The sequence below is a fragment of the Mesorhizobium sp. M8A.F.Ca.ET.207.01.1.1 genome (genome assembly GCF_004794715.1).
Taxonomy (GTDB): domain Bacteria; phylum Pseudomonadota; class Alphaproteobacteria; order Rhizobiales; family Rhizobiaceae; genus Mesorhizobium.
Map to the genome: position 1 here is coordinate 283009 of NZ_SRUS01000002.1, position 230686 is coordinate 513694.

At 63.4% G+C, this 230686-nt stretch carries 209 protein-coding genes, 2 tRNA genes and 6 pseudogenes (2 of these 217 running past the window's edge); 91 read left to right on the forward strand and 126 right to left on the reverse strand.

Features of this window, described 5'->3' with window-relative positions; all coding sequences use genetic code 11:
• The 3 genes and pseudogenes from EN850_RS06235 to EN850_RS06245 form a co-directional block, all read left to right on the forward strand.
• Nucleotides 1–281, forward strand: the 3' portion of a protein-coding gene (locus EN850_RS06235; protein ID WP_135865762.1) for a DUF934 domain-containing protein. It extends 253 nt beyond the left edge of the window; the window shows 281 of its 534 coding nt (coding positions 254–534); the start codon falls outside the window, past its left edge; its stop codon occupies nt 279–281.
• 97 nt (nt 282–378) lie between these two features.
• A pseudogene (locus EN850_RS06240) lies at nt 379–1985 on the forward strand (GMC family oxidoreductase N-terminal domain-containing protein).
• 191 nt (nt 1986–2176) lie between these two features.
• Nucleotides 2177–2797 (forward strand): DJ-1/PfpI family protein, encoded by a 621-nt coding sequence (locus tag EN850_RS06245; protein WP_127280673.1) that lies wholly within the window; start codon nt 2177–2179, stop codon nt 2795–2797.
• A 185-nt stretch (nt 2798–2982) separates the two neighbouring features.
• Here the strand turns inward: EN850_RS06245 and EN850_RS06250 are convergent, their stop codons facing one another.
• Together EN850_RS06250 and EN850_RS06255 are read right to left on the reverse strand one after the other, a co-directional pair.
• Nucleotides 2983–4005, reverse strand: a complete 1023-nt coding sequence (locus tag EN850_RS06250) for a fatty acid desaturase (RefSeq protein ID WP_127280460.1) — start codon at nt 4003–4005, stop codon at nt 2983–2985.
• A 91-nt stretch (nt 4006–4096) separates the two neighbouring features.
• Nucleotides 4097–4294 (reverse strand): hypothetical protein, encoded by a 198-nt coding sequence (locus EN850_RS06255; protein WP_136090845.1) that lies wholly within the window; start codon nt 4292–4294, stop codon nt 4097–4099.
• 227 nt (nt 4295–4521) lie between these two features.
• On the opposite strand from EN850_RS06255, the gene grpE reads away from it, so the two are divergent.
• The gene (gene grpE, locus EN850_RS06260) at nt 4522–5154 is read left to right on the forward strand and encodes a nucleotide exchange factor GrpE (protein WP_127870003.1); all 633 of its coding nucleotides are present in this window, start codon (nt 4522–4524) and stop codon (nt 5152–5154) included.
• A gap of 113 nt (nt 5155–5267) precedes the next feature.
• A complete protein-coding gene (locus tag EN850_RS06265; protein WP_127870002.1) occupies nt 5268–5900 on the forward strand; it encodes a trimeric intracellular cation channel family protein in 633 nt (210 codons plus the stop codon).
• A 114-nt stretch (nt 5901–6014) separates the two neighbouring features.
• Here the strand turns inward: EN850_RS06265 and EN850_RS06270 are convergent, their stop codons facing one another.
• The 7 genes from EN850_RS06270 to EN850_RS06300 form a co-directional block, all read right to left on the reverse strand.
• Entirely contained in the window at nt 6015–6890 is an 876-nt protein-coding gene (locus EN850_RS06270) for a GNAT family N-acetyltransferase (protein ID WP_167531310.1), read from the reverse strand.
• A 241-nt stretch (nt 6891–7131) separates the two neighbouring features.
• The gene (locus EN850_RS06275) at nt 7132–9423 is read right to left on the reverse strand and encodes a PAS domain-containing hybrid sensor histidine kinase/response regulator (protein ID WP_136090846.1); all 2292 of its coding nucleotides are present in this window, start codon (nt 9421–9423) and stop codon (nt 7132–7134) included.
• 140 nt (nt 9424–9563) lie between these two features.
• Nucleotides 9564–10553, reverse strand: a complete 990-nt coding sequence (locus EN850_RS06280) for an MDR family oxidoreductase (protein ID WP_136090847.1) — start codon at nt 10551–10553, stop codon at nt 9564–9566.
• Nucleotides 10554–10608: 55 nt separating this feature from the next.
• Nucleotides 10609–11106 (reverse strand): signal peptidase II, encoded by a 498-nt coding sequence (lspA, locus tag EN850_RS06285; protein ID WP_127279743.1) that lies wholly within the window; start codon nt 11104–11106, stop codon nt 10609–10611.
• Between the two features lie 13 nt (nt 11107–11119).
• Nucleotides 11120–11977, reverse strand: a complete 858-nt coding sequence (locus EN850_RS06290) for an RNA methyltransferase (protein WP_127869998.1) — start codon at nt 11975–11977, stop codon at nt 11120–11122.
• Nucleotide 11978: 1 nt separating this feature from the next.
• A complete protein-coding gene (locus EN850_RS06295) occupies nt 11979–13067 on the reverse strand; it encodes a class I SAM-dependent rRNA methyltransferase (RefSeq protein WP_136090848.1) in 1089 nt (362 codons plus the stop codon).
• Nucleotides 13068–13157: 90 nt separating this feature from the next.
• Entirely contained in the window at nt 13158–13643 is a 486-nt protein-coding gene (locus tag EN850_RS06300; RefSeq protein WP_136090849.1) for a DUF1772 domain-containing protein, read from the reverse strand.
• 211 nt (nt 13644–13854) lie between these two features.
• Between EN850_RS06300 and EN850_RS06310 the strand changes: the two genes are divergently transcribed.
• Complete coding sequence (locus EN850_RS06310) at nt 13855–14292, forward strand: EVE domain-containing protein (protein WP_136090850.1); 438 nt, start codon at nt 13855–13857, stop codon at nt 14290–14292.
• Here the strand turns inward: EN850_RS06310 and EN850_RS06315 are convergent.
• From EN850_RS06315 to sppA, 4 genes are all read right to left on the reverse strand, one after another.
• The gene (locus tag EN850_RS06315; RefSeq protein ID WP_127279748.1) at nt 14282–15247 is read right to left on the reverse strand and encodes an ornithine cyclodeaminase family protein; all 966 of its coding nucleotides are present in this window, start codon (nt 15245–15247) and stop codon (nt 14282–14284) included. The genes EN850_RS06310 and EN850_RS06315 overlap by 11 nt on opposite strands.
• Nucleotides 15248–15284: 37 nt before the next feature.
• A complete protein-coding gene (locus EN850_RS06320) occupies nt 15285–15677 on the reverse strand; it encodes a LapA family protein (protein ID WP_135929365.1) in 393 nt (130 codons plus the stop codon).
• Nucleotides 15678–15716: 39 nt separating this feature from the next.
• Entirely contained in the window at nt 15717–16001 is a 285-nt protein-coding gene (locus EN850_RS06325; protein ID WP_006200394.1) for an integration host factor subunit beta, read from the reverse strand.
• Nucleotides 16002–16080: 79 nt separating this feature from the next.
• Complete coding sequence (sppA, locus tag EN850_RS06330; protein WP_127869992.1) at nt 16081–17037, reverse strand: signal peptide peptidase SppA; 957 nt, start codon at nt 17035–17037, stop codon at nt 16081–16083.
• 357 nt (nt 17038–17394) lie between these two features.
• Between sppA and lptC the strand changes: the two genes are divergently transcribed.
• The 6 genes from lptC (at nt 17395) to ptsN (ending at nt 22827) form a co-directional block, all read left to right on the forward strand.
• Entirely contained in the window at nt 17395–18108 is a 714-nt protein-coding gene (gene lptC / locus EN850_RS06335; RefSeq protein WP_127279797.1) for an LPS export ABC transporter periplasmic protein LptC, read from the forward strand.
• A complete protein-coding gene (locus EN850_RS06340) occupies nt 18095–18700 on the forward strand; it encodes an LptA/OstA family protein (protein WP_127279798.1) in 606 nt (201 codons plus the stop codon). The genes lptC and EN850_RS06340 overlap by 14 nt, the downstream gene beginning before the upstream one ends.
• The gene (lptB, locus tag EN850_RS06345; protein WP_136090851.1) at nt 18700–19518 is read left to right on the forward strand and encodes an LPS export ABC transporter ATP-binding protein; all 819 of its coding nucleotides are present in this window, start codon (nt 18700–18702) and stop codon (nt 19516–19518) included. The genes EN850_RS06340 and lptB overlap by 1 nt, the downstream gene beginning before the upstream one ends.
• A 292-nt stretch (nt 19519–19810) precedes the next feature.
• A complete protein-coding gene (rpoN, locus tag EN850_RS06350; protein WP_136090852.1) occupies nt 19811–21337 on the forward strand; it encodes an RNA polymerase factor sigma-54 in 1527 nt (508 codons plus the stop codon).
• A 383-nt stretch (nt 21338–21720) separates the two neighbouring features.
• Nucleotides 21721–22305 carry a ribosome-associated translation inhibitor RaiA gene (gene raiA / locus EN850_RS06355; protein ID WP_127279801.1) on the forward strand — a complete coding sequence of 195 codons (585 nt, stop codon included), beginning with the start codon at nt 21721–21723 and terminating at the stop codon, nt 22303–22305.
• A gap of 57 nt (nt 22306–22362) precedes the next feature.
• Entirely contained in the window at nt 22363–22827 is a 465-nt protein-coding gene (gene ptsN, locus EN850_RS06360) for a PTS IIA-like nitrogen regulatory protein PtsN (protein ID WP_010911486.1), read from the forward strand.
• A 65-nt stretch (nt 22828–22892) separates the two neighbouring features.
• On the opposite strand, the gene EN850_RS06365 is transcribed toward ptsN, so the two are convergent.
• Nucleotides 22893–23150 (reverse strand): DUF1150 family protein, encoded by a 258-nt coding sequence (locus EN850_RS06365; RefSeq protein WP_127869990.1) that lies wholly within the window; start codon nt 23148–23150, stop codon nt 22893–22895.
• A 64-nt stretch (nt 23151–23214) separates the two neighbouring features.
• On the reverse strand, nt 23215–23640 hold the full coding sequence (locus tag EN850_RS06370; protein ID WP_013893014.1) for an Hsp20 family protein: 426 nt from the start codon (nt 23638–23640) through the stop codon (nt 23215–23217).
• 302 nt (nt 23641–23942) lie between these two features.
• Between EN850_RS06370 and EN850_RS06375 the strand changes: the two genes are divergently transcribed.
• Nucleotides 23943–24884, forward strand: a complete 942-nt coding sequence (locus tag EN850_RS06375; RefSeq protein ID WP_136090853.1) for a nucleoside hydrolase — start codon at nt 23943–23945, stop codon at nt 24882–24884.
• A gap of 72 nt (nt 24885–24956) precedes the next feature.
• Here EN850_RS06375 and EN850_RS06380 read toward each other — a convergent pair whose 3' ends face one another.
• The 9 genes from EN850_RS06380 to EN850_RS06420 all read right to left on the reverse strand — a co-directional run bounded on the left by EN850_RS06380 (nt 24957) and on the right by EN850_RS06420 (nt 31457).
• The gene (locus EN850_RS06380; protein WP_127869988.1) at nt 24957–25280 is read right to left on the reverse strand and encodes a hypothetical protein; all 324 of its coding nucleotides are present in this window, start codon (nt 25278–25280) and stop codon (nt 24957–24959) included.
• 93 nt (nt 25281–25373) lie between these two features.
• On the reverse strand, nt 25374–25988 hold the full coding sequence (locus EN850_RS06385; RefSeq protein ID WP_136090854.1) for a LysE family translocator: 615 nt from the start codon (nt 25986–25988) through the stop codon (nt 25374–25376).
• Nucleotides 25989–26082: 94 nt separating this feature from the next.
• A complete protein-coding gene (locus EN850_RS06390; protein ID WP_135929361.1) occupies nt 26083–27528 on the reverse strand; it encodes an amidase in 1446 nt (481 codons plus the stop codon).
• 1 nt (nt 27529) lies between these two features.
• Complete coding sequence (locus tag EN850_RS06395; protein WP_136090855.1) at nt 27530–28435, reverse strand: ribokinase; 906 nt, start codon at nt 28433–28435, stop codon at nt 27530–27532.
• Nucleotides 28436–28524: 89 nt separating this feature from the next.
• The gene (locus EN850_RS06400; protein ID WP_127277096.1) at nt 28525–29007 is read right to left on the reverse strand and encodes a hypothetical protein; all 483 of its coding nucleotides are present in this window, start codon (nt 29005–29007) and stop codon (nt 28525–28527) included.
• On the reverse strand, nt 28982–29506 hold the full coding sequence (locus tag EN850_RS06405; protein WP_127277098.1) for a hypothetical protein: 525 nt from the start codon (nt 29504–29506) through the stop codon (nt 28982–28984). The genes EN850_RS06400 and EN850_RS06405 overlap by 26 nt, the downstream gene beginning before the upstream one ends.
• Entirely contained in the window at nt 29473–29865 is a 393-nt protein-coding gene (locus tag EN850_RS06410) for a hypothetical protein (protein WP_127277100.1), read from the reverse strand. The genes EN850_RS06405 and EN850_RS06410 overlap by 34 nt, the downstream gene beginning before the upstream one ends.
• A 21-nt stretch (nt 29866–29886) precedes the next feature.
• Entirely contained in the window at nt 29887–30357 is a 471-nt protein-coding gene (locus EN850_RS06415; RefSeq protein ID WP_127277102.1) for a hypothetical protein, read from the reverse strand.
• Nucleotides 30358–30578: 221 nt separating this feature from the next.
• Nucleotides 30579–31457, reverse strand: coding sequence for a bifunctional helix-turn-helix domain-containing protein/methylated-DNA--[protein]-cysteine S-methyltransferase (locus EN850_RS06420; protein WP_135865730.1), 879 nt, complete (start codon nt 31455–31457; stop codon nt 30579–30581).
• A gap of 115 nt (nt 31458–31572) precedes the next feature.
• On the opposite strand from EN850_RS06420, the gene EN850_RS06425 reads away from it, so the two are divergent.
• Nucleotides 31573–32388, forward strand: coding sequence for a class I SAM-dependent methyltransferase (locus EN850_RS06425; RefSeq protein WP_127869982.1), 816 nt, complete (start codon nt 31573–31575; stop codon nt 32386–32388).
• Between the two features lie 59 nt (nt 32389–32447).
• On the opposite strand, the gene EN850_RS06430 is transcribed toward EN850_RS06425, so the two are convergent.
• Nucleotides 32448–32942 (reverse strand): DUF2244 domain-containing protein, encoded by a 495-nt coding sequence (locus tag EN850_RS06430; protein WP_127277108.1) that lies wholly within the window; start codon nt 32940–32942, stop codon nt 32448–32450.
• Nucleotides 32943–32964: 22 nt separating this feature from the next.
• Here EN850_RS06430 and nth point away from each other — a divergent pair, with 22 nt between their 5' ends.
• A complete protein-coding gene (gene nth, locus EN850_RS06435) occupies nt 32965–33771 on the forward strand; it encodes an endonuclease III (RefSeq protein WP_136090856.1) in 807 nt (268 codons plus the stop codon).
• Here the strand turns inward: nth and EN850_RS06440 are convergent.
• Nucleotides 33765–34220: a DUF2214 family protein gene (locus tag EN850_RS06440; RefSeq protein WP_136090857.1), complete on the reverse strand. Its 456-nt coding sequence runs from the start codon at nt 34218–34220 to the stop codon at nt 33765–33767. The genes nth and EN850_RS06440 overlap by 7 nt on opposite strands.
• Nucleotides 34221–34447: 227 nt before the next feature.
• Between EN850_RS06440 and EN850_RS06445 the strand changes: the two genes are divergently transcribed.
• Both EN850_RS06445 and EN850_RS06450 read left to right on the forward strand, forming a co-directional pair.
• A complete protein-coding gene (locus EN850_RS06445) occupies nt 34448–34987 on the forward strand; it encodes a GNAT family N-acetyltransferase (RefSeq protein WP_135865721.1) in 540 nt (179 codons plus the stop codon).
• A gap of 88 nt (nt 34988–35075) precedes the next feature.
• Nucleotides 35076–36152 (forward strand): OmpA family protein, encoded by a 1077-nt coding sequence (locus tag EN850_RS06450; protein WP_127869980.1) that lies wholly within the window; start codon nt 35076–35078, stop codon nt 36150–36152.
• Between the two features lie 4 nt (nt 36153–36156).
• Here the strand turns inward: EN850_RS06450 and EN850_RS06455 are convergent, their stop codons facing one another.
• Together EN850_RS06455 and EN850_RS06460 are read right to left on the reverse strand one after the other, a co-directional pair.
• Entirely contained in the window at nt 36157–38655 is a 2499-nt protein-coding gene (locus EN850_RS06455; protein WP_136090858.1) for an EAL domain-containing protein, read from the reverse strand.
• A 243-nt stretch (nt 38656–38898) separates the two neighbouring features.
• Nucleotides 38899–39669: an IclR family transcriptional regulator gene (locus tag EN850_RS06460; protein WP_136090859.1), complete on the reverse strand. Its 771-nt coding sequence runs from the start codon at nt 39667–39669 to the stop codon at nt 38899–38901.
• Between the two features lie 183 nt (nt 39670–39852).
• On the opposite strand from EN850_RS06460, the gene EN850_RS06465 reads away from it, so the two are divergent.
• The 5 genes from EN850_RS06465 to EN850_RS06485 all read left to right on the forward strand — a co-directional run bounded on the left by EN850_RS06465 (nt 39853) and on the right by EN850_RS06485 (nt 45088).
• The gene (locus EN850_RS06465) at nt 39853–40833 is read left to right on the forward strand and encodes a tripartite tricarboxylate transporter substrate-binding protein (protein WP_136090860.1); all 981 of its coding nucleotides are present in this window, start codon (nt 39853–39855) and stop codon (nt 40831–40833) included.
• A gap of 142 nt (nt 40834–40975) precedes the next feature.
• Nucleotides 40976–41512 (forward strand): tripartite tricarboxylate transporter TctB family protein, encoded by a 537-nt coding sequence (locus EN850_RS06470; protein WP_127869977.1) that lies wholly within the window; start codon nt 40976–40978, stop codon nt 41510–41512.
• Nucleotides 41513–41516: 4 nt separating this feature from the next.
• On the forward strand, nt 41517–43040 hold the full coding sequence (locus tag EN850_RS06475) for a tripartite tricarboxylate transporter permease (protein WP_136090861.1): 1524 nt from the start codon (nt 41517–41519) through the stop codon (nt 43038–43040).
• Between the two features lie 15 nt (nt 43041–43055).
• Nucleotides 43056–44240, forward strand: a complete 1185-nt coding sequence (locus EN850_RS06480) for a CoA transferase (RefSeq protein ID WP_135929353.1) — start codon at nt 43056–43058, stop codon at nt 44238–44240.
• Nucleotides 44237–45088: a citryl-CoA lyase gene (locus EN850_RS06485; RefSeq protein WP_127281283.1), complete on the forward strand. Its 852-nt coding sequence runs from the start codon at nt 44237–44239 to the stop codon at nt 45086–45088. The genes EN850_RS06480 and EN850_RS06485 overlap by 4 nt, the downstream gene beginning before the upstream one ends.
• 3 nt (nt 45089–45091) lie before the next feature.
• Here EN850_RS06485 and EN850_RS06490 read toward each other — a convergent pair whose 3' ends face one another.
• The gene (locus tag EN850_RS06490) at nt 45092–45568 is read right to left on the reverse strand and encodes an NUDIX hydrolase (RefSeq protein ID WP_127869974.1); all 477 of its coding nucleotides are present in this window, start codon (nt 45566–45568) and stop codon (nt 45092–45094) included.
• Nucleotides 45569–45694: 126 nt separating this feature from the next.
• Entirely contained in the window at nt 45695–45982 is a 288-nt protein-coding gene (locus tag EN850_RS06495; RefSeq protein ID WP_245511698.1) for a hypothetical protein, read from the reverse strand.
• A gap of 657 nt (nt 45983–46639) precedes the next feature.
• On the opposite strand from EN850_RS06495, the gene EN850_RS37690 reads away from it, so the two are divergent.
• Complete coding sequence (locus EN850_RS37690; protein WP_281407259.1) at nt 46640–54643, forward strand: autotransporter outer membrane beta-barrel domain-containing protein; 8004 nt, start codon at nt 46640–46642, stop codon at nt 54641–54643.
• Between the two features lie 36 nt (nt 54644–54679).
• On the forward strand, nt 54680–55261 hold the full coding sequence (locus tag EN850_RS06505; protein ID WP_127869972.1) for an invasion associated locus B family protein: 582 nt from the start codon (nt 54680–54682) through the stop codon (nt 55259–55261).
• 61 nt (nt 55262–55322) lie between these two features.
• Here EN850_RS06505 and coaBC read toward each other — a convergent pair whose 3' ends face one another.
• The 3 genes from coaBC to ubiE all read right to left on the reverse strand — a co-directional run bounded on the left by coaBC (nt 55323) and on the right by ubiE (nt 59295).
• Nucleotides 55323–56789: a bifunctional phosphopantothenoylcysteine decarboxylase/phosphopantothenate--cysteine ligase CoaBC gene (coaBC, locus tag EN850_RS06510; protein ID WP_210237985.1), complete on the reverse strand. Its 1467-nt coding sequence runs from the start codon at nt 56787–56789 to the stop codon at nt 55323–55325.
• Between the two features lie 84 nt (nt 56790–56873).
• Nucleotides 56874–58448, reverse strand: a complete 1575-nt coding sequence (gene ubiB, locus EN850_RS06515; RefSeq protein WP_136090862.1) for a 2-polyprenylphenol 6-hydroxylase — start codon at nt 58446–58448, stop codon at nt 56874–56876.
• 70 nt (nt 58449–58518) lie between these two features.
• Nucleotides 58519–59295, reverse strand: a complete 777-nt coding sequence (ubiE, locus tag EN850_RS06520; protein WP_127280961.1) for a bifunctional demethylmenaquinone methyltransferase/2-methoxy-6-polyprenyl-1,4-benzoquinol methylase UbiE — start codon at nt 59293–59295, stop codon at nt 58519–58521.
• A gap of 134 nt (nt 59296–59429) precedes the next feature.
• Between ubiE and EN850_RS06525 the strand changes: the two genes are divergently transcribed.
• From EN850_RS06525 to EN850_RS06535, 3 genes are all read left to right on the forward strand, one after another.
• Nucleotides 59430–60404, forward strand: coding sequence for an adenosine deaminase (locus tag EN850_RS06525; protein ID WP_127280962.1), 975 nt, complete (start codon nt 59430–59432; stop codon nt 60402–60404).
• A gap of 149 nt (nt 60405–60553) precedes the next feature.
• On the forward strand, nt 60554–61183 hold the full coding sequence (gene upp / locus EN850_RS06530; protein ID WP_027143010.1) for a uracil phosphoribosyltransferase: 630 nt from the start codon (nt 60554–60556) through the stop codon (nt 61181–61183).
• Nucleotides 61184–61407: 224 nt separating this feature from the next.
• Nucleotides 61408–61971 (forward strand): TIGR02281 family clan AA aspartic protease, encoded by a 564-nt coding sequence (locus EN850_RS06535; protein WP_135929351.1) that lies wholly within the window; start codon nt 61408–61410, stop codon nt 61969–61971.
• A 7-nt stretch (nt 61972–61978) separates the two neighbouring features.
• Here the strand turns inward: EN850_RS06535 and deoA are convergent, their stop codons facing one another.
• From deoA to EN850_RS06565, 6 genes are read right to left on the reverse strand one after another with little or no spacing between them, the layout of a single operon-like run.
• Nucleotides 61979–63298: a thymidine phosphorylase gene (gene deoA / locus EN850_RS06540; RefSeq protein WP_127280031.1), complete on the reverse strand. Its 1320-nt coding sequence runs from the start codon at nt 63296–63298 to the stop codon at nt 61979–61981.
• Nucleotides 63298–64107, reverse strand: coding sequence for a purine-nucleoside phosphorylase (locus EN850_RS06545; protein ID WP_136090863.1), 810 nt, complete (start codon nt 64105–64107; stop codon nt 63298–63300). The genes deoA and EN850_RS06545 overlap by 1 nt, the downstream gene beginning before the upstream one ends.
• Before the next feature lie 47 nt (nt 64108–64154).
• Nucleotides 64155–64547 carry a cytidine deaminase gene (gene cdd, locus EN850_RS06550; RefSeq protein ID WP_127280033.1) on the reverse strand — a complete coding sequence of 131 codons (393 nt, stop codon included), beginning with the start codon at nt 64545–64547 and terminating at the stop codon, nt 64155–64157.
• Nucleotides 64548–64600: 53 nt separating this feature from the next.
• Nucleotides 64601–65572 carry an ABC transporter permease gene (locus EN850_RS06555; RefSeq protein ID WP_136090864.1) on the reverse strand — a complete coding sequence of 324 codons (972 nt, stop codon included), beginning with the start codon at nt 65570–65572 and terminating at the stop codon, nt 64601–64603.
• Between the two features lies 1 nt (nt 65573).
• Entirely contained in the window at nt 65574–66713 is a 1140-nt protein-coding gene (locus EN850_RS06560; protein WP_136090865.1) for an ABC transporter permease, read from the reverse strand.
• Nucleotides 66710–68242, reverse strand: a complete 1533-nt coding sequence (locus EN850_RS06565; RefSeq protein ID WP_136090866.1) for an ABC transporter ATP-binding protein — start codon at nt 68240–68242, stop codon at nt 66710–66712. The genes EN850_RS06560 and EN850_RS06565 overlap by 4 nt, the downstream gene beginning before the upstream one ends.
• Nucleotides 68243–68458: 216 nt before the next feature.
• On the opposite strand from EN850_RS06565, the gene EN850_RS06570 reads away from it, so the two are divergent.
• On the forward strand, nt 68459–68665 hold the full coding sequence (locus EN850_RS06570; protein ID WP_123151274.1) for a SlyX family protein: 207 nt from the start codon (nt 68459–68461) through the stop codon (nt 68663–68665).
• 22 nt (nt 68666–68687) lie between these two features.
• Nucleotides 68688–69086, forward strand: coding sequence for a hypothetical protein (locus EN850_RS06575; protein ID WP_135865700.1), 399 nt, complete (start codon nt 68688–68690; stop codon nt 69084–69086).
• A gap of 62 nt (nt 69087–69148) precedes the next feature.
• Here the strand turns inward: EN850_RS06575 and EN850_RS06580 are convergent, their stop codons facing one another.
• From EN850_RS06580 to EN850_RS06590, 3 genes are all read right to left on the reverse strand, one after another.
• Nucleotides 69149–70138 carry a BMP family ABC transporter substrate-binding protein gene (locus tag EN850_RS06580; RefSeq protein WP_127280664.1) on the reverse strand — a complete coding sequence of 330 codons (990 nt, stop codon included), beginning with the start codon at nt 70136–70138 and terminating at the stop codon, nt 69149–69151.
• A gap of 251 nt (nt 70139–70389) precedes the next feature.
• Nucleotides 70390–70713, reverse strand: coding sequence for a hypothetical protein (locus EN850_RS06585; RefSeq protein ID WP_127869964.1), 324 nt, complete (start codon nt 70711–70713; stop codon nt 70390–70392).
• 130 nt (nt 70714–70843) lie between these two features.
• On the reverse strand, nt 70844–71563 hold the full coding sequence (locus EN850_RS06590) for a DUF2569 domain-containing protein (RefSeq protein WP_246689154.1): 720 nt from the start codon (nt 71561–71563) through the stop codon (nt 70844–70846).
• A gap of 372 nt (nt 71564–71935) precedes the next feature.
• Here EN850_RS06590 and EN850_RS06595 point away from each other — a divergent pair.
• Nucleotides 71936–72025: transfer RNA gene (locus tag EN850_RS06595), tRNA-Ser, on the forward strand.
• A 159-nt stretch (nt 72026–72184) separates the two neighbouring features.
• Here the strand turns inward: EN850_RS06595 and EN850_RS06600 are convergent.
• The 6 genes and pseudogenes from EN850_RS06600 to EN850_RS06625 all read right to left on the reverse strand — a co-directional run.
• A pseudogene (locus EN850_RS06600) lies at nt 72185–72308 on the reverse strand (IS3 family transposase); the annotation flags it as partial.
• A gap of 145 nt (nt 72309–72453) precedes the next feature.
• Nucleotides 72454–73473 (reverse strand): DUF4105 domain-containing protein, encoded by a 1020-nt coding sequence (locus tag EN850_RS06605; RefSeq protein WP_136090868.1) that lies wholly within the window; start codon nt 73471–73473, stop codon nt 72454–72456.
• Between the two features lie 104 nt (nt 73474–73577).
• Nucleotides 73578–74834, reverse strand: coding sequence for an alpha/beta hydrolase (locus EN850_RS06610; protein ID WP_246689166.1), 1257 nt, complete (start codon nt 74832–74834; stop codon nt 73578–73580).
• Nucleotides 74835–75128: 294 nt separating this feature from the next.
• Nucleotides 75129–75516, reverse strand: a pseudogene (locus EN850_RS06615) (leucine zipper domain-containing protein); the annotation flags it as partial.
• A gap of 318 nt (nt 75517–75834) precedes the next feature.
• Nucleotides 75835–76584 (reverse strand): hypothetical protein, encoded by a 750-nt coding sequence (locus EN850_RS06620; RefSeq protein ID WP_127278206.1) that lies wholly within the window; start codon nt 76582–76584, stop codon nt 75835–75837.
• A 217-nt stretch (nt 76585–76801) separates the two neighbouring features.
• Nucleotides 76802–77489 (reverse strand): annotated as a pseudogene (locus EN850_RS06625) (DUF3300 domain-containing protein).
• Between the two features lie 446 nt (nt 77490–77935).
• Here EN850_RS06625 and EN850_RS06630 point away from each other — a divergent pair.
• Both EN850_RS06630 and EN850_RS06635 read left to right on the forward strand, forming a co-directional pair.
• Complete coding sequence (locus EN850_RS06630; RefSeq protein ID WP_135932394.1) at nt 77936–79378, forward strand: DUF1254 domain-containing protein; 1443 nt, start codon at nt 77936–77938, stop codon at nt 79376–79378.
• A gap of 45 nt (nt 79379–79423) precedes the next feature.
• A pseudogene (locus EN850_RS06635) lies at nt 79424–80011 on the forward strand (transporter); the annotation flags it as partial.
• Between the two features lie 561 nt (nt 80012–80572).
• On the opposite strand, the gene EN850_RS06640 reads toward EN850_RS06635, so the two are convergent.
• The 6 genes from EN850_RS06640 to EN850_RS06665 all read right to left on the reverse strand — a co-directional run bounded on the left by EN850_RS06640 (nt 80573) and on the right by EN850_RS06665 (nt 87696).
• A complete protein-coding gene (locus tag EN850_RS06640) occupies nt 80573–81568 on the reverse strand; it encodes a HupE/UreJ family protein (RefSeq protein ID WP_136090870.1) in 996 nt (331 codons plus the stop codon).
• Complete coding sequence (locus EN850_RS06645; protein ID WP_246689155.1) at nt 81565–82446, reverse strand: peptidylprolyl isomerase; 882 nt, start codon at nt 82444–82446, stop codon at nt 81565–81567. The genes EN850_RS06640 and EN850_RS06645 overlap by 4 nt, the downstream gene beginning before the upstream one ends.
• Nucleotides 82447–82506: 60 nt before the next feature.
• Nucleotides 82507–84441, reverse strand: a complete 1935-nt coding sequence (locus EN850_RS06650; RefSeq protein ID WP_136090871.1) for a DUF3604 domain-containing protein — start codon at nt 84439–84441, stop codon at nt 82507–82509.
• Between the two features lie 271 nt (nt 84442–84712).
• Nucleotides 84713–84919, reverse strand: coding sequence for a hypothetical protein (locus EN850_RS06655; protein WP_127275477.1), 207 nt, complete (start codon nt 84917–84919; stop codon nt 84713–84715).
• A gap of 2 nt (nt 84920–84921) precedes the next feature.
• Nucleotides 84922–85719: a DUF2092 domain-containing protein gene (locus EN850_RS06660; protein WP_135915011.1), complete on the reverse strand. Its 798-nt coding sequence runs from the start codon at nt 85717–85719 to the stop codon at nt 84922–84924.
• A 144-nt stretch (nt 85720–85863) separates the two neighbouring features.
• The gene (locus EN850_RS06665) at nt 85864–87696 is read right to left on the reverse strand and encodes an adenylate cyclase (RefSeq protein ID WP_127275475.1); all 1833 of its coding nucleotides are present in this window, start codon (nt 87694–87696) and stop codon (nt 85864–85866) included.
• A 212-nt stretch (nt 87697–87908) separates the two neighbouring features.
• Here EN850_RS06665 and EN850_RS06670 point away from each other — a divergent pair, with 212 nt between their 5' ends.
• The gene (locus tag EN850_RS06670) at nt 87909–88202 is read left to right on the forward strand and encodes a hypothetical protein (RefSeq protein ID WP_335930832.1); all 294 of its coding nucleotides are present in this window, start codon (nt 87909–87911) and stop codon (nt 88200–88202) included.
• An 871-nt stretch (nt 88203–89073) separates the two neighbouring features.
• Nucleotides 89074–89601 (forward strand): hypothetical protein, encoded by a 528-nt coding sequence (locus tag EN850_RS06675; RefSeq protein WP_127275473.1) that lies wholly within the window; start codon nt 89074–89076, stop codon nt 89599–89601.
• A gap of 709 nt (nt 89602–90310) precedes the next feature.
• Here EN850_RS06675 and EN850_RS06685 read toward each other — a convergent pair.
• The 3 genes from EN850_RS06685 to EN850_RS06690 form a co-directional block, all read right to left on the reverse strand.
• Nucleotides 90311–92410 carry a mechanosensitive ion channel family protein gene (locus EN850_RS06685; protein ID WP_136090872.1) on the reverse strand — a complete coding sequence of 700 codons (2100 nt, stop codon included), beginning with the start codon at nt 92408–92410 and terminating at the stop codon, nt 90311–90313.
• A gap of 316 nt (nt 92411–92726) precedes the next feature.
• Nucleotides 92727–92903, reverse strand: a complete 177-nt coding sequence (locus EN850_RS36270) for a hypothetical protein (RefSeq protein ID WP_189591031.1) — start codon at nt 92901–92903, stop codon at nt 92727–92729.
• Between the two features lie 119 nt (nt 92904–93022).
• Nucleotides 93023–94054: an ABC transporter ATP-binding protein gene (locus EN850_RS06690; protein ID WP_189591012.1), complete on the reverse strand. Its 1032-nt coding sequence runs from the start codon at nt 94052–94054 to the stop codon at nt 93023–93025.
• A 767-nt stretch (nt 94055–94821) separates the two neighbouring features.
• On the opposite strand from EN850_RS06690, the gene kdpF reads away from it, so the two are divergent.
• From kdpF to EN850_RS06725, 7 genes are read left to right on the forward strand one after another with little or no spacing between them, the layout of a single operon-like run.
• Nucleotides 94822–94911, forward strand: a complete 90-nt coding sequence (gene kdpF / locus EN850_RS06695; RefSeq protein ID WP_015315765.1) for a K(+)-transporting ATPase subunit F — start codon at nt 94822–94824, stop codon at nt 94909–94911.
• A 25-nt stretch (nt 94912–94936) separates the two neighbouring features.
• Nucleotides 94937–96640 carry a potassium-transporting ATPase subunit KdpA gene (gene kdpA / locus EN850_RS06700; protein ID WP_136090874.1) on the forward strand — a complete coding sequence of 568 codons (1704 nt, stop codon included), beginning with the start codon at nt 94937–94939 and terminating at the stop codon, nt 96638–96640.
• Complete coding sequence (locus tag EN850_RS06705) at nt 96624–96863, forward strand: hypothetical protein (RefSeq protein WP_245511688.1); 240 nt, start codon at nt 96624–96626, stop codon at nt 96861–96863. Before kdpA ends, EN850_RS06705 begins: the two co-directional genes overlap by 17 nt.
• Nucleotides 96860–98953 (forward strand): potassium-transporting ATPase subunit KdpB, encoded by a 2094-nt coding sequence (gene kdpB, locus EN850_RS06710; RefSeq protein WP_136090875.1) that lies wholly within the window; start codon nt 96860–96862, stop codon nt 98951–98953. The genes EN850_RS06705 and kdpB overlap by 4 nt, the downstream gene beginning before the upstream one ends.
• A gap of 11 nt (nt 98954–98964) precedes the next feature.
• Entirely contained in the window at nt 98965–99528 is a 564-nt protein-coding gene (gene kdpC / locus EN850_RS06715) for a potassium-transporting ATPase subunit KdpC (RefSeq protein ID WP_136090876.1), read from the forward strand.
• Nucleotides 99529–99585: 57 nt separating this feature from the next.
• A complete protein-coding gene (locus EN850_RS06720; RefSeq protein WP_136090877.1) occupies nt 99586–102321 on the forward strand; it encodes a sensor histidine kinase KdpD in 2736 nt (911 codons plus the stop codon).
• Nucleotides 102318–103007, forward strand: a complete 690-nt coding sequence (locus tag EN850_RS06725) for a response regulator transcription factor (protein ID WP_127869947.1) — start codon at nt 102318–102320, stop codon at nt 103005–103007. Before EN850_RS06720 ends, EN850_RS06725 begins: the two co-directional genes overlap by 4 nt.
• A gap of 24 nt (nt 103008–103031) precedes the next feature.
• On the opposite strand, the gene EN850_RS06730 is transcribed toward EN850_RS06725, so the two are convergent.
• The 8 genes from EN850_RS06730 to EN850_RS06765 form a co-directional block, all read right to left on the reverse strand.
• Complete coding sequence (locus tag EN850_RS06730) at nt 103032–104468, reverse strand: MFS transporter (RefSeq protein WP_135919023.1); 1437 nt, start codon at nt 104466–104468, stop codon at nt 103032–103034.
• A gap of 198 nt (nt 104469–104666) precedes the next feature.
• Complete coding sequence (locus EN850_RS06735) at nt 104667–105149, reverse strand: DUF992 domain-containing protein (protein ID WP_127275463.1); 483 nt, start codon at nt 105147–105149, stop codon at nt 104667–104669.
• 88 nt (nt 105150–105237) lie between these two features.
• Nucleotides 105238–105714, reverse strand: a complete 477-nt coding sequence (locus tag EN850_RS06740; RefSeq protein WP_127275462.1) for a DUF992 domain-containing protein — start codon at nt 105712–105714, stop codon at nt 105238–105240.
• Nucleotides 105715–105920: 206 nt separating this feature from the next.
• Nucleotides 105921–106763 carry a tetratricopeptide repeat protein gene (locus EN850_RS06745; RefSeq protein ID WP_127275461.1) on the reverse strand — a complete coding sequence of 281 codons (843 nt, stop codon included), beginning with the start codon at nt 106761–106763 and terminating at the stop codon, nt 105921–105923.
• A 140-nt stretch (nt 106764–106903) separates the two neighbouring features.
• Entirely contained in the window at nt 106904–107170 is a 267-nt protein-coding gene (rpsU, locus tag EN850_RS06750; protein ID WP_010911429.1) for a 30S ribosomal protein S21, read from the reverse strand.
• 175 nt (nt 107171–107345) lie between these two features.
• Nucleotides 107346–107732, reverse strand: a complete 387-nt coding sequence (locus EN850_RS06755) for an SET domain-containing protein-lysine N-methyltransferase (protein WP_127275460.1) — start codon at nt 107730–107732, stop codon at nt 107346–107348.
• 127 nt (nt 107733–107859) lie between these two features.
• Nucleotides 107860–108618, reverse strand: a complete 759-nt coding sequence (locus EN850_RS06760) for an SDR family oxidoreductase (protein ID WP_136090878.1) — start codon at nt 108616–108618, stop codon at nt 107860–107862.
• Nucleotides 108619–108722: 104 nt separating this feature from the next.
• Complete coding sequence (locus EN850_RS06765; protein ID WP_127275458.1) at nt 108723–109091, reverse strand: DUF2568 domain-containing protein; 369 nt, start codon at nt 109089–109091, stop codon at nt 108723–108725.
• A 205-nt stretch (nt 109092–109296) separates the two neighbouring features.
• On the opposite strand from EN850_RS06765, the gene EN850_RS06770 reads away from it, so the two are divergent.
• From EN850_RS06770 to EN850_RS06805, 8 genes and pseudogenes are all read left to right on the forward strand, one after another.
• Nucleotides 109297–110550 carry a sarcosine oxidase subunit beta gene (locus tag EN850_RS06770; RefSeq protein WP_135881368.1) on the forward strand — a complete coding sequence of 418 codons (1254 nt, stop codon included), beginning with the start codon at nt 109297–109299 and terminating at the stop codon, nt 110548–110550.
• A complete protein-coding gene (locus EN850_RS06775; RefSeq protein WP_127279075.1) occupies nt 110550–110972 on the forward strand; it encodes a hypothetical protein in 423 nt (140 codons plus the stop codon). The genes EN850_RS06770 and EN850_RS06775 overlap by 1 nt, the downstream gene beginning before the upstream one ends.
• An 11-nt stretch (nt 110973–110983) precedes the next feature.
• Nucleotides 110984–111280, forward strand: a complete 297-nt coding sequence (locus tag EN850_RS06780; protein ID WP_135932401.1) for a sarcosine oxidase subunit delta — start codon at nt 110984–110986, stop codon at nt 111278–111280.
• Entirely contained in the window at nt 111277–114270 is a 2994-nt protein-coding gene (locus EN850_RS06785; RefSeq protein ID WP_136090879.1) for a sarcosine oxidase subunit alpha, read from the forward strand. Before EN850_RS06780 ends, EN850_RS06785 begins: the two co-directional genes overlap by 4 nt.
• Nucleotides 114263–114844: a sarcosine oxidase subunit gamma gene (locus EN850_RS06790; protein ID WP_136090880.1), complete on the forward strand. Its 582-nt coding sequence runs from the start codon at nt 114263–114265 to the stop codon at nt 114842–114844. Before EN850_RS06785 ends, EN850_RS06790 begins: the two co-directional genes overlap by 8 nt.
• Before the next feature lie 59 nt (nt 114845–114903).
• Nucleotides 114904–115128: a hypothetical protein gene (locus tag EN850_RS06795; protein ID WP_127279071.1), complete on the forward strand. Its 225-nt coding sequence runs from the start codon at nt 114904–114906 to the stop codon at nt 115126–115128.
• Nucleotides 115129–115204: 76 nt separating this feature from the next.
• Entirely contained in the window at nt 115205–115990 is a 786-nt protein-coding gene (locus EN850_RS06800) for a ThuA domain-containing protein (protein WP_136090881.1), read from the forward strand.
• Nucleotides 115990–117038 (forward strand): annotated as a pseudogene (locus EN850_RS06805) (Gfo/Idh/MocA family oxidoreductase). The gene EN850_RS06800 and the pseudogene EN850_RS06805 overlap by 1 nt, the downstream one beginning before the upstream one ends.
• 63 nt (nt 117039–117101) lie before the next feature.
• Here EN850_RS06805 and EN850_RS06810 read toward each other — a convergent pair.
• The 5 genes from EN850_RS06810 to EN850_RS06830 form a co-directional block, all read right to left on the reverse strand.
• The gene (locus EN850_RS06810) at nt 117102–117350 is read right to left on the reverse strand and encodes a DUF680 domain-containing protein (RefSeq protein WP_127869940.1); all 249 of its coding nucleotides are present in this window, start codon (nt 117348–117350) and stop codon (nt 117102–117104) included.
• Nucleotides 117351–117539: 189 nt separating this feature from the next.
• The gene (locus EN850_RS06815; RefSeq protein ID WP_136090882.1) at nt 117540–118184 is read right to left on the reverse strand and encodes a TetR/AcrR family transcriptional regulator; all 645 of its coding nucleotides are present in this window, start codon (nt 118182–118184) and stop codon (nt 117540–117542) included.
• A gap of 178 nt (nt 118185–118362) precedes the next feature.
• The gene (locus EN850_RS06820) at nt 118363–119397 is read right to left on the reverse strand and encodes a phosphotransferase (protein WP_127281236.1); all 1035 of its coding nucleotides are present in this window, start codon (nt 119395–119397) and stop codon (nt 118363–118365) included.
• Nucleotides 119394–119879 carry a MaoC family dehydratase gene (locus EN850_RS06825; RefSeq protein WP_019861112.1) on the reverse strand — a complete coding sequence of 162 codons (486 nt, stop codon included), beginning with the start codon at nt 119877–119879 and terminating at the stop codon, nt 119394–119396. Before EN850_RS06825 ends, EN850_RS06820 begins: the two co-directional genes overlap by 4 nt.
• A gap of 39 nt (nt 119880–119918) precedes the next feature.
• Nucleotides 119919–120734, reverse strand: a complete 816-nt coding sequence (locus EN850_RS06830) for an SDR family oxidoreductase (protein WP_136090883.1) — start codon at nt 120732–120734, stop codon at nt 119919–119921.
• 122 nt (nt 120735–120856) lie between these two features.
• Here EN850_RS06830 and EN850_RS06835 point away from each other — a divergent pair, with 122 nt between their 5' ends.
• From EN850_RS06835 to EN850_RS06860, 6 genes are all read left to right on the forward strand, one after another.
• A complete protein-coding gene (locus EN850_RS06835) occupies nt 120857–122098 on the forward strand; it encodes an acyl-CoA dehydrogenase family protein (RefSeq protein ID WP_136090884.1) in 1242 nt (413 codons plus the stop codon).
• Nucleotides 122099–122155: 57 nt separating this feature from the next.
• Nucleotides 122156–123193 carry a zinc-binding dehydrogenase gene (locus tag EN850_RS06840; protein ID WP_136090885.1) on the forward strand — a complete coding sequence of 346 codons (1038 nt, stop codon included), beginning with the start codon at nt 122156–122158 and terminating at the stop codon, nt 123191–123193.
• A gap of 186 nt (nt 123194–123379) precedes the next feature.
• The gene (locus EN850_RS06845) at nt 123380–124546 is read left to right on the forward strand and encodes a glycosyltransferase 87 family protein (protein WP_127279543.1); all 1167 of its coding nucleotides are present in this window, start codon (nt 123380–123382) and stop codon (nt 124544–124546) included.
• Entirely contained in the window at nt 124539–125522 is a 984-nt protein-coding gene (locus tag EN850_RS06850; protein ID WP_127279544.1) for a glycosyltransferase family 2 protein, read from the forward strand. Before EN850_RS06845 ends, EN850_RS06850 begins: the two co-directional genes overlap by 8 nt.
• The gene (locus EN850_RS06855; RefSeq protein ID WP_135929333.1) at nt 125519–126337 is read left to right on the forward strand and encodes a ChbG/HpnK family deacetylase; all 819 of its coding nucleotides are present in this window, start codon (nt 125519–125521) and stop codon (nt 126335–126337) included. The genes EN850_RS06850 and EN850_RS06855 overlap by 4 nt, the downstream gene beginning before the upstream one ends.
• Nucleotides 126334–126744 (forward strand): GtrA family protein, encoded by a 411-nt coding sequence (locus tag EN850_RS06860; protein ID WP_127869933.1) that lies wholly within the window; start codon nt 126334–126336, stop codon nt 126742–126744. Before EN850_RS06855 ends, EN850_RS06860 begins: the two co-directional genes overlap by 4 nt.
• 6 nt (nt 126745–126750) lie before the next feature.
• Here the strand turns inward: EN850_RS06860 and EN850_RS06865 are convergent, their stop codons facing one another.
• The 3 genes from EN850_RS06865 to EN850_RS06875 all read right to left on the reverse strand — a co-directional run bounded on the left by EN850_RS06865 (nt 126751) and on the right by EN850_RS06875 (nt 132066).
• Nucleotides 126751–129882: an efflux RND transporter permease subunit gene (locus tag EN850_RS06865; protein ID WP_136090886.1), complete on the reverse strand. Its 3132-nt coding sequence runs from the start codon at nt 129880–129882 to the stop codon at nt 126751–126753.
• Nucleotides 129879–131039, reverse strand: a complete 1161-nt coding sequence (locus EN850_RS06870; protein WP_127869931.1) for an efflux RND transporter periplasmic adaptor subunit — start codon at nt 131037–131039, stop codon at nt 129879–129881. The genes EN850_RS06865 and EN850_RS06870 overlap by 4 nt, the downstream gene beginning before the upstream one ends.
• Before the next feature lie 202 nt (nt 131040–131241).
• Nucleotides 131242–132066: a MurR/RpiR family transcriptional regulator gene (locus EN850_RS06875; RefSeq protein WP_135865649.1), complete on the reverse strand. Its 825-nt coding sequence runs from the start codon at nt 132064–132066 to the stop codon at nt 131242–131244.
• A 146-nt stretch (nt 132067–132212) separates the two neighbouring features.
• Between EN850_RS06875 and EN850_RS06880 the strand changes: the two genes are divergently transcribed.
• From EN850_RS06880 to EN850_RS06935, 12 genes are all read left to right on the forward strand, one after another.
• Complete coding sequence (locus EN850_RS06880; RefSeq protein ID WP_135929331.1) at nt 132213–133031, forward strand: N-formylglutamate amidohydrolase; 819 nt, start codon at nt 132213–132215, stop codon at nt 133029–133031.
• A gap of 19 nt (nt 133032–133050) precedes the next feature.
• The gene (locus tag EN850_RS06885; RefSeq protein WP_135929330.1) at nt 133051–134664 is read left to right on the forward strand and encodes an amino acid permease; all 1614 of its coding nucleotides are present in this window, start codon (nt 133051–133053) and stop codon (nt 134662–134664) included.
• Nucleotides 134665–134760: 96 nt separating this feature from the next.
• Nucleotides 134761–136131: a glutamine synthetase family protein gene (locus tag EN850_RS06890; RefSeq protein ID WP_135929329.1), complete on the forward strand. Its 1371-nt coding sequence runs from the start codon at nt 134761–134763 to the stop codon at nt 136129–136131.
• A gap of 192 nt (nt 136132–136323) precedes the next feature.
• Nucleotides 136324–137712, forward strand: coding sequence for an aldehyde dehydrogenase family protein (locus tag EN850_RS06895; protein WP_135929328.1), 1389 nt, complete (start codon nt 136324–136326; stop codon nt 137710–137712).
• Between the two features lie 16 nt (nt 137713–137728).
• Complete coding sequence (locus EN850_RS06900; protein ID WP_127279063.1) at nt 137729–138901, forward strand: iron-containing alcohol dehydrogenase; 1173 nt, start codon at nt 137729–137731, stop codon at nt 138899–138901.
• A 243-nt stretch (nt 138902–139144) separates the two neighbouring features.
• On the forward strand, nt 139145–140251 hold the full coding sequence (locus EN850_RS06905) for an ABC transporter substrate-binding protein (RefSeq protein WP_127869925.1): 1107 nt from the start codon (nt 139145–139147) through the stop codon (nt 140249–140251).
• Between the two features lie 66 nt (nt 140252–140317).
• Nucleotides 140318–141232 carry an ABC transporter permease subunit gene (locus EN850_RS06910; protein ID WP_127869924.1) on the forward strand — a complete coding sequence of 305 codons (915 nt, stop codon included), beginning with the start codon at nt 140318–140320 and terminating at the stop codon, nt 141230–141232.
• A complete protein-coding gene (locus EN850_RS06915) occupies nt 141229–142020 on the forward strand; it encodes an ABC transporter permease (protein ID WP_135929327.1) in 792 nt (263 codons plus the stop codon). Before EN850_RS06910 ends, EN850_RS06915 begins: the two co-directional genes overlap by 4 nt.
• A gap of 16 nt (nt 142021–142036) precedes the next feature.
• On the forward strand, nt 142037–143101 hold the full coding sequence (locus tag EN850_RS06920; RefSeq protein ID WP_135929326.1) for an ABC transporter ATP-binding protein: 1065 nt from the start codon (nt 142037–142039) through the stop codon (nt 143099–143101).
• 77 nt (nt 143102–143178) lie between these two features.
• Nucleotides 143179–143337 carry a transposase gene (locus EN850_RS06925; RefSeq protein ID WP_127280627.1) on the forward strand — a complete coding sequence of 53 codons (159 nt, stop codon included), beginning with the start codon at nt 143179–143181 and terminating at the stop codon, nt 143335–143337.
• A 99-nt stretch (nt 143338–143436) separates the two neighbouring features.
• On the forward strand, nt 143437–144468 hold the full coding sequence (locus EN850_RS06930) for an SGNH/GDSL hydrolase family protein (protein ID WP_246689156.1): 1032 nt from the start codon (nt 143437–143439) through the stop codon (nt 144466–144468).
• Nucleotides 144465–145316, forward strand: coding sequence for an SDR family oxidoreductase (locus EN850_RS06935; RefSeq protein WP_135865635.1), 852 nt, complete (start codon nt 144465–144467; stop codon nt 145314–145316). The genes EN850_RS06930 and EN850_RS06935 overlap by 4 nt, the downstream gene beginning before the upstream one ends.
• On the opposite strand, the gene EN850_RS06940 is transcribed toward EN850_RS06935, so the two are convergent.
• Nucleotides 145310–145984: a TetR/AcrR family transcriptional regulator gene (locus EN850_RS06940; protein WP_135929324.1), complete on the reverse strand. Its 675-nt coding sequence runs from the start codon at nt 145982–145984 to the stop codon at nt 145310–145312. The genes EN850_RS06935 and EN850_RS06940 overlap by 7 nt on opposite strands.
• A gap of 404 nt (nt 145985–146388) precedes the next feature.
• Here EN850_RS06940 and EN850_RS06945 point away from each other — a divergent pair, with 404 nt between their 5' ends.
• The 3 genes from EN850_RS06945 (at nt 146389) to EN850_RS06955 (ending at nt 149817) form a co-directional block, all read left to right on the forward strand.
• The gene (locus tag EN850_RS06945) at nt 146389–147942 is read left to right on the forward strand and encodes a sodium:proton antiporter (RefSeq protein ID WP_127280171.1); all 1554 of its coding nucleotides are present in this window, start codon (nt 146389–146391) and stop codon (nt 147940–147942) included.
• 113 nt (nt 147943–148055) lie between these two features.
• A complete protein-coding gene (locus tag EN850_RS06950; RefSeq protein WP_127280172.1) occupies nt 148056–148964 on the forward strand; it encodes an endonuclease/exonuclease/phosphatase family protein in 909 nt (302 codons plus the stop codon).
• A 7-nt stretch (nt 148965–148971) separates the two neighbouring features.
• Nucleotides 148972–149817, forward strand: coding sequence for an EamA family transporter (locus EN850_RS06955; protein WP_135919001.1), 846 nt, complete (start codon nt 148972–148974; stop codon nt 149815–149817).
• Between the two features lie 6 nt (nt 149818–149823).
• Here EN850_RS06955 and EN850_RS06960 read toward each other — a convergent pair whose 3' ends face one another.
• From EN850_RS06960 to EN850_RS07030, 14 genes are all read right to left on the reverse strand, one after another.
• Nucleotides 149824–151041, reverse strand: a complete 1218-nt coding sequence (locus EN850_RS06960) for an MFS transporter (RefSeq protein WP_189591014.1) — start codon at nt 151039–151041, stop codon at nt 149824–149826.
• A gap of 90 nt (nt 151042–151131) precedes the next feature.
• Nucleotides 151132–151449 (reverse strand): Dabb family protein, encoded by a 318-nt coding sequence (locus EN850_RS06965; protein ID WP_136090888.1) that lies wholly within the window; start codon nt 151447–151449, stop codon nt 151132–151134.
• 11 nt (nt 151450–151460) lie between these two features.
• Entirely contained in the window at nt 151461–153089 is a 1629-nt protein-coding gene (locus EN850_RS06970; protein ID WP_136090889.1) for a GMC family oxidoreductase N-terminal domain-containing protein, read from the reverse strand.
• Nucleotides 153090–153101: 12 nt separating this feature from the next.
• A complete protein-coding gene (locus tag EN850_RS06975) occupies nt 153102–153863 on the reverse strand; it encodes a 3-ketoacyl-ACP reductase (RefSeq protein WP_135929320.1) in 762 nt (253 codons plus the stop codon).
• 211 nt (nt 153864–154074) lie between these two features.
• A complete protein-coding gene (locus tag EN850_RS06985; RefSeq protein WP_136090890.1) occupies nt 154075–155589 on the reverse strand; it encodes a GMC family oxidoreductase in 1515 nt (504 codons plus the stop codon).
• Between the two features lie 107 nt (nt 155590–155696).
• Nucleotides 155697–156812 carry an ABC transporter ATP-binding protein gene (locus EN850_RS06990; RefSeq protein ID WP_127279212.1) on the reverse strand — a complete coding sequence of 372 codons (1116 nt, stop codon included), beginning with the start codon at nt 156810–156812 and terminating at the stop codon, nt 155697–155699.
• Nucleotides 156813–156816: 4 nt separating this feature from the next.
• On the reverse strand, nt 156817–157761 hold the full coding sequence (locus EN850_RS06995) for a carbohydrate ABC transporter permease (protein WP_135915027.1): 945 nt from the start codon (nt 157759–157761) through the stop codon (nt 156817–156819).
• The gene (locus EN850_RS07000) at nt 157758–158714 is read right to left on the reverse strand and encodes a sugar ABC transporter permease (RefSeq protein ID WP_135881339.1); all 957 of its coding nucleotides are present in this window, start codon (nt 158712–158714) and stop codon (nt 157758–157760) included. Before EN850_RS07000 ends, EN850_RS06995 begins: the two co-directional genes overlap by 4 nt.
• Before the next feature lie 90 nt (nt 158715–158804).
• The gene (locus EN850_RS07005; protein ID WP_136090891.1) at nt 158805–160058 is read right to left on the reverse strand and encodes an ABC transporter substrate-binding protein; all 1254 of its coding nucleotides are present in this window, start codon (nt 160056–160058) and stop codon (nt 158805–158807) included.
• 58 nt (nt 160059–160116) lie between these two features.
• Nucleotides 160117–161628, reverse strand: a complete 1512-nt coding sequence (locus tag EN850_RS07010) for an aldehyde dehydrogenase family protein (protein WP_136090892.1) — start codon at nt 161626–161628, stop codon at nt 160117–160119.
• 17 nt (nt 161629–161645) lie between these two features.
• On the reverse strand, nt 161646–162422 hold the full coding sequence (locus EN850_RS07015) for an enoyl-CoA hydratase/isomerase family protein (protein WP_127279785.1): 777 nt from the start codon (nt 162420–162422) through the stop codon (nt 161646–161648).
• Entirely contained in the window at nt 162415–164016 is a 1602-nt protein-coding gene (locus EN850_RS07020) for an acyl CoA:acetate/3-ketoacid CoA transferase (RefSeq protein WP_136090893.1), read from the reverse strand. Before EN850_RS07020 ends, EN850_RS07015 begins: the two co-directional genes overlap by 8 nt.
• Complete coding sequence (locus tag EN850_RS07025) at nt 164013–165029, reverse strand: Gfo/Idh/MocA family oxidoreductase (protein ID WP_136090894.1); 1017 nt, start codon at nt 165027–165029, stop codon at nt 164013–164015. Before EN850_RS07025 ends, EN850_RS07020 begins: the two co-directional genes overlap by 4 nt.
• Nucleotides 165026–166084, reverse strand: coding sequence for a LacI family DNA-binding transcriptional regulator (locus EN850_RS07030; RefSeq protein WP_127869911.1), 1059 nt, complete (start codon nt 166082–166084; stop codon nt 165026–165028). The genes EN850_RS07025 and EN850_RS07030 overlap by 4 nt, the downstream gene beginning before the upstream one ends.
• A 241-nt stretch (nt 166085–166325) precedes the next feature.
• Between EN850_RS07030 and EN850_RS07035 the strand changes: the two genes are divergently transcribed.
• Nucleotides 166326–167480 carry a dihydrodipicolinate synthase family protein gene (locus EN850_RS07035; RefSeq protein WP_135929313.1) on the forward strand — a complete coding sequence of 385 codons (1155 nt, stop codon included), beginning with the start codon at nt 166326–166328 and terminating at the stop codon, nt 167478–167480.
• Between the two features lie 199 nt (nt 167481–167679).
• Here the strand turns inward: EN850_RS07035 and EN850_RS07040 are convergent.
• Nucleotides 167680–167754, reverse strand: a tRNA-Val gene (locus tag EN850_RS07040).
• Nucleotides 167755–167869: 115 nt separating this feature from the next.
• Nucleotides 167870–168232, reverse strand: a complete 363-nt coding sequence (locus EN850_RS07045) for a response regulator (protein ID WP_010911372.1) — start codon at nt 168230–168232, stop codon at nt 167870–167872.
• Nucleotides 168233–168393: 161 nt separating this feature from the next.
• Between EN850_RS07045 and EN850_RS07050 the strand changes: the two genes are divergently transcribed.
• Nucleotides 168394–169335, forward strand: a complete 942-nt coding sequence (locus tag EN850_RS07050; protein ID WP_127869910.1) for an N-formylglutamate amidohydrolase — start codon at nt 168394–168396, stop codon at nt 169333–169335.
• A 369-nt stretch (nt 169336–169704) separates the two neighbouring features.
• Nucleotides 169705–170478, forward strand: a complete 774-nt coding sequence (gene hisN, locus EN850_RS07055) for a histidinol-phosphatase (protein WP_127869909.1) — start codon at nt 169705–169707, stop codon at nt 170476–170478.
• Between the two features lie 12 nt (nt 170479–170490).
• On the opposite strand, the gene EN850_RS07060 is transcribed toward hisN, so the two are convergent.
• The 4 genes from EN850_RS07060 to EN850_RS07070 all read right to left on the reverse strand — a co-directional run bounded on the left by EN850_RS07060 (nt 170491) and on the right by EN850_RS07070 (nt 172957).
• Nucleotides 170491–171321 carry an AraC family transcriptional regulator gene (locus EN850_RS07060; RefSeq protein ID WP_127278506.1) on the reverse strand — a complete coding sequence of 277 codons (831 nt, stop codon included), beginning with the start codon at nt 171319–171321 and terminating at the stop codon, nt 170491–170493.
• Nucleotides 171322–171424: 103 nt separating this feature from the next.
• Entirely contained in the window at nt 171425–171655 is a 231-nt protein-coding gene (locus EN850_RS07065; protein WP_127278507.1) for a DUF1127 domain-containing protein, read from the reverse strand.
• 3 nt (nt 171656–171658) lie between these two features.
• Entirely contained in the window at nt 171659–171814 is a 156-nt protein-coding gene (locus EN850_RS36275) for a hypothetical protein (protein ID WP_167531297.1), read from the reverse strand.
• Between the two features lie 165 nt (nt 171815–171979).
• A complete protein-coding gene (locus EN850_RS07070) occupies nt 171980–172957 on the reverse strand; it encodes an alpha/beta hydrolase (RefSeq protein ID WP_127278508.1) in 978 nt (325 codons plus the stop codon).
• Nucleotides 172958–173436: 479 nt separating this feature from the next.
• Here EN850_RS07070 and EN850_RS07075 point away from each other — a divergent pair, with 479 nt between their 5' ends.
• Complete coding sequence (locus tag EN850_RS07075) at nt 173437–173904, forward strand: Hsp20 family protein (RefSeq protein WP_027142918.1); 468 nt, start codon at nt 173437–173439, stop codon at nt 173902–173904.
• 71 nt (nt 173905–173975) lie between these two features.
• On the opposite strand, the gene EN850_RS07080 is transcribed toward EN850_RS07075, so the two are convergent.
• The gene (locus EN850_RS07080; protein ID WP_136090895.1) at nt 173976–175028 is read right to left on the reverse strand and encodes a low specificity L-threonine aldolase; all 1053 of its coding nucleotides are present in this window, start codon (nt 175026–175028) and stop codon (nt 173976–173978) included.
• Between the two features lie 486 nt (nt 175029–175514).
• Between EN850_RS07080 and gltB the strand changes: the two genes are divergently transcribed.
• Nucleotides 175515–180248 carry a glutamate synthase large subunit gene (gene gltB / locus EN850_RS07085; protein WP_136090896.1) on the forward strand — a complete coding sequence of 1578 codons (4734 nt, stop codon included), beginning with the start codon at nt 175515–175517 and terminating at the stop codon, nt 180246–180248.
• 141 nt (nt 180249–180389) lie between these two features.
• A complete protein-coding gene (locus EN850_RS07090) occupies nt 180390–181844 on the forward strand; it encodes a glutamate synthase subunit beta (protein WP_136090897.1) in 1455 nt (484 codons plus the stop codon).
• Here the strand turns inward: EN850_RS07090 and EN850_RS07095 are convergent.
• Both EN850_RS07095 and EN850_RS07100 read right to left on the reverse strand, forming a co-directional pair.
• The gene (locus EN850_RS07095) at nt 181841–183073 is read right to left on the reverse strand and encodes a DUF459 domain-containing protein (protein WP_189591016.1); all 1233 of its coding nucleotides are present in this window, start codon (nt 183071–183073) and stop codon (nt 181841–181843) included. The genes EN850_RS07090 and EN850_RS07095 overlap by 4 nt on opposite strands.
• 31 nt (nt 183074–183104) lie before the next feature.
• Nucleotides 183105–184328 (reverse strand): lytic murein transglycosylase, encoded by a 1224-nt coding sequence (locus tag EN850_RS07100; protein ID WP_135918988.1) that lies wholly within the window; start codon nt 184326–184328, stop codon nt 183105–183107.
• 202 nt (nt 184329–184530) lie between these two features.
• Between EN850_RS07100 and galU the strand changes: the two genes are divergently transcribed.
• Entirely contained in the window at nt 184531–185445 is a 915-nt protein-coding gene (gene galU / locus EN850_RS07105; RefSeq protein ID WP_189521863.1) for a UTP--glucose-1-phosphate uridylyltransferase GalU, read from the forward strand.
• 158 nt (nt 185446–185603) lie between these two features.
• On the opposite strand, the gene EN850_RS07110 is transcribed toward galU, so the two are convergent.
• Nucleotides 185604–187388 (reverse strand): outer membrane beta-barrel protein, encoded by a 1785-nt coding sequence (locus tag EN850_RS07110; protein WP_189591018.1) that lies wholly within the window; start codon nt 187386–187388, stop codon nt 185604–185606.
• Between the two features lie 249 nt (nt 187389–187637).
• Between EN850_RS07110 and EN850_RS07115 the strand changes: the two genes are divergently transcribed.
• The gene (locus EN850_RS07115) at nt 187638–188639 is read left to right on the forward strand and encodes a KpsF/GutQ family sugar-phosphate isomerase (RefSeq protein ID WP_127278885.1); all 1002 of its coding nucleotides are present in this window, start codon (nt 187638–187640) and stop codon (nt 188637–188639) included.
• Nucleotides 188640–188842: 203 nt separating this feature from the next.
• On the opposite strand, the gene EN850_RS07120 is transcribed toward EN850_RS07115, so the two are convergent.
• The 12 genes from EN850_RS07120 to EN850_RS07175 form a co-directional block, all read right to left on the reverse strand.
• The gene (locus tag EN850_RS07120; RefSeq protein WP_127278884.1) at nt 188843–189307 is read right to left on the reverse strand and encodes an NfeD family protein; all 465 of its coding nucleotides are present in this window, start codon (nt 189305–189307) and stop codon (nt 188843–188845) included.
• A 14-nt stretch (nt 189308–189321) separates the two neighbouring features.
• A complete protein-coding gene (locus EN850_RS07125) occupies nt 189322–190272 on the reverse strand; it encodes an SPFH domain-containing protein (RefSeq protein ID WP_127278883.1) in 951 nt (316 codons plus the stop codon).
• Nucleotides 190273–190393: 121 nt separating this feature from the next.
• The gene (locus EN850_RS07130; protein ID WP_135881326.1) at nt 190394–191605 is read right to left on the reverse strand and encodes an FAD-dependent oxidoreductase; all 1212 of its coding nucleotides are present in this window, start codon (nt 191603–191605) and stop codon (nt 190394–190396) included.
• A gap of 53 nt (nt 191606–191658) precedes the next feature.
• Nucleotides 191659–192723, reverse strand: coding sequence for a ferrochelatase (gene hemH, locus EN850_RS07135; protein ID WP_135881325.1), 1065 nt, complete (start codon nt 192721–192723; stop codon nt 191659–191661).
• 137 nt (nt 192724–192860) lie between these two features.
• Nucleotides 192861–194942, reverse strand: a complete 2082-nt coding sequence (locus tag EN850_RS07140) for a bifunctional UDP-sugar hydrolase/5'-nucleotidase (protein ID WP_136090898.1) — start codon at nt 194940–194942, stop codon at nt 192861–192863.
• 189 nt (nt 194943–195131) lie between these two features.
• On the reverse strand, nt 195132–195509 hold the full coding sequence (locus tag EN850_RS07145; protein ID WP_127276968.1) for a hypothetical protein: 378 nt from the start codon (nt 195507–195509) through the stop codon (nt 195132–195134).
• 187 nt (nt 195510–195696) lie between these two features.
• The gene (locus EN850_RS07150; protein ID WP_136090899.1) at nt 195697–197142 is read right to left on the reverse strand and encodes a homospermidine synthase; all 1446 of its coding nucleotides are present in this window, start codon (nt 197140–197142) and stop codon (nt 195697–195699) included.
• Between the two features lie 151 nt (nt 197143–197293).
• Nucleotides 197294–198223: a DUF3445 domain-containing protein gene (locus EN850_RS07155; RefSeq protein WP_136090900.1), complete on the reverse strand. Its 930-nt coding sequence runs from the start codon at nt 198221–198223 to the stop codon at nt 197294–197296.
• A 3-nt stretch (nt 198224–198226) separates the two neighbouring features.
• Nucleotides 198227–198889: an aminotransferase class IV family protein gene (locus EN850_RS07160; RefSeq protein ID WP_136090901.1), complete on the reverse strand. Its 663-nt coding sequence runs from the start codon at nt 198887–198889 to the stop codon at nt 198227–198229.
• The gene (locus tag EN850_RS07165; protein WP_136090902.1) at nt 198838–199980 is read right to left on the reverse strand and encodes an aminodeoxychorismate synthase component I; all 1143 of its coding nucleotides are present in this window, start codon (nt 199978–199980) and stop codon (nt 198838–198840) included. The genes EN850_RS07160 and EN850_RS07165 overlap by 52 nt, the downstream gene beginning before the upstream one ends.
• A gap of 164 nt (nt 199981–200144) precedes the next feature.
• Nucleotides 200145–200924, reverse strand: a complete 780-nt coding sequence (locus EN850_RS07170; protein WP_136090903.1) for a proton-conducting membrane transporter — start codon at nt 200922–200924, stop codon at nt 200145–200147.
• A 359-nt stretch (nt 200925–201283) separates the two neighbouring features.
• On the reverse strand, nt 201284–203122 hold the full coding sequence (locus tag EN850_RS07175) for a M3 family oligoendopeptidase (RefSeq protein WP_189591019.1): 1839 nt from the start codon (nt 203120–203122) through the stop codon (nt 201284–201286).
• 229 nt (nt 203123–203351) lie between these two features.
• Here EN850_RS07175 and EN850_RS07180 point away from each other — a divergent pair, with 229 nt between their 5' ends.
• Both EN850_RS07180 and EN850_RS07185 read left to right on the forward strand, forming a co-directional pair.
• Nucleotides 203352–204887 (forward strand): sigma-54 dependent transcriptional regulator, encoded by a 1536-nt coding sequence (locus EN850_RS07180; RefSeq protein WP_136090904.1) that lies wholly within the window; start codon nt 203352–203354, stop codon nt 204885–204887.
• Between the two features lie 409 nt (nt 204888–205296).
• Nucleotides 205297–207111, forward strand: a complete 1815-nt coding sequence (locus EN850_RS07185; RefSeq protein WP_246689157.1) for a DUF882 domain-containing protein — start codon at nt 205297–205299, stop codon at nt 207109–207111.
• Nucleotides 207112–207667: 556 nt separating this feature from the next.
• On the opposite strand, the gene EN850_RS07195 is transcribed toward EN850_RS07185, so the two are convergent.
• Complete coding sequence (locus EN850_RS07195) at nt 207668–208306, reverse strand: 2-dehydro-3-deoxy-phosphogluconate aldolase (RefSeq protein WP_127276952.1); 639 nt, start codon at nt 208304–208306, stop codon at nt 207668–207670.
• A gap of 202 nt (nt 208307–208508) precedes the next feature.
• On the opposite strand from EN850_RS07195, the gene EN850_RS07200 reads away from it, so the two are divergent.
• The 4 genes from EN850_RS07200 (at nt 208509) to EN850_RS07210 (ending at nt 211354) form a co-directional block, all read left to right on the forward strand.
• Nucleotides 208509–209441 carry a rhodanese-related sulfurtransferase gene (locus tag EN850_RS07200; RefSeq protein WP_136090906.1) on the forward strand — a complete coding sequence of 311 codons (933 nt, stop codon included), beginning with the start codon at nt 208509–208511 and terminating at the stop codon, nt 209439–209441.
• A 114-nt stretch (nt 209442–209555) separates the two neighbouring features.
• Nucleotides 209556–210296, forward strand: a complete 741-nt coding sequence (locus tag EN850_RS07205) for a tellurite resistance TerB family protein (protein ID WP_136090907.1) — start codon at nt 209556–209558, stop codon at nt 210294–210296.
• A gap of 121 nt (nt 210297–210417) precedes the next feature.
• Complete coding sequence (locus tag EN850_RS37695) at nt 210418–210543, forward strand: hypothetical protein (RefSeq protein ID WP_281407260.1); 126 nt, start codon at nt 210418–210420, stop codon at nt 210541–210543.
• A 55-nt stretch (nt 210544–210598) separates the two neighbouring features.
• Nucleotides 210599–211354, forward strand: a complete 756-nt coding sequence (locus tag EN850_RS07210; RefSeq protein WP_127275848.1) for an SDR family oxidoreductase — start codon at nt 210599–210601, stop codon at nt 211352–211354.
• Nucleotides 211355–211387: 33 nt separating this feature from the next.
• Here the strand turns inward: EN850_RS07210 and EN850_RS07215 are convergent, their stop codons facing one another.
• Nucleotides 211388–211762 (reverse strand): YciI family protein, encoded by a 375-nt coding sequence (locus EN850_RS07215; protein ID WP_135881315.1) that lies wholly within the window; start codon nt 211760–211762, stop codon nt 211388–211390.
• Between the two features lie 151 nt (nt 211763–211913).
• The gene (locus tag EN850_RS07220; protein ID WP_127275850.1) at nt 211914–213098 is read right to left on the reverse strand and encodes a pyridoxal phosphate-dependent aminotransferase; all 1185 of its coding nucleotides are present in this window, start codon (nt 213096–213098) and stop codon (nt 211914–211916) included.
• Between the two features lie 82 nt (nt 213099–213180).
• On the opposite strand from EN850_RS07220, the gene EN850_RS07225 reads away from it, so the two are divergent.
• From EN850_RS07225 to denD, 4 genes are all read left to right on the forward strand, one after another.
• Nucleotides 213181–213867, forward strand: coding sequence for a GNAT family protein (locus EN850_RS07225; protein WP_136090908.1), 687 nt, complete (start codon nt 213181–213183; stop codon nt 213865–213867).
• Nucleotides 213868–213881: 14 nt separating this feature from the next.
• Nucleotides 213882–214856, forward strand: a complete 975-nt coding sequence (locus tag EN850_RS07230) for a cation diffusion facilitator family transporter (RefSeq protein ID WP_136090909.1) — start codon at nt 213882–213884, stop codon at nt 214854–214856.
• A gap of 89 nt (nt 214857–214945) precedes the next feature.
• The gene (locus EN850_RS07235) at nt 214946–215158 is read left to right on the forward strand and encodes a hypothetical protein (RefSeq protein WP_127869897.1); all 213 of its coding nucleotides are present in this window, start codon (nt 214946–214948) and stop codon (nt 215156–215158) included.
• A 12-nt stretch (nt 215159–215170) separates the two neighbouring features.
• Complete coding sequence (gene denD, locus EN850_RS07240) at nt 215171–216148, forward strand: D-erythronate dehydrogenase (protein ID WP_127275853.1); 978 nt, start codon at nt 215171–215173, stop codon at nt 216146–216148.
• A 35-nt stretch (nt 216149–216183) separates the two neighbouring features.
• Here the strand turns inward: denD and EN850_RS07245 are convergent, their stop codons facing one another.
• From EN850_RS07245 to EN850_RS07260, 4 genes are all read right to left on the reverse strand, one after another.
• On the reverse strand, nt 216184–217374 hold the full coding sequence (locus EN850_RS07245) for a nickel/cobalt transporter (RefSeq protein ID WP_136090910.1): 1191 nt from the start codon (nt 217372–217374) through the stop codon (nt 216184–216186).
• Nucleotides 217371–218039 (reverse strand): DUF1007 family protein, encoded by a 669-nt coding sequence (locus tag EN850_RS07250; protein ID WP_127275855.1) that lies wholly within the window; start codon nt 218037–218039, stop codon nt 217371–217373. Before EN850_RS07250 ends, EN850_RS07245 begins: the two co-directional genes overlap by 4 nt.
• A 180-nt stretch (nt 218040–218219) precedes the next feature.
• Nucleotides 218220–219119, reverse strand: coding sequence for a LysR family transcriptional regulator (locus tag EN850_RS07255; RefSeq protein ID WP_127275856.1), 900 nt, complete (start codon nt 219117–219119; stop codon nt 218220–218222).
• A 104-nt stretch (nt 219120–219223) separates the two neighbouring features.
• The gene (locus EN850_RS07260; protein WP_127275857.1) at nt 219224–220420 is read right to left on the reverse strand and encodes an amidase; all 1197 of its coding nucleotides are present in this window, start codon (nt 220418–220420) and stop codon (nt 219224–219226) included.
• A 542-nt stretch (nt 220421–220962) separates the two neighbouring features.
• Here EN850_RS07260 and odc2 point away from each other — a divergent pair.
• Both odc2 and EN850_RS07270 read left to right on the forward strand, forming a co-directional pair.
• A complete protein-coding gene (gene odc2, locus EN850_RS07265; RefSeq protein WP_127275858.1) occupies nt 220963–222096 on the forward strand; it encodes an ornithine/lysine decarboxylase in 1134 nt (377 codons plus the stop codon).
• A 98-nt stretch (nt 222097–222194) separates the two neighbouring features.
• Nucleotides 222195–222770 (forward strand): N-acetyltransferase, encoded by a 576-nt coding sequence (locus EN850_RS07270; protein ID WP_135881308.1) that lies wholly within the window; start codon nt 222195–222197, stop codon nt 222768–222770.
• An 82-nt stretch (nt 222771–222852) separates the two neighbouring features.
• Here EN850_RS07270 and EN850_RS07275 read toward each other — a convergent pair whose 3' ends face one another.
• From EN850_RS07275 to EN850_RS07300, 6 genes are all read right to left on the reverse strand, one after another.
• A complete protein-coding gene (locus tag EN850_RS07275; protein ID WP_027144782.1) occupies nt 222853–223137 on the reverse strand; it encodes an SCP2 sterol-binding domain-containing protein in 285 nt (94 codons plus the stop codon).
• 191 nt (nt 223138–223328) lie between these two features.
• A complete protein-coding gene (locus EN850_RS07280; RefSeq protein ID WP_127869893.1) occupies nt 223329–223850 on the reverse strand; it encodes a hypothetical protein in 522 nt (173 codons plus the stop codon).
• A 29-nt stretch (nt 223851–223879) separates the two neighbouring features.
• Nucleotides 223880–224305 carry a hypothetical protein gene (locus EN850_RS07285; protein ID WP_127869892.1) on the reverse strand — a complete coding sequence of 142 codons (426 nt, stop codon included), beginning with the start codon at nt 224303–224305 and terminating at the stop codon, nt 223880–223882.
• Between the two features lie 13 nt (nt 224306–224318).
• Entirely contained in the window at nt 224319–224891 is a 573-nt protein-coding gene (locus EN850_RS07290) for a rod-binding protein (RefSeq protein WP_189591020.1), read from the reverse strand.
• A gap of 168 nt (nt 224892–225059) precedes the next feature.
• Nucleotides 225060–225980 carry an NmrA family NAD(P)-binding protein gene (locus EN850_RS07295; protein ID WP_246689158.1) on the reverse strand — a complete coding sequence of 307 codons (921 nt, stop codon included), beginning with the start codon at nt 225978–225980 and terminating at the stop codon, nt 225060–225062.
• Complete coding sequence (locus EN850_RS07300; protein WP_136090911.1) at nt 225977–226399, reverse strand: DoxX family protein; 423 nt, start codon at nt 226397–226399, stop codon at nt 225977–225979. Before EN850_RS07300 ends, EN850_RS07295 begins: the two co-directional genes overlap by 4 nt.
• Nucleotides 226400–226513: 114 nt before the next feature.
• On the opposite strand from EN850_RS07300, the gene EN850_RS07305 reads away from it, so the two are divergent.
• Entirely contained in the window at nt 226514–227419 is a 906-nt protein-coding gene (locus tag EN850_RS07305) for a LysR family transcriptional regulator (protein WP_136090912.1), read from the forward strand.
• Between the two features lie 171 nt (nt 227420–227590).
• Here EN850_RS07305 and EN850_RS07310 read toward each other — a convergent pair whose 3' ends face one another.
• The 3 genes in view from EN850_RS07310 to flhA are tightly spaced (at most 1 nt apart) and all read right to left on the reverse strand, a layout consistent with a single transcriptional unit that may run on beyond the window.
• A complete protein-coding gene (locus EN850_RS07310; RefSeq protein ID WP_136090913.1) occupies nt 227591–227971 on the reverse strand; it encodes a hypothetical protein in 381 nt (126 codons plus the stop codon).
• 1 nt (nt 227972) lies between these two features.
• Nucleotides 227973–228725 (reverse strand): flagellar biosynthetic protein FliR, encoded by a 753-nt coding sequence (gene fliR, locus EN850_RS07315; RefSeq protein WP_136090914.1) that lies wholly within the window; start codon nt 228723–228725, stop codon nt 227973–227975.
• A protein-coding gene (gene flhA, locus EN850_RS07320; RefSeq protein WP_127869888.1) for a flagellar biosynthesis protein FlhA crosses the window boundary here: on the reverse strand, nt 228722–230686 show its 3' portion. 123 nt of this gene lie beyond the right edge of the window; the window shows 1965 of its 2088 coding nt (coding positions 124–2088); its start codon lies off the right edge, out of view; it ends in the stop codon at nt 228722–228724. Before flhA ends, fliR begins: the two co-directional genes overlap by 4 nt.

Here is a 230686-nt window from a genome sequence, read left to right on the forward strand (position 1 = left end):
CCTTCCCGGCTTTCGGCGACGGCCGGTCTTTCACCAAGGGCGAACTGCTGCGCAACCGCTATCATTTCACGGGCGCGCTGCGTGCCACCGGGCAGATCCTGGTCGACCCGTTGCCGCATATGCTGCGGCTTGGTTTCGACGAGTTCGAGATCTCGAATCCGGTGCTGTTGAAGCGGCTGGAGGAAGGCCGGACCGGCGGCCTGGGGCTTTACTACCAGCCGGCCGCCATATCGGAGCCCAAGGGTCCGAGATATTCCTGGCGGCGGGCTCGCGGCAACTGACGCGGCGGTAGGTCCACGCGTCTTTACATCGCCCGCGATCGGGCCTTCTCTGATCGTCCGGATAGAAATATCCGCCTGACGATCTGGGAGGGGTCTCATGCGCTACGACTATGTCATCGCCGGTGGCGGGTCCGCCGGCTGCACGCTTGCCGCGCGGCTCTCCGAAGATCCCTCGAAAACAGTTTGCCTGATCGAGGCGGGAGGAGCCGGCAAGGATCTGCTGATCCGCGCACCCGCCGGCGTCATCGCGCTGCTGCCGGGCCGGCCGAAGATCAACAACTGGGCGTTCGAGACGGTGCCGCAGCCTGGGCTTGGCGGCCGCAAGGGTTACCAGCCGCGCGGCAAGACGCTCGGCGGCTCCAGTGCCATCAACGCCATGCTCTACACGCGCGGGCACCGTGGCGACTATGACGAATGGGCCGATCTCGGCTGCCGGGGCTGGTCGTGGGACGACGTGCTGCCCTATTTCCGGCGTGCCGAAGGCAATCAGCGCGGTGCAGACGCACTACATGGCAGTGAAGGACCGCTGCGGGTCGGCGAACAGCAGGAGCCGCGTGCGCTCTCAAGGGCCTTCGTCGAGGCCTGCGGCGAAAACCAGATACGCCGCAACGACGATTTCAACGGACCGGAGCAGGAAGGGGCCGGGCTCTATCAGGTGACCCAGTTCTGGGGCGAGCGCCGCAATGGCGAACGATGCTCGGCGGCTGCCGCATATCTGCATCCGGTCATGAGCCGGCCCAACCTTACCGTCATCACCGGAGCACAAGCCACGGGCATCGTGCTTGACGGCAAGCGGTCGACCGGCGTTCGCTATCGCAAGGGCAACAGCGAAGCGATTGCACAAGCCGGGCGCGAGGTCATTGTCTGCGGCGGCGCTTTCGGTTCGCCGCAACTGCTGTTGCTATCGGGCATTGGCCCCGCCGCCGAACTTGCCGTGCACGGTATTCCGGTTGCTCACGAACGCCCGGAGTGGGCAAGAACCTGCAGGAGCATCTCGATTTCATCCTGGGCTGGACGTCGAAGGACGCCGACATGATGGGCATCGGTGTGCGCGGTCTGCCTAGCCTGCTGCGGCATATGCTGCGCTGGCGCAGGGATGGCGGCGGCATGATCGCTACGCCCTACGCGGAAGGCGGCGCCTTCCTCAAATCCGACCCAGCGATCGGCCGGCCCGACCTGCAACTGCATTTCTGCATCGCCATCGTCGACGATCACGGCCGCAAGCTGCATATGGGTTACGGCTTTTCCTGCCACGTCTGCGTGCTGCGGCCATATTCGCGGGGCGAGGTCGGGCTGTCGAGCGCGGATCCGCTGGCGGCACCGCGCATCGACCCGCGCTTTCTATCGGACGAACGTGACGGCGAGCTTCTGCTGAGGGGTGTTCGAATGATGCGCGGTGTCCTGGAGGCGCCGGCACTGGCCAAATACCGCCACAAGGAAATCTACACTGCCGGCGTGTCGAGCGACGCGGAGCTTATGTCCCATATCCGTGCCCGCGCCGACACGATTTATCACCCGGCCGGCACCTGCAAGATGGGCATCGACGATATGGCGGTGGTTGATCCGGAACTGCGTGTCCACGGCATGCAAGCCTTGCGCGTCGTCGACGCCTCGGTGATGCCGAGGCTGATCGGCGGCAACACCAATGCGCCGACCATCATGATCGCCGAGAAGGCCGCGGACATGATCAAGGCGGTTGCCTGACCGTAGTCTGGTCGAACCAATGATTCCATTTTGGCCTTTTAACGACTCGAATTTGCTGGTGATCGTGCCCGTCTCCGAAAACTGGTCTTACCAATAGGGCGATTTCCGCTTCCCCTTTCACCGTCCTGCCCTTAGGATAAGTCGATTATTTCCTCACCCGAAATAAATGGCCACAAAGGGAGGAACCGGGAATGGCTGGCAAGAAAATATTGATGCTCGTTGGCGAGTTCAGCGAGGAATATGAGATTTTCGTCTTTGAGCAGGCCATGCATGCCGTCGGCCACACCGTGCATGTCGTGTGCCCGGACAAGAAGGCGGGCGATGTGCTGAAGACATCGCTGCACGATTTCGAGGGCCACCAGACCTACACCGAAAAGCTCGGCCACGATTACATCCTCAACAAGACGTTTTCCGAGGTGGATCCGGGCCAGTACGATGCCGTCTACGCGGCGGGCGGGCGCGGTCCCGAATACATCCGCATCGACAAGCGCGTGCAGGCGCTGGTGCGGCACTTCCATGAGACCGGCAAGCCGATCTTCACCATCTGCCACGGCGTGCAGATCCTGATCGCGGTCGACGGCGTGGTGCGGGGCAGGGAAGTGGCGGCGCTTCACTATTGCGAGCCGGAAGTGACGCTGGCCGGCGGTATCTATATCGACGTCGCGCCGAACGGAGCCCATGTCGACGGCAATCTCGTATCTGCCAAGGGCTGGCCGGGCCTGTCCAATTTCATTCGCGAATGCCTGAAGGTGCTGGGCACGGAGATCCGCCATGGCGAGATCCTGATGCGCGACGAGCGGCAGGCGGCCTGAGGCTCTGAGAACCGGCTGCTCTTCTACGCTTTCAACTCAGGTTGGAAAGCTTTGCGCAGCTTCCTCATGCGGCCCTTGGGCATTGTTCGAAAAGCCAGGCAATTGGCTTTTCGTCCGCTGCGCGGACCACACTTCACCTCTCCGTTGATGGGGAGCAAGACAAGTGATGGGGAGCAAGACAAGCGCTACAGCGCCGCGTGTGCCTCTCGGAACGATATCAGCTTGCTGCGGCTTTCGTCCCACAAGGCCAGTTTGACGCAGCGCAGGCTGTCGAGCAGCGTGACGCGGCCGATACCGCGCAGTTCCGGATAATCACGCAGCACTTCCTGCAACCGGTAGCCGGGCACCTTGGCGGAGAGGTGGTGGACGTGGTGGACGCCGATATTGCCGGTGAACCAGTTCAGCACCGGCGGCAGGTCGTAGTAGGACGAGCCGTGCAGGGCTGCGTGCTGGAACTGCCATTCCTCGTCCTTCGCCCATTCGGTCTCCTCGAACTGATGCTGGACGTAGAACAACCAGATGCCGGCCGAACCGGCGAGAATGACGATCGGCAGATGGACGATCAGGAACGCGCGGGGACCGACGGCCCAGATAAGCAATGCCGCCGCAAGCGCAATGGCGAGATTGGTGGTCATCGACGACACCCAGGGCGTAAAGCCGCCGCGCATCATGCCGATGGGCAGTCTTTGCGAGAAGATGAACAACCAGATCGGCCCGAGCCCGAACATCACCAGCGGATGGCGATAGAGGCGATAGGCCAGGCGCCCGCGCCAGGACAGGCGCCGGTACTCGGCGACGGTCAACGTCCTGATGTCACCCATGCCGCGCTCATCGAGATTGCCGGCGCTGGCATGATGCACGGCGTGGGCACGCCGCCAGCAATCGTAGGGCGTCAGCGTCAGGACACCGAGCGCTCGGCCGATCCAGTCGTCGGCAATGCGATTGGCGAAGAACGAGCCATGGCCGCAATCGTGCTGGATCATGAAGATCCGCACCAGGAACCCGGCCGCGGGCAGGATGAGGATCAGCCCCCACCAATGGCCGTAGGCATAGGCGGCGGAAGACAGAGCCCACAGCGAGGCGAAAGGAATGAGGGTAATGGCAAGTTCGAGTGCGCTGCGCCGCCTGTCGGGCTTCTTGTAGCGTGCCAGAATCTTGAGCCAGGCGCGCTTGCTACTGGCCGCCATTTCGGGGGAAATCATGTTCATCAGGAAGCATAGGCAGGGTGCGCCGCCGCCGCAAGCCGGCCTTCACGTAAAGTTACTGTGCGTAATTGTCGCGTAAGGCCGGACGAGGCGCCTACTGCCGCCGCCAGGCGTCGCCATTCTCGACCCGGTCAAGGCGGTCGAGCAATTGCCTGAAACGATCGGGGATGTCGGTCTCCGTGTGGAAGGCTGGCAAGGTGCGCAGAAAACGCGCCATCGTCTCGGCACCGAGCTGGCGCCGGACCTCCGCGGCGAGCCTTTCGCCGTTTTCAAGCTTTTTGCGGGTCATCATCTCAAAAATCCTGCGTCGGCTCCGAAACTCTTCCAGCAAGGGAATGGTTCCCCCATCACGCCCCTGAGGCAAGCAAAGCCGGCAAGTACGGTAAAATTTGAATTAAAATCGCAGCATCGTCCCGGCGTCTTCAAAGGGCCTTGCGGTTGCTTTCCCCTTGATTTTTGGCCTGCGAACCTCGATATCGGGCACAAAATCCACACCATTCAAGATGACGGGAAACGGCGATGAGCGACCAGGCAAAAGACGAACGCGCGCCCAGTGAAGCCGAGGCGGCCGAGGCCAATGCCGAGCGCACGGAAGGCAGCATCGATGGCGACTATGAAGCGCTTGTACGACTGCTGAAGGAAAACGAAGAACTGAAGGACCGCGCGCTGCGCGTAGCGGCCGAGATGGAGAACCTGCGCCGCCGCACCGCGCGCGACGTGCATGACGCGCGAACCTATGCGGTGGCGAATTTCGCCCGCGACATGCTGTCGGTGTCGGACAATCTGCGCCGCGCGCTGGATGCCATTCCCGCCGAGGCCAAGGCGTCGGGGGACGCCGGCTTCAAGGCACTGATCGAAGGCGTCGACCTGACCGAGCGCGCCATGCTGTCGGCGCTGGAACGGCACGGGGTCAAGAAACTCGCGCCGGAAGGCGAAAAGTTCGATCCCAATTTCCACCAGGCAATGTTCGAAGTGCCCAATCCCGATGTGCCGGCCAACACCGTGGTCCAGGTCGTGCAGCCGGGCTATTCGATCGGCGAGCGGGTGCTGCGCCCGGCCATGGTCGGCGTCGCCAAGGGCGGCCCGAAAATTGTCGCCGACGCACCGGTCGAGCCAGGGCCGGTCAATGAGCAGGCCGAAAAGGATGCGTGATTAGGGAATAGGGGAGTAGGGCAGGAAAACAGGAAGCCGTATGAATCATGCGGCTTCGTGCTAAACATACTCCCCTACTCCCCTACTCCCCTGCTCCCTTAACCGCATAATTCATGAACCCCATCGCCCTCCTCGACTATGCCGGCGTTGCCGTCTTCGCGGCGACCGGGGCGTTGGCGGCGTCGCGCAAGCAGCTCGACATTATCGGCTTTCTGTTCCTGGCCAGCGTCACCGGTATCGGCGGCGGCACGCTTCGCGACGTTATCCTCAATCTGCCAGTTTTCTGGGTCGCCAACTCCAGCTATGTGCTGATCTGCGCGGCGGTTGCGGTGCTGGTGTTCTTTGGTGCGCACCGTGTCGAATCCCGCTGGAAATGGCTGCTCTGGCTCGACGCCATCGGGTTGGCCGCTTTTTCGGTGATGGGGGCGGCCAAGGGGCTGGCCATTACCGGTTCGCCGGTCGTCTCCGTCATCACCGGCGTGCTCACCGCCACGTCAGGCGGCATCCTGCGTGATCTGCTGGCCGGCGAGCCCTCGGTGCTGCTGAGGCCGGAAATCTACGTTACGGCCGCTCTCGCAGGTGCTGCAATCTTCACGGCTGGCGACGTCACAGGATTGCCGCCGATCGTTTCAGAACTGGCCGGCTTCGCCGCGGCGTTCGCGGTGCGCGGCGGTGCGCTCCGTTTCGGCTGGACGTTTCCAGCCTACAAAAGCCGGCCCGGCCGGCGGCCTGAAGACATTCCCTGAAGAGAGGGAGTAGGGAAATTGTCAGTAGTCGCCAAAGCGTGAATCGTGGCGTCTTCACCACTGCCCACTGCCCACTGCCCACTGCCCACTGCCCACTGCCTACTGTCTACTCGCTCACGCCGCGAAGCGCTGCGCTTCGCCGCCATAATAGTTGACGTAGCGGGCCCCGATCTCCTTGACCGGCATCACCACGAAAATGTCGACGGTCGAGAATTCGCGGTCGATGACGCAACCATCGCCGATGCGGGCGCCGACCCGCAGATAGCCCTTGACCAGTGGTGGCATCGCCGCGATCGCCGCCTTGGTGTTGACCGCCTCGATCGGCATCAGGTCCATGGAGCAGTAGCGTCCGGACACAGCGCGCACGTCCCAGGCCGAGTTGGTGCGGCAGTGATGGGCGAGATAGGTGAGCGCCTCGGCGTGCGCGGCCGGCACGGTGCCGTGGAAGGAGGCACAGCCGGTCATCACGCCGATCTCGTAGTGATTGATGTAAGCCCAGATGCCTTGCCACAGCGCCTCGATGGTGCGCTTCGAACGGTATTCCGGCAACACACAGGAGCGGCCGAGTTCCAGGAAACGCTGGCCGGGATGACGGGCGATGAGCTTGGTCAGCTCGAATTCGCCTTCGGAATAGAAGCCTCCGGCGGTTGCCGCGATTTCTTGCCGCAGCAAGCGATAGGTGCCGACGATGCGGCGGTGCTCAGGGCCGGAAAGCGAGGTATCGAGGACGAGGAGATGGTCGCAGAGCGGGTCGAAGCGATCGGCGTCGCGGCGGTCCTGCGCCTGGAACAGATCCTTCCTGGCGCCAAGCTCGTCATAAAATACACGGTAGCGCACTTCCTGCGCGGCCGCGATCTCGGCCTCGTTGCGGGCGAGCCGCACTTCGAGATTGCCGATACGGCCGAGCGCTGCGCCTTTTATGACGGAATCGACATTACGTCCGGCGAGCAAGGCGCTGCTGGCGTTCGGCCGAGTGTCACATTCCGGCATAACTGTATGCACGAGTGATTCTCCTTCGAGCCATCCCTCTTGGCACGGGGATACGGTGTAGGTGCAACAGGATTGTGACAGTACCGTGATACGGCGTCTCGGGCAATACTTCGTCGGCTGGCGAAAACGGTCAACCGGCTATGTTGCGGCACAAGAGCCTACGCGCGTTGGCTTCGCGGGCGCCCGAAACCGGGCTGCTTTTTTGGCGGGCTTCGTCAGCCATGCACCGGGAAAAGGCGGCTCAAGCAGCGACCTGGCCTTCGACGGCGCTGACCAGCGCGTCGGGGTCGAGCGGCTTGGTGACGAAGCCGCTGGCGCCGTGGGCGAGCACCGCATGGCGGGTCTTTTCCTGGCTGTCGGCCGACAGCACCATGATCGGCACCGGCGGTACGGAGGCTTCCTCCTCGTGGCGGCGGATCGCGGCAATGGCGTCCAATCCGTCCATGACCGGCATATGCAGATCCATCAGCACCACGTCGAAGCGGTGCTTGTGGCCGGCGCCGGTTACCGCCTCGACGGCAGCCTTGCCGTTGCCGACCACCTTGACGCGATGCCCAGCCTTCAACAGCGTTGCGCGGGCCAGCATGGCATTGATGTCGTTGTCCTCGGCGATCAGCACGGACAGGCCCTGTTGGCGTTCGCCTGAGGCACGAAGCGCCGGTGCGCGGCGTTTTTCCGGCCGCGGCGCGGCGAGGACCGGCGTCTGGCTGCTCAAAAGGACACGCAAAAGTGTTCCTCCGCGCACCGGCCGGGCAAGGAATGTCGCGTAGCCGCTGGCACGAAACTCGCCAAGCATGCCGCGGTCGGTGGGTGCGATCAGCGTGACGGCTTCGCAATCGGTGAACCCATGCTGGCGAAGCCGCTTGAGCAGCTTCCCGTCACTCTCTTCCAGGGCCGCGTCGACCAGAAGCACGTCACAGCCATCGGCAAAGGATGCGGCCTGGGCCACGGTGGTGGCGATGCCGGCCGCGCCGCCATTGGCGCGGATGGTGCGGGCGATGGCGTCGGCCTCGACGGTGTTCTTGGACAGGATCACGGCGCGTCGGCCGGCAAGCGCGTTTAGCCGGCCCTGCGGCGGCTCGGTAGCCGATATGGCCGGAATCTCGAAGACGAATTCCGATCCCTGGCCGAGCCGGCTGGATACCGAAATCGTGCCGCCCATGGCGGTGACCAGACGCTTGGAGATGGCAAGCCCCAGTCCGGCACCGCCATGCGTGCGCGTCGAGGTGCCGTCGGCCTGCTCGAACTCCTCGAAGATGCGCTCCATGTCCTCGTCGCGCAGGCCGGGGCCGGTATCGGCGATGGTGAAGCAGATGCGGTCGCTGGTCTCGGTGCGGGCGCGCGCGACGCTGACCAGCACGCCGCCGCTGTCGGTGAACTTGATGGCGTTGCCGATGAGGTTGAGCAGCACCTGCCTGACCCGGCCCGGATCGGCGGTGATCAATTGCGGCACATCCGGTTCGACATGGCAGCCGAGGCCGATATTCTTGGCGAAGGCGCGCGCGGCCATCAATTCGATGATGTTGTCGGCGATCTCGCGCACGGACATGGGCTGCGGTTCGGGATCGAAGCGTCCGGCCTCGATCTTGGAATAGTCGAGCAGATCCTCGATCAGGGCAAGCAAGGCGCTGGCCGAGGTCGAGATGGCGCCGACATAGGTCTGCTGTTCCGGCGACAGGCTGGTGTCGGCGAGCAGCTTGGCCATGCCCATGATGCCGTTCATCGGCGTGCGGATCTCATGGCTGACAGTGGCGAGGAAACGCGACTTGGCCTGGCTTGCGAACTCGGCCCGTTCGCGCGCCGTGATCATGGACGATTCGGCGCGCTTGCGTGCGGTGATGTCGCGGGCGATGGCGCGATGCGAGACGGCATCGCTGTCCTTGTCGCGCACGGACAGCTCGATCCAGGAGAACCAGCGCGGCCCCGTGGGCGTGCGGATGGCGACGTCGGTGGAACTCAGGCATTCATGGTCGGAGAAAGCGGCATCGGGAACGATGCCGACCTCGATGCCGAGTTCGGCCAGCGTCTTGCCGGCAAGGTCGCGCTGATCGGTTTCGACAAGGTCGGCGAACACCTTGTTGGCATAGACGATGTAACCGTCGCGGTCGCGATGGATGACGAGATCGCCGAGCGCGTCGATGAGACCGCGAAAGCGCTCCTCGCTTTCCTGCATCTCCCACATGCGGTCGGCCAGCGTCTCGATCTCGGCGCGGTTGCGGGCGGTGGTTTCGTCGAGCAGGACCGTACTGCGGCGTACACTGCGCCTGGCGTGCAGGTGCATGGCCAGGCCGGCAAGGCCTGTTGCCAGCAACGCAAGGCTGATGAAGACCGGCGCTCCGGTCAGGTAGGAGAGGCCGGCCAGCACCATGACAACGAAGGTCAGGATCGGCAGGCCTTCGCGCTTGGCCGGTTGCTGATCGGGCACCAGCGGCGGCGCGGCGATAAACCGCCGCGCCATTGCCGGCGCTTGCGCCGGTGCCGCAACGATGTCGTCGCCAGGGTCGGCCCGTTGGCTGTCGGATTCCGCGATCATGCGAAATCCTTGCCAGACAGACATTATGGAAAATTGCGGGGGATCGTTCGAATTTTAGCGGATCGGGGTTTTTGCCCCGGCGAAGACCGATTTGCCGCCCGATGTGGCAATTCCGTCCGGCCTGCGATCCCTCAGTCCGGTCACATGTCGACGACGACGCGACCGCGGATCTTGCCATCGACGATGTCGTGTGCCGCATCGATGATGCCGTCGAAGCCGATGGTCGTGGACAGGCTGGCGAGCTTGTCCACATCGAGATCGGAGCCGATGCGCCGCCAGGCTTCGAGGCGCACGGCCTTCGGCGCCATCACTGAATCGATGCCGAGCAGGGAGACGCCGCGCAGGATGAAGGGCGCGACGCTCGATGGCAGATCCATGCCACCGGCGAGGCCGCAGGCCGCGACCGCCCCGCCATAGGAGGTCATCGACAGCACATTGGCCAATGTGTGGCTGCCGACCGAATCGATACCACCGGCCCAGCGCTCCTTGGCCAGCGGCTTGGCGGGCTGGCTGAGCTCGTCGCGCGATATCACTTCGGCGGCGCCAAGATTGATCAGATAAGGGCTTTCGGCATTGCGGCCTGTCGAGGCGACGACATGGTAGCCGAGGCTGGACAGGATGGAGACCGCGACCGAACCGACGCCGCCGGCAGCGCCCGTCACCACGACAGGGCCGCGATCAGGCAGGATGCCGTGCCGTTCCAATGCCATGACGCAGAGCATGGCCGTGTAGCCGGCGGTGCCGACAGCCATGGCATCATGCGCGCTCATGCCCTCCGGCAACGGCACCAGCCAGTCGCCCTTCACGCGGGCGCGCCCGGCATAGGCGCCGAAATGGGTTTCGCCAACGCCCCAGCCGTTCAGGATGACCTTGTCACCCTTGCGCCAGTCGGGATTGGAAGAGGAGATGACAGTGCCGGCAAGGTCGATGCCCGGCACCAGCGGCCATCGGCGGATCACCGGCGCCTTGCCCGATATGGCCAGTCCATCCTTGTAGTTCACCGTCGTCGCCTCGACCGCGATGGTGACGTCGCCCTCCATCAGATCGGCGTCGGTGAGATCAGTCACGGCGACCGACTGTTTTTTCTCGGCGTCGCGCGAAACGAGGATGGCTTTGAACGTTTCGGTCATCTTTCTCTCCGCGAACTTGCTTGGCGTCTGACTGTGCGGCGATGGCCGCGCGGGGTCAATCTTTGGAAGGCTTGGCGTTCGAAGGTTTGGGTTCACGCCGCCAGCCGATGAGTTCGTCGAACACGACCAGTGCCGCACCCACGGAAATGAAGGCGTCCGCAAGGTTGAAGACGGCGAAGGACCAGACCGGCGTGTGGAACAGGATGTAATCGATGACGTGGCCGTAGACGGCACGGTCGATCAGATTGCCCAGCGCGCCACCGATGATCAGGGCAAAGCCGATGCGGGCGATGACATGGCCCGATGGCGTGCGCGTGGCGAGGTAAAGCACGAAAGCGACGACCAGCACGGCGATGACCACGAGGCCGGTGTCGCCGAAGGACGAGAACATCGAGAAGGCGATGCCGGTGTTGTAGGTGCGAAACAACGCCAGGAAGGGCAGCAGGTCGAGCTTCTCCTGAAAGGGCAGGCCGGCCTCGACCAGTGTCTTTATCCATTGGTCGAGCGCGATGGCCACGATGACGAGCAGCGCGTAGGGAGACCATGATTTCACGATTGGACAACCTTCATTGCTGGTCCGGGATTGGTTCGAGTTTCAGCGCGCCGCGCCTGATCTCGAACAGCATGATGCCGGTGGCGACCGCGAGATTGAGCGAATCGGCACGGCCCGCCTGCGGAATCCTGAGCAGCCTGTCGCAGCTCGCCGCCAGGCTTTCGGGCAGGCCCTGTTGCTCGTTGCCCATCATCAGCAACACCGGCCCGCGGGAAAAATCGACCGAGCGATAGTCGACCGCGCCTTTCAGATGGGTGCCGGCGACGAGACCGGAAAAGCCGCCGCGCCAGGCAAGGAATGCCTCGGTCGTTGCCTTCGCCACTGGCACGGCGAAAATGGAACCCATGGTGGCGCGCACCGTTTCCACCGAAAACGGATCGGTGGTGTCGCCGACCAGAATGACGCCCTTGGCGCCGACGGCATCGACGGTGCGGATGACGGTGCCGAGATTGCCGGGATCGCGCACCCGGTCGAGCGCGACCCAGACATCGCCATTGTCGGCACTGATGTCCTTCAGGGCCAGGAATTTCTGCGAGAAGACGCCGACCACCATTTGCGGATTGTCACGGCGGGTGATGGCGACAAGCACTTTTTCCGATACTTCGAGCACGGTGCCGCCGGCGGCAACCGTGCGCGCCGCGACCTTTTCCACGGCCGCGTTGCCGCGTCCGGCCTTGGCGAAAACAAGCGTCCTGATCTGCCAGCCCAGATCGAGCGCATCGATGACCAGCTTCAGCCCTTCGGCCATGAAGGCGTTCTGCTGGTCGCGGAATTTCTTCAAGGCGAGTGCCTTGATGTCCTTGACCAGCGGATTGGCAAGACTGGTGACTTCCTTCACCTGGCCGGGTGCGCCGGCGTGCCGTTCGTTCATGTCAGGCCACCCAGCGCGAAAACAGTGAAGTCGAAAGCGCCCGGCCGGCGGACTTTTCACGGATGATCAACTCGCCCGATTCAACCTTGCCGCCCATGCCGGCGAAGGTGTCGCGCATCAGGGCGTGGATCGCGAAGAAGGAGGCACGGATCGAATAGGCGGTCAGCACCACGGCGAGCGGTTTTGGGGTCAGGATCGAGCGACAGAGGTCCGTCAAATCAGGCAGGTCCTCGAACAATTGCCAGACCTCGCCCTTGGGGCCGCGGCCATAGGCCGGCGGATCGAACAGGATGATGTCGTAGCGGCTGCCGCGACGCTCCTCGCGCTCGGCGAACTTCACCGCGTCATCGACGATCCAGCGGATCGGCTTGCCGCCAAGGCCGGCCATCTCCTGGTTTTCGCGCGCCCAGCCGATCGCCTTCTTCGAGGCGTCGACATGGGTGACCTCGGCGCCCGCGCGCGCCGCCACCAGCGAGGCAAGGCCGGTATAACCGAACAGGTTGAGCACCTTGACGGGGCGCCTGGCCGCAGCGATCAGCCCTGCCATATGATCCCAGTGCGAAGCCTGCTCGGGAAAGACGCCGACATGGCGAAACGAGGTGAAACGGCCGAGATAGTCGATGCCGTCATGCTTCATCGGCCAGGTTTCGCCGAGCGGCGTCTTGGGGAAGCGCCAGCGGCCGATGCCTTCCTCGTCGGTGTCGCCGGTGAAGATGGCGTCGGCGCGCTCCCAGTCCCTTGCCGGCAGGGCCTTCTGCCAGATCGCCTGGCCCTCGGGCCGCACGATGCGGTAGGGACCGTATTGTTCGAGTTTTTGTCCCGCGCCGCTGTCGAGCAACGCATAATCGGCATTCGGCGCCACTTCGAGAACCAACGGCAAATGTTCTGCGGGCAGGGCGCCTTCGCGACGGGCGAGGTTGCGCGGCGCGGATTTCGGCGCGGGCTGGCTGTCCGCTTTCACATTGTGCTGTTCGCGCAGCCTGGCATCTGGCTTGACCGCGGAACGATTCTCGGGCGGGCGCGGCTGTACGGCCCCGCTCTTCGCTGGGTGTGGGCGGCCGTCGCGGCGTTTGTCGCGAAAAGACTTCAAGAGGCAGCTTCTCCGGCGGTTCGGCCCGCTTCTGCCACAGCTATGCCCTCCGGCGCAACAAACCCGCGCGACATTGCGATTGCCGATGGCTCAGCCGCGCCCGATCGAAAGCAGGGCGACAACCAACGAAACGAAGCCGGCAGCCTTGGCGGCCGTGACAGCCATGTGGCCGGTCTCCCAGCGCAGCCGCATGGCTTCGAAATCGTCCGGAATCGGGCCTGGCATCCAGGTGGCGAGAACATTGTTGGCCGGTTTGACGAGAACGAACCAAAGCACCAGGGATAGCGCATAGAGCAAGGTGGCGGCGAGTGCGAACCAGAACGCCGGCCGATCCTCGCGCAACAGCCATGCCAGCAGTCCCGGGCAGGCGACCGCGGCGACATCCAGCGGCGCGCCAATGATTGCGAAGAGCAGGAACTGGCCGTTGAAAACGGTGGCCTCGCGCCAAAGCGCCGGGGACCATCGGATGAGCCGGGGCGCCGATTCCAGGACATGAGCGAAGGACGGTCCGAGGCTGAGCGCAGCGATCGTGGCGGTCAAGACAGACCAGAATAGCAGGAGGCCGTATATTCGCATGACGCAACAACGGTTCCGAACCGAAGCCGTTCCGAACAGGCGCGCCACTTGCCGTTGCCGCAGCCTTGGCCCTATCGTTTACCACTCCCGGATAATCATCCATGTCCCGCTCCGAATGCCTGCTCGACCTCATCCAGTTGCTGCGCCGGCTCCACCGGCCGGTCAGAGGGCAAGCATTGGCCGATCGAGAACAGGCCAATGGAGAACAGAAATGAGCGCGTATTGGATCGCGGTGGCGTCGGCGCAGCATGTCCGGCGCGGCCGGCAGGGCGGCTTCATGCAGGTCAACCACGGCAAGGTGGCGCCGCTGCGCCGCATCAGGCCCGACGACGGCGTCGTCTATTACTCGCCAACCACCGTTATGGGGCAGAAAAACGGTCTGCAGGCGTTCACGGCTATCGGCACGGTGCGGGAAGGAGAACCCTATCAAGGCGAGATGGGCGGCGGCTTCACGCCGTTCCGCCGCGATGTCGACTGGGCGCAGGCTCAGGAAACGCCGATCAAGCCATTGCTTGAGAGGCTGGAATTCACCGCAGGCAAATCGAACTGGGGTTACCAGCTGCGCTTTGGCCTGCTTGCGATCAGCGCGGCCGATTTCGCCCTGATCGCACGGGCAATGGGCGCCAGACTGGCTTCGACTAGCCCCTGAGTGCCTTGTAGACGGCAATGCCGGCGGCAAGATCCTCGAGTGCTGCGCCAACCGACTTGAAAAGCGTAATCTCGTCGGGGCTGCCGCGGCCTTGCTTCTGGCCGCGCGCCAGTTCGTGCAGGTCGGCGACGATGGCTTCCGGCTTCAGCACGCCGGAGGCCAGTGGCTGGACGATGTCGCCCGCCTCCTTGGTGGCGCCGGCGCGGGTGTCGACATAGACGCGGGCGCGCATGATCGCGTCGTCATCGCTTTCGCGCATCGTCGGGGTGAAGCCGCCAACCAGATCGACATGGGTTCCCGGCCGCAGCAGCGTACCCTTGACCAGCGGCTTGGTGGTGATTGTCGCCGAGGAGACGATGTCGGCCTGGCCAAGCTCGGCATCGAGATCGGTCGCGGCGCTGGCCGCGAAGCCCTCGGCGCACAGATCGGCCGCGACTTTCTCGGCGTTGGCCGGGGTACGGTTCCAGATGCGGATTGTCTTGATTGGCCTCACGGCGCTGTGCGCCTTGGCGAGGAAGGGTGAGAGCGCGCCGGCGCCGACCACCAGCAGCCGCGAGGCGTCGTCGCGGGCGAGATAGGACGCCGCGAGCGCCGAGGCGCAGGCCGTTCGCCACTGCGTCAGCCGCTGGCCGTCGATCAGGGCTTCCGGTTCGCCGGTGCCGCCATCGAGCAGGAGATAGAGCCCCATCACGGCTGGCTTGCCGATGGCGTTGTTGTCGGGCGAGACGGTGACGATCTTGACGCCGATATGGCCGCCGGCCGAACCGCCGGCGGCGTGAAAATCGGTCCAGGCCGGCATCAGAAGCAGGGTCGACGCCGCGCCATCAGGCCTCTCGACCGCGTGATGATGCCTGACCGGCTGCACCGCGCCCTCGCGAAAAGCAGTGCGCAGCGTCTCGACCAGTCCAGGAAAGGTCAGCGCACGATCGACCTCCGCGGCCGAAATGGTCAGCATGAAAAGCTCCGTGAAAAGAAATGCGCCGGCCTGCGGTTCAAGTGGTCGGCTTCGGCAATGCCGGTCCTTGGGCCGGTCCTTGGGCCGGTCCTTGGGCCGACCCTTGGACCGACCCTTGGACTGGCCCCTGGGGCACTGAGGGCGCGCGGCTGACCGCCTGGCGCAGGTTTTCCGCCTCGGCGCCGCGCTGGCGCGCCAGCTTGCGGTAGCGGCCTTGCTTTACCCAGGTCGCCAGGCTGCCGACGATCATGCCGATGGCAAGCGCCAGGAACAGGAAGATGAACAGCGGCAAGGTCAGCGTCAGCTTGGGATTGCCGGGATTGAATGGATCCAGCGTGAAGGCGACGAGTTCGCGGTTTGCAACGGCCAAGGCGATCAGGATGATCGCCAGGGGCACGAAGACCACGATGAGCATGAAGCGATTGAGCATAATGTTTTCCGTTGCAAGCGGCCGGACAAGGCAGTCCGGCTACTTGCCGCCGTTCAGCCTTTCACGCAGTTCCTTGCCGGTCTTGAAGAACGGCACCCATTTCTCCTCGACCTCGACGGACTCGCCGGTGCGCGGGTTGCGGCCGGTGCGGGCGGGTCGATTCTTCACCGAAAAAGCGCCGAAGCCGCGCAATTCGACCCGGTTGCCCTCGGCAAGCGCGTCGGTGATTTCATCGAAGATCGCGCCGACGATGTTTTCGACGTCGCGCAGGAAAAGATGCGGATTGCGCGTGGCAATAATCTGCACAAGCTCGGACTTGATCATCAGACGGGTCCCCGTGAAAGCAGTTCGGCCAAAATTATCAGGATGATTTTATTTGCTTTTTCAGCTGTCCCAACGCGTCTCAAGGGTGCCAGACGGAAACGAGACCGTCAAGAAACAAGCGGTTGGCGCCAAGTTCATGGATGACGTCGCCGCCGGAATCCGGCAAGCCGAGCGCGCCGGCGATCGTGCGTGCCATCGCCTTCGAGAACAGGAAGCCGCCGCGCCGTTCCGTGTCCTTCCACTCGACCACCTTGAGCTTGGCATCGACACCCTTGGTCGCCAGCCAGTCGATGGCCACGGACTCGCCGCCGACGGCGTCGATCAACCCGTTGGCAACACCTTGGCGGCCGGTGAAGATCGAACCGTCGGCGAGCGCCAGTGCTTGTTCGTGCGTCATCTTGCGGCGTTCCGCGACGATGCCGACGAACCAGTCGTAGCTGTCGAGGATGAGCTTGCGGACCATGGCGCGTTCGTCGTCATTGGTCGGCTTGAAGGGCGAGGGCGAGGCTTTCAGAGGCGAGGATTTCACCTCCTCCAGCTTGACGCCGAGCTTGTCCATCAGGCCGCTGACGTCAGGATACTGGATCAGCACGCCGATGGAGCCGACGATCGAGGTCTTGCGGGCGACAATATGGTCGGCGGCGCTTGCGATCATGTAGCCCGCCGACGCGGCGAGCGTGCCGACCTCGGCCACGACCGGCTTGTCGGCGGCGAGCTTGCGCACCTCCTCGTAGATCGATTCCCCGCCGACGGTGGTGCCGCCGGGAGAATCGATCACCAGGATCACGCCTTTTACTTTCGACGACTGGCGGATGGTCTCCAGCCGCTTGATCAGTTCGTCGTCCTCGGTGATGGTGCCTTCGATCCTGACCTTGGCGATGTGGTCGACGGTGGAGCCGCCGAAATCGTCGCCATAGAACCAGGCCGACAGCGCAATCACCCCGAGCGCCACGATGCCAAAGGCCGCGACACGCCAGAAAGTCAGCTTGCGCCGCAAGCGGCGGCGGTCGATCAGGTCGTCGGCTCTCAATGCCATCGTCAGCCTCACAGTCAGCGGGAAGAGACGCTTTTAGACCATGATGTCTCCATCGGGAAGCAGTTCCATCCCGCACATGGCGCGGCAATCCGCGCGCGACGGTCCTTATGCTGTCTGTTTTGTGACTGGTCTGTGCGGGGGACGCAAGGTAAGTGGGAAGAACTTCGGTGATGAAAAAAGACGCAAGGGCGACTATTTCTGCTATGAAGCACTGGCTATTGCGCTGACCCGGGTTTCGTTTGTGCAATGGCAGCTGTCACATTTTTGCGGTTTTCGTCGGCTTGTGCTTGCGTGAGGACGCTGGCGTCCCACCTATAGGCGGTGCTCCCCGGGGGCGGGTTTTAGAAGAAAGCAGTCATGTTAGCGCGACCGAATGAACCGGCCAGCCCTGAGACGGAGTTGGCTCCCCCGGAGGATGGCTGGACGCGGGACGAGGCTTTCGACCGCGCTCAGCGTCACTCGCGCCGCGTGCGCGTGCTCAAATTCGCCGTGCCCTTGGCCGCGGCGCTGATCGCCGTCGCCTTCCCGATCTATTCGTATCTCGCCGCCCCCGTTTCCGTCGCGGTGCAGGCGGAAGGCACCGCCTTCTCCAACGGCAAGCTGGTGATGGCCAATCCCAAACTCAATGGCTTCACCAAGCAGAAGCAGCCCTACTCGATGACGGCGCTGCGGGCGATACAGGATGTGAGCACGCAAGGCATCATCGAGCTCGAGGGCATCGACGCCAAGGTGCCGATCGCTCCCGACAATGTCGCGGCGGTAAAAGCCTCGCGTGGCACCTATGATCGCGACGGCAATACGATGAAACTGGACAGCGACGTCACCATCACCACGACCGACGGCATGCAGGCCAAGTTCAAATCGGTCTTCCTCGACATGGGCAAAGGCACTATGAAGACGGATGATCCCGTCGATGTCAGCCGTGGCGGGTCGCAGATCACAGCGAATTCCCTGTCGGTCCAGGACAATGGCAAGATCCTGGTGTTCGAGAATAGGGTGCGCGTCAACATTGATGCCGCCAGTCTGAAGGCGGCTGAGGCAAAGGGCGAAGAAGCGAATGTGGCTCAATAGTTCGACACGGCTTGCGGCCGCAACTTCGGCGCTGCTCCTGCTCAGCCTGGCGCCGTCGCTGGCGCAGTCGTCTGCCGCCAGTCAGGTGTCAGGCCTCAAACTGGCCGGTGACAAGCCGATCCAGATCGAAAGCGACAAGCTGGAAGTGCGTCAAGCCGAGAATGTCGCCATCTTCACCGGCAATGTCACCGTCGTCCAGGGGCCGACACTGATGAAGGCCGGCAAGATGATGGTTTATTACATCAAGGATGCCAATGCCGCGGCCAAGGGCACCGAAGCTGCGGGCGCGGCGATGACCGGCTCGGCCAACATCGACCATCTGGAAATTTCCGACAAGGTGTACATCAAGTCGGATCAGCAGGTCGCGACCGGCGATCAGGGCAGTTTCGACATGAAGAGCCAGGTGCTGGTGCTTTCGGGCAAAAAGGTCGTCCTGTCGCAAAACGACAATGTCCTCGTCGGCTGCAAGCTTACCGTGCAGATGAAAAGCGGGCTTGCCCAGGTCGATCCATGCGCTGGGCAGCGCGTGCAGATGTCGATCACGCCGCCGCCGAAATCGGACGCGTCGAAATCGGGAGCGACGAACCCCTGATGGCCAGCCTGTCGTCGCTGACGGCGCGTCTTCCGGGACGGGCCGCAGGCAAGCTTTCGGCTCCGGCCACGGTCACCGTCGACAAGGCGAAGTTCAAGGGAACCTTGATCGCCAAGGGCCTGACCAAGAGCTACAAGGGCCGCAAGGTCGTCAGCGGCGTCACGCTGGGCGTACGCGCCGGCGAGGCCGTCGGGCTGCTCGGCCCCAACGGCGCCGGCAAGACGACCTGCTTCTACATGGTTACCGGCCTGGTGCCGGTGGATGAAGGCACGATCGAGATCGACGGCTTCGACGTCACCTCGATGCCGATGTATCGCCGCGCGCGCCTCGGCATCGGCTATCTGCCCCAGGAGGCCTCGATCTTCCGCGGCCTCAATGTTGAACAGAACATCCGCGCCGTGCTCGAAGTGGTGGAAAAAGACCGCAAGGTCCGCGAGCGCAACCTCGACGAACTGCTCGAGGAATTCCACATCAGCCATCTGCGCAAGGCGCCGTCCATGTCGCTCTCGGGCGGCGAAAGGCGGCGCCTGGAAATCGCGCGCGCGCTGGCGACGCGTCCGGCCTACATGTTGCTCGACGAACCCTTCGCCGGCATCGATCCGATCGCGGTCGCCGACATCCAGCAGTTGGTGCGTCACCTGACGGCGCGCGGCATCGGTGTCCTCATCACCGACCACAATGTGCGTGAGACGCTCGGCCTGATCGACCGTGCCTATATCATCCACGCCGGCCAGGTGCTGACCCATGGCCGCGCCGACGAAGTGGTGGCAAATCCCGACGTGCGGCGGCTTTATCTCGGCGAGGGTTTTACCCTCTGAGCAATTCCTTGTCCTACACGCCGCTTTGCTGCGTCTGTTTTTACGAAGTTCCGGCCAGGAAGCTGTTTTTTCCCCGGCTCTTGGAATTGCTCTGAGCGTGAAATTTGTTTCCTGACACGATTTTTTGGGCGGTGCGGCCTGTTTTTTCGCGGTTTTGCCGCAGGATAACGCTCCGGTAATCGGGTTTCGCTAGGCTTTGCCTTGACAAGCAAAAGCCGGGCCAGTTTCTATGCCCGCCGTGAAATTCATTCCGGAAGTCCGGACGCGTTCAGGAGGCGTTTGAAACCGAGCCATGGCGTTGGCGGCGAAACTACAGCTCCGACAGTCGCAGTCGCTGGTGATGACGCCGCAGCTGATGCAGTCGATTCGGCTGCTGCAGTTCACCCATGCCGAGCTCGAGCATTTCATCGACGAGGAGATCGAGCGCAATCCGCTCCTGGAGCGCGCCGAGCCGCAGGACGATGCCGCGGGCGATCAGGCGCAGAAGCTCGAGGCCGAGCCGCAAGCCGCCCCCGACGGCGACTGGTTCGAGAACGAGACGGCATGGAGCGCCGAGGCGATCTCGGAAAAGCTCGATACGTCCCTGGAAAACCTGTTTCCCGATGATCCCGGCACCAGCGAACGGCTCGGGCCCGACCTGACGGCGCAATGGAAATCGGCTTCGGGCAGCGGCGGCGGCTCCTCGTCCGAGGGGCTCGATGCCGGCGACATGGCGGCGAGCGCGATCACGCTGCGCGACCATGTCGGCGAGCAGATCGCACTTGCCTTCACCGATCCCGTTGCGCGGCTGATCGCCGGAGAACTTTCCGATGGGCTCGACGAGACCGGCTATGTCAGGGCCGATCTGGCGGAGATCGCCGCGCGGCTCGGCATCGACAGCCTGGCGGTGGGCAAGGTGCTGGCCGTATGCCAGACCTTCGAGCCGGCCGGCCTGTTCGCCCGCGATCTCGCGGAATGCCTTTCCCTGCAGCTTGCCGTGCGTGACCGGCTCGATCCGGCGATGAAGGCCCTGGTCGCCAATCTCGAACTGCTGGCACGGCGCGATTTCCAGACGCTGAAGCGGCTCTGCGGCGTCGACGAGGAGGATTTGCTCGACATGCTGGCCGAAATCCGGGCGCTCGACCCGCGGCCCGGCATGGCTTTTTCGGGCGGCGCCAGCGACGCCATCGTCGCCGATGTCGAGGTGCGGGCGGCCAATGACGGCAGCTGGACCGTCGAACTCAATGCCGAAACGCTGCCGCGCGTGCTGGTCGACCATATTTATTTCGCCCAGGTGTCGCCGCACGCGAAGAACCAGGCGGAGAAGGACTTCCTGGCCGAGTGCCTGCAGAACGCCAATTGGCTGACGCGCAGCCTCGACCAGCGGGCAAAGACGATCCTCAAAGTGGCCTCGGAAATCGTGCGCCAGCAGGACGCCTTCCTCGTCCATGGCGTACGCCATCTGAAGCCGCTCAACCTGCGCACGGTGGCCGACGCCATCGGCATGCACGAATCGACGGTCAGCCGGGTCACAGCGAACAAATACATGCTGACCCCGCGCGGCGTGTTCGAGCTGCGCTATTTCTTCACCGCCTCGATCGCGGCATCGGGCGGTGGCGAAGCGCATTCCTCCGAAGCGGTGCGTGATCGCATCAAGCAAATGATCGACGAGGAGAAGCCCGTCGATGTGCTGTCGGACGATGCTATCGTCGACATGCTCAGGGAAAGCGGCGTCGATATCGCCCGGCGCACGGTCGCCAAATACCGGGAAGGCATGAATATTCCCTCGTCGGTGCAGCGCCGGCGCGAGAAACGGGCGCTCGCCAGCGCCGGCCGCTAGAGCAAGTCCAGGAAAATTGTAAAGCGGTTTCCCGGGAAAAGCGCATAGCGCTTCCCTTGGCAATTGCGCCAAGGCAAAGAGATGGAGCGGCGTTTCCGTGAAATGATGGACAGCTCCATGCGCTCACGATTTCCACAGTTTTCGAGTTTCATTGACAAGCCACGGTGAAGTGGCTAGAAGCCCGCCCGCATGAGACGGGCCTGATGCCCGCTAGCGGATGGTCCGTCACGACATGACCCCGGGACGGTCAAGAAGGCGGCTTGTGATCAACCGGAAAGTTCGGATTTAAATCGGCGCGAGTGACGCCGCAAAGCTTGTGCGCACGGATCACGAGTATAAACTCGGGCCAGTTTGAAGCCTGAGCAAGGAAGGTCAGTTTTCAGATGAATCTGCGCATATCGGGAAAGCACATGGATATCGGCGATGCGTTCCGCACACGCATCAACGATCGGGTCGGTGAAGCGATCGGCAAATATTTCGATCGCGGCTTCGCGGGACACGTCACCGTCATCAAATCGGGTTCGCGCTATTCGGCGGATTGCATGATCCGGCTGGATTCAGGCGCCTCGCTGCAAGCCACCGGCGATGCCCAGGATCCGACGCTGGCCTTCGAGGCCGCAGCCGATCGGCTGGAGACCCGGCTTCGGCGCTACAAGCGCCGTCTGAAATCGCACAATTCGGGCAATGGCAACGGCGAATTGACCGACATTGCCTATACCGTGATGGCACCGCTTGCCGATGACGATGAGGAAATCCCGGAGGATTTCGCACCGGCCATCGTCGCCGAATCAACCATGACGCTGAAGACCATGTCGGTGGCCTCGGCCGTCATCGAGCTCGATACCAAGGACAGTCCGGTGGTTGTTTTCCGCAATGCCGGAACTGACCATCTCAACATCGTCTATCGCCGGCCCGACGGAAACATCGGCTGGATCGATCCGTCCACGACCAAAGTCGCACAGGGATAAAAGCCAGCCGCACGAGGGGTGGGGACTGGCGCGGCAGGCGAACAAGGATTTTCAAGTATGGATCTGAGCGATCTTATCAGCGTTCCGGCGATTTTGCCGGCGTTGAAGGCGAACTCCAAGAAGCAGCTTCTGCAATTGCTGTCCGAGCGGGCGGCGGCGATTTCGGGCATTCCGGAACGGGAGGTGTTCGACACCATCCTGCAGCGTGAGCGCCTGGGTTCGACCGGCGTCGGCAACGGCATCGCCATCCCGCACGGCAAGCTTGCCGGCGTGAAGCGCATCGCCGGCGTTTTCGCCCGGCTGGAAACGCCCGTCGATTTCGAATCGCTGGATGACCAACCGGTCGATCTGGTGTTTCTGCTGCTGGCGCCTGAAGGGGCGGGTGCCGATCACCTCAAGGCGCTGTCGCGCATCGCGCGCGTGCTGCGCGATGCCGACACGGTGGCCAAGATCAGGGGAACGCGTGACGCCACGGCGATCCATGCGCTTTTGTCGGACACGCAGGCCTCGCACGCGGCCTGAAGTCATCTTCTTTAAGATATCACCCCAAGGGCCGCCGTGAGCGGCCCTTTCGTTTCCGTCCCGCCTTAATGAATGGCGACGGTGGTCAAATCGTTTTCCATGGCGCCGGCCAGAGCACGGTCACGCGCATCGGAAAGCAGGATCGGCTGGCCGTTGGCGCCAAACAGGGCCCACAGCTCCATGCCGGGCGCGATTTCACCGATGTTGGGGAAGCGGCCGAGCAGTTCGTCGCTCGAGACCTTGCGCAGATAGGCGACCGAGCCTTCGCCGAGATGGGCGAACTCGCCGCTGGTCATGGTGATGATTTCGTCAGTTCTGGTCATTTCAAGCCTCCTTGGCGCGAGGACGCCGCTCAAGGCCATCCCGCATGAGAGCCATCAGTGAAGATCAGTCTTTCACCGATATATTTATTTTCCGTACCAGCCGTTCGGACTCCGGCCGATCGAGGTCGATCGACAAAAGGCCGTTCTTCAGTTCCGCCGCGATCACCCGCATGCCGTCGGCCAGCACGAAACAGCGCTGGAACTGGCGCGCGGCAATGCCGCGATGAAGGAATTCGCGCTCGGTGTCGTCGGTTTGACGGCCGCGCACGACCAGCTGGTTTTCCTCCGTTGTCACATCGAGATCGCTTTCGGCGAAACCGGCGACGGCGAGTGTAATGCGCAGCCTTTCGGCCTTGCCGTCGGCACCGCTGAGGCGCTCGATATTGTAGGGAGGGTAGCTGTCGCCGGACTTCGCCAGGCGCTCCAGCGTCTTTTCCATGGCGTCGAAACCCAGGAGAAGCGGGCTGGAGAAAGGCGTCATTCGGCTCATGTTACACTGTCCTCTCAAGAGCGACATAAACTGGAAAAACCCGGATGGCATTTTTCCCGATGGACTTGATATGGTCCGCCCCGCGGCCAAGTTCAAGCCACCAAAAGACCCGCCCAAAAAGACCAGGTCGTGGACTCACAGGAATAATCGCCATGGCGCTTGAAACGACGCGCGGATGCAACGAGAAGCGCGCAGGCCGGGACCGTTCCCCGTCAAGCGGCTCGGCAGCTTGCAGCCGGTTGGAGTCTTTCGGGTGCACGATCGGCCCGGTGAGCTGATGGCCAGCTAAACAAGGAATTCAAATGCCCCAACCACGCAAGATCATCATCGACACCGATCCCGGCCAGGATGATGCCGTCGCCATTCTGCTGGCGCTCGGCAGTAGCGAACTGGACATCGTCGGCGTCACCGCCGTTGCCGGCAACGTCCCGCTGAAACTGACCGAAAAGAACGCCCGCAAGATCTGCGAACTGGCCGGTCGGCCGGACGTCAAGGTCTATGCCGGCGCCATCCGTCCGTTGGCGCGCGAATTGGTCACCGCCGAGGAAGTGCATGGCAAGACCGGCCTCAACGGGCCGCAGCTGCCCGAACCGACGATGCAGCTGCAGGCGCAGTATGCCGTCGATTTCATCGTCGAGACGCTGATGCGGGAAGAGAGCGGCACCATCACGCTCTGCCCGCTCGGGCCGCTCACCAACATAGCGCTGGCATTGATCCGCGAACCGCGCATCGCACCGCGCATCAAGGAAATCGTGCTGATGGGCGGCGGCTTCTTCGAGGGCGGCAACGTTACGCCCGCGGCCGAATTCAACATCTATGTCGATCCGCAGGCCGCCGACCTGGTGTTCAAGTCCGGCATCCCGATCGTGATGATGCCGCTCGACGTCACCCACAAGGCGCTGACCACCACCAAGCGCATACAGGCTTTTCGCGCACTGGGCACCAAGGTCGGCACCGCGACCGCCGAGATGCTGGAGTTCTTCGAACGCTACGACGAGGGCAAATACGGCACTGACGGCGGGCCGCTGCACGACCCCTGCGTCATCGCCTATCTCTTGAAGCCGGAGCTGTTCAAGGGCCGCCACTGCAACGTCAGCGTGGAGACCGCCTCGGAACTGACCATGGGCATGACCGTGGTCGACTGGTGGGGTGTCACCAAGCGGGAAAAGAACGCCATGGTCATGCGCGACATCGACCATGATGGGTTTTTCGCGCTGCTGGTGGCGAGGTTGGGGCGGCTTTAGGGCCCCATTTCTCGGCGATTGAGCAGTCTGACCTGATAGTTCATGGCGTGTCGGCACACGACGAACAGCCCCTCAATCGGCAAACCGGTAGAAGACGGAGCCATTGTCGCGGGTAACGCGCTCAATTTTGACACGGGAGCCAATCAGGCGGGGTCGATCGTCGTCAACGAAAACCAGAGCGTTGTTCTCCAGGAACAATCCATATTGAGACGTGCTGGTCCAGTGCCAGTAAACGCCTTCGATCGTCGCGTTGATCGGGTCAATTGATCGAATCGGCGTTGCGTCATTCTCCCACTTACTCTGGGCTAATATGAACATTATCGCAAAAAAACCGGAGAAGAAGACCACGCTGGGCGCGTTCCTCTTCAAACCCTCATAAGTCGACGGTGAAAACATGAATCCCTCAATGTCGATTCATGTGGTAGCTGGAAAGTAGACTTTCAATCAGCCGCCGACGCAGCTTTAACGCGGCGCCGGCCTCGGCTGCCGTTACTTCGACCTTGAAAACGCCAGCCACAGGCCGCCGCCGACCATGAAGCTGCCGCTGATCCTCGACAGGAGCTTGATGCGGCTGGCCGAGAGCATGCGCCCGGCGCGGCCGGCGGCCAGCGCATAGGTCGAATCCGACATGGCGGCGAAGATCATGGCGGTGAGGCCCATGATGACGATCTGCAGCGGGTAGTTGCCGGCGGGAGAGATGAACTGCGGAAAGAAGGCGCCGAAGAAGACCAGCGTCTTTGGATTGCTGAGCGCCACAGCCAAGCCCTGCAGGAGGAAGCCACCGCGGGGTTTCCGAGCGGTTCCGTCGGCGTTCAGCGTGCCCTTTGAGCGGAACATCTGCACGCCCATCCAGATCAGATAGGCCGCACCGATCAGCCTGACCCATTCGAACCAGTGGCCCATGCCCGCGATCAGCGTGTTAAGCCCAATGCCGACGATGGCGATCATGACGGCAAGGCCAGCCTGCGTGCCGGCGACGTTGGCGAGGCCGGCACGGGTTCCGTGGCGGATGCTGTTGGCGATGATCAAGGTGACCGTCGGACCGGGCACCAGAATGATGACGATGCAGGCAAGAACATAGGCGGCGTAGAGTTCCAGCGACATGATTTTTCCTCGCAATGCCGCTGTCGCGGCCTGTCAGGCGACAATCAATGCATGACGGCGAGGGCGAAGCAAGCCGGCTCGCGTCGTACGTGGCTCAGGCGCCGGCCGGCCAGGGCAGGGTCGTCTCATAGGCGACCGCGGCCTTCAGCACGGCGAGGTCGCCGCGTGGCCGGCCGATCAGCTGCATGCCCATGGGCCGGCCCCTGTCGTCGAAGCCGACCGGGACATTGACCGCCGGGCAACCGCCCAAGGTGGCGAAGGCTGAAACCTGCATCCAGCGATGGTAGCTGTCCATTGCCCGCCCGGCGACCTCGCGCGGCCAATGGGTGCCGACATCGAAGGGAAAGACCTGCGCGGTCGGCAGCGCGATGAGGTCGAAGCGTTCGAAGATCGATAGTAGCATCCGGTGCCAGGACGTGCGCATGACCGAGGCCGCGCGAATCTGCGGCGCCGTCAGCCGCATGGCGTTTTCCACCTCCCAGACGGCTTCCGGCTTCAGCAGCCTGCGCCTGGCGGGATCGTCATAGTGCACTTTCAGCGCGCAGCCGCTGCTGGCCTGGCGCAGCGTCACGAAGGCCTGCCAGAGTGCCTCGAAATCGAAATCCGGACGCAAGGGCTCGGTCCGGAAGGATGCATCCGTGAACCGTGCCAGCGCTGCCTCGCACAGGTCGAGGATGCCGGGCTCGACCGGCAGATGGCCGCCGAGATCGCCGAGCCAGGCGACGCGGCCGCCGGTCGCCGGTGGCGCGAGCCCTTCGAGGAAGGATCCCGGCTTTTCATAGGAGAGAGGCGCTTGCGGATGGTAACCGGCCTGCACGTCGAGCAACAGCGCCATGTCGGCGACGTTGCGGCCCATCGGCCCCTCGACGCCCATCTGCGCGTGAAAAACCTCGAAGTCGGGACCGCCGGGCACGAGCCCCTGCGATGGCCGAAAGCCGTAGACATTGTTCCAGGCAGCCGGGTTGCGCAGCGAACCGCCGAAATCGCTGCCATCGGCGACCGGCACCATGTCCAGCGCCAGCGCCACCGCCGCGCCGCCGCTCGAGCCGCCGGCGGTCAGCGCCGGATCGAAGGCGTTCAGCGTTGGCCCGAAGACGTTGTTGTAGGTGTTGGAGCCGAGCCCGAATTCGGGAACATTGGTCTTGCCGATGATGATGGCGCCAGCGTCGCGGATGCGTTCGACGAAGAAATCGTCTTCTTGCGGCACGAAATCGGCGAAGATCGGCGAGCCGAACGAGGTTCTGAGGCCCGTTGTGGAGGCAAGGTCCTTGATGGCGATGGGAAGGCCAAAGAGCGCGCCGGTTCCATCCGTCCGCCTGACATCGGCGGCGTCGGCCTCGCGCAGGATATCGGCGCGGTCTCGCAGCGAGACGATGGCGTTGACCTGCGGGTTGACCGCATCGATGCGGTCCAGGAAAGCCGTCACCACCTCGCGCACGGAGAGTTTCTTTCGGCGGATCGCGTCGACGAGTTCGACAGCCGACAGGCGACAGATGTCGCTGGCCGCGGGTACGGCATGCTTCGTGCGGGGGCGCATCATCTCAACGGGCCTCTTGCAAGGCCTGCTCGACGTCTTTCGCCAGCGGGATCGCCGGCTGGGCGCCGGGCTTGAGGCAAGCGAGCGAGCCGGCGGCTCCGGCACGCGCAAGTGCCTGTTCGAGCGTGAGGCCCGAGGACAGGCCGGCGGCGAGATAGCCGCAGAACGTGTCGCCGGCCCCAACCGTGTCGACCGGCGTGATCTTCAGCGCGGGAACAGTCAGGAAATCGCTCGGTGTCGCCGCCATCACGCCATCGCCGCCGAGGGTGACGACGATGGTGCGTCCGGTTTTCCCGGCAAAATCGCGCATGCGTGCAGCACGATCGCGACCCTTCAAGGCCAGCGCTTCACCATAGAGGTCGAACTCGGTCTCATTGGCGACCGCGTAGTCGGCCTTGCCGAGGAAGGCGGCTGCCTCGCCATGAAAAGGAGCGGTGTTGAGGACAGTGACCGCGCCGGCCGTCCTTGCCTGGTCGAGTGCCGCATCGATCGTCGCGAGCGGAATCTCATGCTGCAGCAGCACGACGTCGCCCTTCTTCAGAAAAGCCTTGGAGAGGTCGCCGGGCACCACGGAAGCATTGGCGCCGGGCACCACGGCGATGATGTTCTCGCCGTCGTCGCCGACCATGATCAGCGCCGTGCCGGTCGAGGCAAAGGTCTCTCCCACGCCAGACAGGTCGACCTTGGCCTCGCGCAGCAACGCCAGTGCTTCGGGTGCGAAATTGTCCTTGCCAACGGCGCCGACCATGCGCACCTGAGCGCCGGCACGCGCGGCGGCCAATGCCTGGTTGGCCCCTTTGCCGCCAGGCGCCGTCGAGAAACTGGAACCGCTTACCGTCTCACCGGGGCTCGGCAAGCGGTCGACGTTGGCGATAAGGTCGAGGTTGATCGAGCCGACAACGACTATCAAGAAAGTGCCTCCTGCTGAACGCACGGGAAGCTACCCTGCCAGGCCGTTCGATGCCAGACCACGCGAATGGTCCAGCGCGATTTGCTGCCTCACTCGCATCGCACGGTGACGATGCCCTGATAGTTGCCGGCGGGGAAGATACCGCTCGATTTGGTGGCGGTGAGGTCGATCTGCATGGCGTGGGTGCCGTTGACGACCCTTTGCGGCACGCCCCCATTGTTGTCGACCCCCGAGCCATCGAGGCGGTAGACCGAGGCGAAGGTCACGTTGGTGCCGCCGCCGCTCGGCGCCGACGAGAACGCGGCAGGCGCGGGCGCTGAAACAGAATAACAGTCAAGCAGGTTAAGTATCGAGCACAGCAGGGAGCTAGCCACCACGGTGGCATTGGCGCTCGATCCGCCTGCCTGCTTGGAGCCCAGTATGCCGATGGCCGGATTTGCGGTCATCGTGCCCGATGCCCCGACCATGATGGTGCAGGTGCCGATGATCGCCGCCTGCGCCGGAAGGCAGAAACCGGCGAGTGCGGCCATCGCAAGCAGCGCCCGGTTATTTCTTCTTCTTTTTCTTGCCATCGCTGTTTCCGGTCCTGATGCTCCAGCCTTCGTTGGCCCATCCAGGTGATGCGGCAGCGGTGGCGGGAGCGCTTGCGGCCACGCTCGCGGTCGTGCCGCCGTCGACATTGACGCCCATCTTCAACAGCTTTAGCTCCATCTGAAGGCGCTGCACCTCGAGTTCATAGAGCCGGCTGCAGTCGAGACGCTTCGGCGTCCGGCCGATCGGGATCACCACCCGGCCATAGGTGGCGACGCCATTGTTCGTCTGGCTGTTGCCTCTGATAACGCCGAGATCGACATAGGCACCGGAACCGGAAACGGCGGAACGGCAAGTGGTGCCATCCGCGGCGTGAACCTCGTCCTGGCCCTGGGGCAGAGTGACACCGGGCAAGTTGAAGCCGTTCTCGTTCTGGTTGAGATTGTAAATCTGTTCCTGGGCCTGGGTTGGAGCGGTGCTGGTCACAGCAACCGCGAGCGCCAGCGTCAGGACTTGCGGTGCCCAAAAAACTTTCCGCATATTTGTGCCCTTATCTGCGTCTGTTGATTGGGAAAGGGGATGCTCTCGGTACAGATACGCACTTTACGCTCGGCAGCGCCGCCGAAGGGCACGACCACAAGGACAGGGCGGGAAGCCTGCGAGCCCAATTGGAAGACACTTGGAGAGATCTTGGCGTCCACCGGCTGAAAATCCTGATCGTAGACGTGGATTTCGACCTTGATCTTCCGGTCGTAGGGATTGGCGGGGAACACGCGGACCGCGAAGGCGTCGGTGAAACTGTTGACCTCACCCCGCATCGGCGACATCGACTGGGCGCCCGCGGCAATGGGCATCAATCCGGCGGCCAATGCCGCCGCCAGGTTCAGAGCATGTTTCAAGGATCCCTCCTTCGCGACGGCCTATTCGCAGCGCAGTGTTACGGTTGCCTGATAGTTGCCGTTCGCGAAGCGGTTGCTGCCACCCTTGGTGCCGGCGAGATGGACCGAGACAAGGTCGGCGCCGGGGGCGGTCAGGGCGGTGGAGGAACCCGTTTCCGCGATCGTGTGGGCGCCGCTGGACAAATAGGTCGGTGTCCAGGTGGTGGCCGTGCTGTCGGCGGCCGGCACGGTGGTGAGGGTCACCGGATCGACGCTCAGCGAAACACCTCCGGTGGTGGTGAGCGTGACTGTTCCAGCCGAACCGCCGCTGTTGTGCGAGCTCAGCGACTGGAGGTCGGGGCTCACCGTCATCGTGCCGTTGGAGCCGACAACGAGCGTGCAGGTCGCGGTTACCGTGCCGTTGAAAATGACATTCTGCGTTGTGGCCATCGCGGCGTGGTCAAGGCACGCGAAAAGCAAGGCTGCACCGACAGTGGTGCGAAACAACGTCATAGAGACCCTCCTATTAAGTCGGACCGCCCGAATTAATATGGGTCATCATCGCTTTAGCATGGTTAATTTAGCGTAAACTCAAATAAAGTGTCGAAACAACAGTCATGAAGAAACCGATGGTTGTCACCGGTTGTATCCAGCGATTCCGAAAAGATTCGCACTAATACTTTAAAATCCGAATATTCATATATTCCTTGGAACCGGAATTAAAAATCGACATTTCAGGACGAAATCTGCCCCGCCTCCCAGCCCAGGATGGCGCGCTTGCGGGTCAGGCCCCAGTGATAGCCGGTAAGATCGCCTGATTTGCCGATGGCGCGGTGGCAAGGCACCACGAAAGAGAGCGGGTTGGCGCCGTTGGCGGCGCCGACCGCGCGGCTGGCGCTCGGCGCGCCGATGCTGGCGGCGATCGAGGAATAGGTGCGGGCCTTGCCCATCGGGATCCGCAGCAAGGCTTCCCAGACGCGGACCTGGAAGTCGGTGCCGATCATGACGACGTGCAGCGGCTGGTCGGCGCGCCACAACGTCGGCTCGAAGATGCGCGCGGCATAAGGGCCTGTCGCTTCCCGGTCCTCGACATAGAGGGCGTTGGGCCAGCGCCCCGACATGTCGGCGAAGGCGGTGCGCTCCTCGCCGGCGTCGCAGAACGCGAGGCCGGCAAGCCCGCGGTCCGTGGCCATGATCAAGGCGGTGCCGAATGGGGAGGGGTGATAGCCGTAGCGGATGGTGAGGCCGGCGCCGCGCGTCTTGTAGTCGCCAGGCGACATCGCCTCATGGGTGACGAACAGGTCGTGCAGCCGGCCGGGACCGGACATGCCCAGTTCAAAAGAGGTTTCGAGCAGCGGCATGCCGGAATCGAGCAGCTTGCGCGCATGGTCCAGCGTCACCGCCTGCAGGAAGGCCTTGGGCGACAGACCGGCCCAGCGGGTGAAGAGTTTTTGCAAGCCGGTCGGCGTCTCGCCGACCTCTTCGGCCAGTTCTTCCAGCGATGGCTGGTCGCGATAGTCGAGGCTGATCTTCTCGATGGCGCGGCGCACGATTTCGTAGTCGCTGCCCTCGGGCGTGATGTCCCTCTTGAGGACTGCCGTGTGTGTGCTCATGGACCTGTCTCCTTGGGCGGGAATATCGCCCCTTGGGGCGCCGATCGCCACCCGAAACTTGCCTTCTTGCAGCACCTGCCCAGATAGACTGGGGATTCGAGCCCGGGACCCGCTCATGGTTGGCGAAAAAGTACATTTGACGGGAGCAAAAGAGACCTTGCTCATGACCCTGTACGGCAAGGCGCTGGAGAGCAGGATGCCCCAGTCGCTGCTCGGGGACCATTTCGCCGACGCGGCGCTGCGCAAGATCGACTATGATTTCGCCAGGCTCAAGGTCGACGAGAATCTCGGCATCGGCCTGGCGATCCGAGCCAAGACATTGGACGTCCGCGTCGAGGATTTTCTGGCCAGAAATCCTGGCGCCATCGTGCTGCATCTGGGTTGCGGGCTTGATACCCGCATCTTCCGGGTCGATCCTCCACCGTGGGTGGACTGGTTCGATATCGACTATCCCGAAGTGATCGAACTCAGGCGCAAGCTCTACCCGTCCCGCGACCATTACCACCTCATCGCTTCGTCGGTGACCGAGCCCGGCTGGTTGGCCGACGTGCCTCGCAACCGCCTGGCCATCGTGGTGGCGGAGGGATTGACGCCCTATCTCCCCGCCGACGAAGGGCTGCGCCTGCTTTCACGGCTTGTCTCGCATCTTGCCGGCGGCGAACTGATCTTCGACGCCTACAGCCGTTTCGGCCTGACGCTGCTTCGCCTCAATCCGACGATCAAGGCGACGGGCGCCGAGGTCCACTGGGCGATCGACGACCCGCACGAGCTGGAACTAGCGGTTCCGAAGCTGCGGTTCATCGAGGATATTTCGGCCTACAAGCCCGAGCACGCTGCCCGCATGGGCTGGTCCGCCAAGCTGTTCGTCCGCCTTTGGAAACACATTCCGGCGCTGCGCAAGGTCGGCAGGCTGCTGCGGTATCGCTTCTGAAGCACATTGTTTGCCGCAATTGCGGACGGAAAACCGCTTCACACTTTTCTGGGAATTGCTTAGCGCGCCTTGGCGGTCGCCAGAGCGCGCGCGAAGGCGGTGGCGAAGCTCTCGCGGGAATCGGGATCGAGGAAGCCGCCGATCGGCACGTTCTGGCCCTGTGCTTCCACGGTCATTCTGGTGATGCCGATCTCGGCGTGCCGGGCGATCGAAAACCGAGCCCAAAACGGATTGAAGCGGTGCGCTTCCGACTTTCCCGAGGGGGCCGTCTTGCGGATATCGAGGCTGGTTCGCGAGACCGACACTTCCTCGCGGGCGCGGGCGGCCCGATAGTTGACGCGGAAGGCGATGTAAACGGCGATCACGTCGAGGCCGAAGAAGCCGAACACCGGCCAGGCGCCGCGGGACAGGAAGAACGCGCCCGTCACCAGCCAGCCGAACGTCAGGGCGCCCATCAGGATCAGGAAGCCCGTCCTGCCCAGCGACCGGTGTGGGGTCAGCAATGCATGAAAGAAGGGCTCATCAGCCTGAAACGAGGCGTTTGTGTCGCTCATGACAGACTATTATAGGAGGGAAATGGCGCGCCCCAAGTCCAAAGATTCGTCCCTGCCCAAAAGTGAACTGTTGCCCGAACGGCGCGACGGCGCGAACGCCAAACCGCGCCTCAGGCCCGCGCGGTCCAGATCGATTTATAGCCCGACGGAAGTGCGCGAGATATTCAGGCGCTTTTCAGTGCAGCGGCCTGAGCCCAAGGGCGAGCTCGAACATGTCAATGCCTTCACGCTGCTGGTGGCCGTGGTGCTTTCGGCGCAAGCGACCGATGCGGGCGTCAACAAGGCGACGCGTGCCTTGTTCAAGGTTGCCGATACGCCACAAAAGATGCTGGCGCTCGGTGAAGCCAGGGTCGGCGACTTTATCAGGACCATCGGTCTCTGGCGCAACAAGGCCAAGAACGTCATCGCCCTGTCGGAGGCGCTGATCCGCGACCATGGCGGCGAGGTGCCTGACGACCGCGATGAGCTGGTCAAGCTGCCCGGTGTCGGGCGCAAGACCGCCAATGTCGTGCTCAACATGGCCTTCGGCCAACATACGATGGCGGTCGACACGCACATCCTGCGCATCGGCAACCGGCTTGGCCTGGCGCCCGGCAAGACCCCGGAACAGGTCGAGCAGGGATTGTTGAGGATCATCCCGGACGAATATATGCGCCACGCCCATCACTGGCTGATCCTGCATGGCCGCTATGTCTGCAAGGCGCGCAAGCCGGATTGTCCGGCCTGCGTCATCGCCGATATCTGCAAGGCGGAGGTGAAGACGACCAGCATTCCGGCACCCCTGGTGCCGATCGCTCCACTTGAAACGGTTTCCGCCGACGATCAGTAGCCGTAGCCACGCGCCATCGCCGCCGCGAAGACCGGGATCAGCAGGAAGACGAACGCCACGGCGCGGATATAGGTCTTCACCGAGGCCAGTTCGCCGACAGGCACGGCGAAGGAAGGATTGGTACTCGCCTGCCGGCTCCAGGAAATGAAACGCACGGTCGGGACGATCGACAGCAGGCCGACGATGCCGAACGCCGCCATCTTGGCCCAGAACACCCAATTGTGGACGTAGAACTCCCAGCCCTTGAGCCCCCAGACGACACGGCCGATGCCGACGATGATGATGAGCGCGGCGATGATGCCGTAGTGGCGGTCGATGCCGGCGAGCCGCTTGAGCGTCGCGGCGGGCAGGTCGCCACGGATCAGCACGAATTCGGCGCCGATGATCCCCGCCAGCGAGAACACCAGCAGATGGTGGATGATGGCGAGCACGAGGTCGGTGGTGTCCATGCTCGTTTCCCTCGGATCGGCGGCACTGGGCGCCTCAAAATTTGGGCTGCTGAATCAGCCCGCGTCGAAAATAACACCGCCGCGCAAAAATCCCAAAGCGCTGCCCGGATGTCGTGAAGGCAGCCGGACGTCGCGCTTTCGTCCTGGATGACGGTCCCTGGGTTCCCTGGCTCTTGCACGGCGCCGTCGATTTGCTAACCCGCAGGCCGTAACGCGAGGCAAATCCAATGAATCCGACGCAAGCGACTGTCGCCCCCGTCATCGAGACGCCACGAACCATCCTGCGGCCACACCAGCTCGGCGACTTCGATGCCTATGCCACGATGTGGGCCGATCCGGTCGTCACCCGTTTCATCGGCGGCAAGCCGCGTACGCGTGAGGAAAGCTGGATGCGCTTCCTGCGTCACGCCGGCCTGTGGTCGCTGTTGGGCTATGGGTTCTGGGCCATCGAGGAGAAAGCGACTGGCCGCTTCGTCGGGGAGGCCGGGTTCCACGATCTGAAGCGCGACATGGAGCCGTCGATCGAAGGCATCCCCGAGGCGGGGTGGGCGCTCGCTCCGGCCGCGCATGGCGCTGGCCTTGCCACGGAGATCGTCAGCCGTGTGCATGGCTGGGGCGACGAGACGTTCGGACGTGCCAGAACCGTCTGCATCATCGATCCCGAAAATACGGCCTCGTTGAACGTCGCCAGGAAGTGCGGCTATACCGAGCTGACGCAGACCCTCTATCACGATGCGCCGACCATCCTGCTGGAGCGGCTGCCCTGAGTGGCGTCATCGACTGGACATACCCGCTCTGCTAGCATCGATCATCAAGCGAGGGGATCGATCGATGCATGCATTAAAGTCGACAATCATGAGGTTTTTCTGGGCGGGGCTTGTTCTCGCGCTGACAGTGCGGCTCGCGGCAGCCGACGCGACGGTGCCGACCGCCGATATCGGGGGCGCCGCCGACAATCAACTGGCCAAGCGCTACGAAGGCTCTTTCATCGTGTCCTACGCAAAGCTTGCCTTTACCGACTTCAGCGTACCGCTGTCGCCCCTGAAGCCAAGCGCAGATCCGGACGCGCGCGACGCCATGAACAATCGCGTTTTCGCGCCGGACAAGAAGGCCGAGGTGGAGGGTGCCCTGACCCGTATCGCCTATGTGCTGCCGGCCGAGCGCTCGCCGCTCGAGGTGCTGCGCAATTATCAGGATGTGATCAAGGCAGCAGGCGGCGAAGTCCTGTTCGAATGCAAGAAGGAGGAATGTGGCGGCGCTGCCGACCGCTCGTCGAGCGGCGGCGGCGGCGACATGAGCCTGACGATGTATTCCTTCCACGAAAGCGATCTCAAGGACGCGGCATTCTCCAATGGCGCTTGCGCGTTGGCTTCCGGCATCAACGACCAGCGCTATTTCTCGGCCAAGGTGCCACAGGACGGCGGCGACGCCTATATCACGGTACAGACCTATTCGTTGACCGACGATCTCTACTGCAAGGAACTCAACGGCCGCACCGTTGCCGTTGTGCAGGTGCTGGAACCCAAGGCGCGCGACAAGAAAATGGTGGTCGTCGAGGCGGCCAAGATGGCGGATTCGATTTCCGCCACCGGCAGCATTTCACTCTACGGCATCTTCTTCGACACCGGCAAGGCGGTCATCAAGCCGGAATCGGAACCAACGCTTAAGGAGATTTCGACGCTGCTGGCAAACGAACCCGATATGGCGGTCATCGTCGTCGGTCACACCGACAATCAGGGCGCCTTCGACTATAATATCGATCTGTCGTCGCGGCGTGCGCAAGCGGTCAAGAAGGTGCTGGTGTCGAAATATGGCATCGACGGCAAGCGGCTGACCGCCGCCGGCGCCGGCATGATGGCGCCCGTCGCCAGCAATGATGACGAGGCGGGCCGTGCCAAGAACCGCCGGGTGGTTCTGGTGAAACTGAACTGATCGTTTAGCCGGCCTTGCGACCCAGTTTCCGAGCAAGGTCGGCCCATGGATCGGCGCTCGGCGCGACCGGCGTGACGCTCCGGCCCAGCAGCACCGTCGAGGCATCGAACGGCGTCGGCCTGGCGATCCCGTAGCCCTGGGCATAGTCGACGCCGATGGTCTTCAGAGCGGCGGCGATGTCGTCGCTTTCGACGAATTCGGCGATGGTGCGCTTGCCCATGATCTTGCCGATATGGTGGATCATCTCGACCATGGCGCGGTCGATGCGGTCATCCAGCATGTCCTTGACGAAGCTGCCGTCGATCTTGAGGTAGTCGACCGGCAGGTGCTTCAGATAGGCGAAGGACGACATGCCGGAGCCGAAATCGTCGAGCGCGAAACGGCAGCCCAACCCGCGCAGGTCGGCCATGAAGCGCATGGCACTGGTAAGATTGGCGATGGCGCTGGTTTCGGTGATCTCCAGGCAGATCATGGCCGGCGAAATGCCATGGACGAGGAACTGCTCGCGCAGGAAGCCGAGAAACGTCTCGTCGCCGAACGTCGCTCCGGAAAGATTGATGGCGCATGTGGCAATCGGCGGCATGCGCTGATCGGCTTGCCGCGCCGCCAGGATGCGGAATGTATTGCGCACCACCCAACGGTCGATCGACGGCATCAGGCCGTAGCGCTCGGCGGCGGGAATGAAGCTCTGCGGGGTAACGAAGCCGCCGTCTTCATCGGTCAGCCGCAAGAGAATCTCGATATGCGCTCCAGCCTCGGCGACGTCGTCGTTGAGCGGCCAGATTTCCTGGGCATGAAGCCTGAAGCGATCTTCTTCGAGCGCGGCGTGCAGGCGCTGCACCCAGGCCATCTCGCCGTAGCGCTCGCGCAAGGCGACGTCGCCGTCGCTATGGATCTGGACGCGGTTGCGGCCTTTCTCCTTGGCCATGTAACAGGCGACGTCGGCGGCACGCAGTGCCTCCTCGATCGTCACATGCGTATTGGCGATCTGCACCATGCCGACACTGACGCTGGTGTTGAAAGGCCGGCCATCCCAGGCGAAATGCAGCTCCTGCACGGCGGCGCGCAGCCGTTCGGCGATGTCGGCCGCATTGTCCGCCTCGCAATCGATCAGCAGCACGCCGAATTCATCCCCGCCCAACCGGGCCAGCACGTCGCCCGGCCGCAGCTCGTTGATCAGCAGCGAGGAGATCTGGCGCAGCAACTGGTCGCCAGCGGCATGGCCGCACGTATCGTTGACCAGCTTGAACTGGTCGAGATCGAGATACATCAGCGCATGCTGGCGGGCCCCGTCCTGCAATTCGACGATCGTCCGTTCCAGCCGGCTTTCGAAATCACGCCGGTTGGCGAGCCCGGTCAGCGCGTCATGCGAAGCCTGCCAGGAAAGCCGCTCGATATAATCCTCTTCCCGGGTCATGTCGTGGAAGGCCAGCACGGCGCCGACGACCCCACCGGAAACGAGCAGCGGCGCGCCGGTCAGCGCGACCGGAACAACGGAGCCGTCCGGCCGCTGCAGCAATTGCGGACGGGCGCTGGAGCGGCGTGGCTCGCCGGCCAGCAGGCGTTCGATCAATTGAGGCTCTTCGACGCTGGTGTCCTTGTCCACCAGCCGAAACAGCGACGCCAACGGCTTGCCTCTGGCGGAGCCGAACGGGCATGCCAGCAATTTCTCGGCAACCGCGTTCATGTAGTCCAGCCGCCCATCGGGGCCGGTGCTGATGACGGCCTGGCCGATCGAAGCCAGCGTGACCTGGGCGCGCTCGCGCTCGGCGTTGAGCGCCAGCTGGAAGGCCTGGCGCTGCGCCAGAAGTTTGCGGGTGCGCCAGACGGCGAGCAGTATCAGCAAGGCGGCGGTGACGAGATTGGCAAAGGTGAGCAGCATCTTGATGAAGCGCGATCCTTCGCCGAGGCTGTCCGAGAAGGCCTTGGAGAGCGGGCTGATCTCTCGATCGAGTTGATGGATTTGCGTCTTCCAGGCGCTGATCTGGGCCAGGGATGCCGGGGCCTTGCTCAGTTTGTCGTGCATCTCGTCGCCGAGCTGCCGGATGGCGAGGATCATGACATCGGCCGCCGTCCAGTGCCGCACGGCGGCGTCGAGATAGCTGAAGCTACGGAAATTCTGGAACAGCCAGATCATCCCCGCAACGTCGTCCGGGTGGTTCCTGCCGTGCAGAAAACCCGCGCGTGCAGCCTGGGTGTCGGGCTCGGACTGCTCGAGGGCCAGACGGGCCGAGCGATCGGCCAGTGGAACGGCGATCGCGGCACGATACTCGCTGAAGAATTCCTCATTGCCGGTATCGGCGTAGAGGCTGAGGAAATAGATGGCGTGCTTTTGCCCCTTGGACCACTGGCTTTCGCCGCCGACATAGGCGCGAACCGCCGAAAGCGTATAGAGGCTCAGGCTGGCGACCAGCGCCTGAATGAGAACGACGGCGACGAACGGCCACACAAGCCCGAGAAGGCGGGGGCTTGCGTCCATCGATGACAGCTTCATCGAATTCATGGACGTGCCATGATCCTGTCAGCGCGTCCGTCCGGCTGTTTCATCCGCCGGTTGAGACGATGTTGCTCCCTCATGTCGCTCAGATGGCGACACCAATCCGGGTATCATGAGGGGCTTAACAGCAAATAAATAGTTTCCGGCTGCCGGGAATGACCGAATATTACGCTGCGTCAAGTAACAGCTTCAAGTTGAATCAGTTTGTATTCGAAACCTGGCGGCCCTCTTCCGGCCGTAGCCGCGCGGCTACGGCAGAGCGTCCGCCGCTAGGCTCGCCTGCTCCAGCATGGAGGCATCCTCGCCGAAGGCACGGGTGGCACGGGCCGCCGCCTCGAGCAGCGGGCGCTTCATGCGCTGCAGGAAGGCTGCGTCGACGCGCGTGCTTGGACCAGCCAGCGTCAACGCGCCAAGCAGCACATGTCCCGGCCCGAAAACCGGCGCCGACACGCCAGCAGTCTCGGGGTCGCGATCGCCCACGGCGAGACAGTTGCAGGTTTTGCGGATGGTTTCGTAGGGTTCGCCCTGCTGGCCGGAAAACGCTGCCAGCACGCGGCCGCCGGAGCCGGCCAGCAGAGGCAATACGTCGCCTTCGCGTATCGTGTAGCGGATCGGATGCTTGGATTCGACCCGATAGAGACAGGTGCGCACGTCTCCCGAGCGGACGTAGAAGGCAACGCTCTCCCAGCTTCGTTCTGAGAGCTCGCGCATGATCGGCAACAGGATGTCGACCGCCACGACCGAGCGCTGGTAAAGCGCGCCCAGCCGAAAGGCGGCGGGCCCGACACGGTAGCGCCCATCGTCGAGGCGCTCGAGCAGTTGGCCGCGCAACAGCGAATTGGCGAGCCGCAGGATCGTGCTTTTGTAGAGGCCGGTGCGCCCCGCGATTTCAGCCAGGCTAAGCGAGCGGTCGGCCGTGGTGAAAGCATCGAGGATGGCGATCGCCCGATCGAGTGCGGCAACACCGTCGGCGGACGCTCGGCGGATTTCCACATCGGCTGAGTTGGCTGGTAAGTCCATTGCGGTTCCAAATCGGAGAAGCCCGAGCGGAACCACTCTGTCGCGCCGCTGGAGGGTTCTGTCCAGCAGAATATCGTTCCTGTTGACGGAACGAGGTAAAATCTGCTTGAACTCGATCACGGGTCTGTGAACAGGCGCGTTTTGGCAGGCACCGGAGGAGGTGTCGTGATCTGGAGGAATCCCATGCTGAACAGACGCAGATTTTTGATGAGTACGGCGGCGGCGGCAGGCGCGGCCGGGCTGGTGGCATCGCATTTCTCACCCGCCTTCGCAGAAGGTGCACCGCAGATCCAGGTCTTCGTGCCGGCGGCACCCGGCGGCGGCTGGGACCAGACGGCGCGCACGATGGACCAGGTGCTGCGCAGCGAGAAGCTCATCTCGGGCTCGCAGATCACCAATGTCGGGGGCGCCGGCGGCACGGTCGGGCTGCCGCAGTTCATCAATCAGTGGGGCGGCAAGGGCAATTCGCTGATGGTCGCGGGCATGGTCATGGTGGGTGCCATCATCGCCAACAAGGCAGCCAACAACCTGACCCAAGTCACCCCCATCGCCCGTCTCACCGGTGAGTTCGAGGCGCTGGTGGTGCCGGCGGACTCGCCGTTCAAGACGGCCGCCGATTTCGTCGCGGCTCTCAAGGCCGATCCGACGAAGGTTCCAGTCGCGGGCGGTTCCGCCGGAGGCTCAGACCACATCCTGTTCGGCCTGATCGCCAAGACGGTCGGCGTTCCGGCCCCCAGCCTTTCCTACGTGCCGTTCGCGGGCGGCGGCGAGGCCTTGTCGGCGTTGCTCGGTAACCAGGTCGCGGCCGGCATTTCCGGCTTCGGCGAGTTCTCCGAGCAGGTCAAGGCCGGCGCGCTCAGGCTGCTCGCCATTTCGGCCGACAAGCGCCAGGACGGCATCGACGCGCCGACGCTGAAGGAAGCCGGCATTGATGTGGAACTGTTCAACTGGCGCGGCGTCTTCGCGCCACCCGGCGTTTCCGATGCCGACAAGGCGGCGATGATCACGCTGGTCGAGACCATGGCCAAGAGCGATGCATGGGCGAGCGAATGCAAGAACCGCAACTGGACGTCCATCCTGCTCACCGGCGACGATTATGCGAAATTCGTCGCCGAGGATTCGGCTCGCATCGAGGCCATCCTCAAGGATCTCGGTCTCGCCTGATTTTTCCCCAAGGGGCGGCTCGCGCCGCCCCTCATTTTTCAATCGCAGCCGACCGCAGGGAGGCGATCGGTCTAAAGGTGAAGGTACGGTGCAGGCTGGCTGCGGGCTGCCGCCGGTCTCGGCCATAACGGGGAGGACGTTCATGAGCACCATCAACCAGCCGGCGGCGCCCCCACGCCTTGCCGTACCGGAATTGTCGATCGGCATCGGCCTTCTGGCCTGCGCCGGGGCTGTCGCCTGGCAGACGCTGGCGATCCCGGTGTCGCCGCTCTATTCCAAGGTCGGTCCGACTGTCTTTCCCTATCTCACCATGGTCGGCCTCGTGGTGCTCTCCCTGCTGCTCATCCTCGCCGCACTTCGCGGCGGCTGGCAGCCGGAGGAGGAAAAGGAAACTTCGACCGACTGGAAGGCGATGGGCTTCGTCGTCATCGGTCTTCTGGCCAATCTGCTGCTCATCCAGCCGCTTGGCTTCACCGCCGCATCGGTCATCATGTTCGTTCTGGTCTGTTACGGCTTCGGCAGCAGGCACACGCTGCGCGATGTGCTTACCGGGCTGGTGCTGGCGCTGGCGGCTTATTTCGGCTTCGCCAAGGCGCTCGGCGTCAACATCGGCGCCGGCTTCATCGAGAACCAGTTGAATACGGTGATCGACGCCTTCACCAGCACGCTGGGAGGCTGAGACCATGGAAACGCTCGGCCATCTCGCACACGGTTTTGCGGTCGCATTCTCGCCGACAAATCTTTTGTGGTGCCTGCTCGGCACCACGCTCGGCACGGCCATCGGCGTGTTGCCCGGCCTCGGGCCGGCACTGACCATCGCGCTCCTCTTGCCGATCACCTACCAGGTGGCGCCGGAGGCGTCCTTCATCCTGTTCGCCGGCATCTATTACGGCGCCATGTATGGCGGCTCGACGACGTCGATCCTGCTCAACACGCCAGGCGAGAGCGCAACCATCGTCACCGCGCTGGAAGGCAACAAGATGGCCCGCTCCGGCCGCGGGGGCGCCGCGCTCGCCACCTCGGCGATCGGCTCCTTCGTCGCCGGCACGCTCGGCACGCTGGGCGTCGCCTTCCTGGCGCCTGTCGTGGTCAAGTTCGCGCTGGCCTTCGGCCCGGCCGAATATTTCTCGCTGATGGTGCTGGCCTTCATCACCGTTTCGGCGGTGCTTGGTTCATCGTCGGTGCGGGGTTTGACCAGCCTGTTTGCCGGCTTCGTAATCGGCATGATCGGCGTCGATCTGCAGACGGGCCAGCCGCGCTTCACCTTCGGCATGACCGAACTGCTCGACGGCGTCGACGTCATCATCGCCGCCGTCGGCCTGTTCGCGGTCGGCGAGACACTCTACATGGCCTCGCGCCGCTATGCCGGCAAGGACGAGATCGTGCCGCTGAAAGGCTCGCTCTACATGACGGCGGCCGAATGGGGGCGTTCGTGGAAAGCCTGGCTGCGCGGCGCCGCGATCGGCTTTCCGATCGGCGCCATGCCGGCTGGCGGCGCAGAGATCCCGACCTTCCTGTCCTATGCGATCGAAAAGAAACTGTCGAAGCACAAGGAGGAATTCGGAACGGTCGGCGCCATCGAAGGCGTTGCCGGGCCCGAGGCCGCCAACAACGCGTCCGCGGCAGGCGTGCTGGTGCCGATGCTGACGCTCGGTCTGCCGACCTCGGCGACGGCGGCGATCATGCTGTCGGCCTTCCAGAGCTACGGCATCAATCCCGGGCCGTTGCTCCTGACGACACAGGCCGACCTTGTCTGGGGCCTGATCGCCAGCCTGTTCATCGCCAACGTCATCCTGGTCATCCTGAACTTGCCGCTGATCGGGCTGTGGGTGCGGCTGCTGAAAATCCCGGCGCCGCAGCTTTATGCGGGGATTCTGGTGTTCGCCACTGTCGGCACCTATGGCATCTCGCAGTCGCCGATCGATCTCGTCATCCTCTATCTCCTGGGGGCCGCGGGCTTCCTGATGCGGCGCTTCGATTTCCCGACCGCGCCCGTCATCATCGGCATGATCCTGGGGCCGCTCGCCGAAACCCAGTTCCGCCGGGCGATGACCATATCGAACGGCGACTGGTCGGTGTTCTACAAGCATCCGCTGTCGCTGACCTTGCTGACGCTCGCCTTCATCGGCCTTGTCGGGCCGCATGTCTGGGCCTTCATCGAGGACCGGCGTCGTCGCGGGCCCGAACATGTGCCGGGCGATGCCTGAGCGATTTGCAAAGACATGACAGACCTGCTTTCCGGTATCCGCGTCCTCGACCTGACCAATGTGCTCGCCGGGCCTTACTGCGCCTATCAGCTGGCCTTGCTGGGAGCCGACGTGATCAAGGTCGAAGGCCCGCAAGGTGGTGACCTGGCGCGCCAGCTCGGCGGCTCGCCAAAGCTCAACAATGCCGGCATGGGCGCATCGTTCCTGGCGCAGAACGCCGGCAAACGGTCCGTCATGCTCGACCTCAAGCAAGAGGCGGATCGCGAGCGCTTCCTCGACCTGGTCGCCAGCGCCGACGCGCTGGTCGAGAATTTTCGCCCCGGCGTGATGAAGCGCCTCGGCCTCGGCTACGATGTGTTGAAGGCTGTGCGGCCCGGCCTCGTCTATTGCGCGATATCGGGTTTCGGACAGAGCGGGCCGATGCGCGACAACCCCGCCTATGACCAGATCGTCCAGGGCCTTTCCGGGATCATGAGCATAACCGGCACGCCGGAAACCGCGCCGCTGCGCGTCGGTTATCCCGTTGCCGACACGCTGGGAGGGTTGGTCGGGGCGTTCTCCATCGCCGCCGCACTGGTCCGGCAGAAGACATCGGGCGAGGGCGCGTTCCTCGACGTGTCGATGCTCGAATGTACGCTTTCGGCACTTGGCTGGCCTGTCTCCAACTATCTGACGGCAGGGGTCGATCCCAAGCCGATGGGCAACGAGAATATGACCGCGGCTCCCTCCGGCGCCTTCCGCACCAGCGACGGGCTCGTCAACATCGCCGCCAACAAGCAGGAACAGTTCGTGACGCTGTGCCGGCTGATCGGACGTCCGGACCTGGCGTCGAACCCGCGCTTTGCCGAGCGCGAGACGCGCAAGAAGAACCGCGCGGCGCTCAAGGCCGAGATCGAGGACGCTCTGGCAAGTGCGCCGGCGGCGGTTTGGGAAGAGGCGCTCAATCGAGCCGGCGTGCCGGCGGGCAGGGTCCTGACGATCCCGCAAGTGCTGACCGAACCACAAGTGCTCGAGCGCCAGATGACGGCTCGTTTCGAGGATGTGGCCGGCATGGACGGGCCGCTCACCGTCCTGCGCGGCGGGTTCATGGTCGACGGCACGGCACCGTTGCCGACACGGCCGCCGCCGGTGCTGGGCGAGCACATGGACGAGGTGTTCGCCGGCCTGCCGCCGCGCGCCAAGGCAAAGGCCAGGGCATGAGCGGCGTGGAGAAGAAAACGGGCCGCGAGCGCGGTGAGGAATGGTGGCGGACCGGCATCATCGAGATGAGCCCCGGCATGATCCGGCTGCGCGGCTACGAGATCCAGGACCTGATCGGCCGTGTCAGCTTCCCCGCCATGATCTGGCTGATGCTGCGTGGCGAACTGCCCAGCGAGGACCAGGCGGCACTGCTCGGCATCGCTTTGGGGGCGGCCGTCGACCACGGGCCGCAGGCGCCGTCGATCGCCATCGCCCGCATGGCGGCAACCTGCGGCGTCGGCATCAACAGCGCTATGGCCTCTGCCATCAATGTGCTTGGCGACGTGCATGGCGGAGCCGGCGAGCAGGCGCTTTCGATCTATGGCGATATTGCCGTGGCGCTCGAGGGCGGCATTGCCCTCAATAAGGCGGTCTCGGCACGCCTCGACCGGTTCTTCGCGGAGGAAGAGGGCTACGTGCCGGGGCTTGGCCATCGCTTCCATCCTGTCGATCCACGCGCGCCGCGCCTGCTGGAACTGGTCAGAGATTTTGCCGCGCATGGCGTCGTCAATGGACGGTACGCCGACATCGCCGAGGCGGTCGAGGCCGATGTCGCGCGGCGCAAGGGCAAAAAAATCCCGCTCAACATCGATGGCGCCACCGCCGTCATCTACGGCGAACTCGGCTTTCCGCCGCCGCTGACGCGTGGCCTCTTCGTGCTGTCGCGGTCTGTCGGCATCCTGGCGCATGCCTGGGAGCAATCGCAGCAGGCCGAGCGGAACAAGGGGCCGCTGCCGCGCGAATGGCTGTGGGCCTATAGTGGCCCGCCGGCGCGGCCGGTTCCTGGGGACGAGGGCATCGAGAATTGAGGCTTATGGCCGCACGAGCGTCGTGGGCTCGGGCAGCGTCAAGGTGCTCACCAGCGTCGAGAGATCGGGCTCGTCGATGAGCATCGCGGCGTCGGCCGGCGCCAGCCATGCCCGCTGCCGCCGTTTGGCTTCCTGCCAGTCGGCGAGCTCTTCCGTCACTTCCAGCAGAAACACGATGACGTCGACGCGGACAAAGCGGTTGGCCAGGCGTTTCCAGTAGGAATAGGTGCCCGCCGGCCGCTTCAGCGTCTTGCCACGCACGCCGGCTTCCTCCAGCGCCTCGATAGTGGCTGCCTTGCGCCCGCTCTTGCCTTTCATCGGCCACCCCTTGGGCACGATGAAGCGTCTCGTCGTTCTCGACGTGACCAGCATCACCTCGATGTCTCCGCGCGCGTTCAGCCGAAAGGGAATCGCCGCCACCTGGCGGATCCTTTCGCCTTTCTTGGCCTGGCGTACGGCCTTTTTCTTGGTGGCTGCCATCTTAACAATCCAGTCGCTGCAATGCCCCTTAGCGTGATGCGATGCCTTTGCAAAATCCAAACGACCGCGGGGGCACCCAAAGTGCCCTATCATGTAAGTCGGCTAAATAAAAGAAGGTGCCGTCTGTCAGCGGCAGGTGCTGACGGCGGTGTTGCCGATTATCTGCGTCTGGCAGCTCGGCCTGACCTGCGGAACGACAGGCGGCGGCTGCTGGACGATGACGCGATCCTGGGCACGATACTGCTGTTGCTGCTGCTGAAATTGCTGCCGCTGAACCTGGTTCTGCAAGGCCTGCAGATCATTCTGCTGGATGATCACATTGTTTCTGGCCGCTGGATTGATCACCTGCGCGGAAGCGGGCGATGCAAAGCCAGCGGAAGCCGCCCCAGCCAGCACCGCCAATGCGAAAATCATCGATGAACGACGCATGCACACCCGCCCATTCCTGCAAAAAATCTCATCAAGCCGGATATATAGGGTGTTTGTCCGGCGATGCCATGGCGAGAATGGTGATCGCCCTCACACCAACCGCACCCGAGTACTGACTGCCACCAAGTCCCGGGACGCAGATTGCCGTCATATGACGACTATGAAAAGCAGATGGCTTTGGTCAGTGTCCCTTACGTAAGTTTTCGGTTCCTTCTGGCGCAAGTTTATGTATTCTAATTGAGCCAGTACTTCACAAGCGGGACTGCGGACTGCCGGCCTCAATGCATTGAACCTTATTGCAAAGTGCCGGCATTTTATTGCGTGGACTGACCGTGGCGGGGGCGCCTAACTCAAGGAGGGATTGGGAGCGCCTGCTCTAAGGGGGCTAAGTGCATGGCGTTGTTCTCAAGGCGCTCTTTTGAGTGCGCGGATTTTGAGTGCGCGGATTTTGACGGCGAAGCGGTCGGACGCCGTTCCTCTATGCCGATCCTGGCGGGAACCCGACTTCCCCGGGTTGCAGAATCTCCGGTGGCCGGAAACCCTCGTCTGGCAGTCATGGCAGCGCGGCTGACCCTGTTGCTTGGTGCCACGGCTCTGAGCGGTTTTGCCCTTCTGCACACAAGCCCAGTCCATGCGCAGGTCGTGATCAATCACGACGGTGCGCCCGGAGACAACGGCGCAAATGTGATCGGCGATGCCGATGCGGATGACGGCCATCCTCCCACCGGACCGGTCAACTACACAAATAATGATCCGCAATCGAGCGTCGGCAGCGCCTTTGTCGGCAGCGCCGTTGGCGGCAGAGGCGGCAATGGCGGCTCGACCGTCGAGCCAACCATTGTCCCTCCCTTCTTCGAGGTCGATGGCGGCAATGGCGGTAATGGGGCCAAGGGTGGCGTCGTCGATATCACGAATACGGCCCAGTTGCAGACCAGTGGCGCCTCCGCGAGCGGCATCAGTGCAAATGCAAGTGGCGGCGATGGCGGCGATGGTGGATTTGCCTTCCATCTGCTGCTGATCAACGGTGGTACCGGTGGCAGAGGCGGCGACGGCGGCACCGCGACCGTGACGACCACATCGACCAGCAACATCACAACGACAGCGGACCTGGCGAACGGTATCACCGTCAACGCCAGTGGCGGCAATGGCGGCAATGGCGGCACCGCCGTCGGCGGCATCGGATCCGGCAAAGGTGGTGATGGCGGTTCCGGCGGCAATGGTGGCTCGGCGTCGGCGGACAATGCAGGCGACATTCACACGCAAGGTACCTTTTCAAAGGGCATCCTGGTTCGCTCGGCCGGTGGCTCCGGCGGCGACGGAGCGCAGGGAACCGGAATTATCAACGGTGGCGGTGGCAATGGCGGCGTGCCGACCGTCGGCGGCTTGGCGGATGGCAAGAATTCCGGAAACATCACCACGATGGGCGACTTCGCCAGCGGTATGGTCATCCAGTCCGTCGGCGGCGGTGGCGGAGATGGCGGCGGAGCCTTCGGCTTCTTCGGCGGCGGCGGCTCGGGCCAAGACGGAAACAATGGCGGCACAGCGACCGGCACCAACACGGGTTCCATCACCACCAACGGCGTCGGCGCCATCGGCATGCTGGTTGAATCGGTCGGCGGTGGTGGCGGCGACGGCGGCGGCGCGATCGGATCGATCGCACTCGGCGGATCCGGCGGCGGCGGCGGCAAGGGCGGCAGTGTCTTCGGCAATCTCGGGGGCTCGATCAAGACCGGCGCCGACGGCAGCGGCGACGGCGCGATCGGCATCGTCATCCAGTCGATCGGCGGTGGTGGCGGCAATGGCGGTTTCGCCATCGCCGGCGGCCCGGTGGTCGCGGTCGGCGTCGGCGGTTCCGGCGGTGCGGCCAGCAATGGCGGCGACGTCAACGTCCAGCAGGCCGCCGGCGGTCCAACGGTCGAGACGAGCGGAATCTCTGCCATCGGCATACTGACGCAATCGGTGGGCGGCGGCGGCGGCAATGGGGGCGGCAGCTATACGGTCAGCGGAGCGGTTTCGGCCTCGATCGGCGGCAAGGGTGGCGCGGGCGGCGCCGGCGGTAACGTCATCTACAATGTCGGCATCTCGCATGTGACGACGCATGGCACCGACTCGACCGGCATCCTGACCCAGTCGGTGGGTGGCGGCGGCGGCAATGGCGGGTTTGCGTTGTCGATCTCCGCGCTTATCTCGGTCGGCGTCGGAGGCGAAGGCGGCCCGGGCGGCAAGGGCGGCACGGTCAACATGACGACCGGCGGCAGCGTCGAAACATTCCAGGATCGCTCCGCCGGCATCATCGCGCAGTCGATCGGCGGCGGTGGCGGCAATGGCGGCGGCAGCGTCGCAGGCAGCGCCGGCGTCAGTGTCGGCATCGGCAGGAAAGGCGCCGGCGGCGGCACCGGCGATGCGGTCACCTTCAACGGCACCCAGTCCGATGTGACGACGCATGGCGCGGATTCGGCCGGCATCATCGTGCAGTCGGTTGGCGGCGGCGGCGGCAATGGCGGCTTTTCGATCGCCGTCTCGGCCATCGTTTCCGTGGGCGTTGGCGGCAGTGGCGGCGCCGCCGGCGATGGCGGCGTTGTCGATGCGCGTTCCAATGGCAGCGTGACAACGTCCAACGATCGGTCGGCCGGCATCATCGTGCAGTCCATTGGCGGCGGCGGCGGCAATGCCGGCGCGGTGATCAGCGGCAGCCTGGGCGTGAATGTCGGCGTGGGCGGCAGCGGCGCGGGCGGCGGCAAAGGCATGGCCGCCAGCTTCTTTACGGACAATTCCGTCGTCAAAACCGCGGGTGCCGATTCGATCGGTATCCTTGTCCAGTCGATCGGCGGCGGTGGCGGCAATGGCAGCTTCGTCGGTGGCCTCGGCTTGGCCGCGTCTGTCGGCATCGGCGGCAGCGGCGGCGTTGCGGGCGACGCCAGTGCGGTCAAGATCACCGACAATGGCGGCTCCGTCACCACGACACGCGAGCGGTCTTCGGCCATGGTGGCACAGTCGATCGGTGGTGGCGGCGGCAATGGTGGCGGCGTCGTCGCGCTCGGTGCCGGCGTCAACATCGGCATCGGCGGAAAGGGCGCAGGCGGCGGCGTTTCCAGCACGGTCGACGTCATCAACGCGGCCGCGCTCAGCACCGGGGGCTACCAGTCGCACGGTATCCTGGCACAATCGATCGGCGGCGGTGGGGGGTCTGGCGGCTTCAGCGTCACCTTGGGCGGCCCGTCCTTCTCGCTGGGCGGTACCGGCGCCTCGGCGGGCACGAGCGAAAAGGTGTTTGTCAACAACTCCGGCAAGATCGATACGGGTGGCGACCTGTCCAACGGCATCTTCGCGCAGTCGGTCGGTGGGTCCGGCGGCGACGGCGGCTTTGCCGTGGCCGGCGGGCTGTTCGCCGCCGTCGGCATCGGCGGCGCGGGCGGCGGTGGCGGCGCGGGTGGCGTCGTCGAGGTTATCAACAACGCCAACATCACAACCAAGGGCGCGCTCTCGAATGGCATACTGGCGCAGTCGGTCGGCGGCGGCGGCGGCAATGGCGGCAGCACCGGGGCCGTTGCCGTTGGCGCGTTCGGCGCGGCCGGCGTGGCGCTTGGCGGCGGTGGCGGCGACGCGAATCTAAGCAAGGAGGTCACGGTCACCCACAAGGGCGACATTCACGTGGCGGGAGCCGGCTCCAAGGGCATTCTTGCTCAGTCAGTCGGCGGTAGCGGCGGCAATGGCGGCAATGCCTATTCCGGCGCCTTCAGCGGCGGCCTTTATTTCTCCGCCGCCGTGGGTGTGTCGATTGGCGGCACTGGCGGCGACGGCGGCCCTGGCGGCAAGGTTACGGTCAAGGCGGACGGCAACATCATTGCCGATACCGATGCGGTCGGGTCGGGCGGCATCGTCGCGCAGTCGATCGGCGGCGGCGGCGGCAATGGCGGGCGGGCGACCACAATCACCGGTGCTGTCAGCACCGACGCCAGTGTCAGCCTGGGTGTTACGGTTGGCGGCTGGGGCGGCGATGGCGGCAGAAGCGACCTGGTGACGGTCGACACTGGCCTGAACGGTGGCGGCAGCATCGTCACCAGTGGCTATCAGGCGGTCGGCATTCTTGCCCAATCGGTCGCCGGCAGCGGTGGCAATGGCGGCGATTCCTGGGGGGCGGCCGGCGGTTACGGCAACGATGTCGCCATCAATGCGACGGTCAGCATCGGCGGCGGTGGCGGCGACGGCAATGTCAGCGATGACGTGCTCGTCCACAACGCCTTGACGGTGCAAACCGCCGGCGACATGAGCGCGGCCATCATGGCTCAGTCGATCGGCGGCGGCGGCGGCAATGGCGGCTCGACCAATGGCGCGACCGCCGATCTCGGCGGCGGCGAGGGGGTCAACGTCGCGGTCAATGTCGGTGTCGGCGGCGGCGGCGGCACAGGCAATACTTCCGGCGCGGTCGACGTGATCAACAGCGGCAACCTGACGACCACGGGCGATTTCTCCTCGGGCATCGTCGCGGAGTCGCTGGGCGGCGGCGGCGGCATGGGCGGCGCGAGCAACGCCAAGGCGTTCCATCTGGGCGGCACCAGCGAGACGAGCGTCACCGTCAATGTCGGCATCGGCGGTAAGGGCGGGTCCGGAAACGATGCGGCGATGTTCCGCCTTGATGGCGGCGGCAATGTCATCGGCGCCGGCGTGCATGTCGACAATTCCGGCGTGATCCGGACCCAGGGTTTCAATTCGATAGGCATACTAGCTATGTCGGTCGGCGGCGGCGGCGGCGGCGGCGGAGCGGCCTCGACCGACGAGGAGATCGTCGGCGGCGGCAGCGAGGGCGAGACATCCGTGGGCATCGGCGCGGCCATCGGCCTTGCTGCCGGCGGCGCCGGCAATGGCGGCACCGTGTCGGTCACCAACCGGAGCCTGATCGTCACCGATGGCGCCGATTCCTACGGCATCTCGGCCAACTCCATCGGCGGCGGTGGTGGCGTCGGCGGTTCGGCGACATCGGGCGTTCTCGGCAAATATGCCATCGGCGGCGCGCTCGGCGGGGCGGGCGGCGGCGGCGGCAGTGGCTTCGAGGTCGACGTTTTCAATCTTGGGACGGCCGAAATCTGGACCAAGCAGGAGCGCTCGATCGGCATCTTCGCGCAGTCCGTGGGTGGCGGCGGTGGCGCCGGCGGTGCCGGCGAGAGCACCGGAAAGACCGATGACTCGGAAGTCAGCGTCAACCTCTCGCTCGGCGGATCGGGCAAGGTCGGCGGCGACGGCGGCAAGATCGTCGTCGAGAACAGCGGCTACATCCACACCGAGGCGGCCTATTCGCACGGCATCATGGCGCAGTCGATTGGCGGCAGCGGCGGCGTCGGCGGCGCTTCCGGCACTTCGGCCAAGGACTCCAATGTGGCCATTACGCTCAGCCTCGGCGGAGCCGGTGGCGACGGCGGCAAGAGCGATTTCGTTCATGTCACGAACTTCGACACGGGCGAGATTCTGACCAAGGGCGACAATTCCTATGGCATCTTCGCGCAGTCGATTGGCGGCGGCGGCGGTGCCGCCGGTGCTGGTTCGACCGAGACGGGCAGCGCCGAGACGTCTGTGTCCCTGGCAATCGGCGGCCTGGGTGGAGTAGGCAGCCGCGGGGGTGACGTGACGGTCGACAACCACGGCAAGATCACCACCCTGGGCTACCTCTCGCACGGTATTTTTGCGCAGTCGGTCGGTGGCGGTGGCGGCGCATCGGGTGCCGCGGCCAACACCTCGAAGGCCGACATGACGATCGGCGGCGCGGCCTCGTTGCCAAGCGGCGACGGCTCCAATGGCGGCCATGTCATCGTCAACAATGACGGCGCCATCGAGACCTGGAAGGACGGCGCGCTCGGCATCTTCGCCCAGTCCATCGGCGGCGGCGGCGGTTATGGCGGCGTGGTGTCAGCAGACACGGCAGGCGATGAATCGGTCGCCCTGCAGCTTGGCGGCTTCGGCGGCAATGGCGGTAATGGCGGGCAAGTGGATGTCACCGTTTCCGGCACCATCATCACCCACGGCGAACGCGCTCATGGCGTGGTCGCGCAATCGGTCGGCGGCGGTGGCGGCTATGGCGGTGACGCCAAGGGCAAGAGTTCGAACGCGTTGGCCATTGGTGGTGTCGGCGGCAAAGGCGGCGATGGCGGCGACGTCACCGTCATCCGCACCGGCACGATCACCACCACCGGCAAGGATTCGATCGGCATCATCGCACAATCAGTGGGCGGCGGCGGCGGCATCGGTGGTGCGGGCTTCGGCCGCTTTGGCGCCGACGACGATGGCGGCGGGCCAAATGCCATCGGCTTCAACACGCCCGGCGGCACCAAGGGCACCGGCGGCAAGGTGACCATCATCCAGTCGGGCGCGATCGAGACCGATGGCGACCGTGGCCACGGCATCGTCGCCCAGGCGGTTGGTGGCGGCGGTGGCGCCGGCGGCACCGATTCGCTCGGCATGGGCCAGTCGGCCGCGGGCTCGCAAGGTGGTGTCGGCGACGCCGCGGCGGCATCCGCCAGCACCGACAGCCGGGTCTGGGTGAAGGGCGCGAGTGCCTATGCCATGTTCGGGCAGAGCGCGACAGGCAATGGCGACGCCCATGCGGTCGACCTGACGGCGGGTGACAGCCTGTTCGCACAAGGCGCGGATTCGGTGGCTGTCTATGGCGAGAGCACGGCCAAGGGCGCCAAGGGCAACATCACCATCAACCTCAATGGCCAATATACGATCGGTGGGGCCGGAACCGGTGTCGCGGCGATGCTCGTCGGCGGCGCCGACAACACGCTGACCAACCACAGCCTGCTCTACGCGATGGGGGCGACGCCGACTTTCGAGATCCAGGCAGCGCAGTTCCAGGCGTTTCAGGCTTTCCTGCTTGCGCCCGGCCCGGTGGTGCCGACAAACGCGATCCTGGAATCGCTGCTGGACGATTTCAGTCCGCTCGCCATCACCGGCACATCGGGCGATGACCATGTCGACAATTCCAAGGCGGCCGACACGTTGGGACGCGTCATCGGCAACATCGATCTCGGCGGCGGCAACAACAGCTTCCACAATTTCGCCGATTCCTCGATGGTCGGCCTCAAGACCATCGATCTCGGCGGCGGGCTGTTCACCAATGATGGGCTCTATACCAACCAGGGCATCGGCGTGGTTGCGAAAGTGGATGTCGGCGGCGGCTTCAAGCAGGTTCTCTCCGGCGACTTCGTCACCGACGTGGACCTCAACAACCAGATCACCGATGCGCTGGCGCTGACAGGCGCTGGCGACTTCAACGGCGAGGCTCCGTTGAACTTCCTCACGATCGACAAGCTGTTCACCGAATATGTGGTGGCCAAAGGTTCGGCGATGACCGATTCCGGCATCGAGGCGAAAACCCTGCATCCGGCAGTGGGCTTCAACTTCCAGTTCAAGGTGGATAACGGCACCGATCTCGTTCTCTACGCCGACAATCCGACCTTCCTCGAACTGGCGCAGGATCCCGGTTCCGGAACCACCGATCCGGGCGTGTTCCAGTTGGCGCAGTATCTCGACGACGTCGAGGCGGCCTCGACCCCGGACAACCCGATGGCGCGGTTGATCAACATGCTGCGCTTCCTGCCCAACGAGCAGGAACTGGGTGCCGCGCTGACGCGACTGACGCCGCACTATGCGGTGCATGCCTTCGACATGATCAACCGCGAGGCCGACATCATGTTGGAAACGGCGCGCGAATGCACCGGTGTGCCGGCCTACAAGAACCCCGACGGCCGCTGCATCTGGGCGACGATCAGTCCGCAGGCCGAATACAGCCGCGACGCGGGTGCCGGGACCACCAGCCGCGACGACGTCCTGAAGACCATGTCGCTTGGCGGCATCGGCGAGGTCGGCCAGAACTGGTCGCTGGGCGCCACCATCGGCCGTACGGAATTCGACTCCAAGATCGACGCCAACGGCGAACTGCTGTCACAAACCACCGGTGAGGCCTGGCAGGCCTATGCGCTGGCGAAGTACGCCGACAAGAATTACTTCATCGACTTCGCGCTCGGTGGCGGCACCGGTTCCTTCAAGAGCGAACGCGATACCCATATCGATCCGGCGTTCTTCATTCCCGGCGAAACGCTGATCGGCGATTATCTGGACGAGGAAATGCTGCCCGGGATCGGCAACAGCGTCACCTACACGCAGAAGACCGCTCAGTTCGGTGGCTCGGCACGGCTTGGCTTCACGCAACAGATGGGCGCGTTCTACCTGCAGCCGACCTTGCAGTTCGACGCGCGCTGGCTGCGTGTTTCGGGAAAGGAAGAGGGGTCGGCTGCCGGTTTCAACTTCGACGGATCGGCGGACACCTTCTATGCGGCGACGCCGGCGCTCGAAATTGGAACCGACATCGCACTCAGCGACATTGCCAGCCTTCGCCTCTATGGAAAGGCTGGGGTGGAGTTTTCAACCAAGGAGTGGGAGATCGAAGGACGCTTCGCGGCTGCGGAGAATCTGCCCGGCAACCCGGCATTGCACTTGACGGAGGCGATCGATTCGCCGCTCTATCGGGTCGGCGCCGGCCTCGAGTTGAATGGCGTCAATGGCGTCGGCATGTCCGTCAGGTATAGTGGCGCCTTCGGGGAAACGGTCAAACAGAATGCAGTCAGCGCGTCTCTCAAGGTCAGTTTCTAGGCTGGCTCGAGGCGGAGCCCGGCGGGAGAGATCTTGATGAGGAAATACGCGTATTTCGCAGCCGTGCTGGGTGCTGCCTGTATCGCAGGCCTGCCGGCCATGGCGGCGCAAACCAAGAGCGACAAGGTGACGGCAACGCCGCCCGCCGCGGCTGACGCGCCGCAGCTGCCCGGTGGTGCTTCGGCCTTGTCCGAAACCCATGGCGACTGGACGGTCAATTGCCAGATATCGGGCACCAACAAGGTCTGTAGCCTGTCGCACCAGCAGTTCAACAAGCAAAGCAACCAGCGGCTGCTGGCGATCGAGCTGTCGAGCAAGACCGGCGAGGATGCGACCGGAACCCTTGCCCTGCCGTTCGGCCTGGCGCTTGCCAAGGGCGTCACGCTGACCATAGACGACCAGAAGCTCGACGGCAGCCTGCCGTTCAACACCTGCCAGGTGGTCGGCTGCCTGGTGCCGGTAGCGTTCGATGCCAATGTCACGCCGCTGCTCAAGAACGGCACCACGCTCAAGATCGATGCGTTCGCGGCGGATACGGGGCAAGTCGTAAGCTTTTCCATTCCGCTCAACGGCTTCGGTGGGGCGCTTGCCCGCACCGCGGAGCTTTTGGCCAACTGACGGCTTAGACCGTCACCGCAAGCGACAGGGTGTTGGCGGTAAATGCTTGCGCCGACACTTGTCAGACGATGATCGTTTTCAACCGCTCGGCGATGAGCGCGGCGAGCCGCGCCGCCACTTCGTCCTTGGTCATTTCAGGCCATTCCTCGACGCCGGCCTTCGACACGATCCGCACCCGGTTGCGATCGCCGCCCATCACACCTGAAGGACCGATACCGCTGGTATGCGACACATCGTTGGCGACGATGAGATCGGCCCCTTTCTTCCTGAGCTTGGCCTCGGCATTGCGCAAGAGATCCTGTGTCTCGGCCGCAAAGCCGACGACCAGGCCTGGTCGCTGCTTGTGGTGGCCGACGCCCGCCAGGATGTCGGGGTTCTCGACCATGCGCAGCATCGGCGGGCCTTCGCCCGCGACCTTCTTGATCTTCTCGCCGGCCGAATTCTCGGTGCGCCAGTCGGCAACGGCGGCGACGAACACCGCGGCGTCGGCGGGCAGAAGCTGTTCCACCGCGTCGCGCATCTCCTGCGCCCGTTCGACATGGACGGTCTTCACCCCGGCCGGATCGGCAATGGCGACGGGGCCGGTGACGAGGCGCACGTCGGCGCCGAGCCTTGCCAATGCCGCGGCGATGGCGTGGCCCTGCTTGCCGGACGACCGGTTGGCGATATAGCGCACGGGATCGATCGGCTCGTGTGTCGGGCCTGACGTGACGATGATCTTGCGCCCCGCTAGCGGCTTGGGGCCGGCATCGAGCAGCGCCTCGACCGCTGCGACGATCTCCAGCGGTTCGGCCATGCGACCTTCGCCGGCCTCGTTGCTCTCGGCCATCTCACCCTTGGCGGGGCCGACGAAGGCGATGCCGTCCTTGCCCAATGTCGCGCGGTTGCGGCGGGTGGCAGGATGCGACCACATCTTCGGGTTCATCGCCGGGGCCATCAGCACCGGCTTGTCGGTGGCGATGAGCACGGTCGAGGCCAGATCGTTGGCGTGGCCATTGGTGAGCTTGGCCATCAGGTCGGCGGTGGCGGGCGCCACCACCAGGAGGTCCGCTTCGCGCGACAGCCTGATGTGGCCGACATCGTGTTCATCGTTGCGGTCGAACAGGTCGGTGAAGACATGGTCGGCGGAGAGCGCACCGACCGACAGCGTCGTCACGAATTCCTGCGCCGCCGACGTCATGACCACCCGCACCGCCGCACCACGCTCGCGCAGCCTGCGGATCAGGTCGAGCGCCTTGTAGGCGGCGATGCCGCCGCCGATGATCAGCAGGATGCGTTTGTTGGAAAGCGTGCCTCGCGGCAAGCTCTTGCCTGCCAAGGCTGACGCCGGGGTGCCTTGCGAATTGGCCAGTTCGTGGAGGGCTTTCTCGATCTGGTCGAGACGGCCTACCGGGCCGATCTGGCCGTCGACAGCGGCCCGGATCATCACCCGCGCCTGTTCTTCCATGGAGCGATCGTTTTCCGCCGCCAGCCGGCGCAGCAGCTCCTTGACCTCATCGTCAAGGTTGCGGATGGTGATGCTGGCCATATGATTGCACTCTACTCATCTTGCCTGATAGCGATGATAGCAATGCAATCAAACTGCCGCAAGCCGCCGGCCCCCCTCGGAAGCCTAAAGCAGCTTCCAGGCAATATAAACCAGCGTCAGCGCGATCACCCACAGCGCCACGCGGCCGGATCGGCTGTAGCGCGCCTCGGCCTTGCCGATGGCGCGGGCGGTGGTCTCGTCGAAGCGCAGCCCGTGCTCCGCCATCAGGTCGATTTCGCGTGACAGCCGGTCAGTGCGCGCCGCAAGCTCCGGTGCCTGGCGCACCAGCGCCAGCAGCGCCTTGGTTCCGTCGCGGGCATCCACCATAAGACCGCGCGGCCCGAGGTTACCGGCGATCCAGCCGCCGACAACCGGTTCGGCGGTCTTCCACATGTTGAAGGCCGGGTCGAGCGTGCGCGCCACGCCCTCGACCACCACCATGGTCTTCTGTAGTAGGATCAATTCAGGCCGCGTCGCCATGTCGAAGAGTTCGGTCACCTCGAACAGCAGCGTCAAAAGCTTGGCCATCGAAATCGTTTCGGCGGGCTGGCCGTGGATCGGCTCGCCGATCGCACGGATCGCCTGCGCGAAGGCAGAGACATTGTGCTGGCGCGGCACATAGCCGGCCTCGAAATGCACCTCGGCGACGCGCAGATAATCGCGTGTGATGAAGCCGTAGAGGATTTCGGCGAGGAAGCGGCGCTCCTTCTTCCCGAGGCGCCCGGCAATGCCGAGATCGACGGCGACGATGGTGCCGTTTGCCTCGACGAATAAGTTGCCCGGATGCATGTCGGCATGAAAGAAGCCGTCGCGCAGCGTATGGCGCAAGAAGGACTGGATGAGGTTGGCGGCGATCGCCTTCAGGTCATGGCCGGCGGCTTCGAGGCCGGCGATGTTGTTCATCTTGATGCCGTCGACCCATTCCATGGTCAGCACGTCGCGGCCGGTGCGCTCCCAGTCGACGGTTGGGACACGGAAGCCGGGGTCATCCCTGGTGTTCTCGCCGAGTTCGGAGAGTGCCGCCGCCTCGAGGCGCAGGTCCATCTCGATCCTGGTGGTCTGGGCCAGCGTCTCGGTCACTTCGACCGGCCGCAGCCGGCGCGAGGAAGGGATGTATTTTTCCTGCAGGCGAGCAGCGAGAAAATAGCTTTCGAGATCGTGGAAGAAGCGGCGGCGAACGCCCGGCCGGATCACCTTCACCGCCACCTGGGTGGCCACGCCGTCTTGCATGGTGTCGGCGGTATGCACCTGGGCGATGGATGCGGCCGCAACGGGATCGCCGAACCGCGCATAGAGATCGCCCACCTTGCGCCCGAGCGAGGCCTCGATGGCCGCGATCGCTTCGGCCTTCGGGAAGGTGTGCATCTTGTCCTGCAGCATGGCGAGATCGAGCGCCATGTCGTTGCCGACGACATCGGGCCGCGTCGCCAGGAACTGGCCAAGTTTGACGTAGGAAGGGCCGAGCCGGACCACCGCCTTCGCCAGCCGATCGCTGCGCTCATAGGCGAGCGCGCGGCGGCGGGTGAACAGCCGCGCCAGCCGCCAGCCGAATTTGGGCAGGCCGGACAGTTCCTCGCCGGGCAGAGCAGCGACGACGCCCTCGCGCACCAGCACCCAACCGGCCCGTATGAGCCGGAATCCCGCGCTGACGGTGCTCATGGCCGCGTCCGCCCCACCGGTTCATCGAACTGGAGCAAGGCGCGTCGCGTGCAGGAGATGGGCGACGGCTTCAAAGCTTCCAGCCCGAATGCAGGGCCGCTATGCCGCCGGAATAGTTGCGGAAGGAGACGCGCTCGAAGCCGGCGCGGGAAATCATCGCCGCGAAGTTTTGCTGATTGGGGAATTTCGCGATCGATTCGACCAGATAGGAATAGGGCTCGCCGTCGCCGGTGACCATCTTGCCGATCTTGGGAATGGCATTGAACGACCAGGCTTCGTAGACCTTGTCGAGCAGCGGCATCTCGACCTCGGAAAACTCCAGGCACAGGAGGCGGCCGCCGGGCTTCAGCACACGGAACGCCTCACCCAGGGCCACGTCGATATGCGGGACGTTGCGAATGCCGAACGCGATGGTGTAGGCGTCGAAACTGGCGTCAGGGAACGGCAGTTCCTCGGCGTTGGCCTCGACGAAGTCGGTGTTGCCGGACAATCTCTTCTTTTCAGCCCTGTCGCGGCCGACGGCGAGCATCGAGCCGTTGATGTCGAGCACGGTGGCATGCGCATGGCCATGGCTGGCATCGACGATGCGGAAGGCGATGTCTCCGGTGCCGCCGGCAACATCGAGCACGCGCCAGCCGGCGCGCTTGGGCGGATTGAGCCAGGCGACCATGGCGTCCTTCCACAGCCGGTGCAGGCCGCCTGACATCAGGTCGTTCATAAGGTCGTAGCGGTTGGCGACCTTGTGGAAAACATCGTTGACCAGGGACTGCTTCTCGCCTTCCCCTACACGCTTGAAACCATAGGAGGTTTCCATGCCGCCGGCGGCCGTGGTTCTCTCAACTGACATTTTTTTGATCCGTCATAAAACCGGCGGGACCATAGCCGATCGATGATGCGGGCGCTATTGTTTAAGGCGCGGTGTTCAGCCGCGCTACCAGGTGGTGGGTTTTCAAGACCTGGACTGACCGACGGGATGTTTGAATGCCTTTGAAAGCGGAACTGCACTGCCACATTGAAGGGGCAGCGGCGCCCGAGCTCGTCATCCGGCAGGCGCAGAAATACGGCAAGGATACCTCGCCTTATATCCAGAACGGTTCCTTCGTCTGGCACGATTTCACCTCCTTTCTGGCGGCCTACGACTTTTCCGCCGACCTGTTCCGGACCGAGGAGGATTATGCGCGGCTGGCCGACCATTATCTGACCAGCCTGGCCCGCGACGGGGCAATCTACTCCGAGGTGTTCACCTCGCCGGACCACGCGACGAAAGCCGGGCTGTCACCCAAGGCCTACACCGACGCGCTCGGCGAAGGCATGCTGCGCGCCAAGGCCAAGACCGGCATAGAAGGCCGCATGATCGTCACCGGCGTGCGCCATGTCGGCGTTGAATCGATAGAGCGGGCGGCACGCTTCGCGGCGCGCTGCGGCCATCCGCTGGTCACCGGCTTCGGCGTCGCCGGCGACGAGCGCATGGGCGACATGGAAGACTATGTCAGGGCGTTCGAGATCGCCCGCGAGGCGGGGCTCGGCATCACCATCCATGCCGGCGAACTGACGGGCTGGGAGACCGTCCAGGCGGCACTCGACCATATCCGCCCATCGCGCATCGGCCATGGCGTGCGCGCCATCGAAAACCCCGACCTTGTCCGGCGCATCGCCGACGAGGGCGTCGTGCTGGAGTGCTGCCCCGGTTCCAACATCGCGCTCAAGGTGTTCGACAGTTTCGCCGATCATCCGTTTCCGGCCCTGCAGGCGGCGGGCTGCAAGGTGACGCTCAACTCCGACGACCCGCCCTATTTCTGGACCTCGCTGAAGCGCGAATACGACATCGCGGCGGAGCATTTCGCGATGAATGAGAAAGCGCTCGCCGCGGTCACCAGGACGGCTATCGAGGCGGCTTTCGTCGACCGCAAGACCAAAGCAGCGCTTCTTGGCCGGCTGAACAGCGCCGCTCGCTGATTTCTTCCGACAAAGCTGTGGTCGATGCGGGCCAAGCGGTTCCTTGGCCGGTCCAATACCGCTAGGGTTCGCCCAAGCAGCTTGAAGCGCGACAGGTCCGAAAGGGTCCATGCGCGCGGTTTCGGGCGACACCGCATCAGGAGAACATCATGAAGGGCGTCACCGTCGTCGACCATCCGCTTGTCCAGCACAAGCTGACCATCATGCGCAAGAAGGAGACCTCGACGGCCGGCTTCCGGCGGCTGCTGCGCGAGATATCGCTGCTGCTCGGCTATGAGGTCACCCGCAATCTCGAACTGACGACGACAACGATCGAAACGCCCATGGAGACGATGGAAGCTCCGACGCTGGAGGGCAAGAAGCTGGTGTTCGCCTCGGTGCTGCGCGCCGGCAACGGCTTGCTCGAAGGCCTGCTCGACCTGGTGCCGGCGGCCCGCGTCGCCCATGTCGGCCTCTACCGCGATCACGAAACGCTGGAGGCTGTCGAGTATTTCTTCAAGGCGCCAAGCGACCTCGGCGACCGGCTGGTCATCGTCGTCGACCCGATGCTGGCGACCGCCAATTCGGCGATCGCGGCGATCGACAAGTTGAAAGAGCGCGGCGCCACCAACATCCGCTTCCTGTGCCTGCTGGCGGCGCCCGAAGGCATCGAGCGCTTTACCAAGGCACATCCGGATGTCCCGGTCTTCACCGCGTCCATCGATCGCCAGCTCAACGAGAAGGGCTACATCATGCCTGGTCTCGGCGACGCCGGCGATCGCATGTACGGGACGAAGTAATACCAAGCAAAGTGCTTGGTATGATTTACCAAATGTTTACGCAAAGACGCGGTTTCGGCACGCGTTAAAGCGGCAAACACCATCCAGCGCTAATGAATCGGCTCTCACTACAGCGCCGTGCGTCCATTCGGACGCACAAAAGGACGCTATAGCACTTTGTTTTTGCGCATGAGCCTTTCCGAAAATCGATCTCGATTTTCGGGGTCATGCGGCGAGGCCGATCCATGCTGCGCAAGCTCCTTATCCTCAGCGTCTTTGCCGGTGCGTCGGCATCGATCCCGGTTGTCTACCAGTCGAATCCGCGAATATTCGAAAACCTGCTGAGATCGACGGTAACGGCCAAACCTGGGGCCGAGACGCAACCCGAGGTCAGCCTGGCGTCCGTTCCCGACAAGCCGGTGGCGCCGCTGCCAACCGGCCGCAAGGTCGTGGTTGCGGCGGACGGGCGCGGACACTTTTCGTCCACCTTCAGGCTCAACGGCCGTCAGGTCGACGGCATGATCGACACCGGTGCGACGCTGGTGGCGGTCAATATGTCGACGGCACGCCGGATCGGGCTGTCGCTCAATCCCTCCGATTTCAGCCACGAGGTCAACACCGCCAACGGCACCATCAAGGCAGCCGTGGTGATGATCGACCGCCTGCAGATCGGCAGCATCAGCGTCGACGGAGTGCAGGCGATCGTGCTCGACGACAAGGCACTGGGCACCAACCTGATCGGCATGAGTTTTCTCAATCGGCTCGGCAAATACCAGGCCGAGAACGGCACGCTGCTGTTGGTTCAGTAGGGTGCAGTCAGCCGCGCGGCAGAATCCGCCGGATGACCGACTTGTCGGCGGACGGCTTCGAAGCACCGATCGCATAGGCTGAAAGCACCGCCGCGGCTGCCGCTTCGGCATCGGACGGTGAGCGGGCATGGATCAGCGCTAGCGCGTCTCCGGCTTTTACTTCCGCGCCTATGGGCAGCAGCCTGGTGATGCCGACGGCGGGATCTATCTTGTCGTCGGGCCGGGTGCGCCCGCCGCCCAGCCCGACCACGGCGAGGCCGATGTCGCGGGTGGCTATATTCGTGACGAAACCCTCTGTCGTCGCCTTGACGGCGAATTCCGTTGCCGCCTCGGGCAGGTATTTTTCCGGCTTCTCGATGAAATCGGCCGGACCGCCAAGCACGGTCACCATGCGCGCGAAGGTGGCGGCGGCACGGCCGCTGGCCAGCGTCTCGGTGGCGCGACGCATGCCGTCCTGGTTGGACGATACCAGCCCCGCCGACTGCAGCATTTCAGCGGCAAGCGCCAGCGTCACATCCTCCAGCCGCCGGTCACGCAAGCGGCCGGTCAGAAAATCGACGGCATTGCGCACCTCGACCGCATTGCCGGCGGCCGAGGCCAGCGGTTCGTTCATGCCGGTGATCAGCGCCGAGACCTTCAGCCCAGCCCCGCCGGCGACCTCGACCAGGCTGTTGGCGAGCGCGGTCGCATCACGGGATTTCTCCATGAAGGCGCCGTTGCCGACCTTGACGTCGAGCACCAGCGATTGCAGGCCCGCCGCGAGCTTCTTCGACAGGATCGATGCCGTGATCAGCGGCACCGATTCCACGGTTCCGGTCACGTCGCGGATGGCGTAGAGCCGGCGATCGGCGGGTGCCAGATCAGCGGTCTGGCCGATGATGGCGCAGCCCGTTTCCAGCACCGCCTTGCGGAACAGCGCGATGTCGGGCTGGCTGGTGTAGCCGGGAATGGCATCCATCTTGTCCAGCGTGCCGCCGGTATGGCCGAGGCCTCGGCCCGAGATCATCGGCACATAGGCGCCGCAGGCGGCGACGATCGGCGCCAGCATCAGCGAGACATTGTCGCCGACGCCGCCCGTCGAATGCTTGTCGGTGACGGGGCCTGGCAAATCCGACCAGTCGAGCACGTCGCCGGAATCGCGCATGGCAAGCGTCATCGCCACGGCCTCGTCGCGGTTCATGCCGTTGAAGAACACCGCCATGGCGAAGGCCGCGACCTGGCCGTCGGTTACGGTGCCCGACGTCACGCCGTCGATGAAGGCGGCGATCTCGTGAGGCGCCAGCCTGTGGCCGTCGCGTTTGTGACGGATGATTTCCTGTGGAAGCATCAGCTCTCCAGCAGCCCGTCACGGAACACGCGCTGCAGCACCGTTGCCAGCCGCGATCCGCCAACCGGCGCCATGTCCTTGGTTTCCTGGTGCGAAAGCTCGGCTCCGGTCATGCCGGCGGCCAAATTGGTGATGACCGAGCAGGCGGCGACGCGCAGACCGAGGAACCGGGCGAGAATGACTTCCGGCACGGTCGACATGCCGACGGCGTTGGCGCCCATGATGCGCGCCATGCGGATTTCGGCCGGCGTCTCGAAGCAAGGCCCCGAGAACCACATATAGACGCCCTTGTGCAGCGCTGTGCCCGTCGCCTTGGCCGCGCGTTCGATCGCGTCACGGATGCCGGCATCGTAGGCTTCGGTCAGGCCGACGAAGCGGCGGTCGCTCGGCTCGCCGATCAGCGGATTGGTGCCGGAGAAGTTGATGTGATCGGTGAGCAGCATCACCGAGCCCGGCGGCATGTCCGGATCGACCGAGCCGGCTGCGTTGGTGAGGATCAGTTTTGTGATGCCGATGCCGGCAAGCACTTCCAGCACCGGACGCATCGCCGCGGCGTTGCCATGCTCATAGTAGTGGGCGCGGCCGGACAACATCAGCACCGGAACGCCGGCAAACAGCCCGGCGACCACTTCGCCGGCATGGCCGCTGACACCGCTCCTGGGAAAGCCAGGCAGGTCGGCATAGGAGACGCGGATGGGATTCTCGATCCGGTCGACAAGGCCGCCCAGCCCCGAACCCAGCACCAGCGCGGTCGACGGCGCCAGGCCGTCCAGCCCTTCGATAAGATGGTCCAGCGCTTTTTCCGTCATCTCGGCCTACGCTTCATTTGAGCCAGCTTTGCATGTGAGCCAACGCGTCATTTGAGGATATCGCCGCGAAAGCCATAGGGCAGCATGTCGCCCATGGTCACGGTCTCGGCCACGCCGGTGTTGTCGCAGAGGTAGAGTTTCGTTTCCGGGCGGCAGAATTCGGCCAGCCGCTGACGGCAGCCGCCACACGGCGAGCATTTGGCCATGCGTTCGGCAAGGACGGCGATTTCCACGATCTTGCCGCCGCCGCCCATGATGTAGTGGCCAAGCGCGGTGGTCTCGGCGCACCAGCCCTCGGGATAAGAGGCGACCTCGATGTTGGCGCCGGTGAAGACGCGCCCGTCCTCGGTACGCAAGGCGGCACCCACCGGGAATTTCGAATAGGGCGCATAGGCCTTGGCCATGGCGGCCTTGGCCGCTTCGAACAGATCATGCGACATTCAGGTGTTCTCTCCGATGATCGTGTCCAAAACCCGGCGTGTGGAGTCTTGTCCTAGCGTTCCTTGACGTAAGGCACGCCGCCTGCGCGCGGCGGGATGGCCTTGCCGATGAAGCCGGCGAGCAGGATGACGGTCAGCACATAAGGCAGCGCCTGCATGAACTGCACCGACACCTTGCCGACAATGGGCAGCGGTGTCCCCTGCAGGCGGATCGACGCCGCGTCGAGGAAGCCGAACAGCAGGCAGGCGAACATGGCGTTGACCGGTTTCCATTTGGCGAAGATCAGCGCGGCCAGTGCGATGTAGCCCTTGCCCGCCGTCATGTCCTTCACGAAGCCGCCATTCTGCACCATCGAAAGATAGGCCCCGGCGAATCCGGTCAGGATGCCGGTGCAGATCAGCGCGCGATAGCGCAGCCAGGCGACCGAGATGCCGGCGGTGTCGACCGCGGCCGGATTTTCGCCGACCGCGCGCAGCCTGAGGCCGAAGCGCGTGCGAAACAGCACCCACCAGGTGAACGGCACCACCGCAAAGGCGAAATAGACGAGGATCGAATGGCCGGAGATCAGTTCGGCATAGATCGGACCGATGATCGGCACGTCCCTGGCCGCGTCGGCGCCAGGCCAGATGATCGCCTCGAACCGCTCGCCGGGTTGCAGCGCCGGCGTGCGGCCGCCCTGCTGGAACCAGGCTTGGCCGAGGATGATGGTCGATCCGGCGGCGACGAAGTTGATCGCCACGCCCGAAACGATCTGGTTGCCGCGATGGGTGATCGAGGCAAAGCCGTGCACCAGCGCGAAGGCGACAGAGATCAGGACCGCCATGCCGAGACCGATAAGCGCCGAATGGAACACGGAAGCCGCCGCAGCCCCCGCGAAGGCGCCGACCAGCATCTTGCCTTCGAGGCCGATGTCGAAAATGCCGGCCCGCTCCGAATAGAGGCCGGCGAGGCATGCAAGCAGCAGCGGCACCGACAGGCGGATAGTCGAGTCCAGCACCTGGATGATTGCGTTGAAGATATCCATCTCAGGCGCCCTTTCCGTTGACAGCCTGCATGCCCACCGATTTCGGGCTGAACGAGGCGAACAGCGCCTGGATATAGGGCCTGAACATGTGCTCCAGCGCGCCGGCGAAGAGGATGACCAACCCTTGAATGATGACGATCATGTCGCGGCTGATCGCCGGCATCTCGAAGGCGAGTTCGGCGCCCCCCTGGTAGAGCATGCCGAACAGGATCGCCGCCAGCACGATGCCGACCGGATGCAGGCGGCCCATCAGCGCCACGGCGATGCCGACGAAGCCGGCGCCCGAAACGAAGTCGATCGCGACATTGTGCTGGTCGCCCATCACCGGGTTGAGCGCCATCATGCCGGCCAGCGCGCCGGAGATCATCATGGCGGTGATGATGATGCGCGTCTCCGAAATGCCGGCATAGCGGGCGGCCTTCGGGCTGTGGCCATAGGTGCGCATCTCGTAGCCGAGCCTGGTGCGCCAGATCAGCAGCCAGACCAGGAAGGCCATCACCAGCGCCAGCAGGAAGCAGATGTTGAGCGGGGCCGAGCGGATCTTGGCGCCGAACAGCTCGATGATCCAGTTGAGCTTGGGCAGTTCGGCGCCGGCGAGGAAGTTGCGCGTCTGCGGCGCCTGCGACCCCGCCGGTTTCAGCGGACCGACCAGCAGGTAGACCATGATCGACGCGGCGATGAAGTTGAACATGATCGTCGTGATGACGATGTGCGAGCCGCGCTTGGCCTGCAGGTAGGCGGGGATCAACGCCCATAACGCGCCCACGAGCGCCGAGGCCACGATGGCCAGCGGAAATGTCAGCCACCAGGGCAGTGTGCTGTCGAAGGAAAGACAGACGATGGCGATGCCGAGGCCGGCGATGTAGGCCTGTCCCTCGGTGCCGATGTTGAACAGGCCGCAATGTGCCGCCACCGCCACCGAAAGCCCGGTGAATATGAAGGTCGTGGCATAGAAGAGGGTGAAGGCGATGCCTGTTCCCTTGCCGAAGGCGCCTTCGACCAGGATGACGGCGGCGCGGAACGGGTTTTCGCCGACCAGCATGACGACGAAGCCGGCGACGATGAAGGCGACCGACAGGTTGATCAGCGGGATCAGCCCGTAGTCGGCCCAGGCCGGCAATTTGGCGTAAGGCGTGCTCATTGCGCGGCCTCCTGATGCTCGACACCGGCCATCAGCAGGCCAAGCTCGCCTTCGGTCGTCTCGGGGCCGCGCTCGCCGACGATGCGGCCGGCAAACATCACCAGGATGCGATCGGAGAGCGAACGGATCTCGTCGAGTTCGACCGAGACCACCAGCACCGCCTTGCCCTGGTCGCGCATGGCGATCAGGCGCTTGTGGATGAATTCGATGGCGCCGACATCGACGCCGCGCGTCGGCTGGCCGACGATCAGCACGCCGGGGTCCTGTTCGATTTCGCGCGCGAGCACGATCTTCTGCTGGTTGCCGCCGGAAAAATTGGCCGTCTTCAGGCGCGGGTTGCCGGGACGAATGTCGTATTTCTCGATCTTGTCCTTGGCATCGGCCATGATGGCGTCGATGTTGAGGAACGGTCCCCTGAGGTAGCGGGGATCGTCGTGGTAGCCGAGGATGGAATTCTCGTTTTCCTCGAAGGCCAGCACCAGACCGACATGGTGGCGGTCCTCCGGCACGTGGGCGAGCCCGCGGTCGCGCAATTCGCCGGGATCGGCCTTGCCGGTGAGATCGATCGGCTTGCCCTCGAGCATCACGGAACCGGAAACGGCGTGCCTGATGCCGGAAATCGCCTCGAGCAATTCGGATTGGCCGTTGCCGGCGACGCCGGCGATGCCGACGATCTCGCCGGCGCGTAAGTCGAAGGAGACGTCGTCGACCATGGTGACGCCGCGGGAATCCCTGACCGTCAGGTTCTTGACCGCGAGCTTGACGGCACCGGCCTCGGCGTCGCCCTTTTCGACCCGGAGCAAGACGCGCCGCCCGACCATCAGCTCGGCCAGCTCCTCGACGGTGGTTTTCCTGGTCTCCCGGGTCGCCACCATCGTGCCCTGACGCATGACCGACACGGTGTCGGTGATGGCCATGATCTCGCGCAGCTTGTGGGTGATCAATACCACCGTCTTTCCCTGTTCCTTCAACTGTCTGAGGATGCGGAACAGGTGGTCGGCCTCGGCCGGGGTCAAGACGCCCGTCGGCTCGTCGAGGATCAGGATTTCGGCGCCGCGATAAAGCGCCTTCAGGATTTCGACGCGCTGCTGCAGGCCGACCGGCAGTTCCTCGATGATCGCATCGGGATCGACTTCCAGCCCGTATTCGCGTTCCAGCCGGTCAAGCTCGGAGCGCGCCTTGGCGATGCTGCTCTTCAGAAGCGCATCGGTTTCGGCGCCGAGGATGATGTTCTCCAGCACCGAGAAATTGTCGACCAGCATGAAATGCTGGTGCACCATGCCGATGCCGAGCGCGATCGCGTCGTTGGGGGTCTTGATCGACGCCGGCTTGCCGCCGACACGGATCTCGCCGCTGTCGGCCTGGTAGAAACCGTAGAGGATCGACATCAGCGTCGACTTGCCGGCGCCGTTCTCGCCGACGATGCCGTGAATAGTGCCGCGCGCGATCTCCAGATTGATGTCGCGGTTGGCGCGCACCGCGCCAAAACTCTTGTTTATGCCTGTCAGTTCGATTGCGGCTTGCGCCATGCAGCCTGTCCCACTCTTATTTTTTTATCGCTTGGTCAAAATGCCTAGCATGACGCTCCGCCCATGCCAATTGTCCGGAGCAGCGTCCACTCTCGACAAATCCGCGCGCGCTTGTCAATTTCGAACGTGGCCGAAGCTCTCGCATTCGCTAATATGGCGAGGTCGATTTGACGTTGCGGCGCAAGGTGTCGCGGTACGAACTGGGGACTTTGCATGATCATGCCCGCCGACCGGCTGACGACGCTGGAAATCCGCGCCGCCGAGCAGGAGAAGACCATCGAGGAACTGTCGGGCCAGATTGCCGAGCAGTGGAAGGTGATCGAACGCATGCAGCGCAAGCTCGATGCGTTGACCGACCGCTTCCTGGCCCTTGAAGAGCAGGCGGCACCGGATGTGCCGGTGACCAAACCGCCACACTGGTGAGGAGAAGGGGAGGGTCCTGGCCATGGCCGGTGAAAGCGACCGCATCGCAAGGGCCGGCGATTATGTGCTCGGCCTGATGAACGATGCCGAGCGCGAGCGGGCCGAGCGCGACCTCGAGATCGACCCTGCCTTCCGCGACGCGGTGGTGCAACTCGCCGAACGCATGCATGTTTTCGACCGTGCCGAAAAACCAGCCGGCGCCAATCATTGGGCGCTGGTCACGCAACGCCTCGCCGAATTGCCGCAAATGCGCAGCGTTGGCCTGGGCGGCAACGATGCCAAACCGCCGACAGTGATCCGAAGCCTGTCCCGACAGCCGTACGGCGTTGGCGTGCACGCGCTGGGCGGCCGGCGTGGGTACGTGGTCGCTATGGCACTGATCGCGGCCTTCGCGCTGGGTTATCTCGCCGGCAAGCTGTAGGCCGACACAAAACCGCCGGGCGTTGCCCGGCGGTTCCAGTCATTGCCGTATGGTGCCGCCGATCAATAGGGGCAGGCGTTGTCGGCTGTGTAGTCGTGCACCTGGATCTTGCCGGCGATGATGTCGGCCTTGGCCTTTTCGACCGCCGCCTTCATTTCGTCGGTCACCAGCGCCTTGTTGTTGTCGTCCATGGCGTAGTCGACGCCGCCTTCCTTGAGGCCGAGATTTTGCACGCCACCTTTGAAGGTGCCGTTCTTGCCGTCCATGAAGGCATTGTAGACGGCGACGTCCACACGCTTCATCATCGAGGTCAGCACCTTGCCGGGCTGCAGGCCGTTCTGGTTGGAATCGACGCCGATGCCGAGCTTGCCGGCATCAGCCGCCGCCTGCAGCACGCCGACGCCGGTGCCGCCGGCCGCGGCGTAGACCACGTCGGAGCCCTGGTCGATCTGCGTCTTGGCGATCTCGCCGCCCTTGGCCGGGTCGTTCCAGGCAGCCGGCGTATCGCCGGTCATGTTCTGGATGACATCGGTCGCGCCTGCCGCCTTGGCGCCGCCGACATAGCCGCATTCGAATTTGCGGATCAGCGGGATGTCCATGCCGCCGATGAAGGAGACCTTCTTGGATTTCGAGGCCATCCCCGCCAGGATGCCGACGAGATAGGAGCCTTCATTCTCCTTGAACACCAGCGAACGGACGTTGGGCAGGTCGACGGCATCGTCGATGATGGCGAAGTTCAGGTCGGGATAATCTTTTGCGACCGCTTTGAGGGCGTCCTCCCAGGCAAAGCCGGCCATGACGATCGGGTTGCGGCCGTCCTCGGCGAAGCGGCGCAGCGCCTGCTCGCGCTGCGAGGCGTTCGACACTTCGAACTCCACATATGCAACGCCGGTCTCGGTCTTGAATTTCTCGGCGCCGTGGTAGGCCGCCTCGTTGAAGGATTTGTCGAACTTGCCGCCCAGATCATAGAGGATGGCCGGCTGGACATCCGCGGCGAAAGCCGGAAGAACCATTGCGGTTGCGGCCAGGAGGCCGAGAACGATACGTTTCATGTGATCCACACCCTGTCGGTTATTTTTTCCGTTACGCACCGCCTGTCTGCCCGGTTCTCCGGCAGGCAAACGACGTTAGCCAGGAGTGTATTCCCCTCCCGCTCCCGGGCAATCTGGCACGGCCCGAAACAAAATTCACGCGGAATTTTGACCTTTTGGAAAAGCATGCCATGGGCACGCCGCGCCGCGATCCGATCCTTGCTCGCAAGCCGTCAGGAGGTGGCCGGAATGGCGCGGGCGATGCCGATGGGTCAGTTCGCGGCGAACTGTCCCGTGCGCCGCTGCCGCCGGTAGCCGATGGCGTAAAGCAGGAAGGCCAGCACCGCGAAGACGGCAAAGCCCGGCTGGTTGAGCACCCAGGCGATGGCGCCATCCCACAGCAGCGGACTGGCCTTGGCGCGAACATAGGTTTCGAAGGCCGCCCGCGTGTCCGGCGAGACAGCCAGCCAGCTGGCGTTGAGCGGGGTCAGGACGAGGGCCGAAGCCGCCACCGTGCGCGTCGTGTCGAGCACCGCCATGATGACGGAAACCGACAGCGCGACCATGGCCGCAAGACGAAAGACGAAGCGAAACATCAAGGCTCTCCCCCGGTTCATCCTGGAGCTGACCAGGAGCCTCCGGCACATGTCCCGAACCAGAAATAGAATGCGTGCGGTTTGTCCGCAATCGCGATACGCGAATTTGAAGGCCGGCGCTTGCTGAACCCTATGCGACTGGCTTGCGTCCGCGGCGGTGAACGAGCCAGACGGCAAGAATGCCGCCGGCAATGGCGCCGACCACCAGCCCGGCCAAGCCGATGAAGGCGGCGAAGTAGCCGCAGCCGCCCTCGAAGCAGCTGACCTCGGCGACATCGGCAATCACCGAGCCAGCCAGGAAGCCGCCAACGGCGCCGATGACCGCGCCCAGGATGATGCCGAGCAAGGCAGCGACGATGGAAACGAAGACCGACGGCGCTTCGGTCGGAGGCCTGGCATAGACGCCTTCGGCGCCGGAGCCGCGGCGCAGCAGATAGATGCAGAGCAGGCCGATGGCGATTTCGGCGCCGCCGATGAACTGGCTCCTGGCGGAGAAGACGAAATCGGGCACGGCAAGCACATAGGCCTGCCTCGCCAGCACCCAGACGATGGTCGCCACCTGCCAGATGATGAACTGGCGCGGGAAGCGCGCCGAGCGGCCAAAGGCAAGGCCGAGCAGGTAAAGCCCCCACAGGATGGTGATGATGTCGACGGCAAGCCCGCCAAGGAGGAAATAAAAGATCCTGTCCGGCAGGCCGGAGTCGCCGGTCAGCCACCAGGCCGAGGCCAGGCCGTAGACCGACCACGCCATGACGAAGATGAGCCAACCCACCGGGACATAAGACAGGTCGTTGCCTGGCCGCCCGACTGGCGCCTGCCCGCTGCCCGGTTGTTCATTGCTTGATGTCATGTCCGGACGATGCCCCCGCAAAGCCTCAGCGTCACTCGACAGGTGGCCGGCGGCGAAGTCAAGCGCGGCCGGTCTTGCGGCCTTGCCTGTGCACATCATTCGGGGCGTCGGCACCTCGAAACGGATGCCGCGGCGGCCTCGCGAAGCACTGTGTGGCCGGCAAAGCGAATAGACTGCCGTTATGGCTTGGCATTCGGCGCGGGATCGACTAGATGAGCCCCGCGCCTGTTGCTTTGACGGCTCAGGTGCGAGGGGAAGGTGCTTGCTGGTTGGCGGCACCCACGGCGCTGATATCGCGTACCGGCTCCCTGAAGGGACTGCATTGTCCCCAACCCGCGCGGCGAAACCGGCCGTCGCGAAAAATGCAAGGACGGAGAGGTGGCCGAGTGGTTGAAGGCGCACGCCTGGAAAGTGTGTTTACGGGAGACCGTAACGCGGGTTCGAATCCCGCTCTCTCCGCCATACCATCAACAAAAACAACAGCTTATAGTGAAATTCAGAATTTACCCGCCAAAGAGCCCATCATGCAGAATGCTATTGATTTAGGCAGCTGCGACGGCATGAGACATCCGGCCGGGGCGCCATTCCCATCATAAAACGATATCTTGGACTCATCGAGATCATGATGCGGAAGCGGCGCCCGTCGGTGGGCTGGTCCGATACGAAGTCAGCGCCCGTCGGCACTCAGCGGCACCAGCATCGGCGCTCTAGTCCCGATCGCCCGTTTGGGGCCGCCGCGGTGGCGCCTTGGGTAATGCGGGCACCTTCTTTCCGACACGAACTTTGTTCCAGTATCCTGCGGCGGGGACGCGATTCCGCATCGCTTCAGCAGCTTCTTTAGGCCGACATCTGGCCTACTGATTCAGTTTCGACAATCGAGATATAGCACTTCAAGGGGCGTACCCGCTTCGAGACGGAGACGGTACGCCAATACGGATTAGTCTTGAAAAGTCTGGCGAAAGGCCTGACTTCCGCGCACGGTCGTCGATGTGGGCTAGTGCTCTCAAGTCTGACAATGGCATGCGGGTGTCGAGTGCACCCCGTGCATAGGCATAATCGGGAAGATAGCCGTTGACGATTAGGCGCCAGTCGAGGGGGACCACGTCACCGACCGCTCGCATCATCTTGACGATCGTCGTCGTACAGTTCGTCGTGATGGAATTGTAGAATTCTGGCGTCGCTGATAGCGCATTTGCGTCAGAGAGATATTCCAGAAGGAGCGTCCGGGCTGCGTCAGGCGACGCCTTCAGTCGATAGATCTGGACGTCCTCTCCCCGTACATTCGACCTGACGCCGACCACGTCACGCTCGTCGGCCGCGATAATGACCAGGGGATTGCTCTTGAACAGGTCTGCTATGGGCGAAAACTCGCCACCGCGACGCCGCCGCACCTCGATGGACCAGGCAAGATAGTCACCTCCTGCAAAGCCGAAGCTCATGATGACATGAGCGATTTTGGTCCCAGACCAATAAGACATGAAGAGGTCGACGGTCTGGATGCTGGAGAGATCGTACGTCCGCGTTGTCCAGCGTTCGGTGAAATCGGTGTCGCTGCGCCATTCGAAGGCGCGCACGTCTTTTAACGTCAACCGATTTCCGTCGTAGGTGCCGGTTACCTGACGGGCGACGTCTGGCGCCCAGTCGGCGTGGCCCAAAGGCTTGATGGTGCTCCACCAAACCAGAACCGCAGCAAACGCAGCCACAAACACTGCGAGCGCCCGGAAGCGGAACCGGCTGAAGAGCGCGATGATGATGGTGAAGCCGAACAAGATGAACAGGATGCAGGCCACTGCCCGTCCGGGCTCCGCGAAAGGCAGGCGGTACCACATGGCAAGGCCGGCCCAGGTGGTCAAGATTGTAACGACTAGTGAAAGGATGATCGCAATTGAGATTCGCGCGACGCCACGCATTCATTCCCCCCTTTTCAGCCGGACGGAACGCAGCGCCGTTCCTGCAGATGCGTATGGTCTGTCCTTCATCGGCTTCAGTACTGCCACTTGGCTTCGCCGAATGGCTATTTCCTGCAATCTTGGATAGTCGGAGAGGAGACAACGCAATTCTTGCCAGCCTTCGCTTTCTGGCTGTTCTGGGAACCTGCGAGAGCGTTGACCTGACGGCCGTAGTTCTCCCTGGTGTTCTGATCGATCACTGCCACGGGTGCCGCGATCACCAGCCCCGCCGCGCTGCCCGCCGCTGCTGCCGCTCCGGTCGTTGCCTGAATGATCGTGTCGCCCAGGCCAACCCTACTGTCGGTGAGATTCTGGCCGCCGGCAATTCGAGCCCCAATCAGTTGGACGGTCTGGGGTGACTCGGCGAACTTGCCATGGTTCAACTTGTCTCCGGATTTGACTTTGGTCAGGTCGATGACCACTACATTGTTTTTCGCGAATTCCTCTTTGTATGGGCTCTGCTCCGGGTTGATTGAACCAAGCCGCGGGATATCGCCCCAGACCCGTTTTGAAATCGCCAGCGCGCGGTCATCCTGCGAAACAAAAAGGGTGAACTGGGGGTGCTGTTTGCCCATGTCGGCAATTTGCGTGCGAAACACGTCGACATCGACGTCAGGGGCAGCCAGCATGACGTTCTTGAATTTCGCCGGCAGGCCGCCGTTGCGGATAGCCATCTGGCGCAAAGATTCCAACGCAAGCCAGTTGCCCATTGAATGAGCGAGGATCGAGACTTCCTTTACGTCTGGATCGCGCGCGAGAAACTGGAACAACAGTTCGAGGCCGTCGCGGGTGTAGTTGGTGCTTTCGCGGTCATATCCATAGGCAAGTGCGCTCCCACGAGAAGGCCAGGTGACCAGGATGGGCACGCTGTCGGTGCCTGTATCGTGGGAGATCTGCGCAAAACGATAAACCGAATCTTCGAATCGGTTATTAAAACCATGGATAAAGACCAAAACACTATGGTCCCGGCTTTTCCTGACAGACGCGTGGAGCCATCCCTTCGCAGTCTGGACGGTCAAATCTTCGGTCTGAACGACCGCGAAATCGGTTGCCGGGTTTGATGGAAGTTTCCTGGGCCACGCGACCTCGCCGACCTTGCGAACCGATGCCGGAGGAATCGACACTGTAATCTCCGCGAACGAGGGGGCCAATCCGCGCTCGCCCGTAAACATCTCAGCCGGATTGGAGGAACGACTGCGGGTCGTCGCCACCAACATCTCCACCTTGCTAGCCGAAGGGGACGTTTCGGCCACTGGCAACAGCACATTCGTCGGACGGGACGCGCACCCCCAGAACAGGGCAGCCAAAGCCGACGCCAACAAAACGCTGCTGACATGCCTGACTTTGGATAGGCTCACAAAACAATTTCCCAAACTCCCCTCCCGTTTCGAAGTTGTCCCCAAGCGAATGCACGGCTCGAAAGCAGCCCCGCTTTGATACTTGATGCAAATGCATGGCGCTCGTAGCATCTGGTATTCTCTGCTGGTTGGCTTCGGACTCATTTCTTTGCGAGTAGGAGTGTAACGACGGTGCGGAAACTGAATCTGTCAGGGCTCGCTCCCGAGCGCTCAGCCCAATAGAGCACCACTCCCGGGCACAGGCTGATTGGCTTGACGCTCGCGGTCATAGCGACGCGCCGGCTCGGCCGGTACCAGGTCTTTCAGCCGTAACAGTCCGGCGTGTGCCAGCACTCGCCCCACCGTCGCTTCGGACACGCCGGTTTGCATAGCAATGTGCTTGCCGGTCAGGCGCTGCCCGCGCAGCGCACAATCGCATCTGCCACCGCGGCTACGGCTCGCCTCGGACTTGTCTTGGGCCGCGAGGAATGGTCGAGCATGCCGGCGCTTCCCCCGATCCGGAAGCGCTCCACCCAGCGCGCCACCACCTTCGCCGTCACCCCGTATGTCTGCGCCGCATCGGCTTTGGAAAGACGGCATTCAACAACGTCGCGGCCATCTCCTCTCGACGCAGCGGCGTCAGACGGGCATTCTTGTGGATGTTCATTCGTCCTTCGAGAATCACTGAAGCTTCGACAATCTCCGCTTTCTCGGTCGGGGCCGAATGAGCAACCTCCTGAAAGCTCACACCTAGCTAAAATGAAGCTTCATCGCGAGGGAGTTTGTGGTGATCTTGCGCCCCGCATAGACGAGGAGCTTCCTTCCCACCGACCAGAACATTGCGTTCTCGGGTCGAGAAGGCCGCCCCTGCTACCGGGAGCGAAAACGATCAGCACGGAACCGCCATAGCGAACTTCGCGATGCTCTTGCTTCCTTACCTCAAATACGCGATCGCGATCTATTTGACCTGCCATCACCGATCCGATCAGAACCGAAATTTGGCGCCGATGATTGGTCCCTGCATTGCCACGTCAAATACAAATCCGTCGTTGTCGTAGTCTACGGCAAGGTAGCGATAGCCCGCTTCCAGCGTGACCGAATCGCTATACCGGTATTGAAGCGTGCCCAGCACCTGCCAATCGATGTCGGCGCCGACACCGAAGCCACCGACATCCGCCTCGCCATGGAGGCCGAATCCGTTGCCGAGAGCAACATTGCCGGCCACACCAATCAGAGGGTCGACCCAAGTCTTGCTACCGCTGGCCTCCCTCGTGGCGAGAGGGCCGGTAACGGTCAAATCCGTATCCAGGTACCAGAGCCGTCCGCCGGCCAGAACGTCCAAGGTCGCGGTGCCATTGTCGACGACCCGATAGGAGCCGCCGAAGGTCCACAGCACCATGTTCATCTTCGCTTCGGCCGAAAGAGCAGCCAACGGGCCGGGCGATGTGCCATCGGCCTCGAGTCCCAGGTATATGAAGTCGGTGAATAGAGCGTAGCGGCCATTGCGCGCCTCACCGGCAAGCATGACCGGCGGGGGAGACCAATCGATGTGGTTGAAAATCTGGCTGAAATCGACATTGACATCCGCCGGCGACAGGCCCCTGACGCCGACCCTGCCGTTCATGCCTGCCATCCAGAAATAGGGCTCTGCCGTGAAGGTCCAGACCGGCGCGGGTGCAGGCGTGGGTTCGGGAGGTGCAAGGTCTGCCGCGATCGCCGGCGCCGCAACCAGCACTGCCGCTATCCCCGCCAAAGCCGGCACGAGAGCTCGGATGATTCCCATATCGAAGTCCCCTCTAAAATCCGTCTTTTACTTCTTGTCCGATGCGAACGTCTTGCGCCGCAGTGACAACATATACGTATTCGCGCGGCTCAGCTAATGGATATCGGCTTCCGGTCGTTCTTCATTCGTAGCGGTCCATTGCTCGTGGCTGTCACGGACAGTGTTGAGCCTACTTCGGGAACAGCAGGGTAATTCCCGTGCGGAAGCCGAAGCCGTCGGGTCCGCTGTCGGGACTTTTAGCCCAGTAGGCAATCGGCGCAAGGGGATAAGCGGTAGCGTACGGCATGGCCGGTTCATACCGCGGGATATAGATCGTGTCCGTACTCGCGGACCGGATAACGACATCGTTGTTCTCTTCGACAACCGTGACCTTGTCGTCGGCCCTTGGCCTCCGCCTTGTCGCGCAACTGCTGAATCGCGACCAGTACGTCTTTTTGCTGATACGTTAACGCGTCGCCAAACGTCTGGGTCCAATCCAGATCGTCACTCATCATTTTAATGATCTCGGGATAGTTGAGCAGCGAGATTACACTGCCGTCCCAGCTTTCTTTGGGTTTCAGGTCCGATTTCTTGGCCACCTGATCCAGGAACCGGCTCGCCTCTACAATCTGCAGCCGGTACAGCGACGCCTCACAAATAAGTGCGACAAGTTCATCGGGGTAGAGTGCGATGCGCGCTACCAGGATTTCAAGTTCATCCTCGTCAAGCGGTTCGGGAGATTGGGCGCCCGTGCCGCTATCCGCGGCGACTGTCTTATTCTGGGCGGCCGCGAAGGAGGCGGGACTGGAGCAGACGAGAAGCGCAATAGCGGCCACAATGCCGGCGCCGGCGCGCCAGCGCGGAAACTTGCGTTCCATTATCGTCCTCCAAGCGATTTCAGGGTGGCTGCCAGCGAGTCGTGCTGCCAGTCCCGGCAAATACCTTCTGCCTTGGCACGATGCTGGAGCATTCCCCTCTTATGGGGAAGGTAGTTAACTGTATGCTACGTGCAGACTGGGCAGCTCGTGCCAGTGGATCAGTCGACGTGAAGCCGGCTTTCCTCAGCAACCGCTTGGTACGCGAGGCGTAAGCTGCGCGACCCCAGCGGCATTCAACGGTCTTGTGCCAGCCTCATCAAGGAGCTTCGGCGCCAGGCGGGGAACTCTCCCTGCGCGGCTTTTGACACTTAACGTGCTGGTGCGCGACCTTGTTTGCTTTCACGACAATCGACGCCTGTATGATCCCGTAAGATACATGCAGTACCTAGTTTCTCGATGCATGGTGCCGTAGCGTCAAACACACGTCAAAACTCGGAGTGCCAGCTATGAACATATCGCGTCGCGCCGTCTCGCTTGGCGGCTTAGGTCTGCTTGCTGCAACTTCGCAGAGGCCCACGAGTGGCCACGCAGAAGGTCTGGTTGGAGATCTGATGGAAGGATCGGATGATTTCGGCCTCGCGGTCGAGGCTTACACTTACGGCTATCCGCTGGTCACGATGGAGATGACTCGCCGGGTTATAACAAATGTTGCCAAACCCAAGGGAACCAAGGCTCCGATGGGGAATCTTATCAAGGTGCGCGAATATCCTAATGCACAGTTCCGGGATGTGACAGCTCCCAACGCCGACACGCTGTACACCACGGCCTTCTTGGACGTCGGCAAGGAGCCTTGGGTCGTCAGCCTGCCGGACTTGCAGGACCGCTACGCCTTGTTCCCCATGCTCGACGGCTGGACGACGGTCTTCGACGTGCCGGGAAAGCGGACCACCGGAACAGGCGCGCAGACCTTTGCCGTTACCGGCCCTGGCTGGGAAGGCACGCTGCCGGAGGGGGTCAAGCAGTACAAATCGCCGACCAGCATCGTCTGGCTGCTCGGCCGCATCTATTGCACAGGCACGCCCGAGGACTATGCGGCAGTTCACAAGGTGCAGGACGAGGTAAAGCTCTATCCGCTGAGCGCCCACGGCAAGGAATGGACGCCGCCTCCCGGCAAGGTCGACCAGTCGATCGACATGAAAACGGCGGTCCGCGATCAAGTCAACAAGATGGATGCGGTCGAGTATTTCACGCTGCTCGCCGAACTGATGAAGACCAATCCGCCGACGGAGGCTGACGCACCGATGGTGGAAAAAATGGCACAAATCGGCATCGTGCCGGGGCAGGATTTCGACAAGACGAAGTTCAATCCTGCCTTCGCCACGCGCGTCCCGCAGATCGCCTTCGACCGCATCATGCTGCACTTCAAGTTCAGTGACGGCGACGTGAAGCAAATCAATGGCTGGGGCTTCACAACCAAGACCGGCATCTACGGCACGAACTATATCCAGCGCGCGCTCGTGACCGCCATTGGCCTTGGCGCCAATCGTCCGCAGGACGCGATCTATCCGACCTCCATGACGTCGCATGGCGACTTGATCAACAGGGCCTATTCGGGTTCGGACAAATACGTCCTGACCTTCAAGAAGGGTCTAACCCCTCCGGTAACAGGCTTCTGGTCAGTGACTATGTACGACGCGGATTACTTCTTCGTCGACAACCCGCTCAACCGTTATTCTATCAGCGCCCGCCAGCCGCTGAAAGCCAATGACGATGGTTCCATTGACATCCTGATCCAGAACGAGAGCCCTGGAGCAGACAAGGAGGCCAACTGGCTGCCTGCGCCCAAGGGCAAGTTCGTCCTGATGATGCGGACCTACTGGCCAAACGAGAGCGACCCTTCGATCATTGACGGTTCGTGGACCATCCCGCCTGTCAAGAAGGTGAGCTGAGTGACGTGGCGAGGCTGAGGGGGGTAGACTGTGCCCCCGAGGCCTCTCAACGACGATTGGAACGTCATCTCCCGCACCATCCTGCCCGTCGCCTACCAGCACGATATTGCCGGGCCTTCCGGCAATCAGTTCGGGCTCGGCGACATCAGCCAGAACCTGTTCTTCTCGCCCAAGAAACCGACCGCAAATGGGATCATCTGGGGTGTCGGCCCGGTGTTCCTCTTTCCGACGGCGACCGACGAATTGCTTGGTGGAGAAAAATGGGGAGCTGGTCCGACAGCCGTCGTGTTGAAACAAAAGGACGGATGGACGGTGGGTATGTTGGCGAACCACATCTGGTCGTTTGCCGGCGACGGCGACCGCAGCGACATCAACGCCACCTACTTGCAGCCTTTCGTCTCCTACACGACGAAGGACGCTTGGACGTTCAGCTTGAACACCGAGAGCACCTACAATTGGGAGGCGCAGCAATGGTCGGTCCCGATCAACTTCCAAGTCTCGAAGCTGGTGGTGATGGACAAGCAGCCGATCAGCCTGTTCGCCGGTGTGCGCTACTGGGCGGAAAGCCCCGACAATGGGCCAGATGGTTTCGGCTTCCGCACGGGTATTACACTACTGTTTCCAAATAAATAGGCCGGGCAGTGCTTCGGCCGGGGCGCAGGCCAGTCCTGCGTCCGCTTGTCGTGTGAGGGTAGCAGCGATCTGGCTGAGGCTCTGCCCGGCTGCCTTCAGCGGATGGCCTCTCGCTCCTGGCCGAGCGCGAACGAGCTTCCGTTTAGGGTCGAACTCGGTAGTTCAGGTGATTGGGTTTTGACCCCAAACGCCATCCGATTTGGTCGCCCGCAACGGTCCAGCGTTCGCCTGACCTGCATAGACCTCCATTTCCCACCTCGGGGCGGAGTCATCTGCGTTTGGGCAGCCACATAGAGCAACGTCCGCATGAAGCCCATTCAACTTGTTTCTGTTTCATTCTGTTCTCCAACTGCTGCGTTCCGTTTGGAATTCTCGACTGGGGTTCTCAGCGGTGCCGACATGGAGTGGCCGCCATCTCATTCTGATCCGGGAAATCCACAGGACGACCGAGACGCGACATCGCCATGACCAAGATCGCTCCGATCCCCGAGGGCTCGCGACGTTTCTCGCCAATCAACGCGACGCTTAACCCGAGTTCGGAACCAGTTTCAGTCATCCGATCTAGACCACAAAGCCGGCAAGTCGTGTGATGAGCCAGCCTGCAGCCATTGTGCCGATCAGATAGGCGGCAGTGCTCCGCGCAGCTACAATCGGAATGGTGATCAGGGTGGTAACAATTCTGAAGGCGATTAGTACCGCCGCTACAAAAAGCATTTGCCCTGCTTCGACGCCCAGATTGAAGGTGAGAAGAGCAAGCGGCACATCCACCTGTGGAAGTCCGATCTCCTTGAGCGCACCAGCAAAGCCAAAGCCATGAAGAAGACCGAAAGCGAAGGCCACCATCCAGGGATAGGTCTCGGAAAGCCGCCTTTCTGCTGGCTTGATCTTGGTGAGTTCGCTGGCCACGAAGGCAATGCTAAGCGCAATGGTGGCTTCCACGGGTTTCTGCGGTAGGCTGAAGTAACCCAAAGCCGCCCCTGCAAGCGTGATACTGTGGGCAATCGTAAAGGCAGTAATTGTCTTCACGAGCGTCCATCGATTGTGGATCAGCAGCATGAGAGCCAGCACAAATAGAAGGTGGTCGATGCCGGACAGGATGTGATCAACACCCAACCGGAAATAGGTTTCCGCCACCTCAAAGCTGGCCTGAGCGCCCTTGATGACAGTGCTCGGCATATCTGGTTTGAGGCGGGCAATCTCCGTCGTCCCATCGCGGTAGGTAATATGGATCAGCGCGTCGGTCAGGGTTGAGCGCAAGCCGTCGATGGTGATCTCATGGCCCTTCAGACCGCCGTCGCATGCGGCGGTCCATCGCTCCATGTAGGCACCGCCATCGATGGATCTCGTCGGCTCGTTCTCCGCCCTGCATGTTTCCGGCAAACGCGCGTAGAGGCTGAGCCGCCTGTCGCCCAGGGCCGGCACTTTCCATACCGCCACAAATACATCGGGTTCCGTCTCCCGCATCTCGAGATAAGCGGGGCGCATCTCGTGTGCTGCTGCGGGTGCGGATTGGAACAGCTGCAGAAGAACCGTCAATAGCGCTGCGAAGCGAATCATCGGATGGCGCTCGTTTTTGCGGGGTACTCGATCACTACCGCATATCGCTTCAGCAATTCCTCAAGTCGGCGCTCTTCGAATTCCTTGCGCTTGTCATTCGCCCACTCGCGCACCACGTCATCGCGCACCTCGTTGAGCGCGGGCAAGCGGCCCGGTCTACGCTCTGACAGCTTGATCAAATGAAGTCCGAAACTTGATGTGACGGGACCTGTCCACTGGCCTAGCGTTGCCTTGTCGAGCGCTTCGGCGAAATCCGTCCCAAAAGTCTGGCCTATCGATGATTTGCCTGTCAGGGGCAGCTCCACGGGAAGCAACGACACGTCACCCAACATCGTCGGATCGGTCGCGGGATTTGTCGCCAATGTCTTCAATATGGAGGCCGCGTCCTGCCCGGTCTTGTCGCCGTGCTGGTCCGGGTTGAGGAAAACCTGTTGGAAGGCCAGCATCGGTTCGATCTCGAATACGGTGGGGTGAGCCTTCAGATAGGCATCAAGCTCACCACTAGTCGGCGTTTGTGCATCGACGATGGAGTCGTTCATAAACCCCATCTTCAGGCTTAGGCGGCGGCGAATGACAGCGTCATCCTTGTCGAGCCCCAAGGCTAATGCCTCGCGGACGTAGATCTCTTCCTTGACGTAGTCGTCGACCAGTCCCTTGAATTCCTCGGCCGTCGGAGGTCGCTGCCAGGTCTTGCCGAAGATTGCAGTCAGTTGTTCGATCTTGGCGCCGTGACGATGATGCGATCCGGCGCTTGCGCTCCCCCGCGGTTGAGCAGGCCATACACCGAGAAGATGGCCAGAGCCAAAATGATGAAGTGCGCTAATGGCTCTCTCAGCAGACGTTTCAGCAAGATGATTGGCTCCGCTGGCAAAGGACAAGCAGGGTGGTGCGGCGGTAGGCGGCCGCACCGAACTTTCAGGTCAACTCCAGAGTGACATTCAAGGCGTGTACCAGATCGGCGACGTGTAGGCGCGCTCCGTCACAGTCATCTGTGTCCCCTCCAGTGGCTTCGTGCCAAAGCGCTTGGCGTCGTAGGCGGTCCAGCGCGGCGTCGGGATCTCGATGACGCGACCGTAGTAGAAAGCCTTCTGCTTTGGATCAAATGCAGGGTCCTTCCAGACCGCAATCAGTTCCGAGGCGCCTATGGTGTTCTTCCACGTAGCGTTTTCGACATCCACCGTGCTGCCAACCGATGGGAGCTTGCCATCTGCGCCTAACTTGCGGTCGCCACCCCAAGCTACGTCATAGACCTGCTCATGAGTTTGATCCTTGTCATCGAGCCATCCCTTGACGATCTGGTAACGATCGAGATTGGCGCCGATCGGATCCTTAAGTGCAGCGACGAGGAACGTCGGCACCTTGCCCTCTGGCGCTGCCGTCAAGTCGCCGCCCATGGGCACGCCTTTGGCATAGCCGATAGCGCCCGGATTGCGGGTCTCTGCATCTGCCTGCTCGAAATCCCAGCCGCCGAAAAAGCGCACAGCCATGCGCGGTCCCGTGGTGCCATAGGTTTCCTTGCGCTGCATGGCGTCCCAAAGAGCTTCACGGGTATTTTCCGTCGCCCAGACCGCGGCATAACCCGAGGCGCTGACCTGCCAGTCCATGACCTTTATCTTCGTTTTTGGATTAGTGAAGAATGTACTCAACATGCGCTCCGGGCTCGGCTCCTGTGGCGTGGTCTTGCCGAAGAAGTTTTCCTCTTCCAGCGCGGAGAGGCCGGTGTGAGCATCGGAACTGCCGACCATGCCGAACTTGTAGGGGTTGGTGCCAAGCTCGGCCTCGAGCTTGAGACCATTCCGCAGTGCTGAGCGCGCATATTCGAACTCCAGCATATCGGGTGTCTTCGCCGCGCTGCCATCAAGGTTGCCAAAGTCCCACCGTTCGAAATTGGCAAATTCGTCATTTGGGGAAAGCGTCGGGTGGGTTTCGCCGTCGCCCTTGGTCTGGGTTGCCTCATAGAGCCGCTCCCACTTTGCGCGCTGCTCCACATATTCCTTGTCCACCGGCTTGTTGGTGAAGGACTCGATCAGCGGGAACATACTGCCATTGGAAAGGTTGCCGTTGTGGGCGATGGCCAGCACGCTACCGCCCGTCTTGTCCTCATAGGCCTGCATCCATTTCCACAGATCGCGCGGATTATCGCTGCCGAGGGGCTTCAAAGTCGTGTAGGGCACGATCTGGTCGGCCTTGTCTCCGTTATCCCGGAAGATCACGTTGCGGTGCAGATTGTTGCCCGCCGTGTTGGACGTCCATTCATAGCCGATGACAGCAGTGAAACGGCCGGGATCATTGTATTCCTCCGCCGCTTTTATCGTATCCTGCCATGCATTTTTGTAGGGGCGGGTTTCAGGTCCATACATCATGCTCTTCGGAATCGTTCCCGCGCTGAAGGCCTGGATGATCTGGATCGCAGCGTCGCCGCCTTGTCCTGACTTGATCATATCGTACCAGGTCTTGGCTTGGGGGTCGGCAATGACTTCCGGCTTGCCGGCAAACAGGTCCGGAAACATGCCCATGTTGTCTGAGTGGTCGGTAACGACCAGGAAGTCCAGCGGTCGCGACAGCTTGGCCGGCTGACCGCTCGACGCCGTAATTTCCTCGCCTCGCGCAAAGCGATAGGCATCACGCGGTGTCAGCCGCGCGCCGAACGCACCCGCATCGAAAGATGCTCCGGTGTGAAGGTGCGTGTCGCCGAAGAACGGCCGGGTAGGGAAATTTCGGCCAGCATAGGGCGAATAGATCGGCTTCGCGGCAAAGACCTTCGCTGCCTTCTCCGGTGATAGCGCACCAATGTCATCATCAGCAAATGCCGGTGCCGCCAGGCCGAGGATGGTCGCACTCAGAAGAATGGACCTGAAAGCAGAACTGCGCATATTGTGGTTCCTCCGGTTAAAGCTCGTCACCACATCGTAGTCTGTAAGTGGAAACACACCCGTAGCATCGGGTATGTTCTGTGAGGGAAGCATGCCCAAGCGACCTGCGGCACGCGAGGGTTGGTGCCTCGTCCTTCATCTCGAACTCTGATCGATGCAGGGTTGATCTGCCACCGGCGGACGTCATAAACCTGTTCCGCCCTTGTGCGCGGACTCGCCCTTATGAGACCAGCTTGGAAATCTGTGCCTCAGGTTGCGCAGCAGGCGCGACTTAACAGTAATACATACCAACCGCGCAGCGCCGCACCGTACGCCTCGCAACCCCGGCAACACTGACCGGCGTGAGCGGACGCCCGACGATGGCTTCGGCCGTCGACATAAGGGTGTGGGAACCGGTGACTGTCATCCGTTCCGAGGCTCCGAGCCCGATCAGCCCGAAGGTGGCAGCGAGCAGGATATTTTTCAGTTTCGCTGTCATGATTATTTGGTCCCTTCTGGTGAAAACTGTGTGGGCAGTTCATCGGTGTCGGTCAGTTCCTTCGCATCGACCTTTTTGGCGTTGGTCCCGTTCTTGAAGCCGAAGTCATCGGCCGCGACATCGCTGCCGGTCTTCCAGTCTCTGATCTGAACACTGTATTGCGGCCCCTGATCGACTTTCTTGCTGGTAATGACATATCGGCAGGGATAGGGATGCTCGCCCTGGGCGATCCAGATCTGCCAGTCTACTTCCTTGGTCCGAAACGCCAGATGATCGCATTCGGTGCCGCCGATCACGCCGCTGCCGAGGTCCTTGACGTCGGTCACGTCGCGCATCAGCTCCTCGTAGACGTTCGACATAAGCAGGTCTGCGCCGGGAACAGGCCGGTGGAACTTGTCCCGCAACTCATCGACCAGATGATCCAGGGTACCAGGCACCTCGGCCTGCGTGTAAAGGTTGGCGTTCTTGCCCAGCAGCGTCAGCGTCTTGCCGTCGAAGATCATCTCGACATTGGCGAAACCGCCACTGCGGGTGGCGCGGATCCTGTCGGGCCGGCTGAGGTCGACCATCCCCGAACTCGCGAACAGAAGCTTCTGGTGGTCCTTGGTGACGACCTCGAAGTTGGTGTCGTATCCAAAGGAAATGGAACTCATGCCCGCCATGTAATCGGACATCGCCTTGAGCAAGCTCTTGGCCTCTGCGTCGTCCGCTGTCGCGGGCGCTCCCCACCCAATCGCCAAGATCATCGCCGCTGTAGATGCGGCGGCAAGTCGCCTTGATTTTCGTGGTATTCTTTTCATGTGAGTGCCTCCTTCCAGGTGCCTCAGTATTAGTTGAGGAAGCGGAGGAGCACCCGTAACATCGGGTAGGTTCTGTTATGGTCGCTACTTTTGTGCCGCGGCGGCCTACCAGCGCGAGAACGCAGATCGACGCTCAGCCCGCACTTACTCGCTCGAGGGCATATCAGATGTTGTGGCAGGCACTGAGGAGCCTGACGGCGCGTCCGACGGCACGGGCAAGCCTGCCTTGCGAAGGCTCGCGATCATGCGCGCCCGATCCGCTGCCTGGATGTTGCGCTTCATGAGTTCGGCCTCGATGTTGGGGATGAACGCTGGGCTCATCTTCATAAATATTTCTCCCTCCCGGGTTGCTTCCGCCATCATCCCCGCCTGTGCATAGATGGCGGTCGCTACCACATGGAAGATTGGGAGTTTCTGGAGATCGGCCTGCCGGATCTCGGCCACGGCTTTTTGGTCGTCATGCTGCATATAGGCTGTGAGCGCGAGCACCGTGTGGTAGTACCCGCCGGCCCCCGGATTGCGGTCAAGAGCTAGCTGCACAAGCTCCGCCCCACGCTGCCATTGCCCTCCAAGTGCCAGTCGTGTGCCGAATTCGCCGAGGAACTCGGTATCGTTGGGATTGAGTGCCAGTGCCCGTTCCCCGATCTCCATCGACTCAGCCCATTGCTGATTGAAGAACAACGCCGTCATCAACGCCTGAAGTGCGCGCATATTGTCCGAGTTCAGCTCGACCGCCCGACGCGCTGCAGCGAGTGCACGTTCAGCCGATGTGGGCGCGCCCTTTCGTGCATTGAAGCCAAACCGGTCCTCGTCGACGTAAGCAATCGACAGCATCGCCCAGGCGGTAGCGTAGGATGGAAAGCGCGCGACGGCGCTCTCAAGGCAGTCGCGGACGGCCGCATGCCGTTCGACACTCAACTCGGTGCGATAGGCGTAAAATTGAAGCGTGCAACGGTAGGCATCGAGATCATCGGGCGGGCCGTTCGCGATGTCGGCCTGATAGATGACGCCGTAGGGCTGAGCTACTACTGTTGCAACCTGGGCGGCGACATCGGATTGAATGGCGAAGATATCGCGGGAACGAAAATCGTCGTCGTAGGTTTGAGACCACAGGATCGCGCCGTTTTCGGTTTCGATCAGACGGGCTGTGACGCGGATTCGCGCGCCGGAGATTTGCACCCCGCCGGTCAGAAGGTAACTGGCTCCGAGTTGCTGGATGTGCGAGGGGGCGACTTGCGGTGGCAAAGCCTCTGAGGTCTCGCGGCCATACACCGTCAGTTCTTTGAAGTGCGGCAGGATGCTCAGCAATTCCTCGGTAAGCCCCATCGCATATAGCTTGGCTTCCGGTCCTCCGCCGAGATCGGCGAATGGCGCGACCACCAGCGTTGGTCCCTCGGGATCGGCCGCCCGCGTCGAGGGCAGGGAGGTCTGCGACACCAGCGGGCTGGAGGCCCAATATGCAAAGGTGAGGCAGACGACGACTGCGAGCGTTGCCGTGGCGAGCCAATGCACGCGTTCCCATGAAAACGAAGCCGCTTTCGAAATCTCGGGAGCCGCTGCAGGCCCGACGGGCGTGAGTTCGACTGCGTTCGAGACGTTCCAGCTGAAAACGGGAACGTACCCGCCCTTGGGGATTTCGATGCGGATCGGATCGGTGCATCCGGACAGCAGGTAATACCGCTCAAGCGCGCGGCGCAACCGACCCGCCTCGATCCGCACCACCGGATCGTCCTGCGAGAAGTTTTCGTCCCGGTCGAAAACCTCGATGGCGATCGAATAACCTTTGAGCCGCGTAGCGCGCCCAGAGAGCGTTTCTTCCACGACGTAGCGTAGGAAAGCACAAGCGCGCGCCGGCACCGAAAACTCAGGACTTGAGAGAATGCGCTCAAGCTCGGCGCGGACCTCCTCCGGAGAGGGTGGCAGTCGGAGTGCCGAAGTCAGGGCTAGCGCTGCAACCCCAGGATTAAAGACGTTCATTCCAGAACCCCTCTTGCCCCACCTTGAGGGCCGTCCCGACCTGCCGTAGGGCATCGGCTTTGGAGGTAAATTAGAAACTGCTTAAGTAGAGTACTCCCCGCATTCCATTCCGTCCAAGACTATGTACGATTCCATATGGTCCGGCGTCGGCTACAGTAACCTACGCCCGCAACTGCTGCGGCACGCCTATACTCCATTGCACCGACGGCGGAATGGGCGTCATTGATATGGATCAAAAAATCGAGGCGGCCCAACGGCGCTTTCCCTTGCGAAAGCGCGCGATCGAGGACCTCGCCGTCCGCGATGAGGATTTCCGCTCGCTGTGTATCGATTTTGCTGACGCCGAAAGAGCGGCCCTGCGTTGGGAGAATTCCGACACACCAAAGCGTGATGAGCGTCGCGCCGAATACCTAGCGCTGGTCAACGACCTGGCCAAGGAGATCGAAGCAATATTGGATACAGCCGCCAGTATCCCGCTCCCGGCCCAGCGGCCGAAAAGTCAGTAGTGAACGAAAGCTGCTCAATGGCTGGCTGGGGCCTCGCAAAGCGGAGCAGCCCTTGGCCGCACCGAATATACCAGATGCTACATCGCGCGGCGATCCAAAGTATCACGCCGCCGCCTCCTTCCGTTGCGCGGTGACGGTCTGTTGCGTCGCAGCCGCACTGACCACTGCTTCCTGTTGCGGTCCGGCAGAGCTCTGAGCCAGTACGGATTTCGCGAGTTTGATACCGTTTTCATCAAACGCTGTCGTCGCCTGACGCCAGCACTCGCAAAGACTGTTATTCGGCCCGGCAGACAAGTCTTGCAGTATGTCGATGGAACTCGTCTGATCACCGGCAAGTCTCAAGGCACCATGGTGCTTGGTGTGGCTGTTCCGGGAGTAGGTTACCAGATGCTACGCGCGTGCACGCGCCACGTCCGCTAACCTTCGCGTCAATCAGTGCAGAGGAGCGACAAACAATGTGCCAACTCAGCGCGTCCGGCATGATCGATGACTAGGAGAAGGTCTACGCTTCGATAGTCGAGGACAGGCGATCATGCTCAACCGGGGTTGCTCAGCGCAGGACCAAAAATGGACCACGATCTAAGCCAACGAGCTAACGGGCCTGTCCAACTAGTGGTCCGCTAATCTACATGCTTGCCCACGTAATTTACCGACTGCCTCTGGGCTCACGCGATATACAAGCCCTTTGAGACACCCGCCGAATTGCAGTCCGCGAAGGGAAAAGCCCCATGCTGAGACGCCAGCGCGGACGTTCATGAGCAGAGAACGGCAGATAAAGGCAGATAAAGGCAGATAAAGGCAGATAAAGGCAGATAAAGGCAGATAAAGGCAGATAAAGGCAGATAAAGGCAGATAAAGGAAAGGCACTTCCATGCGAAATTTAATGACACTTATCACGGCAACTTCAGTAGCACTTTTGTCTGCGATGGCAGCCTACGCACAAACACAAAATCCCCTTCCCAAGGCCAGCGATGTGCTTGTCCGATACGGGGACGACGTGGAGGGCTGGACGGTCTATGCAAATCAAACCCGCGGAGATTGCTTGATCGTGCGCCAGGATGGGCCAAGTTCGGTGCAAATGGGCGTTACCGCAAATCAGGAGGTCGGGTATCTCGGCGTGTTCACGAAGGCGGATATCGGCCTTCAGAACGGGGCCCAGTCGGAAATCTTCGTCTCCATCGCTGGCCATCTTTATAGTGGTGTGGCCATCACCACGAGCGGCGAACTCAAGGGCGGATATTCTGGTGGCTACATCTTGACAGACGACCCGAATTTCAAGCGCGACGTAGCGAAGCAATATGAAATGATCGTGTTTCCGGAAACCAAGGGGACCTTCGTTGTCGATCTGAAGGGGACTTACAAGGCAATGGCAATGGGCCGCAAATGCCTCGCGCAGTGACCGCCCGCTGGGCAATATTCCCCATCTCGGCCATTGGCTGCAGCCACAGAGTTTTAACGCAGAGCGCCAGCGTGTGAAATCGCCGCCGCCGGAGCGGCCAATGCCAGTCGGCGCCCACAAGCCAAGATCGTATCAGAAGTTCGGGCTTTTCAACGACCGCGGGGCTGATGACCAACAGCGAATATACTAAATTAGAGCATTCCCAATAATGACGTAGAAAAAGAGACCTGACGTCTTTTCAGATAGCGCGACGCGTCCACCATTTTGACGCCGCCGGCGTGGATAACGGCAATTGACGATGTTGTAATATATTGGCGAGATCAATGCGGCTTCCGGTATACTCACCTTGATTGCAAGCGTCATCTGGCACCGGATCAATCCTCGAACAACCGACTATCCACCGACTTGATATACTGCAGAAACGCAGCAACGCTGTCGAAAAATGAAGTGCGCCTCACACTGGACGAGCTGATTGCGGCGATCCGTCGTGATCTTGATGCGAAGAAACCCAGGCAGGTTAAACAGGGACAAGGACGGCGTGCATCCGCTTGTGTTTCCGTGTGAGAAGGGGTGGAGGAATGTGGTGACCGGAGCTCGCGTCGAGATTCGTCCTACTCACTGGCTTGCCTGGAGCCCGGGCAAAGATGAACCGGCCTCGTTTCGGGATCCGACTTAACCCTCAGGATCGACAGTCAATGCCGTGCGTGGTCTAGGCCTGACAGGCCGCTGCTTCAGCCTGGCTCATTTTGGCGATCTGCTGCTGTGCGGCGGCAGCGGTGGCGGCATCGCCGCCCTCGACGTGCACCGTCGGGAACGCGATCTTGATGTTGTTGTCCTCGAAGGCCTTCTTAATCATCATGAAGGCCCGGCGCTTGATCGGGAACTGCGTTCCCGGTTTGGTCGTCATCTTCATACTGAGCTGGACGGCGAAATCGCCGAACGCGTCGATGCCCTGCATTTTCAGCGGCTCGATCGTGTCGGCCGCGAATTCGGGGTCCTGCGCCAGCTCTTGTCCGATCTTCTTAACCAGCTTGCGCGCGAGTTCGACGTCGGAATCGTAGGTCACGCCGATCGTTATCTTGTCGATCACCCAGTCGCGACTCATGTTCTGGATCGCGCCGAGCTGGCCGAACGGAACGGTATAGACGGGGCCGCGGTGGTGGCGCAGCCTGACCGAGCGCAGGCTGAAGGACTCGACCGTCCCCTTGTATGACCCGCTCTGGATGTACTCCCCCACCCGGAACGCATCGTCCATCAGGTAGAACACTCCGCTCAGCATGTCCTTCACAAGCGTCTGCGAGCCGAAGCCGATGGCCACGCCGAACACACCTGCGCCAGCGATCAGAGGCATGATCTGCACGCCTAACCCGGCCAGGATGCTTAGTACTGCCACGACGCCGATGAGGACGGCGAGCGCGTTGCGAAAGATCGGCAAGAGAGTTCGCAGGCGGGCTGCACGTGCTGCATCGTACGGATCCGCCTGGGGTGCCGCATGATGGGGATCCGTACTGGCCAGACTCGATGCCTCAATTCTATAGGCGATTAGGGCCTTGGCGAGCTGCCAGAACAGATCCGCGACCATCAATATGACAATGGCGTTAAGCGATCCGGATATGATGCGAGCGCCCATCTCGTCGTGAGCAAAGGCCGCTGCTCTAAGACGCCAGACGTAGGCGAGCCAAACGATCGCCGCTGCAATGACCCCCGCCCTAGCGCCTCTGACGATAAATACGTTGAGCGCCACGCCGACGGCGCCACTGCGCTTGGCGGTGCCGGCGACCGCTTGCGAGACATTACCGACGCCGCGCACCACGCTAGGCAGGAGCAGCGCGTACAAACCGATCCACAGCAATGCGAGCACCCCCGCGACCCAGACTAGCCAAAGTACAACCAGATAGAGCGTAAGCAGACAATTCTTGATCGGTGAGGCTGGCTTGCTAGGCCGCCGCCAAACGGTGTCGCAGCCGACGGCCAGCAGGCCAAGCCCGAACGAGAGCGCGACGAGCCGCAGCATGTCGGGCGAGAAGCCAAGGGCCGGCATGATGCTGACAATCGCCCAGCCGAAGAAAAAAAACCCGGCGACCGCGCTCACGCGTTGCTGCCAGAAGCGTTGACCCGCCTCGCGGCTGCCGCCCCGCTGATCGCTAGGGTCACCCTCAATGGGAGACCCCAACGCCAGCAGAGACTTGGTTATCGCGCGGATAGCGCGAAAGATGATGAAGGCGAGCAGCAGCGTCAGCACGATCTTGCGCAGAAGCGGCGGCCATTCGAACGCGAGGAACGAGCCGATGCTGGCTAGGGCAAATGTCAGCAAGGCAGCGACCTCGGACAGAACCGCCTTTCCGGGGTCAATCGTTGCCTCGGAAGCGCCCGACGCCAAAGCCCGGCGGACCAGCCACTCGGCGCCGAAGCCGACGACAATCAGAACTGCCAGGATCAGGACCACCAGGCCGGGCCTGCCTGAATTCACGTCGCGCGAGACGACGCCGGCGGCGTTGGACAACTCCTGCGGGATGCGGGGAATGGCATCCGCGAGCGCGGCGAGACGTGCGCGAACGGCTCCCTCCCAACTCGCGATCGTGCCTTCTAGCGATGCGGCAGGCGGTTCCTCGGCGGCTGCCGGTATCTTTCCTTCGAGCCATTGCTTCACCTCAGGGTCGGACAGCAGGTTGAGGAACTGCCGTGCCTTTTCAGGCGGCAAGCCGGCCGGAGACTGCTGTGCCAAGGAGGTTCCAAGCAGTGCCCAAAAGAAAATCGCAATGCCGGCCGACAGCAGAATACAAATTCGAGTGCGCAGTGCTTTGCTCATCGGACGCTCCGGCTGCCCGTGGGAAGCCAGCCGGGAGCGAGCCTGTCCGCTTGCGCCGGCAGACGACAGGCGGCGCTGGGAAGGTCGTCAGGGCCAAGTTGCCCCTTTCTGTACGAAGGCGATGAAGGCCTGGCGGTCAAAGATACGTCCTTTGCGCAAAGTCGATAGCCGGACGATTGTAATAGGTATGGCTTAAGCGCAAATTGCGCGAGATCAATCGGCGTTCGATCGCGTCGCCCTCGATGGGGCTTTCAAGGAACGCTTAGACCTTGCCGTCGATGCGACTTATCCGGTCGGCTGCACCGGCGGCTGTAGGTCAGTTGCGGGACGGGCCCTTGCGGCCCACAGCCATCGCCTTGAAGGTCCCTTCCAGGTCGACCACAAATTCCCCTTTGGTCTGTGGGAAAACCGTCGTGGTGTATTTCGCTTGAAATTTGGGTCGTCCGTCAAGATGTAGCCGCCCGGATGCGGAGGGCGGCTTCACCTGCGACATGCCGAATGGGCTCTCCTACACGGCGCGCTCAGACGTGCTTCATATGGTGCTTCGCCAATAAGTTCACTATGCGTTCGGCTTGTGCTGCGGAGCACCAGCCGCTGGCCAGGCTAACTAGATCACCGATTCAATTCCGGCTGTGCGCTGGAATGTCCGGTTTGCGAGGGATGATTGCCGTCGACCCACTGGACGATCATCCGGAATTGCACTTTCGCTTGCCAATACGCGCGATAGAAGTCGAGAAGTTCCCCTGTGGGTTCCGACAAGCGTTGGAAGCCCGAAATGAAGGCGACGACGGTGCCGATCGTCGTCTGCCCGCGGATGACAAGATAGCCGCCAACGATCAGGACCATCAGGGACCCAGACGCGTTGGCTATGTTCAGCAACGTCTTCAGCCCGAATCTCAACAAATAGAATTCAAGGCGGTTGCTGAAGATGGTGCGTATGGTGCGAAAGGCTGCCCGGCGCTTCGTCGAGTGGCTGGCGAAGGAATTGACTGCCTGGTTGCCAAGCCTTCGGACCAGCACGACCTGCCGTTCCACGAGTGTGTTCAGGTCCTTCTGCATGTAAAGCGCAAGCAGGATCTGCGGCAGGAGTGATACGCCGCTGACCAGAGCAATCACCGGCTGCATGTAGATCATGTAAGATACGACGGAGATCATCATCGTGACGTTGACCACGCATTCAGAGATGCTGGTGCCGACAAATCCGCCAACATAGTCGATCTCGTTGCCGATGATGCTGGCGGTCTGACCGCTCCTTGCGTGCTCGCGCGCTGACCTTTGCGTGGCGACGAGAGCGAGTTGATCGCGCGCCGTCTTAACCACGCTCTCTCCGAGCCAGCCCTGATAGACGATCAGTGCGTATTTCAACCCCGCATGCAGGAGTATAGCCGCTAGATACAGGCCGCCGAGCATCAGGAGCGCCCGTATGTTCTTGTCGGCAATCGCCCCATCGACGACCCGTCTCTGCAGGTCGATGGGGATAAAGTTAGCCAAGGCAACCGAGATTGCGATCACGCTGACATAGACCTGATGCATGCCGCTGGCGCGCCGGACAAAATTGGGAAACTTCTCGCCAGCGCGTATCGCGTCGGCCATCGGCTTAAACGGGGTGAAGCGCCGCGCAATTGTCGTGAAAATGCCGCTCACCTTCGGTGCGCCTCCGTCGCCTCCATCTCCGGCCCAGCCGATAAGGCCGACGCACCCTGTCGCTGAGCAACCGAGCGGGCATCCTCGTTGCGCGGCTCGGTCGAAGTCAGCCCGGCAGGCCGAGAGCGGCATTCCTGCAGCGCCTCGATAGCCGGTCGCGACCAGTAGGGCTGGCCCCGGCCACGCCACGTTGGAGAGGTTGAGTTCTCGATCATCACGGTTTGATAGCGGAGAAGGCCGCGAGCCCCCTTGATCGGCATCAAGGCTGGGAGAATTTACGATCCGAGCTGAAACAGGAAGCCACGGTGTTGTTGGCAAAAGCACTGACCGGCGGCCATGACTGGTGGACCGGGAACCTGATGTGGGCCGGTCAGGAGTTCCAACAAACAAGGGCAAGCTTTCCGGGCGCGCCGTGGTCGCGGGGCGTCTGCTCTCGCTGAGGCCGCCCACTGCCGACAGACCCCGGCCGGGCAATCGAGCCCGCGCGGGAAACCTTTATAAAATTCCTATTTCTTTGCGCCCCGCGCCGTCTCGAACCTTTATGGCGATCGGGTCCATATTCGCACGACCAAGATCTGGTGCCACGTCAATGAACATGCGGCGGGGGTTGTCATGGTATTGCGAGCCTTTCCAGGAAGGCACGAAGTACAAAGCACAAGGAACAGGCAAAATGGACATTATCATGCTCGGGATCGGAGTTTTGTTCTTCGCCGTGTCCCTCGCCTACGTCAGAGCCTGCGACAGAATTTAAGCGGAAGGATCGAACCATGCTTGTCGACTACATCCTCGGTGGCGGCGTCACCTTGTTCCTGCTCGCTTACCTGACCTACGCCCTCATTCGCCCAGAGCGTTTCTAGTCCACCGGTGCACGGAAGCTACATCATGACCATAAACGGATGGATACAGATCCTCATCTTCTGCGGGATCCTCGTTTTGCTGGTGAAGCCGCTCGGCGGCTACATGCACCGCGTCTTCAACGGCGATCGCACGCCGCTTTCGTCGGTCCTCGGCCCGCTCGAGCGCGGACTCTACCGCATTTGCGGAACCAGCGATCATGAGGAACAGCACTGGACCACATATGCGGTGTCCCTGCTGCTGTTCAACCTGGCGGGCTTCCTGGTGCTCTACTTCCTGCAGCGCATGCAAGGCAGCCTGCCCTACAATCCGGCCGGCATGAGCGCGGTCGACCCGGCGCTCGCCTTCAACACCGCCGCCAGCTTCATGACCAACACCAACTGGCAGAACTACGGCGGCGAAAGCACGATGTCCTACCTCGTGCAGATGGCCGGCCTGACGGTCCAGAATTTCGTTTCGGCGGCCACCGGCATCGCCATCGCCATCGCGCTGATCCGTGGATTTGCCCGCGCTTCGGGAAAATCGATCGGCAATTTCTGGGTCGATATGACGCGCGCCACGCTCTACGTGCTTTTGCCGCTCTGCATCGTGCTCACCCTTGTCTATGTCTGGCTCGGCATGCCGCAGACGCTCGGGCCTTATGTCGATGCCACCACGCTCGAAGGCGCCAGGCAGACGATCGCGCTCGGCCCGGTCGCCTCGCAGGTCGCCATCAAGATGCTCGGTACCAATGGCGGCGGGTTCTTCAATGCCAATGCGGCACATCCCTTCGAGAACCCCGACGCCATCTCCAACCTGATCCAGATGCTGTCGATCTTCGTCGTCGGCGCTGCCTTGACCAACGTCTTCGGCCGTATGGTCGGTAACCAGCGCCAGGGCTGGGCGATCCTTGCCTCGATGGGCGTGCTGTTCATCGCCGGCGTCGCCGTCTGCTACTGGGCGGAAGCCGCGGGCAATCCGCTGGTGCACGCGCTGGGCATCGACGGCGGCAACATGGAAGGCAAGGAGACCCGTTTCGGCATCGCCTTGTCGGCGCTGTTCGCCGTCATCACCACGGCCGCCTCCTGCGGCGCGGTCAACGCCATGCATGACTCGTTCACCGCGCTTGGCGGCATGATCCCGCTCATCAACATGCAACTCGGCGAGGTCATCGTCGGCGGTGTCGGCGCCGGCTTCTACGGCATGCTGATGTTCATTCTGATTGCCGTCTTCGTCGCCGGCCTGATGGTCGGCCGCACGCCCGAATATCTCGGCAAGAAGATCGAGGCCAAGGAGGTCAAGATGGCGATGCTGGCCATCCTGTGCCTGCCGCTGGCGATGCTGGTCTTCACGGCCATCGCGGTGGTTCTGCCGAGCGCGGTGGCGTCGATCGCCAATGGCGGGCCGCACGGCTTCTCCGAAATTCTCTACGCCTACACCTCGGCGGCGGCCAATAACGGCTCGGCCTTCGGCGGCCTCACCGGCAACACGGCCTGGTACAACATCACCATCGGCATCGGCATGCTGATGGGCCGTTTCCTGGTCATCATCCCGGCGCTCGCCATCGCCGGCGCGTTGGCGGCGAAGAAGACCGTGCCCGCCTCGGCCGGCACTTTCCCGACCGATAGTCCGCTGTTCGTCGGGCTGCTGGTCGGCGTCATCGTCATCGTCGGCGGACTGACTTTCTTCCCGGCCCTTGCCGTCGGACCTGTTGTCGAGCACCTGGGGATGATCCATGGACAGACATTCTGAGGTAGCCATGTCCTGGTTCAGCAACAAGCGCCGCCATGTCAGGCATCGGCCCGAACCGGGGAAGGAGGGGCTGCCGCCTCCTTTCCCGACCATGTCGACCTTTCTCGGACTTGCCGGCGCCATGATCGCGCTTTGGCTGCTGGCCTACGGGCTTCCCCATCTTTTTTCGGCATCCGACCAATCGGCGCCGCACACCAACACTGAAGCCGGAGCTTCAAAATGAGCCAGTCAAAATCAGCGAGCATCATGGATGCCCGCATCCTGTGGCCTGCCATTGGCGGTGCCTTCCGCAAACTCGATCCGCGCACGCTGGCGCGCAATCCGGTGATGTTCGTCGTCGCCGTCGTGTCGGCGCTGACATCGGTGCTGTTCGTCAAGGACCTCGTCACCGGCGGCGGCGATCTGCGCTTCACGCTGCAGATCATCATCTGGCTGTGGTTCACGGTGCTGTTCGCCAATTTCGCCGAAGCCGTCGCCGAAGGGCGCGGCAAGGCGCAGGCGGATTCGCTGCGCAAGGCGCGCACGGAAACCCAGGCAAAGCTCCTGGCCGGCGAGGACCGGACAAAGTTCAAGCTGGTGCCCGGCACCAGCCTGAAGGTCGGCGACATCGTGCTGGTCGAGGCCGGCGACATCATCCCGTCCGACGGCGAGGTGGTGGAAGGCGTCGCGTCGGTCAACGAGGCGGCGATCACAGGCGAATCCGCGCCGGTGATCCGCGAATCCGGTGGCGACCGCTCGGCGGTCACCGGCGGCACGCAGGTGCTGTCCGACTGGATCCGCGTGCGCATCACCGCCGCCGCCGGCCATACTTTCCTCGATCGCATGATCTCGCTGGTCGAAGGCGCCGAGCGTCAGAAGACGCCGAACGAGATCGCGCTCAACATCCTGCTCGTCGGCATGACGCTGATCTTCGTGCTGGCCACCGCAACGATCCCGAGCTTTGCCTCCTACTCGGGTGGCTACATTTCGGTGACCGTGCTCGTCGCCCTGTTCGTGACGCTGATCCCGACCACGATCGGCGCGCTGCTGTCGGCCATCGGCATTGCCGGCATGGACCGCCTGGTGCGCTTCAATGTGCTGGCCATGTCGGGCCGCGCCGTGGAAGCCGCCGGTGATGTCGATACGCTGCTGCTCGACAAGACCGGCACGATCACGCTCGGCAATCGCCAGGCGACGGAATTCCGCCCGGTCAAGGGCGTCAGCGAGCAGGAACTGGCCGACGCGGCACAGCTTGCCTCGCTCGCCGACGAGACGCCGGAAGGCCGCTCGATCGTGGTGCTGGCCAAGGAGAAATATGCCATCAGGGCCCGCGACATGGCGACGTTGCATGCCACGTTCGTGCCCTTCACGGCACAGACCCGCATGAGTGGCGTCGACATAGACGGCTCCTCGGTGCGTAAGGGCGCGGTCGATTCGATCCTGACCTATGTCAGCCAGCCGACATCGGCCACGCACGGCATACGGCCCGGAGGCGATACCGTGCGCAACCTGCAGGCGATCGCCGACGAGGTCGCCAAATCGGGCGGTACGCCGCTGGCGGTCGAGCGGGACGGGCGCCTGCTCGGCGTCGTCCACCTGAAGGATATCGTCAAGGGCGGTATCCGCGAGCGCTTCGCCGAACTGCGCAGCATGGGCATCCGCACGGTGATGATCACCGGCGACAATCCGATGACGGCGGCAGCCATCGCGGCGGAAGCCGGCGTCGACGACTTCCTCGCCCAGGCGACGCCCGAGGACAAGCTGAAGCTGATCCGTGACGAGCAGGCCAAGGGCAAGCTGGTCGCCATGTGCGGTGACGGCACCAACGACGCGCCAGCACTCGCGCAGGCCGATGTCGGCGTGGCCATGAACACCGGCACGGTCGCCGCCCGCGAGGCCGGCAACATGGTCGATCTGGACAGCGATCCGACCAAGCTGATCGAGATCGTCGAAATCGGCAAGGCGCTGTTGATGACGCGTGGTTCGCTGACGACCTTCTCCATCGCCAATGATGTCGCCAAGTACTTCGCCATCATCCCGGCCATGTTCGCCGTCTTCTACGTCGCGCCGGGACAGACGACCGGCCCGCTGCAGGCGCTCAACATCATGCATCTGGCAACGCCGCAGAGCGCCATCCTGTCGGCCATCATCTTCAACGCGCTGATCATCATCGCGCTGATCCCGCTGTCGCTGCGCGGCGTGAAGTACCGGGCGATCGGCGCGGGTGCGCTGCTCAGCCGCAACCTTCTCGTCTACGGCCTCGGCGGCATCGTCGTGCCGTTCGTCGGCATCAAGATAATCGACATGGCCGTCACGGCCCTTGGCCTTGCATAAGGATCATTCCGATGCTCAAGCAAATCAGACCCGCGATCATCATGATCGTTTTCTTCACCGTGCTGACCGGGCTCGTCTATCCCATCGGCATGACCGGTATCGCCCAGACGCTGTTCCCGCGCCAGGCCAATGGCAGCCTGGTCGAGAAGGACGGCAAGGTAATCGGCTCCGACCTGATCGGCCAGGCCTTCGCCAGCGACAAATATTTCCACGGACGGCCTTCGGCCGCGGGCAATGGCTATGATGCCGGCGCCTCGGGCGGTTCCAATCTCGGCCCGACCAACCCGAAGCTCATCGAGCGCATCAAGGGCGAAGCCGAGAAGCTGAAGGCGGAAAATCCGAACGCGCCGGTGCCGATGGACCTGGTGACCGCATCCGGCAGCGGCCTTGATCCGCAGATCAGCCCGCAGGCCGCTTATTTCCAGGTTCCGCGCGTGGCCAAGGCCAGGGGCATCGACGAGGCCAAGGTCAAGGCGCTCGTCGACGGCCAGGTCGAGGACCGGGAATTGGGCGTGCTCGGCGAGCCGGCGGTCAATGTGCTGGCTCTCAACCTGGCGCTGGATGCAGCGAAATAGTTGATGGCAGGCGCCGGGGATCGACACGGTCCCCGGCGCCATTCATGATCGGACCCGATGCCGGACGACAGAAGCAACGTCGAAAACAGACCATCCCCCGACGCGCTGCTCGAGCATGCCGAGCGGGAAGGGCGCGGCCGTCTGCGCATATTCCTGGGCGCGGCACCGGGTGTCGGCAAGACTTACGAGATGCTGATGTCGGGCCGTGCCAGGCTGGCCGACGGCGTCGACGTGGTGATCGGCGTGGTCGAGACGCATGGCCGCAAGGAAACCCAGGCCCTGGTCGAGGGGTATGAAGTCATTGCCCGCCGCAAGGTCGACTATAAGGGGCGTGTCCTCGACGAGATGGACATCGACGCCATCCTTGCCCGGCGTCCGGCGCTGGTCCTGGTCGACGAACTCGCCCACACCAATGCGCCCGGCAGCCGCCACCCCAAGCGCTACCTCGACGTCCAGGAAATCCTGGCGCGGGGCATAGACGTCTATACGACGCTCAACATCCAGCATGTCGAAAGCCTGAACGACGTCGTCGCCCAGATCACCCGGGTCCGGGTGCGCGAGACCGTTCCCGATTCCATCATCGACCGGGCCGACGATGTTGAAATCATCGATCTGACGCCCGACGACCTGATCAAGCGGCTGGAGGAGGGGAAGGTTTATTTCCCCAACACGGCGCAGCGTGCCGTCGAGAACTATTTTTCGCCAGGCAATCTGACTGCGTTGCGGGAACTGGCGCTGCGCCGTACCGCCCAGCGCGTCGACGAACAGTTGCTCAACCACATGCAGTCCCACGCCATCCAGGGTCCGTGGGCGGCGGGCGAAAGGGTGCTCGTCTGCGTCGATGCGCGTCCAGGCGGGGCAGCCCGCATTCGCTATGCACGCAGGCTGGCCGACAGGCTTCGTGCGCCATGGACGGCGCTTCATGTCGACACGCCGCGCTCGGCCGGCATGTCCGAGGACGATAAGGACAGGCTCGCCACGCTCCTGCGCCTCGCCGAGCAGCTCGGCGCCGAGGTGACGACCATTCCGGGCCAGAGCGTCGCGCAGGACATCGTGCGCCATGCGACGGCGAACAATTTCACCCACATCGTGGTCGGCAGGCCGACCCGGTCGCGCTGGCGGGAACTTATCGAGGGGTCGCTCACCTATGATCTGATCCGCAACGCCGGCGACATCAGCGTCCATGTCATCTCGGGCACCGAGCGCGAAACCGAGGCGTCGGCAAGGCGGGTCAAGGCGGCGGCCGAGCAGAGGCAGTTCCAGGTCTGGCCCTATCTGCTCGCCACCGCCTATGTCGCCGGTTCATTGGCGGTCACCACGGCGCTCGACCAGTTTCTCGATGTCCGCAACCTGGCGATCGTCTTCCTGCTCGGAGTGCTGACGTCGGCGGTGGCGGGCGGCCTGTGGCCGGCGCTCTATGCCTGCTTCCTGAGCGCGCTGGCCTTCAACTATTTCTTCCTCGAGCCGCGCTACACGCTGACGATCCGGGATCCGGAGAGCATCGTCGCGCTCGCCGTCTTCCTTGCCGTCGCGGTGATCGCCAGCAATCTCACCGCGCGCGTGCAGCGTCAGGCCGCCGCCGCCCGCTCGCGAGCGCGGGCAACCGAGGACATCTATCTCTTCTCCAAGAAGCTCGCCGGCGCAGGCACGCTCGACGACGTGCTCTGGGCCACCGCCTTCCAGATCGCCTCGATGCTGAAGCTGCGCGTGGTGCTGCTGCTGCCGGAAGACGGCACGATCACGGTCAAGGCAGGCTATCCGCCCGACGACACGCTGGCCGAGGCCGACATCGCCGCCGCCCGCTGGGCCTGGGAGCACAACCGTGCCGCGGGACGCGGCGCCGACACGCTGCCCGGCGCCAAGCGCCTCTATCTCCCCTTGCGCACGGGGCGCACGGCAATCGGTGTCGTCGGCCTCGACAATGACAAGCAAGGTCCGCTTTTGACGCCCGAACAGCAGCGGCTGCTCGACGCGCTGGCCGATCAGGCGGCGGTGGCGATCGAACGTGTCCAGCTCGTCGCCGATGTCGACCGCGCCAAGCTCGCCGCCGAAGCCGACCGGTTGCGTTCGGCCCTGCTGACCTCGATTTCGCATGACCTGAAGACGCCGCTCGCGGCCATCATGGGAGCGGCCGGCACACTCAAGGAGTTCGCGCCTGATCTGCCCGAGCAGGACAGGGTGGAGCTTCTGTCGGCGGTGATCGACGAATCGGAACGGCTGAACCGCTTCATCGCCAACCTGCTCGACATGACCAAGATCGAGTCCGGTGCGATGGAGCCGAACTACGCCCTCCACTATCTCGGCGATATCGTCGGCACGGCGCTCGACCGCGCCCGCAAGATCACCAGCGAACACAAGATCGAGGTCGATATTCCGCCCGACTTGCCGATGGTTAGGCTTGATCCCGTGCTGTTCGAGCAGGTCCTGTTCAACCTTCTCGACAATGCCTCGAAATATTCGCCGCCCGGCTCGACGATCCGCGTCCAGGGATGGACCGACAATGGCTCCGTCGTCGTGCAGATCATGGATGAGGGGCCGGGCATTCCGGCGCAGGACCTGGAACGCGTGTTCGACACTTTCTACCGGGTGCGCAAGGGTGATCAGGTGCGCGCCGGCACCGGGCTCGGCCTGTCGATCTGCCGTGGCTTCGTCGAGGCGATGGGCGGCACGATCACGGCCGCCAACCGGACCGACCGCTCCGGTGGCGCCTTCACCATCCGGATGCCGGTGCCGGCGGAATTGCCCGATGTCGGCAATGGCGGCGACGAGCCCGGCGAGGATCAGCCTCGATGACCAATTCCAATGTCAGGATACTGGTTGTCGATGACGAGCCGCCGATCCGCAAGCTGCTGCGGGTCGGCCTCGCCAGCCAGGGTTACGCGGTCAGCGAGGCGCCGAACGCCAAGGTGGCGATCGAGCTGATCGAACAGGAAAAGCCCGACCTGGTGTTGCTCGATCTCGGCCTGCCCGGCATGGGGGGGCATGACCTCCTGCGCCAATGGCGTGACGGGGGCATCGACATTCCTGTCGTCATCCTCTCCAGCCGCACCGACGAGGCCGGCATCGTCAGCGCGCTCGAACTCGGCGCCGACGATTATGTCACCAAGCCGTTCGGCATGAACGAACTGGTGGCCCGCATCCGCGTGGCGCTGCGGCACAAGTTCCAGCAACAGGGCGAGAAGCCCGTTTTCCAGAGTGGAGACCTCAGCGTCGATCTGGTCAAGCGCATCGTCAGGGTCGAGGACCGGGAGGTGAAGCTCTCGCCGAAGGAGTACGACATACTGCGCATCCTGGTGCAGCACGCCGGCAAGGTGCTCACCCACCACTTCATCCTGAAGCAGATCTGGGACGATTCGACCGACGTGCAGTATCTCAGGGTCTATGTGCGCCAGCTTAGGCAGAAGATCGAAAAAACCCCCGACCAGCCGCGCTACATCACCACCGAAACCGGTGTCGGCTATCGGCTGCGCGTCGAGTGAACAACCCGTCCGCCGGAACCGGCGTCAGCCGATGACCGCGAGCGGCCGATTTGCCGCCGCTGATGTCCGCAAGGCGGCGAGACAGCCAAGAATGCCGAGCGGCACGAAGGCAAGGAACAGCCAGCTCGCGACATCAGCGGCCGCGTCATGGGTGAGGCCCTGCGAAAAACCGCTGGCATTGGCGACGATGCCGGCAAGGGCGGCACCCACGGCATAGCCGATGCGCTGCATGGTTGGCACCGCGGCCGAGGCAATGGTCTGCTCGTCGTCCGGGGCGGAGGCGACGATGACGCGGGTCAGGAACGGCCAGGAAATGCCGAAGCCGCCGCCCTGCAACAGGGCGCAGACCAGGATCAGCGGGATCGAGCCCAGCGGTATCGTGTAGGCGAAGCCGGCGATGCCCGCCGCGATCATCAGTGCGCCGCAGACGATGATCAGCCTTTCGCGCCGCGGCGGCGCGTTGGCGACGAGGATCGACAGGATCGACCAGGCGATCGATTCGGCGGCGATGATGTAGCCGGTGGTCAGCAGCGGAATGTCGTGCAGGCTGGTCAGCAGCAGCGGTCCGTAGACGCCGAAGGAGCAGGTCGCGATGGAAAAGGCGGCGACCATGGTCATGCCGGCGCCCACTGGCGTGCGCCACGAGAACAGCCGCGCCGGGAAAAGCCGGGAGCGCGGCTTCAGCGCGTCGATGTAGAAGAACAACGCCAGCCCGGCGAGGCCCAGCACGATCAGCAGCGAGGAACGCAACAGGGCGATGTCGACGCCGGCCGAGGCAATCAGCACCACGGCGATGGCAAGGCAGCCAAGCGCCATGAACGGGAAGGGCGGCGCCTTGCCGGCTCCGGTGCTGGGCCTTGTCGCTTCCGGTGTGTCGAGCACGAGGAAGCTTGCCAGCGCCATGGCGGTGCCGCCGAGAGTGAAGACGCCGAAGGCCCAGCGCCACGACAGCAATTCGGTCATAACAGCGCCGAGCAGGGGACCGCTGAAGGCAGCGACGCCCCAGATCGCCGACATGATGCCGAAAAGCTGCGGCCAGATGGCACGCGAAAACAGCCGCTCGACCGAGACGAAGGCCAGCGACACCAGCGCGCCGCCGCCCAGCCCCTCGATCAGACGGCCGGCCAGGAACAATTGCATCGAAGGCGAGGCGGCGCAGATCAGCGCCCCGGCAGCATAAAGAAGCGCCGCGACCACCATGTTGGTGCGCAGCGCCACATAGCTGACCAGCCGTCCGGCCGCGGCACCGGCGACGATGGCGCCGAGTTCGTAGATCGCCAGCGACCAGCCGACGAGTTGCACGCCGGCCAGTTCACCGACCATGGCCGGCATGACCGTCGCGACCATCGTCTCATTGGTGGCGTGCAGCAGGATGCCGAGGCTGATGAAGCAGAAGCGCGCGAGGTCTCCGCTCGCCCACAAGGCGCGCCAATCGACCTTCTTTGTGCTGATTTCAGTCATGTCCATCCCTGCTTTGCATATCTTGCTGCAGCCGCATGGTGCCAGAGGCCAGCGCGAGGCTTCCGGCAGGACCATGCGCGCCGCGTCGAGACGCGGCCTTGCTTGGGGCGGGTTTGTAGAACCTCAACCTCGGTTGAGCTCAAGCGATTTTTTCGAGATATGTTTGGGCCAGTGTCGTCCTGGATGGATCGCTGGCGATCAGTTCTCGGTGCTGCGCAGCTGGAACTGGCTGACGCCGATGGCGAGATTGATGCCGGTCTGCGTCTGCAGGCTGAGCGGCTGCAGGGTGAAGGCCTGCGAGGAGCCGCCGACCAGCAGATTGGCGCCGGCGCCGACGGCGGCGGTCACTTCGGCGCTGGCGCCGACATAGTCACCCGCCAATGCGCCCGGCGCGTAGATGTTCTTCAGCGGCGTCAGCACCAGCCAGCGCATCACCGCCTGCTTGGTCGTGCCGATGTCGAGGCCATATTTGTTGACGGCGCCGAAATAGGCTTCCGGCGCGAAGCTCTTGTCGGCCGGGGTGAAGGTGCAGCTCAGATCCTTGCTCGAGCCGAAGATGAAGCCGGTGCCGCCTGATATGGCGCATTCAAGCGTGCCGAGCTCCACGCCCTGGTCTTGCGCCTGTGCCGTGCCGGCAAGCATGGTTGCGATCATGGCAGCGGCGATGGCTGTCCTCGGCATGGCGTCCCCCAAAATCAAACGGCGCGGAACCATCCTATCCGGTTCCGCGCCGTAGAGTGAAGGGTCTGGAGCCGAGGCTCCAAACCTCTTATTTGAGCGAGTGGATCAGTTCCAGCGAAGTCACCGCCACGGCGAGGTTGACGCCGGTCTGCGCCTGGACGCTGAGCGGCTCCAACATGAAGGCGCTGTCGAAGCCGCCGACCAGCAGGTTGGCGCCGCCGCCGGTCACGACGCTCGCCTCGGCGTTGACGCCGTAGTAGCTACCGGCAAGGTCGCCCGCGTCACGGTCGCGCGTCGCGGCAAAAACCGCCCAGACGAGCTGGCCCTGGTGCGTCTTGCCGACATCGACACCGAGCTTCGAGATGACGCCGGTATAAATTTCCGACGGCCCGTGATGATGGGGCCGGAAGACGCAGGACACGCCCTTGTTGGACGCAACGATATAGCCGGTGCCGCCATCGATGGTGCAGTCGAGCGTGCCGAGTTGCAGCCTGCCGGCGCTGGCCGGGGCGGCGGCGAATACGGTCGTTGCAAGGGCGGCGGCGCAGACGAGTTTCTTGATCATGGGAGGGTCCTTTCGCAGTCAGTCTTCAATAACGTCTCGGGTCCCGCGACCGTTCCGCTGAAAACTTGGCGCGAACAAGGCAAAGGTTAACGGCTTGCCACCGCGGTTAACACAGGGTTGCCGGTTTGATGGCGATCCGACGCGCCGCGTGTCCTTTCGGACACGCACATGATGCAGTGGGGCGCTTGGCGCGGGCCTGCGGAGTGTCAGCTGACGCGGGCGAGGCCGTCCTTGGCCGGCTGGTAGCTGGGGTTGAGGCGCACGGCCTCGCGATAGGCCTTCGCCGCCTTGGCCTTGTCGCCGCGCCGTTCGTAGATCAGCGCCTGGTTGGCCCAGGCCTCGGCGTTCTGGCCATCGAGCTTGATGGCCATATTGAAGTCGGAGAAGGCATTGTCCTCGTCGCCGGTCGCCAGATAGGAGAGGCCACGGCCGTTGTAGGGCTCGGCGGCATCCGGCGCCAGCGAGATGGCGGTCGAGAAATCCTCGATGGCGAATTTGTGCTGGCCCTGGCTCTGATAGATCAGGCCGCGATTGTGGTAGGCACGGGCGTCCGTCGTGTCGAGCTGGATCGCTTTCTGGAAGTCGTTGAAGGCATCCTGGGTGCGGCCCGCCTTGCGGTAGAGATTGCCGCGGCCGATATAGGCGGCGTCGTAATTGCCGTTGATCTGGATCGAGCGGTTGTAGTCCGCCAGCGCCGCTTCCTGGTTGCCGAGGAAGCGCTGGATCAGCGCGCGGTTCGAATAGGCCTGATAGAAATTCGGATTGAGCTGGATGGCCTGGTTGAAGTCCTTGAGCGCAGCCTGGTACTGGCCGCCGCGACCATAGGCCGAACCACGAACATTGTAGCCTTCGGGATCCTGGGGATTGCGCTGGATGACAGCGGACAGCGAGGAGATGTTCTCGCTCGACCCTTGCGCCTTGTCGATGTTGTTGAATTCGCCGGCCGGGCCCGATGTCTGGCAGCCGGCAAGTACCAGTCCGGAAAGCAGGGCCGCTGTCAGGGCGAAACCACGCAATGCGGTTCCGCGCTCCACGCTTGTTGCGTTCATGTCTGCCCTGTCCTCACTTGCGCCGTCGTTCAGGTCCGGTTCCCCCTCCGGGCCGGGTCACAATCAAAATAAAAGGGTGGCGGCGATTCCGCATCGCGCCACCCTGGTATCCTTCGAAAAGGACGAAATATTGGCGATAATCAGCGCGGCGGACGCGCTGCGCCGGCGGCACCGCCAGCAGCAACCGGACGCGGGGTCATCGGCAGCAGGCCTTCGCGCTGTGCGCGCTTGCGGGCCAGCTTGCGGGCGCGGCGAACGGCTTCGGCCTTTTCACGGGCGCGCTTCTCGGAAGGCTTCTCGTAGTGGCCGCGCATCTTCATTTCGCGGAAAATGCCTTCGCGCTGCATCTTCTTCTTCAGCGCGCGAAGCGCCTGATCAACGTTATTGTCGCGGACGAGTACCTGCACGGGCAATCCTGTCTTTCGGGTTTGATATCAACAGGCAAGCAGCCATAGCCACAAGCCTCCGCGGCGCTCGACACCACGAATTGTGGCGGCTGATAGCAGAATCAAGCCTCGCTGTCCACAGTCGAAATGACGGACGGCAGCCAAATTGCCACGGTCGCCTGGAGATAGGGCGCCGTTACGCCGTGGCCAGGTGCAACCGCTCGAAATCCTCGAAGAACTCACCGTAATCACAGGTGATCTCCTCGCCGACGGCGATATCCCGGGTCGCGGTGGCGCCGCCATAGCGCGAAAAATCGGTGTTCGGGGTCGCCGAATGGTTCATGAAGCGGCCATTGTCGACCTCATAGACCATGAAGCCGGGCTTGTCCGGGCTCGGATAGGCGTAACGGTCGAGCAGTTCCTTCAGGGGCGGCGAGGCCGCCTCGTATTTTTCCATCGGGATCAGCCGATCGAAATCCGGATCGAGGCGCCAGATCGAGGCGCCCTTGCGGATCGGCTCGGCGGCGAACATGCCGACGCCTTCGATTGCGCTCTGCGCGACATAGGTTCGGATCAGCATCATGGTTCCAGGACCCGTCTTGGCAAGAAGACCCGTTTCGACAGGAAACGGAATCGCCAAATCGCGCCGAAAAAGCAAGACCGGCGGCCTGCGTCACAACGACGAACAGGCCTGTTCCCGTAAAAATCCTTCACGTCCGGCTGATCGACACGCCGCCATCGGCAAAAAGCGCGGTTCCCGTGGTGAAACTCGAAGCGTCGGAGGCCAGGTAAAGCGCGGAGCGGGCGATCTCTTGCGGTTGCGCCATGCGCTTCAGGGCATGGAGGCCCTCGACAGAGGCGCGTGCCTCGGGCGTGGTCGTCGTCGCGCCTGGTGTGTCGGTGCCGCCCGGCAGCAGCGCGTTGACGCGCAGTCCCTTCGGTCCGTATTCGGCGGCCAACACCTGCGTCAATCCGATCAGACCTGCCTTGGCGGCGGCGTAGGCGGCCATGCCCGGCATGCCGGCGGTGTAACCGACAAAGCTCGACGTGAAGATCAGTGAGCCGCCGCCGCGCTCCAGCATGGCCGGTATCTGATACTTCGCGCCGAGAAAGGCGCTGGTCAGATTGGTGTCTATCGTCCCGTGCCATGTCTGTGCCGACATGTCGGGGACTGGTCCCATCAGTCCGACAGAGCCGGCATTGTTCAACGCGATGTCGAGTCCACCGAAGCTGCCGACCGCCAGCTCGACGAGGGCTTTCGCGTAGGTCTCGTCGGTGACATCCCCGGCGAGAGCGACGGCCGTGCCGCCGGCATCCTCGATTTCGGCGGCGATCGCATCAAGCTCGGTTTGGCGGCGGGCGGAAATGACGAGCCTGGCGCCCTCCTCGGCGAACAGTTTGGCGGTGGCGCGGCCGATGCCGGAACTGGCACCGGTGACGATGGCGATCTTGTTGGAAAGTGCGAGCATGTCTGGGCATCCCTGTCCTTCGCGCCAGCCTTGCCGGCGATCGGATGCTTGATCGCAGGTTGGCGGGACAGCAGCCACCCGATACCTGCAGAGGTTGGTACCAACTATTGCCGCAGCAGCCATGCCAGACGGTCTAGCGAGAACGCGTAGCTGATGACGATCAGCACGGCCATGATGATGCCCGTGGCGGCATGGCCTGCCAGATGGAAACCCGCCGCGCCGCCGAACAGGACGACGAATTCCAGCGCCAGCCTGACTGCGCCCGGCACAGGCACCGGTGCCCGGCCTGAACGGCTCGGATCATTGAGGACCGCGAAGGTACCCCATGCCGCGGCCGCGGCGAGCGGCAAGGCAATAGCGAGGACCCAACGCCACGCTCCGTCCGAGAGACTCCAGCCTGCCATGCCGAGGCCAAGCAAAGCGGCAAGCTCCAGCAGGAAGCGCAATGTGAGATTCCACCAGGCGTTGCCCATCATCATCCTCCGAAATCCCCGGCAGGGAGAAGTGTGACTGAAGGCAATCAACAGAGCCAGGCGGGATACCTCTTTTTCAGCGCGGCGCAAAACGGCAAGCGCCGTCGCAAACAGCGCAAGGATAGCAGCGCTGTTTCGCTAGTGATACACCTCGCGCGCCGGGGCTTGATGATGAACGCCCGGCTGCCATTTGCGAGGCTGGACCGTGAAGAAATACTCTGTATTCGCCATCGCCCGCGAGGCCATGCGCGGCCACAAGGGCTGGGAGGAACAATGGTCCTCGCCTGAGCCTAAAAAGGAATACGACGTCATCATCGTCGGCGCCGGCGGCCATGGCCTGGCCACCGCCTATTATCTTGCCACGGTACATGGCATCACCAATGTCGCGGTGCTGGAAAAGGGTTGGCTGGGCGGCGGCAACACCGGGCGCAACACCACCATCATCCGTTCCAACTATCTCTATGACGAGAGCGCCGGCATTTACGACCATGCGCTGAAGCTGTGGGACGGGCTCTCCCAGGAGCTCAACTACAACGTCATGTATTCGGCGCGCGGCGTCATGATGCTGGCGCACAATGTGCACGACATTCAGGTGCTGAAGCGCCATGTCCACGCCAACCGGCTGAACGGCATCGACAATGAATGGCTGACGCCGGAGCAGGCCAAGGAATTCTGCCCGCCGCTCAACACCTCCAGGGACGCCCGCTATCCCGTCGTCGGGGCCGCCTTGCAGCGCCGCGGCGGAACGGCGCGCCATGACGCGGTCGCCTGGGGCTATGCGCGCGGCGCTTCGGCGCGCGGCGTCCATATCATCCAGAACTGCGAGGTCACCGGTGTCAAGCGGGCCGCCAATGGCGCGGTCATGGGCGTCGATACGACGCGCGGCTTCATCGGCGCCAAGAAAGTCGGCGTCGTCGCCGCCGGCCATTCCTCTGTCATCATGAACATGGCCGGCGTGCGCATGCCGCTGGAAAGCTATCCGCTGCAGGCGCTGGTGTCGGAGCCGATCAAGCCGGTCGTGCCTTGCGTGGTGATGTCGAACACGGTGCACGCCTATATCTCGCAGTCCGACAAGGGCGAACTGGTGATCGGCGCCGGCACCGATCAGTATGTCTCCTATTCGCAGACCGGCGGGCTTCACATTCTCCAGCACACGCTCGACGCCATCTGCGAGATGTTCCCGATCTTCACGCGCATGAAGATGCTGCGCTCGTGGGGCGGCATCGTCGACGTCACGCCCGACCGCTCGCCGATCCTGGCCAAGACGCCGGTGCCGGGCCTCTATGTCAATTGCGGCTGGGGCACGGGCGGCTTCAAGGCGACGCCGGGCTCGGGCCATGTCTTCGCCCACACCATCGCCAAGGACGATCCGCATCCGATCAATGCGCCCTTCACCATCGAACGCTTCCGCACCGGCCGCCTCATCGACGAGGCGGCGGCGGCGGCGGTGGCGCACTGATGATGGCGCAGATGGCTGTCGCTATGCCGCTGATGCTGGCGGGGGAACAAGGTATGTTCCATTTTCCGACAGTGGCGGAGGTGCGGCTGCAGCCGATTGCGCGCGCCGGCAACGAAGCCGGATGGCCGTTTTCGGTCGATGAGGGGACGCTCACCTGCGTCTGGAGTGGCGGCCAGAAAGTGGTGATGTTCTTCGAAGGCCGGCCGCCCGAGCTGGATGAGGACGAGGACTTCACGCCGCGTGGCGTGATCGTCACCACCGACCCCCTGCAATTGACGCTCGGCAACATGGCCAACCGCGACCTGTTTCGTGCCGCGGCAAGCGTCGAGGAGCGGCTGCGGCTCGTCGCCCCGTTCATGGCCATGGGCCAAAAGCTTTGCGATCAACCCGCCGGCGCGCGCGTCGGCCACGGCGAATTGTAGGAACAAGCACGATGCTTCTCATCCGCTGCCCCTATTGCGAGGAAGAGCGCCCGGAACTCGAGTTCCGCAACGCCGGCGAAGCGCATATAGCGCGCTCGGCCAACATGGCCGGCGAGAGCGACGACGACTTCGAGAAGTTCTTCTTCATCCGCTCGAACCCCAAGGGCATCATCTATGAGCGCTGGCGGCACATGCATGGCTGCGCGCGCTTCTTCAATGCGGTGCGTGACACCGTCACCGACAAGTTCGTCCTGACCTACAAGGCCGGCGAGCCCAAGCCTTCCAAGCTGCCCGGAGTTGCGAAATGAGCGGCGCCTTGCGCATTCCCGGCGCCGGGCGCCTCAGCCAGGCCAAGACCGCCCGCTTCAGCTTCGATGGCCAGTCCTACACCGGCATCGAGGGCGACACGCTGGCCTCGGCGTTGCTGGCCAACGGCGTGCATCTGGTCGGCCGTTCGTTCAAGTATCACCGCCCGCGCGGCATTCTGTCGGCCGGCGCGGAAGAGCCCAACGCGCTGGTGCAGATCGTGCGTGATGACGCGCGCAAGACACCTAACGTGCGCGCCACCGTGCAGGAGCTCTATGACGGGCTCGCTGCCAATTCGCAAAACCGCTGGCCGTCGCTGTCCTTCGATGTCGGCGCCGTCAACGACCTGGCATCGCCGCTGTTTTCGGCCGGCTTCTACTACAAGACCTTCATGTGGCCGAAGGCCGCCTGGAAGAGCCTTTACGAGCCGAAGATCCGCGAAGCCGCCGGCCTTGGCGTTTCGCCCGACAAGCCCGATCCCGACCATTATTCCTCGCGCTACGCGCATTGTGACGTGCTGGTGCTGGGCGGCGGTGCGGCCGGTATCGCGGCGGCACTTGCCGCGGCAGAGACCGGCGCGCGCGTCATCCTCGCCGACGAACAGGCCGAATTCGGCGGCAGCCTGCGCTTCGAGAGCGGCGCCAGGATCGACGGCCAGGACGGCTTTGCCTGGGCGCAAGCGGCGATCGCCAGGCTGAGGGCCATGGATAATGTCCGCGTGCTGCCGCGCACGACGGCGTTCGGCTATTACGCGCAGAATTTCGTCGGCCTGGTCGAGCGCGTCAGCGATCATTTGAAGGCCCCCGGCCACGACCTGCCGCGCGAGCGGCTCTGGCAGGTCCGCGCCAAGCGCGTGGTGCTGGCCTCCGGCGCCATCGAGCGCCACATGGTGTTTGCCAACAACGACCGGCCCGGCATCATGCTGGCGGGCGCGGCGCGCACCTTCCTAAACCACTACGGTGTCGCGGTAGGACGGAATGTCGGCGTCTACACCGCCAATGATTCGGCCTATGCGGCCGCGATCGACCTGAAGAAGGCCGGCGTCAACGTGGCGGCGATCGTCGATTTGCGCGACAACCCGACCGGCCCGGTGATCGACGAGGCGAGGGCGCTCGGCATCGAGATTAATTTCGGTCGCGCGGTGATCCGCGCCGGCGGCAAGTTGCGCGTGTCGTCGATGACGGTGCAGCCGAAGAATGGCGGCGGCGAACGCACTGTTCCCGTCGATGCGATCCTGATGTCGGCGGGCTGGACGCCGTCTGTGCATCTGTTCTCGCAGTCGCGCGGCAAGGTCGCCTTCAATGACGAGACCAAGCGCTTCGTGCCGGGCACTTACGCGCAGGACTGCATTTCGGTCGGCGCCTGCAACGGCACCGACGGGCTGTCGGCAACGGTCGACGAGGCCTATGCGGCTGGCGCCAAGGCGGCCAAGGATGCCGGCGCCAAGGCAGCCAAGGGCACCAAGCCGAAGGTGGATGCCTCGGAGAGCTGGTCGCGCGGCATGCTGGGTGCGGCACCCGGCGCCGGGCCGGACACGACGGTCAAGGCCTTCGTCGATTTCCAGAACGACGTCACCGCCAAGGACATCCGCCAGGCGGTGCATGAGGGCATGCGCTCGATCGAGCACGTCAAGCGCTTCACCACCAACGGCATGGCGACCGACCAGGGCAAGACTTCCAACATGCACGGCCTGGCGATCGCCGCCGAGACGCTGGGCAAGCCAATCCCCGAGGTTGGGCTGACCACGTTCCGCGCGCCCTACACACCTGTCACCTTCGGCGCGATCGTCAGCCATGCGCGCGGCCCGCTGTTCGACCCGACCCGCAAGACCGCGATCCATCCCTGGGCCGAGGCGCAAGGCGCGGTGTTCGAGGATGTCGGCCAGTGGAAGCGCGCCTGGTACTTCCCGAAAGCCGGCGAGGACATGCATGCGGCGGTCGACCGCGAATGCGTCGCCGTCCGCAACCAGGCCGGGCTGTTCGATGCATCGACGCTCGGCAAGATCGAAGTGGTCGGCCCGGATGCGGCCAAGTTCATGGAACTGCTCTACACCAACCCGTGGGAGAAGCTGGAGCCAGGCCGCTGCCGCTATGGCATCATGCTGCGCGAGGACGGCTTCATCTATGATGACGGTGTCGTCGGCCGGCTGGCGCCGGACCGCTTCCATGTGACGACGACGACCGGCGGCGCGCCGCGTGTCATGAACCACATGGAAGATTACCTCCAGACCGAGTTCCCGCATCTCAATGTCTGGCTGACCTCGATCACCGAACAGTGGGCGGTGATTGCGGTGCAAGGGCCGAAGTCGCGCGACATCATCGCGCCTTTGGTCGAAGGCATCGACATGTCTGACGAGGCGCTGCCGCATATGTCGGTGCGCGAAGGCAAGATCTGCGGCGTGCCGACACGGCTGTTCCGCATGTCGTTCACCGGCGAGCGCGGTTTCGAGGTCAACGTGCCGGCCGACTATGGCCAGGCGGTCTGGGAAGCGTTGTGGGCCGAGGGCCAGAAGCATGACGCCACCGCTTACGGCACTGAGGCGATGCATGTGCTGCGCGCCGAGAAGGGCTACATCATCGTCGGCCAGGATACGGACGGCACGGTCACGCCAAACGATGCCGGTCTCGACTGGGCGGTCGGCAAGAAGAAGGTCGACTTCGTCGGCATCAGGGGCATGGCGCGGCCGGATCTGGTGGCCAAGGGCCGCAAGCAACTGGTCGGCCTCAAGACCAAGGACCCCAAGGTGGTGCTGGAAGAGGGTGCCCAGATCGTCGAGGACCCGAAGCAGGCGATTCCGATGAAGATGATCGGCCACGTCACCTCGAGCTATTGGTCGCAGAATTGCGGCCGTTCCATCGCACTGGCGCTGGTCGCCGGCGGACGTCACCGGATGGGCGATACGCTCTACGTGCCGATGCCGAACGGGGTGATCGAAGTGGAGGTTACCGGGATGGTGTTCTTTGACGAGACGGGAGGGCGCCTCAATGGCTAAGGTTGCTGCAAGGACGGCCGCGACGGCTTCGCCCTCGGCAGAGCGGCGTTCGGCATTGGCCGGGCGCACCGTCTCCGCAACAGGTGCCAAGGTCGAAGTGCTGCCACCGGCCGAGCGCATTTCGCTGCGTGCGCCGGAGGCTTCGGTCCCCGCCCTGTCAAAGGCGCTCGGCGTGACCTTGCCGAAGCAGCCGAAAACCTCGGCGTCGAAAGGCGGGCGTACGGCGCTGTGGCTTGGGCCGGACGAGTGGCTTGTCATCGACGAGGCCGGCAAGGACCCGCTCGCCGATTGCGCGGAGGTTTCCGCCTTGCACTCGTCGGTCGGTATCTCGCATCGCAACATCGCGATATCCGTCACCGGTCCGGCGGCGGAAGCCGCGATCAATTCGGGCTGCCCGCAGGATCTGTCGCTCGAGGCCTTCCCGGTGGGCGCCGCTTCGCGCACCATCCTGGGCAAGGCCGAGATCGTGCTGTTGCGCACGGCCGAGGACGCCTTCAGGGTCGAGTGCTGGCGTTCCTTCTCGGACTATGTCTTTACTTTCCTGTCCGAGGGAGCCCGCGACGCCGCCGGCTGACCTCGGAACGTTTGCCGCCCACGTCCGTTGTGCGGCGACAAGTCGAGGGAGAAATGCCGATGCCGTCGAAGTCCGCGCCGAAATCTCCGAAAACCGCGGCGGTCCGTTCGCTCGAACATGAGCGGCATCAAGAGGCCGACACCGAAGAGGAACTCGAGGAAGGCCTCGAGGATACGTTCCCTGCCAGCGATCCGGTGTCCATCACCAGTTCGGCGATCCCCGGTGCACCCGCCAAGCCCGGCAAGGCCAAGACGGTGGCCGGACGCAAGACCCGCAAGCCCTGATTTAGCAGATTCCGGTTGAAGGCATCTTCCCAACACCTCCGAAGATGCGATATTCAAAGCGCTTTGGAGAGGAAAAATGCCGATAAAAGCTGTTGTCTGGGGCGAGAATGTTCATGAACAGACCAATGCCGCCGTGCGCGACCTCTATCCCCTTGGCATGCATGGCACCATTGCTGGCGCGCTTAACCAGGACAAGGGCATCGAGGCGACTACCGCGACCTTGCAGGAGCCTGAGCACGGCCTGAGCGAGCAGCGGCTGGCCGCCACCGATGTGCTGCTGTGGTGGGGCCATGCCGCCCATGGCGAGGTCAAGGACGAGATCGTCGAGCGCGTGCAGAAGCGGGTCTGGGAAGGCATGGGGCTGATCGTGCTTCATTCGGGCCACTACTCGAAGATTTTCAAGCGGCTGATGGGCACGCCCTGTTCGCTGAAATGGCGCGTGGCGGGCGAGCGCGAGCGGGTCTGGGCGATCAATCGCGGCCATCCGATCGCGCAAGGCATCGGCGAATGCCTTGAGATCGGCGAGACGGAAATGTATGGCGAGCCGTTCGCGGTGCCCGAGCCGCTGGAGACGGTGTTCATCTCCTGGTACGAGGGCGGCGAGGTGTTTCGCTCCGGCCTGACCTATCAGCGCGGCGCCGGAAAGATCTTCTACTTCTCGCCGGGCCACGAGACCTATCCGATCTATCACAATGAAGGCGTTCAGCAGGTGCTGCGCAACGCCGTGCATTGGGCACACAATCCGGCCCCGGCTTGGGCCGGCATCACCAACGCGCCGAATGTGCCGACGGACAAGGCCAAGGAGAAGATCGTCCAGAAAGGCCTGCGCCTGCATGCCGACGGTGACAAGGGGTTGAGCTGATGCACCGCCTGCTTCTGCTCGGCACCGGCTGGATCGCCGCACACCATATCGAGGAGTTCGGTCAGGTCCCGGGCTGCACCATCGTCGCTTGCGTCGATCGTCTGCCGGGCCGCGCGGCAGCGTTCGCCGCCGCCAACAAAATAGGCACTTTCTTCGAGAGCCTCGAAGCGGCGATCGCCTGGGGCGAGTTCGATGCCGCCATCAACGCGACGCCGGACCAGGTTCACAAGGCGACGACACTGGCCCTGCTGGCCGCCGGGAAACATGTCTTCTGGAAAAACCGCTGGCGCCGAACCATGCCGATGCGCTTGCGATGAGCGAAGCCGCCGAGGCGGCCGGGCTCGTCAACATGGTCAACCTGACCTATCGCAACACGCCGGTGATCCAGGAGGCGCGGCGCATGGTGCGGGCCGGTGAGATCGGCGAGCTGCGCCACGTCGAGGCCAGCTACAGGCAAAGCTGGCTGGTCAGCAAGTTCTGGGGCGACTGGCGGGTCGACGACAAATGGCTGTGGCGCCTGTCGAGCCGGCACGGTTCGACAGGCGTGCTGGGCGATGTCGGCATCCATATCCTCGACTTCGCGACCTATGGGGCGGCCGAGGATATCGTCTCCCTGCATGCCGATCTGGTGACGTTTCCGAAGGCCGAGGGCGACCGCGTCGGCGACTATGTGCTCGACGTCAATGACAGCTTGGCGATAACGGCGCGGCTCAGCTCAGGCGCGCTGGCCACGATCATGGCCAGCCGCTACACGACAGGCCATGGCAATGATTTGTCGCTGGGCCTGCACGGCACCAAGGGCGCGATCAAGGTCGAGACCGACGGCAAGGTTTCGCGGCTGTCCGCTTGCCTGGGTGATGACGTCGATCTGCACCGTTGGCGGACGTTGACGCCGCCTGACGTCAAGCACAATGCCCAGCGCTTCGCCGATGCGCTGGACACGGGACGGAACGGTGATCCGTCTTTCCGGCGCGCCGCCGAGATGCAGAAGCTGATCGATGCGGCCTTCGAAAGTTCAGCGACCAAGCTGCCGGTCTCGATCGCCTGAATCACCGTCTGGCCGGCTGAGCCGGCCAGAACCGACTTTCCGAAATCTTGGTAGGCCGAAATCTCAGTAGGCGCTCGGCATGATCCACGGGTTCACCGTGATCCCGAGCCGCGGGCCCTTGCCGCTGGTCGTGGCTTCCGTGGAAGCTTTCTTGTCGACCGAACCGGTCGAAGCGCAATCGAGCTTCACATTGGTCTTGGTGTCGACGCAGGTCGCCGCAGTCGGGTGCTTGACCGGCTGGCTGGTGCCGGCGGCGAAAGCCGAACCCGAAAGTGCCAGCACGGCGGCGAGGGTGAGGAGTGTCTTTTTCATGGTCAGTCTCCGTGTTCGACGGGCGAATTTGTTCCGTACATGTACGTTACTTCGTACAAATACGTCCGTCGATCGCGAAGTTCAAGGGAGAATCGTACACGTACGGTAGTTTTTTGTTAACCAAGAAATTCGACGCCGATTTGGGTGCCAGGTCGGCGCGGAAATCTGCGAAACCGAAAGGGCGGGCGCTCAGCAGTTGACCGGTTTTTCGGTCAACGCCGGCACGTCTTGCGTGCTGAGCGTGGCAAGGGTGAAGTCGCACATCCGCTTCACGAACGCCTGCGCGTCGCCGAAGGGATAAAAGGGGAAAGTGATCAACAGCGAGATCGTGCCATGGCCGACCGCCCACAGCATGGTGGCAATGGCGCGCGGATCGCCGTGCAATTTGCCGGCGGCGACACAGGCCTCGACCCTGCTGATCAGCACCTTCATCGCCGGATTGCCTTCCTCCATGTCCTCGTAGCTCCTGCCATCCGGCAGCTTGGTCTTTTCGGTCATGAAGACGGTGCGGTACTCATTGGGATTGCCGAGCCCGAAGGCGGCATATTCGGTCATCACCGCCTGCAAGGCCTCGATCGGATCGTCGGACGGATGCTCCTCGATGCGACGGGCGAGCGTTTCGAACGCGTCCTCGGCCAGCGCGAAGAGGATGTCCTGCTTGTCGGCGAAGTAGGAATAAACCGACATCGGCGCATAGCCGACCCGCTTTGCCAGCTTGCGGATGGTCAGGCCTTCATAGCCTTCTTCCTGGACGAGCTTGTGTGCGGCCTCGACAAGCTCCGAGCGCAGTTCGGCCTTTTGTTTCTCGCGGCGCTTCTGGACGCTCAGCGGCAAGTCTGTTGCCCTTGTCTGGTTGGTGCCTGGCTAAATTATATACGCTGTACGGAAACGAACAAGGGCGCCACGGGTTCCCAAGCGGCAGTCGTCATGCCGGTCGTGAGGGAGTGGCCGGGTCGGCGGCACCCGTGATCAGCACCGTTCCTCCTTCGAAGCGGCCCATCCCGTCTCCCTCTTACGCCTGCTTGTCGATCAGTTTGGCGGCGAGATGCGAGAGCAATTTCACCGCCTCGCCGTAGGTTCTGGCCTTCTCCGGATTGGAAGCATTGCCGTCGAGCGCGCGCTTGTAGACACCCTGGCAGATTGCCGCCAGCCGGAAGAAAGAGAAGGCGAGGAAGAACGTCCAGTTGCCGATGCCGGTCAGCCCACGCCGCCGGCAATAGGCGGCGACATAGTCCTTCTCGGAGGGCAGGCCGAGTGCCGAGCGATCGATGCCGCCCAGGCCGCGAAAAGCCGAGGCATGCGGCAGGCGCCATTGCATGCATTGATAGGCGATGTCGGCGAAGGGGTGGCCTGACGTCGACAGTTCCCAGTCGAGTACCGCCAGCACCTTAGGCTGGTCCGGCGCGAAGATCAGATTGTCCAGCCGGTAATCGCCATGCACCAGCGCAGCCCTGGCATCATCGGCTGGCATATGGGTTTCCAGCCATTCGATCAGCCGGTCCATGTCGCCGATCGCGCTGGTTTCCGAGGCGCGGTACTGGCTGGTCCAGCGTGCCAGTTGGCGCTCGAAGTAATTGCCGGGGCGGCCGAAATCGCCGAGGCCCACGGCCTCGGCGTTGACGTCGTGCAGGGCGGCAAGCGTGGCGTTCATGGCATCGTAGATCGCGGCGCGCTCATCGTTGCCGCGGGCCTCGGGCAGCGCCGGATCCCAGAAGATGCGGCCGTCGAGGAAATCCATGACGTAGAACATGCGGCCGATCGGCGAGTCCTCGGCCGACAGATGCAGCATTTCGGGCACCGGCACGGCGGTGTCCGAAAGCGCCTTCATCACCCGGAATTCGCGGTCGACCTGGTGCGCCGATTTCAAGAGTTGGCCTGGCGGCTTGGCGCGCAGCACGTAACGGCCGCTTTCAGCCGTCAGGAGATAGGTCGGGTTGGACTGGCCGGATTTGAATTTTTCGATTGCCGCGAGCCCGGAAAAGCCCGGGATGTGCGCCTCGAGGTAAGGCGCGAGGGCCGCCTGGTCGAGCGCGTTCGGTTCGTTCATGCCGTCTCGGGCTGGCGTTCAATCAAGGTCAGCGTCAGCCAGCGGGCGGTCAGCGCCGGTTTCTTCGAACCTTCGATCTCGATGGTCACGTCGTGCGCCGTCTGCACCCAGCCCGACGGCCTGACCTTGACGTCGGCTAGCACGAAACGGGTGCGGATGCGCGCGCCGGTCTTCACCGGCGCCAGGAAGCGTAGCGAATCGAAGCCATGGTTGACGCCCATCTTGCCGTTTTCCAGCGGCGGCATGGTCTCGAAGGTCATGGCCGACAGCAGCGACAGCGACAGGAAGCCATGCGCGATGGTGCCGCCGAACGGCGTTTCGCGCTTGGCCCGTTCCGGATCGCAGTGGATGAACTGATGGTCGTCGGTGGCGTCGGCGAACTGGTCGATCATGCGCTGCGTGACCACGCGCCACGGCGAAACGCCGACCTCCTTGCCGACACTGGCCAGAAGCACATCGAGACTGATCGGTTCCACGCTCATGTCCTCCAGTTCACCTCCGGCTTCTGCGGCCGGAAAATGTCATTCCTTGAACAAGGTCAGCCCATGCTGCACCGACTGTCCGCCGTCAATCGGCAGAATGGCGCCGGTGACATAGCTGCCTGCACGGCTGCACAAATAGAGCGTTGCGCCGGCAATGTCATCCGGTGTGCCGATGCGGCCGATCGGGACATGGCTGCCGACATGCCTGGCCTGTTCGTCCGTGCCGGTGGCGAAGGCCGTCATGCGGCTCTGGAAGGGGCCTGGTGCGAAGGCGTTGACGGTGATGCGGCGGGCGGCGAATTCGAGCGCCAGCGTGCGCGTCAAATGGTGAACCGCGGCCTTGGAGGCGGTGTAGGAATAGGCGTCGTCGGCCAGCGGCTGCGTGCCCATCACCGAGCCCAGATTGATCACCCTGGCCGGATCGGCGTCGCTGGCAGCAGCATCGAGCAGCGGCAGCAATTCGCGGGTCAGATGGAAGACGGCGGTAACATTGACGCCAAACACCTTGGCCCATGCCGAATAAGGGAAGTTCTCCAGCGGCGCGCCCCAGGACACGCCGGCATTGTTGATCAGGATATGCAGTCTTTCGGCCCGCGCCTTGACCTCGCCGACCAGGGCGGCAATGCCAGCCTCGCTGGAAACGTCGCCGGCAAAGCCTTCCGCCCGGCCCGGGGCGCCAAGTCCGTTCAGTTCGCCGGCGACCTTGATGCAGTCCTCGCCCTTGCGCGAGGCGATCATCACGCTGGCGCCGGCCTTGACCAGCGCGGTTGCCGCCATGTGACCGATGCCGGTCGCCGCTCCCGTTACCAGCGCGGTCTTGCCGGCAACCGAAAACAGCTCGTCCAGGTGGCTCATCCAAATTCTCCGCGCCGTTGCCCCGCCCGCGGGCAAAACAGTTCGCGTTGACAAGGCTATCCGAAGTACGGTCATCCTTGCCACGGATAAAATGCCTGGCGTGCATGAAGGGTTAGCGACCGATGACGCAGATGAATCTCGGCATGACCGAGCGGCTGAAGCCGATCCACGCACGCGTCGCGGCCATGGTTCGCAACGAGATCATGCCGCTTGACAAGGAATTCCTCGGCGAAGTCGGCAAGGCCGGCGACCGCTGGGTCTACAGCAAGCGCCAGAGCGAGATTCTCGAAGGGCTGAAGAAGACCGCGCGGGAGCGCGGCCTGTGGAACTTCTGGCTGACCGGTTCGGAACGCGGCTACGGCCTGTCCACCGTCGAATACGCCTATCTGGCCGAGGAAATGGGCAAGGCACATCTCGGCGCCGAAACCTTCAACTGCTCCGCGCCCGACACCGGCAATATGGAGGTTCTGGAACGCTACGGCTCGGCCGAGCACAAGCTGGAATGGCTCGAGCCGCTGCTGGACGGAAAAATCCGCTCGGCCTATCTGATGACGGAGCCGGATGTCGCCTCCTCCGACGCCACCAACATTTCCATGCGCTGCGAGCGGCAGGGCGGTGACTATGTGCTCAACGGCGAGAAATGGTGGGCGTCGGGCGCCGGCGATCCGCGCTGCGCCATCTATATCGTCATGGTGCGGACCGGCGGCGATGAAGAGCCGCAGCACCGCCGCCATTCAATGATCCTGGTCCCCTCGGACACAATTGGCGTGACCAAGGTCCGCGCCATGCAGGTCTATGGCGACGATGACGCGCCGCACGGCCACATGCATCTTCGCTTCGACAATGTGCGGGTATCGGCGTCGAACCTGATCCTCGGGGAGGGCAGGGGTTTCGAGATCGCGCAAGGCCGGCTCGGGCCGGGCCGGATCCATCATTGCATGCGCGCCATCGGCCAGGCCGAGATGGCGCTGGAAATGCTGTGCCAGCGTTCGGTGCGCCGCGAGGCCTTCGGCCAGAAGCTGGCGAAACTCGGCGCCAATTTCGACATCATCGCCGAATGCCGGATGGAGATCGAAATGGCCCGGCTGCTCTGCCTCAAGGCGGCGTGGATGATCGACCAGGGCGACGCGCGGGCCGCGGCCCCCTGGATCAGCCAGATCAAGGTCATCGCGCCACGCGTGGCGCTCAAGGTCACCGACGAGGCGGTGCAGATGTTCGGCGCAAAAGGCATCAGCCAGGACACGCCGCTCGCGCGCTCGTGGACGCATCTGAGGACGCTGCGCCTCGCCGACGGGCCTGACGCAGTCCATCGCCGCCAGGTGGCGCGGACGGAGCTGAAGAAATACACGCAGGAGAAGGTCTGAGCGGCAGTTAGGCTGGCCACATACGGTTCTTCCCGCGACAACCAAGGAGTGTCACTGATGACAATCCCCTCCGAAATGAAGGCGCTGCTCTTGGTCGGCGACGGCTATACCAGGACACCGAGCGGCAGTGCGCTCGAGGCGATGGAGCCGTATCTCGAGCCGGGAAGCATCGCCGTGCCGGCGCCCGGACCGAGCCAGGTGCTGATCAAGGTCAGTCTGGCTTCGATCAATCCATCGGATGTCGCCTTCATCAAGGGCCAGTACGGGCAGCCGCGCGCCAAGGGCCAGCCGGCGGGCTTCGAAGGTGTCGGCACAGTCGTCGTGGGCGGGGAGGAGCCCTATCCCAGGAGCCTCATCGGCAAGCGGGTCGCCTTCGCCACCGGTCTCAGCAATTGGGGCTCGTGGGCTGAATATGCGGTCGCCGAGGCGGCGGCCTGCATTCCGCTCCTCGATACGGTGCGCGACGAGGATGGCGCTGCGATGATCGTCAATCCGCTGACCGCGATCGCCATGTTCGACATCGTCAAACAGGAAGGCGAGAAGGCCTTCATCATGACCGCAGGCGCCAGCCAGCTCTGCAAGCTGATCATCGGCCTGGCCAGGGAGGAGGGGTTCCGGCCTGTTGTCACCGTGCGCCGCGACGAGCAGATCGCGCTGCTGAAAGAGCTTGGCGCGGCGCGTGTCCTCAACGAAAAGGCGCCGGATTTCGAGACCACCCTGCGCGAGGTGATGAAGGCCGAACAGCCGCGCATCTTCCTCGATGCGGTCACCGGGCCGCTGGCTTCGGCGATCTTCAATGCGATGCCTAAACGGGCGCGCTGGATCATCTACGGCCGGCTCGATCCCGAGGCCACGGTCATCCGCGAGCCCGGCCAGTTGATCTTCCAGCACAAGCACATCGAGGGCTTCTGGCTGAGCGAATGGATGCGTCAGTTCCGCGATCGCCGTGGTCCGGCGATTCTCGAGGCGCAGAAGCGGTTTTCCGATGGACGCTGGTCGACCGACGTGACGGCGGTCATTCCGCTGGCCGAGACAATGGCGCGCTTGCCGGCGGAACTGGCCAAGCCCAACGGCAAGGTTTTCATCCGGCCTTGAAACGGTGACCTTGCTCTCGATGGTCGACACATTCACGTGTCCGGCTGCCATCGGACCGGCCGGATCGCCGCTTGCGCCATCGACCCCCCTATGCCGCGCCGCTTTGTCCGTGATATGCCGCCGCCATCGAATGCCGGGACGACGCCAGGCTGAGGCGTCTCCCCCAATGGCGTGCGGGGTGTATTGATGACGATTTCCAAGCCGGTTTTCGACCGTTTGGGGCTGAGCCTGTGGGTCGGGGCATTCCTGGTCGTCCTCGGGATGGTGCTATGGTCGCCCTACACGCGCACGGTGATGCAGGCCTACGGATTTGGCAGCGAGGCGTTCCTCAGCGGCCAGCCACTGTACAATCTCCAGTCCGAGATGGGCTATCTCTACGCGCCGGCCTTTGCCGCGCTCTATGTTCCGGTGCTGAAGCTCGGTCCGCATCTGGGCGGACTGGTGTGGCACGTACTGGGGTTTGCGGTGCTCACCTTCGCCGCGATGCGCCAGGTGCGCAAGCTCGGTGGCGGGGAATTGACGTGGCTGCTTTCCTTCGGGCTCTTCCTTGCCTTGCCGATGGCGCTGGGTGCGATCCGCAACGGCCAGGCGACGATCCTCCTGACCGGCGCCTGCTGGCTCCTGACCCTGTCGGCGCTCGAAGGGCGGCGCGCCGAGACTTTCTTCTGGGCATCGGTCGCCATCATTGCCAAACCGACCGCGATCATCATGCTTTTGTTGGTGGGAGCCCTGCGCCTGCGGCTGATACCCGTGCTCGTGCTGGCGGTGCTGTTCGTGCTCGCCATTCCATATGCTTTCGCACCTGCCGGCTACCTCAACGAGCAGTACGGTGATTTCGCCAGCATGCTGACCTCCATGGCGGTCGACAAGTCCGGCCATTTTGTGCCCACCGACTTCACGGCGCCTTTCACGTCGGCAGGCCTACCCATGCCTGAATTCGCCGCCACGATCGTGCGTGTCGTCGTGGCATTGCTTACGCTATCGACCGTTCTCTGGTTCGACCGCAAGCTCCAGCCTGGAATGGCGGGACTGGCCATCTTCCTGACGGCCGCCTTCTACATGTGCGTCTTCAATCCGCGCGTCGAGCCAAATACCTACGCCATGATCGCGGTGCCTGCCGGCCTCGCTATCGCCACACTGTGGCGGGACGAGCGTGGCGGCGTCCTGGCTTCGGTGCTGTCGATGGTATTGTTCGTCACAGGTTTGACGGGCGTCGAGCGCCACATGCATGATTTCTTCTTCCCCTGGTTCCGGCCGCTCGCGGTCACCTTCATCGTCTGTCCGCTGATCTGGTGGTTCTGGGCCAAGGCGAGCGAAAAGATGGCGAATGTCGGACCCGTCGCACATGGCTGAGTTGCGTCAGAAACTCGATATCGTGGCGCCCTTCTTCAACGAGGCGCAATCGGCGTCGGCCTTTGCCGCGCTGCTCGACAGGCTCGAGGAAGCGGTATCAAGCCGTTTCGGCATGGCCGTCCACAAGATCCTGGTCGACGACGGCAGTCGCGACGATGGCGCCGAACGGTTTTCGCTGGCGCTGTCGGGCTCCTGGGAGATCGTTCGCCTCAGCCGCAATTTCGGCAAGGAGGTCGCGGTGCTCGCCGGCCTCGACCAGTCGCGCGGCGACATGGTGCTGATCATGGATTCGGACCTGCAGCATTCCATGGACATCAGCCTGCAGATGATTGCCGAGTTGGTGAAGCATCCCGATATCGACGTCGTCTACGCCCAGAACGACCGGCGCGAGGCCAGCTGGCGGCGCAGCCAGCTGGCGAAGCTGTTCTATAGCCTGATCAACAGCAGCCAGCGTTTCGATATCCCCGAGAACGCGGGAGATTTTCGCGTCATGCGCGGTACCGTCGCGCGCGCGCTGACCAGCCTGCGCGACAAGCGGCGCTTCAACAAGGGCCTGTTCGCCTGGGCAGGCTTCCGCCAGAAAGCCATACCCTATTCGCCGGAAAACCGGGCTGTCGGCACGTCGAAATGGAGCCGGCTCAACCTGATCGCCTTTTCGCTGGAAGGCTTTACGTCGTTTTCCGTCATCCCGCTGCGCATCATCAGCCTGAGCGGCATGCTGGCGGCGCTGGCGGGCATCGTTTACGGCGCCAAGGTGTTCTTCGAAGTGATGTTCTACGGCATCGCCGTGCCTGGCTATCCCAGCCTGATGGTCGCCGTCGTCCTGCTGGGTGGCCTCAACCTGACCTTGCTTGGTTTGATCGGCGAATATGTCTGGGTCACGCTGTCGGAGAGCAAGGACCGGCCGGTCTACATCGTGCGCGATGTCGTGCGCAGCGACGTCTCGGACAGGCCGCCAGGCGCGTCCGGCATATGACGCGGCGCATTCGCCTGATCGCCGACGACTACGGCCTGGCGCCAGGGGTTTGCGCCGGAATTCTAGACCTGCTCGACCGGCGACGGCTGACCGGCACCAGCTGCATGACCGGTTTTCCGGAATGGGCCGGGGCGGCGGCGCGTATCAGGCCGTTGTGCGGCCATGCGGCGATCGGGCTGCACCTGACACTTACGGATCAGCCGGCCGTCACAGGCAAGTCGAGCCTGGCGCCCGAGGGCCGGCTGCCGCCGCTTCGTTCGCTCGCCCTGCCGGTCCTGCGCGGCCGGATCGACAAGCGCGATGTCCATGCCGAACTCGACGCGCAGTACAGTCGGTTCGTCGAGGCGCTCGGCCGCAAGCCCGACTTCATCGATGGTCATCAGCACGTGCATTTCCTGCCCGTCGTGCGCGGATGGCTGCGGGCGTATTTTCCCGACGCCGCCGGCAGGCCGGTGCTGCGCGGCGCTCCGGCGCTTGGCGATGCCGCCGTCGCTTCGAAGATCGCGGCAATCGCTGCCGTGGCCGCCGGCTTCAATCAATCGATGCAGCGCGCCGGCTTTGCCGTTTGGAAGCCGCTCGCCGGCATCTACGACTGGCGGCAACCCGAAAAATTTGCGCCATTGCTGAAGGCAGCGGTCGAAGCGTTGCCGGACCATGGGCTGTTCATGTGCCACCCCGGCCATGTCGACGAAACACTGCGCGCGCGCGACCCGATGCAAGGCGTGCGCGAAGTGGAATTCGGGGTGCTGGCCTCGGATGCGTTCGGCGCGAGCCTGGCCCGCGCCGGTGTCGAGATCATGGACGGCAAGGGATGAGCGGAGCCGATCGACCCCAGCGTTCAACCGGCAGCAAGATCGCCCGTTTTGCGCTTGTCGGACTGGTGAACACGGCCATCGACCTTGCCGGCTTTTCCCTGCTGCTCAAGCTGCACGTCCCACCGCTTGCCGCCAACGTCCTCTCGTGGTCGATCGCCGTCATCTTCTCTTTCGTGGCCAATGGCTTCTGGTCGTTCGAGCGCAATCACGCCATCCGGCTGCATGACGCCTTCCTGCGGTTTGTCACGGCCGGGGCGCTGATTTCGCTCGGCGTCTCCAGCCTGTCGATCGCACTCTTCGCCGGCATCACCGGCGTGTGGCCGGCAAAGATCGGCGGGGTCATCGTGGCGGCTGTGCTGAACTTCCTTGCCGCGCGCTGGTCGATCGAAGGCCGGCTGCTGAAATAGCTATCTCTATTCCGCCGGTTCCACATTGGTGTAGGCGGCTTCCTCGAGTTCGCGCTTCAGCCGCGCTTCCTCATGGGTCTTCGGCGTGACGAAGCGGCCAAGCAGGAGATAGGCGACCGGTGTCAGGAACAGCGTCGAGACGGTGGCCAGGCCAAGCCCGCCGACGATCACCCAGCCGAGCGCCACGCGCGCCTCCGCGCCCGCGCCGGCGGCCAGCACAAGCGGCACACCGCCAAGTATGGTGCAGATCATCGTCATCATCACCGGCCGCAGGCGAATGGTGGAGGCCTGCTCGATCGCTTCGCGCACGCCCAGGCCGCGATCACGCAGCTGATTGGCGAATTCGACGATCAGGATGCCGTTCTTGGCCATGACGCCGACCAGAAGCACCAGGCCGATCTGGCTGTAGGCATTGAGGCTGGTGCCCGACAGCAGCAGCGCGAAAATGGCGCAGGCAAGGCCGAGCGGCACTGTCGCCATGATGATGACGGCACTGACGAAACTCTCGAATTGGGCGGCCAGCACCAAAAGGATGATGATCAGGGCGAAGCCGAAGATGGTGACCATGGCGCTGTTGGTTTCGCCCAATGTGGCGGCTTCGGCCAGCGGCAGGATGCGGCTGCCGGGCGGCAGGAGCGGCGTGGCGATCTCCTCGGCACGCGTCAGCGCATCGCCAAGCGCGAAATTGCTTGAGAGGTTGGAGGTGATTGCCACCGAAGGCTGCTGCTGTTCGCGCGACAGCGACGGCGGCACGGCGCGCTCGGTCAGCGTGGCGATGGTCGACATCGGCACGAAGCGGCCATCCGCCGTCTTGAGGAAGACATTTTCCAGATCGGTCGGGTCGTTGATCGGATTGGTGGTCGAGACCAGCTTCACGCCGTAGCTGCGGTCGGCGATGTAGACATCGACGACGTCGTTGCCGTCGAGCATGGCTTGCATGGTGTTGGCGAGCCCGGATATGTCGATGCCGAGGTCGGAAGCGCGCTCACGGTCGATGGCCACGGCCAGCTGCGGCTGCGTCGGGTCGATCGACAGGCGTGGCGTCTGGAAGCGCTGATCCTTCTGCATCTCGGCGATGATCTTGACCGCCGCATCGCCGAGCGCCTTGCGATCGTTGCCGACCAGAGCGAACTGCAGGCCGTTGCCGGCGCCGCGGATGCCGAGACTGTTGGGCTGGACCGGGAAGATGCGCACGCTGGGCACCTGTTTGGTCAGCTGGCTGATCTCGGCCATGATCTCCTGCTGGCTGCGGCTTCGCTCGTCCCACGGCGCCAGCGTCATCACCATGAAGCCCGAGTTGTAGGAACCGTTCTGGCCGGCGTTCTCGAAGGTCGAGCGAATCTCGCCGGAATCGCGCATCGGCTGGATCAGCCGCTCGATCTTCTGCATCTGCTGCGTGGTGTAGTCGAGGCTGACGCCTTGCGGGGCGTTGATGCGCAACAGCACGGCGGCGCGATCCTCGGTGGGCGTCAGTTCCTGGCGGATCGTGCCGAACAGCGTGAAGGCGATGCCGGCAAACAGCACCGCGACCAGAACCACGATCCACGGCGCGTCGAGACATGCATGGAGCGCACGCTTGTAGCCGGCATTGAGGACGCCGCCGATGCGCGCGCCGATGCCGTGGCCACCTTCGTGGTGAAGCGACGCGCTGGTCAGCATCCGCGAGGCAAGCATCGGGCAAAGCGTCAGCGCCACCACGCAGGACAGAAGCACCGACATCGCAAGCACGAAGCCGAATTCGCGGAACAGGCCGCCGGTCTGTCCCGGCAGGAACGAGATCGGTACGAAGACCGCGACCAGCGTCAGCGTGGTGGCGACGACGGCGAAGAACACTTCCTGTGCGCCGAGCACGGCGGCCGCGCGCGGCCCCATGCCCTCATTGCGCCGTCGCACGATGTTTTCCAGCACCACGATGGCGTCATCGACGACAAGGCCGGTGGCCAGCACCAAAGCGAGCAGCGTAAGGATGTTGATCGAGAAGCCGGCCAGATAGATGGCGGCTACGGTGCCGATCATGGCGACCGGCATCGACAGGCCCGGGATGAGCGTGGCGCGCCAGTCGAGCAGGAAGACGTAGATGACGATCAGCACCATGGTGACCGACAGGCCGAGCGCGATCTCGACCTCGTGCACGGCACCCTTGACGAAGACGGCGTCGTCGCTGGTGATCTTGATCGACATGCCGTTGGGCAGGTTCGCCTGCAGCTTGGCGACGGCGGCCTGGACGCCGGTCGAAATGTCCAGCGTGTTCGATTCCGCCTGCCGGATGATGCCGATGCCGATGCCGGTCTTGCCGTCCGAACGCAGCGTGGTCTGGCCGACATCGGGGCCGAGCGTGACGGTCGCGACATCGCGGATGCGCGTCGTGCCGCCGATGATGATGTTTTCGAATTCCGCAGGCGTCGTCACGTCGGCCGTGGTGCGGACGATCAGGTCCTGGTTGGTCGTGGTGATCGACCCCGCCGGGGAATCGAAGGCGACGGAGGCGAGCGCCGCCCTGAGGTCGGCGACCGTGAAGCCAAGGCTGGCGAGCTTGTTCTGGTCGACGTCGATGCGGAAGATCTTGTCGCGGTCGCCATAGACCTGGACGTCGGCGACGCCCGGGACGGCGGCCAATTCGTCCTCGATCTGGTCCTGTACCACCACCGTCATGTCCTGGATCGACAGGGTGTCCGAAGTCACCGCCAGCCGCATCACCGCGTCGGAATTGGCGTCGGCCTTGACGATGCGCGGTGGATCGGCCGTGTCCGGCATCTGGTTTGCAACGCGGCCGACGGCATCGCGCACATCCGAGGCGGCGACGTTGAGGTCGACACCGTCGTTGAACTCGATGGTGACACGGCTCGATCCGAATGAGGAGGATGATGAAATCGACTTGACGCCGGAGACGCGAGCGACGGCGCCCTCGATCGTGTCGGTCAATTCGCGGTCGACGGTTTCGGCCGCCGCCCCCTCGAAGGTGGTGGAGACCGTGACCACGGCACGATCGACGTCGGGCAATTCGCGGATCTCGACGCCGTAGAAGGCCGCAAGGCCGGCAACCGCAATGAGGACGTTGAGCACGAAGGCCATGACCGGCCTGCGGATGAACAGGGCGGTGAAGCCGGTATCGCTGCCGGCGTTGACGGGTCCGGTCATGAGCCTTCCGCGGCGGTGGCGGCGCGCTGCTCCTGGCCGGCGATGCGAACCTCGCCGCCTTCGCTGACATTTTGGGTGCCCTCGGTGACAACCATGTCGCCGCGGCTGATCTCCGCGTCGATCAGCACGGTTTCGGTGTTGCGCTGGATGATGCGAACCGGCAACCGCCTGGCCTTGCCGTCCTCGACCTGCCAGACATAAGCACCGTCCGATCCCCACAGGATCGCCAGCGGGCTGACGGCGGGATAGGTCTCGCCGGGGAATTTCATGGTGATGGAGAACGACATGCCGGCGCGCAGCGAGTCGGCCGGGTTGGCGATCTTGGCCTTGACCAGGAGGGTGCGGCTCTTTTCGTCGATATGATTGTCGATCGCCGACACCGTGCCGGTATAGGCGTTGCTCTGATTGGCGATCGGCGTCGCCGTCAATTGCGCGCCGACCTTGACGGCGGCGGCGAAGCGTTCGGGCACCTGGAAATCGACCAGGATGGAGGACCGGTCGTCCAGCGTGGCGATCGCCGACTGGTTGGTCACGTAGTTGCCGGCCGAGATCGGCAGGATGCCGACGGTGCCCGATATCGGCGCCAGGATCGAGCGACGCTGCAGCGCAAGCTCGGCATCCTGAAGCGCCAGCTTGGCGCCGGCCAGCACCACTTCGGCATCGGCGACCGCGACCGGCGTGGCGGCGTTGGAGGCGCGCAGCGACTTGACGCGGTCGAGCTTGGCTTGTGCGTCCTGCAAGGCGAGCTTGGCCCGGTTCTGGGCAATGATCTCCGTCTCGGAATCGAGCGTGGCGATGATCTGCCCCTTGTCGACATGGCTGCCGGATTCGACCAGCAGATCGGCAAGGCGGCCCGAACTATAGGGATTGACGGTCACCGAGGCATTGGCGCGGCCGGTGCCGATCGCCTGCAGGCGGTCGTTGATGGTGGCCGTGCCGGCAGGCAAGGCGACGACGTCGACCTGCCGGGGGCTATTGCGATTGCCAGCCTGTCTCGCGCCGGCCGCACTGTTTCCGGCCGGAGGCGTCGCCGCATAGGCCCAGTCTATCCCCCAACGCGCCAGCACTTCGGGAGCTCCGGGATAGAAGCGCGCCCAGGCAGCCGCAGCGACGACCACGATCACAAGCGCAACGACAATTTGCTTTGAGGTGCGCATCGACACTCCGGTTTCCAGGAATCGTCAGCCCCTTCCCGAAGGAGCGGCACAGCGACGGTACGGGCGGGCGGCGAAATCCGGCCACGCCGCACCTCGCATATCAGCGGTTTATGGCAATTATCACGCGATCGTGCACATTAAATCTCGGTAACGTGAAGTCGGGACACCCCGTCGGGACGGATGCGATTTGGCCGGGATCCGCCTAACGCAGGCCTTCCATCTCGCGGATGCGCCGGGCGCCGTCGGCCTCGAGTTGTCTTGTGACGGCGCCGATCAGCGTTTCGGCGACGACGAAAAGCGCCGCCGAAGAATCCCATGCGGAAGGCACGGCGGTTCGTCCGGCGATGACATGACGGGCAAAGCGGGCGATCGGCGACAGCCATTGATCGGTGAACAGTACGATCTGAACGCCGCGCTGGTGCGCCTTCTCGGCGAAGCGGACGAGGCTGTCCTGGTAGCGCCTGATGTCGAAGATCACCAGCACGTCGCGCTTGCCCATGTCGATCAACCTGTCGCGCCACATGCTCTCCTGTCCGGCGAGGTGAAAGACATCGGGCTGGATGACGGCGAGGTGGGCGGCCATGTAGCGCGCCAGGGGATCGGTGAAGCGGCCGCCGATCAGAAATGTCTTGCCGCGCCGCTCGGCAAGCCTGGTGGCAATGTCGGCAAGCTGCTTGTCGGACAGATGCCGGAAGGTCTCGCGCATGTTGTCGAGCGTCGCTTCCAGCATTGGCGATCCGGTGCCGCCGGGCGAGGGCGGATTGAGTGTGCGGGTTGCCGGCGACTGCAATTGCGCCGCCAGTTCATCCTGCAGGCTCGACTGGAATTCCGGATAATTCTGGAAGCCGAGCCGGGCGACGAAACGCAGGATCGTCGGCGAGGACACGCCGGCAGCCGCCGAGAACTCGGCGACCGTCTTCAGCCCGATCATCGGGTAGCTGGCGATCAGCGTCTGGGCCGCTCGTCGTTCGCCGGCGGGCATGGTGCCGATGCGGTCGGCGATCAATTCGGCAATGTTGGAAATCATGGTTTTCCCCACCCTTGGCCCGGCCGATGGTCTTTTCCCCAGATCGCATTTGACAAAGCCGGACAAACTGTATGAAATCATCCGTAGGGACGCAATGAGGCAAAATACGTAACATACGATACAGCGCTCCTCGGGGACGGCAGAGTATGGAGAAAGCACGGCCCGCCAGCCCTGCATCGTCTGATACCGTGGGGGTGACCAACCCCGGCGGATCGAGCCCCTTCGTACTGACCTGCGACCACGCTTCCAATTTCCTGCCCGCCGAATTCGGCACGCTCGGCCTCGCGGCCGAGGACCTGTCGCGCCACATCGCCTGGGATCCCGGCGCGCTGCCGGTTGCGCTGCGCATGGCGCAGGCGCTCGACGCGACGCTGGTCGAAACCCGCATTTCGCGGTTGATCATCGACTGCAACCGGCCGCTCGATGCGCCGGACCTAGTGCCGCCGGTCAGCGAAACCACAGCCATACCGGGGAATGCAGGCCTTTCGGACAAGCAGCGTGCGCAGCGCGTCGCCTTGTCATGGCAGCCATTCCACGACACGATTGCGGGAATTATCGAAGACAGGCTGGCGCGCGGCCAGGAGACCCGGCTAGTCTCCGTGCATTCCTTCACGCCGGTTTACAAGGGCCGCAACCGGCCGTGGCATATCGGCATCATCCATGACGAGGATCGCCGGTTGGCGGCGCCGCTGATCGGCGCACTGCAGCGGCTTGCCGGCGTCACCGTCGGCGTCAACGAACCCTATTCGCCTGCCGATCGCGTCTATTTCACGCTCGAACGGCATGCGCGCTCGCGCGGGTTGTCCTGCGCGATGATCGAAATCCGCAACGATGAAATCTCCGGCGAAACCGGGCAGCGGAAATGGGCGGATCTGCTCACGGGCATTTTTTCGGATCTGGAACCAGAGGAGGCCACGCGGCCCAGATCGCATTCAGTCAGAAAGTCAGTCCAATCGGCCAGCTGAAAATAACAGGGGAATCAAAATGGCAGCACCAGGTCAAATAGACATCGACAAGTCGGAGGACGTAAAAATCCTTCACAGCATGGGCTACGCCCAGGAACTATCCCGGCGGATGGGGGCGTTCCAGAGCTTTGCCATCTCGTTCTCGATTATCTGCATCTTGTCTGGCGGATTCGGATCATTTCCGATCGCGCTTTCGACGGGCGGCCCATTCTCGTTGACCATCGGCTGGATCATCGGCAGCGCGTATGCACTGATCGTCGCCGCCAGTCTCGGCCAGATTGCATCCGCCTATCCGACGGCAGGCAGCCTGTACCACTGGTCGTCAATTCTTGGCGGCCGATTCTGGGGCTGGGCAACGGCCTATGTCAATCTCCTCGGGTTGCTGTTCGTCATCCCGGCTGTGAACGTGTTTCTCTATCTCATCACCCGGGATTTGTTCTTCGGTTCGGTGCTCGGCTGGGACGTTTCCGGCTGGGGGATGGGGACGCAAATTGGTTCAGTCGCTGTCATCACCGCGGCGCAAGCCCTGCTGAATCATTTCGGCATCAGGCTGACGACCATTCTGACGGATTTTTCCGGTTATCTGATCCTCGCCGTCACCGTGATCCTGATCGTCATGTTTTTGATGGCGGCGCCGAGCTTCGATATCAGCAAGGCATTCACTTTTGTGAACAACACCGGAGCTCCCGGTGGCGGCGTTTCGCCGCAAACGGGTCCGTTGATGGCGATCATCATCGGCCTTCTCTATCCGCTGTTCACCATCACCGGCTTTGATGCTTCCGCGCATACGGCGGAAGAAACGGTCAATGCCCGCGACACCGTGCACAAGGGCATGTTGCATTCGGTCTTCTGGTCCGGCGTGTTCGGTTTCGTGCTGATCCTTGTCATGATCATGGCAATCCCGGATCTGAATGCCGCCGCCGCTTCGGGCTGGAGTTCCTTCAACAATCTCTTCATCGCTGCCATCATGACGTCGTTCATCGGCAAGTTGATGCTGATCGGCGTGATCATCTCCAACTTCCTTTGCGCATTGGCCGCCGTGACCTCCACCTCGCGGATGATCTATGCGTTTGCTCGTGACGGCGGTTTGCCATTCTCCGGCGTGCTGAGTTCGGTCAGCCCGAAGTACCGCACTCCGGTGGCGGCGATCTGGTTCTCGGCCGTCATGGCAGTCGTGCTGACCGCGGTGACGACGCCGCTCAACGCCTTTGCCGCTCTCTCCACCGGCTGCGCGATGTATCTCTACATTTCCTACGCCATGCCGATCGTCGCCGGCTTCTTTGCCGAAGGCAAAACCTGGACAAGCTTCGGCAGTTTCCGCCTTGGCGGCCTGTCGAAAGTTTTCGCTGTCATCGTCATGATCGGCACGGTTCTGGTCACGATTGGCGGTCATGCCTTCGTCGTGTCCATTCCCAGCTCGCCGGGCGACGCCGCGGCCAATCCGCCTGTCCCTGCCTCGGACTTTGTGCCGGGTCTTTGGTACTATTCGGTCGGCTTTGCGATCATCCTGGCAATTCTCTGGTTCGCCATTGAAAACCGCCGCTTCCAGGGTCCGCCCATCGGCGAGGCGGCAATCGCCAAGCGCAAGGCAGTCATCGCAGCTGCCGAAAAGGCTGTCGGCGAAACTGCCTAAGCAACAAGCCAAAGCCGTGGCGAGTTCTCTCGCCACGGCTTTTGCACTCGTTCAATGTGACAAGCCCGAAACGACAAGCGCTGGAGTGCCAAAGGAATGGCCGGAAATTTCTCGTTCGATCAGTTGAAGAAAGCGGTCTCCAGCGGCGAGATCGACACGGTGCTCGCCTGCATCGTCGACATGCAGGGGCGGCTGGCGGGAAAACGGTTCCTGGCGCAGTACTTCGTCGATTCCGCGCATGACGAAACGCATGGCTGCAACTATCTCCTGGCCGCCGACATCGATATGGAGCCGGTGCCCGGCTACAAGGCGGCGAGCTGGTCGAAGGGCTATGGCGATTTCGTCATGAAGCCGGACCTTGCCACGCTGCGGCGCATTCCGTGGCTGGAAAAGACCGCGTTGGTGATCTGCGACGTGCTTGACCACCACACCCATGACGACCTGCCGCATTCGCCGCGCGCGATCCTGAAGAAGCAGGTCAAGCGGCTGCAGGAGCGCGGTTATATCGGCTACTTCGCTTCCGAGCTCGAATTCTATCTATTCAACGAGACCTACGATTCCGCCCGCAAGAAGCACTGGCAAGGTCTCGACACCGCGTCGCCCTATATCGGCGACTACCAGATCGGCATCACCACCAAGGAAGAAGGCGTCATGCGCCGGCTTCGCAACGAGATGGAAGCCGCCGGCATTCCGATCGAGAATTCCAAGGGCGAGTGGGGTCCGGGCCAGGAAGAGATCAACGTGCGTTATGCCGAAGCGCTCGACATGGCCGACCGCCACGTCATCCTGAAGAACGGCGCCAAGGAGATCGCCGAGTCCGAAGGCAAGGCGATCTCCTTCATGTCGAAGTACAATTACGGGCTCGCCGGCAATTCCAGCCACATCCACAATTCGCTGTGGAGCGCCGACGGCAAGACGCCGCTGTTCTTCGACAGACAAGCCGACTGGACCCTGTCCACGCTCGGTCAGCAATGGGCGGCGGGACAGTTGAAGTACGCCAAGGAATTCACCTGGTTCCTGGCGCCCTACATCAACTCCTACAAACGCTTCCAGGCCGGCACCTTCGCGCCGACCAAGATCATGTGGAGCGAGGACAACCGCACCGCCGGCTTCCGCCTGTGCGGCGAAGGCACCAAGGGCATCCGCATGGAATGCCGCATCGGCGGCGCCGACCTCAATCCGTATCTTGCCTTTGCAGCCCTGATCGCGGCCGGGCTGGCCGGCATCGACGAGAAGCTTGAACTGCAAAAACCTTTCGTCGGCGATGCCTACCAGGCTTCGCGCCTGCCGGAGATCCCAAAGACGCTGCGCGATGCCACCGAGACGCTGGCCAAGTCGAAGATGCTGAAGCAGGCGCTCGGCGAGGATGTGCTCGAACACTATGTCCACACGGCAAAGTGGGAACAGTTCGAATACGACCGCCGTATCACGGATTGGGAACTGCACAGGGGGTTCGAGCGGTACTAGATTGCCACGACGTTAGCGCCGTCCCTCACCCTTACCCTCTCCCCGTGAAGAACGGTGAGAGAGGGATGCCAGCGCTGGAGCGTTTCCCTTCTCCCCGTCGCTACACGGGGAGAAGGGTGCCGGCAGGCGGATGAGGGGCAGCGCCAAGCCATGTGATTTTTCGATTGTTACAGAAGTGCGAGGACTTAAACGATGACCGAAACGGTCAAACTGAAATCTCCCATCGACGGCTCGATCTATGCCGAGCGTCCGGTCGCGACGGACCAGGCGATCAATGCCGCGGTCGAGCGTGCCAAGGCGGCGCAGGAGAAGTGGGCGCAGACGCCGATCGTCGAGCGCGGCAAGTACATGCTGGCGATGCTCGAAGCGCTGGTTGCGAAATCAGACGAGATCGTGCCGGAGATCGCCTGGCAGATGGGGCGTCCGGTTCGCTATGGCGGCGAGTTCGGCGGCGTCAGGGAGCGCACCACTTACATGGTCGAGATCGCCGAGCAGGCGCTCAAGTCCGTGCCTGCCTCCAATCCCAAGGACGGCTTTCGGCGCTACGTGAAAAAAGATCCGCTTGGCGTAGTCATGGTGATCGCGCCCTGGAATTACCCCTACCTGACCGCCGTCAACACCATCGTGCCGGCCCTGATGGCCGGCAATGCCGTCATCCTGAAACATGCGGCGCAGACATTGCTGGTCGGCGAACGCTTCGCGCAGGCTTTCGAGAAGGCGGGTCTGCCCAAGGGCGTGTTCCAGAACGTCGTTCTCAATCACGCCCAGACCGAAAAGCTGCTCGGCTCGGGCAAGATCGACCATGTCAATTTCACCGGATCGGTCGCAGGCGGCCGTGCCATTGAAAAGGCGGCGGCAGGCACCTTCATGACGCTTGGCCTCGAGCTCGGCGGCAAGGACCCGGCCTATGTGCTGCCCGATGCAAAGATGGACCATGCTGTGGCCAACCTGGTCGACGGCGCCTTCTTCAATTCCGGCCAGTGCTGCTGCGGCATCGAACGCGTCTATGTGCACGAAAAGGTCTATGATGAGTTCGTCGAGGGCTTCATCGCCGAGACGAAGAACTATGTCGTCGGCAATCCTCTGGAACAGGCGACGACGATGGGGCCGATGGCGCAGGCGCGCTTCGCCGACCTGATCCGCGAGCAGAAGGCCGAGGCGCTGCGCAAGGGCGCGGTGGCGCACATCAACATGAAAGTGGCCAACGACCAGGCAGGCTCGCCCTATCTGGCGCCTGAAGTGCTAACCGAAGTCGATCATCAGATGAGCGTCATGCGCGAGGAAAGTTTTGGCCCGATCGTCGGCATCATGAAGGTGCGCAACGACGATGAGGCGATCGCGCTGATGAACGACAGCGCCTATGGCCTGACCGCCTCGATCTGGACACGCGACACCGAGCACGCGGTGGCGATCGGCGACCGGGTCGAGACCGGCACGGTGTTCATGAACCGCTGCGACTATCTCGATCCGGCGCTGGTCTGGACCGGCGTCAAGGACACCGGCAAGGGTGCCGGGCTGTCGGCCATCGGCTACGACAATCTGACGAGGCCGAAATCATTTCATCTGCGTGAAGCCATCTAATTTTCGAAAGACAAAAATGTCCAAGCTCATCTCCAAATGGAACTACCCCACCACAGTCCGCTTCGGCGCTGGCCGCATCAAGGAACTGCCGGAGGTGCTGGCGGCCACCGGCATCAAGCGGCCGCTCTTCGTCACCGATCCGGGGCTGGCCAAGCTGCCGGTCGTCGCCACGACGCTCAGGATTCTCGACGACGCCAAGGTGCCCTATGGCGTGTTCTCCGAGGTGAAGCCGAACCCGGTGGACTCCAACCTCACCGCCGGCATTGCGGTGTTCAAAAAGGGCAAGCATGACGGCGTCATCGCTTTCGGCGGCGGCTCGGCGCTCGACCTCGGCAAGCTGATCGCCTTTCAGGCCGGTCAAGTCAGGCCGGTTTGGGATTTCGAGGATGTCGGCGACTGGTGGACGCGCGCCAATTCCGACGCCATCGCTCCGATCATCGCGGTGCCGACCACAGCTGGCACCGGCTCGGAGGTCGGACGCGCTGGTGTCATCACCAACGAGGAGACGCATACCAAGAAGGTCATCTTCCATCCGAAGTTATTGCCGGCGATCGTGATCGCCGATCCGGAGCTGTCGGTCGGCATGCCTTCTTTCATCACCGCCGGCACCGGCATGGATGCACTCGCCCATTGCCTCGAGGCCTATTGCGCGCCGGGCTATCATCCAATGGCTGACGGCATCGCGGTCGAAGGTGTGCGCCTGGTCTTCGAAAACCTGCCGAAGGCCTATGCCAATGGCAAGGACCTTGTCGCCCGCGCCCATATGATGAGCGCGGCGGCCATGGGCGCCGCGGCCTTCCAGAAGGGGCTGGGCGCCATCCACTCACTGTCTCATCCGATCGGCGCGCTCTACGACACCCACCACGGCATGACCAACGCCGTGTTCATGCCCTATGTGCTGGCCTTCAACCGCGACTCCATCGAGGAGCGTATTGCCCGGCTCGCCGCCTATTGCGGCATCAAGGGCGGTTTCGACGGCTTCGCCAAGGCTGTCATCAAGCTGCGCAAGGAATTGAAGGTGCCGCACGCACTGCCGGGCCTGATCAAGGGGCTCGACATGGACAAGAAGCGCAAGGGACTGATCGCCGACATGGCGGTGGTCGATCCGACGGCCGGCGGCAACCCGGTCAAGCTGACCAAGAAGGCCGCGCTGACACTGCTCGAAAACGCCATCGCCGGGACGGTCTGAGGCCGGTTCCGGGGGGGCGGAAGTTGATCGGGAAACGAGGGGAAAGGAAAGGGGAAGGGCGAAAGACGGGCGGATTAATGATTAGCCGGAAAATTAAGTGATGGCTAATTGCTACAGCCTGTTAAAAAGAGTTAACTTTTCGCGCTGCTGACGGCTGGTTTCACAAAGCTTTCATCTGGCTGTCACACGAAAACGATACCGCATCGCAGGCGTCCAACGGCGCCAGTTCAACGGAGAGAACACATGTTCAAATTCACGGGGAAGGTGCTTTCCCTTTCGGCCGCGACCCTGATGGTGTCGTCGGTGATTTCGTCCGCGGCTTCGCTGGACGATCTCGTCAAGGCCGCGAAGGCTGAAGGCCAGCTCACCACCATCGCTTTGCCGCATGACTGGTGTGGTTATGGCGACGTCATCGCCGGCTTCAAGGCGAAATATCCGGAAATCACCATCAACGAGCTCAACCCGGACGCCGGTTCCGGCGACGAAGTCGAGGCGATCAAGGCCAACAAGGACAACAAGGGCCCGCAGGCTCCCGACGTCATCGACGTCGGCCTCTCCTTCGGCCCGTCGGCCAAGAAGGATGGTCTGATCCAGGCTTACAAGGTGTCGACCTGGGACTCGATCCCCGACAGCGCCAAGGATGCGGAAGGGTTCTGGACCGGCGATTATTACGGCGTGCTGTCCTTCCAGGTGAACAAGGATCTGATCAAGGAATCGCCGAAGGACTGGGCCGACCTCCTGAAGCCGGAATTCGCCAACTCGGTAGCCCTTGCCGGTGACCCGCGCGCCTCGAACCAGGCCATCCAGGCGGTGTATGCCGCTGGTCTGTCGTCTGGTGCGGCCGCTGGTGAAGCTGCCGGGACCGCCGGCCTCGACTTCTTCAAGAAGCTTAACGCCGCCGGCAATTTCGTGCCGGTCATCGGCAAGGCCGCCACGCTCGCCCAGGGTCAGACCCCGATCCTGATCACCTGGGATTACAACGCGCTCGCCGGCCGTGACACACTGAAGGGCAACCCGCCCGTCGACGTCGTCGTGCCGAAGACCGGTGTGGTCGCCGGCGTCTACGTGCAGGCGATCAGCGCCTTCGCGCCGCATCCGAACGCGGCCAAGCTCTGGCTGGAATACCTTTATTCCGACGAAGGCCAGGTCGCCTGGCTGAAGGGCTATTGCCACCCGATCCGCTTCAACGATCTTGCCAAGAACGGCAAGATCCCGGCGGACGTGTTGGCCAAGTTGCCGCCGGCCGAGTCCTATGCGGCCGCGGTGTTCCCGACGCTCGACGAGCAGGGCAAGGCCAAGGAAGCCATCACCAAGAACTGGGACGCCGTTGTCGGCGCCAATGTAAAGTAAGACTTGAAATCCACCGGGCGGCTTCACGGCTGCCCGGTTTTTCCTCTTGAAGACGGTAGCCGGCGCATGACCGATCTCTCATTTTCCGATCACGCTGTTGCCGGAAAGACCGCGCCTCCCGCCGAGGCGCGTAGCCTCAAGCTGCCGACGCAATGGCTCGGCGTCGCGCCGTTCTTCATCTTCGCCATCATGTTCCTGATCCTGCCCACGCTCTACCTGATGCTGGGCGCGTTCCAGAACGATGCAGGTGAGTTCACCTTCGAGAATATTGCGGAACTGGCGCAGCCGTCGATCGTCGCCGCCTACTGGATTTCGATCAAGGTCAGCCTGGCCTCGTCGCTGATCGGCGCTTTTGCTGGGCTGGCGATTGCCATCGCCATCGTGCGCGGCGGCCTGCCAGACTGGATTCGCTCGGCGACACTCACGTTTTCCGGCGTCGCCTCGAATTTTGCCGGCGTGCCGCTGGCCTTCGCCTTCCTCGCCACGCTTGGCCGGCTCGGCCTTGCGACGGTGATCCTGAACACCCTGTTCGGCCTCAACATCTACGCACACGGCTTCAACATCCTGTCGTTCTGGGGCTTGACGTTGACCTATGTCTATTTCCAGATTCCGCTGATGGTGGTCATCATCGTGCCGGCCATAGATGGGTTGAAGAAGGAATGGGGCGAAGCCGCCGCAACGCTGGGCGCGACCATGTCGCAGTACTGGCGCATGGTGGTCATTCCGGTGATCTGGCCGAGTTTCCTCGGCACCGTGATCCTGTTGTTCGCCAACGCCTTCGGTGCCATAGCCACCGCCTATGCGCTGACCGGCTCGTCGCTCAACATCGTGCCGATCCTGCTCTATGCCCAGATCCGTGGCGACGTGCTGCACAATGCCCATCTCGGCTATGCCATAGCCTTCGGCATGATCCTGATTACCGGTCTTGCCAATGTCTTTTACATCTGGTTCCGCACCCGCTCCGAGAGGTGGCTCAAATGAAGGCTGGCAGGTTCTGGGCCTGGCTCGTCTTTGCGCTGGGCGCGGCCTATTTCTTCATTCCGCTGTTCGCGACGGTGGAGTTCTCCATGCGCATGCGGCGCGGCGTTTATTCCTTTGACGCCTACAAGGTTGTACTGGGCGACGCACGCTTCCAGGCGACGTTCGGCTATTCGGTGCTTGCCGCCGTCTTCACCATCGTCCTCGGCGTGCTCATCGTGGTGCCGGCTGCCTACTGGATACGGCTTCGCCTGCCGCAGCTCCGGCCGATCGTCGAATTCATCACGCTGCTGCCGCTGGTGATCCCGGCCATCGTCATCGTCTTCGGCTATATCAGGATGTATGGCTCGAATTCACCGCTGCCGTTCCTGGCTACCGACACGGGCACCAATGCCTTGCTGGTCATCGGCTATGCGACGCTGGCGCTGCCCTATATGTATCGAGCTGTCGATACGGGCCTCCGGACCATCGATGTGCGCACACTAACGGAAGCGGCGCAGATCCTGGGCGCCGGTTGGGGTACGATCATAAGCCGCGTCATTCTGCCCAACGTGCTGATCGCCGTGTTGTCGGGCGCGTTCCTGACGTTCGCGATCGTCATCGGCGAATTCACCATGGCGAGCCTGCTCAACCGGCCGGCCTTCGGCCCGTATCTGCAGAACATCGGCGCCAACCGGGCCTATGAGCCGGCAGCCCTTGCCATCATTGCCTTCGCCATCACCTGGGGTTGCATGTCGCTGATCCAGATCCTGTCCCGCTTCGCGCCGAAATCGGCGAACCGCCCGAATTGACCTGAGAGAAAAAGCCATGGCCGACCCGTTCCTCTCCATCCAGCACGTTCGAAAATCCTTCGGTGCCACCACGGTCGTGGAGGATTTCAATCTCGACGTCGAGCGCGGCGAATTCGTCTCCTTCCTCGGGCCATCCGGCTGCGGCAAGACTACGGTGCTGCGCATGGTGGCCGGCTTCGAGGAGCCGAGCGCCGGCAAGATCGTCGTAGGCGGCAAGGACATCACAAGGCTGAAGCCCAACCAGCGCAATGTCGGCATGGTGTTCCAGGCCTATGCGCTGTTCCCGAACCTGACCGTGGCGCAGAACATCGGGTTCGGGCTGAAGGTCGCGGGCATGCCCAAGGCGGACATCGATGCCCGTGTCGCCGAGATGCTCGGCATCATCAAGCTGCCGCAGATGGCGGACCGCTACCCCTACCAGCTCTCGGGCGGCCAGCAGCAGCGCATCGCGCTGGCGCGCGCGATCGCGCCGAAGCCGAAGCTGCTTCTGCTCGACGAGCCGCTGTCGGCGCTCGACGCCAAGGTGCGCGTGTCGCTGCGCGAGGAAATCCGCTCGATCCAGAAGCGGCTCGGCATCACCACAATCTTCGTCACCCATGACCAGGAAGAGGCGCTGTCGATCTCCGACCGCATCGCGGTCATGTATGGCGGCAAGGCCGAGCAGGTCGGCACGCCGTTCGAGATCTACAACCGGCCGGCGACCAAGTTCGTCGCCAATTTCGTCGGCACGCTCAACGTGCTCGAAGGCAAGGTCACCGACGCCGCGTCCGGCAAGGTGCAGGTCAACACCCAGGAAGTCGAACTGAAGGGCAAGCTCAACGGCTCGAAGTCCGGCGACATGCTGTCGCTGGCGCTGCGGCCCGAGGCAATTTCGCTCGGCCGCCAGCCTGGCCGCGACGCCAGCCTGACCGGGGAGATTTCCGAAGTGCATTTTCTCGGCTCGGTGATCCGGGTCCGCGTCGGCATCGGCGGCAACATGGTGTCGCTCGACACGTTCAACAACTCCGCCACCCCGCCGCCCGCAGTCGGCGAGAAGGCCGAGATTTCGTTCTCGTCGAGCGATATGCTGGTGCTGCATTAAGCTCAGCGGATATTCAGGTGAGCCGGCCTGCAATTGCCGGCCTCCCGCTAGGAGCCCGCCAGCGAAACCAGCCCGAGATGAGCGTCGCCGACGGCTGTCTCGACATCGGTTCGAACACGGTGGATCGCGCCATTCGGCCCCACACAATCAAACGCAAGAATGCGGTCTTCGCCGGGTCTGATGGCGGTGGCAGACAGGGTCGACGATCGCCACGATCCTGCAGGCCGCCAAGATGAGCGGCGTCGATCCGTTCACCTGGCTCGCCAACACTTCCAGGTCTCTACTTCGCGGGCGCGAATGTCGTTTGTGAGTACGCGATGTCGTGCAACGGGTCGATGAAGTCCCCCTGGTTGTCGGCTGTCAGCGGTGAAAGCGAGCGGTGTCCGCAGGAGCTGGAACCTGATGAAGACTTCGGATGTTGCAAAATTTATCAGTATTTTCAAAACCTTATTGACCCGATAACGCGAGTAGCGGCGTTCCTGGGACGCGGCTATCTATCACCTGCGCGGATGAATTCAGAGCGAGGTGAATCGATGTCGAATGAACAGGTGAACTGGCTTTTGAAGGTCATCCAACCCGAGCGGAGTCTGGCCTCCCTCCCCGGAGGTGCGAATTTCGGCCAGGACGCTCATGCAGCGCTACTTGGCCTTCCGGTCGAGGTTTACGCGGCCGAACTTGGCCGCATGCAAAAGGAGGCCTCGGAAGCGGCTAGCGCCCTGCTTGCGGACCAGGCCGTGGCATCGATGGTCGATCGCCTTCCGCTTCGCAGAGGGGCCAAAGTAGTGGTGTTCGGCGACAGCTTGACATCCGAGCCCCAGTCCTGGGCGGTGATCCTGAGGGAAATGCTGACGATGCGCCGAGGTGCCGAGGAGATTTCGCTGACCATCAGCGCGGTGGCGGGCGAGACGACCACGCACGGTCTTGTGCGTGTCAGAGAGATTACCGATGCCCGGCCCGACTGGATCCTCTTCCTGTTCGGTACCAATGATGCGCGCACGCAGGGCCCGCACCCCACCAAGACACTCGTCCATCACGAGGAGACCGCGCGCAACATCGCGGAGTTGCGCCAGCGCGTTTCCCGAGAGACCAAGGCGAGCTGCGTTTGGATCACCCCGCCAGCGGTCAACGAAGCGCAGGTCGCGACGCATCCGGGCCTTGCCAGGTTCGGGGTTCGGTTCCGCAACCAAGATCTTGAGCGAGTCGCCAAGATTATTCGCGACCGCGACGGGCCCGTCATCGACGCCTTCTCTATTTTGGGGAGCCCGCCTCCTTCGGACTTCCTCATAAGCGACGGTCTGCATTTCACCCTGGCTGGGCAGAAGCAAATGGCGTTCGAGGTGATCCGTGGCTGGAGCAAACTCAAGTGAAATACCTGGTCATCGGCGCTACGGGAAACATCGGCGCCCGGGTAGTTCAGCGCCTCATTAATGCGGGGGCACGCCCGTCCGTTTTTGTCCGCTCCACGAAGAGGGCCAAAGCCCTTTTCTGCGACCAGGTCGACATTCATGTCGGAGACCTCGAGAATCCAGGTCCCTCGTTGGGCAGGGCGCTGGTTGGAGTCGACGGGATATTCCTCGTCACGGATGGATTGGATCTCGAGAAGCGAGATCGCGCGGTCTCCTTCGCTGCCAACCGCGCAGGCGTCCGACATGTGGTCAAGCTCTCCACGCTAGACGTGCGAACCGGAATCGGCACCGGTCCGTGGCATGCACGGGGCGAGAATGCCGTTCGGGAGAGCGGGGTGGCGTTCACATTCATTCAAGCAGCCGGATTCATGTCCAACGCCTTCGGTTGGTCGGAGTCCATCCGCCGAGAGGGCGTGCTGCGCTCATCCACGGGTGGGGGCAAGATCGCATTCATCCATCCAGACGACATCGCTGCCGTCGCCACAGCCTCCCTGACCACACGCGACTACGACGGCCAGGCACTTGTGATCACCGGCCCTGAGGCGCTGTCGTATGGGGAGATGACGGATACGATCGGTAGAGCCATCGGCAAGCCCGTTCGCTTCGAGGAAATAACGGACGGTCAGGCATACGCACGCACGGTCGAATGGGCCGGGAAAGGCGCCTATGCGGATGCGCTCGTGGACATCTGGCGGGCGGTGCGCGAGGGCCGGCTTGATACAGTGACGGATGGCGTAAAGCAGATAACCGGACGGGAACCAATCCCGTTCGATCAGTGGGCCACCGAGAATACCGCGTCGTTTCAGTAGTCTTTCGGAGCGCTGCCCTGAAAGGAATTCACGTAGACCAGTACGGTGCGGATTGCCTCGCTCCTTGCACCATCGCGCGAGAGGGGCGCGTGCTGTCCTCCGTGCACGAGCGCTTCCACCATGCGAGGTAGGACAAAAAGCATCCGCTCCGTCTCGTCGAGGCTGTACCGCTCCGGGTCCTCGGCGCGTGACAGGACTTGTCCGAAGGTCTGATGCAGCGCATTCTTGAAGCCGAGAGCGCTGTGCGGAACAGCGGACGCGACAACGTCGTGCAGTTCGGCAGTTTCCGCGTGCGCGTTCACCAGGCCCAGGACGAGTTCGCGCGCGAATTCCTCCAGCGAAGCCGAGGCGCAGTCGGTCATCGTCTGCTTGATGACCCGCCGCACCTCATCGACGTGCCGGTCGTGAAGAGCTGTGAAGATCGCGCGCTTGTCGGGGAAGTACTGATACAGCGATCCGACACTGACGCCGGCGGCCTCGGCAATGCGATTGGTGGTAATCGCCAGGGTCCCGTGGCGCTTGGCTACAAGCTGTACCGCCTCTAGCACGACGTCGACGGTCTGCCGCGAGCGTTGCTGCTTCGGCGTGCGCCGCGTAAGGGTCCTTCCGGCGGTCTGCATGCTGCCTTGCTGTGTGTGGTCGCTGGGCCGAGCCTCGGTACGGATCATAACAGTTCCAACCCCTCCAAACAACTTGCCAACGAGTGCGCTGCTCGTACCCAGATACAACATCAAGCGCACCGCAAGGGGTCCCAACGCCTCTCTCAGGGCGTCATTTCGCCCCAGCGGAACCGATCCACATCAGGGTGCCACGCTTTCTGATGGGCGTGCGGCCTTTCATGGAGGCCCGTCACGCTCACAGAGGGCCACCGTTTACATGGGTGTTACAGCCCGGCGATGTTTTTCGACGATGGCTTTCGCGGCGTCCATGATATCCCGAGCAGCCGACGAGGATCATGCGGGGCAGGAGGCGGTTTGAGACGTGCGGCCAGAGGGCTTGAGTTTGATGGCCAATCCACCGCATCTTGCGGGAATATCCGCGTCGGCAATCCGGTCTCCAGAAGTAACCGCCCATGGCTCTTTTTGAACTGACCCTCGTCCTGCTTTTGACCGCCGTCGCGCTGACGGCGTTGTCGCGACGGCTGGAGATTCCCTATCCGTCCCTGCTGGCCCTGGCCGGCGTCGCGATTGCTTTCGTGCCGGGCGCCCCAGTGATCGAGATCGATCCGGAACTGGCGCTTGCCCTGTTCATCGCGCCGGTGCTGCTCGATGCCGCCTTTGACACGTCGCTGCGCGACCTGAAGCGCTACCGGCTGTCGCTGGTGCTGCTGGCGCTCGGCGCTGTGGTCTTCACCACCGTCGTGGTTGCCTTCGTCGGCTGGAAGATGGCCGGACTGCCGATCGCGGCGGCGGTCGCGCTTGGCGCCATCGTCGCGCCGCCGGATGCGGTGGCGGCATCGGCGGTGCTCGGCCAGTTCAAGGTGCCGCACCGCATCACCGCCATACTGCAGGGCGAGAGCCTGCTCAACGATGCCACGGCGCTGCTGATCTATCGGCTGGCGGTTTCGGCAGCGCTGGGATCGATCATGCTGAGCAACGCCATTCCGGTGATCCTGCTGGCGACGATTGGCAGTCTTGTCGCGGGCTATCTGTTTGGCCGCGTGTCGCTGTTGGCGCTCACCCGCATCGAGGATGCGGCGAGCAGCACCGTGGTCCAGTTTGCCGGAACCTTTGCCGTCTGGATCATCGCCGACAAGCTCGGTCTTTCCGCCATCATCACCATTGTCGTCTATGCCATGACCATTGCACGCAGGGGACCGCGCCACTCGTCGGCGAGACGCCGCGTCAGCACCTATTCGGTCTGGGAGTCGGCGGTGTTCGTGCTCAATGTGCTGGCGTTCGTGCTGATGGGCCTGCAGGCACGCACGATCGTCGGCAGGCTGGCCGGAGACGGGCAAGGCGAAGCATTCCTTTTCGCCGCAACGGTGCTGGTCGTCGTTATCGTCGCACGTCTTGCCTGGGTGGCGAGTTACGTCGCGATCATCCGATGGATTGCCCGCTTCGGCGGCAAAGAGGCAAGGCGGGAGTTGCCGACTTTCGGAGGCGCCGTTCTCGTCGGCTGGTGCGGCATGCGCGGGCTGGTGACGCTGGTCGTGGCCATTGCGCTGCCGGCCAATTTTCCCGGCCGCGATCCGATCGTGCTCGCCGCCTTCGCGGTGGTTCTGGGCACGCTGGTGCTGCAGGGCATGACGCTAAAGCCGCTGCTGCGCTGGATCAACTTCGACAAGGACAGAACCGTCGACAATGAGGTGGCGAAGGCGCGCGTCGCCATCATGCAGGCAGCGCTGGACGTGCTGAACCGCAAGACCTCGGCGGCGGCCGCCGTCGTGCGCGAGCAGTATGAGGCTCAGCGTGTGATCGCTGAAAACCCCGACGACGCGCAGGCCGCGACCGAATACGACCGGCTGCGCCTTTATGCCATCAACCGCCAGCGCGACACGCTGGAGGAACTGCGCAGCAATGGCACGATCGGTGACGAGGCCTATCACCGGCTGGAGGAAGAGATCGACTGGGCGGAATTGGCGGCGTCGCCCGCCGGCCGCTTCCAGCCGCTGACCACCGACTAGCAGATACCGAGTCTCGACCGCCCTGCTGGCCCAAGCCCCGTCCGTTATCCTGCACATTGCAAGCAATCGACCGAACCGTTACTGCCAACGCCGAGAAGTGAGCCGGATAAGCAATGAAGCTGGTCAGCTACAACATCCAGTACGGGTTCGGCAGCGACACGCGCTACGATCTTTCGCGCGCGGCGCGCCTTGTCGCCGGCGCCGACATCATCGCCTTGCAGGAGATCGAGCGGCACTGGCAGCGCAGCAATTTCGACGACCAGGCGGAAATGCTTTCACGCCTTTTGCCTGGTTATCACTGGGTGTATGGCCCGGCCTTCGACATGGATGCCAGCGAATGGCGGGACGGCCATTTGGTCAACCGGCGCCGGCAGTTCGGCACCATGGTTCTGTCGAAACTGCCGATTGTCTGGTCGCGGTTGCACGCGCTGCCGATGCGCCGCACGTTGCGTCCGCTCAACACACGCAACGCCGCGCTCGAATGCATGATCCGCACGCCGGCAGGGCCGGTCAGGGTGCTTTCGCTGCATCTCGCGCACATCGCGGCGGAAGAGCGGCTGGAGCAGATTGATTATCTCTTGGCCGAGCACCGCCGGGCGCCATCGGAAGGCGGTCCGTGGAGCGGCACCGATGACGAGCCTTCGCGCAACTGGACGCATGGAGAATCAGAGCCGGAAAATCCACCGGCGGCGATCTGGCTGGGCGATTTCAACATGGAGCCGGGCAGCGCCGAACACCGCCGCATCGTCGGCAGCACGCCCTACCATCGGGGTGCTGCCTATCTTGGCGGCTTCGTCGATGCCGCGGCCGTGGCGGTCGAACCGGCTGGTGATTTCCACACGCATGAGAAGATCATCGACGGCAGGCTGGCAAAGCGCCGGCTGGACCATTGCTTCGTCGGTGGTATGTTGGCCGGGCGGGTGAAATCGATCGGCGCCGATATCGGCGAGGTGGCGTCCGATCACTTCCCGGTCCGGGTCGACATCGATCTCGAAACGCCATTCGGCCCGGGAGGTCGATGAGCCCGATATGACGCTTTTCGTCTTCTTCGCGGTGCTTGCCGCCGCCGCCATGCATGCGATCTGGAACGCGCTGGTCAAGGTGCATCTCGATCGCTTCCTGTCGATCACGCTGATGACGCTCGGCATGGGGCTCGCGGGCCTCGTGGTGCTGCCTTTTGTCGAGGTGCCGAAGGCGGAAGTCTGGCCCTATATCATCGCCTCGGTGATCTTCCACATGGGCTACCGCACTTTCCTCATCGGTGCCTACCAGGCCGGCGATTTCGCCCAGACCTATCCGCTGGCGCGCGGCACGGCCCCTCTGCTGGCCGCGGTCGGCGGCATGTTCGTCGTCGCCGAGGTGCCGGCGCCGCTCGCCATTGTCGGCATACTGCTGTTGTCGGCCGGCACGCTGGTGATGTCGTTTCGCGGCGGGGCGCATCTGGAGAAGCTGAACCTGCGCGCGGTCGGCTTCGCCTTCGGCACCTCGGTGTTCATTGCCAGCTACACGCTGTCCGACGGCAGCGGCGCGCGGCTGGCGGCGACCGCGCAAAGCTATGCCGCCTGGCTGTTCATCTGCGATGCGCTTGGCGCCCTGGTGCTGTGCCTCGTTTTCCGAGGACCCAAGGCGCTTCCGGTGTTGGCGCGCGACTGGAAGACCGGGCTGTTCACCGGCGTGCTTTCCGGCGCGGCTTACTGGATCGTGATGTGGGCCATGACCAAGGCGCCGATCGCCTCGGTGGCGTCATTGCGCGAGACCTCGATCCTGTTCGCCATGATGATCTCGGTCTACGCGCTCGGCGAGAAGATGACGGGCTGGCGCGGTGCGGCCGCGCTCAGCATTGTCGCCGGCGTTATCGCGCTCCGGCTGGGGTGAGCGTCCTCAACCCAGCACGGTCATCACCTGGCCGCGCCGTTCCGGACTGAAGCGGATGACGACGATGATGCAGACGGCGACCACGCCGGCGAACAGCGCCAGCGCGTAGCCATAGCTGCCGCCGGGCGCCTCGGCGATCCCCGCCTGATAGGGACCGCCATAAGAGGCGGCGAGATTGCCGGCCTGGTAGATGAAGCCGGGCAAGGTCGCGCGCACCGCGCCGGGCGAAAGCTCGTTGAGGTGCACCGGGATGACGCCCCATGCACCCTGGACCGCGACCTGCATGATGAAGGCACCGATGGCCAGCATGAAGGGCGTTGAGCTGTAGGCCCATAGCGGGATGGCCGGCAGGGCGATGATGCAGGCCAAAGTGATGGCATTGATGCGGCCGATCTTCTCCGACAGCGCGCCGAATGCCAGTCCGCCGACAATGGCGCCGATATTGGCGACGATGGTGATCCAACTCACCGTATGCGGATCAAAGCCATGCTGCTTCCTCAGGAAGGTCGGGTAGAGATCCTGCGTGCCGTGGCTGAAGAAATTGAAGAACATCATCAGCACCACGGCATAGAGCGCGACGCCCCAGTGCTTCTGCAGCGTCTCCAGAAGCCCCGGCTTGACGGATTTCTGCGCCTCGACGAAGGCGGGTGATTCCGGGACGTGCGAGCGGATGAAGAGTACGATCAGCGCCGGGATGAAGGAGAGCAGGAACATGAAGCGCCAGCCGATCGTATAGCCACCGATCGTCTGCTGGTAGAGCAAGCCATAGACTACCGCCGCCAGCAGGTAGCCGGCGGGATAGCCGCATTGCAGGATACCCGAGACCATGCCGCGCGCGCTCGGCGGAATGGACTCCATGGCGAGCGAGGAGCCGAGCCCCCATTCGCCGCCCATGGCGATGCCGAACAGGGCACGCAACGCCAGGAAAATGCCGAGATTGGGAGAGAAGGCGGCCAGCGCCCCGATCACCGAGTAGCTGACGATGTTGAGCATCAGGATCGGCTTGCGACCGTATCTGTCCGCGAGCATGCCGAAGAAGAACGCGCCGATGAAGCGCGTCGCCAAGGTCAGGAACAGTGCCTTCGAGACTGCCGGGACATCGGTCTGGAATTCACTCGCAATATCGGTGAGCAGGAATGTCAGAAGGAAGAAATCAAAAGCGTCGAGCGTCCAGCCCAGGAACGAGGCCAGAACGGTTTTCTTCTGCTCGGCAGTGAGATTCAAGGCATCCTCCTTTGGTGCCCCCAAAGGAACGATATGTCGCCTCGTCGGCAAAAGAGAACAGCGATCAGCCGGCTTTCGAAAGGTCGGCGGTCACTTTTTCGTAAGGTCGAGATCGAAGACCATCAATCCGTCCGTGCCGCCTTCGAGGGCCGCGACCAGCCGGGCGCCGGCACGCTGATGCGCCTCATGCACCAGATAGGCGTCGCGCGCCGCGGCATTGCGGAAGTCGATGGTGAAGCCATGGGTGAAACCCCGCGCGAAAGGCTCGGGGCTGACATTGGCGCTGAAATGAACCGTCTCCATGCCTTCGATCACCTGTCGCAAGGCCTCGAGGTCGGCGTGGATGGCCGTGCGCTCGGTCGGGGACACATCGCTACGAAATCTGGCGAAAACACAGTGTCTGATCATTTTACCACTCCCTAAGCAGCGCGATTGCCGGAAAACACCGCCGGCGCCAGCGGCTCGCGGCCAAGGATCAGATCAGCACCCTTTTCGCCAACCATGATGGTCGGCGCATTGGTGTTGGAAGAAGGCACACGCGGCATCACCGATGCGTCGCATACACGCAAGCCGTCGATACCGCGCAGCCTGAGATCCGGCGTCACCACCGCCATCTGGTCATGGCCCATGCGGCAGGTGCCGACCGGATGGTGGTCGGTCTTGGACGTGCGGCAGGCATAGTCGATCAGCTCATCGTCGCTGGCGAGCGATGGGCCGGGCAGCACCTCGCGCAGCACGTATGGGGCCAGCGCCTTCTGCCGCATGATTTCGCGGGCCAGCCGCAGTCCCTTGAGCGACATGGCGCGGTCATAGGGATCGGACCAGTAGTTGGGGTCGATCAGCGGATGGTCGGCGGGGTTGGCGCTTTTCAGCCGCACCGTGCCGCGCGAGCGCGGGCGCAGGAAGGCCGAGTTCAAGGTGACGCCCGGGTTGTTCAATTTCTCGACGCCGGCCTCGATGCCGGATCCCAAACCCAGGTGGAACTGGATGTCGGGCGAGGCGGCGGTCGGGTCGGCGTACCAGAAGCCGCCGGTCTCGAACAGGCTGGAAGCCACCGGGCCCTTCTTCAACAGCAGATATTGCAGGCCGGCCCAGGCCGTGCGGTGCAGCTTGGCGTAATTGTCATAGGTGTGATCGCCGGTGCATTCGGCGATGACGAACAGGTCGAGATGGTCCTGCATGTTGGAGCCGACGCCGGGCAGATCGTGCACCGGCGTCACGCCGACCGATTTCAGATGGTCGGCCGGGCCGATGCCCGACTGCATCAACAGCTTCGGCGAGCCGATGGCGCCGGACGAGACGATCACCTCGCGGTCGGCGCGCAGGATTTTTGTCTCAGCCCCCGGCTTATCTACAACCTCGACGCCAACAGCGCGGGCTTTCTCGACGACGATGCGGGTGACCAACACGTCGGTCCTGACGGTGAGATTCTTGCGGGCGCGAATCGGCTTCAAGTAAGCGACCGAGGCGGAAGAGCGCCGGGCATCCTTCTGGGTCAGCTGGTAATAGCCGACGCCTGCTTGGGCAGCGCCGTTGAAATCCGGGTTGAAAGGGATACCCATCTCCTGGCCGGCGCGGAAATAGGCCTCGCAGATCGGCAGCGGCGAAATCGGGTTCGACACGCCGAGCGGGCCCTGGTCGCCGTGGAAATCGTTGGCGAAACGCTGGTTGTTCTCGGCGCGCTTGAAATAGGGCAGCACGTCGCGGTAGCCCCAGCCGGCCAGCCCTTCCTCCTTCTCCCAGGCGTCGTAATCGCGGGCATTGCCGCGCGTGTAGATCTGCGCATTGATGGAGGAGCCGCCGCCGACCACCTTGGCCTGCGTGTACCAGAAGACGCGATCCTTCATGTGCTTCTGCGGCACGGTCGACCAGCCCCAGGAGGCAATGCCCTTGGTCATCTTGGCGAAACCCGCCGGCATATGGATATAGGGGTGCCAGTCCTTGCCGCCGGCTTCGAGCAGCAGCACGGAATTGGAGGGATCCTCGCTCAGCCGGTTGGCCAGAACGCAGCCGGCCGGACCGGCGCCCACGATGATATAGTCGGTCATTGTCTCATCCGTTCACAGCCGCGGCACGGAGAGCGCGCCGTCGACATTGATGATCGAGCCGGTCGAAAAGCCCAGTCTGCCGGCAGCGAGCGCCGCCACCATGGCGCCGATGTCGGAGGCTTCGCCCCAGCGTTTCGCCGGCACCAATCCACCTTCGATCAGCGCGTCATATTTGGCGGTCACGCCCGCCGTCATGTCGGTGCGGATGATGCCCGGCCGCAGCTCGAACACGCCGATGTTTTCCGAGGCGAGCCTGAGCGCGAGGTTCTTCACCCACATGGAAAGCCCTGCCTTCGACATGCAATATTCGGAGCGTTCTGGAGAGGCCATCTCGGCGCTGACCGACGTGATGGTGATGATCGATTTCGCATGATCGCCGGGCTGGCGGAGCATCGCCTTGGCGACGGCTTGGCTGAGGAAGACGGTGCCTCGCAGGTTGATGCCGAGCGCGCGGTCGAAATTGTCGGGTTTGAGATCCAGCAGGTCGCCACGCACGACGGCGCCAATGCCAGCATTGTTGACCAGGCAGTCGATGCGGCCGAAGGCACGCATGGCGGTATCGACGAGGTCGGCGTGGCTTTCGAGATTGGCGATGTCGCATCTGATATAGGCGAATTTTGCAGCCCGCGCGGTGATATTGGCGGCGAGATTGGCCGGCGCTTGGTCGGCTAGGTCTGCGACAAGAATATCGAAGCCTGCGTCGGCGAGCGCCTCGGCACAGGCCAATCCAATGCCGCGTGCACCGCCGGTGACTATGGCGGCAGGGCGCGTCATGGGGCGCTAGCCTTGCGAATGCTAGCGCTGCCCCTCATCGCCCTGCCGGGCACTTCTCCCCGTATAGTGACGGGGAGAAGGACGCTGTCATCGCCGCTTTCGCCAATCGCCAGCGCTGCAAAAAGGTCGCCGGCGTTGCGGCCAGGTCCCTTCTCCCCGTCCTTCACGGGGAGAAGGTGCCGGCAGGCGGATGAGGGGCGGCGCAAACCGGTCATGCTAGTTCGCTCTTGCGGATATGGTCCGCCACCCGTAGCGCCTGGGCGGCGATCGACAGCGCCGGATTGACCGCCGCCGAGTTCGGCAGAAAACTGGCGTCGACGACGAACAGGTTCTGGTGATCGAAGGCGCGGCAAAAGGGGTCGAGCGGCGATGTCGCCGGGTCGTCGCCCATTTTCACCGTGCCGCACTGGTGCGAGGGCGTACGCTTGTCGAAAGGGCGCGACAGCACGATGGGATAACCGCAGGCGCGAAAATTCGCGCGCATCACCTTGGTCAGCCCATCGAGCGACTGCATGTTGGAGCGCCGCCACTGCATGACGATGTCCTTCCCGTCGACCATGATGCGGCTTTCGGGATCGGGCAGGTCCTCGCACATCAGGTACCAGTCGACGGCATGGCTGGCCATGTAATCGAGCGCGAATTTCGGCACCCGCTTCACATTGGCCCTTAGCATGTTGCCGTCGATCTTGCCGAGAAGCTGGACATTGCCGAGCGGTTTGCCGCCCTTGCCGTCGGACAAATAGTAGTCGTTCAGCATCAGCGTCTTCTGGTAGACGGCATCATTCCTGCGGCGCGGATCGATCGCCAGCATGGCGCTCGAATTGTGGTTCATGAAATTGCGCCCGACCTGGTCGGAGCGGTTGGCCAGGCCCTTGTCGCCCCCCTTGCCATTACCGGGTGAGGGCGAGCGTAGCAGGATGACCGCTGAATTGACCGCGCCGGCCGACAGGATGACCAGTTTCGGCGACAGCTTTTTCAGCTCGCCGTTCTGGCGATAATGTATGGCGGATACGGATTTGCCGTCCGGGGCAGTCTCGAGATATTCGACATAGGCGCCGGTCTCGAGCTTGATGTTCGGATCGGTCAATGCCGCTGCCAGCGGTGCGGTCTGCGCGTCCATCTTTCCCTGGCCCGTGTTTGGGAAGGCGTCCCAGCCGGTCCTGCCCTCCTTCAGCCATGTCTCTATGTCGACGCCGAGTGGCAGGGAGGCCGGATGCAGGCCCAGTCCCTTGAGCTCGGCGCGGGCACGCGCGATCGGCGCCTCGTCGGGTACCGGCTTGAAGGCATAGGGAACCGAATGAAATGGCTCGGTTGGATCCTCGCCCAGCGCGCCGCGCACGCGGAAAAGCTGCTCTGCTTTCGAATACCATGGCTCGAATTCGTCATAGGAAAACGGCCAGGCCGGCGACACGCCGCCAAAGTGCTCCATGTCGGAAAAGTCTTGCTTGCGATAGCGGATCAGCACCGCGCCGAAGAATTTCGAGTTGCCGCCGACATAGTAGTAATTGCCTGGGTTGAAGGCGTCGCCGCCGGCCTCGCGCCACATCTCCTTCGGCCGGTAGTGGCCGTCGACGAAGATCGAGCGCGTGTCGCGCGCATGCGGGGTCGCCGGCAAGGGTTCGCCGCGCTCCAGCATCAGGATGGAGGCGCCGCTGCCGGCCAGACCGGCAGCGATCGTGGCGCCGCCGATGCCGGAACCGATGATGACGATATCGGGGTTTGCCATCACCTAAAGCGCGCCGCGATTGAATTGACACATGCGACGCGCTTCAGGTCCTTTGTTTTGATGCATGTCGTTGCCCCAAAACCGGGTCCACTTTTGGGCGACACGCATCAGCGAATACGGTTCTCGGTCGCCGGATCGAAGAACACCGCCTTGGTCAGGTTGAAGGCCAGTGGCGTGCTGGTGCCCGGCTGGATGTTGGCATCGGCGCGCAGCCGTGCCACCACGCCCTTGCCGCCGAGATTGGTGACGGCGAAAGTGTCGGAACCGGCCGGTTCCACCACCTCGATATGGCAATCGGCGGTGGCGATTTGCGAGGCGTTGCGTTCCGCGCCTTCGGGATCGGTAAGCGCCTCCGGGCGGACGCCGAAGATGATCGGCTTGCCCTTGAATGCCGACAATCCGGCCGGCGCGTTGGCCATCGGCAAGGTGATTGGCTGGCGTGCCTCGCGATCGAGCACGACGGCCAGATCGCCGCCATTGCCGCCGATGGTGGCCGGGATCAGGTTCATTGCCGGCGACCCCATGAAGTCGGCGACGAAGACATTGCTGGGGTTGTTGTAGATTTCGGCCGGCGTGCCGAATTGCTGCACCTCGCCGTCACGCATGACGGCGATCTTGGTCGCCAGCGTCATCGCCTCGATCTGGTCGTGGGTGACATAGACGATCGTTGTACCCGTGGTGGCATGCAGGCGCTTGATCTCGATGCGCATGTCGACGCGCAGCTTGGCGTCGAGGTTGGACAGCGGCTCGTCGAACAGGAACAGCTTGGGGTCGCGCACCAGCGCCCGGCCCATGGCGACGCGCTGGCGCTGGCCGCCGGAAAGCTGGCTCGGCTTGCGCTGCAGGAGATGGCCGATCTGCAGGACCTTGGCCACCTTGTCGATCGCCTTCTGGCGCTCGTCGGCCGGCACGCCGCGCATTTCCATGCCGAAGGAGATGTTCCCGGCGACCGTCATGTTGGGGTAGAGCGCATAGCTCTGGAACACCATGGCGATATCGCGCTTGGACGGATGAAGATCGGTGATGGTGCGGCCGTCGACGCGGATATCGCCAGAGGTGATCGTCTCCAGTCCGGCAATGGTGTTGAGTAAGGTTGACTTGCCACAGCCGGAAGGACCGACCAGCACCAGGAAGCCGCCTTTTTCCAGCTCGAGGTTAATCCCTTTCAGGATCTCGACCTGGCCGAAACGCTTCCTCAGACCATCAATTTCCAGAAAAGCCATTGGGTTATCCTTTGACCGCGCCCGCCATCAGGCCACGCACGAAATAGCGGCCGGCGAGCACATAGACGAGAAGGGTGGGGAGTGCGGCGATCATCGCCGCCGCCATGTTGACGTTGTATTCGACGACGCCGGTCGAGGTGTTGACGACGTTGTTGAGCGCCACCGTCATCGGCATCGCATCGCCGGTGCCGGCATAGGCGGAGGCGAACAGGAAGTCGTTCCAGATGTTGGTGAATTGGTAGATGACGGTGACGACGAAGATCGGCATCGAGTTCGGCAGCATGATGCGCCGGAAGATCTGGAAGAACGAAGCGCCGTCGACCTGGGCGGCCTTGACCAGTTCGGTCGGGAACGCCTCGTAATAGTTGCGGAAGAACAGCGTGGTGAAGCCGATGCCGTAGACGACGTGGACGAAGACCAGATTGACCGTCGAATTGCCGAGGCCGAAGCTGGTGCCGATCGAGTTTTGCAGCGTCACGCCGAAGCGGCCGACGCTGCCCAGGATCGTCGCCATCGGCAGCAGAACGGACTGGAACGGAATGAAGCAGGCAAACAGCATCAGCCCGAACACCAGCGTCGCCCCGCGAAAACGCCATTTGGTCAGCACGTAGCCATTGAGCGCACCGAGCATGGTCGAGATCAGCACGGCGGGAACCACCATTTTGATGGAGTTCCAGAAATAGCCCTTGATGCCGGCGCAGGTGAGGCCGACGCAGGTCTCGCCCCAGGCCTTCAGCCAGGGATCGAAGGTCGGCGCCTTGGGCAGCGAAAGCATGTTGCCGTTCTGGATCTCGTCCATGGTCTTGAACGAGGTCACCAGCATGACGAACAACGGCATCAGATAGAACAGGGCGAACAGCGCCAGAAGTCCGTAGATGACGATGCGGTTGACGAGTTTGACGTTCATGCCGCCGCTGGCCTGGCGGGCGGGAGTGGTCATAGCGCTCATCGCGGCTTCTCCCTCAATTCCGAATAGAGATAGGGCACGATGATGGCGACGATGGTCATCAGCATGATCACGGCGCTTGCCGAACCGACGGCCATTTCGTTGCGCTTGAAGGTGTACTCATACATGAAGTTCGAAGGCAGCCATGCCGAGCCACCGGGGCCACCGCTGGTCAGCGCGACGACCAAGTCATAGGATTTGATGGCAAGGTGCGCGAGCACGATGAAGGCCGACAGGAAGATCGGCCGCAGCAGCGGAATAACGATGCGGCGATAGAGCTGGAAGGTGGTGGCGCCGTCGATCTGCGCCGCCTTCATGATCTCGCCGTCAATGCCGCGCAGGCCGGCCAGGAACATCGCCATGATGAAGCCGGAGGCCTGCCAGACGCCGGCGATGACCACCGTGTAGATGACGAAATCCTTGTTCTTGATCCAGTCGAAATGGAAGCTCGTCCAGCCCCATTGGTGCAGCGTCTGCTCGAGGCCGAGGCCAGGGTCGAGGAACCATTTCCAGGCGACGCCGGTGACGATGAAGGAGAGCGCCATCGGGTAGAGGTAGATGGGACGCAAGACGCCTTCGCCGCGGATCTTCTGGTCGAGCAGGATGGCCAGGAACAGGCCGAGCGCCAGACAGATCAAGATGTAGAGAAAGCCGAAAATGCCCATATTGGTGATCGATGTGTACCAGCTCGACGGCGGATCGGTGTCGAAGGTCCAGTTCCACAGCCGCTGGTAGGCGCGCGCGCCGGTTATGGCGTAGGACGGAAAGGTCTTGGAGTTGGTGAAGGACAGGTAGATCGTCCACAGGATGAAGCCGTAGACGAAGACGACGGTGATGGCGAAGCTCGGCGCCAGCACGATCTTGGGCAAGGCGTCCTGCAGCCGCGAGCGCACCGAGGCCCGCGGGCGGGCATGCTCCGGCGTCAGCTTGATCTGGGTTGTCGCAACTGTGCTCATGGGGTTCCTCCCGTCGGCGTTCGGCCGACCGGCCTCACGGACCGGGAACCTCCCCCGCCGGAGCGGGGAAGGTGTTTGGGTGCCTAGTGCTTACTTGGCGTCGTCGATTGCCTTGACCAGTTCGGTCACGGCCTCGTCCGAGGTCTTGATCTGACCGTGGACGAATTTGGAGACGACGTCCTTGTAGGCATTGGCGACAGCCGGAGGGGCGCCATAGCCCTGGGCCAGCGAGCCGAACAGCGTGCCGCCTTCATTGGCTTTCTTCAGGTCGGCGATACCCTTCTTGCCGCAAGCGTCGAAGTCGGTGTCAGGCACGTCGGTGCGGGCCGGAACCGAACCCTTGACGACGTTGAAGGCCGACTGGAAGCTCTTCGACAACGTGGCTGTGGCCAGAGCGACCTGGGCCGCCTTGCGGTCGTCGGGGACGTTGAACATGCCGAACATGTCGGAGTTGTAGATCACCGAGCCGTCTGTGCCCGGGAAGCGGTAGCAGAGGAAGTCGGTGCCCGGGGTCTTGTTGGCGGCGTGGAACTCGCCCTTGGCCCAGTCGCCCATGACCTGCACCAGCGCATCGCCCTTGATGACCATGGCGGTGGCGAGGTTCCAGTCGCGGCCCGAGAAGTTCGGGTCGACATAGGTGACGAGCTTGGCGAGGTTGTCGAACGACTTCTTCATCGTGTCGGACTTGAGCGAGGCGTCGTCGAGGTCGTTCATCGCCTTCTTGTAGAACTCCGGCCCGCCGGTCGACAGCACGACGGAATCGAACATGGTGGCTTCCTGCCAGTTCTGGCCGCCAAGCGCGAGCGGCGTGACGCCGGCCGCCTTGGCCTTGTCGAGCAGGGCGATGAAATCATCGAAGGTCTTCGGCTCGGCGCCGCCGATCTTGTCCATCACCGCCTTGTTGATCCACAGCCAGTTGACGGAGTGGACGTTGACCGGAGCGGCAACCCACTTGCCGTCATAGACGGAGAATTTCTGCAGGGCGGCCGGAACCGATTTGTCCCAGCCTTCCTTCTTCGCCGTCTCGGTGAGGTCGCCCATCACGCCGGCCGCGGCATAGTCGAGCACGGTATAGCCGAGCATCTGCGAGGCGGTCGGATAGTTGCCGGCCGCGACCATCGCCTTCAGCGCGGTCATGGCGGCATCGCCGCCGCCGCCGGCCACCGGCACGTCCTTCCAGGCATAGCCTTCCTTGGCCAGATCCTGCTTGAGCACGTTGAGGGCAGCCGCTTCGCCGCCCGACGTCCACCAATGCAGCATCTGCACTTCCTTGACGTCCTCGGCATGGGCCGCGAAAGCCAGGCTCGAAGCGAGAGCCGTTCCGATAAGCAGTTTGCGCAACATGTACTTCCTCCCTTGTTGCAACTCACGTGACCGGCGGATGCCGCCGGGGTCTCCCAACTCAGCCGACCCACCAACCGGTGCGCTGGCCGCGATGAAACTGGATTGTCTTTTCCTCGGTATAGTCCTCGACGGCGCGCTTGCCGAGTTCGCGGCCCAGGCCCGACTGCTTGTAGCCGCCGAACGGCAGTTCTGGATAACCTTCCATGAACGTGTTCACCCAGACCGTCCCCGAACGCACGCCCCGCGCCACCGACATGCAGGTGTCGATGCTGGCGCTCCACACACCCGCCGATAGACCATAGGGCGTGTTGTTGGCGATGTGCAACGCCTTTTCAATCGTTTCAAAAGTCAGCACCGAGAGCACCGGCCCGAACACTTCCTCGCGGGCGACGGCCATGTTTTCGGTGACGTTGCGTAAGATCGTCGGATCGAGATATTGGCCGGCATTGGAAGGGAGTTGCCCGCCGCCGCTGTAGATGCGGACCCCGTCACTCGCGGCGGCCGCGATGTAATCGGTCACCTTGGCCAGATGGTCGGAGGAAATCATCGCGCCGACCTTGGTCCTGATATCGAGCGGATCGCCAACGGTTACCTTGGCGGTCACCGTCTTCACGGCGGCCAGGAAATCGTCGGCGATCGCCTCGTGCACGATCAACCGGCTGCCGGCGTTGCAGCATTCGCCGGCATTGAAGAAGCCGCCGAACACCGCTGCATCGGCGGCCGCCTCGAGATCGGCATCGGGGAAGACGATCTGGCCGTTCTTGCCGCCGAGTTCCATCGAAACCTTCTTCAGGGAATTCGCGGCCGCCGCCATGGTCATCTTGCCGACGCGGGTGGAACCGGTGAACGACACCATCTCGACCAGGGGATGGCTGACCATCGGCGCGCCGACATCGGCGCCAAGACCGGCGAGGATGTTGACGACGCCGGCGGGAACGCCGGCTTCGTGAAGGATGTCGCCGAGCACGAAGGTCGAGGCCGACGTCATCTCGCTCGGCTTGACCACGGCCGTACAGCCGGCGGCCAGCGCGAAAGGCAGTTTCTGGCTGACGATGAGGAACGGGAAATTCCACGGCGTGATGATCGAGACGACACCGATCGGCTCGCGCAGCACGACGCCCAGCATGGCGTCGCCGAGATTGGCGTAGCTCTCGCCATGCAGCGTGCGGGCAAGCGAGGCGGCATAGCGCCAGATGTCGACGGCGCCGCCGATCTCGCCGCGCGCCTGGGTAATCGGCTTGCCGGATTCCAGCGCATCGAGGCGGGCGATGTCTTCCAGCCGTGCCTCGATCAGGTCGGCCGCCTTGAGCAGGATCGCGGCGCGCTCGGCCGCCTTCATGCGCGGCCAAGCGCCGGTCTCGAACGCCCTGTGCGCGGCCTGCATCGCGGCTTCCACTTCGGCAGCCCCTGCCTGAGCATAGTGCGAAACGGTGAAGCCGTGGCCGGGGCTCTTGCGTTCCAGCATACGGCCGTCGCGGGCATCGACATGCTTGCCGTCGATCAGCAGCTTGTACGCCTTGGGCGCGGCGGAAGCCTCGGCGGGCATGGAAATCTTCAGAGGTGCATTCATGTGATTTCCACTCTGTCCTAGGAACGCGAAAACACGGGCTTCTGCTTGGTCTTGAAGGAGCCGACGCCGGCCTTGAGATCGCCGGTGAGCGCTATGAAACCGCTGGCCAGGGCTTCGGTCGCGGCAGCGCTTTCCTCGCCTTCGGCAACGGCGATCATCAGCTTGGCGGCTTCGGTCGCCAGCGGCCCGCGTTCGGCGATTTTCCCAGCCCAGGCCTTGGCTTCGTCTAACGCCTTGCCGGTTTCGACGACGCGGTCGACGATGGCAAGCACGAGCGCTTCAGCCGCCAGAAAAATCTCGCCACCGACAGCCATGCGACGCACCGTCTGGGCGCCGAAGCGGCGCACCGCGCGTTGCGTGCCGGACCAGCCGGGGACGACACCGATCGAGGTCTCGGGGAAGCCGAGCTTCACCTGGGTTTCGGCGACGCGAAAATCGCAAGCGACAGCCAGTTCCAGCCCGCCGCCGAGAGCATGGCCGGACAGAACGGCGATGGTCGGCTGCCGCAGCCGTGCCAGCCGGTCGAAGACACGGTGGCCGTAGCGCACCCATTGCACCTGGAAATCTGCGGCACTCATGCCGCCCCAGGCCTCGACATCGCCGCCGGCGCAAAATCCCTTGCCTTCGCCGCATATGAGGACGGCGCGGACATCTTCGGCGCTTTCCGCCTCATCGAGCGCCGCCTCCAGCGCGCGCAGCATCGGGATGTCGAGCGCGTTGAATTTTTCGGGCCGGCGCAAGGTGACGATGCCGATCGCGCCATCCCGCTCGAAGGTGACGAGGCGCTCAGCCATGCGCGCCTCCAAGCGAGGCGCCGCCATTGAGTGACAGGCCGATCGGCCGATCCTGGTAGAGCGCGGCCGGCGTCACCTTGAGGTCATTGGCCACGTTGAGCGGGATTTCGGCCTGTGCCAGCACATCGCGCTCGAGGTCGATACCGGGCGCCAGTTCCGTCACCATCAGCCCATCGGGCGTCAGCTTCATCACGCAGCGCTCGGTGACATAGGTGATGTCCTGCCCTTGAGCGACGGCACGCTTGCCCGAGAAGGAGATATGCTCAACCTCATTGACGACTTTCTTGACCTTGCCTTCCGCATCGATGCGAATGCCGCCATCGGCCAGCGAGAGCTTTGCCCCGGCGTTGAAGAAGCCAGAGAAAACAATCTTCTTCGCCCGTGACGTGATGTCGACGAAGCCGCCGGCGCCGGCGGTGACATGCGGCCGCGCCGAAAGTTTCGAGACGTTGACCGAGCCGTGGCGGTCGATCTGCAGGAAGGAGAGCAGCGAAGCGTCGAAGCCGCCGGCCTGGAAATAGATGAACTGGTGCGGCGAGGGCATGATCGCCTCGGCATTGGAGGCGCAGCCGAACTTGAAGTCGAGCAGCGGCACGCCGCCGACGGCACCCTGTTCGATCACCCAGGTGACCTTGCCGTGCTGGCCTTCTTCCAGAAGGATACGCGGCACATTGGCGGAGATGCCGAAGCCGATGTTGACGGCCATGCCGTCGCGCAATTCCATGGCGACGCGGCGCGCAATCACCTTCTGCACGTTCATCTCAGCGTTGCGGAAGCTCGACAGCGGCCGGAAGATCTCACCCGAAATCGCCGGATCGTAAGGTGTCAGCGTCGTCTGTAACTGGTCGGGCGCGACGACGATATGGTCGACCAGCACGCCCGGCACGCGCACATCATGCGGCTTCAGCGTGCCGTTCTCGACGACGCGCTTGACCTGCGCGATGACGATGCCGCCATTGTTGCGGGCGGCGAGCGCCTGTTCCAGCCCACCGAGATAGGCGCCCTCATGCTCGTAGGTCAGGTTGCCGCGCTCGTCCGCCGTGGTGGCGCGGATGATCGACACTTGCGGCACGATGGCGCGGAAATAGAGCCATTCCTCGCCGTCGAACTGCTGTACCGAGACGATCGGCTCGCCGGCGGCGGCGTTCATGGCGCAGCCCTGGTGGCGCGGGTCGGCGAAAGTGTCGAGGCCGACCTTGGTCAGCACGCCCGGCCGCTTGGCGGCGGCCTCGCGGTGCATGTCGAACAGGATGCCGGACGGCACGTTATAGGCGGCGACGGAATTGTCGCCGATCATCTTCCAGATCTGCGGCGGTTCGGCGGAGGAGGGGCCGGACGGATAGGAGCCGCACAGCGTGCGCTTCAACAGGCCAGGCTTGGCCAGATGATCGATGCCCTTGATGCCATACATGTCGCCGGCGGCGATGGGATGCAGCGTGGTGATGTCCTTCGGATGGCCTTCGCTGTCGAAGCGTTCGCTGATGGCGGCGAGCACGGCGTCCGGACAGCCAAGACCGCTTGACGAGGACACCGAGACGACCATGCCGTCCTTGATCAGGCTGGCTGCCTGCGCCGATGAAACGACCTTGCTCAATTCATGCTCCCGAGTTTCGGGTCGATCTTGACGGCTCTGCCGGAATTGGCCGACTGCAATGCCGCCTCGGCCGCTGTGAGCGACCAGATGCCGTCCTCGCCAGTGGCGGAGGGCTGATCCTCGCCACGGATCGCGGCATGGAACCGGCCCACCGACCTGACGTAGAGGTTGTCGCGGTCGAAGCTCAATTCTTCCTCGCCACCCGCGGTGCGCAGCGTCACCGTGCCGACCGGTTTCTGCGTCATGACATTGCGGGCGATCAGCGAACCCTGCGAGCCGTGCACCTCGAAACCGGTGTCGGCAAATCTGGTGGTGAAGCCTTCATGCGATTGCGCGATGAGGCCCGATTTGAAGCGCCAGATGCACATGGCGCCGTCTTCCAGCCCGCTGCCGGCCATGCCGGCCGATTGCGTGAGAGCGGAAACCTCGACCGGATCGTCGCCGAGCACGAAGCGCAGCGTGTCGGCATCATGCACGGTGATGTCGAGCACCGCGCCGCCGCCGGCCTCGGGCCTGGCGATGCGCCAACCCTGCAGGTTCTCGGGCAGGTAGACGGAATGGAAGACCCGCGCGGCAATGGGCTGGCCGATGCGGCCGGCGGCAATCGCCTCGCGCATCGCCCGGTGAGCACCGGCATTGCGCAGATGGTGATTGGTGCCGAGCACGATGCCCGCGGCCTTGGCCGCGGCGACCATTCTACGCGCGTCGGCGCTGGTCAGCGCCAGCGGCTTCTCGCACAGCACATGCTTTCCTGCCTCGATCGCAGCGAGTGCCTGTTCGCGGTGCAGTTCGTTGGTGGTCGAGATGTAGACGGCGTCGATGTCGGATCCGAGCAAGGCATCGAGGTTAGATACGGCGGCCGGAATGCCATTTTCCCTTGCATAGGCCGCGGCGCGTTCGGCGCTGGAGCTCATTACAGCCGCGATCTCGCCATCGGCTTGCGCGCGAATGGCGTCGATCATGAATTGCCGGGCGATCGTGCTGGCGCCGATCAGCCCCCATTTGATGCTCATCTCGCGGCTCCCGTTGCCGCGGGCCTGTTTCGCGTACGGCGATCTGGGCCGCAGCTTTCCCTGACCACGAGATTGACGGCGCCGATATGGTCCTCGGCGCGCGTGGTGCGCGACTGGATCATCTTGATCATGACGTGGGCCGCACGTTCGCCGAGACCGGCGGAGTCCACCGCGACGCTGGTCAGCGCCGGCATGTAATGTTCGGCCTCGACCACATCGTCGAAGCCGACGACGGCGAAATCCGCGCCCGGCTCAAGTCCGCGCTTGCGCAGCGCCAGCATGACGCCAAAGGCGACGGCATCGTTGAAGCAGAGGGCCGCCGTTGGCGGCTCGGCCATTGCGAGCGACGTCTCCAGGCAGGCCATGCCGCCCTTGCGGTTTGTCTCGCCCTCGATGATGAGCGCGTCACGGGGGTCGATGCCAAGCGTTTCGCAGGCTTCGCGAAAGCCGCCCAAGCGCTCATGATAGACGATGAGGTCGGACGAGCCGCCGAAGAAGGCCAGGCGGCGATGCCCCTTGCCGACGAGATGAGCGGTAGCGAGATAGGCGCCACGATGATTGTCGGGCGTGATCACCGGGATGCGGCTTTCCGGCAAGCGGCGCATGGCGAAGACGACCGGCACACCCGCCATCTCCAGCCGCCGGAAGGCACCTGGCGTGGTGCCGCGCGCCGGCGAGACGATGAGGCCGGCGACGCCTTGCTCCATCAGCGATTTCAACACTTCTTCCTGGCGCACCGGGTTCTCCGCTGTGTTGGCGATGAACGGCACGATGCCGGCCGACTGGAAGACGCGCTCCATGCCCACTGCCAGTTCAGCGAAGAACGGATTGGTGAGATCGTTGATGACCATGCCGATGACGTTGGAATGGGCCTTGCGCAGATTGGCGGCGCCGCGATTGTAGACATAGCCGACATCCTCGATCGCCTTGCGAACCTTGACCGCGGTCTCGGGGCGGATCAGCCCGCTGCCCTGGAGCACGAGCGACACCGTCGATTTGGACACGCCTGCCTCGCGGGCGATGTCGAAGATCGTCGCCTTGGCGCGGCTGGCCATCCAGATGTCTCCTCCTGGTTTTCTCAATCGAATTTATTGGAACGTTCTAATCCCTGCTCCGTGGATGAGTCAATCGGGATTTTTTCTCGATCCAGCGAGGCGATCATACGTGGTCCAATGATATACCATTCAAGGCTTCATGTGTTGCAACGCAGCATTGGTCGGCGGCCGCTTTCGAATCTTAAAGGTTCTTGATTTATTGGAACGTTCCATTTAGTAAATGCCGAAAACGGAGAGATCGATGGATATTGCCTTGCCCGGCGCGGGTGGCCGCAGCACCGGTTACGTGCTTGTCGGACAGCCGGTCCAGCCGGTGATCGGCGCGCGGTTCCCGCGCATCGCCTATGCCGCCGCGCATGTCGTCGCCGATCCCCTGGAAATGACCGATCCATGGTCGCGGCCGGTTGTCGACTGGGACAGGACGATGGCGTTTCGCCATCATCTTTGGCGGCTCGGCTTCCGCATCGCCGAGGCGATGGACACGTCGCAGCGCGGCATGGGTTTCGATTGGCGGAGCGCGAGGGAATTGATCCGCCGATCAATCGCGGAGGCGAGGACCGTCGCTGACGCCGACCTCGCCTCGGGCGCCGGAACCGACCATCTGGCGCCGGCGTCGGCCAGGACACTGGATGATGTGATCGCCGCCTATGAGGAGCAGTTCGCTTTCATCGAAGGGCAAGGCGGCAAGGCGATCATGATGGCCAGCCGCGCGCTGGCCGCCGTCGCCAAGGGCCCGGACGACTATGCCTTGGTTTACGACCGCATACTGGGCCAGGCCTCCGGCAAAGTGATCCTGCACTGGCTGGGCGACATGTTCGACCCGGCCCTGAAAGGCTATTGGGGCAGCGATGATTTCGAGACCGCACTCGATACGGTGGTCGCCATCATCGAGCGCCATGCCGGCAAGGTCGAGGGCATCAAGATATCGCTGCTCGACGCCGGCAAGGAGGTGGCGCTCAGGAACCGGCTGCCGGACGGCGTGGTGATGTTCACCGGCGACGACTTCAACTATCCCGAACTGATCGCCGGAGACGGCAAGCGCCACTCGCACGCGCTGCTCGGCATTTTCGACGCGATCGCGCCGGTTGCCAATGCGGCGCTGGCGAAGCTGGCCGCCGGCGACCGTACAGGCTACGACGCGCTGATGGCGCCGACCGTGCCGTTGTCGCGAAAAATCTTCGAGGCGCCGACCGAATATTACAAGGCCGGCATTGTCTTCATGGCTTGGCTGAACGGCCACCAGGACCATTTCGCGATGGTCGGTGGCATGCAGTCGGCGCGCGGCATCCGCCATTATGCCGAAGTCTTCCGCCTTGCCGATCAGGCTGGATTGCTGGCCGACCCGGAGATGGCGGTTGCCAGGATGAAGAGCCTCTGCGCCGTCGCGGGCGTCTGAGTGGCACACAGGTTGGCCGCGGCCGCCAACTCGAGTGTTGTGGCTTGCCCCTTCGCAAAACTCGCTGACAGGCCTGGGAATAGCCTGACCCGACACCGCAATGATTCGATGAGGGAATAGGGCAGTGGGGGAATCAGGGCACGCAGCGGCGGCCAGGCCTTACGCCCTATCTCTTCGACTCAGCTGGTTTGGATCTGGATGGTGGGCGTGACAGGGATTGAACCTGTGACCCCTGCAATGTCAATGCAGTGCTCTCCCGCTGAGCTACACGCCCATCCGAAGCCGCGCATACACCATTTTTGGTCCGGCGCGTCAATAGCAGGAAAAGAGGAAAAACACGTCGTCTCGCCGCGGCTGTGGACTGACCCCGGCGGCTTGCGGAAGGCGGCTCAGGCCGCGTGCAGCATCTTCTCGACCTCGTTGACGAGGTCGCGCAGGTGGAAGGGCTTGGACAGCACCTTGGCGTCTTTCGGCGCCTTGGAATCCGGGTTCAGCGCGACGGCGGCGAAACCGGTGATGAACATGACCTTGAGGTCGGGGTCGATCTCGGTGGCGCGGCGCGCCAATTCGATGCCGTCCATCTCCGGCATGACGATGTCGGTCAGAAGCAGCGAGAATGGTTCTTCGCGCAGCCGCTCATAGGCGCTGGCGCCGTTGTCGAAATCGCTGACCTGATAACCGGCGCGCTCCAGCGCCTTGACGAGGAACCGACGCATATCGTCGTCGTCTTCCGCCAGAAGAATGCGTGCCATGTTGTCCCGTCCGAATCACCCGCCGAGACTGCCGAGGGGCAGGCCCGTTAACCATCCTGTATATGAGGAGGTGAGAGTAAACATCAAGTGAACACCGACGCGCTTGCCCCACATTTGCCAAGCGGCACGACGGCTGAAATGCTGGACATGCGGCCAGCAAGGTGGCAGTTTCATGCCATGATGCACTGGTGTTTTCGGGTTCGTTCAAATTGAAGACGGCAGCCGAGGATTTTTCGGTCTTTCCACCCTTCGAAATCCGGTCGGGCGCCGAGCAGCGCGTCCCCTTCCTCTTCAATTCACCGCATAGCGGCCGCTACTATCCTGAACGCTTCCTTGCCATGGCAAGGCTCGATCGCAACGCCATCCGCCGCTCGGAGGATTGCTATGTCGACGAGCTGTTCGGCGGCGCCGTGGCGCTGGGTGCGCCGATGCTGGCGGCAAATTTTCCGCGTGCCTATCTCGATGTCAACCGCGAGCCATGGGAACTCGACCCGCGCATGTTCGCCGAGCCGGTGCCGTCCTTCTGCAACATCCGCTCCGCGCGCGTGGCCGGCGGGCTCGGCACCGTGCCGAAGCTGGTGGGCGAGGGGCTCGACATCTATGCGGGCCGCTTGCCGCTCGCCGAGGCGGTTGCCCGCATCGAAGCCGTCTACAAGCCTTATCACGAAACGCTGAAGCGGCTTTTGACCCGGACCCACGCCCGTTTCGGCTTTGCCGTGCTGATCGACTGCCATTCGATGCCGGCGAGCATCCGTGTCGGCGACAACGGGCTGCGGCCGGATTTCATCATCGGCGACCGTTTCGGCATCTCGGCCACCGCGGCCCTGACCGAAACCGCGATCGGCCTATTGACCGCGATGGGCTATACCGTTGCTCACAACAAGCCTTATGCCGGCGGTTTCATCACGGAACATTACGGCCGCCCGGCGCGTCATCTGCATGCGCTGCAGATCGAGGTCAATCGCGGGCTCTACATGAATGAGCGGACATTCGAGAAAGCCGCCGGCTTCGACGCGCTGGCCGACGATCTGACGCGATTTTCGGCCGACCTGATGGCGATGCCGGATCACCATTTCATCGACCTGCCGCTGGCCGCGGAGTGAAGATCACGCCTTGTTCCATGCGTGCGACTGCCCGAAGACCCCTCGTGTGGTTTTGGGCGGTACGCTTCGGGAGCGGCTGAAAAAAAGACCGCATCGTTTGCACGATACGGTCGAAGTCTAGGGAGGAAACGCCCAAGGAGGGCATGGACAGGAAACCCTATCCGAGAATGAGGGTATTGTGCAGCGCACAAATGTCAAGCGACGTTCAGGCTTTTTTAATTCAGAGTGATGTGGAAATTGCGTTTCGTTGACAGAAACGTGACATTTCAGCAACAGTTGTCGCTGCCGGAAAATTCTCGAACACCCTTGTTTTGGCACGAAAGTGACGGCAAACGACTGTCTGGGCATGCTGCAACGCGGGAGAATCAGTTGGACATCAGCGTCGATTTCATGCGCCGTATCGCGCAAGCGGCAGCGGCTGAGACCTTGCCGCGCTTTCGCGCCCAAGGCGCGGTCGCCAACAAGGAAAAGGGCAGTTTCGATCCGGTCACCGAGGCCGACCGCGAGGCCGAGCGCGCCATCCGGGCGCTGATATCGGCCGAGTACCCCGACCACGGTATCCTGGGCGAAGAGCACGGCAGCGAGAACATCTCCAGCCGGCATGTCTGGGTTATCGATCCGATCGACGGCACGCGCGCCTTCATCTCCGGCCTGCCGGTGTGGGGGACGCTGGTCGGGTTGACGGTCGACGGCGATGCGGTTGCCGGCATGATGGCGCAACCCTTCACCGGCGAACTGTTCTACGCCAATGGATCCGGCTCGCATTACGAGGGACCGGGCGGTCCGCGAAAACTGTCGACCCGCAAGACGACAAAACTCGATGAGGCGACGCTGTTCACCACCACGCCGGCATTGTTCAAGGGCGAAGCGCGCACGCGCTATGACGCGTTCGAGAAACAGGTCCAACTCGCCCGCTACGGCGCCGACTGCTATGCCTTCGCCATGATCGCCTCGGGCAGCGTCGACATCGTCACGGATCCCGGCCTGAAGCCTTACGACATCGTCGCGCTCATCCCGATCATCGAGAAGGCCGGCGGTGTCGTCACCACCTTCGACGGCGGGCCGGCGGAGAATGGCGGCGATGTGCTGGCGGCGGCGACACCGGAGCTTCATGCCGCCGCCATGGCTGCCCTGCGCGGCTGACATCGCCTGCGGTCAGCGCGACCGTATCGAACGCTGGAATTCCGCCGGCGTACGCCCGTAGACCTGCTTGAACGCGGCACTGAAATGGCTGTGGCTGGAGAAGCCGAGATCCATGCCCAGCGTGGTCAGATTGTCGTAACGGCCAAGCAGGTCAAGCGCACGCGCCAGCCGCAGGCGCAGATGATAGCGGTAGAGCGGCATGGCTTCGACCTGCTGGAACACCTGCGTCAGGTAGACCGGCGAAACGCCGACCTCGACGGCAATCCCGGCCAGCGTCCAGCGCCGTGACAGGTCCGACGACAGCACGAGCTTGGCGCGGTCGACCAGTTTCTGCCGGCCAGGGCTGGCGCCCGCGACATGCGAGGTGCGCTCGCCAAGCGAGCGCCGTACCAGTGTCAGGGCGAGCGTCTCGGCCTCCAGCGTTTCGGCGACCTTGCGGCTCAGGCTGTGGCGCAGCAGCGCCACCAGCGCCTGCGCGCGCGGGTCGATGCGCCGGCGCTGACGACGAAACGCCAGCGTGCCGCCGGAGCGAAGCTGATCCTTCGGCGCCAGCTCCCGCAATTGACCGTCCTCGATGACGAGGTCGAGGCAGGCGTCGCCGCCCTCGATGGGATGGCTGACCTGATAAGGCTCGGCTTCATTGAAGAACAGCAGTTGATTGGCTTCCGCCACCGCGTCGTTGCGGCCGACATGGCGCACGAAGACACCGCGATAGGGAAACACCAGATGCGTGGCCGCGGTGCATTCCTCATCGCTCCTGTGCCGGCACTCGCCGCCGCAGACGACGTCCCTGACCCTGACGGTGCCGGTGTCGAGAAGCGGCTGCACCGTGAATTGCGACATGTCCGTTGCGCTCTTTCCTCGCGCCGGAAACGAGTCCGGAATTGCGGAGACCACTTTACGCAGACGGACTGCCCAGTCCTGTCAGGAGACTTTCGACAGGCGCTTAGCGGCGCCTGAATTCCGCATAGGCCTGGCCACGCGAAAGACCGATGTCCTTGAGCTGTTCGTCGCTCATTTCGAGCAAGGCAAGGCGGCTCCTTCGTTTCTCCATCTGGCGGCCGAACCATCTTGCCGCCGCAATACAGTGGGCACGCAATGACTGCTTGGTGGTCGCTGCGCGGACTGCCGGCGCCCGGCCGGCAAGGCCGTGTACGGTTGTGTGGTCGGGGCGCATCGCTCAATCCTCGCCCGTGCCGGCCGCCGAGGCGCCGGCTTCGTTCAGCGCCTGCGCGCATTCCTCGCAGCAGACCTCGACGGTCTTGCCGCCGACCTTCACGCGGATCGGGTTGGCGTCCAGTTGGCAATCGCAGGCGGCGCAGGTTTTCTCGGTCATGATCTCATCTCCATAGCGTTCAATTCCACGCATGCAGATGAGCATTCCGGAGCTGCCGCGGACTGTCAGAATCTTTAGCAGTTTGCCTACTGGGGACCTGGCCTGTGCGCTCCTCCTGACAACGGGGTGTCAGCTAGGTTATCTCGAAGAGACCTAAGGCACTGGTCAGGCCGTCGGATCGTCCGAGCCGGGGACGAAGGCGTCGAAGGCGGCGAGGAATTGTTCGCGGTAGAGGTCGACTTCCTGCAGGATCTCGTGCTTGGCGCCGTCGATCATCAACAGCGAACCGAGCCTCAGGCTTCTGGCGTATTTTTCCACCGCCTTGGTCGAGACGACCTGGTCGGCGCCGGCGGCGATGATCAGCAGAGGCACTTGGATGCGGGCCATGAAGTCGGGGTCGCTGATGGCTTCAGAGGCCTTCGCCGCCGCCTGCAGCCAGCGGATCGTCGGCCCGCCAAGCGCCAGTTGCGGATATTCTTCATAGATGCGCGTGTTGCGGCGATAGCGCTGTGGATCCGACGTCACCTTGTTGACTTCGAAGGGTAGGGTGTGTCTCGGCCGTGGACCCCACGCGGCATAGAGCCTGCCGAGCCCCAGGGCGCAGAAAAGCGAACAGACCCGGCGCACCGTCCGTATCGAGACCGGCAGGTCGGGCAATGTCAGGAATGGCGCGATCAGCACCATGCGCCGCACGCGGTTGACCATCGACGGCGCGGCAAGCAGCGTGATCACAGCGCCGGCGGAATGGGCAAGGATGTAGTAGGGTCCGCGGCAGTCCGGCAGCACGATCTCCTCGAAGAACTGCTCCAGGTCGGCCGTATAGTCGCGGAACGACCTGACATAGCCGCGCTGACGATCGCGGATCAACCGGTCGGAATCGCCCTGGCCGCGCCAGTCGAGGGTGGCGACACCGAAGCCGCGCGCGGCAAGGTCGCGGATGGTCTCGAAATATTTCTCGATGCACTCGTTGCGGCCGCCAAGCAGCACAACGGTGCCGCGCATTGGACGCGCCACCGCTGCGAACAGGCCGTAACGTATCTTCTTGCCGTCGCGCGTGGTGAAAAAGCCGCCTGTGGCGTTTTCCGGTCGCGGATTGCCTTCAACTTCGTGAAAAAGAGGGGCGTCGTGGAAAAGATCCGTCATTCGGCGCTTTGTGCTCGGCGTCTTTGCGCGCCAGCCTGTCGCGGCTGGCCTCGTCAAGGTGATAGACGCCAATACGTCAAAAGCAAAGCAAATCCGGCTTGTGGAGGACCGCAACGGGGAAGGCCGGAAGCGGCTTTGAGCGCGCTTCCGGCCCCTGTCGATCCGGGAGGAAGGGACGTTAACACCCGGTTCGGCCTCGTTGCGGCACCTCTGGAAAACCGGCGCCGCCAATCCTTGATCTTGAGAGCCACTTTAGCGGCGGCTGTCTGAACGGGCGCCGAAGCGCCGGTTCATCTGCCGTTCATCAAAGGCTGGCCGCCTCATTCTTTTCCGGTCAAACGAAACTTGAAATGCTTTCAAGCGCTCCCCAGATGTGGATTGCGGCCGCCAATGTCGGGGCCGCTGGTCCTCCCGAAACGCCGCTCACGGGTTTCGCACCGGCCATACGCAAACCATGTTGCTCAACAGGAGAACACCTCATGCGTCACGTTGATTTTTCCCCGCTTTATCGTTCGACCGTCGGCTTCGACCGTCTCTTCACGATGCTTGATTCGCTCGCCCAGCCCGATGGCGCGCAGACCTATCCGCCCTACAACATCGAGCGCACTGGTGAGGATTCCTACCGCATCTCGATGGCGGTTGCCGGCTTCTCGGATGACGAGATCTCGATCGAAGCCCACCGCAACGTGCTGACCGTAAAGGGTGAGCGCAAGGACGAGGGCACCGGCGAAGGCTCCGAGCTGCTCTATCGCGGCATTGCCTCCAGGGCCTTCGAGCGCCGCTTCCAGCTTGCCGATCACGTTGAAGTCGTCGGCGCCGCGCTGAAGAACGGCCTGCTCTTCGTCGACCTCAAGCGCAACATTCCCGAAGAGCTGAAGCCGCGCAAGATCGCGATCACCTCGGCTCCGGCCAAGGCCAAGCAGATCGAGGCCAAGACCGCTGCCTAAAGTCTAAAGTCTCCTCCCGAGACGGAAAGCGGCGCCGAAAGGCGCCGCTTTTTTGTTGCCCGGGACACCGGTTAGCCGGCGATCAACTGGCCGAAGCGGTCGACTTCCTCCGAGGTCGTCGCAAAACTGGTGACGAAGCGATAGAGCAGCTCGTCCTCGCCGATATGACCGTCGAAGCCGTGCGGCCTGTGCCAGTCGTAGAAGGCCGCGCCGGCCGCTTGCAGTTTCTCGGCTTGCGTTTTCTTGATCACAGCGAAGACTTCGTTGGCCTGCGGCAGCCACGCCAGCTTGGCCGAGGCCGAATCCTCGATCGCCGCCGCGAGGCGCGCTGCCATGGCGTTGGCATGCATTGCGGTGTCGAGCCACAGCCCGTCTTTGAAATAGGCTTCGAACTGCGCCGCGACGAAACGCGACTTCGAAAACAGCTGTGCCGCTCGCTTGCGCAGAAAGGCCAATTCCCCAGCGCGGTCGAGATCGAACAGCACGATCGCCTCGGCGCACCAGCAGCCGTTCTTGGTGCCGCCGAAGGACAGGATGTCGACGCCGCGTTTCCACGTCATTTCGGCTGGCGTGGTGTCGAGCGCGGCCAGCGCATTGGCAAAGCGGGCGCCGTCCATGTGCAGCGGCACAGAATGGCGCTTGGCGATCGCCGAGATCGCTTCGATCTCGGCCAGGCCATAGATTGTGCCGACCTCGGTCGACTGGGTGATCGAAACGGCCATCGGCCGGCCCCAATGGACCACCTCGCCGGCGAAACGGCCGATAGCCCTGTCCAGATTGTGTGGTTCGATCTTGCCCAGGGCGCCGTCGACCGCGTGTAGCCGCGCACCGCCGGAAAAATATTCCGGCGCGCCGCACTCGTCCTCGATGACATGCGATTCGCGGTGCGCGAAGGAAATGCCGCCTGGCTTGTTATAGGTCGTCAGAGACAGCGAATTCGCGGCGGTGCCGGTCGCCACGAAGAACACGGCCACCTCGCGTTCGAAAATCTCGCTGAAGCGCCGGTAGACGGCCTGGTCGAGCGCACCGTCGCCATAGGCGGTCGAAAAGCCGGCGGTATGGGCCGAGAGGCCGGCTGCAATGCTTGGGTGGGCGCCTGCCCAATTGTCGGAAGCGAAGAACATGCGTCTGCCTGTGTTGGGAAAATCGCCGGGACCTTGACCGGTTTCATGGTCCGCCCGCAAGAGCCAGCCACCAGAAAACGGGTAAAGCCAGTGTCGGGCCGGCAGCGCCCTCACAGACCGAAGCTTACGTTTTGCAGCCACCTCACGAAATTTTGTGTCGCGACGCGGCCAAGTTTTTTGTGAATCGGTCTTGTATGGGTTCTGGATTTCTGTCATAAAAATTTAGGACAGTAGTGCTGTCTTATTTTGTCGCACAAAACTGGCTGGATTGGCGTATCGTTTAGGCCACTCCGGCTTTTGCCGCGAGCGACAGGTGGACGGACCAGCTCTGGCCTGTACGATACCGGATATGAACCAGCGGCGCGCCGCCTGGTTCGGCGATTTCGCAAGACGTGCCGCAAGAATGAAGGGCGAGCCCAAGCGCTCGCCAAGGCAAACCAGCGCCCGCAGGCCAATGCCACGTGGCGCGGAACGGAGGATAGAACGATGACGGAATTGACGCTCTCTGCGACGAACGGCCAGGCCGCGCAGACGAAAGCGGCCGCCGTCAAAAATACCTCCATCAAAAATCGCGCGACTACCGGCGGCCTCACCGCTCAGGGGCTCTACGATCCGCGCAACGAGCATGACGCCTGCGGCGTGGGCTTCATCGTCAACATGAAGGGCGTGAAGTCGCATCAGATCGTCAAGGACGGGCTTGCCGTGCTCGAGAACCTGACGCATCGCGGCGCCGTCGGCGCCGATCCGCTGGTCGGCGATGGCGCCGGCGTGCTGGTACAGCTTCCGGATCTTTTTTTCCGTGAGGAGATGGCGGCCCAAGGTATCGAACTGCCACCGGTCGGTCAGTATGGCGTCGGACACTGGTTCATGCCGCAGGATGCCATCCTTCGTGCCCATATCGAAGAGATCATCGCCGAATCGGCGCAGTCCGAGGGGCTGCCGCTGCTCGGATTCCGTGACGTGCCGGTCGACAATTCGTCGCTGTCGAAGGCGTCTGACATCGTCGCGTCCGAGCCGTTCCACCGCCAGGTCTTCATCGGCCGCACGGCCGATATCACCGATGACGAGGAATACGAGGCCAGGCTCTATCTGCTGCGCAAGGTCATCTCGGGCCGCATCTACGCCGAGAACGACAACAAGGACATCGGCGCCTATTGCGTGTCGCTGTCGGCGCGCACCATCGTCTACAAGGGCATGTTCCTGGCCTATCAGGTCGGCGCCTACTACAAGGACCTCAAGGACCCGCGTTTCGAAACGGCGCTGATCCTCGTCCACCAGCGCTTCTCGACCAACACCTTCCCGTCGTGGAAGCTGGCGCATCCCTATCGCATGGTCGCCCACAATGGCGAGATCAACACGGTGCGCGGCAACAACAACTGGATGGCGGCGCGCCAGGCGTCGGTCGATTCCGAACTGTTCGGCAACAACATCTCGAAGCTTTGGCCGATCTCCTATGACGGCCAGTCGGATACGGCGTGCTTCGACAATGCGCTCGAGTTCCTGTTCCAAGGCGGCTACAGCCTGAGCCATGCCATGATGATGCTGATCCCGGAAGCCTGGGCTGGCAACAAGCTCATGGATGCCGACCGCAAGGCTTTCTACGAGTATCATGCGGCGTTGATGGAGCCGTGGGATGGGCCGGCGGCGGTCGCCTTTACCGATGGCCGCCAGATCGGCGCCACGCTCGACCGCAACGGCTTGCGTCCGGCACGCTACATCGTCACCGATGACGACCGCGTCATCATGGCTTCGGAAGCCGGCGTGCTGCCGGTGCCGGAGGAGAAGATCGTGCAGAAGTGGCGGCTGCAGCCCGGCCGCATGCTTCTGATCGACCTGGCCAAGGGCCGCATCGTCCCCGACGAGGAGATCAAGTCGGAGATCGCGACCAGGCACCCCTACAAGACCTGGCTCTCCAACACGCAGCTCATCCTGGAAGATTTGAAGCCGGTGGAGCCGCGCGCGCTGCGCAAGGACGTCAGCCTGCTCGATCGCCAGCAGGCATTCGGCTACACCCAGGAAGACACCAAGCTGTTGATGTCGCCGATGGCGACCACGGGCCAGGAAGCGGTGGGCTCGATGGGCACCGACACGCCGATCTCGGCGATGTCGGACAAGTCGAAGCTGCTCTACACCTATTTCAAGCAGAATTTCGCCCAGGTCACCAACCCGCCGATCGACCCGATCCGCGAGGAGCTGGTGATGAGCCTGGTGTCCTTCATCGGACCGCGGCCGAACATCTTCGACCTGGTCGGCAATTCGCGCCGCAAGCGGCTCGAGGTGCGCCAGCCGATCCTGACCAATGGCGACCTCGAAAAGATCCGCTCCATCGGCCATACCGAGGACCGTTTCGATACCAAGACGATCGATATCACATATGGGTCGAGCGAGGGCGCTGCCGGCATGCAGGGCGCCGTCGAACGTCTGTGCGAGCGGGCCGAGGCGGCGGTCGCCGGCGGCTACAACATCATCATCCTGTCCGACCGCCAGCTCGGGCCGGACCGCATCGCCATCCCGGCACTGCTGGCCACGGCCGCCGTGCATCACCACCTGATCCGCAAGGGACTGCGCACCGCGGTCGGCCTGGTCGTGGAATCCGGCGAGCCGCGCGAGGTGCATCATTTCTGCTGCCTTGCCGGCTATGGCGCGGAAGCGATCAATCCCTATCTGGCCTTCGACACGCTGCTCGACATGCACAAGCGCGGCGAGCTGCCGGAAGAGGTCGACGCCTATGAAGTGGTGTCGCGCTACATCAAGTCGATCGGCAAGGGCATCCTCAAGGTGATGTCCAAGATGGGCATCTCGACCTATCAGTCCTATTGCGGCGCGCAGATCTTCGATGCCATCGGGCTGAAGACCGATTTCGTGCAGCAGTACTTCACCGGCACCGCGACGCTGATCGAAGGCGTCGGACTTGATGAGGTCGCAGGCGAAACCGTCAGCCGCCACACGGACGGTTTCGGCAGCGATCCGGTGCTGCGCAACAGCCTGGAGGTCGGCGGCGAGTATCTGTTCCGCATGCGCGGCGAGGCGCATGTGTGGTCGCCCGACGCGGTCGCCACCTTGCAGCACGCCGTGCGCCAGGGTTCGTGGGACACGTTCAAGGAGTATTCGGCGCAGATCGACAGCCAGACGGCCCGCGCCCAGACCATCCGCGGCCTGTTCAAGATCAAGCTGGCGGATGAGAGCGGGCGCAAGAAGGTCGCGCTCGACGACGTGATGCCGGCGGCCGAGATCGTCAAGCGCTTCTCGACCGGGGCGATGTCGTTCGGTTCGATCTCCAGGGAAGCGCACACCACGCTGGCGCGCGCCATGAACCAGATCGGCGGCAAGTCGAACACCGGCGAGGGCGGCGAAGAGGCCGACCGCTATCTGCCGCTGCCTGGCGGCGGCAAGAACCCGGAACGCTCGGCGATCAAGCAGGTCGCCTCGGGACGGTTCGGCGTGACGGCCGAGTACCTCGTCAATTCCGATGTCATGCAGATCAAGGTGGCGCAGGGCGCCAAGCCCGGCGAGGGCGGCCAATTGCCCGGCCACAAGGTCGACGCGACCATTGCCAAGGTGAGGCACTCGACGCCGGGCGTCGGCCTGATCTCGCCGCCGCCGCATCACGACATCTATTCGATCGAGGATCTGGCGCAGCTGATCTACGATCTGAAGAACGTCAATCCGGCGGCCGACGTGTCGGTCAAGCTGGTGTCGGAAGTCGGTGTCGGCACGGTTGCGGCGGGCGTCGCCAAGGCGCGCGCCGACCACATCACCATCTCGGGCTATGACGGCGGCACCGGCGCCTCGCCGCTGACCTCGCTCAAGCATGCCGGCAGCCCGTGGGAGATGGGTCTTGCCGAGACGCATCAGACGCTGGTGTTGAACGGCTTGCGCAGCAGAGTAGCGCTGCAGGTCGACGGCGGCCTGCGCACCGGGCGCGACGTCATCATCGGCGCGCTGCTCGGCGCCGACGAGTTCGGCTTCTCGACCGCGCCGCTGATCGCGGCCGGCTGCATCATGATGCGCAAGTGCCATCTCAACACCTGTCCGGTCGGTGTGGCGACGCAGGACCCGGTGCTGCGCAAGCGCTTCAAGGGCACGCCCGAGCACGTCATCAACTTCTTCTTCTACGTGGCGGAAGAGGTGCGGGCGCTGCTCGCCGAAATGGGCTTTACCCATATCGACCAGATCATCGGCGACGCCGACCTTCTGGAAAAGCGCGACGTGATCCAGCACTGGAAGGCGCGCGGGCTCGACTTCTCTAAGATGTTCTACAAGCCGGATGCGCCGCATGAAGCAGTGCATTGGACGGAACGGCAGAAGCACCCGATCGACGATGTGCTCGACCGCAAGCTGATCGAACTGGCCAAGCCCGCATTGGAGGCCAAGCAGCCGGTCAAGATCGAGGTGGACATCCGCAATGTCGACCGTTCCACGGGCGCCATGCTGTCGGGTGAGGTGGCCAAGCGCTTCAAGCACAAGGGGCTGCGCGAGGACACGATCCAGGTCAAGCTCACCGGAACCGCCGGCCAGTCCTTCGGCGCCTTCCTGGCGCGCGGCGTTTCCTTCGAGTTGGTCGGTGCCGGCAACGACTATGTCGGCAAGGGCCTGTCGGGCGGCCGCATCGTCATCCGGCCGCCGCAAGAAGCCAGGATCGTCGCGGCCGACTCCATCATCGTCGGCAATACGGTGCTCTATGGCGCGACCGAGGGCGAGGCCTATTTCGCCGGGGTCGCCGGCGAGCGCTTCGCGGTGCGCAATTCGGGCGTGGCGGCCGTCGTCGAAGGCGTCGGCGATCATGGCTGCGAATACATGACGGGCGGCGTCGTCGTCGTCATCGGCAAGACCGGCCGCAACTTCGCCGCCGGCATGTCGGGCGGCGTCGCCTACGTGCTGGACGAGGCGGGCGATTTCGCCGAGCGCTGCAACATGGCCATGGTCGAGCTGGAGCCGGTTCCGGAAGAAGACGACCTGATGGAAAAGCTGCTGCACCATGGCGGCGACCTCGACCACAAGGGCCGCGTCGACGTCTCCGGCGACATGACCAGCCATGACGAGGAACGGCTCTACCAGCTGATCTCGAACCACGTGCACTATACGGGTTCGGTGCGCGGCCGCGAGATCCTCGACGACTGGGCGACGTTCCGGCCGAAATTCCGCAAGATCATGCCGGTCGAATACCGCCGCGCGCTGATCGAGATGGAACGCATGCGCATGGGCGTCGCGGCCGAATAGATTTTTGAGAATTGCCGGGGAGCCCAGGCTTCCCGGCCCCTTCATCGACAGTTTGACCTCGGGCTCAAGGTTGCCATGGCTGCCTCAAGAGGTTAACGGGTGCGGCGAAAACCGCACCATCTGGACAGCAGGAACTGGACTATGGGCAAGGTAACAGGCTTTCTCGAAATCGACCGGCAGGTGCACAAGTACCAGCCGGCCTCCGACCGCATCCGGCATTTCCGCGAATTCACGCTGCCGATGTCGGACAAGGAGGTGGAGAAACAGGCCGCGCGCTGCATGGATTGCGGCATTCCGTTCTGCCACGGGCCGACCGGCTGCCCGATCCACAACCAGATCCCCGACTGGAACGACCTCGTCTACAACAGGGACTGGGACAACGCGATCCGCAACCTGCACTCGACCAACAACTTCCCGGAGTTCACCGGCCGCATCTGCCCGGCACCTTGCGAGGAAGCCTGCACGCTGAACCTCGAGGACATTCCTGTCGCCATCAAGACGGTGGAGCAGGCGATCGCGGACAAGGCCTATGAGACCGGCCACATCAGGCCCTATCCGCCGGAAAGGAAGACCGGCAAGCGGGTCGCCATCATCGGGTCCGGCCCGGCTGGCATGGCGGCGGCCCAGCAGCTTGGCCGCGCCGGCCACGACGCGCATGTCTATGAGCGCGAGAGCCGGCCAGGCGGGCTGATGCGTTACGGCATTCCCGACTTCAAGATCGAGAAGCACTATATCGACCGGCGCATCGAACAGATGCAGGGCGAGGGGGTGACCTTCCACTGTGGCGTCAATGTCGGCGTCAACAAGCCCGTGGCTGAACTGCTCGCAGAGCATGATGCCGTGCTCTATTGCGGCGGTTCGGAAACGCCGCGCGCCGCCGGGATACCCGGCGATGATCTCGGCGGTGTGCATGACGCGATGCCCTATCTGGTGCAGCAGAACCGCCGCGTCGGCGGTGAGCCGATCCAGTCCGTGGCATGGCCGTCGCATCCGATCATCGCCGGTGGCCAGCATGTCGTTGTCGTCGGTGGTGGCGATACCGCCTCCGACTGCGTCGGCACCGCCTTCCGCCAGGGCGCCGTGCGCGTCACCCAGCTCGACATCCGCCCGCAGCCGCCCGAGAAGGAAGACAAGCTCGCCGTCTGGCCCTACTGGGCAACCAAGATGCGCACCTCGTCCTCGCAGGCCGAGGGCGCGGAGCGCGAATTCCAGGTGGCGACGCTCGAATTCATCGGCGAGGAAGGCCAGCTTACGGGCGTCAAATGCTGCGAGGTCGACGAGAAGCGCAAGCCGATCGCCGGCACCGAATTCGTCATCCGCGCCGATCTGGCCTTCATCGCCATCGGCTTTGCCGGACCGGCGACGGCAGGCGTTGCGGCGGAACTGGAGGGTGAGATGAAGATCACCACCGACAGCCGCCGTTCCAGGAATGTCGAGGCCAATGACCGCGACTACAGGACCAGCGTCGACCGGCTCTACGCGGCGGGCGACGTGCGCCGTGGCCAGTCTCTGGTCGTCTGGGCGATCCGCGAAGGCCGCCAGGCGGCACGCTCGATCGACGAGGCGCTGATGGGGACGACCGTCCTGCCGCGTTAAGGGGTAATCGCCGTCGTGGTATCGGCGGCCGCCGCCGCGGCTGCCGGACTTGCCTTCGGCGGCCAGGAAAAGTCGTCGGCGCGTCTGGGCGAAGCTTCCGGCGCCTTGCCCTCGATCACCAACCTTTCCCCGGGAAGAGCTGGATCGGCCTTCGGCAGTGGGGCGGCGCCGAGCAATTCGGTGCCGCCGTCGAGCGCGGGATCGCTGAGCAGCATGGGTTGGGTGCGATCGATGACGATGGGGGCGGCGGCCGAACCGGGCGCCTCGACCGGTGCGCCCGCCGGCGCCGCCGTCGGTGCCACGCTTCCCGGCGCGGCCAGTCCAAGGATCTTCACCAGCGACTTTTCGGTGTAGAAGGCGAGTTTGCGCTTGCCTGCCTTGGACACGTTGATGCCGTCATCGGCGCGCAGCCGCACGGGCTGGCCATTCATGTCGGGGCCGCTGGTAATGAAGGCCCCGTTCTCGTCGACGAAACCGTCCCAGACATCGACGAATTCGCCGCCGTGGCTTTCGGCCGCCTTGTGGTAGATGTCGTTGAAGGCCAGCATGTCCGAGGTCATCTTCGGCACCCGGAAGGCCGGCATGCCCACCCATAGGAAAGGCACCTTGGCGGTGGCGATTGCCTTGCCGAACTCATCGGTACGGTGTTCGTACTCCTTGGTCCAGTTTTCGGAACGAGGCTGCTCGCGTACGTCCCCGACCTTCATCTGCTGGCGGTCGTTAGACCCCAGCATGACGACCACCGCGGCGGGCTTTTCGGTTTCGATCAGCGATTTGATCTGTTCGGGCCAGTTGTAGAAATCATCGCGCACGAAGCCTGACGAGCCATTGCTGCGGTCAACGATCCTGACGCCGGTATTCTCGGCGAAGGCTTCGTCCAGACCCTCGGCCAGACCCGCCGCCATGAAGTCGCCGACCACAAGGACGGTGCGGGCGTCCGGCGCTTTTTCGGCCACGGGCGTTGCAGGCTCCTCGGGTGGGCGAGGCGCACGAGGTTTCTTCTTCGGCTTGGGTATCGCCTTCTGGATGTCCAGTGGCGGCTCTACCCGCTCGCTGCGGCGCGGAAACAGAAGGTCGCGCAACGACCAGCCGCGGCTCTGCTGCGGCTGCTCCTGCGCCATGGCTGGGGCGTGGACGGCGCCGGCCACGGCGATGGCGAGCACGGCGAAGGCCAGAATCAGCACCGGCATGCGACGAACGACCGTCCCGATGCGCGTAGGCCAAATCAATCGCCCCCTCCCTACTCAACTACGTCAGGCTTTATTTTTGCCTGAGCCATTTCAGCACTTCCAAGCTCGGATAGCCATCCTGGGCCAAGCCAACCTTCGCCTGATAAGCCATGATGGCCGTCTTCGAGCCGTCACCGATCTTGCCGTCGAATTTGCCATCATAAAGGCCATGCTGGGAAAGTCGCTTCTGCAACTCCTGCCTTTCCTCGAAGCTGAGCTTGGTGAAAGGTCGCTGCCAGTCCTGCACCAGGCCGTTGCCGCCAGCGATCTCATCGGCAAGCAGACCGACAGCGAGCGCGTATTTGTCGGCATTGTTGTAGGCCTTGATGACCGAGAAATTCCTGATCATCAGAAAGGCCGGCCCGCCGCGGCCGTCCGGCACTTTCAGCGTCGCCTTGTCGGTAAGGGTCTTGAACGGTTTGCCGCTGGCCCTGACGACGCCGAGCGCCTGCCATTGCGCCAGGGTCTTCGATCCGCCCGGCAATTTGCCTGCCGGCAAGGTGACTTCGTAGCCCCAGGTCTTGCCGGCCTGCCAGCCATTCTTCTTGAGCAGGTTAGCCGATGTCGCCAACGCATCGGGAATGGAATTCCAGATGTCGCGCTTGCCGTTACCGTCCATGTCGACGGCATAGTGCTGGTAGCTGGTCGGGATGAACTGGGTCTGGCCCATGGCACCCGCCCAGGAGCCCATCAGGTGGCTTTCGTCGATGTCGCCGCTCTGCAGGATCTTCAGCGCCGCGACCAACTGGGTGCGGGCGTATTTCGAACGTTTCGGGTCGCCATATCCCAAAGTCGCCAGCGAACGGACCACATTGCGCATGATGTCGTCGCGCTTGAGGATCTCGCCATAGTTCGATTCCATCGACCAGATGGCCAACAGCACGTAGCGGTCGACACCGAACCTCGCCTCGATCCTGTCCAGCCAAGGTTTCCACTTTTTCGCCATCTGCTGCCCGACGGCGACGGACTGGTCATGGACGCGGTTGTCGAAATAATCCCAGGCGGGTGCGGTGAATTCGGGCTGGGTACGGGCCTTTTCCAGCACCACCGGATCGGGCTCGTTGATCCCCCGGAAGGCCTGGTCGTAGACGGCGCCGGAAACGCCGCCGGCCACGGCGGTGGCGCGGAAGCCGGCGACCCATTGCCGGAACCCGGCGTCGGCGAAGGCCGGCCCGGTGGGAATGAGCAAAGCGAGCGAGAGGCTTGCCGCCGTCATGACGCTGCTGAAACGTTTTGCGGCATTGCGAACGGACATCTTTTCCTCCTTCTTTGTCTCAGGAAAGACCATTCATCGCCGAACCGGGTTAGGAATTAGTTTACCATAGGCGTCGCCTGGAACGAAAAGACACCTCGATGCTTTAACCGGTGGAAGTTTCCCTCAGCCGCTCCAGTAATCTTCAATTCCGGCGTGAAAATGTCGCGAGACGGGGATTGCGGAGCCGGCCAGCAAACGGATAATTGAAAGCATGAAGAGAGTTCGCAAGGCAGTTTTCCCGGTCGCCGGCCTCGGCACGCGGTTTCTCCCGGCCACCAAGGCCGTTCCCAAGGAAATGCTGACCGTCGTCGACAGGCCGGTCATCCAGTATGTCGTCGATGAGGCGCGCGAGGCGGGCATCGAGCATTTCATCTTCGTCACCGGCCGCAACAAGGCGGTCATCGAGGACCATTTCGATATCCAGTTCGAGCTCTATGACACGCTGGCACAGCGCGGCAAGGACGAGCAGCTTGCCCGCCTGCAGCGGCTGCAGCCGGCGCCGGGCCAGACCAGCTTCACCCGCCAGCAGGTGCCGATGGGTCTCGGCCATGCCGTCTGGTGCGCGCGCGAACTGGTCGGCGACGAGCCGTTCGCGCTGTTGTTGCCCGACATGATCATGCAGTCGGAGAAGAGCTGCACGAAGGCGATGGTCGAACTCTACGAGGAAACCGGCAACAACATCATCGCCGTGCAGGAATGCGACCCGGCGGAGGCTCACAAATACGGCATTGTCGGCCGCGGCGAAGACACCCATCACGGCTTCCGCATCACCGAGATGGTGGAAAAGCCGAAGACCGGCACAGCGCCCTCCAACCTCTACATCAACGGCCGCTACATCCTGCAGCCGGAGATCTTCAAAATTCTCGAAGGCCAGGAGAAGGGCGCCGGCAACGAAATCCAGCTCACCGACGCGATGCTGAAGCTGGAAAAGCAGCAAGCCTTCTACGGCTATCATTATCAGGGCCGCACCTTCGATTGCGGCTCGCCGGAAGGTTTTGTCGAGGCCAATGTCGCCTTCGCGCTGTGGCGCAACGACATGAACCAGAGCATGGCCGGCGTGATCCGCACGCTTCTCGACGAGATGAAGCCATCAGAACGGCGCGGGGCAGCGTTTTAGGCCCCATACTTTCGTCATCCTCGGCGAGGCAGGAGCCAGAGAGATGCTCCAGGCCTATCACCGCAGAGGCGACCCATAAGTCGCGGCATGGATCCTGGGGTCTGCGCCGGGTCGCTTCGCTCCTTGCTACGCCCCAGGATGACGAAGTGCATACGCGTTCAGCGCTGCACTTTCATGCCGAGGTAGATGCTGTTGGCGGTGTAGTCGCGGCCGGGCAGGTTGCTGGTCAGCTTTTCGGTTCTTACGCGGGTGGTGAGGCCGGCATAGCGGTTCAGCCACCAGGTCAGGCCGGCCTCGGCGCTCAAGATCCTGTCATGGCCGTCGATGCCGACATAGTCGCGCCAGTCCAGGCCCAGTGTAGCATTCGCGGTGAGATTGGATCGGATCACGCGTTCGCCCGTCAGCCGTCCGGAGTAGAGGATATCGCCGCTTTCGCCTGATGTGGTCGTGGTCTCGACAGTGGTCTTGCCGGTCAGGCCGATCGTGCTGCCGCGTTCGGGCGACCATTTTAGATCGGCATTGACGGTGGCACCCGAAATCGCTTCAAGGCTTTTGTCGTCGATCGCTTCCCTGAGCCAGCCGGCCGAGAATTCACCCGACAGCTTCTCGCCCATGTCGACTTGCAGGCCCGCGCGGGCGCCGAGGCGCGTCGAGGAGCGCTCGAAGCCTTCATCGTCGATGCGCTGGTCATAGGCCCGGCGGCCGACCTCGATTTCGGTGAAGGGCGTGAGCGCCGGGGAAATCTCGTAGCCGGTGCGCAAGGTTGCCGTGTAGAGCGTGTTGTCTTGATCCTTCTGCGACAGCGAGGTGCCGTCGGCGAGCTTGGCGTCACCGTAGAAGTCGTGTGAGACCGCCCCGGTCAACCTGTACTGCATCTTGCCGACGGCCTTCTCGACGCCGATGCTGCCATCGATCGTCTGCCGCAGCGGCTGGGTGCTGACGCCGGCAATGGCATCGGGCGAAGACGCCGATTCCGGCACGGCTTCGTAGCCGAGCTTGGCGATGGCGCGCAATTCCTTGTCGAGGTCGACATTGAGTTGGCCTTCGATGCGGCCCTGCGCATCGTGAACCGGGTAGCCCGACACGGTTTCGCGGAAATTGCCATAGCCGTCGATGGTCGCGGAGTTTTCGCGCCAGTCGGAAGCGGCGGTAAAGCGCAGCGCCGTCTCGGACAGCAGCGCCGACGTGCCGGCACTGCTCGAATCGCCGTTCGTCGTCGCCGTCAGCCCCTGTTCGATGGTCGGCCGGATGACGAAGGAGCCCCATTTGACACCGGTGGCGGCGAACGGATCGTCCTCGGGCTTCTTGTTCTGGCCTTCGATCGCAGCGGTGCGCTCGGCGCCGGCGTCGAGTTTCTGCCTGTCCACACTGTCGATGGTAAGTGCACGGCGGTTGACCGCTTCCTGGTCCGCCGCGGTGTTGTCGGTATCGTCGGTCGTCGCCGTGGTGGTCGCCGTGGCGGTGGTGGTTGGATCCGTAGCCGCCGTGGTGCCCTTTTTCTTCTTGGACTTGTCGGCAGCCTTGTCCTTTGCCTTGTCGGCCGCGTTCTGCCTGGCGGCCGAAGTGCGGCGCGGCTTGGGCGGCGTCGGTGTGTCGGCGGAGATATCGTCACTGGCCTGGGGCGGGTCGAAGACGCTGGTGGTCGAGTTCGCGGCGTCGGTATCGTCAGGCACGGCACCGGCGCTGGCCGGCAGATAGGTGCGCGCCGACGCATCGTCCTGCGCGGCAGCATTGGCCGCCGCTTGCTGGGCAAGAACAAGGTTTCTTGCCTTGCGCTGCTGGTCGGACAGGATCGCCGATTCCGACACTTCTCCACGCAGTTCCGTTTCCTGGGCCTGGAGTGGCGCGGGACGCAGCAAGGCAAGGACGCTGGTCGCCAGCAGCAAGGCGCAGACCGCGTTGCCCCGTCGTCCTCTCGATTTTTCTGGCTGGACCCCGGACATCGCCACCACTGCTCGCGCGGCGCATGCGCGCCATACTTACCGAACCGTAAATGGGGATGGTTAACGGAGGGTTGAGGCCGCGCGCGTCCCCGGTTCAAACGCGATTTCCGAGGGGCGACAATGCGGGTCCGCGTCGTGCCTTCCGTTTTGATCCTTGTCGTTGTCCCAAATTGCCGCACACATTCAGCCGTCATGCGGAAGGCCATTTCTGTTGGACAGGCGGGCGGCAAAGCGCTAATCGCATCAGCCATGCATGCGAGACCTCTCGATAAGAAGCCCCTGGACAGGCAAGCGTCGATCGAATCGGCGCTGAGAACGGTGGCAACCGAGCAGGCCGGGATCGCGGCCCTTGCCGAGGCGCTCGAGAACGGACTGGCGGCGCCCTTTGCCCATGCCGTCGACATGATCTCGAAGATCGAGGGCCGGCTCATCGTCACCGGTGTCGGCAAAAGCGGGCATATCGGTTCGAAGATCGCGGCGACGCTGGCCTCGACCGGCACGCCTGCCTTCTTCGTCCATCCCGCCGAGGCCAATCATGGTGATCTCGGCATGATCGCCAAGGACGATGCCATCATCGCAATCTCGTGGTCGGGCGAGAGCAAGGAGATGATGGGTATCGTCGCCTATTCCCGGCGGTTTTCCATTCCGCTCATCGCCGTCACCTCTGGAGAGACGTCGGCGCTGGCGCGCGCGGCCGACGTCGTGCTTTTGTTGCCACGCACCCCCGAGGCCTGCCCGCATGGCCTGGCGCCGACAACATCGACGCTGCTGCAGCTGGTCGTCGGCGACGCGCTGGCGATCGCGCTGCTCGAGGCGCGCGGCTTCACGCCGGACCATTTTCGCACCTTCCATCCCGGCGGCCAGCTTGGCGCCAACCTGACCATGGTCTCCGAGATCATGCGGGTGGGCGACCAGATGCCGCTGGCCGTCGTCGGCACCAAGATGCCGGAAGCGGTGATGACGTTGTCGCAGAAGAAGGTCGGCTGCGTCCTGATCGTCGACGCGAATGGCGAATTGGCCGGGATCATCACCGACGGCGATGTGGCGCGCAACCTGCACCGTAACCTGGCCGATGTCATCGTCGACGAGGTGATGACCCGCACACCCAAGACGGTCGACCCGCAGACGCTAGCAGGTACGGCCATCGCTCTGCTCAACGAGCACAATATCGGCGCACTGGTGGTGACCAGGAACAACATGCCGCTGGGCGTGGTGCATTTTCACGACCTGCTGCGCATCGGCGCAGCCTGAGGTGCGCTGATATTCAGGTGAGGTCGGCCTGCAAATGGCTGATTCCTGGGCTTCCCCGTTCTACTGCGTCGCAGTAGAACTGAGCTCGCGTACGAAAAGTACGCTCCGCTCCGGTTCTCGGCATCAGCCATTTTCGACTCGCCCTGACCTGAATCTCAGCACACCTGCGCGTCGGCGGCATTCAGGTAATGGCGAGCTGAAATTCAGACCTGCTCCACCGTCAATTCCAGATCGGTGTCGGCGGCGGCGGTGACGCGGACTTGGGTGCCGGCGGGCAGGTCCGGGCCGGAAACGCGCCACAGCGTGTCGCCGAGCTTGATGCGGCCACGGCCGTCGCGGATCGGTTCGGCAAGTGTCGCCATCCTGCCGATCATCTGCGCACCACGGCGGTTGAGCAGGGGCTGGTCGGTCGGCTGGTCGCGTCCGCCCATGAGTTTCTTGCCGACAAAGGCTGAAACCAGCGACAGCACGAGGAACAGCAGCACCTGGACCTGCCATGTCCAGATGGCGGCATCCCAGATCAGCAGCGACACCGCGCCGACGATCAGGGCGGCGATGCCGATCCAAAGCATGAAGAAACCCGGCGCGATGACCTCTACAACCAGCAGCACGAAGCCCAGAACCATCCAGTTCCACGGGCCGAGTTCAGAAACGATGCGGTCGATCATGAGCGTGGCCTATCTCAGTTTTCGGAGGGCCTGACGACAGGCGGACGCGCTGCCTGCCTTTGCGCACCGGTCGTGCCTTCGCTGCGGAAGACTTCCTTGGCGATCTCGCCGATACCGCCGAGCGTGCCGATCAGCGAGGAGGCTTCCAGGGGCATCAGCACGACCTTGCTGTTGGTGGCCGAACCGATCCTGGTCAAGGCCTCGGTGTATTTCTGGGCGACGAAGTAGTTCAGCGCTTGCACGTCGCCCTTGGAAATCGCTTCCGACACCACCTGGGTGGCGCGGGCTTCGGCTTCGGCGGAGCGTTCGCGCGCCTCGGCGTCGCGGAAGGCGGCTTCCTTGCGGCCCTCGGCTTCGAGGATCTGCGACTGTTTGAGGCCTTCGGCGGCCAGGATTTGCGCGCGCTTGTTGCGCTCGGCGGTCATCTGGCGGCCCATCGATTCGATCAGGTTCGCCGGCGGGTTGATGTCCTTGATCTCGACGCGGGTGATCTTGATGCCCCACGGATGCGCCGCTTCGTCGACGACGCGCAGCAGGCGCTCGTTGATGGCGTCGCGGTTGGACAACAGCTCATCGAGGTCCATCGAGCCCATTACAGTACGGATGTTGGTCATCGTCAGGTTGAGGATGGCGTTCTGCAGGCCGGCAACCTGATAGGCGGCCTGTGCCGCGTTGAGGATCTGGTAGAAAGCGATGCCGTCGACGCCGACGATGGCGTTGTCGCGGGTGATGATCTCCTGGCTCGGAACGTCGAGCACCTGTTCCATCATGTTCATCTTGGCGCCGATGCGGTCAACGAATGGTGTGATGAGGTTGAGGCCGGGGCTCAGTGTCTTGGTGTAACGACCAAAGCGTTCGACGGTATAGTTGTATCCCTGCGGAATTGTTTTGATGCCCTTGAACAGCACCAGCACGACAAGCGCGACCAGAACAACGACCGCAATATCGAAACCACTGAAATCCATTTGGTTCTCCCTCAGAGGCAGGCCGCGCGAGCCATTCCCACGCAGCCGACTTCACCAAAGACTTAAGTGTGTTTCCGCAACGTTACAATTAGGTGATGAGGGATTGTTTGCGAGTATACACTCAGCGGTTGAAGGCAAACAGGCTTGCATCCGTGTCTTCAAGCCCGCGGATCGAGGCCGGAACGATCTCGGCAGCGATGCGCGAGAAGGTGATGCCGTTGCCGCCATAACCCATCACGGCATGGATGCGCGGATGCCTGGGAATGGCGCCGATGCAAGGGAGGCCAGTGGTCGTCGTGCCGAAGGAGCCGGTCCAGGCAAATTCGGGCCTGGTGTCGAGATGCGGCAACAGCCTGCCAAGCTTTTCGGCAATCCGTTCGCTCTTGTCGGGGATGAGTTCGTCTCGCTGTGTCTCGTCGACGAAATCCTCGTCCTCACCGCCGCATACGACCCGGCCGTCGGTGGTCGCCCTGACATAGAGGTAGGGATCCGACGCCTCCCAGATGAACGTCGCACCCGGCCAGAGCTTTCGTGGCTGTGGGCGCGTCGCGATCGCCCAGGTCGAGATGATCTGGTGGGCCGCCGCCGGCACGATGTCGACCAGTTCGTAACCGGTGGCCAGGACGACATGCCGCGCCGTAATGGTGGGGCCGTCCCTGGTTGCCACGACCACCTCGTCGGCACTGTCCTTGATCGCCGTCGCTTCGACGGGCGTGTAGAGACGAGCCTTGCGCCCGAGCGCCTCGAGCAGCAGTCCTGCCGTCAGCTTGCGCGGGTCGAGCGCGATGTTGCCATGGCTGAGGATGGCGCCATCGCGGTCGATGCCGAACGCCTCGGCGAGCGGCCGAGGGGTCAAGTAGGTCGCGGCGATGCCAGCTTGCCGGCGCGCTTCGGCCTCCTCACGCAGTTCCGAGGGGCCGAGCACGGTGCCGGCCAGATAGAGCGATTGGGTTCGGCTCATGCCGCAGGTGATGCCGAGTTCGGTGACGCGGGCGGCGAGATTGGAAACGGCCAGCCGCGAGCGTCGCCAGGCCTGCCGTGCCTCGGCCTTGCCAATCATTCTCGACAGAATTGAAAGCGGCTGGTCGATTTCGAACTGCACCAGCGCCGTGGTTGCCGCCGTCGAGCCTTTCAGCGGTCCGCGGCGGTCGATGCAGATCACGGAGTGGCCGTCCGCTGTCAGCGCCTCGGCCATCATGGCGCCGCTGATCCCCATGCCGATGATCAGCACATCGGTCTTGACGTCCCGGGTCAGACTGTCGGTCGGCACCGTGGGCGCGCGATAGGCCGACCAGACAGGCCGGCCGGTTCTGAGGTCGAGTTTGCGCGGCATCCACGTCTCCGGAAGGTGCGCGTCAACGCCCCGGAGTGGCGGTGGTTCCGGCGTCAGACCCAGCCAGACAGCTCGCGCCGTACCATCGCTTCGATCACCGCCATGCCTTCCGGACTGTCGTTGAGGCAAGGAATATGGGCGAATTTTTCGCCACCGGCATGATGGAAGGTCTCGGCAGCTTCGCGGCCGATCTCGTCCAGCGTCTCGATGCAATCGACGGAAAAGCCGGGATTGACGATGGCGATCGACTTGACGCCGTCCTTGGCGAGTTTCTCCACCGTCTTGTCGGTATAGGGCTGCAGCCATTCCTGCGCGCCGAAGCGCGACTGGAAGGTGGTGATCAGCTTGTTCTCGTCCCAGCCCAGCCGTTCGCGCAGCAGCCGCGTCGTCTTGAGGCAGTGGCAATGATAGGGATCGCCCTTCTCGAAATAGGGTTTCGGGATGCCGTGATAGGAGGTGATGACCACCTCCGGCTCGAAATTCAGCGTTGCCAGATGTTGCTCTATAGAAGCTGCCAGCGCCTCGATGTAGACCGGCTCGTCATAGTAGGGCGGCACGCTACGGATCGCCGGCGCGCGGCGCATCTTCATCAGCGCGCGAAACAGCTGGTCGTTGGCGGTTGCGGTGGTGGTGGCCGAATATTGCGGGTAGAGCGGAAGCGACAGGATGCGGTCGCAACCTTGCGCGACCAGCCGCTCAGCCACGCTTGCCGTCGACGGATTGCCGTAGCGCATCGCCCAGTCGACGGTGACGTTGGGCAGGTCGCGCAGCGCCGCGGCCAGTTTTTCGCCTTGCGCGCGGGTATAGGTGCGCAGCGGCGACTCGTTTTTCTCCCGGTTCCAGATCCTGGCGTAGTTGGCGCCGGACTTTTTCGGCCGCGACGTCAGCACCAGGCCGTAGAGGATTGGATACCAGATCGCCTTGTTGAGCTCGATGACGCGCGGATCGGACAGGAATTCCCTGAGATAACGCCACATCGGCTTGAAATCGGTGCCGTCGGGCGTACCGAGATTGACCAGCATGACGCCAACCTTGCCCGTCCTGACCGGTGGATGGCCTGGCGGCAGCGGGCCAACCGCCTTTGCGGCGTCGGCATCTATCGAGGAAGAAAGCGTCATAAGGGTTCTCCGGATGGCGCGAACCTAACCATCTTGCGCAGGCTTTCAATGCTGCGTCTGGCCGCACCTTAGCCTTAAAAAGCGACACCCGCCCGGTTTCCCGGGCGGGTGGTGTATTCCAGGCTTCGAAGCGAAGGCTATTTCGGCGGGATGGTCAGCGTGCCGCCAATCGGAAGCCGGTGAGGCTTCTGCCCCTTGTTCGCCTCATAGATGAGTTTCCATTTGGTCGCGTCGTCATAGGCCTTCTTCGCCAGATCCCAGTAGGTGTCGCCGGTCACGATGACATGGCTGCCAGTGGCCGGCGCGGCTTCAGCGGGCTTTGCCGGCTCGGCGGGCGCGGGTGCCGCCGGGGCTGGGGCGGCCTCGGCAGGCTTTGCCGGTTCGGCAGGTGCCGGCGGGGCCGGCGGGGGAGGCGCGTTTTCCGTCGATATGGCTGGCGGCGTGTTGGCGATATCGCCTGAGTTGGCAGGCAGTTCAGGCATCGCCGGTGCGGCATCGGCGGGCTTTGCCGGTTCAGCCGGTTTGGCGGCCTCGGCCGGTGCCGGCGCCGCGGGCTTTGCTGGTTCGGCAGGCTTTGCCGGCTCGGCGGCAGGCGCCGCCGCGACCGTCGCCGCGATCTCGGTGATGCGGCCGTCGAGCTTCGGCGTATAGGGCTGGTGGGCGCCTAGATAGTCGGCAACCACCTGTTCGAGACCGGGGCCGTAATCATAGGCATTCTTGGCCTTTTCGGCGAACACCTTGTAGCCGTCGCCGCCCTGGCGGACATAGTTGTTGGTGGCAACCAGATAGTCCTTGTCGGGATTGATCGGCGTCCAGGCGCCGTTTTCCATCACTTCCACCGACTTGACGCGGCCGGCATTGGGCGCGACCGACCTGTCGAAGGAATATTTGAGGCCCGCCACCTGAGGGAAGCGGCCGGCGCCGTCCTCGATCTGGCTGAGCCCGCCTTCGAGCCCGGCGACCAGGTCCTTGCCGGAAATCTGGAAGGTCGCCAGCGTGTTCTGGAACGGCAGCACGGTCAGCACCTCACCCATGGTGACGGTGCCCTTGTCGATCGAGGCGCGCAGGCCACCACCGTTGGAGATGACGATCTCGACGCCCTGTCCCTTGACGCGGTCGAGGATGGCGTCGGAGACGAGGTTGCCCATCGCGCATTCCTTGGCGCGGCAGTTCTCACGGCTGCCGTCGATCACGTCGGTGGTCTCGGCCACTTCCTTGTTCTTCAAGGCCTCGATCGGTGCGCCGAGCTCCTTGATGCGGGCGAGCACCGCGGGATCGGGCGTGATCGACTTGTCGAGATGGATCGGGTCGCCGCTCGCCGATTTGACGACGCCATTGTCGTCAAACACGACCTTGAACTCGCCGAGATATTTCGAATACGACGCCGCCTGCACCACAGGCACCTTGTAGCCGCCGGGGTTGTCGACCATCGTCGGGTAGGGTCCAGCCGCCTTCGGGTCGGTGTTGGACAGAAGCGTGTGACTGTGGCCGCCGACGACGACATCGATGCCGGGAATCTTGGCAATAACGTCGCGCTCCCTGTTATAGCCGATATGGGTCACGGCGATGATCTTGTTGACGCCTTCGCCCTTGAGCTTGTCGACCTCCGCCGTGATCGACTTCACGTCGTCCTCGATGGTGATGTTGGGGCCGGGGGAGGCGAGTTCGGGCGTGTCGTTGGTGACGGCGCCGATGATGCCGATCTTCTGGCCGCCGACCTCGACGACGATCGACGGCTTGACGCGGTCGCCGAGCTTGGACTGGGCGTTGGCCTTGACGTTGGCGCCGAGCACGGGGAACTTGATCATGTCGAGGAACGGCGCCAACGCCGTTTCGCCATCGTCGAATTCATGGTTGCCGAGCGCCATGGCGTCGAACTTCATGTCGTTGAGGAACTCGCCTTCGACCTTGCCCTTGTAGGTGGTGTAGAACAGCGAACCCTGGAAATTGTCGCCGGCGCTGAGCAACAGCACGTTCTGGCCTTCCAGCTTCTTGCGTTCCTGGGCGATCGCGGTGATCAGCCGACCGGCGCCGCCGATGCACTCACCCTTGGTCTCCTCCTCGGCCGAGCAGGTCGACTCATATTTGTTGTTGCCTTCGATGCGGCTGTGCCAGTCATTGATGTGCAGGATGTTCAGTGTGTAGTCGGCAAAGGATACGCCGGCCGACAGGCCAAGCGTCGACGCGGAAAGGGCGGCAATGGCGACAAGCTTCTTCATCTTCGTCTCCCGGCAGGCTGATCCGAGGCGTCTAACGCCCCTACTTGACTGGGATATAACAGCCAGCGTTTCGATCATGTTCCCATCGCGTTCCGGCCGACGCAAGCAGAAATCCAGGTGAGCTTTGCCGGCATAAAAAGAACGGCGGCCAATGGCCGCCGTCCTTGAGCAAGCGGATGTTCGCGGGGTTCAGGTGCGTCGCGTCAGCACGAAATTCTGGCCGCCCGAACTGGTGCAGTTGAGCTGGCTGGTCGACACCAGCAGGCAGTTGAAGCTGACGCCGGTCTGGCGGATCAGCGAGGTGCCGTTGATCTGCACCGAAGTGGCGCCGGTCATCGTGTAGCTGCCATCGGCCAGCTTCTGGCCGGTGTCGGTAGCGACGGTCGTGAACTTGCCGCCGTTGAAGGTCGACAGGCCGGTGCCCTTGGCATCGATCCAGGACCCCTCGACGCCTTTCGGCGTGGTTGCCATCGGCGGCTCGCCGGGGCCGCTGGTGGTACAGGCAGCGAGCATCGAGACAACGGCGCCCGCCACGCCCATAGAAAGAACTTTGCGCGCAATAGTCATATAAAATCCTCTCCAAACGCGTCGGGTCCAAAAATCGGGCCGATTTCTGGAAAGCGCGACGCGAACGTCCAAAGTGCTGGGGTGTGCTTATGCGTCCAACGGGACGCACTCGCCACTCCAGGCCGCATCCCTTCAATCGCCCGATTTCCGGGCGATTGCAAGGCAATGGCATAGGGTCCGCGCGATGCTATCGGACGAGGATGTTGCGGAATTGCCACGGGTCGCTGCGGTCGAGGTCCTCCGGGAAGAGGCCCGGGCGCCTGTCGAGCGGCGTCCAGTCGGTATAATAGCCCTTGACGGGTCCGAGATAGGGCGACTGCACGTCGAGGCAGCGCTTGTAGTCCATCTCGTCGGCCTCGACGATGCCGGCGGCCGGATTTTCCAGCGCCCAGACCATGCCGGCCAGAACCGCCGAGGTGACCTGCATGCCGGTGGCGTTCTGATAGGGGGCCAGCTTGCGCGCCTCGGCGAGCGACAGCTGCGAACCGTACCAGTAGGCATTCTTGTCGTGGCCGTAGAGCAGGACGCCGAGTTCGTCGACACCGTCGACCAGTTCGTTCTCGTCCAGCACATGGTGCACCGGCTGCGGCTTGCCGGCGGCACCGAACATCTCGTCCAGCGACAGCATCGCATCGTTGCAGGGATGGTAGGCGTAGTGGCAGGTCGGGCGGTATTGAACCTTGCCCTTCTTGGAGCGCACGGTGAAGAAATCGGCGATCGAGATCGCCTCATTGTGCGTCACCAGCAGGCCATATTGCGGGCCTGATGTCGGGCACCAGGAGCGCACGCGGGTGTTGGCGCCCGGTTGCTCCAGGTAGATCGCGGCCTTGGAGCCGTGCTTGTGCTTCTTGCCGTTCTTCGGCATCCAGGTCTCGTGCGTGCCCCAGCCGAGCTCGGCCGGCTGCAATCCTTCGGAGATGAAGCCCTCGACAGACCAGGTGTTCCAGAACACATCCATCGGCTTGGGCTTCTTGGTGCGCTGGGTGTCGCGCTCGGCGATGTGGATGCCCTTGACGCCGGCCTTCTTCATGAGTTTCGCCCAGCCCTCGCGGTCGTCCTGCGCGGGCTCGGAGAATTCCATGCCGAGATCGGTGGCCAAATTGACCAGCGCCTGCTTGACGAACCAGGACACCATGCCGGGGTTGGCGCCGCAGGTGGAGATTGCCGTCGCGCCGCCGGGCTTGTCGTGCTTTTCCTTGATCAGCGCTTCGCGCAGCGCATAGTTGGTGCGGCTGGCATTGTCGGCCTTGGCGTCGAAATAGAAGCCAAGCCAGGGCTCGACGACGGTGTCGATGTAAAGCACGCCGAGCTTGCGGCAGAGCCGCATCAGGTCCACCGAGCCGGTGTCGACCGACAGGTTGACGCAAAAGCCTTGGCCTGCGCCATTCGTCAGAAGCGGCGTCAAAAGCTTCTTGTAGTTCTTCTCGGTTACCGCTTCCTGGACGAAGGCGATGCCGCGCTCGTCGAGCAGCTTGCGATCGGTATCGCGCGGGTCGAGGACCGTCATGCGCGACTTGTCGAACTTGAAATGGCGTTCGATGAGCGGCAACGTTCCGCGTCCGATCGAGCCAAAGCCGATCATCACCACGGGGCCGGTGATCTCACCGTAAACGGGCCAGTTTTCATTCGCCATTTTATCGAGCACTCCTTCAACTGCGTGCAAAGCCGGGCAACTCCGTGCAAAAGCCGAGCAACCCCGTGCAAAAGCCGGGCATTTTCGCCCAACGGCCATGCGCTACATCACAGATCATTGTCATAAACCAGCGAAAAGCGCCAACCCGCGACTACGCGTCCTTGGCCATGTGGTTAAGGACAGCGATCAGCCGATCGCGATCCGATGTCAGGCCCTTGTAGTCGAGCTGGGCGATATCGAGCGCTTCGAGTTGGGCGGCGAAGGACGCCGCCAGCGTCGCCCGGTCCGGGTGCCGCGCCAGCACGGCGAGCGGGTCGAGATGGATGCGGATGGTGAACAGGATATCGCGCGAGGCGGGCAGTTTGCGCAGTGTCTGGCGTTCCACCCGAATGAAGGCGTGCGCCTTGACGTTACCGTCGGGGAAACGTGTCGGCCGGTTGGTGGCGCGGTCGATGCGCTCGAGATTGGACAGTGGATGGTAGAGCGCGTCCCCTGACTGGATCGACCAATTGTAACGCTCGACCGCCTGGCCCTGCAGGCCATCGAACATCCGGTTGATGAGATCGGCCGGCCTTGTGCCCGGGCCGAAGCCCGGCACCGGCTCGTGGATCTGCTGCAGCGGCTTGCCGAATTTTTCGGTGAGCGCCCAGGACGAGGGGAAGCACAGCGAACCCGCGGCCAGACGCCAGCCGCTGTCGTCGCGGCGCATGAGGATGAGGTCTTCCTGGACAAGCAGCGAGGCCGCGACCAAGGGCGCGCCGGCGAGGCTGGAAGAGATGGCGGGATGGCTCGTCACGCCCTCGACCGCAACGCCCGCGTCGCCGCGCCGGTGGATGTCGGGGAATCTTTCCGGCAGGTAGGCGCCGAGCAATTCGAGCACCTCCTGCTGGGCGGCGCGCGTGCCGTCCTCCTCGACGAAAACCCGCTCGGGGATCTCGGCATAGAGCCGGCGCTTCTCGGCGAGATAGGGTAGCAGGTGACCGTCGACCTCGATCCAGTTCGCGGGGTCGAGCGGCTTCAGCCCGATGGTGAAGAGTTTCGACGAGCCATCATAGGGCGTGTGGGCGGGTAGGGACGTCATGCCTCAGATCAGTCTTGCCGGGATCAGTCCGCGCAGCGAATTGCCGACGAACAGCGCCTTGGCGGATTTCAGGTCATCCAAGCTGTAGATCGCTTCACTGGCGCGGCCTTCATCCAGAAGCACGGCTCGCAATACGCCAGGCAGCAGGCCGCAATCGAGTCGGGGCGTCGCCAGGATGCCGTCGCCGAAATTGGCGAAGACATTGGTGATCGTGCCTTCGCAGATCTCGCCGCGCTCATTGGCCAGCAGAACCTCATCGGCCTGGGTGATGAGATATTCGGAGCGGGCTTGGGTGAAGAGCTGCCGCCGGCTGGTTTTGTGGCGCAGCAGCATATTGCTCGAATCGAGCCTCGTCCGTGCCAGCCGCAGCGTCCACACCTTGTCGGCGGCAAGGGGTTCATAGGGTTGCGCAGAGGCGTTGGTCTCGCCATTGCGCGACAGAGCGAGCCGCGTGCGCATGGCGATGGGCGATCGGTTGACCGCGCCGCTCAGGGCCTCGCCGACCTTTTGCGGATCATAGCTGAAGCCCAGCTCCACCGCCGAGCCATAAAGGCGCGCAAGATGGCGATCGAGGCGCAGGAAACCCGAGGCGGGTTCCCAGCGCATGGTCTCGATCAGCTCGAAACCGGCGGTGTCCCCGTCGCGAAGCGGGCTTTGAGCAGACACTCCTGGTACTCCTCTTCCGCGACCGAATCGAAGACGATGCCGCCGCCGACATTGTAGATGGCCTCGCCGCTGGCAAAGAGCGAGATGGTACGGATCGCCACGGAAAAGCGCATCGTGCCGCCGGGTGCGATCCAGCCGATGGCGCCGCAATAGACGTCGCGTGGCGTGCCCTCCAGATCGTGCAGGATCTCCATGGCGCGGATCTTCGGTGCGCCGGTGATCGACCCGCAGGGAAACAGCGCCGCGAAGATCTGGCGTATGCCGAGGCCGGGCAGCAGCTTGGCCCTGACGTCGCTCACCATCTGGTGGACGGTCGGGTAGGTCTCGATGCGGAACAATTCCGGCACCTCCAGCGTGCCGACCTCGCTGATCAGCGATATGTCGTTGCGCAGCAGGTCGACGATCATCCGGTTTTCGGCCTGGTTCTTCTCGTCGTTACGCAGGAAATTCTTCTGCCGCTCGTCCTCGTCCCTGGTTGCGCCGCGCGGTGCGGTACCTTTCATCGGATGCGTCTCGATCCTCCCCGCCGCATCGATCTCGAAGAACAGTTCGGGCGAGCGCGACAGAACGATGGGATCACCGAGCGCGATCAGCGCGCCATATTTCACAGGCTGGCGTTCGGTCAGCGCGTCGAAGGCGGCGAGCGGATCGCCCGACCATTGCGCGTGCACCGGAAAGGTGAGGTTGCCCTGGTAGCAATCGCCTTGCCTGATGTGCCGGTGCAGGCGCGAGAACCGCTTCTCGTAATCCTCGAACGACCACATCGCCCTTGCATCGAAGATCGGGCCATTGGTGGGCGTGCTTGGCGGCGGCACGGCTTCTTCATCAGGAGCATCGAAGACCCCGAGGCAGACCAGCGGGGCTCGGCGCCGGCCCGGCAGCAGGGGAACGAGTTTCGGCTCGAGCAGGTAACCGGCCTCATAGGAGAAATAGCCGGCCAGCCATTTGCCGGCGTCGTGCGCGGCCTGCGCCGCTTGCAACGCCGCCGGAAAGTCCTTGGCCTCATGCGCGACGATGATATCGGCCGGCCGCTCGAAAACGAGCTGGCGCGCGCTTTCGTCGTTGCGGAAAATTGCGGCGGGCAGGGACATGGGAACCGGGATCGATGTAGCCGACGATCGCTCTATATGGGGGGCCGTGCGCGCGCAATCGAGGGAACGGCACCCTGTCCCTCAAAGCCGACCTTTGCCGGGTCGAACCTTGCCGGCAAAAAAGAAAGCGGCGGCGCCGCTCACATGATCCCTGGATCCACCGCTCAGGTGTTGCTGGCGGTTCCGGCCGTCGGAAACTGCTTGGCGAATTCGGCCTCGTTGCCGGCGGCAAGCAGCTTGGCCTGCTCGATCCAGCGTTCGCGCGCGATGCGGCCGTCGAAGTTCATCACGTCCTCGATCCGCTTGATGTCGGCGGATGTCCAGGCGGCGATCTGGGCGAAGGTGGTGACGCCTTGCGCCTTGAGCAGCTTTTCGTTGACCGGGCCAATGCCGATCAGCCGGCGCAGATTGTCGGGCTTGCCCGACGCCGGCTTGGCAGCTGCCGGTGCCGTTTTTTTGGCGGCGGGCGCTGCCTTGGGCGCGGCCGAGGTCTTCGCCGGAGCCTTGGCCGCCGGAGCCTTGGCCGCCGGTGCCTTGGCCGCCGGTGCCGAAGCGGTTGCGGATTTGGCCGCGGCGGGCTTCGGCGCCGCTTTTGCCGGCGCGGCCTTCGCCGCGGCTGGCTTGGCTGTCGCCGGAGCGGATTTACCAACGGCAGGCGTCGACATCAGGGCTGCCGGTGGCTGACTTGACGCCTTTGCTCCGCCGGCGCCCGACGAGGCCTGTGCTTCGCGCAGCTGGCGCTCGAGGTCGGAGCGGGTCTTGCCGCATGCATTGAGTTCGCCGGTCAGGCGGTCGCTGTCGGCGCGCAGCTTGTCGCGCTCGCTGCGGGTGCGATCGAGGTCGCCGCGCAGGCTGTCGAGTTCTCCGCGCAGACGCCCCCAGATGAACCAGCCGACCAACACGCCTACCAGGAACGCCAGGACCACGTAGAAAAAAGTGCCCATTGTCTCTCTCCAGTCAGATCCGTCTGCCGCGGGGTCATGACCTTCGGCGAGGGACTACTCGATGATGGTTCCGCTGATACACGGAACAGCCGGCTTCGGTTCGAGCTGTCGGCGATCGGCTTTGCTTGCCCATGGCCAACGGCCTTGTCGCGTTCGCCTGAGCGCACGGCTGGCGGAGACTTTCCCTCGCCGATCCGCATGCGCTCCGGCTGAGCTTAAAGGAAAGCTACCATAGAGCTTGCGGAAAGCTATGGGAAAACGTCCGTGGAGAGTTCTTCAAGAACAAATATTTAGGGCAAGAATAGCGAGGCCCAAACATGCATTCCGGCTAAACTGTTCTTGGCCGGCCAGAGGGCGTCTCAATCGTCCAGCGTTTCCAGTTCGTCGATCAGGCCGCTGATCACGCCGAGCCCGATCTGCCAGAAGGCGGGGTCGGTTGCGTCGAGGCCGAATGGCGCCAGAAGCTGCGAATGATGCTTGGTGCCGCCGGCACGCAGCATCTCGAAATATTTGTCCTGAAAGCCGCGCTCGGCATTCTGGTAGACCGCATAGAGCGAGTTCACCAGGCAGTCGCCGAACGCATAGGCATAGACGTAGAAGGGCGAGTGGATGAAATGAGGGATGTAGGTCCAGAATACCTCGTAGCCCTCGCGCAATTTGATCGCCGGTCCCAGGCTTTCGGCCTGAACCTCCAGCCAGAACTGGCCGAGCCTGTCGGATGTCAGTTCGCCGTTGCGGCGCTCGGCATGCACCTTGCGCTCGAATTCATAGAAGGCGATCTGGCGCACCACCGTGTTGATCATGTCCTCGACCTTCTGGGCGAGCATGGCCTTGCGCTCGCGCCGGTCGGTAGTCCGCTCGAGCAGCGAACGGAAGGTCAGCATCTCGCCGAAGACAGATGCCGTCTCCGCAAGCGTCAGCGGCGTCGAGGCCATCAGCGCGCCTTGGCCGGCGGCCAGCACCTGATGCACGCCGTGCCCGAGTTCATGCGCCAGCGTCATCACGTCGCGCGGCTTGCCCATGTAGTTGAGCAGCACATAGGGGTGAGCCGATGGCACGGTCGGGTGGGCAAAGGCGCCGGGTGACTTGCCCGGGCGCACCGGCGCGTCGATCCAGTTGCGGTCGAAAAAGGTGCGCGCGATCTCGGCCATCTCGGGCGAGAAGCGGTGATAGGCCGACAGCACCGTGTTCCTGGCCTCGTCCCAGCCGATCACCGCCTGCGGCGTCTCCGGCAGCGGCGCGTTGCGGTCCCAGTGGTTCATCACCTCCATGCCGAGCCAGCGCGCCTTCATGGCGTAGTAGCGGTGCGACAGGCGCGGATAGGCCTCGCGCACGGCGGTGGCCAGCGCATCGACCACGCCGCGTTCGACGCGATTGGCGAGGTGGCGTGAATCGGCGATGTCCTCGAAGCCCCGCCAGCGATCGGAAATTTCCTTGTCCTTGGCAAGCGTGTTGGTGATCAGCGTGAAGGTGCGCAGGTTCTTGCGGAAGGTGGTGGCTAGCGCCTCCGAGGCGCGCCGACGAACCTCGCCGTCGGCATCCTGCAGGCGGTTGAGGGCCGGCTCCAGCGTTAGTTCCTCGCCGTCGATATCGAAGCGAAGATCGGTCATCGTCTCGTCGAACAGGCGATTCCAGGCGCCGCGTCCGGTGATCGATTTTTCGTGGAAAAGCTGCTCGACGCGATCCTCGAGCTGATAGGGCTTGTCCATGCGCAGATCGAGCACCCACGGGCGGTAATGCGCAAAGGCGGGGTCGCTGGCCAGCGCGCCTTTGATCGCCGCATCGTCGATCAGGTTCAGCTCGAGCGCGAAGAACAGCAGATGCGCGCTGGCGTCGGTCATCTTCTCCTGGATGTCGCCATAGAGCTTGGCGCGCTGCGGATCGGCGGTGTTGCCGGCATAGACGAGGCCGGCATAGGAGACGATGCGGCCGATCAGTTCCTCGAGCGTCTCGTAGGCGACCAGCGCCTCGCCCAGTCGGCCGGCACTGCCGCGCCCGGCTTCGGCGGCGAGTGTGCCTTTCCAGCGGGCCTCGAATGCGATGGCGTCGGCGGCCGCTTCGGCAATGTCGCGCTTCAGTTCCGGCGCCTCCATGCCGGCATAAAGGTCGGCGAGGTTCCATTCCGGCAGATCGCCAAGCCCGGCCGCGCCCTGACCGGACGCTGGCGCCGCAATCCGCCGATCAAACATCACGCGCATCGAAATACCTTCTTTGAACCAAACTGGCCTTCTTTGAATCAACCGGCCTTGTTTGAATCGACTGGCCGCTTCGAATCAAGTGGCCGGAATTAGCGAGCCAGACTCAACGGGAATGGAGAAGCCGGTCAAATCCTAAGGAATTCGTTCACCGGGTTTTTTGAAACCTTATTTAGAACCCTGTGCCAAGATGATCCATGGGGAATTCGGGCGCGGGCAGACCAAGACAGTCATGACAGGTTCCATACTCATAGTCGATGACGATCCCGTGCAGCGCCGGCTGCTCGAGGCGGCGGTGACGCGGTTCGGCCATACCGCGATCGTCGCCGATGGCGGTATGGCCGGCCTCGAAGTTCTCGACGGGCCTGCCGCCCGCGATGTCTCGGTTGTGATCCTCGACCTTGTCATGCCCGGTCTCGACGGCATCGGCGTGCTGAAGGCGATGCGCGAGCGCGACATCAGCGTGCCGGTCATCGTGCAGACCGCGCAGGGCGGCATCGAAACCGTGGTTTCGGCGATGCGCCACGGCGCTTTCGATTTCGTCGTCAAGCCGGCTTCGCCCGACAGGCTGCAGGCCTCGATCTCCAATGCGCTCAAGGTCGAAGCGGTCGAGGGCGAGGTCAAGCGCACGTCGCGCAAACGCGGCGGGCTGCTGACCTTCAGGGACATGATCACCCATAGTCCGGCCATGGACAGGGTGATACGCCTTGGCCAGAAAGCGGCGGCTTCCCACATTCCGATCCTGATCGAGGGCGAATCCGGCGTCGGCAAGGAGCTGGTGGCGCGTGCGATCCAGGGCAGCGGCGACCGCCGCTCGAAACCCTTCGTCACGGTCAATTGCGGCGCCATTCCCGACAATCTGGTGGAATCCATCCTGTTCGGACACGAGAAAGGCTCGTTCACCGGCGCCACCGACAAGCACACCGGCAAATTCGTCGAGGCGCATACGGGCACGCTGTTCCTCGACGAGATCGGCGACCTGCCGCTCGACGTCCAGGTCAAGCTGCTGCGCGCTGTCCAGGAGGGCGAGGTCGACCCGGTCGGCGGCCGCTCGACCGTCAAGGTCGACATCCGGTTGATTTCGGCGACGCACCGCAACCTCCTGCAGCAGGTCAAGGACGGCAAGTTCCGCGAGGATCTGTTCTACCGGCTGAACGTCTACCCGATCTTCGTGCCGCCGCTGCGCGACCGCCGCGACGACATTCCCCATCTGGTCACGCATTTCATGGAAAAGGTGGCGCCGGCCGACCCGCGCCATCGGCTGAAGGGCATTTCGGCGGCGGCGCTTGGCGTTCTGCAGGCCTATGACTGGCCCGGCAACATCCGGCAGCTCGAAAACGCCGTCTTCCGCGCTTCGGTGCTGTGCGAAGGCGATGTGTTGACCGCCGATGACTTTCCGCAGATCCGGGCGCAGGTGGAAGGCACCGTCAATCTCGAAGCGGACGACGCGTTGGAAGCAAGCGGGGCTGCCCCTTCGCTGGCGCCGCGCGATGAAGACGTTGTCCCCGACGAGGCCGCTCCGGCACCTGTGCATCCGGCCGGGGCGCAGCCCCGCTTCGGCACGCTGCGGGCGCTCGACGAGCGCGGCAATGTGCGTGCGCTGGCCGATGTCGAACTCGAAATGATCAAGCTCGCCATCGATCACTACAACGGCCAGATGAGCGAGGTCGCCCGCCGGCTCGGCATCGGCCGCTCGACGCTTTACCGCAAGCTCAAGGAATACGGCATCGACCCGGAAACCGGCCGCGTCGACAGGCTTGCTTCCTGAACCGCAAGGCCGGGACCAGTTTCCCTCGTCATTATAGGGGCTGACAGAGTGCCTTCCCCGGACTATGGCGAGTCGGAGGCGGCACTCGATGGGGTGTTGTTCACGCATTGAGGCCAATGGTAACAGATCGTGTTCGGCCAAAGCCGGAATCCTGATCTAAACCAGCGGTTTACCAAGAAACCGTGCGGACAATTTTTGACGGGATATCGCCACGGTGTTACCGCATTTTGGCTTCAATAAGCGATGATTAACCATTAGGATCGATATTCGGATGTGAAAACGACACGTCCGTTTGGGCAAATCCGGGGACAAACGGCAGCCTGCAAGGCCTTTTGATTTGAACAGAATCGAACGACTCACAAACGGGCGGCACTATCATTTGAGCGTCTGGCCGAGATGGTTGGCGGCGGTGATTGTCGCATTTGGTTTTGTTGCCGCGGCCGCCACGGGCGCCCAGGCCGAAGTTCGTTCGCTGAAGCTCTACCACCTCCACACGCACGAGAAGGCCGAGATCGTCTACAAGCGCAATGGCCGCTACGTTCCCGAGGGCCTGAGGAAGATCAACATCATCCTGCGCGATTGGCGCCGCAACGAGCCGACCAAGATGGACCCGCGTCTGCTGGATCTGGTCTGGGAGGCGTATCGCGAAAGCGGCGCCACCGACTATATCCAGGTCGTCTGCGGCTACCGTTCGCCGTCGACCAATTCGATGCTGCGCAGCCGCAGCCGTGGTGTCGCCGAGAAGAGCCAGCATATGCTCGGCAAGGCGATGGATTTCTATATTCCCGGCGTGCCGCTGAAGAAGCTGCGCAACATCGGCCTCAAGATGCAGGGCGGCGGCGTCGGCTATTACCCGACCTCCGGGTCGCCATTCGTCCACATGGATGTCGGCAATGTGCGCCACTGGCCCGGCATCAGCCGCCAGGAACTGGTCAGCCTGTTCCCCAATGGCAAGACGCTGCATGTGCCGAGCGACGGCCGGCCGCTGCCCGGCTATGAACAGGCGCTCGCCTCCTACAAGTCGCGCAAGGGTTCCGGCACACCGAATATCGAAATGGCCAGCGCTGGCGGCAGCGGCAAGAAATCCGGCGGATTCCTCGCGGCCTTCTTCGGCGGCGGTGGCGCCGACGAGGCCGACGACAGTGCCGACGTGGAGACCGCCTCGGCCGCGCCTGCGCCCAAGGCTGGAAATCTGAAGCCGGCCGCGACCGCCAAGAGCAGCAACCTGCCCGGTATCGCCATCGTCGCCCCCGAGAATGCCCAGCGCGCCGAGACTCCGCAGGTTGCCGACGAGCAGGCTCCGGAACCGGAGAAGAACACGCCGGAGACGATTATCGCGGCGCTGCCGGCCAAGGAAATCCCGCTGCCCGATTTCGCGCCGCGGCCGAAGGCCGATGTGGGCGCACAGCCGCCTGAGAATGTTCCCTTCGCCATGGCGGATGCCACGGCCACCACCGAACAGGCAGTGGCGACCGCGCAGGCACCGGCGAACATGCCTTTCGGCAAGTCCGATCCGGCGGCGATCGCGGAAGCCGCGGCTGCCGATCCAGCGCAGGTTGCCCTCAACAACATCCCACTGCCGACATGGCGCCCCGAGCGCTCACTGCCGGCCGATCTCGCACCGCCGCCCAGCAAGGATGTGCTGATGGCGCTGGCCGAAACGGCTGACCAGGGCAAGACGGCGACGGACGCGTTCTCCGTGGTGCCGACAGCGCGTCCCGAGCCGACCAAGCCGGATGCCGTCAAGGCCGTGCTCGACGAGGCCAACGCCCAGGTCGGCACCGCCGACGAATATCAGGTGGCCTCGTTGTCCGAAGAACCGCGTTCGGCGTTCAACGATCCGTCTGGTGTCGATGCGGCGTCGCCGCGCCAGGCTGTTGCCGCCCGACCTGCCGGTTCCGACCCGGCCGCCGCGATCGGCGCCGGCGTGAAGACGACCCGCAAGGAAGCCAGGGCTACCGCCCGCGATCAGAAGCCTGGCCCCAGGGCCGTGGTTGTGGCCGCGGCGCCGCAGGCCGCCCGCTGGGCGCTGACCAGCGGCGAGAACGTCGCCACCGTTTCGAGCGCGACGACCGCGCCGGGCTACGCTTACAGCATCGTGCATACGCCGCCGAGCGAGGTCTATACGGCCGGCTTCCAGCCGAGCAACCAGATGGCCGACGCCAGCCGCTTTACCGGCAATGCCGTCAAGTTCATGTCGGTCGCCCGCTTCCAGACGAAGTAGCGAACAGGCCACAATATTACCGAAGCCGCGCCGGGCGACCCGCGCGGCTTTTTGCTAGGCACGACACGTGCGGCGCCTTGATCCTGCAGGATCGGCTGAACTTCTCGTGAAGCCGGAACAGCCCAGCCGTTTCCGGGTTGAGGTGGGTCCGTTCCAACCTGGGGCTCTTCATGAAAAAAATTCTACTGGCGTCAGTTCTGGCACTGGCGGCGGCATTGGCCGTGCTCGCTCCGTCACAGGCGGAGACAGTTGTCGTCAGACCGACAATCATATGCACATGAAGAAGCACTGCCGGACCAGGATGGTGACGCACTGGCGGCATCATCGCAAGGTGACCGAGACGGTCAAGGTCTGCAACTAACCGCGTCTAGAGCGGCCCTGAGTTTGATAGAATCTCTGACCCGCTCTAACTTTTTGTTCTTACGCAATTCCCAAGGGGAAGCGCTACGCGCTTCTCCCGGGAAAACCGCTACGCACTTTTCCTGGAATTGCTCCAGCCAGTCAAAGAGCCCGGGCGACGCGAGTCGTCCGGGTTTTTTCGTGCCGTCCGGAAAGGCTATTTCGCGAGTTTGCTGGCAGCGCGTGCGAGAGCTTCGATCTCGTCCCACTTGCCGGCCTTGACCATGTCGTCGGGCGCCACCCACGAACCGCCGACGCAGATGACATTGGACAGGCTGAGATAGTCGGCCGCGTTCTTCCCGGTGATGCCGCCGGTCGGGCAGAATTTGACGTCGGCCAGCGGCGAGGCAAAAGCCTTGAGCGAAGCGATGCCGCCGGACTGTTCGGCCGGGAAGAATTTCAGGAAGCGCAGGCCGGCTTCGCGCGCCGCCATGATCTCGCCCGGCGTGATGGCGCCGGGCAGCAACGGAACCTGGCTGTCGGCGGCGGCCGCCAGAAGCTCGCGGGTGATGCCTGGGCTGACGATGAAGCGCGAACCGGCACCGGCCGCCTCGTCGAACTGCTTGCTGTCCAGAATGGTGCCGGCGCCGACTATGGCTTCCTCGACCTCGCCCGCCACGCGACGGATCGCTTCGAGCGCATCCGCGGTCCTGAGCGTGATCTCGATCGCCGGCAAGCCGCCACGCGCCAGAGCACGGGCCAGCGGCACCGCATCCGCCACATTGGCGATCTTCAACACCGGAATGACCGGCTGGCCATTGAGGAGCGACAGGAGTTTCTCGGTCTTGCTGGGCATCTGTCTCTCCTTGTCGAGGGCCGCATCGAGGCGAATTTCAACCGATTAGCAGACGGGTATTGCCCTGTCCACGGAACCGGTCGCGGCGCGATGTCACGCGTTGCCGCCGAGCTTAAAGGTTCTTTCCCGACAAGGCCATGACAGTCGGTCCGAACCCGTTTCACCTTGAATCGACTTCCACGAGCGTCTAGTTGCTCTGGCAATGACAACACTGCCCGCGCCATCCCAGCCAGTCCGCGTCGCCGCGCTCTACCGCTTTGCCCGGCTCGACGCTTTCGAGGCGTTGCGCGCGCCGCTTGCGGCCTTCTGCTGCGGACGCGGTATCAAGGGTACGCTGCTCCTGGCGCATGAGGGTATCAACGGCACCGTCGCCGGCAGCGATGAAGCGATCGCCGCGCTGATCGAGCACATCGAAACGATCGACGGCCTGTCGGGCGTCGAGGTCAAGTTCAGCAGCGCCGCGGCCATGCCGTTCCACCGCATGAAGGTGCGGCTGAAGCGCGAGATCGTCACCATGGGTGTCGAGACCATCGACCCGGCGACAAGCGCGGGCACCTATGTGGAGCCGGGCGACTGGAATGCGCTGATCTCGCAGCCCGACACGATCGTCATCGATACGCGCAACGCCTATGAAGTCTCGATCGGCACCTTCAAGGGCGCCGTCGATCCGGCGACGGCGAGCTTCCGCGAATTTCCGGCTTGGGTGGAAGCGCACCGGGCGGATCTCGCAGGCCGCAAGGTGGCGATGTTTTGCACCGGCGGCATACGCTGCGAAAAGGCGACCGCCTATGTGAAGTCGCTCGGCTTCGAGGATGTGTTCCATCTCAAGGGCGGCATCCTCAAATATCTCGAGCAGGTGCCGGCGGAACAGAGCCTGTGGCAGGGCGAATGCTTCGTCTTCGACGAGCGGGTTTCGGTGTCGCACGGTCTCGCGGAGGGCGGTGCTGAATTGTGCCGCGCTTGCCGCCATCCGCTGACGGAGAGCGACCTGATGTCGCCGAAACATGCCGCCGGGGTTTCGTGCCCGCACTGCTTCGATGCCCGCTCGGATGAAGACCGCAAGCGTTACGCGGAGCGCCAGCGGCAGGTCGAGCTCGCGCAAGCCCGGGGCAGGGGACCGCACATCGGATCCTGATGAGGGGCCGGGCCGGGCAAAGCGGCCACCTGTCATTGCAATGTCAAGCTTCGGGACCTACGTCTTCGGCGTTCGAAACCCGCCCGTTCGGCCGGGCAAATCCTGGAGGCATTGATGTTCGATCCCAAGAAGCTTCTCGACGATCTGCTCGGCTCGCAGGTTCCCGGCACCAGCGGCACCGTCCGCGACAAGGCCGGGCAAGCCGTGCAGATGGCCAAGGACAATCCGCTGGCCGCCGGTGCGCTGGCCGCCGTGCTGCTTGGAACGGGTGCCGGCCGGCAGGTGACGGGTGCCGCGGTGAAGCTCGGCGGCCTGGCCGCCATCGGTGGCCTCGCCTACAAGGCCTATCAGAACTACAAGGCCGGCAACGCACCGGAGCAGGCGCCCGCCGCCAGCGAGCCGGAATTGCTGCCGCCCCCCAAGGACACCGCCTTCCACCCGTCGCAGGCGCCGCAAGGCGAGGATGAGTTCACACTGACCCTGGTGCGGGCGATGATCTCGGCGGCCAAGGCCGACGGCCATGTCGACGACGAGGAACGCCAGAAGATCGCCGGCAAGCTCAGCCTTGCCGGGATCGGCTCCGATGCGGAAAAATTCCTGATGGCGGAGCTGGAGCGCCCGCTCGACCTCGACGCGCTGGTGGCCGGCGCCAGGACCGACGCGCAGAAGCTCGAGCTTTATACCGCGTCGCGCCTCACCATCGACCCCGACACGCGCGCCGAGCGCGGTTACCTCGACCTGCTTGCCGGGCGCCTTGGCCTGCCGGACGCGCTGGTCGACCATGTCGAGGCGACGGTTTCGGCGGCCAAGGTGCCGGCGGCAAAGGCTGGGACCTCGCCCAACCCGCGCTGGTAGGCCAAAACGGAGGCGGGGCCTTTCCGGCGTTAACTTTTCGTTAACTCAGGAAGCGCATGATTTTACACAGTCGGATCGGCTTTCCTCCTCCCAAGCCCGGTTCAGATCAGGGCGGTCGCCAATGACCGCCCTTTTTGTCGGCCCTTGCCGGGATTTCTCCGAAAAAACAGGTCGTACCTTTCGAGCGCGTCGCCCGGTGGCCGCGCTTGCCATCACCGCCGTCATTTGCGATGCCTTCCTGTCTTGAGCCAAAACACTGACAATCAGACAGGCACGCGCGGCGCTGCCGGAGGACATCTGCCATGACCGAGCAAAAAACCGCCATCGTCACCGGCGCTGGCACCGGGATCGGCAAGAGCGTCGCCACGGCATTGCTCAAGGCTGGCTGGAACACGGTGTTCTGCGGGCGCCGCAAGCCGGTGCTGGATGCCGCGATCGCCGAGATCGGCCCGACCGAGGCCAAGGCATTGGCGGTTGCCTGCGACATCAGCAAGGCCGGTGAGGTCGACGATCTGTTCGAGACGGTGGTGGAGGCTTTCGGCCGTGTCGACCTGCTCTTCAACAATGCCGGCATGGGATACAAGTCGACACCGATCGACGAGATCCCGGTCGAGGTGTGGAACGATATTGTCGGCGTCAATCTCACCGGTTCGTTCCTGTGCGCGCGCGCCGCCTTCGGCGCCATGCGCAAGCAGAAGCCGATGGGCGGCCGCATCATCAACAACGGCTCGGTATCGGCCTATGCGCCCCGTCCGGGCTCCGTGCCCTATACGGCGACCAAGCATGCGATTACGGGGTTGACCAAGACGCTGGCGTTGGATGGCCGCCCCTATGACATCGCCTGCGGCCAGATCGACATCGGCAATGCGCTGACCGACATGGCACAGCCGATGACCGTCGGCGTGCCGCAGGCCAATGGCTCGATATCAGCCGAAGCGGTAATGGATGTCCAGCGCGTCGCCGATGCGGTGGTGCACATGGCCAGCCTGCCGCTCGACGCCAACGTGCTGTTCATGACTGTGATGGCGACCAAGATGCCATTCGTTGGGCGTGGGTGAACGACGGGCACCGGCATGGCTTTCGCCGCCGGCTCATTTGCCCGCCAACGGCACGCCGGGCTTGAAGAGTAGAATCGGCCTGATCTCGTAGACGGCGGTGGGATTGACACTGCGAAGGTCACGGGCGATCGCGATGGCCGCGTCCCTCGTGGCGCAGTCGACGACATAGAGGCCGAGCAACTGTTCCTTGGTCTCGGCGAAAGGGCCGTCGATGATCACGCCGTCGCCCGGGCCGCGCAAGGTGCAGGCATCCTGTGTCGCCCCCAAACGCGCGGACGGTCCAAGGGTGCCCTCGTCACGAAGCCGGGTGTTGATCTTCAGCAACTCAGCCATCAGTGCCGCATCCTCTTGCGGCGTCAGCGCCTTGATCGCATCTTCCACGTGATAGGCAAGGATTGCATAGAACATTGAGGGGCACCTCGGTTGGATCTTGATGCCAAAACCGTAGCTGTTCTCGGCATTTGCGCCCAGCCTTGACCACGCGTCTCCCGACGGCTCATGACACCGCCATGGCGGCCAGCCGCAAATAATCCGGAAGGGCAGCGGGCCGCTTTGAAGCTCACTTGGCGAGGAACGCCCCGATCCGCTCCAGCGCGCGCAGGATGTTCTCCTCGGAGTTGGCGTAGGACAGCCTGATATAGCCTTCGCCCAGAATGCCGAAATCGGGGCCGCCGATCAGCGCCACACCGGCCTCGTCGAGCAGGGCCGAGGCGAGCTTCTTGGCCTTCCAGCCGGTCTTCGAGACGTTGGGGAAGGCATAGAAGGCGCCCTTGGGCGTGATGCAGGAGATGTTTGGCAAGGCATTCAGGCCTTCGACCACGATCTTCCGGCGGTTGTCGAAGGCGCGCATCATCTTGTCGACATCGTCCTGCGGACCGTCAATGGCCGCGATGCCGGCGAACTGGCTCGGCGCGTTGACGCAGGACCAGCAGTTGACCGCCAGCTTGCGCACCTTGTCGTAGAGATGGGCGCCCTTGTCGCCGTTCGGCCAGATCGACCAGCCCATGCGCCAGCCGGTCATCGCCCAGGTCTTCGACCAGCCGTTGAGCACGATCAGCCTGTCGCGGATCTCGGGAAAGCCGAGCAACGAACAATGCGTCTCGCCGTCATAGGTCATGACGTCGTAGATCTCGTCGGAGAGGATCGCGACACCGGGGTGCTTCTCCAGCCCCTTTACCAGTTTTTCGATCTCGGCCCGGGGCGTGACGCCACCGGTCGGATTGGCCGGCGAGTTGAGGATCAACAGCCTGGTCTTCGAGGTGATCAGCGCCAGCGTCTCTTGCGCCGAGAAGGCGAAGCCGTTCTCCTCGCGCATCGGCACGGGAATGGGGGTCGCACCGGTGAATTCGATCATCGAGCGGTAGATGGGAAAGCCGGGGTCGGGATAGAGGATCTCGGCGCCCGGTTCGCCAAACATCAGGATGGCGGCGAACATGGTCGGCTTGCCGCCGGGCATGATCATCACCGCCTCGGGCGAGACCTCGACGCCGGTGGTGGTCAGCGTGCGGCGCACCACCGCCTCGCGCGTTGCCAAGAGGCCGTTGGCCGGCGTGTAGCCATGGTGACCGTCACGCAGTGCCTTGATCGCCGCCTCGACGATGTGCTGCGGCGTCTTGAAATCTGGCTGGCCGATGCCGAGGTTGACGATGTCGCGGCCCTGTTGGGCAAGTGCCGTTGCTCGCGCCAGCACCGCGAATGCATTTTCCTCGCCGAGACGGTCGAAGGCCGAAATCGTGTGGAGCATTTTTCCCGTCCCTGTGGTTCTTACACTGCGGCAGCGTTTTTGTGAGCGTCCGCTCGCAAAAGTCAACGGATTGGAGATTCTGGTGACGGAAAATCTTGAAAACTGGCAGCCACGTCCTCGGCCCGAGCGCAAGGTGCTGGAGGGACGGACCGCCAGGCTCGAGCCGCTGAACGCCGCGAAGCACGGCGACGGTCTCTACGAAGCCTCGTCCGTATCCGACGTCGGTGGCCGCTTTGCCTGGTTGCCCGACTATCCGCCGGAAACCCGCGCTGCCTTCCAGCCATGGCTGGATAAGGTGGAGGCGAGCGAGGATCCGCTGTTCTTCGCCGTCATCGACAAGGCCAGCGGCAAGATCGCGGGACGCCAGACGCTGATGCGCATCGATCCGACCTATGGCGTCATCGAGATCGGCAATATCTATTGGGGACCGCTCATCTCGCGCAAGCCGGCGGCGACGGAAGCCCAGTTCCTGTTCATGAAATACATCTTCGACGAACTCGGCTATCGCCGTTACGAATGGAAGTGCAACAACCGCAACGAGCCGTCGAAGCGCGCGGCGGAACGGTTCGGCTTCAAGTTCGAGGGCATTTTCCGCCAGCATCTCATCGTCAAGGGTGAAAACCGCGACACCGCGTGGTATTCGGTCATCGACAAGGAATGGCCGGCTCTGCGCAAGGCTTATGAAGCTTGGCTCGATCCGGCCAATTTCGATGGCGACGGCCAGCAGAAGAGGCGGCTCGAGGATTTTCGCGCGGAATTCGGCGCCTAACGGGAGTTTGCCATTTGTCGCATACCCACGATCACGGCGGGCAGGATCACGGCGCCGGCCATGTGCATGGCTCGACCGACAAGAAGCGCGTCCTGATCGCGGCCTGCCTTACCGCCGGCTTCATGGTCGCCGAGGCGCTCGGCGGTCTGTTTACGGGGTCACTGGCGCTGCTGGCCGATGCCGGCCACATGCTCGCCGACGCCATCGCGCTCGGCCTGGCCTGGTATGCCTTTCATCTGGCAAGCCGCCCGGCGACCGGCCAGCTCACCTACGGTTTCGGCCGGGTCAAGACGCTAGTGGCCTACACCAACGGCATCGCCATCTTCGTCATCGCGCTGTGGATCGTCTACGAGGCTTGGGATCGCCTGCAGACACCGGCGCCGGTGCTGGGTGGACCGATGCTGGTGGTGGCGATCCTTGGCCTGTTGGTCAACATAGGCTCCTTCCTGGTGCTGCATGGCGGCGATCGAGACAACCTCAACATGCGCGGCGCCATCCTGCATGTGCTTGGCGATCTGCTCGGCTCGGCAGCCGCGATCGTGGCGGCACTGGTCATCCTGGCGACCGGCTGGACGCCGATCGACCCGATCCTGTCCGTGCTGGTCTCGCTGCTGATCCTGTCCACCGCCTGGTCGCTGATGCGTGCCGCCGCTCACGTCCTGCTCGAAGGCGTACCGCCACGCCTCGACCGCGACCTGATCGCCGGGGACATCCAGGCAACGGTCCAGGGCGTGCGCGAAGTGCACCATATGCATATCTGGTCGATCGACGGGACAAGCAGCATGGCGACGCTGCATGCGTGCCTCAACGAGGGCGTCGATGCGCATCAGGCCGTCAGCGCCATCAAGAAGCGGCTTGCCAGCGAACACGGCATCAGCCATGCCACCGTGGAACCGGAATTCGGCCAGTGCGCCGACGATGGTGACGACCACGATCATGAGCATGAGCATCAGCACGATGCGGCTGCGCATCACGGCCACTATCACTAGGTCCGACCGATGACCATCGATCGGACCTGCCTCAGGAGTTCTCCAGCTTTGAAACTCAGCCCGATCAACGACCGCCGCTCCGGTGCGGCATGATGGACCGTGACACGCGCAATGCGGCCATCGCGGCGGTCTGGATCATGCTTGTGTTCGGCATTGCAGCCTTCTACCTGCCGACCATGATGTTGGCACTCGGCAGTTTTTCGACCGTGCTGGCGGGTATCTTCGGCACCGTCTTCGTGCTGGCGTTTTTCTTGGTGTTCTGGCTGCGCGCGCGCACCCAGCGTAATAATCGGGACAAGTAAGGGATATCGGACATGCGCATTCTGATCACTGGCGCCGCAGGCATGGTCGGCCGCAAGCTCATCGCCCGGCTGGCCAAGGACGGCACGCTGCGGGGCAAGAAGATCACCGCGCTCGATCTGCACGACATCGTGCCACCGCAGGCGCCGGCCATGGACGGCGTCAGCGTCGCACTGCACACGGGTGACCTAGCCGAAGCAGGCGCCGCCGAGAGCCTTGTCGCATCACGTCCCGATGTCGTCTTTCATCTCGCCGGCGTCGTGTCGGGTGAGGCGGAAGCGAATTTCGACCTCGGCTACCGCGTCAACCTCGACGGCACGCGCGCGCTGTTCGACGCCATCCGCCTGGGCGGATTCGCGCCGCGCGTCGTCTTCACCTCGTCGATCGCGGTGTTCGGCGCGCCGTTCCCGGATGTCATACCGGACGACTTCCATCCGACGCCGCTGACCTCCTACGGCACTCAGAAGCAGATGAGCGAAGCGCTGCTCGCCGACTATTCCAGGCGCGGTTTCTTCGACGGGATCGGCATAAGGCTGCCGACGATCTGCGTGCGGCCGGGCAAGCCGAACAAGGCGGCCTCCGGCTTCTTCTCCGGTATCATCCGCGAGCCGCTGAGCGGGCAGGAGGCGATCCTGCCGGTGCCGCGCTCGGTCGTGCATACCCATGCCAGCCCGCGCTCGGCGGTGAATTTCCTGATCCATGCGGCTGGCATCGACGGTGCCGCCGTCGGGCCGCGCCGCAACCTGACGATGCCGGGCGTCGCCGTCAGCGTTGGCGAGCAAATCGAGGCGCTGGAACGCATCGCCGGATCGAAGACGGCAAAGCTGATCCGCGAGGTGCCCGACGAGACGATCTGGACGATCGTCAAGGGCTGGCCGACCCGGTTCGAGGCGCGGCGGTCACGCGAGCTTGGCTTCAGCGCCGAGAAGAGTTTCGACGAGATCATCCGCGCCCATATCGAGGATGAGCTGGGCGGCAAGATACCCAATTAGAGGTCCGCAGCCACCCGTTCGATCGTGGTGGAGGCCTAGACGCCGCCTGTCAGGCTCGCCGACAGCAGCAGCAGTCCAAACAGGAACACGAAGGCCGCGCCGCCGATCTCGACGATCGAGTGGATGCGGTTGCCCATGCGGCCGTCGCCGGCGAAATAGACCGCCCAGTTCTTAGCGGTCACGGCCATCGTCGCCAGCGCCGAGACGGTGATGGCGGTGCCGATCGACATCGCCAGCACCGACAGCAAGCCGCCGAGCCAGAGCCCGTTCAGCAGCGCGAAACTCAGCACGATCAGCGCGCCGGAGCAGGGGCGGATGCCGACCGCCGCTACCGCCGACCAGGCGGTGCGCCAGTCGAAGCGGTCACCGGACAGCATTGCCGGATCGGGCGCGTGCGAATGGCCGCAAGTTTCGCAGACCTCGCCGATCGCATGGTCATGATGCGCGTGATCGTGCGCGCCATGGTCGTGATGATGGTCATGCGCGCCATGGTCGTGATGATCGTGTGAATGGTCATGCACATGGTCGTGATCGTCATACGCGCGCAGCGCGTGCGAATGAGCGGCATGCGAATGGCCTGCATGCGAGTGGCCATGGGAATGAGCCCCATGCGAATGGCCGGCATCGGCCGCCGACAGGCTGTAGGCCGGCCCCTTGCCAAACAGGTGCAGGACGGCGGGGCCGAGCTTGCGCCACAGAAGCCAGGCGCCGAAGAGGGTGACCAGGGCAAAGCTCATGATCTCCATGAACCAGGCCGCATCGGTCATCGAGATCGTGGTGCCGCGCAGGACGAAATAGGCAAGCAGCATCACCAGGATCGCCGTCAGGCCCTGCAGCAGCGCCGAGACGAAGGACAACAGGATGCCGCGCTTCAGCGCCACTTCATTGGCCACCATGTAGGACGAGATGACAGCCTTGCCGTGACCCGGGCCGGCGGCGTGGAAAATGCCGTAGGCGAAGGACAGGCCGATGAGCACCCAGAGCTTGCTGTTGTCCTGGCGCATCGCCTTCATCGCAGTCGCCAGCGCGCGGTAGAATTCCTGCTGCCTCAGATTGATCCACATCAGGATGTGGGCGAACGCGCCGGTGGTCGGCGCCATGCCGTCATTGACGCCGATGCCGAGCGAACTCTGGGCGTGCGCGGCGCTGGCGAAATGCACCGCGGCAAAGGCGAGGGCCAAAAGGCCGAATGCCAAACGCAGGGACGGTTTCGTCACCGGTCTCATCCTTCTGGCTGACAGGTCAGTTCGAGCTTGGTGGCAAAGATCTTGCTCATGTCGGTGCCTGTCGGGTCGTTGAAGAAGGCATCCGTCAGGGTCTTCTGGTTTTCCTTGATCGCTTCGTCCGGATCAGGACGGACCACCTTGCTGGCACAGTTCGAGGGCAGGCCCTCGACCGTGATGTTGGAATCCTCGGTGAAGTCGATCGCGGTGTAGAACGTCGGATCATAGACGCCGATGTCGATCTTGCCGGTCAGCTTGATCGGCGCCTTCGGCTCGGACTCGAACAGGATGATCAACTGGTCGTTGTCGAAATTGGCCATCAGGTGGGGCGGCGGCGTCATCGCCACGTCCTTGCCGTCCTGCGTGACGAGCTGGAAGTAATTGAACTCGGCTAGCGAGGCGTGGACCGTGTCGGCGACCTCCTTCAGCTCCTTGTCGTCAAGCTTCAGGTCGGAGTTCTTGTCGAACTCCATCATCACCGTACTCGAAAACAGATCGTCGAAGCGCCAGAGATGGCGCAGCGCTTTCACACTTTGGTGATCCGGGGCCAGGATCACGTCGAGGCGTGCCTCGGCGAAGACGTGCGGATGCACCTCGGCCGGTCCCGTCGCGGCGAAAGTCGCCGCCAAGGCCGAAGCCAGCGTGATTGCGTGCCGTTTCAAATACATTCGCGGTCGCGATTCCCTTGGCTTTCGGAAAGAGTTGCCGAAGGTTACCAGAAAGGGGGCGAAATTGGGACTGTCGGCGCATGTCACCCAAAAGTGCGCGGCGGTTCAGGGACAACGGCACGCACGCAACGAGAGCTCAAAGCGCATCGCGGCGCGACGCGCCTCGAGGCCTGAGGCAGGTCAGGCGCTCTCACGCGTCCTGAACCACTGCACCAGGAAGTCGACGAAAACGCGCACCTTCGCCGGCAGATAGCGGCGATGCGGGTAGACGGCGAAGATGCCGCCGCCCGATAGGATGCGGTCGTCGAGCACCGCCACCAATTGGCCGCTCTTGAGGTCAGGCGCGGCGATGAAATCCGGCAGGATGCAAAATCCAAGACCCGACAGGGCCGCGGCGCGCGCCGCCATCGGGCTGTTGACCTCGATCGGGCCCGACACGGCAATGCTCACCGGGTCGCCATTGTCGCCCTTGAACGGCCAGTTGTTCAGTCCGCGGCCATTGGTGTCGACGATGCAGGGCATGTGGCTGAGATCCTGCGGCCGTGTCGGCATGCCGTGCTTGGCGATCAGTTCGGGAGAACCGCAGAGCTTGATCGAGAACGGCGCCAGGCGCCTTGCGATCAGCGACGAATTCTCCAGCCGCGAGATGCGCACCGCGAGGTCGAAGCCTTCCTCGACGAGATCGACGAAGCGGTCGTCGAGCTGGATGTCGAGCACGATGTCGGGATACTGCTTGGCAAAGTCGATCAGCGACTGGCCGATCGGCGCGTCGGCGAAGGTGCGCGGCGCCGACAGCTTGATGCGGCCGCGCACGTCGCCTGAGGACTCGCGCACGGCGTCGGCCAGGCTGTCGACCTCGCGCACGATCTCGGAGGCGCGACGGTAGTAGGTGTGGCCGGCCTCGGTCATCGAGAACTGGCGCGTCGTGCGGTTCAGCAGCAGCGCGCCGAGTTCGTCCTCCAGCTCGCGCACATATTTCGACAGCAGCGCCTTGGAGCGGCCGATCTTGCGCGCCGCCGCCGAAAAGCCCTCGGCCTCGACGACGTCGATGAAGGCGCGCATGCGGGTCAGTGTGTCCATTATTCAGGCCCTTTGTGCTGCGTCCAAAGCGCGTCGCGTCGAAACGAATTCACGCGACGCGCTTTGAGTGTTGTTTGATGCATGTCGTCTTCGCAAAACCGAGGTCACTTTTGCGCGACATGCATTAGAAGTTTTCGGCCGAGCCGTATCAGGGCAATGTCGCTGCCGGAAGGGCCAAGCAGCGAAAGTCCAAACGGTGCGCCGGCAACCGAGCCGATCGGTAAGGTGATTTGGGGAAAGCCGGAGAGCCCGGCCAGGCACAGAAGGTGCAAGGCGCGCTCGCGATAGGCCTGGAACTGCTCGGGTGTGCTGTCGACATAAGGCGCCGGACCCGGCACCGTCGGCAGAATAAGGAAACCGTCCTTGCCGAGCAGGGCGCTCAATTCACCGCGAAAAGTCAGCCGGCGCACTTTTTCGGCCTGTGCCGTCCGATCGTCGACGGCACGGCCGAAGCCGAACCGCTCCTCGACCCCAGGCCCAAGGTCGCGCTCGCCGCTGGTGATCCATTCGCCATGCACCGTCCAGGCCTCCCTGGCCTGCAGCCGGCGAAAGCACCAGTAGAGTTCATCCGGAGAAGAACTGAAGCGCGACATCGGCGTCGCTGGCGTACCGAACACTGCGCTCGCCAGCGCCTTCATTCCTGCAAATTCGGCGAGCGCCGGCCGGGCGATCATTTCGTCCAGCCAGCCGAGCGTCAGCGGCCGATCCAGGGAATGTTGATGCGGATCGCGGCCAAGCAGCAGCTTGCCGACGGTCTCGTAGGTTTCGATGTCGTCGGCGAACCAGCCGAACGTGTCGAAACTCGGCGCCAACTGCATGGTGCCGTCGAGGGAAATGCGGCCATGCGTGGTGCGGAGGCCAATCAGCCCGCAGAAACTCGCCGGCGCGCGGATCGAACCACCTGTGTCGGACCCCGTTGCGATGTCGGCCAGCCTGCCCGCCACCGCCGCGGCCGACCCCGAAGACGAACCGCCGGTGACGCGGTCGAGAGCCGCCGGGTTCACCGGAAACGGAAAATGCGCGTTCTGGCCGAACAGAGCGAAGGCGAGTTCGTCGGTCTGGGTCTTGCCGACGAAACGCGCGCCCGCGTCGAGAATCATCTGCACGGCGCCTGCCGTGCGCGAAGCGGCGTGGCCTCCGGCGAATTTCTGCAAATTGCCGCAACCGGTGCGGTAGCCGGCGACGTCGTAAATGTCCTTGACCGCCAGCCGCAGCCCGGCCAGCGGCCCAAGCTCGGCATGCGCCACCGGCATCTGGCGGAGATCGAGAAAGGCGTTGAAGGGGCCGTGCGTGCCTGTCATCGTTCGATATCCGGATACGGTTGCGCCAACATTGTTCGATGCCAGAAATTTTACAACCTGGGATACGATTTTTATTGATTGTGAAATACTTCGCTCTTATATCGCGCTTGCCCAAAGTCGCACGTGCCTGTGGGTGTCCGCCGATCCTCGAATGGTGAGGGAAATCGGTAAGGTAACTGGAGCCAACCCCTCCAGTCGGTTTAGCGGCCAACCGCCAGACCGAGGACACCTTGAAGCAACGACGGTGCGGGCCTTTCTGGTTCTCTGCCGGTTGTCCAAAGACCGGGGTTACTGAAGAGGCACACCTTCATTGCCGGCAGTGCGGAACGGGGTTCTCCCAATCCAAGCCAAGGCAGACAAAGCGAACCGAAGCCGGGCAAGGCCAAGGTTCATCGCCGCGAGACGGCGTTTCATGGTTCCGGGGTCTCCACCGGCTGGTTCCATGGATTTTCCGTCCCGCCTTTGTTTGACCGCGTGTTCGCGAGGCCGACAGCCCGCGCCCGCACCCTTGTGCGCGCCGAAAGGCGCGATGGAGAAACCCGATGGCCACCCAGCGCATTCTCGACTTCCTCGCCACCCGACGTCCGTCCGGCCCCTGCCTCGTCGTCGACCTCGATGTCGTGCGCGACAATTTCCGCGCCTTCGAGAAGGCGCTGCCCGATTCCAAGATCTACTATGCGGTGAAAGCAAACCCGGCGCCGGAAATCCTGCGCCTGCTTGCTGCGATGGGCTCGTCCTTCGACACCGCTTCCGTTGCCGAAGTCGAGATGGCGATGGACGCCGGTGCGCCGGCGGACCGCATCTCCTTCGGCAACACCATCAAGAAGGAGCGTGACATCGCACGCGCCTACCAGCTCGGCATCAAGCTGTTCGCGGTCGATTGCGTCGAGGAGGTCGAGAAGATCGCCCGCGTCGCTCCCGGCGCACGCGTCTTCTGCCGCGTTTTGACAGATGGCGAAGGCGCCGAATGGCCGCTGTCGCGCAAGTTCGGCTGCGTGCCGGCCATGGCCGTCGATGTGCTGCGCCATGCCAAGGGCCTCGGCCTCGACGCCTATGGCGTGTCGTTCCATGTCGGCTCGCAGCAGACCGACCTGACCGCATGGGACCGTGCGCTGGCTGACGCCAAGAAGGTGTTCGCGACGCTGGCCGAGGAAGGCATCGTGCTCAAGATGGTCAATATGGGCGGCGGCTTCCCGACCCGCTATTTGCGTGACGTGCCGGCGGCGCAGGCCTATGGCCAGGCGATCTTCTCGGCGCTGCGCAAGCATTTCGGCAACGCCATTCCCGAGACGATCATCGAGCCGGGCCGCGGCATGGTCGGCAATGCCGGCGTCATCAAGTCGGAAGTCGTGCTGATCTCGAAGAAGGCCGACAACGACAATGTACGCTGGGTGTTCCTCGACATTGGCAAGTTCGGCGGCCTAGCCGAGACGATGGACGAGGCGATCCGCTACCCGATCGTCACCGCGCATGACGGCACCGAGACCGCGCCTTGCGTGCTCGCCGGCCCGACCTGCGATTCGGCCGACGTGATGTACGAGAAGACGCCGTATCCGCTGCCTTTGTCGCTGACCATCGGCGACGAGGTGCTGATCGAAGGCACCGGCGCCTACACGACCACCTATTCGGCGGTCGCCTTCAACGGCTTCGAGCCTCTCCGATCCTACGTGATCTGACGGTTCGAAAGAACCGATCAGATCATCCCAGGTGGGCGCCCGTCGCCCGCTTGGGCTCGCCTGTGGAACAGATCTCCGCTCGTGAAGGGATCGCGGAAATGGAAATGTCAGTTGAAATCGTAGCTCATGCGCCGGCCTTCGCCGTGGTCGCCGAAACCGTTGCCGACGTGGCGGCGCGCGAAGCCTTGCTCGATCGCGCCATGGGGCCGAAGCGCAAGACCAAATCGTCGGAAAAGCTGCGGCGTGGCCGTCGGCCCTCGGAGGGTCTTGCCTTCGTCGCGCGCGATGCCTCGGGCGGCGTGGCCGGCACGGTGCGGCTATGGGATGTCACCTTGGGCGAGGGCGGTTCGTCGGCGCTGCTGCTTGGCCCGCTCGCCGTCGACCCCTCGCTCAAGAGTGCCGGCATCGGTTCGGCGCTGATGCGGCATGCCATCGCGGAAGCCGCGCGCCTCGGCCATGCGGCGATCCTGCTGGTCGGCGACGAGCCCTACTATGGCCGCTTCGGCTTTTCGGCCGCCAGGACCGGTGCGCTCGCCATGCCGGGACCTTATGAGCGGCACCGCCTGCTGGCGCTGGAACTGGTGGAGGGCGCGCTCGATGGCGCCGAGGGTACGCTGAAGGCGTCCGGCCGCAAGCTCAAGGCACAGGCGCCGATCCTGGCGCTTGAGGCTTAAGCGCGACTGCCCTTCAAAACAAACGCCGCCTGAAAAGGCGGCGTTTTGTCATCTCAAAGCCGCTTCTGGCGGCCACGTCCGTTCAGCCGATCAACTGGCTCAGCGCCATGGCGACGGTCATGTCGCCTTCGACCTTTATCTTGCCGGTCATGAAGGCCATGGTCGGATTCAGGTCTCCCGCGATCAGCGAATCCAGATCGTCGAGCGAGAGCTTGATGGTGCAGTCGGCAGGGGCGTCCGTGGTCGAGACGGTTGCGCCGTCGATGACGATGACGCCGTCGCTGCCGGTGTCGAATTTCACGGAACGATCGAACCCGCTGCTGGCCACGCGCGACTTGATCTTCTCGGCAATCTCCTGAACGCTCACGCTGTTCTCCTGTCTGGTTGCATTCTGTCGCGCAGGGCATTTCGGTCCGGCCGAAGCCCATGCCTCTGAGGCGATTACAATCGCTGCCGCATATAGCTTTGGATTGACGTTTACGTCAACGCAAATTGCGGGCATCGGCCCCGGCGCCGACTGCTATCGGGACCGCTGGCGCCGGCCCGACGGCCGATGGCTCAATGCGCGCTGACCGGCTTAGGCGTCTCGGTCGCGGGGGTGCTGGCATCCTGCCGCCGGCGCAGCCAGTTGTCGCGGATCTCATCCTTGCTCAGGAAATTGACCTGATCGATCAGGACCTCATGCACCAGGGTTGCGCCGACACGTGTGTTGATCGTGTCGCGGATGGCGGCGCGAAAGGCATCGAGGTCGACCGTCGCCTTCTTGGTGAAGTCGATCTGGGGATGGGCGTAGAGATAACTGTAGACCTCGTCTGTAATCAGCGCCTCGGCCGGGATCGACAGCTTCTTTATCTGCTCGGGCTCGACGGTGTAGACGAGCTTGGCCAGGAAGTAGCCATCGATCTTTGAATCGTGGATCAGCGGCACCGAAATGACGTCGGTCTTGACGTAGTCCAGCCCGCCCAGCATCGGCTTGGGTTTCTCGCCGACGCCGCGTTCGCCGGCGGCCTGGAACGAATAGAACACCGCGCCGAGCGTGGCGGCGCAGATCCAGACCGCTATGGCGATGACCTTGATCATTTTGAATCCGAGCCCGGCATCGCCGCGCTCTACCCTTTCAGCCTGCCGAATTCGCCGGCGGAGTAGGTGCCGTCGGTTTCGGCGCGCTGGATGGCGCTGCGCAGCAGGCCGGCGACCTCGTTGACGGCGCTCAGATGGGCCAGGATGGCGGCCTCGTTCTTCGCCAGCTTCTGGCGCAGCCGGGTCAGGCCCTCGCGATGCTGCTCGAGGAATTCGGCCTCGCTACCGCCCTTCATGGCGCGGGTGAGCTCGTAGAGATAACGGCTCTTGCGGGCGTTCGACGCCTTGAGGTCATAGCTTGTATCGCTGCGGATGCCGGCGGTCTCTTCCTCGACCACCTCCTCGATGCGGCCGATGATGGCGGCAAGGTTTCCAGGCCGAGCGAACGGGGCCGGTGTGTCCGGCGCGGTCGCTCGTGCTGGCAGGTTGGCGGTGAATTCGGAAGAGTCGGCCATGGTGTTTCCCAGTCTAGATCTTGATGTCTGTTTTTATGGTTGTCTCGTCGCCGGTCATCGACCTGGCGGCCTTGCGCTGCAATTCCTGGACGAGCGAGGTGGACAGACGGGTTTGCTGGTCGATCTCGGTCTTTTCCGGTCCATTCGAGACCGGGCCGATCGGCACCTTGCGCTTGCCGTCCATGTAGTGGTCGGCGAGCAGCGACTTGGCGATGCCGATGCCGCCGCGATCGGCCATGACGTCGGCGACGCGCTCGGCGAGCTGCGATTTCCACATGTCGCCGGCGAGACCCGTGCCGTAGACGCCCTCGGTGTCCTTGGGCAGCATGTTCTGGATGAAGGTCTGCAAGACCATCGCCTCGAACTTCTTGAACTTCTTGGCAGGATCGGCCGTGGCGGCGGCCTTGTCGGCCGTCGCGCGTGACAGGATCGAGCCGGCATCGACAGAAGCCGCGGTGTCGACCGAAAACGTGCCAGCGACGCCGCCGGCGCGCTTGGTCAGCGCGGCGCGGGCAGCCTCGATATCCATCGGATCGGCAGCTCGGGCGACATCCATCACGATGTCGCTGGGTGGAGAAATCGCCAAGAAAGTCCGCCTTTTGCCGGGTTTCCTTAGCCAGGACCATGCCTCAACAAGCTTGTGGCAGGCTTGCGGAGGTTAGAGGTGGAACGCAGGGATGGGTGGAAGTCTGCCGCGTCCGATTCTCCTCGCAGAAGCGGGCAGCCTCCGTCTCATGCCTGATCCGTCCCGGACTTACACGTTTGGGGCGTTCTGGGCAGCCTCGAATACATCGCGTGCGGACGTCGTACCCGCCACGTGCTCCGTACCCTCGACACCGAGGTCCATCCCTCCGGCGTTGACGGCCTCATACATCGCTTCGGCCGGGCCAGACTGGCCCTTTGGAATGCCGAACTGTTCGAACGTCGCCGGCCACCCGGCCCTCGGGACGGCAAAGGCTTTAACGTCGAGCTTCATGACTTCACCCAATTGCGCGGCGACTTCATCCGCGCTCACCATCGAACCGAGTTCGATGACCCGATGCCCCGACCATGCCGGCCCGCCCAGAAGCGTTGCGACCTCGGCGCCGATGTCGTCGGTCGCGACCATGGTCGATTGCCGATTGGTCGGGTTGTAGAAGACCGGCAACGCGCCGCCCTGGGCGACTTGCAAGCCATAAAGGAAGTTTTCGAAAAACCCGCCGGCTCGCACATATGCGATAGGCAATTTCAGGTTGCCAAAGCCCTGCTCCAGAAGCGACAGGGCCGTGATCAGCCCCATCCCGCTGGTTCTGTCCGCGCCCATCGACGAAAGCGCCACGATCCGCGGCGCCGGCGCTTTGGCGAGCGCCTTGACATAGTTCGCGATGATGCCCTTGGCTTCGTTGAAATCCGGTGTGGGGGCCCAGATGGGAGGCAACATGACAAACGCGCCTTCGACGCTTGCGAGCGCCCGCTCGATCGCCGCCGCATTGTTCCAGTCGCCGTCGACCAGTTCGACGCCCTGGTCTGTCCAGCTAGCCGCCTTCGCGCGGTCGCGGACCAGCGCGCGTACTTTCTTGCCTTGCGCCAGCAAATGCCTTGCCGTCGCGCCGCCAACTTTTCCCGTAATTCCCATTACTAAAAACATGCGTTTTCTCCTGATCTTGAGGCACAGAACCCTGTTCTGCGGGTTCAAAGGATGAGCGGCAGAATGGCCCGGATACGGGGATCGCGCAGATAGAGGCCGCCCCATGTCATCGCGCCCAGAAGCAGGGAAATGACTTCCGGCGGCGACCCCAACTCACCAATGCGGACATGGGCGCAGATGGCGCCGCCTAGAAAGCCCGTCACCAGGATCGCGCCGAGGACGGCGGTGGCCGGGATGGCGTAAAGGATGGCGCAGGCGAGTATGATAGGACCCACGACACGGGTCAGCTCCATCGCGAACCCGGTTTCCTGCAATATGCTCGCGAACCGTGTCGGCGCGAAAAGCTGAACAGTGCCGTCAGCCACCAGAGCAATCACGACAAACGCGCTCATTATCCGGCCGGCCCACACGGCGCGCTGCAAGGTGATGGTTTCAGGCGCCTGATGAAGGTTCATTGTTTCGGGCACCTGTCATTTTCCGATTGGAATATATTCGGAGCTTACTGTGTCTCTTAGATATGATAAACGCCGAGGTTGAGAACTCACTGTTCTCTATGCGGGGAACAATACCGAGGCGCGAAAATGCAGAATCTCGAACCCATCCTCATCTTCATAACGGTAGCGGAAATGGGGAGCTTCACTCACGCAGCCGACAGCTTGGGCATTCAAAAGGGAAGGGCCTCAATGGCGGTCCGCAAGCTGGAAGAAGATATCGGTGTCAGGCTCCTGCACCGGACGACGCGCAGCGTGCAGTTGACGGAAGACGGACGCGCATTTCATGCCCGTGCCCGCGATCTGCTTGCTGAAGTCGATGACTTACACTCGATGTTCGCAGGCGATCGCGTGGCACTTCGCGGGCGTCTGAGGGTCGATCTTCCGACCGAGGTTGCGCGCACAACGATCGTGCCGGCCTTGCCGGCCTTCATGGCGGCTCACCCCGAGTTGGAGCTGGAGATGTCGAGTACGGATCGGCAAGTCGATCTGGCTCAAGAGGGGTTCGACTGTGTATTGCGGCTTGGAGCCATCCGGGACGAAACGCTGATTGCCCGCCCTCTGGGCCTGTTGCGCATGGTCAACGCCGCCAGTCCCGCCTATCTGGCGCGCCACGGCGTCCCTCTATCGCTGGAAGATCTGCAGCGTCAGGAACATCGGACAATTCATTTTTCGACGGTGCTGGGCGCAAGACCCTTGGGATGGGAATATCCGGAAGGCGACAGCTACGCAACGCTTCAGTTGCCAGGTACGCTACACGTCAACAGCGCGCAGACCTACGACGCCGCTGCGCTCGCCGGCCTTGGCCTGATTCAGGCGCCACTCCTGGGGATTGGCCAATACCTGGAGAGCGGAACGCTTGTGGAGGTCCTACCCGATTTTCGTCGACGGGCGATCGCTGTGTCCCTCGTCGTGGCTCATCGGAGCAATCTGTCGCGCCGGGTCCGCGCATTCATGGCATGGATCGAAGATGTGCTGAGGCCGTATCTGGAATAGCGAGCCGAACATCTTCGTCCGTCCGTCGAAATCAACATTCTGAAGTAATGTCCGCCGTGTCGGCCAGGCGGCCCACCAGAATGGGGCATTGAAATCGGCTGACATGAGACGCAAAGCGGATGTCCACGCTTCGGCGGACAAAGACCGTCTCTGGATCAACAAAACTCGCCGCTATTCCTGCCGCTTCTGCGCGATTAGGTCCAGCCGCTCGCGGTCTGATCTCTCGCGATCGTCGCGGTTGCGCACGTCCTTGTAGGCGCGCTCCACCATGTTGGTGCGGGCGCTTGCCGCGGCGATGAGGCCGGCCTCCTGCCTGGCGCTTTCCAGGTTCTCCTCCTGGCGCACGACAGCCTGGGCGATGCGGCGATGGTAGAGATCGGGGAACAGGCCGGAGAGGGAATTGTCCTGGTCGAAATGGCCGATCAATTCACGGGCCTCGGTCTCGGCGGCGTTTGCCGCGGCGACGAAGGTGGCGTGGCGGGTCTCGTGCAGGGCCTTCAGCTGCGCCTGCACCTTGACCAGTTTCTTCAAGCGATCCTTGCGCGTGCTCATGTCACCTCGCCAGTGTGAGGTCGACGAAGCCGTCGACGAACAGCGACAGCATGGTGCCGACGGCGAAATAGAAGATCAGCATGCCGCCGGCGATGACGAAGGGCTGGGAAATGAAATAGATCGGGATCTGCGGCGTCAGCTTGTTGACGAAGCCGATCGTCAGGTTGACGAGAATGGCATAGGCGACGAAGGGGCTGCCGAGGCGGATGACCAGGAAGAACGTGTCCGACACGGTGTCGGTGATGTCGACCAGCGCTGCCTGCGGGTTGAAGAAGACGTTGACCGGCGCGACCGTGTAGGACGTCACCAGGGCACGGACGATCTCGTGATCGAAGTCGAAGACGAACAGCATCAGCAGCGCCGAGAACGAAATGATGGCGGCGAGCGCCGCCTGCGGCTCTGGCTCCTCGATCGTCGGTCCGCCGGAGCCGCCATAGCCGATCAGCATGGCGATAGCCGACCCCATGAAGCGCAGCGCTTCCATGTAGAGCCTGGTCATGGCACCGATCAGCCCGCCGACCAGCAGTTCCGAAATGATCATCGGCACCAGGACCTGCGGACGCGGATCGACGAAGGGAAAGATCTTGTCCCACAGGAAGGCGAGCAGGCCGCCGGTGGCGGCGACCGCCACGAACAGCCTGACCTGGACGGGCACGCGGGCGCTGGACAGGCCCGGCATCAGCATGAAGCAGGCGCCGATGCGGCAGAAGGCGAGGAACGCCGCGATGACGACGGCCTGCGAGAGAACGCTCACGATATGGTCCCGAGCACCCTGATCTCGACGCCCTTGGCGATTTCGACGTGGGAGAGCACCGGCAGCGTGGTGAACAGGCGCTCGATGATCATGCGTACATAGGGGCGCGCGTCGGGCGCGGTGACCAGCACGAAGCGCTCGCCGGCTTCCAGATGTTTCTTGATCGCCTTGGTGGCGTCCTGACCGAACTCCTCCAACTGGCGCGGATCGATGTCGAACTCGCGCACCTCGCCCTTGGCGTCGCGCTTGAGGCTCTGGTGGAAGGCAAGATCCCAGCGGTTGCCGAGGCGCAGCACCTTAAGCACGCCGCCTTCCGAGAGGTCGCCGCAGATCTGCTGGGCCATCCGGATGCGCACATGTTCGACGATCTGCTCGGTGCGGCGCACATGCGGCGCGATCTCGGCGATGGCCTCGATGATCAAATGCAGATTGCGGATCGAGACGCGTTCGGCAAGCAAAAGCTTCAGCACCGCCTGCAGGCCGGGATAGGAGATGTGGGTGGTGCAGATCTCGTCGGCGAGCTTGCGGTATTCCTGGTCCTGGCGTTCGAGCAACGCCTTCATGTCCTTGTAGGAGAGCAGCTGCGGCAGGTTGTTGCGGATGACTTCCGAGAGATGGGTGAGCAGCACCGACATGTTGTCGGCGAAGGTGAAGTTCTCGCGCTTCAGGTCCTCGGCGAAGGTTTCCATGACGGAATAGGCGCGCATGCCGAAGGCTGGCTCGCGAATTTCCTCGCCGGGGATTTCGGGTATGTCGCGGTTGCCGAGCAGCACCATGATCTCGCCGACGCGCATGGAATATTCGGCGACCACGGTGCCGTGCACCTTGATCTGATAACTTTTCGGCGGGATAGCGAAGTCGTCGGCGACGCGGACTTCCGGAACGACGAAGCCGTATTGCTGGGCGAATTTCTTGCGCATCTTGGACATGCGGAAGACCAGTTCCTGATGCGAGACCAGGAGCCGGGTCGAAAGCTGCTTGCCGATCAGGAGTTCGATCTCGGCGGTGGCGAGAGAGGCCTTGACCGAGTTCTTTTCTTCCTCGGCCTTTGTCGCCTTCTCCTGGCTCTTCAGCGCCTCGGCCTCGGCGACCGCGCGGTTGTGGCGCATCGGAATGACATAGCCGAGGCCAGCCATGCCGGCGGCCAGCGCGAAGAACGGGAACAGTGGCAGGCCGGGCATCAGGCCGAGCAGAACCAGCAGCGCCGCCGCCACATAGAGCGCGCGCGGATGGGCACCGAGTTGGCCGAACACGGCCTGGTTTGTGGAGCCGCGCGTGCCGCCCTTGGAAACCAAGAGGCCGGCGGCGAGCGAGACGATCAGCGCCGGGATCTGGGTGACGAGACCATCGCCAACCGACAGCTTGATGAACACGTCGGCGGCCTCGCCCATGCCCATGCCGTGCCTGATGTAGCCGATGGCGATGCCGCCGACGATGTTGATGGCGGTGATGATGAGGCCGGCAATGGCGTCGCCGCGCACGAATTTCGAGGCACCGTCCATCGAGCCGAAGAAGGAGGATTCCTCTTCCAGTTCGCGGCGGCGCAGCTGCGCGGTCTTGTCGTCGATCATGCCGGCGGAGAGATCGGCGTCGATCGACATCTGCTTGCCGGGGATGGCGTCGAGGGTGAAGCGGGCGCCCACCTCGGCAATACGGGTGGCACCCTTGGTGATGACGATGAAGTTCACCACGATCAGGATCATGAAGACGATGAGGCCGATGACGAAGTCGCTGGCCATGACCAGCTTGGAGAAGCCGGCGATGACATAGCCGGCGGCGTGCGTGCCCTCATTGCCATGCGACAGGATCATGCGCGTGGTGGCGATGTTGAGCGACAGGCGCAGCATGGTGGCGATGAGCAGCACGGTCGGGAACGAGGAGAAATCGAGCGGCCGCTGGATCCACAGCGCCACCATCAGGATCAGCACCGAAAGCGCGATCGAGAAGGCCAGCCCGATGTC

Excerpts from the sequence above, each read along its gene's own strand:
- EN850_RS06945 (WP_127280171.1), top strand. The coding sequence starts at position 146,389 with ATGGCTCTTTTTGAACTGACCCTCGTCCTGCTTTTGACCGCCGTCGCG.
- EN850_RS06325 (WP_006200394.1), bottom strand. The coding sequence starts at position 16,001 with ATGATCAAGTCCGAGCTTGTGCAGATTATTGCCACGCGCAATCCGCAT.
- EN850_RS06400 (WP_127277096.1), bottom strand. The coding sequence starts at position 29,007 with ATGGCAAGAAAAAGAAGAAGAAATAACCGGGCGCTGCTTGCGATGGCC.
- EN850_RS06765 (WP_127275458.1), bottom strand. The coding sequence starts at position 109,091 with ATGGGCAACGCCTGGTGGAATCTCACATTGCGCTTCCTGCTGGAGCTT.
- EN850_RS07205 (WP_136090907.1), top strand. The coding sequence starts at position 209,556 with ATGTTCGATCCCAAGAAGCTTCTCGACGATCTGCTCGGCTCGCAGGTT.
- EN850_RS07030 (WP_127869911.1), bottom strand. The coding sequence starts at position 166,084 with ATGGCCAGCCGCGCCAAGGCGACGATCTTCGACATCGCCCGCGAGGCA.
- EN850_RS06675 (WP_127275473.1), top strand. The coding sequence starts at position 89,074 with ATGCGAAATTTAATGACACTTATCACGGCAACTTCAGTAGCACTTTTG.
- grpE (WP_127870003.1), top strand. The coding sequence starts at position 4,522 with ATGAGCGACCAGGCAAAAGACGAACGCGCGCCCAGTGAAGCCGAGGCG.
- EN850_RS06250 (WP_127280460.1), bottom strand. The coding sequence starts at position 4,005 with ATGAACATGATTTCCCCCGAAATGGCGGCCAGTAGCAAGCGCGCCTGG.
- EN850_RS06880 (WP_135929331.1), top strand. The coding sequence starts at position 132,213 with ATGGAGAAAGCACGGCCCGCCAGCCCTGCATCGTCTGATACCGTGGGG.
- EN850_RS06940 (WP_135929324.1), bottom strand. The coding sequence starts at position 145,984 with ATGATCCGTACCGAGGCTCGGCCCAGCGACCACACACAGCAAGGCAGC.
- EN850_RS06990 (WP_127279212.1), bottom strand. The coding sequence starts at position 156,812 with ATGGCTTTTCTGGAAATTGATGGTCTGAGGAAGCGTTTCGGCCAGGTC.
- EN850_RS06865 (WP_136090886.1), bottom strand. The coding sequence starts at position 129,882 with ATGACCGGACCCGTCAACGCCGGCAGCGATACCGGCTTCACCGCCCTG.
- EN850_RS07210 (WP_127275848.1), top strand. The coding sequence starts at position 210,599 with ATGACCGAGCAAAAAACCGCCATCGTCACCGGCGCTGGCACCGGGATC.
- EN850_RS07120 (WP_127278884.1), bottom strand. The coding sequence starts at position 189,307 with ATGATCGACCGCATCGTTTCTGAACTCGGCCCGTGGAACTGGATGGTT.
- rpoN (WP_136090852.1), top strand. The coding sequence starts at position 19,811 with ATGGCGTTGGCGGCGAAACTACAGCTCCGACAGTCGCAGTCGCTGGTG.
- EN850_RS06370 (WP_013893014.1), bottom strand. The coding sequence starts at position 23,640 with ATGAGCCGAATGACGCCTTTCTCCAGCCCGCTTCTCCTGGGTTTCGAC.
- EN850_RS07170 (WP_136090903.1), bottom strand. The coding sequence starts at position 200,924 with ATGGGCACTTTTTTCTACGTGGTCCTGGCGTTCCTGGTAGGCGTGTTG.
- kdpB (WP_136090875.1), top strand. The coding sequence starts at position 96,860 with ATGAGCCAGTCAAAATCAGCGAGCATCATGGATGCCCGCATCCTGTGG.
- EN850_RS06745 (WP_127275461.1), bottom strand. The coding sequence starts at position 106,763 with ATGAACGCAACAAGCGTGGAGCGCGGAACCGCATTGCGTGGTTTCGCC.
- EN850_RS07220 (WP_127275850.1), bottom strand. The coding sequence starts at position 213,098 with ATGCTCCACACGATTTCGGCCTTCGACCGTCTCGGCGAGGAAAATGCA.
- EN850_RS06375 (WP_136090853.1), top strand. The coding sequence starts at position 23,943 with ATGCCCCAACCACGCAAGATCATCATCGACACCGATCCCGGCCAGGAT.
- EN850_RS06720 (WP_136090877.1), top strand. The coding sequence starts at position 99,586 with ATGCCGGACGACAGAAGCAACGTCGAAAACAGACCATCCCCCGACGCG.
- EN850_RS06465 (WP_136090860.1), top strand. The coding sequence starts at position 39,853 with ATGCTGAACAGACGCAGATTTTTGATGAGTACGGCGGCGGCGGCAGGC.
- EN850_RS06480 (WP_135929353.1), top strand. The coding sequence starts at position 43,056 with ATGACAGACCTGCTTTCCGGTATCCGCGTCCTCGACCTGACCAATGTG.
- EN850_RS07165 (WP_136090902.1), bottom strand. The coding sequence starts at position 199,980 with ATGTCCCTGCCCGCCGCAATTTTCCGCAACGACGAAAGCGCGCGCCAG.
- EN850_RS07200 (WP_136090906.1), top strand. The coding sequence starts at position 208,509 with ATGACAACACTGCCCGCGCCATCCCAGCCAGTCCGCGTCGCCGCGCTC.
- EN850_RS06910 (WP_127869924.1), top strand. The coding sequence starts at position 140,318 with ATGACCGATCTCTCATTTTCCGATCACGCTGTTGCCGGAAAGACCGCG.
- EN850_RS06795 (WP_127279071.1), top strand. The coding sequence starts at position 114,904 with ATGCCGTCGAAGTCCGCGCCGAAATCTCCGAAAACCGCGGCGGTCCGT.
- EN850_RS06440 (WP_136090857.1), bottom strand. The coding sequence starts at position 34,220 with ATGGACACCACCGACCTCGTGCTCGCCATCATCCACCATCTGCTGGTG.
- EN850_RS06955 (WP_135919001.1), top strand. The coding sequence starts at position 148,972 with ATGACGCTTTTCGTCTTCTTCGCGGTGCTTGCCGCCGCCGCCATGCAT.
- EN850_RS07180 (WP_136090904.1), top strand. The coding sequence starts at position 203,352 with ATGACAGGTTCCATACTCATAGTCGATGACGATCCCGTGCAGCGCCGG.
- EN850_RS07150 (WP_136090899.1), bottom strand. The coding sequence starts at position 197,142 with ATGGCGAATGAAAACTGGCCCGTTTACGGTGAGATCACCGGCCCCGTG.
- EN850_RS06385 (WP_136090854.1), bottom strand. The coding sequence starts at position 25,988 with ATGTCGCTGGAACTCTACGCCGCCTATGTTCTTGCCTGCATCGTCATC.
- EN850_RS06270 (WP_167531310.1), bottom strand. The coding sequence starts at position 6,890 with ATGCCGGAATGTGACACTCGGCCGAACGCCAGCAGCGCCTTGCTCGCC.
- EN850_RS07260 (WP_127275857.1), bottom strand. The coding sequence starts at position 220,420 with ATGACAGGCACGCACGGCCCCTTCAACGCCTTTCTCGATCTCCGCCAG.
- ubiE (WP_127280961.1), bottom strand. The coding sequence starts at position 59,295 with ATGTCAGTTGAGAGAACCACGGCCGCCGGCGGCATGGAAACCTCCTAT.
- EN850_RS06450 (WP_127869980.1), top strand. The coding sequence starts at position 35,076 with ATGAGGTTTTTCTGGGCGGGGCTTGTTCTCGCGCTGACAGTGCGGCTC.
- EN850_RS06775 (WP_127279075.1), top strand. The coding sequence starts at position 110,550 with ATGATGGCGCAGATGGCTGTCGCTATGCCGCTGATGCTGGCGGGGGAA.
- EN850_RS07100 (WP_135918988.1), bottom strand. The coding sequence starts at position 184,328 with ATGTCCGTTCGCAATGCCGCAAAACGTTTCAGCAGCGTCATGACGGCG.
- EN850_RS06245 (WP_127280673.1), top strand. The coding sequence starts at position 2,177 with ATGGCTGGCAAGAAAATATTGATGCTCGTTGGCGAGTTCAGCGAGGAA.
- EN850_RS06575 (WP_135865700.1), top strand. The coding sequence starts at position 68,688 with ATGGCCGGTGAAAGCGACCGCATCGCAAGGGCCGGCGATTATGTGCTC.
- EN850_RS06475 (WP_136090861.1), top strand. The coding sequence starts at position 41,517 with ATGGAAACGCTCGGCCATCTCGCACACGGTTTTGCGGTCGCATTCTCG.
- EN850_RS06740 (WP_127275462.1), bottom strand. The coding sequence starts at position 105,714 with ATGATCAAGAAACTCGTCTGCGCCGCCGCCCTTGCAACGACCGTATTC.
- EN850_RS07015 (WP_127279785.1), bottom strand. The coding sequence starts at position 162,422 with ATGGCTGAGCGCCTCGTCACCTTCGAGCGGGATGGCGCGATCGGCATC.
- EN850_RS06965 (WP_136090888.1), bottom strand. The coding sequence starts at position 151,449 with ATGATCAGACACTGTGTTTTCGCCAGATTTCGTAGCGATGTGTCCCCG.
- EN850_RS06835 (WP_136090884.1), top strand. The coding sequence starts at position 120,857 with ATGACGCAGATGAATCTCGGCATGACCGAGCGGCTGAAGCCGATCCAC.
- EN850_RS07130 (WP_135881326.1), bottom strand. The coding sequence starts at position 191,605 with ATGCCGCGCAAACTCGACCTCAGAACCGGCCGGCCTGTCTGGTCGGCC.
- EN850_RS06415 (WP_127277102.1), bottom strand. The coding sequence starts at position 30,357 with ATGACGTTGTTTCGCACCACTGTCGGTGCAGCCTTGCTTTTCGCGTGC.
- EN850_RS07000 (WP_135881339.1), bottom strand. The coding sequence starts at position 158,714 with ATGAGCACAGTTGCGACAACCCAGATCAAGCTGACGCCGGAGCATGCC.
- EN850_RS06785 (WP_136090879.1), top strand. The coding sequence starts at position 111,277 with ATGAGCGGCGCCTTGCGCATTCCCGGCGCCGGGCGCCTCAGCCAGGCC.
- EN850_RS06265 (WP_127870002.1), top strand. The coding sequence starts at position 5,268 with ATGAACCCCATCGCCCTCCTCGACTATGCCGGCGTTGCCGTCTTCGCG.
- EN850_RS06850 (WP_127279544.1), top strand. The coding sequence starts at position 124,539 with ATGGCTGAGTTGCGTCAGAAACTCGATATCGTGGCGCCCTTCTTCAAC.
- EN850_RS06535 (WP_135929351.1), top strand. The coding sequence starts at position 61,408 with ATGCTGCGCAAGCTCCTTATCCTCAGCGTCTTTGCCGGTGCGTCGGCA.
- EN850_RS07270 (WP_135881308.1), top strand. The coding sequence starts at position 222,195 with ATGGAAATGTCAGTTGAAATCGTAGCTCATGCGCCGGCCTTCGCCGTG.
- EN850_RS06780 (WP_135932401.1), top strand. The coding sequence starts at position 110,984 with ATGCTTCTCATCCGCTGCCCCTATTGCGAGGAAGAGCGCCCGGAACTC.
- EN850_RS06630 (WP_135932394.1), top strand. The coding sequence starts at position 77,936 with ATGAACATATCGCGTCGCGCCGTCTCGCTTGGCGGCTTAGGTCTGCTT.
- EN850_RS06890 (WP_135929329.1), top strand. The coding sequence starts at position 134,761 with ATGGCCGGAAATTTCTCGTTCGATCAGTTGAAGAAAGCGGTCTCCAGC.
- EN850_RS06950 (WP_127280172.1), top strand. The coding sequence starts at position 148,056 with ATGAAGCTGGTCAGCTACAACATCCAGTACGGGTTCGGCAGCGACACG.
- EN850_RS06565 (WP_136090866.1), bottom strand. The coding sequence starts at position 68,242 with ATGGCGCAAGCCGCAATCGAACTGACAGGCATAAACAAGAGTTTTGGC.
- EN850_RS06640 (WP_136090870.1), bottom strand. The coding sequence starts at position 81,568 with ATGATTCGCTTCGCAGCGCTATTGACGGTTCTTCTGCAGCTGTTCCAA.
- EN850_RS07060 (WP_127278506.1), bottom strand. The coding sequence starts at position 171,321 with ATGTCGCAATTCACGGTGCAGCCGCTTCTCGACACCGGCACCGTCAGG.
- EN850_RS06920 (WP_135929326.1), top strand. The coding sequence starts at position 142,037 with ATGGCCGACCCGTTCCTCTCCATCCAGCACGTTCGAAAATCCTTCGGT.
- EN850_RS06290 (WP_127869998.1), bottom strand. The coding sequence starts at position 11,977 with ATGAACGAACGGCACGCCGGCGCACCCGGCCAGGTGAAGGAAGTCACC.
- raiA (WP_127279801.1), top strand. The coding sequence starts at position 21,721 with ATGAATCTGCGCATATCGGGAAAGCACATGGATATCGGCGATGCGTTC.
- EN850_RS07090 (WP_136090897.1), top strand. The coding sequence starts at position 180,390 with ATGGGCAAGGTAACAGGCTTTCTCGAAATCGACCGGCAGGTGCACAAG.
- EN850_RS06860 (WP_127869933.1), top strand. The coding sequence starts at position 126,334 with ATGAGCGGAGCCGATCGACCCCAGCGTTCAACCGGCAGCAAGATCGCC.
- EN850_RS07255 (WP_127275856.1), bottom strand. The coding sequence starts at position 219,119 with ATGGACACACTGACCCGCATGCGCGCCTTCATCGACGTCGTCGAGGCC.
- EN850_RS06735 (WP_127275463.1), bottom strand. The coding sequence starts at position 105,149 with ATGCCGAGGACAGCCATCGCCGCTGCCATGATCGCAACCATGCTTGCC.
- deoA (WP_127280031.1), bottom strand. The coding sequence starts at position 63,298 with ATGCTTCCACAGGAAATCATCCGTCACAAACGCGACGGCCACAGGCTG.
- EN850_RS06985 (WP_136090890.1), bottom strand. The coding sequence starts at position 155,589 with ATGGCAAACCCCGATATCGTCATCATCGGTTCCGGCATCGGCGGCGCC.
- EN850_RS07080 (WP_136090895.1), bottom strand. The coding sequence starts at position 175,028 with ATGTTCTTCGCTTCCGACAATTGGGCAGGCGCCCACCCAAGCATTGCA.
- EN850_RS06495 (WP_245511698.1), bottom strand. The coding sequence starts at position 45,982 with ATGATTTTCGCATTGGCGGTGCTGGCTGGGGCGGCTTCCGCTGGCTTT.
- odc2 (WP_127275858.1), top strand. The coding sequence starts at position 220,963 with ATGGCCACCCAGCGCATTCTCGACTTCCTCGCCACCCGACGTCCGTCC.
- EN850_RS06830 (WP_136090883.1), bottom strand. The coding sequence starts at position 120,734 with ATGAGCCACCTGGACGAGCTGTTTTCGGTTGCCGGCAAGACCGCGCTG.
- EN850_RS06650 (WP_136090871.1), bottom strand. The coding sequence starts at position 84,441 with ATGCGCAGTTCTGCTTTCAGGTCCATTCTTCTGAGTGCGACCATCCTC.
- EN850_RS06800 (WP_136090881.1), top strand. The coding sequence starts at position 115,205 with ATGCCGATAAAAGCTGTTGTCTGGGGCGAGAATGTTCATGAACAGACC.
- EN850_RS07035 (WP_135929313.1), top strand. The coding sequence starts at position 166,326 with ATGGATATTGCCTTGCCCGGCGCGGGTGGCCGCAGCACCGGTTACGTG.
- EN850_RS07310 (WP_136090913.1), bottom strand. The coding sequence starts at position 227,971 with ATGAGCACGCGCAAGGATCGCTTGAAGAAACTGGTCAAGGTGCAGGCG.
- coaBC (WP_210237985.1), bottom strand. The coding sequence starts at position 56,789 with ATGGCCAGCATCACCATCCGCAACCTTGACGATGAGGTCAAGGAGCTG.
- EN850_RS06320 (WP_135929365.1), bottom strand. The coding sequence starts at position 15,677 with ATGCTCAATCGCTTCATGCTCATCGTGGTCTTCGTGCCCCTGGCGATC.
- EN850_RS07110 (WP_189591018.1), bottom strand. The coding sequence starts at position 187,388 with ATGTCCGGGGTCCAGCCAGAAAAATCGAGAGGACGACGGGGCAACGCG.
- upp (WP_027143010.1), top strand. The coding sequence starts at position 60,554 with ATGAAGGGCGTCACCGTCGTCGACCATCCGCTTGTCCAGCACAAGCTG.
- EN850_RS07140 (WP_136090898.1), bottom strand. The coding sequence starts at position 194,942 with ATGAAGAAGCTTGTCGCCATTGCCGCCCTTTCCGCGTCGACGCTTGGC.
- EN850_RS06560 (WP_136090865.1), bottom strand. The coding sequence starts at position 66,713 with ATGAGCACGCCTTACGCCAAATTGCCGGCCTGGGCCGACTACGGGCTG.
- EN850_RS06445 (WP_135865721.1), top strand. The coding sequence starts at position 34,448 with ATGAATCCGACGCAAGCGACTGTCGCCCCCGTCATCGAGACGCCACGA.
- EN850_RS06670 (WP_335930832.1), top strand. The coding sequence starts at position 87,909 with ATGGGCGTCATTGATATGGATCAAAAAATCGAGGCGGCCCAACGGCGC.
- EN850_RS07285 (WP_127869892.1), bottom strand. The coding sequence starts at position 224,305 with ATGGCCGACTCTTCCGAATTCACCGCCAACCTGCCAGCACGAGCGACC.
- EN850_RS06555 (WP_136090864.1), bottom strand. The coding sequence starts at position 65,572 with ATGGATATCTTCAACGCAATCATCCAGGTGCTGGACTCGACTATCCGC.
- EN850_RS06755 (WP_127275460.1), bottom strand. The coding sequence starts at position 107,732 with ATGATGCTGATCCGAACCTATGTCGCGCAGAGCGCAATCGAAGGCGTC.
- EN850_RS06820 (WP_127281236.1), bottom strand. The coding sequence starts at position 119,397 with ATGAACGAACCGAACGCGCTCGACCAGGCGGCCCTCGCGCCTTACCTC.
- EN850_RS06585 (WP_127869964.1), bottom strand. The coding sequence starts at position 70,713 with ATGTTTCGCTTCGTCTTTCGTCTTGCGGCCATGGTCGCGCTGTCGGTT.
- EN850_RS06655 (WP_127275477.1), bottom strand. The coding sequence starts at position 84,919 with ATGACAGCGAAACTGAAAAATATCCTGCTCGCTGCCACCTTCGGGCTG.
- hemH (WP_135881325.1), bottom strand. The coding sequence starts at position 192,723 with ATGACGCTTTCTTCCTCGATAGATGCCGACGCCGCAAAGGCGGTTGGC.
- EN850_RS07235 (WP_127869897.1), top strand. The coding sequence starts at position 214,946 with ATGATGGACCGTGACACGCGCAATGCGGCCATCGCGGCGGTCTGGATC.
- EN850_RS06590 (WP_246689154.1), bottom strand. The coding sequence starts at position 71,563 with ATGACATCAAGCAATGAACAACCGGGCAGCGGGCAGGCGCCAGTCGGG.
- EN850_RS06685 (WP_136090872.1), bottom strand. The coding sequence starts at position 92,410 with ATGAGCAAAGCACTGCGCACTCGAATTTGTATTCTGCTGTCGGCCGGC.
- EN850_RS07025 (WP_136090894.1), bottom strand. The coding sequence starts at position 165,029 with ATGAGCATCAAATGGGGGCTGATCGGCGCCAGCACGATCGCCCGGCAA.
- EN850_RS07045 (WP_010911372.1), bottom strand. The coding sequence starts at position 168,232 with ATGGCACGCATTCTTCTGGCGGAAGACGACGACGATATGCGTCGGTTC.
- EN850_RS07280 (WP_127869893.1), bottom strand. The coding sequence starts at position 223,850 with ATGATCAAGGTCATCGCCATAGCGGTCTGGATCTGCGCCGCCACGCTC.
- cdd (WP_127280033.1), bottom strand. The coding sequence starts at position 64,547 with ATGTCGCATGATCTGTTCGAAGCGGCCAAGGCCGCCATGGCCAAGGCC.
- EN850_RS06545 (WP_136090863.1), bottom strand. The coding sequence starts at position 64,107 with ATGACGGAAAAAGCGCTGGACCATCTTATCGAAGGGCTGGACGGCCTG.
- EN850_RS07215 (WP_135881315.1), bottom strand. The coding sequence starts at position 211,762 with ATGTTCTATGCAATCCTTGCCTATCACGTGGAAGATGCGATCAAGGCG.
- EN850_RS36270 (WP_189591031.1), bottom strand. The coding sequence starts at position 92,903 with ATGTCGCAGGTGAAGCCGCCCTCCGCATCCGGGCGGCTACATCTTGAC.
- EN850_RS07005 (WP_136090891.1), bottom strand. The coding sequence starts at position 160,058 with ATGTTGCGCAAACTGCTTATCGGAACGGCTCTCGCTTCGAGCCTGGCT.
- EN850_RS06425 (WP_127869982.1), top strand. The coding sequence starts at position 31,573 with ATGGTTGGCGAAAAAGTACATTTGACGGGAGCAAAAGAGACCTTGCTC.
- EN850_RS06905 (WP_127869925.1), top strand. The coding sequence starts at position 139,145 with ATGTTCAAATTCACGGGGAAGGTGCTTTCCCTTTCGGCCGCGACCCTG.
- EN850_RS06420 (WP_135865730.1), bottom strand. The coding sequence starts at position 31,457 with ATGAGCACACACACGGCAGTCCTCAAGAGGGACATCACGCCCGAGGGC.
- nth (WP_136090856.1), top strand. The coding sequence starts at position 32,965 with ATGGCGCGCCCCAAGTCCAAAGATTCGTCCCTGCCCAAAAGTGAACTG.
- gltB (WP_136090896.1), top strand. The coding sequence starts at position 175,515 with ATGACGGAATTGACGCTCTCTGCGACGAACGGCCAGGCCGCGCAGACG.
- EN850_RS06970 (WP_136090889.1), bottom strand. The coding sequence starts at position 153,089 with ATGACCGACTATATCATCGTGGGCGCCGGTCCGGCCGGCTGCGTTCTG.
- EN850_RS06730 (WP_135919023.1), bottom strand. The coding sequence starts at position 104,468 with ATGACTGAAATCAGCACAAAGAAGGTCGATTGGCGCGCCTTGTGGGCG.
- EN850_RS06665 (WP_127275475.1), bottom strand. The coding sequence starts at position 87,696 with ATGAACGTCTTTAATCCTGGGGTTGCAGCGCTAGCCCTGACTTCGGCA.
- kdpA (WP_136090874.1), top strand. The coding sequence starts at position 94,937 with ATGACCATAAACGGATGGATACAGATCCTCATCTTCTGCGGGATCCTC.
- EN850_RS06605 (WP_136090868.1), bottom strand. The coding sequence starts at position 73,473 with ATGCGTGGCGTCGCGCGAATCTCAATTGCGATCATCCTTTCACTAGTC.
- EN850_RS07305 (WP_136090912.1), top strand. The coding sequence starts at position 226,514 with ATGCAGAATCTCGAACCCATCCTCATCTTCATAACGGTAGCGGAAATG.
- denD (WP_127275853.1), top strand. The coding sequence starts at position 215,171 with ATGCGCATTCTGATCACTGGCGCCGCAGGCATGGTCGGCCGCAAGCTC.
- kdpC (WP_136090876.1), top strand. The coding sequence starts at position 98,965 with ATGCTCAAGCAAATCAGACCCGCGATCATCATGATCGTTTTCTTCACC.
- lptB (WP_136090851.1), top strand. The coding sequence starts at position 18,700 with ATGGCCAGCCTGTCGTCGCTGACGGCGCGTCTTCCGGGACGGGCCGCA.
- EN850_RS37695 (WP_281407260.1), top strand. The coding sequence starts at position 210,418 with ATGACCGCCCTTTTTGTCGGCCCTTGCCGGGATTTCTCCGAAAAAACA.
- EN850_RS06365 (WP_127869990.1), bottom strand. The coding sequence starts at position 23,150 with ATGACCAGAACTGACGAAATCATCACCATGACCAGCGGCGAGTTCGCC.
- EN850_RS06705 (WP_245511688.1), top strand. The coding sequence starts at position 96,624 with ATGGACAGACATTCTGAGGTAGCCATGTCCTGGTTCAGCAACAAGCGC.
- EN850_RS06900 (WP_127279063.1), top strand. The coding sequence starts at position 137,729 with ATGTCCAAGCTCATCTCCAAATGGAACTACCCCACCACAGTCCGCTTC.
- kdpF (WP_015315765.1), top strand. The coding sequence starts at position 94,822 with ATGCTTGTCGACTACATCCTCGGTGGCGGCGTCACCTTGTTCCTGCTC.
- EN850_RS06315 (WP_127279748.1), bottom strand. The coding sequence starts at position 15,247 with ATGCTGACCATTTCGGCCGCGGAGGTCGATCGTGCGCTGACCTTTCCT.
- EN850_RS06810 (WP_127869940.1), bottom strand. The coding sequence starts at position 117,350 with ATGAAAAAGACACTCCTCACCCTCGCCGCCGTGCTGGCACTTTCGGGT.
- sppA (WP_127869992.1), bottom strand. The coding sequence starts at position 17,037 with ATGGCATTGAGAGCCGACGACCTGATCGACCGCCGCCGCTTGCGGCGC.
- EN850_RS07075 (WP_027142918.1), top strand. The coding sequence starts at position 173,437 with ATGCGTCACGTTGATTTTTCCCCGCTTTATCGTTCGACCGTCGGCTTC.
- EN850_RS06300 (WP_136090849.1), bottom strand. The coding sequence starts at position 13,643 with ATGCGAATATACGGCCTCCTGCTATTCTGGTCTGTCTTGACCGCCACG.
- EN850_RS06280 (WP_136090847.1), bottom strand. The coding sequence starts at position 10,553 with ATGACCGAAACGTTCAAAGCCATCCTCGTTTCGCGCGACGCCGAGAAA.
- EN850_RS06380 (WP_127869988.1), bottom strand. The coding sequence starts at position 25,280 with ATGTTTTCACCGTCGACTTATGAGGGTTTGAAGAGGAACGCGCCCAGC.
- EN850_RS06995 (WP_135915027.1), bottom strand. The coding sequence starts at position 157,761 with ATGAGCGCTATGACCACTCCCGCCCGCCAGGCCAGCGGCGGCATGAAC.
- EN850_RS07195 (WP_127276952.1), bottom strand. The coding sequence starts at position 208,306 with ATGCCCAGCAAGACCGAGAAACTCCTGTCGCTCCTCAATGGCCAGCCG.
- EN850_RS06930 (WP_246689156.1), top strand. The coding sequence starts at position 143,437 with ATGAAGTCCCCCTGGTTGTCGGCTGTCAGCGGTGAAAGCGAGCGGTGT.
- EN850_RS06975 (WP_135929320.1), bottom strand. The coding sequence starts at position 153,863 with ATGACGCGCCCTGCCGCCATAGTCACCGGCGGTGCACGCGGCATTGGA.
- EN850_RS07070 (WP_127278508.1), bottom strand. The coding sequence starts at position 172,957 with ATGACGGATCTTTTCCACGACGCCCCTCTTTTTCACGAAGTTGAAGGC.
- EN850_RS06460 (WP_136090859.1), bottom strand. The coding sequence starts at position 39,669 with ATGGACTTACCAGCCAACTCAGCCGATGTGGAAATCCGCCGAGCGTCC.
- EN850_RS07245 (WP_136090910.1), bottom strand. The coding sequence starts at position 217,374 with ATGAGACCGGTGACGAAACCGTCCCTGCGTTTGGCATTCGGCCTTTTG.
- EN850_RS06455 (WP_136090858.1), bottom strand. The coding sequence starts at position 38,655 with ATGAATTCGATGAAGCTGTCATCGATGGACGCAAGCCCCCGCCTTCTC.
- EN850_RS06870 (WP_127869931.1), bottom strand. The coding sequence starts at position 131,039 with ATGCGCACCTCAAAGCAAATTGTCGTTGCGCTTGTGATCGTGGTCGTC.
- EN850_RS06790 (WP_136090880.1), top strand. The coding sequence starts at position 114,263 with ATGGCTAAGGTTGCTGCAAGGACGGCCGCGACGGCTTCGCCCTCGGCA.
- EN850_RS06875 (WP_135865649.1), bottom strand. The coding sequence starts at position 132,066 with ATGATTTCCAACATTGCCGAATTGATCGCCGACCGCATCGGCACCATG.
- EN850_RS07125 (WP_127278883.1), bottom strand. The coding sequence starts at position 190,272 with ATGGATTTCAGTGGTTTCGATATTGCGGTCGTTGTTCTGGTCGCGCTT.
- EN850_RS06340 (WP_127279798.1), top strand. The coding sequence starts at position 18,095 with ATGTGGCTCAATAGTTCGACACGGCTTGCGGCCGCAACTTCGGCGCTG.
- EN850_RS06855 (WP_135929333.1), top strand. The coding sequence starts at position 125,519 with ATGACGCGGCGCATTCGCCTGATCGCCGACGACTACGGCCTGGCGCCA.
- EN850_RS06840 (WP_136090885.1), top strand. The coding sequence starts at position 122,156 with ATGACAATCCCCTCCGAAATGAAGGCGCTGCTCTTGGTCGGCGACGGC.
- EN850_RS07155 (WP_136090900.1), bottom strand. The coding sequence starts at position 198,223 with ATGACGTCCCTACCCGCCCACACGCCCTATGATGGCTCGTCGAAACTC.
- EN850_RS06255 (WP_136090845.1), bottom strand. The coding sequence starts at position 4,294 with ATGATGACCCGCAAAAAGCTTGAAAACGGCGAAAGGCTCGCCGCGGAG.
- EN850_RS06915 (WP_135929327.1), top strand. The coding sequence starts at position 141,229 with ATGAAGGCTGGCAGGTTCTGGGCCTGGCTCGTCTTTGCGCTGGGCGCG.
- EN850_RS06310 (WP_136090850.1), top strand. The coding sequence starts at position 13,855 with ATGAGCGCGTATTGGATCGCGGTGGCGTCGGCGCAGCATGTCCGGCGC.
- EN850_RS06760 (WP_136090878.1), bottom strand. The coding sequence starts at position 108,618 with ATGCTCGCACTTTCCAACAAGATCGCCATCGTCACCGGTGCCAGTTCC.
- ubiB (WP_136090862.1), bottom strand. The coding sequence starts at position 58,448 with ATGAGCACCGTCAGCGCGGGATTCCGGCTCATACGGGCCGGTTGGGTG.
- EN850_RS06580 (WP_127280664.1), bottom strand. The coding sequence starts at position 70,138 with ATGAAACGTATCGTTCTCGGCCTCCTGGCCGCAACCGCAATGGTTCTT.
- EN850_RS06430 (WP_127277108.1), bottom strand. The coding sequence starts at position 32,942 with ATGAGCGACACAAACGCCTCGTTTCAGGCTGATGAGCCCTTCTTTCAT.
- EN850_RS06405 (WP_127277098.1), bottom strand. The coding sequence starts at position 29,506 with ATGCGGAAAGTTTTTTGGGCACCGCAAGTCCTGACGCTGGCGCTCGCG.
- EN850_RS06505 (WP_127869972.1), top strand. The coding sequence starts at position 54,680 with ATGAGGAAATACGCGTATTTCGCAGCCGTGCTGGGTGCTGCCTGTATC.
- lptC (WP_127279797.1), top strand. The coding sequence starts at position 17,395 with ATGTTAGCGCGACCGAATGAACCGGCCAGCCCTGAGACGGAGTTGGCT.
- EN850_RS07065 (WP_127278507.1), bottom strand. The coding sequence starts at position 171,655 with ATGCGCCCCGACCACACAACCGTACACGGCCTTGCCGGCCGGGCGCCG.
- EN850_RS06925 (WP_127280627.1), top strand. The coding sequence starts at position 143,179 with ATGAGCGTCGCCGACGGCTGTCTCGACATCGGTTCGAACACGGTGGAT.
- EN850_RS06725 (WP_127869947.1), top strand. The coding sequence starts at position 102,318 with ATGACCAATTCCAATGTCAGGATACTGGTTGTCGATGACGAGCCGCCG.
- EN850_RS06485 (WP_127281283.1), top strand. The coding sequence starts at position 44,237 with ATGAGCGGCGTGGAGAAGAAAACGGGCCGCGAGCGCGGTGAGGAATGG.
- EN850_RS06825 (WP_019861112.1), bottom strand. The coding sequence starts at position 119,879 with ATGAGCGTGGAACCGATCAGTCTCGATGTGCTTCTGGCCAGTGTCGGC.
- ptsN (WP_010911486.1), top strand. The coding sequence starts at position 22,363 with ATGGATCTGAGCGATCTTATCAGCGTTCCGGCGATTTTGCCGGCGTTG.
- EN850_RS06275 (WP_136090846.1), bottom strand. The coding sequence starts at position 9,423 with ATGATCGCGGAATCCGACAGCCAACGGGCCGACCCTGGCGACGACATC.
- EN850_RS06660 (WP_135915011.1), bottom strand. The coding sequence starts at position 85,719 with ATGAAAAGAATACCACGAAAATCAAGGCGACTTGCCGCCGCATCTACA.
- EN850_RS07145 (WP_127276968.1), bottom strand. The coding sequence starts at position 195,509 with ATGACTATTGCGCGCAAAGTTCTTTCTATGGGCGTGGCGGGCGCCGTT.
- EN850_RS06390 (WP_135929361.1), bottom strand. The coding sequence starts at position 27,528 with ATGATGCGCCCCCGCACGAAGCATGCCGTACCCGCGGCCAGCGACATC.
- EN850_RS07175 (WP_189591019.1), bottom strand. The coding sequence starts at position 203,122 with ATGCGCGTGATGTTTGATCGGCGGATTGCGGCGCCAGCGTCCGGTCAG.
- EN850_RS06490 (WP_127869974.1), bottom strand. The coding sequence starts at position 45,568 with ATGGCAGCCACCAAGAAAAAGGCCGTACGCCAGGCCAAGAAAGGCGAA.
- EN850_RS36275 (WP_167531297.1), bottom strand. The coding sequence starts at position 171,814 with ATGACCGAGAAAACCTGCGCCGCCTGCGATTGCCAACTGGACGCCAAC.
- EN850_RS06895 (WP_135929328.1), top strand. The coding sequence starts at position 136,324 with ATGACCGAAACGGTCAAACTGAAATCTCCCATCGACGGCTCGATCTAT.
- EN850_RS06525 (WP_127280962.1), top strand. The coding sequence starts at position 59,430 with ATGCCTTTGAAAGCGGAACTGCACTGCCACATTGAAGGGGCAGCGGCG.
- EN850_RS06885 (WP_135929330.1), top strand. The coding sequence starts at position 133,051 with ATGGCAGCACCAGGTCAAATAGACATCGACAAGTCGGAGGACGTAAAA.
- EN850_RS06470 (WP_127869977.1), top strand. The coding sequence starts at position 40,976 with ATGAGCACCATCAACCAGCCGGCGGCGCCCCCACGCCTTGCCGTACCG.
- EN850_RS06845 (WP_127279543.1), top strand. The coding sequence starts at position 123,380 with ATGACGATTTCCAAGCCGGTTTTCGACCGTTTGGGGCTGAGCCTGTGG.
- EN850_RS07010 (WP_136090892.1), bottom strand. The coding sequence starts at position 161,628 with ATGAATGCACCTCTGAAGATTTCCATGCCCGCCGAGGCTTCCGCCGCG.
- EN850_RS07115 (WP_127278885.1), top strand. The coding sequence starts at position 187,638 with ATGCATGCGAGACCTCTCGATAAGAAGCCCCTGGACAGGCAAGCGTCG.
- EN850_RS07250 (WP_127275855.1), bottom strand. The coding sequence starts at position 218,039 with ATGTATTTGAAACGGCACGCAATCACGCTGGCTTCGGCCTTGGCGGCG.